Origin of the sequence: Helicobacter winghamensis ATCC BAA-430, from assembly GCF_028751035.1 — a bacterium.
Classification (GTDB): domain Bacteria; phylum Campylobacterota; class Campylobacteria; order Campylobacterales; family Helicobacteraceae; genus Helicobacter_D; species Helicobacter_D winghamensis.
Window position 1 is genome coordinate 346029 of record NZ_CP063533.1, and the last position, 230686, is coordinate 576714.

Sequence of the window (230686 nt, forward strand, 5' to 3'; positions counted from 1 at the left end):
GCAACAGGTAAAACTAGATTAGCAGCCATTGGTGCGATTAACCTTAATAATAATGCATTTGAAAACTTCTCCATTGGACTTTTAGATGAAAAAAATTGTGCAAAATATGCGCAAAAGATTAAAGGAACGCTAGATAATCCTAAAATTGAAATCACACAAACCACAATCAAAACGGCAGTAAATCTTGCAAATTCTATCTTTAAAAAGCTAAAAAAGGGAGCAGAAGTTGTTACAGAGCCTGTTTTAGGGGAAGCTAAAGCTTGCACACCATTTTATAATGGTAGCGTGAAACATCCACAATAAAGGAATATAATGCGATTAATTTCTTGGAATGTTAATGGACTAAGAGCGTGTATGAACAAGGGATTTATGGAGTTTTTTAACTCTGTAAATGCTGATGTGTTTTGTATCCAAGAATCAAAAATGCAAAGAGAGCAGGCGGAATTTGATTTTCCAAATTATGAAGAATATTGGAATAGCGCAGAAAAAAAAGGCTATTCTGGAGTAGCAATTTTTAGCAAGATAAAACCTTTAAGCGTGGAATATGATATGGGGATTGCCCACCACGATAAAGAAGGGCGTATTATTACAGCAGAATTTAGCGATTTTTATCTTGTGAATGTCTATACGCCTAATTCTAAAAGAGAGCTTGAACGCTTGGAATATAGAATGGAATGGGAAGATGATTTTCGCACGTTTTTGAAAAACTTAGAATCTAAAAAGCCTGTGATTGTGTGTGGTGATCTTAATGTCGCACATAAAGAGATTGATTTAAAAAACCCTAAAACAAATCGTAGAAATGCAGGATTTACTGACGAAGAAAGAGAAAAAATGAGTGCGCTACTAGATTCTGGCTTTACAGATACTTATCGCCATTTTTACCCTGAAAAGCAAGGGGCTTACACTTGGTGGAGCTATATGGGCAAGGCTAGGGCAAACAACACGGGGTGGCGGATTGATTATTTTTTATGTTCTAAAATTTTAGATTCTAGATTAAAAAGTGCTAGCATTTACCCTGAAATTTTAGGAAGTGATCATTGTCCTGTGGGAATAGAAATTGATTGATATAGATAATCAAACTAAAATCAAATTTGATTCTAGCTTTTTAGCATTTTTAGATTCCATATTTTTAGAAATTTTAAAAGACTTAGGATTGCAAGATAAGCAATGCGAGCTTTTATTTGTGGAGAATGCAAAAATCCAAGCATTAAATTTAGAATTTAGAGGGATTGATAAGCCAACTGATGTGTTATCTTTTCCTTTAGAGTTTTCTCTGCTTTTAGGAAGTATTGTAATTTCAGTAGAGTTTGCAAGTAAAATTGCACAAGAATTAGGGCATAGCTTAAATGATGAAATCGCCTTGCTTTTTATCCACGGAGTGTTGCATTTGCTAGGATTTGATCACGAAGTGGATAATGGGGAGCATAGAGAGAGAGAAAGAAAGATTGTAGAGAAGTTTGGCTTGCCTAAGAGTTTGATTGTGCGCACACAAGGTTAAAGCAAGGATTAAAATGTTAGGAAAAACACATATTGCCTTCGCGCTTGGGCTTGGCGCGCTTGGAGCGGTTGGCTTTTCTGCTCTAACGCAAACTTCGCTAAGTGCTAAGGATTTAGGCGTGTTTTATGGCGCGATAACCTTAGGCGCGTTGTTGCCTGATATTGATGAGCCAAATTCTACTATTGGTAAAAAAACTATTGGAATTTCAAATGTAATTAAAGCGATTTTTGGGCATAGGGGGCTAACGCATAGCCTTAGTTTTCTTATAATAGTTGGAATCTTATTATTGTTTGCAAGTGCCTTTGGGGCAGAGTTTTTAAAAGGGATTCCACTTGTTAGTGGATTTGTTAAAGACTTAGATGAAGCGGTGCTTGAAATTTTTGTTTTTGGAGTTTTATTAGGTTGTGTGTTTCATCTAATGGGAGATATGCTAACGCCTAGTGGAGTGCCATTGTTTTTGCCCTTTAGTGCAAAATCTGTGCATTTAATTCCCGCTTTTTTGCGCTTTAAAACAGGGGGAATTTGGGATTATGTAATCGGGGCGTTTAGTCTTTTTGTTTTTGGGGCTTTAAATTATTTTGGATTCCAACTTTAAGGGGAGCGCGTGAAAGCAAAAGTGCTATTGTTAGAAGATGATGTAGCATTGCAAGAAATTATTGCAGAGTGTTTAGAAGAAGAGGGTTATTTTGTAGTGTGTTGTGATAATGGCTTAGAAGCGGCAAACAAGGCTTATGAAATGGATTTTGATATTTTATTGCTTGATGTAATGGTTGCTGGACAAAATGGCTTTAAAGCCTTAAGAGAGATTAGAGAGAGTGGTAAAGATACGCCAGCAATTTTTATCACAGCGTTAAATTCGCTAAAGGATTTAGAAGTTGGTTTTAAAAGTGGCTGCGATGATTATTTGCGCAAGCCTTTTGAGCTTTCAGAATTGCTTTTGCGCATTGAAGCACAGCTTAAGCGCAAGGGGAAAAACACACTTTTTGACTTTGGCAATGGATATTGCTTTGATAGTAAAACAGAGATTTTGTATTTTGAAAATAAAATCCAAAAAATGCCCTCAAAAGAGAGAGAACTTTTGAAGCTTTTGTTAAAACATAATGGAGAGTTTGTAAGTTTGGAGCAAATTTATTCTGTGCTTTGGGGATATGATGAAGAGCCAAGCGAGCTTAGTTTGCGCGTGTATATCAAAAACTTGCGCCATATTGTAGGAAAGGATAATATTCTAACAAGGCGCGGTGAAGGATATTGTTATAAAAGGGCTTAAAATGGCAAAATTTAAAATGGATATGAGCAAAAAAACCGCTTTTAAGATTTTGGCATTGTATATGCTAACAAGTTTTGTTTTTTTGGCACTTGTGTTTTATGGCTGGTATGGCACAAAGAAAGATTCCATTGTAGAATCCAAAATTAACACGCTTTTTGAGAATGCGCATTCTTTGGTGGTGTATTTGTATGAACAGGTGCAAAATTCCCTCTCTAAAGACTTAGATTATAAAAAGCTTTTAAGCTCTGCACATAATGAACTTGGAATTTCTTTTTTGCTTATTAAAGAGAATGGAGAAATCCTTTTTAATGCATTAGAAAATTTGCAAAATCCTAAACAGATTCAAGCGATTTTAAATGCACAATCTCTTTTAAAAGCTCCAAATCATAGGGGCGATAAAATTGTGCTTAAAGAAGATACAATGTATCTTATTACACAGCGTATAGGCGGGAGATTCTGGCATTTAATGCAGCAGAGTTTTAGCAATTCTAAAATGGAATCTAAAAACAATATTTATATGCTTGTGTCTTCAAAGGGTATAAAATCTGAACTTTATACTCTTCTTGGTGTTATCTTTGCAAGTTTTATTGCCGCGCTTTTAGCAATCAGTTTGGTTGCGTATTTTTTAGTTTCTTTGAGTCTTAAGCCTTTAAAAGAAAAAATCCAGCAATTAAATGCGTTTATTAAGGATTCTACACACGAGATAAACACGCCTTTAAGTGTAATTTTGATGAGTGTTGAGCGTATTAAAATGTATGAGTTAAGCACACATCAACAACAAAAATTTGAGCGTATAAAACTAGCAGCACAAACACTAGAGCAGATTTATCAAGATTTGCTTTTTTATGCTTTTGATGAAGCAAAGGATTTAAAATTAGAAAATGTTGCTTTAACACAATTAATCGCTGAACGCATTGCGTATTTTGAGCCATTTTTTAAGAAAAAAAACATTGCAATTTGTTTTTCTTTAGAGCTTGAAAATAGTGTAGAGAGTGTTATAAGTGCAAATTACAGCAGAATTGTGCGTGTGGTGGATAATCTTTTAGATAATGCCTTAAAATACACGCAAAGTGGCGGAAGCGTGGAAGTTGTTTTGGGCGAGAATTTTTTAAACATAAAAGATAATGGTTGTGGAATCCCAAAAGACAAAATGGATAAAATTTTCAAGCGTTATTACCGCGCAAATGCTAATCAAGGTGGATTTGGAATCGGACTTGCCCTAGTGCAACAAATTTGCACGCTTTATAATATTACAATCACTTGCAAGAGCGAAGAGGGCAAGGGAAGTGAGTTTAGATTGCAGTGGAATTAGAGGCTTGCAGCACTTTAAAATCTTACTAAAAGATATTTTCACGCTTCCATAGTAAAAGGTTGGAATCTAGTAGTTCTTCATTGATTTTTATAGCTAGATTATTTCGCATTTCAAAAAAGTGGTAGAAAAGATCTAAATCCTTGCTTGGTATTACGCCTTTAAGGTTGTTTTTGGCAAAGCCTTTTGTGCCTTTGGTGGTTTTGGTGCGTGTGATTCTGCTATCTTTGCCCTCTAAGTCTTTGAAAGCATTTGTATCTTTTCCCATTATAGCATTTGTGATGTCATAAAAGCTGTCGTTATAATCTTTGTTTTGATAGTAAGGATTTGCGTGATAGTATTTAAAGATTTCTAGTGCGGCGTTAAAAAGGCTTTTAGCTTCTTTGCTAAAACTAAATTGCTTTAAAAACTCTCTAAAGTCAAAGGGTGGGAGTTCTAAATTTCGCTTTTTCTTTTGCACTTCAGGCGTGTCTAAAACACTTATATCATAGCCGATAATCTCGGCACTATCAGGGTAAAGCACATTTAAGTCATTATGCTTACACGCTCCACCTAAGTCTTCAGCACTAAAGGGCATAATGTAGTTTTTAAGAGCGACTAATTTGCCCCCCCCCCCCGTTAGTAACGGCTTTATTTGTGAAAGCCATTCTTAAATAAAACAAAGAAAAAGCTATGGAATCGTTAAATAATTCTTGTGGTATCTCGCTTATTTTGCCCTTTAAGACATAATCATTGCGTTCAAAATATTTATGATGTGTGTTAAAATTTAAGCCTTTAGAAAGTAGGCAATATTGTAAATTTTCAGTTGTAATTGGCGTTTGATTTTTGCTTGGCTTATTTGTCATATTGATACTACTTTCAAGATAACTATAATTCCCCAAAATCATTCCCTTTTGATTCTGTTTTATCGCTGTATCTATCTCTTTCACTAAACTTGGTCTTTCTAGATCATAGGTGTAGGGTTTGAGATAATTAAAGCCCACTTTATCTTTCTCATAACGCTTGGCGGTAAAGGATTTATTATTGATTTCATCGCCTAAGTGTTTGCTAAAAATCATTTGAGAGATACTCCAATCACTTAGATTAAAGGTTTTAGCTGTGCTAAAAATATGGCTATACATTTTTAGCTTAGAATTTATGTAGTGTTTTATCTCATCACGCATAAAAGATTCGCTCATATAATAAAACACAATGACTTCAGGCTCTAGCCTTAAGACTTTGTTAAAAAAGCTTATGGCTTTATTTTCATTTCTGCCCTTTTGTCTTTGATAAGGTGGATTCATAATTACCATTAGCTTTTTGTTTTCTCTTTTTACAATTTCGGCTATCTCTAGCTCATCGCCCCCGTGTTTAAATTTTGGCTCATTAGAATTTTCTAAATAATCAAATTGCACCACATTTTCAAAATCCTTAATCTTACAAATATCCACATCTTTAGAATCTAATGTGCTTAAGTAGCATTGCTTTTTTATCTCTTTTGGGAATTGATTTTCTAAATTGCCCACGCCACAGCAAGGGTCATAAATGATATAGTCTTTTAAGTCTGTTTTAGAATCTTTGCAATACTGCTCTAAAATCTTGTTTTGCTCACTCACAAAGAAAAAGGGTGTGTATTCTCCGCCTGTGTCTTTGCGGTATTTATCGGTATAAAGCAAATGCGATTCTTCTAAGATTTTTAAAAATTCATCTTTTGCAGGTGGGCGTTTGTATTTGTCCCAAAAGGCTGTATAGGCTTGTAGATTTGGGATAGTGTAGAATTTTTCATTTTTATCATCTATAAATTTTACTTCTTGTTTGTTTTCGTTTATTTCTATGCTAAAGGCGTTTAGGTCTGTGCCTTCTCGTATTAGGGGCTTTTGTGAGCCTAAGTCTGTGCCTACGATTATAAGGCTGTCTTTGTATTTGGTGTTGTTTAGCATATCTACCAAAAAGAGATTGATTAAAATTTGTTCGTTTTTTATCTCATTTTTAAAAGTTAAGGCTTTTTTCCACGCGTGAAAAATGGTTATCATATTTTTAAGCGTGATAGAGATTTCTAAATCTTCTCTTTTGAGTAAGTTGGCATAAAACTCTTTAATCTCATTATTTACATATTTTATGATTTTCGCACTTTGTCTTAATCTATCGTTGATTCTATCTATCGCATCGCGTGTGGGATTACTTGGAGTTTCGCTCTCCCAATGAAAGTCATTATTAAACATCACAGAATCATCTAAAAGCTCAATAAACTCTAAAATATCATTGCCATTTTCTTTATAGATTAGGGCTAGGTGGTTTAGAATCTGTTTTTGCTTTTTATTGGTTAGCACGACTTGGGCTAGGGCTTTTGCTCTTTCTTGTGGGTTTAGGGTAAGCTTTGCTTCAATGTATAAAAGCGGACTGCCCTTTTTATCAAGCAGGATAATGTCTATTCGCTCATTATCATATTTGCAAAGCTTGGGGTTAAAATACTCTTGGCTAAATTTGACTTTGTAGTCTATCTCATCTTGTGGTTGTTTTATCATTTAAACTCCTGCACCCTTAAAGTTTGGTATTGTAGTAGAAAATGCTTTAAACTCTTGTTGTTTTTAACTCTTTTTAGTCTTTTAAAATTTCTAAAAATATGGAATCTAAATTTAATGGAGCTGTAAAAGTTGGAATAGTAATTGCTTGATTCTTTGCAAAATACTTTATGTTTAAAGGATTGCAAATGTTACGATCTTTATGGTCAGGCGTTAGTGGTATGCAAGCGCATCAAATTGCATTAGATGTTGAGTCAAACAATATTGCAAATGTCAATACAACGGGCTTTAAATATTCTAGAGCAGATTTTTCTACTATGGTTAGTCAAACAAAGCGTTCTGCTACGATTCCTTATGCTGGTTATGGCGGGGTAAATGATTTTTCTGTTGGGCTTGGAACTGGAATTGAAACAACAACTAAAATTTTTGAGCAGGGTTCTTTGCAGAATACTGATAGAAAGGGAGATTTGGCATTAGAGGGCAAAGGAATGTTTGTTGTTAGTAACAATGGCGGATATTCTAATATGTATACAAGAGATGGTGCATTTATGTTTGATGCAGTAGGGAATCTCGTAAATACTAGCGGTTTTATTGTGCAAGGTTGGGTTAGAGATTTATCTAAACTCAATTGTGCGTGTGGAAGCGATTCTTTAAATCGTGTGGATTCCACAGGTCCTGTTGGGAATATTACCATTGATCCACGCCTTACAATCCCAGCTAAAAAAACAGGTGTGGTTGTAGGGAATATCAATTTAACAAGTGGGAATAAAACAGAAAATATCGGTTGTCCAAGCCCACTTGATAGCTCAAGTGCGAATAATTATGTAGCAGGAGGCTTAGATAGGCTTTATGATACCTCAGATAAGCAACACGAAATCCCACAAGATATGGGAGTAATGTTTAATGACGCTGGGGAGGCTATGCGCTTGCAAGAAGGACAGGGGATTTGGATAAGTTATCAAACAGCTACGGCAGAGCCTTTGGAGCTTGGAGGAAACATACCAGCAGGTGCGGTTACAACAACAGTTAATATTAATGGGCAAGAAATCACTTGGACAAATGATCCTACTGCAAATGGTTCTAGCCACTTGTTAGCCGCGCAAAGAGCGATTAATAATTATAAAGACAAAACAGGTGTAGAAGCAATCATACAAGGCGACACATTAGTTTTGCAAAACAAAAATCAACTTGATGGTGATGGTAGAAATAAAAATATCCGTGCAACAGGATTTAATAACGGAATCTTTGATGGTGGTGGTTTTGGGGGTAATGATGCTGATGCAACCGTTACCACTGCTTTTGAATACAGATATAGCAAGCAAACAACACCAAGCTTAGATGATGGGCAGTTTAGAAGCACAGAAGATTTGCGCATACTTATGCAGCACGATGCAAACCGCGTAAAAGCCTTTGGTGGAGATTCTACTGCTTATGGGCAAGCGGCAGGGCAAAATGCAGGTAGGGTTCCAGATAACTATGGCGAGAGTGCTTATGGAGTTAAGATTACTTTAAATAGTCTTGGACAATTTGAGATAAATAACCAAGATGATGGGATTAAAGCAAGTGCAACAGCTGGTCCGGGTGGATTCCACAATCCAGAATTTGATAGCTTAAATATCTTTGTTTCTGCCTTTAACGATGAAAACAACACAACAAATGTGCTTTTCAAAAATCAAATGAAAGCAATGAATACAGGTGTGCTAGTAGAAGGCGGACAAGTTACAACAACAGCGGGTTTAAGAATGGCTACATTTGCACAAACTGTGGATATTTATGATAGTTTAGGAAATAAACACGAATTTACAATGCAGTTTGAAAAAGTGGGAGATTCAGAATGGAGCTTCCGGATTATTGTGCCAGAGCCAGCAGAACTTATTGGCTCTAGTGCGCAACGCCCAAATATTTTAGAAGGCGGTAGTGTAACCTTTGGGGAAAATGGAGAGCTATTAGGGGTAAATCCATCTAGCATTCAGTTTAAGCCAAATACAGGGGCTTCATTCCCACAAAATATTGAACTAGACTTTGGAAAAGGCGGTGGGTTTGATGGACTTACAAGCACTTCTAGGGAATCCCAAGCACAAAATGTTAATGGTGATGGCTATGCTTCTGGCGTTTTGAAAGAATATTATTTTGACGCAACAGGAACTTTAATAGGAAGTTTTGATAATGGGCAAAATCTAGCTTTAGCACAAGTGGCAATTGCAACATTTGCAAACTACGAAGGGTTACAAGAGAGCGGAAGCAATCTTTTTGCAGAGTCAGCAAACTCTGGACGCGCAACAATAGGAACGGCTGGAACAGGTGGTCGTGCTAGTGTTGCAGCATCTAAGCTTGAGATGAGTAACGCAGATTTAAGCCGTGGTCTAACACAGCTTATTGTGGTGCAAAGAGGATTCCAAGCAAACTCTAAATCTATTACCACAGCCGATCAAGTGCTAAACACACTGCTAGGCTTAAAGCAGTAATTAAAGACTTTCTTGCTTTGACACTTCTTAAAATTGCAACTCCATAACTCTGCGGAGTTGCAAAACTTCGTTTTCTTATAACTTTTGCTTTTATCATTTATTTTTTAATCCCATTTTTAAAGGTTTATAGTAGCTAAATATAAAATATTATTTTTATTAAGCTAAATAAAGTTGATATTAGTAATATAAAGGTTATTGATTTTTTCTATTTTTTTGCTATAATGCGCGAAAATTTTTCAAAAAAGGATATTTATGGCAAAACATACTTTTCAAACCGAAGTGAATCAACTTTTGGATTTAATGATACATTCTTTGTATTCTAATAAAGAGATTTTTTTGCGTGAGCTTGTGAGCAATGCTTCAGACGCGCTAGATAAATTGCAATACTTAACGCTAACAGATGAGAAACTAAAGTCGTTAAACTTCACGCCTAGAATTGACATAGCCTTTGATAGTGAGAAAAACACGCTAACAATTAGTGATAGCGGTGTGGGTATGAATGAAGCGGATTTAATAGAGAATTTAGGAACGATTGCAAAGAGTGGGACAAAAAACTTTTTATCAAAACTTAGTGGCGATAAGAAAAAGGATTCCGCACTTATTGGACAATTTGGTGTTGGGTTTTATTCTGCTTTTATGGTGGCAAGCAAGATTATAGTAACAACCAAAAAAGCAGGGGAGAGTCAAGCGTATGCGTGGATTAGTGATGGGAGTGGGGAGTTTGATATTGAGCCTTGTGAGAAAGAATCGCACGGAAGTGAGATTAAGCTATATTTAAAAGATGATGAAAAGGAATTTACAAGCCGTTGGCGTATAGAAGAGATTATCAAAAAATACTCTGATCATATTCCTTTCCCTATTTTCTTGCATTTTACTGAGAGCAAAAGCGAGGGTGAAGGGGAAAATAAAAAGGAAGTCATAGAGCAAAAATGCGAACAAATCAACAAGGCTTCAGCTCTTTGGCGTGTGGCAAAGAAAGATTTAAAAGATGAAGAATACAAAGAGTTTTATAAAACTTTGAGTTATGATTCTAGTGAGCCACTTTCTTGGATACACACAAGGGTGGAGGGGACTTTAGAATACACAACTTTATTTTATATTCCACAAACTGCGCCTTTTGACTTGTATCGCGTGGATTATAAAAGTGGCGTGAAGCTGTATGTGAAGCGTGTGTTTATTACCGATGATGATAAGGAGCTTTTACCGCCTTATTTGCGTTTTGTAAGGGGGATAATTGATAGCGAAGATTTACCGCTTAATGTAAGCCGTGAGATTTTGCAACAAAATAGAATCCTAGCTACGATTAAATCTGCTTCTACAAAAAAGATTCTAAGCGAGATTGAAGCTTTGCAGAAAGATACAGAAAAATACGCTAAGTTTTATAAAGAGTTTGGTAGATGTTTAAAAGAGGGTGTTTATAGCGATTTTGAAAACAAAGAAAAATTATTGGAGCTTTTGCGCTTTAGTAGCACTAAGAGTGAGGGTAAAGAAATTTCTTTTAAAGAATACAAAGAGAGAATGACTGATGGGCAAAAGGCAATCTACTATCTGCAAGGGGAGAATTTGGAGCTGCTTAAGAGCTCACCTTTGCTTGATGCGTTTAATAAAAAAGGCATTGAAGTAATGCTCTTTGGCGATGAGATAGATGGAATCGTAATGCCTATGGTGCAAGAGTATGATAAAACACCATTGCGTGCGATTACTTCTAAGGAAGCTTTGGAAGATTTAGGAGAAGCTAGCATTGATGATCAAACACAAGAGAAATTTAAGGGCTTGTTGGAGACTTTCAAGGAAGCTTTAGGTGATGAGGTGCAAGAAGTGCGCTTAAGTGCTAGATTAGTTGATGCACCCTCTTGTGTGGTAGAAGCTGATGATCAAAATAACGCAATGTTAAAAATGATGCGTCAAATGGGAATGCAAGGGGATATGCCAGAGTCTAAGCCGATTTTAGAGCTTAATCCTAATCACGCGATTTTAACAAGTCTTTTAGAGAGCAAAAATAGTGAGAAAACAAAGGAAATTGCGCATTTATTGCTTGAAGAAGCAAAATTGCTTGAGAGTGGTAAGCTTAAAGATGTCAATGCGTTTGTAAAACGCCTAAATGCTCTGTTGCAGGCTAGTCTTTAGTTTAGGTTAAAAAGTTGGAATCTGTTTTTGGATTCTAACTTTTAGATAGTTTTTGCATTACAACTTCTAGGATTTTAAATTTTTCAAACAAGAAAAAGCAACTTGAAAAATGCAAACATTTTTTCTTCCTTATTGTCTGTAAAATTTAAAATCCCAAAAATTTAGATTCCATATTACAGCCATTTTTTCTTTTTAAAATACAGAATCGGAAGAACGGTTGAGATAATCATAACACCTAAAACTATGGGATAAGAATAAGTCCATTCAAGCTCGGGCATATATTTAAAATTCATTCCATAAATCGTTGAAATTAGTGTTGGAGGCATCATTGCCACAGTTACAACAGTGAAAATTTTAATGGTTTTGTTTTGCTCAATGTTAATTTGGCTAGAAAAGAGAGTTTGGATATTGTCTAAAATATTCATATTAACATTGGTAAATTCTACTAGAGAGTTAATATCTTTTAGCACAATTCCTAAATCTTTTTTGACTTCTAAATCGGCTTTATTTGTGCGTAAAAGTGCAGTAATTGCAAGTCTTTTGTCAAAGAGGCTATCGCGCAAGCTTAGGTGCATTTCTTGTAAAATAGATAAATTTTCTAATATATCATCACCTAGCTTTTTATCAAACACAACTGCGCGGCGTAAAAGACGCGTTTGCTTGGCGATACTCTCTAGCATATCCGCATCTTTTTCTACCCTTAATTCAAAGATTTTTGAAATTAAATCAAATCCATCTTCAAAGTTTTTTGGGCTTGCAAGCACGCGTTGTTGGATTTCATCAAAGACTTTAAACTCGCTATAACGCACGGTAAAAAGGATATTGTGTGTAAGCAAAAAAGTAATGGTTTCATTGTGTAAAATATTCTCTTCATTAGGGCGCGTTAAGAAATAGGTGTTAATAGTTACGCTCTCGCTATCTTCCCAATAACGCGCGGATTCTTCAATTTCTTCCCTTTCTTCTTTGGTTGGAATATCTAAAAGATAGGTTTTTGAAATATAAGCAATTTCTTGTGCGCTTGGGTGCAGTAAGTCAATCCAAAGCACATCAGAGCTTGCGTCAATGGCTTCTATGGATTGAATGCTCTCCCTTACAACCATTCCATTGCGTTTAATAAATAGATTTAACATTATTGCTCCTTTAAGATTCTAAAGGAGAATAATCCCCTTTAGTTTAGCGTTTTTAGAATATTCTGGGGTTCGTCCATTCTTATACTCTTTTATCTAAAACTTCAAATGCTGGAAGCACTTCACCTTCTAGTAACTCTAAGCTTGCTCCACCGCCTGTTGAAGTGAAGCTCATACTATCTTTATTTCCTGCTTTATCTACTGCATCTGCTGTATCTCCACCTCCAATAATACTATAAGCATAGGTATCAGCAATCGCGTGTGAAATACTAAAAGTTCCGCGTGAGAATTTTTGCGTTTCATAAGCCCCAAGTGGTCCATTCCAAACAATTGTTTCACAATCTTTAATCACTTCATTAAAGAGCTTCACGGTTGCTGGTCCTATATCTGCTGCCATTAGATTATCTGGAATATCTTGTGCAGGGATAATTTTCACTACTTTTGGATCTTTAATATCATCAGTTGCTACAACATCTACGGGCAGATAAATTTTTACGCCTTTTTCTTTAGCACTTCTTAGAATGCTGCGAGCATCTTCAAGCAAGTTATCTTCGGTCAAAGAAGCCTTTGTATCATAACCGATTGCCTTTAAGAAAGTATTGCTCATCGCTCCACCGATGATGATTTTATCCACAACATTTAAGATAGAATTTAAAAGCGTGAGTTTAGAGGATACTTTAGAACCGCCAACAATCAATAATAGTGGGCGCAAAGGATTAGAGAGTGCAACAGCAAAAGAATCAATTTCTTTTTTTAGGAGTAAGCCGGCAACTTTTTCTTGCGCATATTGTGCGATTCCATAGGTTGAAGCGTGCTTGCGGTGAGAAGTTCCAAAGGCGTCATTAACATAAACATCACAAAGGCTTGCAAGTTTTTGGGAGAGAGCAGAATCGTTTTTTTCTTCGCCTTCATAAAAGCGGATATTTTCTAGTAAAACAATGCTACCATCTACAAGCGTATTTAGCGTAACTTGCGCATTTTCTAAGCTATCTACAAAGACAACATCTTTTGAAAGCAAGCGTTCTAGGCGTTTTAAAATGTTTTTTAAAGAAAAGGAATCGCTTTTGCCTTGTGGTCGCCCTAAGTGGCTAACTAGAATGATAGATTTTGCGCCATTGTCAATGCAATAATTAATTGTAGGAATTGCTTCGCGGATTCTTGTATCATCACTAATATTAAGTTCGCTATCCATAGGGACATTAAAATCTACGCGGATTAAAACACGCTTGTCTTTAAGATTGACTTCACGGATGCTTTTTACATTTTGCATTTTTTGGATATTTTCACTCATATTTACCCTTTTTTATAAAATAGTTAAGGGAATCTTAACTAAAAATGCCTTAATCCTAAGCAAAATTTAGGCGTGTGGGATTTTTATTGCGAAGCCTTTTTTGCCATTTTGTAAGAGTGTAATGCTTCCATTGTGTGCTTCAATGATTTGCAAAGAGAGTGCAAGCCCTAAGCCATTTCCTTTTAATTTAGTGCTTTTAAAGGGTTCAAAAAGAATCTCTGGATTTTCAATAGGCTTGCCATTATCATAGATTTCAAAGAGTGCGTGTTTATCTGTGTTATAAAAGTTAATCTCTACAAGCCCTTTTTCGTTTTCGCCCTCTTCAATGGCGTCAATGGCATTAAATAGGAAATTTTGTAACACAATACAAAGCAAATCAAAATCCGCTTCAAATTCTGTTTTATTAAACTTAAAATCAAAAATAATATCTTTAGAGTAAGTGTAGTGGCTAATGGATTCGTTAAGTTCATCTTCAATGTTTTGAGAATCAATTTTGCTTTTATTGCAATGCACGCCTTTTGAAAAAAGCAAAGTGGCTTTTACAATGCGTTCTACGCGCCAAATGGATTTTTTAATCTCTAGCACAAGGGACTTGTTTTTTAAATCCACGCGATTAATAAGTGTAGAAGCGAGTAGGGCAACAGAGCCTACGGGATTGCGGATTTCGTGTGCTAAGTGGGCGGAGATTTGTCCCATAGAAGCTAAGCGTTCTTTGCGCTTCTCGCTTGTAATATCAGTGGCGGATATTATGCGCTTATTGAGCTTGGTGTTAGATTGCACAAGATAAACTCTGCTGTTTGGAAGTTCAATTTCTTGGCGATTATTTTGAGAGAAATCAAGCTTTTCTAAGAGTTCTGGTATTTCGCACGCTAGGCTGTTTTGATAAAAAATCTCACCTTCTTGCTCTAGCACCCAAATCGCTGTTGGCAAGACATCTAGCACTTCTTCAAAGAGCGCTTTTAGCTCTACAAACTCTTTTTCTACTTCATAAGTTTGTGTGATAAGCTTTTTTAAACCCTTTGCAAAGGATTCCTTATCACTACTGCTTAAGGATTCTAATAAATGTTCATCAATCACGCTTAAGCCTTGATTCCTTGTTTGCCTTGTAAGTCTTTTAGGTAATCAAAGAGTAAATCACTAAAGCCAAAGCTACCACTTAGAGATTCTGAAAGCGTATCGCGATACATTGATTCATAAATATCGTGTCCGGGAGCTTTTGGATAAAGTGTATCGTCCATTTTTAAAGAAATATCTAACATTTGCTTTAAAATGAGTGCTTCAAAGGCATCTGTTTGCTCTCTTAACCTTGAGTCATCATCTGTTTTTTGAATGGTTGGTGTAGATTTTGCCGCGTTAAGTAATTCCTTAGAATATCCACTAATTCCATTAAAATCAATTTGCATTTTTATCCTTTAGATGATCTCTAAGTCGGCGTTAAACGCGCCTGCTTTTTTCATTGTTTCTAAGATAGCAATCATATCTTTTGGAGTTGCTCCCATTCTTTGTAATGCTCTAGTTACACTTGAAATTGTTGGGTTATTTTGTGCGCTTACCATTGCTTCTGTTGCGCTAAATGTTGCTCCATTGCCCATATTTACAGCTTCTGGGTCGTTAATTGCTTCATTGCTTACTTTAATGGTAATATTATTGTGCGTAACAACTACGGGTGTAACTTCTACGCCCATTCCTGCGATAATTGTGCCTGTGCGTTCATTAATAATAATTTTATCTTCTTTAATGGCGTCAATATCAATCTCTTGCACGCGTGCTAAAAACTCTACCATACTCATTTCTTGTGGGCGTTGGAGTTTGATTGTGCGCGGGTCAATGGCTGTTGCAATAGGGGCTTGTGTGCCTTGTGTTTGCCCATCTTGTGAATTTGAGTTTGCAAAGGCAGCATTAATGCTTCTTTGAATGCGGATTGCGTTTTGGAAATTAGATTCCTTTAAGCTTAGTGTGGCGTTGATTTTATTATATAAATCATAGCTAACCTCTCTCTCCACTGTTGCTCCATTTGGCAAAACACCAGCTAAGGGGTGGTTCGCGCTTCCACCTCTCTCGCTTTTGCCTCCGATTCCTACTGCGCCTTGTGCCACAGCATAGATTCTACCATCTAAACCACTAAGTGGAGTTAGAAGCAGTGTTCCACCTTCAAGTGATTTTGCATCGCCGATACTTGAAACTAAAATATCAATCTTATCACCTTGTCTTGCAAAGGCTGGGAGTTTTGCAGTCACCATAACAGCAGCGACATTTTTAGAGCTAATATCGTTTGCATCTACCTTTACATTAACGCTATCTAACATATTTGAGATAGATTGCATTGTAAAAGCTGAAGTTGTTTTATCTCCTGTTCCATTTAAGCCAACAACCAAACCATAGCCAATAAGCTGGTTATCACGCACACCTACAATGTTTGCTAAATCACTCACTTTTGCGCTAAAAGCTGGGAGCGTAACCATAACGCAGAGCATTAAGAGTTTTGTTATTTTCATCGCGTAATGTCCTTATTTCGCTAAAATCTTTTAATGTTTAAGCAAGAAGCATTCCAAAATTACTTATTAAATCTTTCTTTTTGTCAAACTTGCTTGCGTATTTTTTAAGAGATTTTAGCTACAATGCCTTAATTTTTGGATATAAGGTAAATCAATGACGCAAAATTTACAAGAATTGATTAAAATTTATGCTTTAGATTCTCATATCAATTTTAGCACGCATTTGCTTGGGCAATCAAAGGATACTTTGATTGCGTTATTAAGCGAACTTCTAACACTTTATATTAATGATAAGAATAGCTCTACAATTAGGGAGATTTTAAGTGTCTCTCTTGCGGGATATACGCATAATACAGAAAAAATTGGATTTAATGGTTTTAGGCAAGATAGTTTTGGTGAGCCTATTAATTGTGAGGCAAAGCCTAAAAATATTCGTTCTAATTCAACAAAAAAGTTAAATGGCGGAGGGAATTTTACTGATTATACTTGGGGGAGATTTAATAGAGACAAAGAATCTCATTTAAATTTAGTTATTAGCGGATTTGTAGATGGAAAAATGCTTTATTGTTTAGAATTCCCTTTTGTATCCACTAGTTTTTTGACACATTTACAGGAGCAACTTACCAAGAGATTTCCAAATGGAGATGTAACGGGGCAATATTTGCGGAGTGCAAGCTTTAGCTTTAAGCACTATAAGGACGCGCATATACGCATTATTTATGTTTGCAAAGAATTAGAAATTTATCAACAATTTTTAGAAAAAAGCCTTTTTAAATTTCTAAAGGATTTTGTATGTTAGTGTGTGGAGATGCACTAAAAGAATTACAAAAATTACAAAGCAATAGTGTGGATATAGGAGTAACTTCACCACCTTATAATAAACAAGAAAATAAAAAAGGCTGGCTTGTCAAAAATGTGATTTATGATGCTACAAGTGACAAGCTAGATGAAGAATATTATCAAAAGAGTCAAATTGCGGTGCTTGATGAAGTGTATAGGGTAACAAAAGAGGGAGGAAGCTTTTTTTATAACCATAAAATTCGTTGGGAAAAAGGCAGATTAATCCATCCACTAGAATGGATAGTAAAAACACAATGGAATCTAAGACAGGAGATTATCTGGGATAGGGGGATTGCAGCAAATATTCGTGGTTGGAGATTTTGGCAAGTTGAAGAGAGAATTTATTGGCTACAAAAACCAAAGGGTAAAAACTTAATTGGAGAAGAGTTGCAAAGTAGGCACGCACTTTTAAGCTCTATTTGGCGCATACGCCCAGAGAGCAACAACGCTCACCCAGCTCCTTTTCCGCTTGCTTTGCCTTTGCGTTGTATATTTTCTATTTTAAATGAAAAGAGTGGGGTTGTGCTTGATCCTTATTGCGGGAGTGGCACAAGTGGCATTGCAGCAAAGATTCTAAATTGTGAATTTATAGGGATTGATAATTCTCAAAATTATTTAGAGTTTGCAAAACATAGAATTGCAAATTATAGAGACTATATCCAAGAAGCGCAAAATGAGTTACAACTCCATAAAGTTAGGGAGAGTTTTAAAGAGAAAAAACAAAAAGGTAAAACAAAAAATAGATTTCTACCAACCACATCCTTATTTAATACTGATATAAATTAATTCTACTTCTTAATTAAGAAGTGCTTGGATAAAATCACATAATTTATATTAAGGGGATTTATGCGCTGGATTCTATCTTTGTGTTTTATTGTGCAATTTATGGGTGCAAAGGAGATTACTGAAGCCTTGCAAGCAATGCAATTTGATACAACAAAGCAAGACTTATTAAGAGAAGCAGTGGGGGAGTTTTATACACAAAAGCGCGTGTATATGCAAAACAATTATCGCATTAGGGATAAAATGCTCATTGCCCTGCAACAAAAAGAAACAAATCTTACGCGATATGTGGAATCACTAAAAGAAGTGAGTGAGCAATACATTTTAGCGAAGATAGCTTTTTATCGTGAAGTAGTTGGAATCTTAGGGGAAAAACAGACTGAAAAATTGATAGAAATGCTTAATGAGTGAGTGTTGAAAAACTAAGGGAAGGCTAATGTATAAGATTTTAATCGTAGAAGATGATTTAGAAATGCAAAAACTTTTGCAAGATTATTTGCAACAAAGCGGAATGGAAGTTATCACCACAGATAGCCCAAACACCGCGATAGAGTGGATTAAACAGCAAAAAGGATTCCATCTAGCTGTGCTTGATATTATGCTACCTGAAATGGATGGCTTGGAGTTGTGTGAGAGAATTAGGGAGATAAGCGATATACCTATTATTATGTCTTCTGCGCGTGGGGATATTAGTAGCAAAATGCTAGGTTTTAAAAATGGGGCTGATGATTATTTGGCAAAATCTTATGAGCCTTTGGAGCTTGTTGCGCGCATTAATGCGTTACTTAAGCGATACACAAAAACGCAAAGCATAACTTATAAGGACTTAGAGATTGATTCAACAAAACGCAAGGTAAAGGTGGAAGGAATCGCTATTGAACTAACTCCCGCGGAATTTGAAATTTTAAATTTGCTTTTTTTACACAAGGGAAAGCCCTTTTCGCGCAATTCCTTATCGCAAGCTATTGCAAGCATTGCTCCTGATTCTTCGCTAAGAAGCATTGATACACACATTAGAAACCTAAGAGCAAAGCTAGGTGATGATGCTAAGACGCCAAAATACATTCAATCTGTTTGGGGAATAGGATATAAATTTTGCGATTAAGAAATTGGATTCCACCTTTATTTGTGCAAATTTATTTGCTGTTTGTGCTATCGCTTGGCATAGGTGGAATCGTAACTTATCTTGCAAATCTTAATACGCTAAAAAAGAATGAAGAAGCTATTTTGAAGCAAACCACATTTTTTGCGCAACAATCTCTAATGGAGCTAATGCGCGGTGATATAGCGCGCGTAGAAAGGCTAATTAATGCATTTGAGTTTAAGCCTATTAAAGCACTTCCGTCTAATGCGCAGATTTTAACACAGAGTAAAAACACTTTTGGACTAATGCAAGTTTTTAAGGTGCAACAAAATTATGGATTCCATCTTGAGTATTTGGGAATGGAATTAATTGCATTTAGGGATTTTAGCGTGGAACTTGCGGATAATGGCGGGTTAAATGTTTGGATATTTTTAGATTTTTTGGTGCTACTTTTAACTTTTTCTATGATTTTGGCTTTATTGCACCCTTTAAAAGTTTTGCAAAGTGGCTTAGAAGAGTTTAGTCAAGGAAATTATCAAACTCACATTCCTGTGCCAAAAGAACCACAGCAAGCAAAACTTGCGCGAAGTTTTAACACAATGTGTAAAAAGATTTCTAAGCTAATGCTAGCAAGGGAATTTGTACTAAGAAATATTGCCCACGAGCTAAAAACGCCTATTTCTAAGGCAAAGCTAGCTTTGGAGCTTATGCCTGAAAATCCACAAAAAGGCTTAGTTAGCAAATGTATTCATCATCTTGATAATTTAAGCAGTCAAATTCTAACTTTTGAGAAAATTCAAGAAGGCAAGGATTTGCTTCACTTAGAAGATTTTGATGTAGAAACTCTGTTTCTTAGGACTTTGGAGCAGTTGTTTATCGAAGAAGATTTAGAGATTATGCTTGAAGAAAATTTTAAAATCCGCGGAGATTTGCAGTTTTTATCCATTGCTTTAAGGAATCTTATTGAAAATGCGTTTAAGTATAAAAGTGGTGGAAAGGTGATTTTAAGGGCTTATGTGGAGAATGGGGAGCAGAGAATTGCTGTAAAAAACAATGGAGAAGCCTTGCAGCAAGAGATTGCATACTATCTTGAGCCTTTTTCACGCGATAAGGAACACGCGCTAATTTCTGGCTATGGGCTTGGGCTTGGGATTGTTAAAGGCGTGCTAGAGTTGCACCATTTTAAGCTAGAGTATTTTTACAAACAGGGTGTGCATTGCTTTGTGATGAAGTTGGAATCTAAAGTGTAAGGGGAATAATGGAAATTATAGGGATTGATTTAGGGAGCAATTCTTTGCGCGGTGTGCGTATGAAAGTGATTGAAAACTCTAATGATAGGGAGTTTGTAGTCTTAAAAGAGTGGGATTGCACGGTGCGGACGGCAGAGGGTTTAGAAACAAGTGGTGAGATTTGCAAAGCAGCAGTTTGTCGCATTGTAGATGGCTTGTTGCAAATGTGCCAATCCCTAGAAATTGCTAGTGCAGATAAGGTGGTGGCGCTCACCACGCAAGCAATGCGTAAAGCACGCAATAAAGAAGCAGTTTTGCAAGAGATTTTTGAAAAAAGTGGGATTAGATTCCGCGTTGTTAATGGTGAAATGGAAGCAAAAATCACAACTCTAGCCCCAAAAATCGCACTAGAGAAGTTAAAGGTACAAAACCCAAAATACGATAAAGATTGCTTTTTGCTAATAGATATGGGGGGAGCTAGTAGCGAGTTTGTCGTGTGTGGTGTAGAAATGGAGCTTGCAAAAAGTTTTGAAATAGGGATTGTGAGTGCAAAAGATAGATTTAAGAGTGTGGAGAATTTAAAGGCGCGTAAAGATGAGTTTTTAAGGGAGATTGTGGAGTTTGTGGAGTCTTGTAAGAAAAAGGGAGCGATCCCAAAGTTTCTTGTGGCAAATAGTGGCACGCCAACGCTTGTGTGCGCCTTTAAACTTGGCTTGGATCAATATGATTCTAAGGCAGTGTTTGGGAAAACTCTTGTAAGGGATGATTTTGAAGCAATGTTGCAGGAGTTTTTAAGGCTTGATAAGGAATCGCAAATCGCGCGTTTTGGGGAGTTTAAGGCTGATGTTGTGCCTTTTGGAATCGCGCTATTTACTTGCTTTATGGAAGCCTTAGGGTTTAAGGAATGCTTGGTGGTTGATGAGGGTTTGCGCGAAGGAGCTGTGATAGCTTTTGTTTTAGGTTTTTTGAAATTTTAGATTCTGCTAAGATTACCCCAAGCAGTGTTAAAAATGCACCAACTAAGGCTAGCATAGAAAGTCTTTCTTCTAAAACAAAAAAGCTAGTAATAATGGTAATAATAGGCGTTAAATACACATAAATATTTGTCTTTACCGCACCAATTAATAATGTGGCGCGATTCCATAAAAGAAAGCATAATCCTCCAGCAAAAAGTGATAAAAAAAGTAAGTTTAAGGTAACTTTTAAATCTAGCAAATTTGCTAGATTTGGCGAAAAATCCAAAAAGAAAAAGCTAGGTAGCATTCCTAAGATTCCATAAAAGATAATGCGCCTTGTAACTAGGATGAGGTTATTTGCTTTTTGCATTATTTTAAGGATTAAAAGCGAGTAAGCTGCCCAACCAAGTGCTGAGAGAAATGCTAGTGTATCACCTAAAGGATTAAACGCAAATCCCCCTTCTTCGTAGCTCAAAAGCACAATTCCGCTCATACACAAAACAAAGGCGGGAAAAAAGACAAAAGAAAGTTTTTCAATTTTTAAAAAGTTTGCAAGCAATGCAGTAAAAAGTGGCGCAGTTGCGATAATGACACTAACATTTGAAGCCTTAGAAATATCCATTGCAAGATTTAAGAAAAGATTATAAATTGTGATTCCACAAAGTCCAGCTAGTAGGAAGTAAAGCTCGCTTTTAAGGGCTGATTTTAAAAGTCTTGGGGCAATAAGAAGCAAGAAGCAATAACCAATAATAAATTGTAAAAATAACAGCTCAAGTGGGCTAAAGACTTCTAAAAGAATCTTAACGCTCACATAAAGGCTAGACCACAAAAATACGCTAGCAAAGGCTAGAAAATGCCCTAATGCACGCATTGTAATTCTTCTAGGGTGCAATGCAAGCGCATAAGATATTCCCTACCTAGTGGAATGCAATCATAATACCAGCTCCACAACGCCCACACATAGCTAGAGAGTAGCTTGCCTTGTAGAATTTCCTTGTAGGTAAGATTTGACACTAGCTTTAGGATAAGCCTAATTTGTTCTTTGCTCAATTCAAGTTCGCCTGCTAGATTTCCAAACTCCCAAATGGGAGTGCAAAAGCCTGCAAATTCAAAGTCAATAAGTTTGATTGTGGAATCTTGTGCATTATAAAGAATGTTTGGAAGCTGTAAATCTCTGTGACATAGCACAGATTCTTTTAAATCCGCCTCTTTTGCAATTTGGGTGATGATTTTGTGCTCTTGTTTGCTTAAAAGCGGGATCTTGGCTAGGGATTCATATGTCTTAATCTCATTACTTAAAAGAATTTTTGAAAAGTTAGGGTGGTTTTTGTGCTTAAAGTTGTGCAAGGTTTGGATTGTGCTAATAAGTTTTTCTAGTGTGGCTAGGTTTAGCTGCTCTCTTGTTAGAGGCTTATAGACTTGTAAAAAAGTTGTAAGTTTAATATTGCTTGGATAAAACTCTGCTTGGGGTGTGATGTTCTCTCCTAAAAGCTTTGTGATTTTTTGTTCTTGCTCTGTGTTAATGACTGCATCTCTGTTGTTGCGTGGAATCCTAATAACTTTCTCTTCTCCTAAAAATTTGATTTTATAATTAATATTTGTAACACTAAAAAGTCTTGTTGCTTCATTGTCATCAGCACATTGCTTTGCAATTTCTTCTGGAGTGATGAGTTTAGAAACAAGGGCGTCTTCAAAAGAGTCAATTTCGGTATATAAGGAGTCTAAACCAAAAACATAAAAGTTAATTTTATCCATAGATTTTAAAATACAAGCTTCCCAATATTCGTTATCATCACATTGATTTAGGGAATTTTTTATAACTTCTAAATCTTGCTCATTATCAAAAAATGCGATTCCATCTCCATAACCGCTTGTTGCATTTATATCAATATCTAAAAGCTTACAATTTTCATCTGTGATATATCCCCAAGAAGGTGTTTCGTGCAGAATCTTTTGTGCTAGAAATTGTGAAGCACCCCATTTGATTTGTGTTTCAAAGGAGTCTTGAAAGGTGCTTGTTAAAAATAAATCCCCATTTAAAATAAAAGTGCCTTTTGTGATTTCCTTTTGCACGCATTTTAAAGAAGCAGCGGAGTTTGTGGAGGCATAGTTTTCAAACACCACTTTTTTAAAATTCAGCTTTTTTTCTAGCAGGTCAAAAAGATGGTGTTTATAGCCTGTAACTATGATAATTTCATCTATTCCACATTTTCTTAAATGCAAAATCGCATTTTCTAAAAGGGTTTTCCCTTTAATTTCCAAAAGGGGTTTAGGCTTGTTGAGAGTTAAAGGGCGTAATCGTGTGCCTTGTCCAGCGCACAAAATAATGGCTTTCAAAGTTTGCCTTCCAAAATCTCTTCAATATTTTGCAAGATTGCTTCAACGGAGTGTCCAAGATTATACATATTTTCATCACGCAAGGCTTTAAAATATTGTGCTTCCTTGGTAAAGTCTATATTGTCTAAGAATGTTTTAAGTTCTTTTAGATTTTTTGCGTGATGATTTTCTAAGATATAACCCCCGTCATTTTCTAAATTAGAATCTAGGGGAGTTGGCATAAACATAAAACTAGGTCGTAAAGTGGTGTAAGAATAAGTAAAGCTTGTGGTGCTCCAATCTGTGATTAAAAAATCTGTGGAGTTAAAAAATGCATTCCCCATATTCGCATCAATGCTAAAGCGTGCTTCTTCTGCGAAACTTGCATTGATGAGTCGATAGAAGTAGTGCCCTATGCTGTAATTAAGAGGGTGGGCACGATATGAGATATTGTAATTTGTGTTTTCTAAAAGCCATTCTAAAAATGTGATTTCACTTCCCGCAAAGGCATTGATACGCGCATTTCTGTCATTTTCAACATAGCGTAATGTTGGCGCATAGGTTATTGTATTTTTAGGAGTATATTGGTATTCTTGCAAGGCTTTGTCAAGTTGTGGGTATCCGCTTGGAAGCAGTTTAACTTGTGGATTGCCTTTTAGGCGATATTGAAAGCCTTGCATTGCTGTTTTAGAGGGAACAATAATATAATCCATCGTAGCCGTTGCACCACAAACGCAGGTTGCACGATGGGGAAAATAGATTCTTTTTGCGCGTTTGCTTAAAAATTCTCTATCAATTCTGCCATCTTCATAGCCTACTTGATCTGCCACAAGAATCAAATCAATTTCTTCAATATCAACATTAGGATAATAAGTTTGATTTGCTTCTGTAACTCTCCAAGGAAAAAACACATTGTGATGTCCGCTTTTTTCAAAATCATCATTTAAAACTCTATCAACAATAGTGATAACATTATATTTTTCTTTGAGTTTTGTAATAAGATTTCCAAATTGTGAGCGATAAGTGGGATAGTAAGAAACCACAGCAATATTTTTCTTATCCTTGCTAATAAATCTTTGAATATGCTCTTTTGAGCGTTGATTGAACTCCTCTAGAAGTTTTTGTTCTTCTGTCATAATAAATCTCCCTGTAAAAATTCTGTGATTTCTTTTAGTTTGGAATCTTTTGTGAATTCTAATGCGTTTAATGTGGCTTTTAGCTCTTTTAATGAAGTTGTAACAAAGGCAATTTTTTGAAGTGCTGCATAGAGTCTATCATTGCCAAAATCAACGGTGGTAAAAGCAGGAAGATATAAAAGACTAGGTTTTAAAAAAGACAAGCTAAAGGCTAGGGTAAGATTGGAAGTATCTGTGATTAAAATTTCTGCCTCTTTTGCTTTTTGCAAGTTTGAAATTTGTGTAATAGAGCAATAATCTAGGGCTTCTAAAATAACCTTATTGTATTTTGTGGGAGTTTTTGAGTGGGGTAGATAAAGGATTTTATTATGCCCCCCCCCCCCACATTTTTGAGTATAAAGTATTTCTAAAATTTGAAGATCATATGTGCAAAGGCAGTTTGCGTGAAGCAAGTCAAAATCCTCTCTAAAAGATGGCGCATAAAGGATTGTCATTTGGAATCCTTTTTGTAATCTTCTGCTAACTTTTCAATTTTTTCTAATTCTTCTTTGCTAAACCAGCTTTTAATGGCGCGTTTTGCTACTTCTAGCGTTGCGTCCATTCCGCCAGCAAGAGAGAAAAGCCAAAATTTATGCGCATAGAGCCAGTCAATTTGTTTGACTTGCTTTTCAATGAGTGTATGCACTGGACGCACAACGATTTTAGCAAACTCTAATTCTTGATGCACAATATAGCTTTGCACTGCATCGGAGAAAACTTTGATAAAAATATCTTCTTTGAAAAAATCTTTAATATCATCAATTTTTTCTAAAATATCTCCTATTTCTTGAAAATTGATTTCTTCTAGTCTATTCTCACGATTAAGGTGTTCTAATTCCTCTGTCATTTTAACCACTCTTAAAAAAGTATCCTCCACAACTTTTTTTGTTTTGTAGCCATATTCTAAGAATTCTCTAACTTTTTCTTTAATATGTTTTTGGGAGTTCTCAATTTCTGTTTTTGTCGGGGGTGTGAGTTTAATTTGCTCTTTTTTAATTTTAGGCAAAGATTCTAACACTTCTTTAAAAGGAATCTCTTTAGTTCCAGAAATTTTAGCTCCGCCCTCTGTTGCATTAATAACTTCGAGTGCGTAAGGGGTTTGTGCAATATCCTTTTCAAAGAAGTTTAAAAACATATTCCAAACCCTGCTTGTTTCAACTACGCCTTCTCCTCCATAAGCTGGCACAAAGATTTTATCAAAAATATTAGTTGCGGGTTTATAATGCTCTTCTTTTTCTCCAAAAATAGCATCTTTAGAATGCGTTTTACCATCTTCGCCAAAGGCTAAATCTTGTCCGATAAACACACATTTTTCAAATTTACAATGCACCACAAGTTCATATGCCATATTAGCTGCGCTCATTCCAATCCCTGCATAACCATAATCTGCTAAATCAAAAAATCTTGTGTAGCCAAAGGGGCGCATACTATATGTTTTAATTCCTTTTGTAATTGCGGAATCTGTGGCTTTATGCACAATGCTTGTGAGCGCAAAAACAATTCCGGCTTGTGCTTCTTGTGGAGTTTTTAGAAAAAAGTCTGCAGTTGGCTCTACGCGTTCTAGTGTTACAACAACATCAGGTTTGATTCCGTGTTTGACAAGAATAGGGAAGCTTGCATCCACGCTAAAAATAGTGATTTTATCTGCGTGTTCCTTAAGCAAAGGAAGTTGTTTGTATAAAGAAGGTCCAGTGGATACAATCACCGCTGTGCTTGTTGTTTTTGCGCTTTTAACAAAATTTTTTAACGATGGGGTTGTAATCATTGTAGGGAGATTTTGCAAATGGTGTTCTAATCCAATTAGTGCATCTGCAGAATCGTTGCCAACAGCGATAATATGATGTTCTAAGCTTCTTGTTAGGATTCCATTAATTTTTAAACATTCATCAGAGTAGCGTCCATAGTAACTGTTGAATAAATGGAGATTATAAATGCGCGAGTAAATCCATTGCCCATCCAAAACTAAAAATTCATCAAGTTCTCCAAAAGTTGTTGTGTTTGTCCAAAAGATTAGGAATTTTCCATTAAGAATTTCCTCAGAAAAATCCGCAAAGTTTAATGCAATGTAAATTAACTCTAATTCTGGCTCAAAGACAAAAACCTTTTGGATAGATTTCTTGTGTTCATTGAGTAAAAGCCTATAAAAAACGCCATTTCCGCAACCAAAAAAGTAAAAAAATGGATGGAGTTTAAAAGGTTCAAATTCTTTCATCTTATCCAATGTTTCTTCTAGTGGGCTTTTTTGATAGAGAGCAACTTTATTTTCTTTATCATAAATATTGATATTAAGGGGATCTTCGCCAATATAGACTTCGTATTTTTTATTGACTTCCAGCGTTTTTAATTGCGCAGCAAGCAAAGGATTAACTTTTAAAAGAGCTTCTATGTTTTTATCAAAACGAGGGTTTAGGGATTCTTCTGTTTGCATAATATATCCTTAAAATAATGCGATGGTATGGAAGTATTTTAGAAAAAAAGCCCTAAAAAAGGGCTTTAAATTATTGAAGAAGTTTAAGAATGTTTTGTTGCACTTGATTAGCTTGTGCCATAGCAAAGCTACCAGATTGCGCTAAGATATTTGTCTTAGAGAATGTAGCGGATTCTTCGGCAAAGTCAGTATCGCGGATTTGAGATTCTGCGGATTTCACATTAACTTGTGTAACTGTAATGTTGTTAATTGTTGCTACAAGTTGTTGTTGCACAGAACCTAAATCTGCTCTAATTTTATCTAAATGCTCTTGTGCAGATTGTGCCATATCCATAACTGCCATTGCACCCTCTAGGCTTGTAACGCCAGCCCCGATTCCATTAGCATTAATTGCGGCAACTGCACCATTTGCATTGGCTCCAATGGCTGAAGCAATGTTAGAATCAAACTCACCATTAACACTTCTAAGATTTACCGTGTATTGTGCAAGTCCAGTTCCTGCTTGGAAAGCTGCACCTGAGTGTAAGCCCACTTGTGAGAAGTTTGTTCCAGAAACTAGAATATCTCTAGCGTTTAAACGGATTAGAGTTAAACGACCAACAATTGCGTGTGTTGTCCCAGAAACTCCATCAAAAGAGCCACCTGTTAGTGTTCCCCCACCTTGTGTTGCGCCATTCATTACCGCTGAACCACTTGTAACTTGAACAGAAATTGCACGCCCATCTACACTTGTGAGTTGTAATGCTCCAGAGATACTAAGAGAAGCTTGCACGCCAGTGCGCTCTTTTTGCGCATTAATTGCGTTAATAAGCCTTCCATCATAATCATTCTTTTGGACATCATTAATATCTCCAATAGAGATTCCATTAATTACTAAGCCACGGATTGTTCCAGAAGCAATTGGTCCAGCTCCTTGTCCCATAACACTATAAGTTGCACGCACACCTAGTGTGTCAGAGTTTTTATTGATTGCTTCTGCTAATGCACCAATCCCTGTTCCAGCGCTTGTAGAGATTTTTACAGATTCAATGGCATAATTGTTTGTTCCATCTGTATTTAGAAATTTAAGTGTAACTTCGCCCAAGTTTGTAGCGCCAGCACTTGGAGCTAAGTCCCCACCTGTCTCATAGCGGACATGCCCAATCTTATGGGAATTTGTAGGCTGGATTGAAGCTTTAACTGTGGTGTTAGAATATGCACCAATTTGGAATTCTTTATTTGTAAAAGCACCTGATAGCATTTGCTGACCGTTGAAGCTTGTAGTGTTTGCAATGTTGTCAAGCTCTTCCATAAGGCGTAAAATGTCGCTTTGTAATGCGTTTCTGGTTGTTGTTGTTTGACCATCTTGTGCGGCTTGTGTTGCTTTTGTCTTAATGGTATCTAAGATTTTAATTTGCTCATCCATTGCTTTATCGGCAGTTTGAATGATACCAATTGCGTCATTAGCATTTCTTGTGGCTTGTCCTAGCGCGGCTGCTTGAGAGCGCAAACTATCAGCAATAGCCATACCTGAAGCATCATCCGCTGCTTTGTTGATTCTAAGCCCTGAACTTAGCTTTTCAAGTGAATTTGCCATATTGCGGTTATTCACAATTCCTGAAGTATGCGCATTTAACGCATTAACATTGGTGTATATCCTATAACTCATTATGCATCCTTTGCAAAAATTTGAATTTGCAAAGGATAAAGCAAATGGTGTTCCACTTTTGGATTTTAGAAGTTATTTTTCTAAAACTAGCGTAAAATAGGTGCTTTCAAGATTGTTTGAAAGACTGGAATGTACAGTTTTTTCTCCCCATTTTAATGTGAAGGGTGTATGTTTTAGCATTTCTGTGATGTTTTCTTGTGTTGAGCGAAACATGATTGGCTTAAAAATACTTTTGTCTTGCATTGTATAGCCAAGGGTGGAATCAGATTTGCCAAGAAGGGTCAGAAAGCAATACTTTTGGGTAACGCGTGCAAGTTCGTTTAAAAAATGGATTGCTATTTCAAGGGGCATACAATTTAGCACACCACAACTAATTGAGAAGTCAAAAAAGTTATCTCCAAAAGGTAGAGTTGTTCCATTAGAGATTAGGAAGTTGGCGGTTAGATTTAGGCTTTTTGCTAGGGATTGTGCTTGATCTATTGCGGTTTTTGAAATATCAACTCCATAAGCTTCTATTTCAAATTCAGAGAGAAGTAAAGTTTGTCTGCCATTGCCACAGCCAAAATCTAGAGCTTTTAGGGATTTATCTGTGGGGGGGGGGCATAAATTGGCATAAATTGCTTAAAAGCAACTTGTTTTTTGATAAAGCGATTTAGGAATCTTAAAAGTTCATTGTGGGGGTAGAAAATGGAGTTTTCACCATTTATAAAGGAAGTGTCCCACTGATTTGTTGTTTGCATTGTCATCCTTTTTGCTTGAAATTATAGGGAATTATCGCTAAAGCTTGCTGATTCTTGCTAAAGTTTTGCTACAATTTCTGCTAAATTTTGTAATGAATTTGTATTCTATGTGATCCTAAGGAAGCTTAAAATGGTACCAAAGATGTTAAATGATATTTTTTTGGAAATGAAGAAAAAAGGTGAGAGTTTTTGTATTACTAATGAAAATTTTAATAAAACTCAAAGCATAATAGAAGGTGGTTTAACTAAAGAAAGTGGCGGGGGGGGGGTAAATTACTCTAATCACTCTTTGTTACTTACGCAATCTCCATGGATAGCAAAAAATAATTTTAATGGAGAAATCCCTAAAGTTTTACCTAAAGAACAGGTAGAATTTATCTCAAAATCTTTACTTTCTAAATATAAAGCTACAAATGTCAAGCTTTACTTAACAAATCGTTGTAATTATACTTGCCCAATGTGTCCTTATCACGGAGATGGTTATTTAAATGGTAAATTTTTTGCAGATAATTCTGAGCTGAAGCAGGATATGCCCTATGAAAGAGTTGTTGAAATTGTAGATAAAGTTGTTGAGTATGGATTAAAAAGAATCCTGCTTTCAGCACCAGGAGAGGCTTTAATGCATCCTAGAATATTAGATATTATTGCGTATTGTAAATCAAAGGGGTTGTATGTTGTCTTAACAAGCAATGGGGCTTTGATGAGTGCTGATAAAGTTAAGCTTTTAAGGGAAGCTGGGCTTGATGAGGTGGATATTAGCATTGATTCAGTAACAGAAGAATCTTATAAGCAAGTAAGAAGCGCAAAAGAAGGAAATTATAAAACAGCTATTTTTGCTCCTATTCTTGCTAAAAAAAGTGGAATGCATGTTAGTGTTTCTTATGTAGAGCAAGAAGCTAATAAGGGGGAGTTTGAGAATTTATTTGAGTTTTATTCTAAAGAAGGAATTAATAATATCCGCAAGGGATTTCAATGTGATCTTTCAGAAAAGGGAATTGTCAGAAGAGGAAGAGGGTATAAGGGGGAGTATATTCACGGATTATGTATGTATTATACGGTGCTTGTTTTGGTTGATGGGACATTGATTTCTTGCTGTTCTATGGAAGGGTTTTTAAAAGAAATTAAAGATAAACTTCCTAATATTTTTAAATGCAAAAATTTTGATGAAGCTGTTGAAAAATTATATGATTTTATGGCTAATGATGCGTATATGTATCATAAATGTAAGCAATGTGAAACTTATATCCCTAATGCGACAAATATGCGAAAAATGCAAGTTGAGAATGGATTTGTAAAAATTTCTGGCTTTACAAATGCAATCTATGTGAATGTTCCCAAACAATTAAAGGGGTTGCCTGATGATATTTTGCACTATCTCTATAAAAAACATTGGGTTACACAAATGAAAATTGATGGTTTGTTTAAAGGGGATCAATAGTTTTACAAAAGGCTAAAGTTTTGCTACAATCTGCCGATATTTAATGCTTAGAAAATATTAAAAGAGAGTAGCAATGCAATTTCAAACACAAGAAATTATAGAACGCTTAAAGGTAGCACAAAATAAGCAAGAAATTAATGCAGCAATGGCTTTAATTAGGGCATTTGGGCAAGAGTGGCAAAAGAGTTTAAGCAAAGAAGAATCTAAAGAGATTGTAGGGCTTATTAGAGAGAAAGCTTTAGAAATAATTATTAAAAAAGGCGATGTGCCAGATAGAGATTTTTTATGGGCATATGGAATCTTTAAGCATTTGGAACAACAAGTAGGCAAAGAGGCTTTAAAGGATTTGAGATTTCAGAGCTATATTGATCTTTGTGTGCCTTATGTGAAAGATTTTAATTTGTCCTATTATGAGCGTTTGTTATTTATTGATTATTCTGCTGTGGCATTGTTATTAAGTGGAGAGATTGAGAAGGCTATTAGACTCTTTTTATCACATATTATTTATTTAAGTTTGCGTGAGAATTATATTTTGGATCTAGAGCCTTTTGTAAGAGGGATTGCCCAGTATTATTCCTTTCCAATTGAGTGGATTTTAGAGATACAAAGGGAAGCATTAAAGGCTGAAAATTATGATAGTTTAGATGAACATATTAAAAAATCAATTTTTTTGTGGAATATGCATACTTTTTGGAATGTGCAGTGTTATTATAATAACTTAAAGTGGAGAGAGAATTTTCCAGTTTGGCTTGAAGTATTAGAGCGTTTGTTAGAGCAGGGCAATTTAGATTTAGCAATGTATGTAAGCTTTTATATTTATCATAAATTTGGAAATTCTGCACAAACACAGGAAGATTGGCAAGAATATAATGATAAAGTTGTGAAGCGTGTAGAGCCTTATTTTGTGGAGTATGGCAAGACACTTCCAAAGTGCAAGGATAAGGTTGATTCAAGCAATGGGCGTAAAATTAGAATCGCACTTTTAGAGGAAAGAATGGTGGAGAATTCTCCTTATAAAGTGGAATATTCCTTATGTAAGGCATTAATGCGAAATAAAGAATTTGCAGAGAAATATGAAATTATTGTGTATTCTATGGCATATATTCAAAAGAGTGCAGATGATATACAAATTATGCAAAGCTTTGCAGAGATTGGTTGTTCCGTCTTTAGCCCTGCATATAAAATGGTGCGGGAGTATAGTTATTATGTTCCACATTTACAAAAAGCCTTAGCAATTAGAAACTCCATTTTAAGCGAAGGGATTGATATTTTGATTTCTACAAGTTATATAGATGCGAGCAATTTTCTTTTTGCTACAAGAAGTGCTCCTAAACAAATTTTTTGGAGTCATGGAAATGGAAGATATGATATAGTTGGGATTGATGAAAGAATGAGTCATTTTGCACAACAATCTCCTAATTTTATTTTTAAAGATTTCAAAGTGCCAATGGATGAAGAAAAGTTTTATAATCCACCTTGCGCAAAAGAAGTTATAGAGGCTGAGAGGGCAAAATATCCTATTAGTAAAGATACTGTAGTTCTTGGCGTGATAGGGCGTTTAGTGAAAGTAGATAGCGATGAATATTTAGAATGTATTGCTGAAGTTATGCAGAGATATAAAAACACAATTTTCATTGCTCCAGGAAGCGGTAATATTCCTGTAATTAGAGAGAAAGTAGAAAAGCTTGGAATTTCAGATCGCTTCTTTATGCCTGGATTTGTAGATGCACATATTTATGGACATATTATTGATATTTTTTGCTCGACTTTTCCTTTGGGGCAAGGGGAAAGTTGGTCTGAGTTTAAGGCAAAAGGCAAAGAAAAGAGATTGATTGGTCTTACTAATAAAGAACGCTTTTCATCAACATTTAAATTTATTTTAGAAAATCACAAACAAGAGATTTTTGAGAGATTTGGCAAAGAAGTTTTTGATGAAATGTTAGAGTGCATACCTGTTAGGGGAAATAGCTATATTGCTTTTGATACAGAGGAATATAAGGAAAAACTTTCTTTACATATTGCAACACCAAAAGATCAAGATATAAGAAAAAGGGAAGACTTTCTATATGAAGATTTATTAGATGTTAGACAAAAAGCAGGAATTCAAAAAATTATTGATATTTTTGAAGAGACGGTTGATTAGTGATAGTGTTTAATAGCAAGGGGTTTAGATGCTAGAAAAAGGTTTTTCTGAAATGTTGGATTTTGCTTTAGGGCAAATGCAATGCACGAAACAAGATAAGATTTTAGATTTTGGTTGTGGAAATGGACGATTTGTTAAGGCTATGCAAGAAAAAGGATTAAATGCCTATGGGTGTGATATTGCTCCTAAATTTAGGGGAGATTTGTTTTTAGAAAGACAAGGGGTTGATGAGAGTACAAATAAGATTTTTTACTACCATTTGGGGGAAAAACTGCCTTTTGATGATGCAACATTTCAATCTGTTTTTTCTTATCAGGTTTTTGAGCATATCAGAGATTTGGAGTCAAGCGCAAAAGAGCTTGCTAGAGTTACAAGAAATGGAGGAATTGTTTATAGTGAGTTTGCAGCTTCATACCCATATAAAGATTGTCATACAGGATTACCTTTTATTTATTTGATGCAAAAATCTCATTTTTCTACATTAAATAAGATTTATTGTGCATTGGTGGTTAAGCTCGGATATGTAAAAAGAGAGGATATTGCAAAAATGTGGAGATTTTCTCGTAAATACTTGTTTTTTCGTTCTTATGCTTCCATGGATTCAGTCTTTAGAAAAAATGGCTTTAAGGTATTAGATATTACTTATAAAAGAAGATTGGCAAGACTTTTATTAGATGGTGTGAGAAATTTAAAAGATCTTTACAACTATAAGAGAAGGAAGGAAGGAAGGAAGGAAGGAAGGAAGGAAGGAAGGAAGGAAGGAAGTCGCGCGTTGATTTTTTTGTAAAAATTTATTTGTGTTGGCATACATTTTTCTATCGCTTAGGAACAAATCGTGTTATATTACTAATAAGGGAATAAAATGAAAGCTATTTTTGTGGTATTCAATGATTTAAAAGATGTAAAAAACTTTGATAATAATTTGAAATTTTATGAATATGAGTTGAATTACATAGAAAATTTTTATAGTGATCAATTTTATGCAATTTTACGTAGAAATTACCAAGATATTAAACAAAAAAAGACAATTTTATTTGGTTTAAAATATCCTTTAGAGTCTTTAGAAGACAGAAATTTTATTAAAGAGTTTATTAATTATTCAACAAAAACACAAGCAAATTATTATTATTTTCCAAAACCAACTAATAAGGTTAATTTAAATAATTTTGCTTTGTTTGCCTTGCAAGAATCAATTACTTTAGATGTTTTTAAAATCTCTATTTTACAAAAACAAGGGGCAATTAGTATTTATCAGCACGAACGCTTACAACAAATGCTGTATAAAGAAAATTTCAAAAAAGATTCTGTATTTAAGCGTTTTTACCCAGAATCTAAGCAACTTTTTGAGCTTTCTCCTTTTTGGCAGGAATATCAAGTTGATGATACAATAAATACTTACAACTTAATACAAAGGGCGACTTATTTTTATCCAGCACCAAAGGGAATAGGAATCCAGCTTAATAATATTTGTAATTTGGAATGCACAATGTGTTGGCATTTCTCGCCTATTTATAAAGCAATGCACGATGAAGAAACAAAAAAATTTTATGCAAGTAAGAAAGAGTTGGAAAGCTCTATTGTATATGGTATTTTAGACTATGCAGGAAAGCATAAATGCACTGTGCATTTTAGTGCTAAGGGAGAGCCTACAATAGATAAACGCTTGCCTGATTTTATTGCTTATGCCAAAAAAGCTGGTTGTCCTGTGATTTCTCTTGTCACAAATGCAACTTTGCTGGATAAAAAATTGGCTAAAAAGCTTTTAGATAGTGGTTTAAATCGGATTTATTTTAGTGTTGATGGAGCAACTGAAGAAACTTATGAAAAAACGCGTGGAGTTAAATTAAGTTTAGTGGAGTCAAATATTTGTAACTTTTTAGAAGAGTCTAAAAATTATAACGATATTAGAGTTAGATTTAATTGCACTTTAGAGGGCGATGCGATTAATGAAGTTGATACTTTTATTGAAAAATGGAAGCCTTATGCCAATGAAATTCAATCTTTAAATTTTACTTATGTAAATTCTTACACACAAGATGGAGGCTCTTTAAAGAAGCAAATTAATGATGCTTGTGATAATGCACGCGTGTGTAATGATCCTTGGCTTACAGATTTGTTAATTGTTGATCCGGTGGGAAATGTTTATCCAAGTTGCGGTTGTCCTGTTTCTCAAAAAAATAGTGCGGGGGGGGGGGCATTATTAATGGGTAATGTTTATAGGAATAGTTTAGAAGAGATTTGGGGGGGGATTAGATATAAAAATTTAAGAAAAGAGAATTTACTAAAAGAGTTTTTGGAGTTCAATCCTTGTCAAGGTTGCTCTTCTAGGAAATTAGTCTCTAGTGCAAAAGAGCAATCAAATAAGATTGATATTGGAGTTAGAAGAATGTTTATCTTTGATAAAGATGAGGACAGATAGTGATACCATTTTCTAAGCCCTATATTAGCCAAATTGTCCGCAATAAAATTGAAGAAGTTTTAAGTAAGCAGTCTTTGTGTGGAAATGGTTTTTTCTGTAAAGAAGTGGAAAATTTTTTTAAAAAAACTTTTTTAATCAAAAAAATTTTACTCACCGCTTCTGCAACGCAAAGTTTAGAGATGATGGCACTGCTATTAGATATTAAAGCAGGAGATGAGATAATTGCCCCCAGTTTCACATTTGTTTCTAGTGTGAATGCGTTTGTTCTAAGGGGAGCTAGGGTTAAATTTGTAGATATTAATCCTAAAACAATGAATCTTGATGAAAATTTGATAGAGCAAGCCATTACAAAAAAAACAAAAGCAATTATACCTGTGCATTATGCAGGGATTAGTTGTGAAATGGATAGGATTATAGAGATTGCAAAACATTATAAAATAGCGGTTTGTGAAGATGCAGCGCAGGGTGTAAATGCATTTTATAAGGGTAAATCGTTAGGGAGTATAGGGGATTTTGGCGCATTTTCATTCCACGAGACGAAAAATTATACAAGTGGCGGAGAAGGTGGAGCATTAGTTGTTAATAATGAAGAGTTTTGCCAAAGAGCGGAAATTTTACAAGAAAAAGGAACGAATCGTAGCTTGTTTTTTCAAGGAATGGTGGATAAATACACATGGGTAGATTTGGGTTCATCTTTTTTATTGTCTGAATTGCAAGCTGCATTTTTGATGGGACAACTAGAAGAGATTGATGAGATTTTACAAAAGAGATTAATGCTTTGGAATGAATATTATAAAGCACTTTTGCCCTTGAAAGAAAAGGGTTGCTTGGAGCTTCCATTTTGCCCGGATCACTGCGCACATAATGGACATATTTTTTATATAAAAGTGCGAGATTTAGATCAAAGAAAAGAAATTTTGGAATTTTTAAGAAAAAAAGGAATTATTGCAACATTCCATTATATTCCTTTGCACGCTTCAAAAGCGGGTTTGAAGTTTGGTGAATTTGTTGGATTGGATAGATACACAACCAAAGAGAGTGAAAGATTGCTTAGACTGCCTTTGTATTATGATTTAGATAAAGCAAGCCAAGAAAAAGTGATTTCTAGTTTGTATGATTTTTGGAAAGAACAATGAAGGGTATTATTCTAGCAGGTGGAAGTGGGACTAGGCTTTATCCTGCAACGCTTGGAATCTCAAAGCAGTTGTTGCCGGTTTATGATAAGCCAATGATTTATTATCCGCTCTCTGTGCTAATGCTTGCAAAAATCCGTGAAGTTTTAATCATCTCCACACCTAAAGATACACCACGATTTAAGGAAATTTTTGGCAATGGAAGCTGGCTTGGAATGGAGATACAATATTGTGTGCAGGAATCGCCAGATGGGTTAGCGCAAGGATTAATTTTAGCAGAAGAGTTTGTTAATAGTGAGAATTTAGCATTGATTTTAGGGGATAATATTTTTTATGGGCAGGGATTTTCGCCAATGCTACTAGCAGCAAAAGAGAGAGCAAGGAATGGGATTGCAAGCATTTTTTCTTATCGCGTGAAAGATCCTTGTCGCTTTGGTGTGGCGGAGTTTGATAAAACAGGGAATGTGCTAAGTTTGGAAGAAAAGCCTAAAAATCCAAAGAGTAATTTTGCAGTTACTGGGCTTTATTTTTATGATAATAATGCAATCTCTATTGCAAAATCTCTTAAGCCATCAGCGCGTGGAGAGCTAGAGATTACCGATGTTAATATTGCGTATTTAGAGCAGGGTAAGCTGTATTCTCAAGGTTTGGGTCGTGGGTTTGCGTGGCTTGATACAGGCACACACGATAGCTTGCTGGAAGCTGGGAGCTTTGTGCAAACAATTGAATTGCGACAGGGTTATAAGGTAGCTTGTTTAGAAGAGATTGCGTATTATAATGGCTGGATTACGGAAGAATTACTTTTAAAGCGTGCGGAGAGTTTAAGCAAAAGTGGTTATGGTGAGTATTTAAAAGGTGTTGTTAATGGAAATTAATGCGTTTAATGCAGGCGATAAGATTCTTTGTTATAGTGATAAGATTGATTATTTTTTAAACTTTCATAAAACTTTGGTTGTTGCAGAGTTGGACTTAACAAATGTATGTAATCATAAATGTCCGGGTTGTTGTGGAAATAATGAAAATAATGCACAACTCTCAAAAGAACAGATTGATAAGATTGTTGAAGGATTAGCTAAACTTGGTAATAAAGGGGTGATTTTATCTGGTGGTGGAGAGCCCACTTTAAGCCCACATTTTGAATATGCTGTGCGGTGCATTAGAGAAAATGGAATGAAGATTGGTCTAAATTCTCACGGAATGAATTTAGATAGAAAGAAATGTGAGATTATCGCAAACAATATGGAGTATTTCAGAATTTCTTTAGATGCTGGAAGTGCTGAAATGTATGCAAAGATCCACGGAATGAGTGCTAAAGATTTTGACAAAACATTGCAAAATATTAAGTTATTTTCAGAGGTAAAAAAAGAGTTAGAATCTAAAACTTCCTTTGGGGTTGGATTTTTGACTAGCAGAGAAACTTCCGTTGATATGGAATCTTTTGTGAGATTAGCAAAAGAAAATGGGGCGGATTTTGCGCAGTTTCGCCCCTTTATTGGAGATGATTTTGATGTTTTGCCGCTTTTAGAAGCATTAAAAACAAAATATGAGTGTGATACTTTTAAAATTGTTGCAAGTTTTCAAAAGTATAAAGAAATGCAAAACTTAGAGCAAAGAGGTTATAAGAAGTGCCATGGAATGTTCTTTAGCACTTGCATTAGTGCGGATTTTAAAGTGTGGGCTTGCTTGCACTTTAGGCAGAGTCCAAAACATTTGCTAGGGGATTTAAGAAAAGAGAGTTTGGAGCAAATTTGGCGTGGAAGTAGGATTAGAGAAGTGTATGAAAGTATAGATTGTGCGACTTGCCCAATTTTGTGCCGTAATGATAGTTTTAATAAAACGCTAGACAGATTGCAACTTAGTGTTTTTAATGCAGAGTTTTTATAAGGGTTATCTATGCGTTATTTTATTTATCCAAAAGGTGGTCACGGCAGAACTTTGGCAGAAATGATAAAGTTTTTAGACCATTCCGTCGAGATTGCATTTATTGATGATTATTATGCGGAGATTTCTTTAAAGGCGCAAAAAGAAGAGATTTTAAGAAGTGGGGATAAGGTTTTATTGGCGTTAGAGCAAAAGAATCCTTATAGTCGTGTGGTTATGCAAAAGCTAATTGCAAATTTAAAAGAAGCAAAGATTGCAAATTATGCAAAGGCGGTTTTGTGGTATTCTTCAAAAATTGTAGAATTTGCTAGAGAAAAAGTGCTTCAAAAAGGTTGGAGTAAGGAAAATACTCTTGCTGTTGGTGTTTATAATCACGCTGGAGAGAAGCATTTGGGATTTGTTGATGAAGAGCTTAAAAAACAGAGTTTTAATGTGTTATATTTATGCAGTAACGATGTTGCTTATCAAAGATATTCAAAAAAAGATTCTAATAATTCCTTGGCAATTCCTTTAGTTATTGAGCATTTTGATTTGGTGGATTTTGTGTGGGGAATTTATATGACAACCCCGCTAAATTATAAAAATCCCAGCGTGAAATATTTTTATCAGCCCCACGGGATTGCGGATTTTTTAGAGAATATTTTGCGCTTTGGTGGTGTTGAAGAAACTATGGAAATCATTAGACATGCTGATTATGTTGTTGCGCCTACAAAGTTGGAAGTGGAGATTTTAAAAAAGGCATTGCAAGAGTATTGTTTGGAGTCAAAAGTGCGGGTTTTAGAAGGGGGTTATCCAGCCTTTGAGGTGGTAAGGGAGCAAATGTTGGAATCCAAAAATGAAGTTTTGCGTGATAGTTTGTTGGTGGCGGTTTCTGATGAAGAAGATTTGCTGGCGATTAAAGAGGGTATTGCCTTGCTTTTAGAAAAAGGGATTAAAGTTATATTCCGTCCAAGACCTTATTGGAATAAAACAGCAGTGGATAATTTTCAAAATGACTTTTTAGTGTATTCTAATTTCAGCCTTGATAATGCTGATAAGATTCAAGCAAGCAGTTATCAAAAATCTTTTGCGGTTTTAACAACTGCTTCTAGTGTGGGTTATACCTTCCCGCTTACGACTTTTTGTCCAGCGATTTTGTATTTTAAAGACAGAACAAAATTGGATTCTAACTTCTATGGCTATGCTTATTTTAACCCCATTTTACATAAGAAAGCTAGCACTCCTTTAGAGTTATTAGAAGTTGTAAGCAAGCTTGTTTGCGGGCAAAAAAGCCAAGAAATTATGGAATATAAAAATGCGCAAGTGTTTCATTTAGGGAGTGCTAGTTTAGAGATTGCAAAGAGTATTAAAGCAATCCATAAAGAAGATTGTTAGTAAAGGATTTTTATGCAATATGGTTTTCAAGAGCATTTAACGCCACATTTTCCTTCACAAATCACCATTGATGTTACACAATATTGCAATCTTGCTTGTATTCATTGTCCGCATAGTAATTTTGCAAAATCTCCTAGTTTTAGTGGGGCGCATTTAGATGAGATGGTGCATCAAAAGTTTATTGATGAAGTGGCAAGTGATGGGTTTGGGTATTGTGAATATTTGCGTTATACAGCAAATGGAGAGACGCTAATTCATCCAAAGATTGATAAGCTCTTAGAATATGCGTGTAAAAACTCAAAAACAAAAGTGAATGTAACAACAAATGGAATGCTACTCAATGAAAAGAATCGCGCAATGCTTCTAAGATGCGGTGTAAATGTTGTAGATATTAGTCTTGATGCTTTTTTAGACGAGACTTATGCAAAGATTAGAGTTAAAGGCGATTTAAAGTTAGTTAGAGAAAACATTTTAGCATTACTTAAGCAAAGAGAAGAAGAAAAATCTTCTTTAAAACTTGTAGTAAGCTTTGTAGAACAGCCATTAAATCAAAATGAAACACAAGATTTTAAGGCCTTTTGGGAGGAAGCTGGAGCAGATTTTGTAGTGATTAGAAAGTTGCATTCTGCTGGAGGATTTAAAGAAGGCATTAAAGAGAGAATGCTTCATTCTTATGCAAAAGTGCAAAGGAAACCTTGTATTTATCCTTGGGAGAGATTATTGCTTATGCCCACAGGAGAGCTTGGTTTCTGTCCCACCGATTGGGCGCATCAAGGGATTTTAGGGGATTTAAGAGAGGTTAGCATTAAAGAAGTGTGGCAAGGGGAGAAAATGCAAGCTTTAAGAAAAGCGCATTTGGAAAATGACTTTAGCAACTTTGCATTTTGTGGGCAATGTCCAGATTGGATACATACAAGATGGCCCAAAGAGAATGGAAAAAATTATGCAGATATGATGCGTCAGATTGTGCCTGAGGATTTATTATGAAAATGTTACACATTGTCGTGTATGAAGATAAATTTACTCCCCAGCTTATTTATAAGCTTAATACATACTTTGCGGATAAAAAGACTTTTTATGTGCTTGTGGATAAAAAGGGACGCAAAGAGTTTCCAAAAGAGCTTTTAGCTTATGATAATGTAATGATTTATCAAGGGATTAAAGATTTTTGGAAGCTTTTAAAGATTGCAAGTGGGGCGCGTGTTGTTGTCTATAATGCGCTTTTTTACCGCTTCTTTTTGCAAATGCAACTTTTAGCTTGTGCGATTTTTAAGCCAAAGGTGTGGATTGTGTGGAGTGCTGATATGTATCTTAGAGATTGTAGTAATCTTTTAAAAAAGCTTTACAATCGCTTTTTGGTTTCAAGGTTTGCATATCTTGCAACTCCTATTGAAGGGGATTTTGCAAATTATCAAAAAATATGGGGCTTTGGGGCGAAAAATTTACGCTTTTTCTTTCCTTTTTCGCAAGATATTTTAAAGATTCCTTTAACGCAAAAGGAATCGCAAACAACTTGGATTCAAGTGGGTAATAGCGGACATTTCACAAATCGGCATTTAGAGGTGTTAGAAATGCTAAAATGCTACAAAGATAAGGATATTAAAATTGTGATTCCCTTGTCTTATGGTTGTAATAAGGACTATCAGCAAAGTGTGGAGAGTGCTTATAGAGAAGTTTTTGGAGAAGAGAAAATTTGGATTTTAAAGGAAAATTTGCCTTTTGTGGAATATGTGAAATTGCTAGGATACATTGATATTGGAATCTTTCATCATTTTGTGCAAGAGGCTGGGCATAATGTTATGCTCTTAGAAGCGTTTGGTAAAAAATGTTATATTTGTTCGCAAAATACGCTGTATAATATGTCTAAAGTTGTCTTTAATGTGAAAGTTTTTAGAACGGAGGATTTAGAGAATTCGCCTTTTGAAGAGTTTATTGCGTGGGATAGTAAGGATTCTAGGGAAAATATGGAGAAAATGCGCTATTTTGTTAGTGATGAGTTTTTTAAAGATGAGATTGAGAAGTTTTATGATGTGTTGCAAAAGGAAATCCAGTGAAAAAAATCGCTATTTCTCAGTCAAATTATATCCCTTGGAAAGGGTATTTTGATTTAATTAATAGTGTTGATGAATTTGTGATTTATGATGATATGCAATACACAAGGCGTGATTGGCGAAATCGGAATCTTATTAAAACTCCAAATGGTGTTAAGTGGTTAAGTATCCCTGTGGAAGTCAAAGGGAGATTTACACAGGCTATTAAAGAGGTTAAGGTTGTGAATATGCAGTGGAAAAGAGAGCATTTAGAGAGTTTGCGCCATAACTATTCTAAGGCTTTATATTTTAGGGATTATTTTGCTTGGTTTGAGGAATTGCTTATGGGGACTACAAGTGTTTATTTAAGCGAGATTAATGCAAAAATTTTAAAAGAAATTAATGCTTTGCTTGGAATTGTTACAAAGATTTCTTATTCTTGGGATTATGAACTTTTTGGAGATAAAACACAAAAGCTTATAAATATCTGTAAGCAAACTGGGGCAAGTGAATATATAAGTGGTCCAAGTGCTAAGAATTATATTGATGAAAATTTATTTAAAGAATCCAATATTAAATTAAGCTGGTTTGATTATGATAACTATCCACAATACACACAGCTTTATCCTCCATTTATCCATAATGTAAGTGTTTTAGATTTGCTTTTTAATACAGGCAAAAATGCTTCCTTTTATCTAAAGAGCTTTAATTCTCCTAATTATGCGGGGGGGGGGGGCATTTCTACTCCTTTATAGCTTTTTTCTCTCTTTTTATTATCTTTTATTCTTTGTCTTTTTTCTTGTATGGAATCGTAAATTTTGTTTTGGCGGTGGCTTATGATTTTTGTTTCTAAGCCTTATTTGCCATCTTTTGCAAAATATCAAAAATATTTAGAACGCATTTGGAAAAATCATCATCTTACAAATTTTGGTCCTTTGAGTTTAGAGTTAGAGGAAAAACTTAGTGAATATTTAGGCGTTAAATATTTGGTTTTAGTTAGCAATGGCACTTTGGCATTACAATTAGCTTATAGATTAGTAGGTTTAAAGGTAGGAGATAAAGTTATTACAACTCCTTTTAGCTTTGTTGCTACAACAAATTCTTTGTTGTGGGAGAGTATTTCTCCTGTTTTTAGCGATATTAATAAAGACAGCTTAAATTTAGATATTAATCAGTTGCCAAAATACTTAAGTGCTGATGTTAAAGCGATGGTTTGTGTGCATGTGTTTGGAAATCCTTGTGAAGTGGAATCTTTGCAAGAATATTCTAATAGGCATCATTTAAAGCTCATTTATGATGCGGCACACGCTTTTGGCGTAAGATATAAAAATAAAAGCATTTTTGAGTATGGAGATATTTCTACACTTAGTTTTCACGCAACAAAAATTTTTCATTGTGTGGAAGGTGGAGCTGTGATTTTAAAGAATGAAGCAATGTTTAAAGAGGCTAGAGAGATGATGAATTTTGGGCTTAGGGATTCTATTCCTGTAAAGCTTGGGATTAATTTAAAAAATAGTGAATTTCACGCGGCTATGGGACTTTGTGTTTTGGAGGATATGGAGTATATTTTAGAGCAAAGAGAAAGAGTCTGGAGCTACTATGCAACGCATTTAAAAGATGATTTTATCTTGCAAACATTTAATACGCAAGCTACTATGAATTATCATTATTTTCCTATTATTTTTGAAAGTGAATTGCAATTAATAGAAGCATTTAAAAGGCTTAATCATAGCGGTATTTTTCCTAGAAGATATTTTTATCCTTCTTTAGATGAATTATCATTTTTTGAGGGTGGATTGTGTCCTGTTTCAAGGGATATTGCGCGTAGAATATTGTGTCTGCCTATGTTTGTGGATTTAAATAAAACGCAACAAGATAGAATTATAAATTTATTGCGGGGGGGGGGGATAATATTCCCTCTTTATCTGCATTTTTATTTATTTTTTATCTTAAAACTTTTTTTCAACTTTTCTTTCAATATTTATTTATTTCAACTTTTAAAATCATCTTATTTCTTACAAGTTCTAATAAGGAATCCAAATGGCGTATTTAACACAAAAAGAGCTTAAGGCTTTAGGCTTTAAAAGCTTGGGGGAGAATGTTAAGGTTTCCACTAAAGCAAGCTTGTATGATGTGCATTTAATGGAGCTTGGAGATAATGTAAGGATTGATGATTTTTGTGTCGTTAGTGGAAATGTAATTTTGAAAGATTCTGTTTGGCTGGCTCCATTTTGTCTAGTGGCTGGTGGCTGTAAGCTTGAGGATTTGCAAGAAGGTGGGGTTTTAATCCAAGAATATAGTGCGTTTTCTTATGGAGTAAAGGTTTTTTCGCGCAGTGATGATTATGTGGGCGCAAATACGGGAGTTGTTGAGAAGGTGCGGATTGGGAAGCATTGTGTTTTTGGGGCAAATAGTGTTGTTTTTGCCGGGAGTAAGATTGGTGATTATGTCTCGGTTGGGGCATTGAGTTTTGTTAAAGGGGTGTGTAGAGAATATGGCGTTTATGCTGGGATTCCAGTGCGATTGCTTCAAATAAAACCTTGTGTGTGGGGGGGGGGGGGTAATTTTTGTTGCCATTCTTCAAAAGGGGTAGCATAATGGGTTGCTATCTTTTTTGTTTGGGATATAAAGGATATTTTGTTTTACAAGAGCTTGCTAGACTTAATAGGCTTGGATTGATTTGTGGTGTGGTGAGTTGTGAGGATACGACTCAAGAGAGTTATTATGAAAATATTAAGGAAATATGTTTGAAAAATAATGTTAAATTTTTTCATAAAAAAATGATAGATATGCTTGATAAAAAGAAAATAGCTATTGCTATTGCTTGGCGATGGATTATTAAAGATTTTTCACAAGTGATTGTGATGCACGATTCTTTATTGCCAAAATATAGGGGATTTAATCCACTTGTAACAAGTTTGATTAATGGAGATGAATATATAGGGGTTAGTGTTTTATATGGGATTAATGAATATGATAAGGGAGATATTATTGCACAAAGGAGTCTTAAAATTTTCTATCCTATTACAATATGGGAAGCAATTTTAAAAATTTCTTACCTTTATGCAGAATTATGTGTGGAAGTGTTGGAAAAAATTTCAAAAGGGCAAAAGATATTGGGTGTGCCACAAGAGCAAAAAGAAGCGACTTATAGTTTGTGGAGAGATGATAAGGATTATTTTATCCAGTGGGGGTGGAGTAGTGATAGGATTGTGCGTTTTGTTGATGCAGTAGGGTTTCCTTATGATGGAGCAAAGATTCTTTTTGAAGGTAATGTTCTTAGAGTATTAAAGGCAGAGATTTTTGGAGATGTGAGAGTTGTTAATAGGGATTATGGGAAGGTAATTTTTATGGATAATGGTTGTTGTGTGGTGGTGTGTAAAAGTGGGTTGGTAAAGTTATGCGAAGTAGTAGATATGCAAGGTAGGCAATGGAGTGCTCCAAGGTTTAGAATACGCTTTGAATAGGAGTAGGAAAATGATTTTACACATTTTAAGTTCTGCAACACATTCTGTCAGATTTGTAGAGTTTATGCAAAAATATTTTGATTTAAAAAAACATAAATTTGTTTATGTGCGTCCTGATATTTGCAAATATGGATTAAGTAACTTTAAAGAAGTGGAGCATATTTCTACTTTAAAGCAACAATTGAAGCTTATTTATCTAATGCAAAAGGCAGATAAGATTATTTTGCACGGATTATGGCGACATGAAGTGATTAATCTTTTGTATTTTCAAAAATGGCTTTTAAAAAAGTGTTATTGGGTGTTATGGGGTGGTGATTTTTGTTTAGGTAAGGAATCTTATAGCAGGAGACATAATTTTGTTTTGCAAAATGTTGGGCATTTGATTTCTATTGCTGGAGATTATGAGTATGTCAAAAAGGAATATAACACAAAAGGAGAAGTTTTCTATTCTAAAAGTTTCTATGTATCAAATGTTTTTAATGGAGAGTTATATCTGTCTAATAAAGATGGAAAACTGGTGATTTTAATTGGTAATTCTGCTGATCCTTTGAATTTACATAAGGATATATTAAACGCCTTAAAGCCTTATAGGGATTCTAATATAGAGTTAATCTGTCCTTTATCTTATGGTTCTAACAAAGAATATCAAGATGAAATTATAGAGTATGGTAAAAATATTTTTGGAGCCAAATTTAAACCGCTTGTAGAATTTATGCCTTTAAATGCTTATTTAGATCTTCTTTCTTCTTTGGACATTGCGATTTTTGCACACAAAAATCAGCAAGCTTATGGAAATATCATACAACTTTTAGGAATGGGTAAAAAAGTCTATATGAGAAAAACCACTGCTTATAATGAAGTGCTTAAAAATGGATTGAAAATTTTTGATTTTGATAGTGGTGTTGATTTATGCAGAATTGATGATAGTGCAATTAAAAATCACCATTTGACAAAGAATATTTATTCTTTAGAAAATATGCTAAGTGAATTTAAAGAGTTATTTGGAGTGGATAATGAAGCATTTTAAATCACAAACTTTTAGCGGAAAATTTGTTAAGTATTATGAAATATTTTTTAGCGATAAATGTTTTTCGCGCATTGGAGATTATTTGTTGCGTCTATTTAAAGAGTGTGTGATTGGTGATAGGATATTAGACTTTGGGTGTGGAACGGGAATTTTTTGTGAATATTTTGCTAAGAATGGATATAAAGTTGTTGGTGTTGATGTAAGTTTTGATATGATTGAGTATGCTAAAAAGAATCACAATCTTCATTCCGCGCGGGGGGGGGGGGGCAAATAGAGTATTATTGTGATGATATTAGAAGTTTTCCAAGAGAAAATAGAAAAAAATTTGAAAATTTTAATATAGTTTGTGCATTATCGCATGTAATTTGCTATCAAGTTTCCAATGAATCTTTATTAAAGGTTTTTAGTAATGCATATTCTAATTTAGAATATAACGGAATCTTTGTTTTTGATTTTTATCATCAGGCTGGAATTTTTACGCATAATCTTAATGCAAGGATTAAAAAAGTTGCAGATGGAGAGATTAAAATTGTAAGATTTTCTGAGGCAGAGTTTGATTTGATGGAGAATTCCATTAATGTTTCCTATGCTTATTTGATTTGTGATGGTAGTCAAAAGCCCTTATTTTTAGAAAGTAATGATACAATGCGATTCTTTTCCACCAAAGAATTAGAATTTTATCTTAAAAATGTTGGCTTTAGGAGTATTGAATTTTTTGATTTGGACGATTTTTGTAAAGTGCAATTAACAAGCCAACGACAAAACGGTTATTGTGTGGCAAGAAAATGAAAAAGTATAGGGTTTATCAATGTGTAGCATTTGCGGGGGAAACTATCCTTTAGAAGCGATTAAAAAGGCGTCTAGTGTGATGGCGCATAGGGGTCCGGATTTTAGCGGAAGTTTTTATTGTAATGGAATTGCTCTAGCACATAATCGTCTAAGCATTATTGATTTGCAAAAGGAGGCAAATCAGCCTTTTGTTTCACCATTTTGTCCGCATTTAGTGCTTGTGTTTAATGGGGAGATTTATAATTATTTAGAATTAAAAGCGGAGTTAGAGGGTTTTGGGATTCCGTTTTTTACAAAAAGCGATACGGAAGTTTTGTTGCACGCCTTTGCGTTTTTTGGGCAAAAGTGCCTAGAAAAGTTTAATGGTGATTTTGCCTTTGTAATTTTAGATAAACGAGATAATAGCTTATTTTTGGCGCGCGATAGACTTGGGAATAAGCCATTATTCTATGGAATACAGGGGGATAGAATCTGTTTTGCTTCAGAGATTAAGGGACTTTTAGAGATTTTACCTTGTGTATTTGATAAAGAAGAGATTGCAAAATGGTTGCTCTTTAGCAATGGTAGTAAGGATAAAACGATTTACCAAGGGATTTTACCTTTTCCATCGGCTCATTTTGGAGTGTTTAAAAATGGTAAATTACAACTTACGCGTTATTGGAATCTAAAAATCACTCCACAAAATTACACGCTAGATTCCGCGTTAGATGAACTAGAAGATTTGCTTTTGGATTCTTTAAAGTTGCGTTTGCAATCTGATGTGCAAGTTGGGCTTAGTGTTTCAGGGGGTGTGGATAGCTCAATTTTGGCACATTTGGTAGCGCGTTTAAATGGAGAATGTAAGTTTTTTGGGCTTAGTTTTAGAGAGTTTCAAGGTGTTGATGAGAGTGTTTATATTGATGAGATTGGTAGAGATGTTGGAGTAGAGATTTGCGAAGTTAAGTCAAAGATAGAGAATCTTAGAGGTGATTTTAGAAAGCTTGTGTTAGGGCAAGATGAGATTTTTAGAAGTCTGTCTATTTATGCGCAATTTGTGTTATTTAAAGAGATTGCAAAAACTTGCAAGGTAGTGCTTGGAGGGCAGGGGGCTGATGAGCTTTTTGGGGGGTATTATCATCATATTGGACGCTATGTTTTTACACATAAAGATGCCTTTAAAGATAGGCTTAGGCTTTATGGAAAAGAGGCGTTAAATGAGTATATGTTTGGGTTAAAATGCTCTTTGGATAGGGAGTTGAAGTTACAATTATTTATGGAGGACAATGCAAAAGATTTAGAAAAGTTAGAAAAAATGGGCTTGCCTAAGCCATCTTTGGAAAATCTTTTGGAGCGGTTTTTATTGGATTTTAATCAAGGGCTTTTGCTAGATACGCTAGAGTTTAATTTGCCAAATTTATTGCGCTATGAGGATAGAAATGCGATGACGCATTCTTTGGAAAATCGCACGCCTTTTACAGATTATAGAGTGGTGGAGTTTGCATTTAGGTTGCCAGAGCATTTGAAAGTGGCGCAAGGCTATGGCAAATATCTTTTAAGGGTGTTACTAGAGCGGCTTGGGAGCAAAAATCTTGCGTGGAGAAAGGATAAAAAAGGTTTTGCTGTGCCAGAGCTAGAATTAGCGCGGAGTTTAGGTTATAATGCGCAAAATCTTTTTGATGTGCGTGCTATGATTTTTGAGCAATTAAGGAATAGGCGATGATTTGGATTGATGTGGCAACTCCTAAATATGCAATGTTTTTTGCAAGCATGATTAGAGAATTGCAAAAAAGGAATCATAAGATTTTAGTTACTACGCGTTATGCTCCACACTACACAGAGGCAAAAGAGATTTTAGAATTGCATAAGATTTCTCATATTGTGCTTGGGGAATATGGGGGTGAGACGCTGTTGCAAAAGTTTGAGGCGCGTATTTTTCGTCAAAAAGAGATTTTGGATCTTTTTAGAGCTAAAGGAGTGCCAAAAGTTCTAATTTGTGGGGCTGTGGTGGATAGCGTGCAGGTGGCTTATGGAGTTGGGATTCCAGTGGTTAATATCTATGATACGCCAGCATTTGGTAAGCCTAGAGATGAAAAATGTCCAAAGGAGCTTACAGCAGTAGCACGCCTTACACTCCCTTTTTCTAAGCTATTTTTTTATCCTTTTATTTTGCCAAAGGAATTAATGCTTCGTTTTGCACTTAGCGAAACACAAATAGAATCTTATCCCTTTATTGATGTGGCATTGTGGATTAAGGGGATAAAAAAGGAATCTAAAAATGACTTTAGAAAACGCTATGGAATGGATGCTTCTAAGCCTACAATTTTAATTAGGGAAGAGGAGTATAAAGCGCATTATGTTAAGGAAAAGATTCCAACAATTTATGAAGTGATTCCACTTTTAAAGGCGCAGTTAGATGCAAATTTAGTGATTATGCCACGCTATGAAAAAGAGAGATTAAAGAATGATTTTGGAGCAATTGCTACGATTTTAGAAGAAAAGTTAAAGCCAGAGGAGTTTTATCCTTTCATTGATTTGTTTATTGGTGGAGGGGGGACAATGAATTTAGAGGCGGTTTGCTATGGGATTCCTACGATTTCTACGCGCTCCATTTGGCTAATCCACGATCAATATTTAATTAAAAATCAACTGATGTTTTGGACACAAGATTGCGATGAGATTTTAAAAATTTCTAAAGAAATGCTGGGGAAAAAGGTAGAATCAGAAAATTATTTCATTAAGGGTACTTGTAATTTTGAACGAATGATTGAGCGCATTGAAAAGGAGATTCTATGTTAGGGGTTGCGTTACTTGGCTGTGGAAGAATTGCAAAAAGACATGCGGAGTTATTAAGTAGTGGCGAGATAAAAGGCGCAAAGCTTGTGGCGGTGTGTGATGTGCAAGAAGAGCGCGCAAAAGAGTTTGGAGCAAAATATAAGATTCCATATTTTATGGATTTAAAGGCGATGATGCAAGAGTGCGGGGAGCAAATCCATATTGTTTCTATTTTAACGCCTAGTGGGATGCACGCGCAAAATACCCTAGAAGTTGCCCCCTATCAAAAGCATATTATTGTAGAAAAGCCTATGGCTTTAACCTTGGAAGATGCAGATAAGATGATACAAGTTTGTAGGGAAAATAGCATAAGATTATTTGTAGTGAAGCAGAATCGCTATAACTTGCCTGTGCAAAAGCTAAGAGAAGCATTAGAAGTAGGGCGGTTTGGAAAGCTTGTAATGGGAAGCGTGCGTGTTAGGTGGTGTAGAGATGATAGCTATTATAAGCAGGATTCTTGGCGTGGGACTTGGGAATATGATGGGGGAGTTTTTACAAATCAAGCAAGCCATCATATTGATTTGTTAGAATGGATGTTGGGTGATGTGGAGAGTGTGTTTGCAAAAAGCACAACGGCTTTAAGTGCAATAGAGACAGAAGATACCGGGATTGCGGTATTAAAGTTTAAAAATGGAGCTTTGGGCGTGGTGGAGGCTACAACTGCCACACGCCCTAAAGATTTAGAGGGGAGTATTTCTATTTTAGGTGAGTTTGGAAGTGTAGAAATTGGTGGTTTTGCAGTTAATCAAATGCGCCATTGGAATTTTGCAAAGTCTCTAGCAAGTGATGGGGAAGTTATGGAGAAATATTCGGTAAATCCACCTAATGTGTATGGATTTGGGCATAAGGAATATTATTTAAGTGTTGTGGATTGTCTAAAGAACAATAAAAAAGCTCTTGTAGATGGTGAAGAAGGAAGAAAGAGCTTAGAGTTAATTATTGCTATGTATGAATCTATTGAGAGTGGTAAGGAAGTATTTTTGCCTGTAGCTTCTAAGCAATGCAAATTGGGGAAAAAGGCGTGAAAAGAATTGTGTTTTTGGGCGCAAAAGAGATTGGCAAACAATGTTTGGAAATGTTGTTTAAAAAACAAAAAGACTTAGATTTTAAACTTATAGCAGTTGGGACTTCATCTAGAGGGGTGGGTGTTAGGGAGTTTGCAGAAGCAAAAGGGATTCCAATGATTAAGGATTTAAGCGTGCTTTTAAGTTTGGAATTTGACATACTCTTTAGTGTGCAATATCACGCGATTTTAACGCAAGAACAAATTGAGTGTGCAAAAGAAATTGCCTTTAATCTGCATTTAGCACCATTGCCAGAGTATAGGGGGTGCAATCAATTTTCCTTTGCGATTTTAAATGAAGATAGAGAATTTGGTGTAACTATTCATCGTTTAGCAAAAGGGATTGATAGTGGGGATATTATTTTTCAAAAGCGGTTTGAAATCCCAAAAGATTGTTTTGTAGATGAGCTTGTGGAATTAGCAAATATAGAAGGATTTAAGTTATTTTGTGAAAGTTTAGAAAAAATGTTAAAGGGGGAATATGGATTAATCCCACAAGATTCTATTAAGGCTTTACGCAGAGAGTTTCATTTAAGGAATGAAATTGAAGCTTTAAAATGTGTAGATTTACAAGCTTGCGGGGGGGGGGCATTAATTGAAAAAATCATTCGCGCAACAGCAATGCCCGGATTTGAGCCACCCTATTGCTACATTGGGAAAAGAAAATTTTATTTTCTGCAAGCAAAGCAAGATTAGAGATGTGGAGGCGGGAGAAAATGTTATGCTAGTAGAGCCTTGCAATTTATATGAATGCTCTCTTGGAGACAATGTGTTTGTAGGTCCTTTTGTGGAGATCCAAAGGGGAGTTAGGATTGGTGCAAATACGCGTGTGCAAAGTCATAGTTTTATTTGTGAGTTAGTGAGTATTGGGGAATCTTGCTTTATAGGACATGGAGTAATGTTTATTAATGATTTATTTGAGTTTGGGAAACCTGCTGGAAATCCTAAGCTATGGAGAGAAACTAAGATTGGAAATAATGTTAGTATTGGCTCTAATGCTACGATTTTACCTGTTAATATTTGTGATGGGGCGGTGATTGGTGCAGGAAGCGTGGTTACAAAAAATCTTACTAAAAAGGGCGTATATGCAGGAAATCCTGCAAAATTAATAAGAGAGTTGTAATAAGGGAGCATAAATGGAGTTTGAAAAGATTGTAGAAATTGTAGAATCTAGGCGTGATGTGCTTAAAGGAAGTGAGAGGAGCATTGAAGTGGTGGATTTTGGTGCGGGAAGTCCGCGAGATAAACGCACAAAAGAGCAAATGGAAAAGGGTGTTTTGTGTGCGATTGCGCTTTGTGATTTAGCAAAAATTGGAGTTAAGAGAGAAAAGGCGCAGGAGATTTTTAAGATTTTTAAAGCCTTAAATCCTAAGGTGATTTTAGAGCTTGGCACTTGTTGTGGGTTTTCAAGTAGTTATATGAGTTATTTTGCGTCAGATTCTAGGATTTATAGCATTGAAGGGAGTGAGAATGTTGCAAATATCGCGAGAGAAAATCATCAAATCTTTGGGCTTAAAAATATTGAAGTTTTAGTGGGGAGATTTAACCTTGTGTTGCCTAGCCTTTTAGAACGCATTGCGCCATTAGATTTTGCATTCATTGATGGGCATCACGATAGGTTTGCAACGCTGGAGTATTTTCACACAATCCGCCCTTTTATGGACAAAGGTGGAGTGATGCTTTTTGATGATATTGCTTGGAGTGGTGGAATGCAAGAAGCGTGGGAGGAAATATTGGAATCTAAAATTTACAAAGAAGCCTATGTTGTGGGTGAAAATACTTGGAAAATGGGGGCTGTATGGCTGTGAAGTTTTTAGATTTGCACAAACAATATTTAAGTATCAAAAATGAGATTGATAGAGCGATATTTTCTGTGATTGAAACAAGCGCGTTTGTTGGCGGGACAGAAGTTGAAGCCTTTGAAAAAGAGTTTGCTAGCTTCATTGGTGGGGGGGTAGAAGCATTGGGGGTTGCAAATGGGACTGACGCGCTAGAGATTGCTATTAGGGCGTTGGAGTTGCCCAAGGATTCTGTGGTGTTAGTGCCTGCAAATACCTTTGTAGCAAGTGCTGAAGCGGTGGTTAGCAATGGATTAAGAGTAAAATTTGTGGATTGTGGGGAGGATTATTCGCTTGATGTTGTGGATTTGAAGGCTAAGATTGAGCCTAGTGTGAGTGCGATTGTGGTGGTGCATTTGTATGGAATCCCTGCAAATATGGAAGAGATTTTAAGGTTAGCAAAAGAATGGAATCTAAAAATTATTGAGGATTGCGCACAAGCACACGGAGCTAGATTTAATGGGCAAAGGGTCGGAAGTTTTGGAGATGTGGCAACTTTTAGTTTTTATCCGGGCAAGAATTTAGGGGCTTATGGTGATGGGGGAATGATTGTAAGTAAGGATTCTGCGCTGTTAAGAAAGTGCAAGGAAATCGCTCATCATGGAGGGTTGGAAAAATATCAGCATAATATTGTAGGGAGAAATTCTAGACTAGATGCTTTGCAAGCGGCGATTTTGCGAGTGAAATTGCGCTATTTAGAAGCTTGGAATGCTAGGCGCAAACAAGTGGCGCAAATGTATTTTGAAGGGCTTAGTGGTTTTGTTCTGCCAAAGGTGGCTAGTGATAGGGAGTGTGTGTGGCATTTGTTTGTGGTGAGATGTGAAAATCGCAAGGTTATAATGGAATCGCTTAAGAGAGTTGGAATCCAAACAGGGCTGCACTATCCTGCTGCACTTCCTAATACCCCTGCATTTTCTAAAAAGCCCTATGTTGTGGAAACAGAGTGTAAAAATGCGCTTGTGTGGCAGGATAAGATTCTATCACTGCCTATGGGGGAGCATTTAGAAGATGAGGAAGTTAGAAGAGCGATTAAGATTATAAAGGAGAATTGCTAATGCATTATTATATTTATCCTGCAGGTAGAACTGGAAGAACATTAGGTAAAATGCTGGATTATTGTGAGATGAATGCCACTTATAGTTTTATAGATGATAATAAAAAGGGAATAACATTAAAAGAACAAGCTTCAAAGATTAAAAAGCAGCTTAAAAATAATGAAGCTGAAATTGTAATAGCTTTAACGCAGGGAATTGTCATCACGCAAAGTAGAATGGAAAAATTGATAAAAAAATTAAAAGCACTAGAAATTAATCGTTATCTTGGTAATGAATTTATCCAACAAATTGCTTTGCAAGTTTGCAAAAAAGCCCAAATAGAAGTTCAACGCTTAAGCAGTCGGGGGGGGGGCATTTATTGATAGGTGTTATTCTGTATGGATTAGGAGATGAGAAGCATTTAGGAAATGTGGATTATGAGCTACTAAAGAGAGATTGCAAAATAGTGTATTTGGATCATTCAGGGGAGAATTTTTCTAGAGAAATTAGCTCAAATGCTATTATTGTTCCTTTTATTATGGATTATTTGAAAGATGTGCATTTCGTGAAATATATTTTTTCTACTGTAGGTACATATTCAAGAAATGCCAATCAGGTTTATTTAGTGCAACACCATAGCTATGCAAGTATCTTGGAGGCTTTAATGGAAGAAAAATTAGATTACTATAAAGCGGTGCTTAAAGATAAGATAGATTATTTATTTGCAACTTCCCGCAAAACACAGAAGGTAACAGAATTTTTAATTAACGGATTTTGCAAAGATAAGAAGCCTAGTGTCTTACTAAGTGGATATGCCGCATTTGATGTAGAGGAAGAAGTTAAAGAAAGTTTGCGGGATAAAGTTTTGATTGCTTTGCACGATGAGAGCGAAGTATTAGAAATTAAAGAAAGTCTTTTGGAGTTATTAGGGTTAGGGTTTAAGGTTGCATTGCGTTATCGTTATGAGTGGAGTGGAGAGATACAGAAATTTATAGAAACAATTAAAGATAATCCTAACTTTTTTGTCTGTTATAATAATAAGAATTTTAAAAATTTCTCCAGTGAAAGTTTTGTTGTAATTACAAGTGCTTCAAGCGTAGCTTATACATTTCCCATTAAGCATTTATGCCCGGCAATTTTATATTTTAAAGATAAAAATACATTTGAGAAAAACATTGGTGGGATTGGATTTTTTGATGATAGAATCCATTTTAAGGCAAGTAATAGTTCAGAAGTTGTTTTGCAAGTAAGACAAACAAAAGATAAAGATTTATCAAAAAAGATTTTAAAATATCGTGATGAAGAAGTTGTCAATTTCAAAAACGCTAGTGAAGTTATAGCGGATAATATTATGCAAATTATTAATAAAGAAAAATGATATGATGGATAAACTTGGTAAGCATAAAGTTGAACAGTATTATAAGATTGCTAATCTTCTGAAAATTAAAATTCCACAAGATGTAGTCTTGGATTATCAAAATAATAAGTGGGGGGGGGGGCATAAATGTGCATTATCACTTATTGTTGCTTGTATGTGTGAAGTATTAGAAAGCAATATTCCAAAAATTGAAATAGAAGGTAAAATATTAAAGATCGAATTTTGTGATTATCAAAGAGCATTGACGCTTCTTTTAGCTTATTTCCAAGATTATTTAAGCGATAAGGGTTTAGATAATCTTAAAGAATCTTTAGAGGTGCATTTAAATTATGTTAAGAGTTTGTTAAAGCCACTAGAAAAAGCTTGCAGTTTGAGCGTTGGTATTACAATGATAGGTTATACAAAAGACAATAAACATATTGGAAATATTGATGAAAATATTGTTTTTCCTTTAGTATATTGTTGTAATTCTTTCAAAGCTTATGAGTTAGCAAAAGATAGAATAAAAGAAAGTTTTGTGATGATTTCGCATCCTATGTATTATGTTGCTTTTCCAAAATTAAAAGTTTTATTATCCGTAAATACTCCATTGCCATTAGTGAAACTAGAAACTTGTAAAACAATTATTGTGCATTTGGGGCATAATTTCAATGAAGCCTTGCAATATACATTGCATCGAACAGATGAGAGTTTTGTGCTAAATAGTTTAAAAAAAGAGAGAATGGATAGATGCCATTATGTTGTAGCACATACATTAAATGACTTTAAGCTCTTGTTTAAAGCGCAGAATTTTTTCAATCTTAAAACTGAAACCATCAAGGGTGGATGCCCTAGTTTAGATTGGGCTTTGAATCGGACTAAAAACAAATCTTTGAACTCTTATTTATTATTTGCTCCTTCGTATTTATCGAATTTTATTTCAGATGATTTTGTAAAATCTCTTAATGCCATTTTGGAATCTGGAGTGAAAGTTGTCTGTAGGTTACACCCTAATTTAAGGGAATATGAGAAACAGCAATTTTATAAAGAAATCAAAAATTGGTGTTTGCATAAAAATTTTATTTTTGATGAAACTTCAAGTTATTTGAACTCTTATATTAATAATAGTTTTGCACTTTTGACTGACGAGAGTTCTATGGGGGTTTCTTATCCATTAACTTACCTTAAACCAGCTATTATTTATATGCCAAATAAAAGAAAGTTTGGGGTAGAGGTTTTAGATGGAATCCATTTGTATTCAAAGGAAGCAAATCTTATCATTGATAATTTTGATAACTTGAAAGATATTGTAGGAGATATTAAGAGTTTTAAAGTATTTAAATTTGAAGAGCAAATAAGGAAGTTTAGAGAAAAGCAAGTGTATAATATTAGGCATTCTAGTGAGTATTTGAGTGAGTTTATTAACAATCTTTGCAAGGAGCAATGATGCAAAAAGGTGCAGTGATTTGGATATGTGGTTTAGCGGGTGCTGGTAAGACAACTTATGCACAATCTTTATATTTATCACTTAAAAAAGAGAGAGAAAATGTTGTTTTATTAGATGGCGATGTTTTTCGTAATATTTTTCAAGAAGATCCAGATTTTACTGCAAAGGGAAGATTAAGGGTTGCCAAGAAAATCTCTGCACTTTGTTCGTTTTTAGCCTTTAATGGGATGGTGGTTGTATGTGCTACGATTTCATTATTTGAAGAGATTTATTCTATGAATCGTCAAAATATTTCACATTATTTTGAAGTCTTTGTAAAATGTTCAATGCAAGAATTAATTAAAAGAGATAAAAAGAATCTTTATAGCAGAATTCAAAGTAATGAAATCAGTAATGTAATGGGTGTTGATATTCCTTTTGTAGAGCCTAATGCGCATTGTGTGTTAAATAACAATCAAAAGGAGAATTTAGAAGACAATCAGCGATTATTGAAAGAAAAAGTGGATGATTTTTTAATGAAAGTTTATGAGACAAGTGATAAGGGGTATTGGCATCAGTTTTATGCGAATCATATGCAAATTGGACAAGAGAGTTATTTTGCGAAATTCTGTATGAAATATTTTAAAAGTGGGCAATCTTTAATTGAACTTGGATGTGGGAATGGTAGAGATAGTTTATACTTTGCTAAAAATGGACTTGATGTTCTTGGTGTAGATCAGTGTGATAATGTGATTGAATTTCTTCAGCAGTATAAAAATTATTCATTAGAGTTTCAATGTGCAGATTTTACTAAATTGGATTTATGTTCTTCTGTGCGGGGGGGGGGGCATTATGACATAGTATATTCGCGTTTTACTTTACATTCTATTACACAAGAGCAACAAAATAGAGTGTTTGGTTGGGTTAGAAATAGCTTGGATAGCGATGGTATTTTTGCCATAGAAGTGAGAGGATATAAAAATTCTCTTTATAAGATGGGTATTCCAGTAATTGATGAAAAAGATGCATTTATTTTTGAAAATCATTATAGAAGATTTCTGAATTTTGATGCACTTTTAAGAGAGTTAAAAGATTTTAAAATTATTTATGCTAGGGAAGATAGGGGCTTTGCTCCATTTGCAGATGAAGACGATTATTTTATAAGAGTTATTGCGCAAAAATAAAAGCTTTATCCTTCTCTAGTTTAATAGGGAAGGATAAATATGAAAGATACAATTAAACAAGAATCAACTTCAGCAGGAAGGGTTGTTAATAACTCAAAAAAAGATGTAGATGCTATTTTTGTTAAAAAATATGGGCAAAAATGGCTAGATTATCGAAAAAAATGGGCAGATGCTTCTAAGCATATTTTGAATGACTTTCCGCTTTTTGTAAGATTTGAAAATCAGTTTAAGTGCAATGCAAGATGTACGATGTGTGTGCATGGACATGCTGATTTAAGGGCGGATTATGGATATGATGGGTATTTACCTTTTGATGTTTTTAGGCGTTTAGTTGATGAATGTGATGAGTATCAATGTCCATCTGTTGCCCCTTCTCAAACAAATGAGCCATTGTTAGATTGCGATATTATTGAGCGTTTGCAATATATTAGCACGAAGCAAAATATTATGGATGTGCATTTTAACTCTAATGCTTCTTTATTGACAGAGGAAGTGAGTAGAAAAATCCTTGATACAAGTGTTACAAGGATGAATTTTAGTATTGACGCAATCACAGAGGAAACTTATAAAAAAATTAGAGTTGGATTAGATTTTAAAAAGGTTTTAAGGAATATTGACACTTTTTTAAATTTGCGCGCGAAGCTTGGTAGAGAGCTTCCTATTGTGCGTGTGAGCTTTTTATTGCAAGAGAAAAATAAACACGAGCTAGAAGCATTTAAGAATTTTTGGGTGGATAAAGTTGATTATGTCTCTGTGCAACGCTATGTGCCAATTTCACCTTTTGATGATGAAAGAAGTGTCGCAATCTCTGATGCTCCTATTGCTGGAAAACAAAGTTGTTCTTATCCTTTTGAATCTATTTTTATTCACGGAGATGGTTTGGCTGTCCCTTGTGCTTCGCATAGGGCAAAACACATTGCAGTGGGCAATATTTATAACAATTCTTTGTATGAAATTTGGCATTCTCAGGGAATGCAAGAGTTAAGAGAAGCACATAAAAATGGAGATTTAAGTAAAACAAAACTTTGCGATACTTGTTTGTTTAAGGGGTAGAGTATGGATAAGAAACTAGTGTATGTTCCAATGGCGGCAGATATTATCCACACTGGGCATTTAAATATTATTAAAGAATCTGCAAAATTAGGTTATGTAATGGTTGGGCTTTTTTCTGATAAGGCAATTGCAAGCTATAAGAGAGTGCCATTGATGAATTATGAGCAAAGAAAGCAAATTGTAGAATCTTTAAAAGGTGTTGATGAAGTTGTAATTCAAGATGAAAAGGATTATAGTGCAAATTTAAAGCAATACAAGCCTAATTTTCTTGTGCATGGTAGTGATTGGAATACAGGTCCCTTAAATGAGGAGCGACAAAAGGCAATCGCTCTTATGGAATCTTGGGGAGGAAAAGTTATAGAACCAGAGTATACAAAAGGCATTTCTTCAACAAAACTCAATAAAAATTTAAAAGAGTTAGGGATTTTGCCACAAGTTAGATTAGGGGCTTTAAAGAAAGCTTTATTTGCAAAACCATTAATTAGAGGTATTGAATCGCATAGTGGAATGAGTGCTTTGATTATAGAGGAAGCTTGTGTAAAAGATAAAAATGGAATCAATCAAGCTTTTGATTTTTTATGGTTAAGTTCCCTTACGGATTCTAGCTCTAAAGGTAAGCCAGATATTGAGTTTGTGGATTTGACTTCTAGGATTGCTACTGTTAATGATATTTTAGAGGTTTCTACAAAGCCTATTATTTATGATGGAGATACAGGATCTCAGATTCCGCATTTTGCAATGATGGTGAAACGCTTGGAGAGGTTAGGTGTGAGTGCTGTTGTGATAGAAGATAAAATTGGATTAAAGAAAAATTCCTTATGTGAAGGTGAGTCTGCTAGGCATACGCAAGATTCCATTGAAAATTTTTGTGCAAAGATTAAGGCTGGAAAACAAGCACAATTGACAAATGATTTTATGGTGATTGCAAGGATTGAAAGTTTGATTTTAGAGATGGGAATGGAAGATGCTATCGCGCGTGCAAGGGCTTATATAGAAGCTGGAGCTGATGGAATTATGATTCACTCACGCAAAAAAGATGGAGCAGAGATTTTAGAGTTTTGTAAAATTTACAATACTTTTGCTAATCGCAAGCCATTAATGGCAGTGCCAACTAACTATCCTATCTTGAGTGAGGAAGATTTGAAAAATGCTGGAGTGAATATTGTTGTGTATGCAAATCAACTTTTAAGAGCGTCTTATACGGCAATGAAAAATACAGCATTATCTATTTTGGAGCATAAAAGAGCGTTAGAAGCGGATAAACATTATGTTTCAGCACTAGAAATTATTAATTTGATTGAAGGAAATTAATGCTTAATGCTTTAGAATTTGCAAAGTTTTTAAAAGATAGAATCGGATTTTGCGCGGGTGTGCCTGATAGTTTATTAAAACCTTTAAATCAAGCTCTTGAAATAGAAATGCGAAAGGATTTTTATACCACAGCAACCGAGGGGCAAGCAGTAGCTTTTGCTTGTGCTTATCATTTAGCAACTTCTAAAATCGGACTTGTGTATCTGCAAAATAGTGGTTTGGGTAGTGCTATAAACCCTCTTTTATCGTTAGCAGATCCTAAGGTTTATAAGATTCCATTGATTTTGTTTGTTGGACTTAGAGGCGGTATTGATGATGAACCACAGCATTTAAAGCAAGGCGAAGTAACAGAGCAAATCTTAATTGCTTGTGGAATTAAAACTTTGAAGCTTTCTAAAGAGATAGAAGAGGCAAAAAGACAGATTGATAACTCTTTGCTCTATTGCAGAGAGAGCGGTGGGACGGTTGCGTTTTTGGTAGAGAAAAATATCTTTGATAAGGTATCGCTTCCACAGAGTGGAAATTCTTTTTCTTTGATTAGAGAGGAAGTTATTAATCTAATTCAAGATGCTTTTGTGGATGCAAAATTTGTTACTACAACGGGAATGATTTCTAGGGAATGTTATGAGTTAAGAGAGTTTAAAAATCAGCGCCATAAGAATGATTTTTTGGTGGTGGGTTCTATGGGATATGCAAGTTCATTAGCATTTATTTTGTCAAAATATTCTAATAAAAAATTTGTATGTCTTGATGGTGATGGCGCGTTTATTATGCATATGGGCTCTCTTTTGAGTTTTAAGGGGGCTAGTTTTTATCATATTGTGTTAAATAACTATGCACATGATAGCGTAGGCGGGCAAGCGACTAATATTGGCAATACAAATTTAGTGGAGCTAGCCTATTCTTGTGGGTATGATTATGCGCTTAGTGTGGAGAGTTTAGAAGAACTACAAAAAGCCTTAAAAGAGATTCCACAAATGCAAGGTTTGGTGCTTTTGGAAGTTAAGGTAAAAAAACAGACGCGTGCAAATCTTGGAAGACCAAAAGAAATTTTAAGACTTAAGGATGAGTTTTGCAAGGGGCTTTAGTGTATATCACAGGACTTAGCGGTTCTGGTAAGACAACTTTGGCAAAAGCTGTGGTGAAACAGATTGAAAACACACTAGGAATTAAATCTATTTTTTTAGATGGTGATATTTTACGAGAATGTGTAGTTAATAATGATTATTCTACACAAGGGCGTTTTAATATGGCGTCTTATTATGTAAAAGTGGCTAAACTTTTAGTAGATCAAGGGTTTGTCGTGGTGCTATCGACAATTTCTATGTTTGATAAAGTGCGTGCGTTTAATGTGGAGAATTTTAAACATTACTTAGAAGTGTATTTGGAAGTTTCAGAAGAAATTCGCAAACAAAGAGATTCAAAAGATTTTTATAAACGCAATACAATAGATATGGCAGGATTTAATCAGAGTGTAGAGTTACCTAAAAATAGCCATTTAATTTTTAAAGATAATTTTGATATAAATTCAGCTTGCGAGAAAGTTCTATACTATTTAAAGGATATTTATGCAAAATAGATATTTTCCCATCCTGTTGTATTGTGCGGGGGGGGGGGCATTATTTTTTTAATTACTTTTTAATATTCTCTCTTCTTCTTTTATTTTTAAGTTCAATTTTTAATTTGAGTAATGCAGCATGAGCTCTGGTGTTGTAATTTGGATATGCGGGCTTAGTGGAAGTGGTAAAACAACACTGGCAAGTGCGCTTGTAGATAAGCTTAAGCAGCAGTTTAGCAGCGTGGTTTTGTTAGATGGTGATTATTTAAGAAATATTTATAATGATTTTAATTATAGCAAGGAAAATCGATTAAATTTAGTGTATCGTTCGCAGAAACTTTGCGCAATGCTAGTTGAAAGTGGCTGTATTGTTGTTGTTTCTTTTGCTACGATGCAAAAAGAAATTTTTCTTAGCAATAGAAAGGTTTTTAAGAGATATTTTGAAATTTTGATTGATTGCTCTTTTGAAGAGCTTGTAAAAAGGGATCAAAAGCAACTTTATAGCAGAGCTTTAAAAGGGGAGATTAAAAATGTCTATGGTGTAGATATATCTTGTGACTTTCCTAACGCAGATTTTATCCTTGATAATTCTGAGTGCAAGGATTTAGAGCCAAAAGTTGATATTTTACACCAGAAAGTTATGGAATTTTTGTTTTCTTTGTCTATTTCTAAAACTTTAGACTTGCAAGTAAGATTTGCGCATACTCCGACATTAATTAAAGAATCCTATATGATAATGCAAGAGTTTCGTCCTTATTTGAGCTTAGATGATTTTGTTTCTAGGATTCTGTTTTTAAATAAAACAATGCAATTTCGCCTTTTGATGTTTTATGATAATGAAAGATTAATTGGCTTGTGCGGTTTTATGCCTTCATATCTTCTTTATCACAAACAATGTTTGTTTATTAGTGATTTTGTTGTTTCTAGTGGCGTTAGAGGAATGGGATATGGGAAAAAGATATTTGCAATAATGCAAGAAATTGCTTGTGAAAATGGGTTTAATGAGATTGCCTTAGAGAGTGGAATCACAAGAGAAAAAGCGCATAAATTTTGGATTGAAAAATGTGGCTTTAGTCAAGTAAGATTTGGGTTTAAAAAGGAATTATCTGTTGGGGATTTGGCAAAATGATAGCAGTAATTTTAGCAGCAGGTATAGGAAATAGACTTAAAAAATACACCAAAGATAAACCAAAATGTATGGTAGAAGTTGGTGGGATTACAATTATAGAGAGATTATTAAAACAAATTGTGCAATATGGAAAACCAAAACGGATTGTCATTGTTACTGGGTATTTGGAAAATGTATTAACAAATTATATTAAAAATTTGGAGTTGTCATCAAAGGTTGTTATTGACTTTGTTTATAATGATAAATATTATTATGCAAATAATATTTATTCTTTATATAGCGCTAAAAAATATTTAAATGATGATATGGTTTTGTTTGAGGCTGATTTAGTTTTTGATGATTCTGTGGTAAAAAAAGTATTTGATTCGATATTTGATAATTTTGCATTAGTTTCACACAATGAAGTTTGGATGGAAGGAACTGTTGTAACAATTGATGAAAAATATAGGATCAAAGAAATAATTCTTAAAGATGATTTTAACTTTAAAAATATTGATTTATATTATAAGACTGCTAATATTTATAAATTTTCTAAAGACTTTTTAAAAGAGTTTTATATTCCTATTTTAGAAGATTATATTAGAGAGAATAAAATTGAATTTTATTATGAAAAAGCTCTAAAGGAAGCCTTAAAGAATAATGGCATATTGGATGTAGAGATTGTAGAAAGTGATTTATGGTATGAAATCGATAATCCAAATGATCTTGTAATTGCCGATATTATGTTTTCTGAGCTGAATGAGCGTTATGAAAAACTAGAAAAAAGTTATGGTGGATATTGGAGATTTCCAAAAATAAAAGATTATTGTTATTTGGTAAATCCTTATTTTCCAACGCCTAAACTTTTAGAAGAGCTTGGTTTAATGCTTGGTAATCTAGCAATAAATTATCCATCTGGCTTGAAAATCATTCAGAGATTAGCGGGGACGATGTTTGATGTTGATGAAAGATTTTTATTAGTTGGTAATGGGGCTAGCGAGTTAATTAAAGCATTGATGGTGGTGCTAGAGGGTAAGGTTGGTATAGTAGTTCCAACTTTTGATGAATATGTGAATTGTGCAAAAGAAGTTGCATTTTTTGAAACAAAATCTAGGTTTGCTTACAATGCATCAGAGCTTATTGCATTTATGTCTAAAGAGTCAATTAAAACAATGCTTCTTATAGCCCCTGATAATCCTAGCGGATTTCTGCTTCCCAAAGGGGATTTAGAAGAGATTTTAAATTGGACAAAGAAGCGTAATATTAGTGTTATTTTAGATGAATCTTTTATGGATTTTGCGGAATCTTATTATACATTTTTGACTAATGAAAAATTAGCCTTGTATCCAAATTTGATTCTTGTTAAGAGTATTTCAAAATCTTATGGGGTTGCAGGGTTTAGGCTTGGTATTTTAGCTAGTTCTAATGAAAAAACACTTGAAGCAATACAGAGTAAAAGTGCAATTTGGAATATCAATTCTGTTGCTGAATACTTTTTGCAAACTATAGTTAAATACAAAAAAGAGTATAAAAGATCTTGTGAGAGATTAATAGAGACAAGAAAAGATTTTATTTGTGCATTAAGAGATATAAAACAAATAGAGGTTTTTGAATCTCAAAGCAATTATGTTTTATGCTCCATAAAAAATGAAGGTATTAGTGTTAAGGAATTGGCAATTTTTTGTTTAGAAAATCATTTTTTTATCAAAGATTGTTCTAGTAAAATAGGCTTAAAAAATGGTAGATTTTTTAGGTTAGCTATCAAAGATGAATTTTTAAATGCTGAATTGATTTGTGTTTTAAGGGAATTTTTTAAGGAGAGATATTGAATGTAATTTTATTAACAGATTGTCGTATTAAAATAGAGAATATTATTAAAATTTTATTAGATAATAATTTTGAAATATTTGGTATTTGTTTTGGGCAATGTGTAATTGCAGAAGACAAACAAGCTTTATGCAGAGAATATCAATTGCAAATCTTAAGCAAACAAGAATTGATAAAATGCAGTGGAATTGATGTAATTTTATCTTATGGTTATACCCATTATATTCCAAAGAAAGTGTTTTCTTCTGTGAAGTATTGCATTAATTTTCATCCGGGTTTGTTGCCTGAGTATAAGGGTTGCTATACGCTGTATTATGGAATGATAAATGGAGAAAAAGAATGGGGTATGACAGCGCATTTTGTGAATGAAAAATTTGATGAAGGAGAGATAATTTTAATAGAAAAATTTGCCCTAGATTATGAAAAAACAGGAAAAGAAATTGCTGAGCATATTTGGAATGAAGTGGGAATTAATGCTGTTAAGAAGATTGTATCTATGATAAAAGAAAATAAAATAGAGGGATTTTCTCAAAAAAAAACTTCAAAAATAACCTGCGGGGGGGGGGGGATATTACGGTAGAGAGAGGCTTAATAGAGAAAAATTTATCTCCATTGAGAATATAAAATCTTTGGAATCTAATGAGATTATCAAAAAGATTAGAGCTATGTGGTATCCCCCTTATGATGGTTTGCGCATAAAGCTAGAAGATGAAGAAGAGTTATTTTTGCTGGATAGGAAAATTTGGGATACAATTAAGGGTAAAATTTAGTTTGGAGTAAATTTGTGGAATCTTTGCTTTATGAAACCGCTTTGATTGCGTTAGAAGCGGGGGATATTGTTTTAAAGTATTATGGTTTAGAGGATTTTGATTTAAAGCAAGATTCTTCGCCTTTAACAAAGGCAGATTTGGAATCTAATGCCTTAATTATGCAAAAATTACAAGAAATTGCGCCTTATCAAGTGTGTTCTGAAGAAGCAGTGCTAGAGTATGCAAAGCGCAAGGATTTAGAGTATTTTTGGCTCATTGATCCCCTTGATGGCACAAAGGATTTTTTAGCGCAAAATGGAGGATTTACCATTAATATTGCATTAATTCATAAAAATCGCCCCATTTTAGGCGTGGTGTTTGCCCCTGCGTCTTGCGAGCTTTATATTGCACTAAAGGGCTTTGGGGGCTTTAAGTATAATGTGGAATCGCTAAAGGGTGCAAGAGAGAGTGGCGCATTAAATTTAGCTTGGCTAGAGCAAAACAAAATTTTCTTAAAGGGTGAGAGAATCTCGCAAGATGAGCAAATTATCGCTTGTGATTCCGTGTTTCATAGCACGCAAGCCACGCAAGATTTTATCAATAAATACCATTTAAAAGTGCAAAAATATGGTTCATCACTTAAGATTTGCGCATTAGCTGAAGGAAAGGCTGATGTTTATCCGCGCTTTAATGGCACAAGTGAATGGGATATTGCAGCTTGTGAGATTGTGTTAGAAGAGAGTGGGGGGGTGGTGCTAGATTGTGTAACCAAAAAGCCTTTGACATATAATAAAGAGAGCTTTAGAAATAATCATTTTGTAGCATTTGCAAAGGCACAAGTGGGTAAAGAGATTTATAAAGATATTATAAATGGGAATTTTTAGTAGCTTACTATGTGTTGTATTTAGAGATAATGCCTTGAAATTTTGACGTAAATTTTTGTATGATTAGCAAAATATAACTAAGGCAAGACATTTGAAAAATCTAATCATTGTAGAGTCACCAGCAAAAGCGCGAACGATAAAGAATTTTTTAGGCGGGGCATATAATGTTATCGCTTCAAAAGGGCATATTAGAGATTTACCAAAGCACACTTTTGGAATCAAAATTGAAAATGAAACCTTTACTCCAGAATACCAGATAGATACTTCGCACAAAGAAGTTGTTAATGAGCTAAAAAGGCTTGCAAAAGAAGCAAAAGAAATTTATATCGCAACTGATGAGGATAGAGAAGGAGAGGCGATAGGTTATCATATTGCAACTGCTATTGGTAAAGATCCTAGCAAGCTTCCTAGAATTGTGTTTCACGAGATTACACAAAAGGCAATTGAATATGCGCTGAAAAATCCGCGCCACATTGATATGGATAGGGTTAATGCACAGCAGGCAAGGCGTTTGCTAGATAGAATTGTGGGTTATCGTCTAAGCCCTTTAATTGCCTCTAAGATTCAAAGGGGGCTAAGTGCGGGGCGAGTGCAAAGTAGTGCGTTAAAGATTATTATAGATAGAGAAAAAGAGATTCTAAATTTCAAACCTATTATTTATTACACCATTGAAAGCTTGTTTAAAAAAAACAAAACCAGCCTTGAAGCAGATTTAGTAGAGTTTAAAGGCAAAAAGATTGAGAAGCTAACTTTGCAAGAATCCACAGATGCAAAAGAGATAGTGGAGGCACTAAAGAGTGAAAGTTTTAATGTAAAAGAGATTGAAACAAAGCGTAGAAAAACAGCCACTCCACCACCATTTATGACTTCTACTTTGCAACAAAGTGCAAGCTCGCAACTAGGTTTTTCTCCTTCGCGCACGATGCAGGCAGCACAGAAGCTTTATGAAGGTGTAATGACACATAAAGGTTCAATGGGCGTTATAACATATATGCGAACAGATAGTTTAAATATTGCAAAAGTTGCTCAAGATGAAGCAAGGAAGCTGATTGCAAAAAGCTATGGCAAGGAATATGTGCCAAGCAAGCCAAAGGTGTATGCAACAAAGACAAAGGGTGCGCAAGAAGCACACGAAGCAATTCGCCCAACTCTAATGGACTTCACTCCACAAATTGCAGCACAATATTTAAAGGGTGATGAGCTAAAGCTTTATACGCTAATTTACAAACGATTTTTGGCTTCACAAATGCAAGATGCAGAGTTTGAGTTGCAAAATATTATGATTTATTGCAAGGTTGCGCAACTTAAAATTAGTGGCAGAAAGCTTGTATTTGATGGATTTTATCGCGTGCTTGGCAATGAAGATAAGGATAAATTGCTTCCAGAGTTTGCAAAAGAAGAAGTGCTTAAGCTTGAAAAATGCACTGCTAGCAAGCATCAAACAGAGCCACCAGCGCGGTATTCTGAAGCAAGTTTAATTAAAACGCTAGAATCCCTAGGAATTGGTCGCCCTAGCACCTATGCGCCAACAATTGCGCTTTTAACTTCAAGGGATTATATTAGCGTGGAGAAAAAGCAAATCAAGCCCCAAGAAGTTGCCTTTAAGGTTGTAGAGCTTTTAGAGGGGCATTTTAATGAAATTGTGGATTCCAAATTTACGGCAAATTTAGAAGAACGCCTTGATGCGATTGCGGAATCCAAACAGGATTGGCAGCAACTTTTATGGGAGTTTTATAATCCTTTTATTCAAAAGATTAGCGAAGGCAAAACAAGCATTGCAAGTCAAAAAATTGCGATTCCAACTGGTGAGAATTGTCCGCTTTGTGGCAAGGAGTTGGTGCAACGCAAAAGTCGATTTGGCGAGTTTGTGGGGTGTAGTGGTTATCCTAAGTGTAAATATATTAAAAAAGAGCAAAGTGTTACAGGTGATGATGAAGACTTAGGTGTTTGTGAGAAATGCGGCAAGCCAATGGTTAAAAAACGCGGTAGAAATGGAGAGTTTTTAGCATGTAGTGGGTATCCAGAGTGCAAGAATGCTAAGGCGTTAAAGGATTCTAAAGTGCAACCGCAAGTTTTAGAGAATGTAAAATGTCCAAAATGTGGAGGTGAAATTTTAGAGAGAATGGGTAGGCTTGGAAAGTTTTATGGCTGTGGAAATTATCCAAAATGTGATTTTATCGCAAAATTTCCACCCACAAATCAAACTTGTCCAAAATGCAATGAAGTAATGCTAAAGCGAACATATCGCAAAAAACCAGTTTTAGAATGTCTTGCGTGTAAAGAACGCATTGATAATTTGGAATCTTAAAGGAATGCAATGACACAAGAAATTTTAGATTTTTTAGATAAAAATGTAGGCTTTTTGGCGACTAAGGGGACTTGTGGTAATCCGCGCGTGCGCCCTGTGCAATCCCCTTTGTATTGCAAGGGAAAGTTGTATGCTTGCACTTCTAAGAAAAAGGGAATGTATAAGCATATGCAAAACTTTGCTGGGATTGAGCTTAGTGCATTTGATGGAAAGGATATGTGGATTAGAATCCGCGCAAAGGCTGTGTTTGATGAGAATAGAGAAATTAAACAAAAAATGCTTGAAAAATATCCTGTGGTGCAGGCAATTTATAAAAGCCCTGATAATCCTGATTTTGCAGTGTTTTATTTTGATGAGCCTAGTATTAAGATACAGAGTTTTAGTGGGCGTGATGAAGTGATAAAGGGCTAAGATGCAAGAGATTTTTTTATGCACAATTTGCAATGTTTCAAGTGGGAGTTGTGCAGAGGATTGCGCGTATTGCACGCAAAGTGCGAAGTATAACGCAGATATTGAACGCTACAAATACAAACCAATTCCACAAATTTTAGAGGAAGCAAAAAGGGCAAGTGAGAATGGAGCGCTAGGATTTTGCCTTGTAACAAGTGGTAGGGAGCTAGATAACAAGCGCACAGAATATATTGCACAAGCAGCAAGGGCGATTGTTGATTCCAGGCTGCATTTACATTTGATAGGTTGTAGTGGGATAGCAAGTGTGGAAGCATTGAGGGAACTTAAGAGCGCAGGAATTGCAAGCTATAACCATAATTTAGAAGCAAGTCGAAACTTTTTTCCAAAAATTTGCACAACGCATAGTTTTGAAGAACGCTATGAAACCTGTGAAAATGCTCTAAAAGCAGGGCTTGGATTGTGTAGTGGCGGAATCTTTGGAATGGGAGAGGGTTGGCAGGATAGAATGGATTTACTCTACGCATTGCAAACCTTAAATCCCCATAGTGTGCCGATTAACTTCTTTATCCCAAATCCCGCATTACCACTAACACAAGAGATTTTAAGCCAAGAAGAAGCCCTAGAATGTGTGAAGCTAGCAAGAGAGTATTTGCCAAATGTAAGATTAATGATTGCAGGCGGGAGAGAAAGAGTCTTTGGGGAGAATCAAAAGGCACTTTTTGAATGCGGAATTAATGCTGTGGTGCTTGGGGATTATCTGACAACCAAAGGAAATACGCCAAAAGATGAGATAGAGCGTATTAAAAGTTATGGATATGGAATCGCAATAAGTTGTGAATAAAAATATGCTAAAAACTTTTAAAGACTTGGAAAATGCAAAAAATAAAAATCCATTAATAGGGCGATTCCAAAGTCTATGGACTCTAAAAATATTTCAAGAAATTGTGGATAAGCTCTGGGTGCTTTTGCGGTATTTGTATGCGTTTTTAAAGGGAGATTTGCTTTATTTTGCTTCAAGTCTTAGTTTTTATACGATTTTTGCGCTTTTGCCAATGCTGCTTGTTGTGTTTTCTTTGGTAGCGACATTGCCAGATTTTAAGGAATATATTGAGAGCTTTAAGAGTTTGATTATTGAAAATTTTATTCCTACGCACTCTGATGTGTTTTTGCAATATTTAGATGGATTTTTGAAAAATTCTACAAAGCTTGGTGGAATGGGGCTTTTGTATGCATTTATCACTTCTATTTTGTTTTTTAGGAATTATCAAAATATTACTACAAAGATTTTTCATTCTAAAGGACGCGGATTTTGGGATTCTTTATCTGTGTATTGGACTTGTATGACACTTTTTCCTCTAGGTGTGCTTTTCTCTATTTTTCTTAGCGCAAAGGCATATGCGTATTTAGATGGGTTGGGTTATAGCACTTATTTGGCATGGCTGTTTAGATTGATTCCTTATTTTTTGATTTGGATTGTCTTTTTTATGTTGTTTAAAATCTCGGCAAATACGAAAATTAGCACAAAAAACACATTGTTAAGCTCTCTTATTACGGCGCTTTTGTGGTCTTTTTGTAAATGGGGATTTGTGTATTATGTGTTTTATAATAAAGCATATTTAACACTATATGGCTCATTTAGTATTGTGTTGTTCTTATTTATTTGGGTGTATCTCTCATGGGCAATTTTACTTTTTGGAATGGGATTGAGTCGTGGCATTGATGAAATGTTTGTTAAAGAGTTGGAATCACAAAATGAAAGGACTTAACAATTGATAATGAGGGTAAAATAAGTTTTGTGATTAAATTTATGCTAGAATAATAAAATTTTTCTTTGAGCTTAAAGGAGTTTTTTTGGAAATTGAGTCGTTTCTTTTGTCAATTTTCGCATTGTTTCTTGTTTTATTAAATGGTTTTTTTGTGCTTTCAGAATTTGCAATTGTTAAAATTCGTCGTTCTCGTCTAGAGGAGCTTTCAAAGAGAGAGGTTAGTGGTGCAAAACTTGCTTTAAAGATTACTGGAAAGTTGGATTCCTATCTTTCTGCAACGCAACTTGGTATTACTCTTTCGTCTCTTGGGCTTGGTTGGATTGGAGAGCCTGCTATTGCTAGACTATTAGAAGCTCCATTTAAGTATTTCATTGGTGAAAATCCCGTATTGTTGCACTCTGTAAGTTTTGTGATTGCTTTTAGTTTTATCACGCTTTTGCATGTTGTTGTTGGGGAGATTGTGCCAAAATCTATCGCAATTGCTAAGGCGGAAAAGGCTGTATTGCTCATCGCTCGTCCGTTACATATTTTTTGGATTGTGTTTTATCCTGTGATTAAGATTTTTGATTTTATTGCTACAGTGATTTTACACGCAATGCATATTAAACCTGCAAGCGAAGGGGAAGAGAGTGCGCATTCTGAAGAAGAGTTAAAAATTATTGTAGGTGAGAGTTTAAAAGGTGGATATTTAGATACCATTGAAAATGAGATTATCCAAAATGCTGTAAGCTTTTCTGATACTATGGCAAAAGAGATAATGACACCTAGAAAAGATATGATTTGTTTGTATGATGATAATACTTATGAAGAAAATATGCAAATTGTAACAACTACAAAACATACACGCTATCCTTATTGCAAAGAGGGTAAAGATAATATTATTGGAATGGTACATTTGCGAGATTTGCTTGAAACAATGTTGAGTAATAATCCCTCAAAAGAGCTTGAGAGTCTAGTGCGTGAGATGATTATCGTTCCAGAGAGTGCATCCATTTCTAATATCTTAAATCAAATGAATCGTCGCCAAATCCATACTGCGCTTGTGGTGGATGAATATGGTGGAACAGCAGGCTTATTAACAATGGAAGATATTTTAGAAGAAGTTATGGGCGATATCAGTGATGAACACGATAAAAAAAGTGATGATTGCCATAAAATTAGTGAAGATTCTTACTCTTTTGATGGGATGCTGGATTTAGAGCGCGTTGCTGATGTGCTTGGAATTTCTTTTGAAGAGGATACAGAGCAAGTAACTATTGGTGGATATGTCTTTAATTTGCTTGAAAGAATGCCAGTGGTGGGCGATGTGATTGATGATGAGTATTGTGAATATGAGGTTTTGGCAACAGAAGGGGCTAGAATTGTGCGATTGAAAGCCACAAAAAAGCCATTTGTTAGTGAAGAATAGTAAATGTTTGATTTATTTTTAGTATTATTGCAAGTTCTGTTTATTGGCTTAAAACTTGCCAATAAGATCCAGTGGTCGTGGTGGCTTGTTTTGTTGCCAATGATTATTTATATTTTTTTATATCTTTTTTTATTTGTTTTAGTAGGTGGATTCCTATTTGGTTTAGGAATTTCACTTATGGAATTTTAAGGAGCAAAAATGGAATTTGTAGCAATTTTAATGGGTAGCAAGAGTGATTATCCTGTAATAGAAGAATGTATTAAGGTGCTGAAAAAATTTGATGTGCCTTATGAAGTAATTATTTCATCGGCACACAGAAGCCCAAATCGGACAAAGGAATATGTAAAAAATGCAGAGGAAAAAGGCGCAAAAGTTTTTATTGCAGCAGCTGGGATGGCAGCACACCTAGCTGGTGCTGTGGCTTCAATGACAACAAAACCTGTTATTGGTGTGCCGCTAAAAGGTGGTGTGCTAGATGGCTTAGATTCTTTATTGTCTACTGTGCAAATGCCTTCTGGTATGCCTGTGGCAACACTTGCTCTTGGAAAGACAGGGGCTGTAAATAGTGCGTATTTGGCAATGCAAATTTTAGCACTAAGCAATACAGAGCTTGGGGAGAAGCTTAAAGAGGATCGTGTAATGAAAGCAAAAAATGTTGAGCTAGACTCTAGCGAAATTGAAGTTATTTTATAAGGAATATTATGGAATCTTGGGTTGGGTTGGAGGAATTTGCAAAACTAGCGCATTTAGATAAGGAAAAGATTTTAGAAATGGTGGCAAGTGGGGAGTTAAAAAGCAAACAAGAAAATGGAGAATTTCTCATTGATGCAAAGAGTGGCACACAAGCGCTTGTGCAGAGTGCAGGTAATGCTGTGATGCTTGCAAACACCACAAATGTAACTGTAGATAGTGATTTTGTTGAAAAAACTATCGGAACTATTTTGAGTCTGCACGAAAAGGTTGTAAGCTCCAAGGAAGAAACAATTTCAAGTGTAAAAAATGAAAACCAGTTTTTAAAAGATGCACTTTTTAACACACAAGAAGTGTATGAAGATGATAAAAAAACTATTGCTATTTTGCGCGAACAATTACGCGTTGCGCAAGAAGAGATTGAATTTTTAAAGCGTAAATATCGTCTAATGTGGGGCAAGGCGATTGATATTAAAGCAAAGGAATAAGCCATTAATCTGCAATATGCTTGTCTTGAATGCTTGTTAAAACAAGCAAGCTCTACTGCAAAACTCCAAAATGATTCTTTAGAAAAAAGTGTGCTAGAAGCTATTGTGGCTATCTTTAAGGATTTGGATAATTTTCAAAATTTTTTGAAAAATCATTTTGACTTTTCTGTTTTGACTAATCAAGACAAAGCAAAACTTCAAGAGCAATTGAGAGTATTTTTTAAAAATAAAGGAATCGTTTTAGAGAGTGATTTTGAAATTCCACCTACGCTTCTTGCGGTTTTAGTGTATGAAAAAATTTCAGAAATTTTAGGTAATACTCAGCCTTATTTAGAGATTAAAACTAGGAGTATTGCGCAAGCAAGAATTTATAAGCAAGGTTTTTTGAGAAATTTAGAAGAAATATTGGGGCAAGGTTTGAGTGCGGAGGAAGTCTTAGAATATGCGGTGCGTATTTGTGTGCTTGGGAATGTAATTGATTATGGATCGCAATATAGTTTTGATTTAAACTTAGAATCTAAAAAAATTTTAGAGACAAATTTTGCGTATTTTTCATTGGAATCTTTTATAAAAAGAGTAGAGAATGCAAAACAAATAGTGTTGATTGGTGATAATGCTGGAGAGAATGAATTTGATGAGATTTTAATTGTTGCGCTTAAGGCTTTGTATCCTAATTTAGAGATTTATTATTTTGTGCGTGGAGCTGATATTATTAATGATATTACGCTAAAGGATTTGAAAAATAGCGATTCTGCATTGTTTAAAATATGTAAAGTTGTGGATAGTGGAGTTTTAAGCCCTGGATTTATAGAAGCTTTGGCAAGTGTGGAAGCAAAAGAAATTTATAAAAATGCAGATGTGATTTTGGCAAAGGGAATGGGAAATTTTGAATCTATGGAATTGCTTGCTAGAAGCGATTGCCGTGTGTTTTTTCTTTTTAAAATTAAATGCAATGTGGTGCGCGATTATCTTAAAAAAAGTTTAGGCGATTTTGTGTTTTTCTCTCCATTTCTGCAGTAAAATTTTTGATATTTGTATGTTGGGCGTTACGATTTAAGGGTTTTAGTTTTTTGGTTGGTTAAATATTAACTGTTTTTAAGCTAGTGATTATGTGAAATTTTATAAAATTATAAGATTCTCTTAAAAATAAATTTGGAAGGGAAATCTTAGAGGAAGGAGCATATATGCAATCAAATCCTGCGTTAGAGTATGACTACTCCGTTGCGAAGTTATTTCTTTTTGCGACGATTGCGTTTGGTATTGTTGGGTTATTGTTGGGTGTTGTGATCGCTTTTCAAATGGCTTTTCCAAACCTTAATTATCTTGCGGGTGAGTTTGGAACATTTGGGAGATTGCGACCTTTGCACACAAATGGAATCATCTATGGTTTTACGCTAAGTGGTATCTGGGCGGCTTGGTATTATTTAGGGCAAAGAGTTTTAAAAATTTCTTATAATGAGCATCCATTTTTGAAAGCTATCGGGCATTTACATTTCTGGGTCTATATTGTACTTATGGCTTTAGCAGTGGTTAGCTTGTTTGCTGGACTTACACAATCTAAAGAATATTCTGAATTAATTTGGCCACTTGATTTGCTAGTGGTTGTTGTGTGGGTGTTATGGGGTGTCAGTTTGTTTGGCTCAATGGGTGTAAGACGCGAACAGACAATTTATATTAGTTTATGGTATTTTATTGCAACTTTTGTGGCAATCGCAGCACTCTATATTTTTAACAATCTTTCTGTGCCAACTTATTTAATTTCAGGCGTAGGTTCTATGTGGCATTCTATTTCGCTCTATGCAGGAACCAATGATGCAATGGTGCAATGGTGGTTTGGGCATAATGCTGTTGCGTTTGTTTTTACTTCAGGAATTATTGGAGTGATTTACTACTTTTTGCCAAAAGAGTCTGGACAGCCAATTTTCTCTTATAAACTAACATTATTTTCATTTTGGGGCTTGATGTTTGTTTATATTTGGGCTGGAAGTCATCATTTGCTTTATTCCACAGTTCCTGATTGGATGCAAACTATGGGTTCAATTTTCTCAGTTGTGTTAATTTTACCTTCTTGGGGGACAGCTGTTAATATGCTACTTACTATGAAAGGACAATGGCATCAATTAAAAGAATCTCCACTGATTAAATTCCTTATCCTTGCATCAACTTTCTATATGCTTTCAACACTTGAAGGCCCGATTCAGTCTATTAAATCCGTAAATGCACTAGCGCACTTTACAGATTGGATTGTAGGGCATGTGCATGATGGTGTTTTAGGTTGGGTTGGATTTACAATCATTGCAGCTTGTTATCATATGACACCGCGTTTATTTGGGCGTGAAATTTATTCCAAGAAGCTTATGGATATTCAATTTTGGATTCAAACAACAGCAATCATTCTTTACTTCTCAAGTATGTGGATTGCAGGAATCACACAAGGTATGATGTGGAGAGCAACAGATGAGTTTGGAAGTTTGGCATATTCATTTATAGATACTGTAACTGTGTTAATGCCTTATTATACAATTCGTGCGATTGGTGGAGCAATGTATTTGATTGGATTTATTATCTTTACTTATAACATTGTTATGACAATTGTGGCTAGCAAAACTCTTGAGAAAGAACCAAGATTTGCAACGCCTATGGCAGCGTAAAGGGGGTTGTAATGTTTCATTGGTTAGAAAAAAATCCATTTTTCTTTACAGTAGTATTTTTATTGGTGTTTTCAATTGCAGGATTGGTTGAGATTTTGCCTGATTTTGCAAAGGCTTCGCGTCCAACAGAAAATCTTAAGCCTTATACTCTTTTAGAAACTGCGGGGCGTCAAATTTATATTGCGGAAAGCTGTAATGCTTGCCACTCTCAACTTGTGCGCCCTTTTAAAGCGGAAACAGATCGCTATGGTGCGTATAGCTTAAGTGGCGAATATGCTTATGATAGACCTTTTCTTTGGGGTTCTAAAAGAACAGGTCCGGATTTACATCGCGTTGGAGACTATAGAACAACAGATTGGCATGAAGAACATATGTTAAATCCAGAAGCAGTTGTTCCAGGCTCTATTATGCCAGCATATGCACATTTATATAAGAAAAATGTAGATGTAGAGACAGCATATGCAGAGGCTTATACGCAAAAAGTTGTGTTTGCTGTTCCTTATGATGTAGAAAATAATCCAAAATTGGGGGATTTGGAAGCAGCTAAGGCTGAAATTTTAGCAGAAGCTAAGATTTTAGTAGAGGATATGAAAGATCCAGAAATTAAAGCCGCATTAGAGAGAGGCGAGATTAAGCAAATTGTTGCATTGATTGCGTATCTTAATAGTTTAGGGCAAAAAAGAAGGGCTAATTAATCGTGAAATATGAAACGATACAAATTATTCAAGGTTATGCGTATTGGTTTATTACGCTATTATTGGTAGTGTTGTTATATGCCTATATCTATCACTTATATAAAAGTCAAAAAAGTGGTAAGATTGATTATGAAAAATACGCAAGGCTAGCCTTAGATGATGAATTAGATGATCGTTTGATAGAAGATCGTAATAAAGAAAATAAAAAGAAGGAGAGCTAAATGGAATGGTTTAATTTAGGCGATAGCATAAATATGCTTGGGCTAGCTGGAGCCGTAGTAATTTTAGCTTTGACTATTTTCATTGTGGGTGGTTACATCAAAAAAATGAAGGATAGCAAAGCAGATGGTGAGCTAGCAGAAGAAGAATGGGATGGCATTAAGGAGTTTAAAAACGATATTCCTATTGGTTGGGGAGTCACTTATCTGGTGCTAATTATTTGGGCATTATGGTATTGGTTTGTGGGATATCCTTTGAATTCTTATTCTCAAATTGGGGAATATAATGAGGAAGTAAAAGCATATAATGCAAAATTTGAAGAAAAGTGGCAGAACATTGATGTGGAAACATTAACAAAAATGGGACAGAATCTCTATTTAGTGCAATGTTCACAATGCCACGGAGTTACGACAGAAGGAATTAATGGCACTGCTGCAAACTTACTTGAATGGGGTAAAGAAGAAGGTATTATCCGCACAATGAAAGAAGGAAGTAAGGGGCTGGGTTATATGCTTGGTGATATGTTACCAATGAGTGAAACAGCACCAGGTGTTTTAAATACAGATGAGGATTACAAGGCGGTTGCAGCATATGTGATGGCAGAAATCTCAGAGGCTAAGAAAACAAAGTATCCTGATCTTGTTGCAAAAGGAAAAGAACTTTTTAGCGTGGCAACTTGCAATGCTTGTCATGGTGATGATGGTAAAGGAATGGATGGTATGGCTCCAGATTTAAGTAAATATGGAACACCAGCCTTTGTTGCTGAAGTTCTCGAAAAAGGCAAAAAGGGGCATATTGGTATTATGCCTTCTTTTAAATCGCAAATGTTAACGGATAAGCAAAAAGAAGCTTTAGCGCATTTTATCTATTCAGACAAGAACTAAGGAGATTTGTAATGAACGGATTATTTGGAGTTAATGGACTTTTGGGGTATTTCGTGGCAGTTGTGTTGTTGCTTTCTGTTGTGTTTGGTTTAGGTTATGCGGCTGTGGTTACACAGAAAGCGCAAGCAAACAATCCTTATGTGATTGAAGATGCAAATGCATTGCAGATGTCAAGTAAAGCGAATGCGCAACATTTCAAAGATGCACCAAAAGGAGAGTAGTAATGATTAAGTATAGTGGTTTGGAAAAGATTCTTTTTGTGGCACATATTGTTGCAATTATCGCATCTATTGCAGTTGTTTTTATTCCTGATATGCTCCTTTTTGTTGGCTGATTAATGCTTAAAATACTAAAAATAGGGTTTTTTCCCCTATTTTTTTATTCATTTTTGTTTGCTAAGCCTTATGTTTTAGAAAATCAAAATCAATTAATTGATAAAACGGTAGCTTTTGTTGAAATTTTATCAGATGAAGTGTATGAGAAAACTGGTGTTTCTTTGTATGTTGTTGCTCTTAAGGGTTTAGGAAGTAAGAATCTTCAGGAGCAAGAACAATTTTTTATACAAAATCTTAAATTCCCTTATGTGCTTCTTTTTTTTACGCAATTTGAAAAAAAAATTAATATTGTAACAAGCGCAGAAGCTGAAAAAATGTTTGACAAAAAGGAGGTATATTGGGATTATATTGTTCCATTGATTCCAAAAAAAGATGCTGAACTAACACCGCAGAATATCTCAGCATTTTTGCTAAATGGTTTTGTGGATATTGCTGATAGGATTGCAGAATATCATGGTGTGGAATTGGAGCATAGTTTTCCTAAACAGAATAAGGGAGTGCAAATTGCTGTTCGCACTTTATTGTATGTAATGCTATTTGTAATATTATTATTGTTTGTGTTTGTGTATTTAAGGAGAAAATGATGAAAAATTATTGGCCTCTTGGAATCTTTTTACTTGCTATGGTTGTTGTTGGGCTTATCATACTAACACTTAAAGTTGCTATCTCAAATCCTGTGGAATTACAAGGGATATGTCAGAAAAATTCTCAATACATTGATGAAAACGCAAACACTATTGCGCAAATGCGTGCAAGATTGCTTAAGCAATATAATATAGCTTTTGAGGGTGCAGAAGAGCAAAGTCCAAATAATTTTCGTCAGATTTTTTTGCGCATCCGTGATAAGGCAACTGGAAAGATTGCGACAGAAGCCAAAGTGAAATTCTTTTTAACGCGTCCTAATACAATCCAAGAGGATAAGATTCTAGGAAACGGAGAGCTTGTGGATGGATTGTGGCAAAGTGATTATTTTGAAGTGCAAAAACAGGGGCGTTATCAAGGTGAGGCTTTAATTGAAATTGGTGATGATTTTGTTTGTATTATTCAAGAATATTTTATTAAAAAATAGTTGTTAAATGTTAAAAAGAGGATTTGAACCTATCTTTAATAATGAAAGTGAAGTTTTAATTCTTGGTAGTTTTCCAAGTAAAATGTCTTTTGAAATAGGATTTTATTATGGAAATCCTAGAAATAGATTTTGGAAAATGCTGCAAGATTTTTTTAAGGTTGAGTTAGTGAGTGTGGAAGCAAAAAAGGATTTTTTACTCCATTATCGTATTGCATTATGGGATATTGTTTGCTTGGGAAGTAATATGCAAGGCGATAAAGAGAGCAGTATGGATAAGACTTTATTGGCTACTGAAATTTCTGATCTTGAAGCATTGCTGGCTAAAACACAAATTAAAACTATTTTGTGCAATGGAAAGAAGGCTTATTTTCTTTTGAATAAATATTATCCACATTTGAAAGATATGGCAAAATCCCTTCCATCTACAAGCCCTGCAAATGTTAGGTTTGATAGTAAACAATGGGAAGTAGAGTTAGTAAGTAAATCAAATTTTTGAACTTATATTTTTAAAGCAAAGTTTTGTAAAATAGCACATTTACTTCGAAAGGGATTTAAATGGCTTGTGTTTTACAAATTGGAGCAGGTGGCGTAGGTGGCGTAGTGGCACATAAAATGGCGAGCAATAGAGAGAGCTTTACTCGCATTATCTTAGCTTCTCGCACCCTTAGCAAATGCCAAGCGATAGCAGATTCTATCCGCCAAAAAGGCTTAGGTGAGATTGAGATAGATTCTGTGGATGCCGATAGCGTAGAATCTGTGGTGGCTTTGATTGAAAAATACCGCCCAAAATTAGTGGTAAATGTTGCATTGCCCTACCAAGATTTAAGCATTATGGAAGCGTGTCTTCGCACAAAAACGCATTATTTAGACACGGCAAATTACGAGCATCCAGATTCAGCACATTTTGAGTATAAAGAGCAGTGGGCGTATGATACACGCTATAAACAAGCTGGAATCTTCGCACTGCTTGGCAGTGGGTTTGATCCGGGCGTTACAAATGTGTTTTGTGCTTACGCACAGAAGCACTATTTTGATGAGATTCATAGCATTGATATTTTAGATTGTAATGCAGGGGATCACGGCTATGCGTTTGCTACAAACTTTAACCCTGAAATTAACTTAAGGGAGGTTAGCTCTAAAGCGCGTTATTGGACGAAAGACATTAAAGATTCTAATACAGAATCTAAAAGCCTTGTTTCACAAGCTGATCTAGCCTTGAATCTGGATTTAAAGCAAGATACTATTTATCGTAAGTTTGAGCGAGATGAGAAGCATTTTACGCTAGATTCTAATACGCAGGATTTAAAAGTAGAATCTTACTTTAACGGACAATGGCGAGATATTGCGCCCCTAGCGCTTATGAAAGAGTGGGATTACCCAGAAGTTGGCGTGAAAAATAGCTATTTGCTCTACCACGAAGAGCTAGAATCGCTTATCCGCAATATCAAAGGTTTGCGAAAAATCCGCTTTTTTATGACTTTTGGCGAGAGCTATCTCACGCATATGAAGTGCTTAGAGAATATTGGCTTTTTACGCATTGATGAGGTGGCACACAAGGGTGGCAAAATCGTGCCTATTGAAGTGCTAAAGACACTTTTGCCAGATCCTGCTAGTCTAGCCTCTCGCACAAAGGGGCAAACGCATATTGGCTGCTATATGAAGGGCGTGAAAGACGGCAAAGAACGCACGATTTATATCTATAATATTTGCGACCACGAGGCTTGCTACAAGGAAGTCAATGCACAAGGTGTGAGCTATACTACAGGTGTGCCAGCGATGATTGGGGCGAAGCTTATTTGTGAAGATAAATGGGGGCTAAATGCGCCTAAGAATGTAGCTTTCACTCAATCTTTGCGGGAGCTTGAAAATTCTTTGTGCGACAGCCAAGACAGGCTAGTCTCCGCAGAATTTTCTACGCAACCCACAAATCTTAAGCAAAATCTACATTCTTTAGATTCTAACAATGCAGAATCTAAAAAAGTGGATTCTACCTCTTGCCATAGCAGTGAAGCTTCTAGCATAGAATCCTACAACGCAGAGCGGCTAAAACTTAACAGCGATATGCCAAAAGGTGGAGAAGAACAAGGCATAGATTCTAGTAATGGCAGTGGTGTGTGGAATATGGAGCAGAATGATCCTGACCCCTTTATGTGTGAGCTAAACCAACAAGGACTCCCCTATATCGTATGCGAGATAGAATCTAATGGCAATCTAAAGGTGTTAGAGAATGGGAGAGATAGGTAAGATAATGCTATATGAGGTGATGAAAGGAGATTTTATGATAAAAGAAATTGGAATTAAAAATTTTAGAGGCATAAAAGATATATCTCTAAAAGATTTTTCAAAGATAAATATTTTTGTTGGCAAAGCAAATATGCGAAAAACATCAATTTTAGAGGCTTTATATCTCTACTTATCAGACCATCCTGAATCAATAACCGACATTCTGGAATTTAGAGGTATAGTCTCTGATGAAGATTGTTTTCAAAGTTTTTTTTATGACTATAATTTACAAGAAATGATTGTCTTAAATGAAGGTAAAAGGGAGATAAAAATACATTCTTGCAATGATATATATACCAATATTCTTGTGGATAATTCTCAACAGAAGCACCAAGAAAATATAGAAATAACATTCAACGATATGAGTATAAAAGGTATCAATACCATAATTTTTGATTATTCAAACAACGAAATAATAGAGCGGATAAAAATTTCAAGAAAACAAGCAAATCCTTTTCAAATGCAATTTCAAAATTAATTAAAATTAAAACTAAACAAGGCACAAAAAGCTCTTCATAAAAAAGCTGAATTTATATGTGAGGATAATGCATACAACAAAACCTTAAGAAACAATGTTAAAGATATTTTTTTGAGTGCTAGAAAAAGAAGAGATTTAATGGAAAAAATTCGTAACTTTTTTAATGATATTGAAGACATTACGATGTTGGGCAACAAGATTGTAGTGCAAAAAGAAGGCTTAGATACTTTGTTAAATCTTAGATTGATGGGTTCTGGATTTCAAAAAATATTTGCAATTATCCTATCGGTTTTGAAAAATAGGAAGTATATCTTAATTGATGAAATAGAAAATGGATTGCATTTTAAGGATATTAACTCATTGCTCCAAATAATTTTAGATGACGATACTAAGGCTCAGTTTTTTATAACCACGCACAATGAGGAAATATTAAAACACTTAAATAGCTTACTAGAGAATAAAGGGACCGAGAATTTGGCAAGTATTTTTAAGGTGTATGAAGACGCAAAGCAAAATATTAAGACTGGTAGATACTCGCAAGAGAATTTTATATTTAACACAAATCATAACAATGAAATGAGGGATTGAATATGCTTATTGTTGTGGAAGGAAATCAAGATAAGCATTTTATTAATTTATACTTAAAGTATTTAGAGAAGAATAATATAAAAATAGTAATAAGTGGTGGAAATAAAGGCTTGTCTAATGTAAAAGCGGATTTAGAACAGGCAAATAAAATCAAAATAATTTTTGATGCCGACAATAATTTTGATGAGGCAAAAAAGAATATTGAAAAACAATTAAATGAATTAAAAATAGATAGCAAATATGAAATGTTTCTCTTGCCAAATGATAAAGACAATGGAACCCTAGAAGATTTACTTAAAGAAATAGCAAAGGACAAATGTGTATTGCGCTGTTTTGATTTCTATTTTAAATGTATTGAAAAATTGCAAGAAAAGAATTCGAAGTTTAAGCTTCCAAATAAAAAGGATAAAATTTATGCCTATTTTGAAACATTTGGGTATAAACCAAATAAATTAGAGAAATTAGAGCATGAAAAATTAGAAGAAGCCCTAGATTTCAATAGTCCTTACTTGGAGCCATTGAAAAATTTTCTTGAGAACTAAAAACTTCAAAACAAAAGCGAGGTAAAATATTGAGCGACATAATTGAAAAAGCACTAAAGCAAGGCTATCTTAGTTTTGAGGGGGATAGTATCATCTATCACACTAAGAATTCAAGTAAGCAGAACTATACAAATCCAGAAGAAAAAGTGCGTGCAGAAGTATTTGCAAAGCTTATTATTGAAAAAGAGTATCCACTCTCTCACATTGCCATAGAAGTGCGTGTTACACGAGGTAGCAATAAAAGTAACACAAGAGCGGATATCGTCGTTTATAAAAATGCCAAGCATCAAAAGGCTTTCATCGCCATAGAGCTAAAAAAGTCAAGCCAAAAAGATTTGCGAGAGGCAAAAGAGCAGGTTTTAAGCTATGCAAATTTTTTGGGAGTAGATTACGCACAAGTAACTAATGGTAAAGAAAAAATCACACTTTATTTTAAAGAGGATAGCAATGATTTGATTGATGATATTCCACCTTATGGCGGTAATGCACCATTATGGAAATACTTGCGAGATTCTAAGAACAACAATATTGCAAAAATAACAACCGAAGAGCTAAAAGCACTTTTGCAAAAAATCCATAATTATCTTTGGAATGGTGGCAAAAGAAATCCAGCCGAAGCCTTTAGCGAATTTAGCAAAATCATCTTTACAAAGATAATGGACGAAAAAATCGCCGAATACGACGCAGATTATAAACTTAAATATTACGAATTTCAAAAAAATCGCGATGAAGATAAATTTGCCCTAGAAAAGCGTATTAAAGGGCTATATCAAAAATACAAGGAAAAAGATAGCAATGTCTTTGATAATGCTCTGATTTTAGATGCAGATGAGATTAAATTTTTAGTAGAGAATCTTGAGGGCATTAGCCTAAGCGAAACAGACTTAGATATTAAAGGAAAGGTATTTCAAAAGTTTTTTGCAGATTTTTTTAAAGGCACAGCTGGGCAGTATTTTACACCACTTAATATTGTGCGTTTTATGGTGGAGTGCTTTGACATTAGACAAGATGATTTAGTGCTAGACCCAAGTTGCGGAAGTGGTGGATTTTTACTCCAAACTTTGCAATATATGCAAGAAAAAAGCAAAAAATTAAAAAAGAAAGAAGCACAAAAACGCTTTTGGCATTCTTTTGCGGAGAAAAATCTCTATGGCATAGAAATTAGCGGTGGGATTTCACAAACAGCTAAAATGAATATGATTATCCACGATGATGGGCATACGAATGTCATCACAGCCGATGGGCTTGACTCTTTTGAAAATTTCATAAGAAAAAATAATAAATTTCAAAAAAACACCTTTAATTTCATCTTTACAAATCCACCTTTTGGCTCTAGCATACCCGCAAGTAAGCCTTATTTTGAGGACTTTTCTTTTGCAAAAAGTGAAGTGCATTTCATTGATAAAATCATTGATAAAAAATCCCCTAAAGATTTAAGCGGACAAAAAAGCGAGATTTTATTTTTAGAGCGGTATTTTGAGTTTTTAAAAGAGGGTGGCATTGTAGCTTGTGTCTTGCCTGATGGGATTTTGACAAATTCTAGTTTGCAAAATGTGCGTGATTATCTTTTAGAACGCTTTTATTTACTCGCTTCTTTCTCTCTACCCCAGCATACCTTTTCAAACTATGGCGCAGGGGTAAAATCTAGCATTTTAGTCCTAAAGAAAAAGGACAAAAAGGCTATGAAAGCATTTTTAGATAAAAAAGAAGCGATACAAAATGCCATTACCCAAAAGCACAAAGGCGAAATTTTAACCCTAAGAGATGAGCTAAAAGCCTTGATTACACCACTACAAAAGGAGTTAAAGGCTTTAGAGAAAATGCAAGATAAAGATTTAAAAACGCAGGAGCAAATTGCCACCCTAAAAGAACAAATAGCAAATGCAAGAGAAACATACAGATATAAAGAAGAGCTTGTGCGTGATAAAATTTGTGCTGAAGTAAGCGAAAAGCTAAAGCAGCTAGAGAGCTATGAAGTCTTTATGGCTATCATTGAAAACATCGGCTTTGACGCCACAGGCAAGGAATTATGCGAATATGAGAAAAGCGAACTTCACACCATAGCCTTAGAATTTAAAAAATTTTATCAAAAGCATTGGGGGGAAAATGGCTGAAATTTTTACAAGAAAATTTAGCGAAGTCAGTGGCGGGAGGTTTGACCCTGAGTTTTATATTGGACAAACAATACAGATTGTAACCTATCCGCTTAAAAATTTTGTAAAAATCAAAAGTGGCAAAAGAATTCCAAAAGGTAGAAGCTATGCAAATACCACAACAGCTTATAAATATTTGCGCGTTGATGATTTAGATTCTGAAATCTTAGAAATTGATATAGATAAATTAAAATCAATAGATAAGGATATTTTTACATTGCTTGAGCGTTATGAGATTTATAATGATGAAGTGGCTTTATCTATTGCTGGAACTATTGGAAAAGTTTTTATTTTTCATAATGCAACGAACAATAGAGTTATTTTGACAGAGAATTGCGTCAAGCTTCAAGCACAAGATAATCTTTTGCCAAAGTTTTTAAGTCTTATCTTAAAAACAAATTTTTTGCAAAGCCAAATGAAACGACAATATATCCAAACCACCATACCAAAACTAGCAATCGAGAGAATCAAAGAGTTGCAAATTCCATCTATTCCGCCTCTTTCCACACAACAGCACATTATTGACCTTATGGATAAAGCCTATAAAGCTAAACAAGAGAAAGAAAATAAAGCTAAAGAACTTTTAGATTCTATTGATAGCTATCTTTTAGAAGAGCTTGGTATTATCCTGCCATTAAGAGCAAATAACACTCTAGATTCTAGAATCTACACAGCAAAAATAAGTGCCTTAAGTGGCTCTCGCTTTGATGCAAACTATCATCAAAAATATTATAGAGATTTAGAAAAATCCTTACTCTCTTCACCTTATCCCCTAGTCAATCTCGCCTCTTTAATCAACAATTTTAAAAAGGGCATAGAAGTCGGCAGCAGCGAATACTCTCAAAATAAAGAAATTCCATTTATCCGCGTGAGTGATATTACAAATAATGGCATAGATTTTGACAATGTGCAAAAGTTTATTTCCGCTTCTTTGTTTGAGAATCTTAAAGCCTACAAGCCTAAGCAAAACGAGCTTTTATACTCTAAAGATGGCACGGTAGGCATTTGCCTAGAGGCTGATGTGAGCCGTGATTATATCATTAGCGGAGGGATTTTGCGTTTAGAATTAAAGGCGGAAGTGGATAAAGACTTTTTATGCTTTTTGCTTGGCTCTTATATGATAAATGTTTTTGCAAATCGCGTAAGCATTGGTGCGGTGATTAAGCATTTAAATATAGGCGAGTTTTTAAAGCTAAAAATCCCCCTGCCACCCCTTGCAATCCAAACGCAAATCGCCAACAGGCTAAAAAGCTCTAAATTTCAAGCCCTAAGCTTAGAAAAAGAAGCAAAAGAGATTCTGCATAAAGCAAAAATTGATGTAGAAGCACTCTTGCTAACTGCGGGGGGGGGGGTAACCCTTGCATTTAGCTTTGAAGCGTTTATATCAACACAAACGCATTATTTTGACAAAATAGCAAAAATTTGGAATGAGAGGGAATATTCTGTGGTAAGGTTGGGGGAAGTTGCAAGAGTAAATACAAAATTAGAAAATATTGATAATTATGAATTTATGAATTATATTGACATTGCTTCTGTTTCAAAGGAAATAGGTGTAATAGAAAAAATGAAATTTCTTAAAAGTGATTTTCCTAGTCGTGCAAGACAAAGAGTTTTTAAGGGCGATTTGCTTATTTCTAGTTTAAGTGGCTCACAAAAGGCTATTGCGATTGTTGAAAGTGATGAAAAAAATCTTATAGCTTCAACAGGATTTTTTATTATTTCAAATGTTGCAAATTGCTTGAAAGAATTTTTAATGGATTTGTTAAGAACGCACTTTTTTCAAGAATTACTTATGCGAGAATCTAGTGGGGCAATTATGGCTTCAATCAATCAAAAAGAGTTTCTAAACCTAAAAATCCCCCTGCCACCACTCATAGAGCAAGAAAGAATCGCTAAAGAAATAAGCCAAAGAAAAGCAAGGGCAAAGGCACTCAAGCAAGAAGCAAAAGAACTTTTAGAATCTGCTAAAAAAGAAGTAGAGCATATTATACTAGGAGGTTAAGTATGGTATTTGAAACTATTGATGTATATTTATGGCAAAAGCAAATCTTTAATTATCATATAGCTAAGGGTTATTTGACATTTAATCAGTTGGCTAATTTTGATATCTTTAGCGATGAGTATCAAAGAGACATAAACCAAGAACACGAGGATAAAATATTAGAGTATCTTAAAAAAGATTATTATCGTTATTTGCCCGATATTGTCATTGTTATTAGAGATAATGATTTGCGATTTGATAGGACAAGAATCCTGCTTGACAAAAAGGATCTTCGCATTTCTCGACTGAAGTCATATAATCTTATGCGATTACAGATTAAAACCAAAGAAGGTTATAAGCAATGCAAAATTGTTGATGGGAATCATAGGCTTTCTGCGATAAAAAAGCTTTTAGAAAAATCTGAAAATACTCCCGGTGAAAATTATATAGGTGTAACTTTTATTCTCACTGATGATAATAGCATTAAAGACGAATTGGCATTGTTTTATTATCTTAACTCCAAATCTAAGCCGCTCTTGCCTAAGGATTATTTAAGCAAAACCATCGTGGAATTTGAAAAAGCAGATGAATTAAAAAACATTGATTGGTGGCTTTATGTTTTTAGAGAATCTAATGATAAGCTTTTAGATATTTTGAAAGAATATAAGGGAAAACTAGAAAAAGATGTCATTGCTAAGGCCTGTAGTTATCTAGCAAAAAATATTCAAAATGAAGATAGGCTGAATAATTTTTTTGCATTTTTAAGGGATGTTGTTGAGAAAGATGGTTTAAAAAGATATTAAGAGATTTTTCTACATACAATCAGTTGGCAGAGCTTATTTGCATTATATTCTTTCTATATAATAAAAATTATGAGAATAGCAAACCAGAAAATGAAATCAAATATTTTTGCGAATGGCTATTAGAAGATGCGAAATTAGAAAAATTTCAAGATTTTGAAAATCTTTTCAAGGTTTATGTCAATACTTATATTCCAAAAAGCTTTAAAATTTTTATTGCTATGGAATTTAAAGACAATGACCATATTTTAAATGCAATAGAAACCACAATACAAGAAATCAATGATGAAAAATTTGCAAATAACCCACCTTTGCATATTGATCACTTGCGTATTGATAAATTAAATAAAGGCACAACTTTTAAGATTGTTGATGAAATTCTTGGGCAAATTGAGCATAGGGGACTTATGATAGCAGACATTTCAAAGAAAAATGCTAATGTTTATTTTGAAGTTGGCTATATGATGGCACTTTGTCGTGCTAAAGGGATTGATAATCAAATCATCTTGCTCATAAATGAAAATAACAAAGAAGTAGGCTTTGACCTAAGTGGGTATCAACAAGTCCGCTACAAAGACGAAGGAGATTTGAAAGAAAAGCTTAAAAATCAACTAGATGAATATTACAAGACAAAATATATTGAAAAATCATAAAAAGAGTGTTGGAAAAGATAAAAACGCTTTGTTTAGGGAGTGTGGTTTGTCTGCCAAAGCCTTATGCCTTTTGTGATGGATAAGTGGAGAAAGTGAGCTAATTTTTAAGATTCTAATAATACATTTAAGGGTATCAATAGTGCTTTAACAAACGCAAGGGATAAATTGCAAGGCTTTAAAGAATTATTTTGTAATAAAACGCTAGATTTTCAAGGATTAGGTATAGAAGTAGCTTTGTATTATTACAACAAAGAATCTAGTGTGCCAAAGGATTTTGAAGGGCATATTGCCGCACAGATTTGCGAGCTATTTGCATAATAAGTAGAGCAACATATTTATATGATATTTATATGGAGTTATCAATTCTAAGTTTTCAACCTTTTGCAAAGTTTGAATCTAAATCCAAGTGCGTTTTACTTTATCACTAGTAATTTGTAAAGATTCTGCAACGAGAGGCAAGACTATGTCTTTTTACATACCGATTTGTAAATTTTGTGCTACTCTTTTTGAAAGCATACATTAATGCAATAAAGGAATGGTTATGAAGTTTTATAAGAATCTCTCACTTAAATCAAAATTCCTAAGCCTTGTTATCGGCTTTTTTATAGCATTTGTCATATTTTGGTGCTGACAATACTAGGAGAGAAAAAGCATTTTAAAACTACACAAGAGCGAATTATCGCAAGGTTGCCACGAGTGGTTGAGAAGTGTGATTTGCATAGATTTACAGTTATAGTTAAAGTTTTCAGAAATTTCAAAAAAGAGCTTTATTGCAAAGAAATAGGTTTACAAGAAGTTTTTGTAAAAGGGTAAGTTACGAATAAATAAGAGATGTAAAAATACTTAAATATTTACCTATAGTATCTCCTTTAATATTTTTTTAGTCTTCTTTCTCTAAAAACTGCAAGAAAAATTCCATCGCACCTTATTGAGTTATTTAATAGCTAAGATTCTAATAATGCTTGCAATTCTTCTACATTGATGATTTTGACACCTAGTTCCTTAGCTTTTGTGAGTTTTGAGCCAGCATCTTCTCCGCAAAGTAAAAAATCCGTTTTTTTAGACACGCTCCCGCTAACCTTTGCGCCTAAGGATTCTAAGAGTTCTTGGTATTCTTCACGCTTTTTAGGAAGTGTGCCAGTAATTACAAAAGTTTTGCCACTGATTTTAGATTCCAATACTTGTGTGTTGCAAGTTGGCGCAATGTATTCTAGCAAGCGCAAAAGCCTTGTTTGATTTACAGTGCAAAACTCCACTAAGGATTCCGCCATTTCACCACCAAAGCCATCAAGTGCGATAAAGTCTGCATAGCTTTTTTTATAAAACTCCAATCCATAAGCATTTGCTAGCTTTTTGCTAGCACCCTCTCCGATATGTTCAATCCCAAGCGCGTTGATAAATCGCCATAGTTCTACACCCTTAACCTTTAAAATCGCTTCGATAAGATTATTAATTTTCTTTTCTTTAAAGCCTTCTAAGCCCTCTAAATCATTAGCTTTTAGTGTGAAAATATCTTCGATACTTTGAATCTTTTTGCATTCAAACAAAAGCTCCACGATTTTTTCGCCCAAACCATCAATATTTAGTGCCTTTTTGCTGGCAAAATGCGTGATAGAGTTTTTCACTCTCGCGGGGCAATTTAGGTTTTGGCATTTGATGAGTTTTTCTTCTATCAAAAGCGTGCTATTGCAAATTGGGCATTGTGTTGGAGTTGCACAAGGGTATTGTGTGCCATCGCGTAATTTAGGTAAGGATTTGATAATTTTTGGAATCACATCGCCACTTCGGATTAGCACTACAAAATCGTTGATTTGAATGTCTTTTTTATGTATTTCATCAAAGTTATGTAAGGTTGCACGGCTAATTTTAGCTCCTTCTAGCAACACGGGTTCAAGCTCTGCTACTGGGGTAATAACACCTGTTCTTCCCACTTGAAGTGTGATACTTAGGATTTTTGCGCGTTTTTCCAGAGCTGGAAATTTATAAGCACACGCAAAGCGCGGGGCTTTGATGGTAAAGCCTAGCTTTTCTTGTAAATCAAACGCATCAACGCAAAGCACCATTCCATCAAGCATAATGGCATAATCTTCACGCGCTTTAAGAAGTGTTTGGTAGGCGGTATGAATGGAATCGTAATTTGTGCAAAGTTCAGTAAAAGGAGGTTTTTGGAATCCTAGCGCGTAAATTCCTTCCATTAGAGCAAAAAAGCTATTTGGATTCCGTGTTTTTTCCTTGCTGGCAAAGTCCATAAAGTCCTTAGTGTCGCATTCTCCAACGCCCCAAGGGATAAATTGTAGTTTTCTACTTGCTGTGATTTTAGAATCTAATTGACGCAAGCTTCCTGCTGCGCAATTTCTAGGGTTGGCAAATAGAGTCTCTCCCTTGTTTTGCCGCTCTAAATTTAGGGCTTCAAAGTCATCTTTGCCAATAACGCATTCTCCGCGAATCTCAATGCGTCCCTTATAAGCGATACTTAAGGGAATGCTAGGAATGGTGCGTGCATTTTGCGTAACATTTTCTCCAATGAAGGCGTCGCCCCTTGTGGCGGCACATTTTAGGATTCCATCTTCATAGAGCAAATTAAGGCTTGCACCATCAAACTTTGGGCTAACGCTAAAGATTAGTGGTGCGTCAGAAAGAAGCCCCAAGCCACGCTTTGCGCGTAAAATCCACTCTTGAGTTTCTGTTTCATTAAAAACATCTTCCAAGCTCCACATTCTTTTAAGATGTGTGTGCTTATTAAAGCCCTCTAAAACCTTATCCCCAACCCTTTGCGTTGGCGAGTCTTGAGCGATAAACTGCGGATTTTGTGCCTCATAGGCAAGGACTTTGTGATATAAAAGATCGTATTCTTCATCGCTTGCAATAGGATCGTCTAATACATAATAATGTTTAGCCCACAGATTGAGGGTTTTTATGGCTTGTAAATAGGAATCTTGTGTCATTCTAAATCAAGCTTTAAGGCTTCATTATCTATAATTCCAATACCCTTATTTAGCGTATCTTGCGCGATTTGTTTTGCTTCATCAAGGGAGTGCATTGCATAAGTGCCACATTGAAGTGGATTTGCTTCAGGAATTTGCGTAGTTTTTAGCACATCTTGCATACTTTTTTCCCAAGCATTTTTAACAGATTCTGCACTTGGTGCGCCAATTAAGCTCATATAAAAACCTGTGCGACAGCCCATGGGGGAAATGTCAATAATCTCTACTGCGCTATTGTTCAAATGTTCTCGCATAAAGCCGGCAAAAAGATGCTCTAGTGTGTGGATTCCTTTTTCGCTTAGAATTTCAACATTGGGTTTGCAAAAGCGCAAATCAAATACACTGATTGTATCCCCCTTTGGCGTGTGCATTGTTTTAGCAAGGCGCACTGCTGGGGCTGGCATTAACTTATGATCAACTTTAAAACTATCTAGGAGCGGCATAAGATTCCTTTAGTGTAAAAATAAAGTGGAATGCTAACACAATAACTTAAAATTTAGTGTAAAAGTTGGAATCAAAAAGCCCCCTTTGTTTTTAAAAGTTTTAAAATTTTTAGCGCAAGAGCGGATAGGGGAATGGTGGTAAGTTTTTGTGGTGTGAAAAATTCTAAATTTTGTGTCAAAATTGTTGAATTATCGCACAAGTAGCAATGCACGCTTAGGTTGTATTTTGTGTAAGAATGCTTTAGGATTCCAATATTTTGGAGATTTGTGGAATCTTTTTTTAAAATTTCTGGGAAGTTATAGAGATTAAAATAGAGTTTTTGCGTGCTTTTAACAAGTGCGATTTTATGCGCTTTAATGAAAATTGCATAGTGTAGTGTCTTTTTTGTAATGCGACTAGGCTTGCTTTGAGTAAGTTTGTTTAACATATTTTTGCCTTTGCAAAATTTCTGTAAAGGGCAAATATCACATTTTGGGGATTTTGCGGTGCAAATTAATGCACCTAAATCTAGCAAGGCTTGGTTGTGATTAAAGGAATCTTGTAGATTTAAAAGAGTGTTTGCTTGCCGTTCTAACTGCTTTTGTGTAGGGTCTCTTAGCACAAAAAGGCGTGTTAAAATGCGCTTAATGTTGGAATCTACAAAGCTAACGCTTAAATCATAACCAAAGCATGCAATAGCCCCAGCGGTGTAAGCACCAATTCCAGGAAGTTTTATTAAGTCTCTGACTTCTGTAGGCAATCCCGTGTTAGCGCAAAGTTGTGCGAGTTTGTGTAAATTTCTAGCGCGTGTGTAATAGCCTAAGCCTTGCCAAGCGCGTAAAACTTCTTGTTCATTGGCTTGGCTTAGGGCTTTTAGAGTGGGAAATTTTTTTAAAAATGGGTAAAAATAGCGTTCTAGCACAACCTTTACTTGAGTTTGTTGGAGCATTATTTCACTAAGCAGCACGGCATAAGGGCGGTTTGGAAGTGTTTTATTGCGCCACGGAAGAGAGTGGCGACCATTTGTCTGATACCAGCTAAGAAGGGCAGTTTGAAGCTTTTTAATCTGCATTAAAGATAAGGGATAATCCGTTCTTTATAGAGTTTTAGAATATTTTTGGAATCTTCAAGCCTAGATGAGAGCAGCTTTAAAGAAAGTGTTGTGATAGGCACTTGCTTTTTAAGCTCTAAAATTTGTTCTAAACAATCTTGTGGTGTTCCTATAATCATATTTTCTAAAATTTTTTCCTTGCTAAAAAAATCTGCTCTAAATTCTTCATAATCTGTAGTTTTGATAATAGCTTCAAAAGTCGGATTTGACTCATTAGCACGGAGCATACATTGGGAGAAAATATCCGCACCTATGTGAGCTTTCTCTTGTGCTTTGTTTCTATCTTCATCAATGTAAATTGCGCGTGTTAGGGCAAATTCAAAAGATTTTGTAGTTGCATTTTGTGCAAAAAGCTCATAGATTTCTTTAGCATTTTTGATACTTAGCGTAAAAGCTCCTAGAAAGCTATAACCGCGTTTTGCCGAGTCTATAAGTGTTTGTTTATCCAAGCTTGCTACAAAAAATGGAATCAGTCCCTTTGGGTGAGGGCGAATGGAGACATTGTTAATTTCAAAAAACTCCCCTTCAAAACGTACTTGGTCTTTGAAAAGCAAATTGTGGATAATCTCTGCGTTTTCTAGCATAATTTTGCGGTTATTTGAGGCGTTATTTCCCATAGCAATATCAAAAATAGGAAAAGCACCGCGCGCAAATCCAAACAAAAATCTACCCTTGCTTAATAAATCCAGCATAGCAATTTCTTCGGCAAGTTTAATGGGGTGATAATGCGGAAGCAAGATTGCTGCAGAACCAATTTTAATGTGTTTTGTGCGCGCTAGAGCGTGGCTCATTAGTGCAATGGGTGAAGGACAGAGTGTGAAGCTATTAAAATGATGTTCGCCAATCCACGCTTCATCAAAACCTAAAGAATCGGCATATTCTAGCAATTCCATTGCGCTAGCTATAGCAGTTGTTTCGTTGTCTTCCCAGTTTTCTATCAGTTCAAAAATAGCGCTTTTCATCACTTTAATCCTGTAGTGTTTGCATATCAATCACATAGCGGAATTTTGCCTTGCCACTTGTTAGATTTTCATAGGCTTCATCAATTTGGTCTGCGCGGATAATCTCAGTTTCTGGGTAAATCTTATGTCTTAAGGAATAATCTAGCATTTCTTGTGTTTCTTGCATTCCGCCAATAAGCGAGCCATAAACCTTTCGTCCTGCGTTATATACAAGGTTAGTGATATTAATATCCGGGCTAACTTCTCTTGGTGGAAGCCCAACAATGGCAAGCTCTCCGCCAAATTTTAAGAGATTTATGTATTCCATAGGATCATAAGAAGTTGGAATCGTAGAAATGATAAGATTAAAGCGTTCCTTGATGTCCTGTGTGCTATCAAAAAGTTTTGTTACGCCTAAATTTAGAGCTTCTTTTTCTTTATTTCTATTGCGTGCAAAGACATAAACTTCAGCCCCCATTGCTAAGGCGTATTTAACTGCCATTACGCCTAGTCCGCCAAAGCCTGCAACAGCGACTTTATCGCCCTTTTTTACACCGCTAAATTTAAGTGGAGAATAAGTTGTGATTCCTGCACAAAGCAAGGGAGCGACTTTATCTAGTGGCGCATCTTTTGGCACACATACTGCAAAATGCTCATTAACGACGATATTATTAGAATATCCGCCATAAGTTGGCTCATTATTATGGAAGCAATCTTGGCAATTATAGGTAAAAACGCATTGTCCATTTTCACAAAATTGCTCTTGACTTCTCTTGCACGCATCACATTTCCCGCAGCTATTAACCATACAGCCAACGCCTGCATAATCTCCCACTTTGAATTTGCTAACTTTGCTTCCTATAGCAACAACCCTTCCTGCAATCTCGTGTCCGGGAACCATAGGGTAAATCCCTGCGTGCCACTCGCTGCGTGCGGAGTGAATATCACTATGGCAAATTCCAGCAAACAAAATTTCAATTACAATATCTTTCTCCCCCATAGGGTGGCGCGTAAAAGAAAACTTTTCAAATTTAGAATCCTTACTCTTAACTGCATAACCAAAAGCTGGAATCCTTTGTCCTAAAGGAATGTTTTTAAAAACTTGCCGTATATCTTGCATAGAAGTCCTTTGAGTTTGAGATTTAAAATTATATGTTAATCTTTTAAAAAGTTGCTAAAATTGCAGGCAATTTTACAACAAAGGCTTAGAGATAGAAATTACAGATAGTTTCGCGCTTTTAGAATTTTTAAAAAGCAAAGAATTGTTATTAAAGTTGGAATCGGATTTTGATTATAGGGATGAAAGGCATTGGTGGTGGCCTAATGCGCTAAGTTTTGAAGTGGTTGTGGGGGCGATTTTGGTGCAAAACACGCGTTGGGAGCAAGTAGAAATTGCGCTAAATATGCTTAAGAATAAAGAAGTTTTAAATGTGGAATCTCTAGCGAAATTGCCCTTAGAAAACTTACAAGAAATGCTCAAAAATGTAGGTTTTTTCCGCCAAAAAGCATTGCGATTGCAAAGCTTGTGTTGTAATATTTTAAGAGATTTTAAGAGTTATGCTTGCTTTTGTGAGAGTGTGGATAGAGAATGGCTCTTAGAACAAAAAGGAATCGGATTTGAAAGTGCTGATGTGATTTTAAACTATGCCTTAGGGCGTGAAGTGATGGTAGCAGATACTTATACATATCGCTTACTTAAGGAGTTTGGTTATGAGTTAGAATCCTATGAAGCAATACAAGAATGGCTAACACAGGGCTTGGTGGAAAATTATGCTAAAGTTTGTGTGCTTTATGGTTTTGAAATGCCGCTTAACTTGCTTTTTGCGCGCTTTCACGGAAAAATTGTAGAATATTCCAAAGGGAGAAAATAATGGAAAATTTGTTGAAAAAAGACGCGTTGGATTTGTTTTTAGAGATTTGTAAGATTCCACATGCTAGCAAGAATGCGGAGCCGCTTAGAGAATGGATTGTGCGTTATGTAAAACATTGTGGTGCAAAAGTGGAATGCGATAGGGCTGGGAATATCCATTGCATCAAGGGAAGTCCGAAGTTATGCTTGCAAGGGCATTATGATATGGTGTATGTTTCTTGCAATAAGGAATTTAGCGTGGAGCCCGAGTTTGTTAAAGAAGGTGAAAAGCTGTATTTACAAGCAAAGGATTCTTCTCTTGGGGCGGATAATGGAATCGCTGTGGCTTGTGCTTTGGTTGCGTTAAGGGATTGTAAGAATATAGAATGTCTTTTTACAAGCGATGAAGAAGTGGGAATGGTGGGGGCAAATCATATTGCGTTGAAGTTGGAATCTAAATTTGTGCTAAATTGCGATAGTGAGGAGATTGATGAGGTGGTTTGTGGCTGTGCTGGAGGTTATGATTTAGAAGGTAAAATCACGTTTCCACTTTTAGAGCTTCCCCAAGATTGCGTGTTTTATGTGTTGGAATCGCAAGGTTTTAGCGGTGGGCATAGTGGGATTATGATTGTTAAAAAGATTCCAAATGCGCTTATAGAATGCGCAAAAATCGCTGATAGGCTTATGGAGAGTGGAGCATTTATTGTGGAGTTTAGTGGTGGTGAAAAGCGCAATTCTATCCCGGTGTTTGCAAAACTTTGTGTGGCAATTCCTAAAAAAAACTTGCAAGAGTGTGAGAGTTTTTTAAAGAATTTAAGGAATTTTAGTATTAAAAAGTTGGAATCCAAAATGCATTATTTTGACGCAAAGCCTCTACTTGAAGCGATTTTGAACTTAGGAAATGGCGCGCTTGTAATGCGTAAGGATATGCCAATTTTATCTAGCAATATTGGAATCTTAAAGCAAAGCCTAGAAAATCAACAGGCGGTTTTTGAGCTCATTGCAATGGGTAGAGGGAATGAAGAATCTCTAATGCTAGGTCATTTACAAAAGGAAAAAGAAAAGTTAAAGAGTTTAGGGTTTAGCGTAGAAGTGCAGGATTATTACGCGCCTTGGGAGAGAGAAAACAGCGCATTTATTGAGCAAGTGTGGGAGATTTATAAGGAATTTAGCGCAAATGTGGAGTTAAAAGAAATCCACGCTGGGCTAGAGTGTGGAATCCTAAAACAAAAATTCCCAAAAAGCAATTTTGTCTCCATTGGTCCAACTATCCTTAATCCACACTCTGTGAAAGAAAGACTAGATGTGGAGAGTTTTGAAATTTTTAAAGGATATTTAAGCAAGATCTTAAAAAGATTTGAAGCGATTTAGAAAAACACAAAAGAGTTTTTGATATAATTGTTTGGAATTTTTAAATAGGATTTTATGATGTTTCAAGGTAAATGGAAGGTTTTAATTACTAGTATAATTTTGAGTGTTTCTGCAGTCTCTGCGGCACCATCGCTAGTTAGTGGGATTGCATTTTTTGTTAATGGCGATCCTGTAACTTTGGTTGAGCTATACAAAACACAACAAAGAGAAAAAGTTTCACAAGATGTAGCAGTAGATAGGCTGATTAATGAGCGTTTGCACGAAGAAGAGATAAAAAAGCGCAAGCTTAGTGTTAATGATTTGGAAATTGAAGATGAAATCCGGAGAGTTGCAAAGCAAAATAAAACAACACTTGAAAAAGTGCGTAAATATGTAGAAGGCAATGGTGGTAACTGGAATACTTACAAAGAAGATATTAAAAAAGAGATTTTAAAGCGTAAGTTGTATCAAAGCATCACGCAAGAAAGTTTAAAAATGGTAGACAATAAGGAAATCCTTGAGTATTACAATGCAAATCAAAGAGAGTTTTTGATACCGCAAAGCATTGATGTTGTGAAGTTTTATAGTAAGGATAGCACAGCGATTGAACACGTGGTGCAAAGTCGCGGAAAATCCGTTGCGCCAAATGTAAAAAGTGAAAATGAAGTGCTACAAACCGCGGCATTAAATCCACAGATTGTTTTATCTTTTGCACAGGGAAATGTTGGGGGATTCACTTCGATTTTTCCTATAGGGGATGATTATGTGACATTTTTAATTAAAGGCAAACATAATCCTGTGCTTTTGCCTTATGAGAGTGCTAAGAATATTGCTCTGCAAAAGATTATGCAACGCAAGGAAAATTATGTGATTTATGAATATTTTGAAAAATTGCGCTCAAATGCAAAAGTTAATATTGTGCGTTTAAACTAAAATAAGGGAGAAATGATGAGAAATTTAGCAAAAGTTGGAATCTTTTTTATGGGAATGGGGGCTTTAATGATGAGTGGCTGTGCGGACTCGCAAGATAAATATAATATTGTTCCAAATAATCCGCAGTCTGTAAAATGTTATAACGAGGGCACAAATACTGCTAGAAATTGTGATGATACTGATTATAATAAGGTATTGGAATCTAAAGAATGGAAGATTAGCGCATATAGCTATAAACACGCAGTAACCCCATTGAAAAGTGATGCAGAGAGTAATTATAGTGTGCGTTTTGAAAAAGGAATGATTAACGGAAGTTTGGGTTGTAATAACTTTTTTGGAGCGTATAGCTTAAAAGAAGGAATGCTAAAAATAGAAAATGCGGGAATGACACGCAAAATGTGTGATGAAAAGACAATGAAGAATGAAGCGATGATGACAGAGCATTTTTTAAACACGCAAACAAAGATTTTGATTGTTAAAGAAAATAATGAAATGGGTAAAATTTTCTTTTTGGGAAAGGATTTTTATCTAGTGTTAGATTAAAAAGAAAAGTTTAAAGAAACATTTATCAAAGTTACAATAGGCTTTCTAAAAAGCCATAAGGCAATTATAAAGGCTATATATGTGGGTTACAAGATCCTATAATGAGAAATTTCAGCAAGAGTTTAAGATAGAGCGTAAATTATTAGAAGCTAAGGGGGCAAAGAATACTTTGGAGTTGTTTAACTCTGAAGCCTTTGGAGAGATTGCTTTGCTTGATGAAGGATTATTATTAAGAAATCTCTTGTGTGTGCAAAGCGAACTTTTGGCACATTTGAGTGCTTGTTCACATAAGAATCCTAAGCGTGCATTGATTGTTGGAAGTTTTAATCTTGAACTTGCTTATGAGTTTTTGCGCCATAGTGCGTTGCAAGTGGATTTTTTACAATTTGACTTAAAGGTTTTAGAATCTTTGATTAGCTTTTTACCGCATTATAGGGAAGTAATGGAAGCGGAGCGATTCCAACTTATTCCACAACTTAGCACAGAATTTTTAGCACAAAATACCCAAGAAGATAGCGTGAAATATGATATTATTCTTTCTTTAGATTCTAATGCTAATGCTTATTCTAAGCTTTTAAGTGACGATGGAATCCTAATTACGCGCACTTCGCAGATTTTACTAGATACACAAAAGGTAAAAGAGCAGTTAAAATCTTTGGAAGATTTTAGTGTGAAAATGCCCTTTTTTGCACCTCTATCTTTATTGCAAGATTGTTATATTTTTGCCTCCAAGCTTTATCATCCAGCAGCAGATATTCAACTTCAAAAAGCAGATATGTTAGAAGATTTAGAGTATTATCACGCAAATTTGCATTTAAGTGCATTTGTGTTGCCAAAATCTGTAAAATCTGCATTTTTTGGCGTGGCAAAAAATTGAGTTTGAAATATGCCATTGCGTTAAGTGGCGGGATAGGAAGTGGCAAAAGCACAATTGCTTCTTTGCTAAGGCTCTATGGTTATTGCGTAATTTGTGCAGATTCTATTGCACATAAGGTGTTAGATGAGAGTAAAGAGAGTGTTGTGGCAAAATTTGGCAATGAGATTTTAGGAAGTGATGGCAAGATTGCACGCAAAAAACTAGGTAAAATCGTGTTTTCTCATGCTTCATTGCGTAAGGAATTAGAAGTAATCTTGCATCCAAAAATTAGAGCAGAGATTTTAATACAAGCACAAGCACAAGAATTAAAAAAGATTCCATATTTTGTGGATATTCCTTTATTTTTTGAATGTGGGGATTATCCTATTGCGCATTCTCTTTTGATTGCTACCACGCAAGAGCTGCAAATACAACGCTTAAAAAAGCGAGATAGCTTAAGTGAAAAAGAAGTTATTAGTCGCATAAAAGCACAAATGCCACTAGAGCAAAAGCGTGTTATGGCGGATTATGTGATTGAAAATTGCGGAAGCCTAGAATCTTTGCAGCAAGAGCTAGAATGTTATTTGCGAGAACATTTGCCACAATTTTAAAATTTAATTTAGTTTTATTAGCTATAATTTCAGTTTTTATTTAAAGTGTAGGGGTGTTAGCTCAGCTGGGAGAGCGCAACGCTGGCAGCGTTGAGGTCAGGAGTTCGATCCTCCTACACTCCACCATTTCTTTATGCGTCCGTAGCTCAGCTGGATAGAGCAACAGGTTGCGGTCCTGTAGGTCGGGGATTCGAATTCCTCCGGGCGTACCACTTTTTATCTTCTTTTTAAAATTTTACTAAGATTTAGAGATTTTTTATGTAGTCTTAGATAAATAAAAACTAAGCAAAAAATAAAATAATTTAAACAGCAATTGCGCATTAAATGGTAAAACAGAGCAAGAATATTTACAAAGCAGAGAGAAAACTCTCTATATGCGAGATAGTTAAACTTTTATCTCTTGTAATAATTTGCTTAAATAAAATCGATATCCCTATTTTTTCTATCTCTAAATTCTGCATTATTATATAAATCATTATAATGCCTTTTTTAATTGTGTATTTATTTAAGGGTAGATATATTTTGTTAGCATCATCTAGTTTTATAGCGTTGTTTTCTGATTTAAAAGCATTTGCAAATTCTGCAACACTAGAAAGAAAAAATTCTTAATATTTTTTGGATTAAATTTGGTATAGCAATTAATATTCCTAGAATTATTTATTGAATTTATACTATTAGCACTATCAATATCAATTCTAGCGTAATCAAATAATGTAGCTTGGTTTCCTGCAAGGAAGTCTTATTGCAGTAGTAGTGCTACCATAACTTAAATGCTAGTAACCGCAACACTGATTAAATGTTTAATCATACTTGCTCATTTATAAAATTGTAAGCAATAATTATTCTAAAGTGTGCATAAAATGATAGCAATTTTATATAATGATTTTTGGTTGTTATAGGCTTAGATTGTATTTTAGATTCTATAATTATTTAGGATTTTTGGAGGAAAAAGAAGAGTTTTGGAGAAGTGTGAGTTCTGCTTGGGTAAAGCCGGCTTGTAGTCTTGCTTGTGTGTTAAACTCTGCGTTTGCCTTGGGGAATGAGAAATGGTAGCGTTTTAGAATCTCTATATAAGTACTAGGGCGTACTTTTTGTGGAATCTTTTTTGTATCACAAATATAATGAAACCACACATTGCCCTTGCTGACATGGTTAATCTCATCGTGTAAAATCATTTCTAAAGCTTCTAAAAGTGAATTTTTAATTTTATGTGTGCTGCTACTAACTTTAGCGCACAAAAAGGGATTAACATCTAGCCCCACAGCTTCCATTCCGCGCGGAATCAATGCGATTCTATCTAGTAAAACATTGCAATTTTTCATAGCATCAAATAACAAGGTATGCACACCGAAATCCCCATATTTAAAGCCTAGATTGTGCAAAAGATTTTCTAAGGCCAAAAAATGCTTGACTTCTTCGTTTGCAACTTCTAGCCAATCCTTGTAATACGCATTTGGTAGGCCTCTAAAGCGATAGGCGCAATCTAGTGCTAAATCAATGGCAGAAAATTCAATGTGTGCAATAGAGTGGAGCAAATGGGCAACATTTAAATCTGTTTTAAGATATTTGCCTTGTGGGACTTTTCTGGGAGGAAGAATTTGGCAAAAGTTAGCAAAAGTTGGAATCTCTAGAGGAAGAATTGCAGAATCATAATCAGTGTTAATATGCGCAAAATTCTCCCAAATCTCTTGGACAAGAGCGCATTTTTCGTGTGAGGTTTTTGTATTTAGAGCTAAAAAAATGTTTTCAAATAAATTTTTAGATTCCATATTATTATCCTTAAATTTTGGATTCCAACTTTTTAGAATTGTAATGGAATCTGTTTTAAAAAGCAAAAGTTATAATTTGTAACTAAATGAAACATATAAGACATATAATTATCCAATAAAAAGCTTATAAAATAGGATGTAGTGAGTATTTTTGAGTTATTTTTACACAATTTTCTGAGATTTGTTAAAAAATATTTAGTGATTGCTGCTGAAAAAGAGATTTTTTAGTACCGATTTTTTAGAATTTAAGTGTAATAAATCAATTGAGGAGGCAGTATGCTTGAGATTAGATGGCATAGCCGCGCAGGACAAGGTGCAGTAACTGGTGCAAAAGGTTTGGCTGATGTGATTGCTGGCACAGGTAAGGAGGTGCAGGCATTTGCATTTTATGGTTCAGCAAAAAGAGGTGCAGCGATGACTGCATATAATAGAATTGATGATAACCCAATTTTAAACCACGAAAAATTTATGAATCCAGATTATATTTTAGTGATTGATCCAGGCTTAGTTTATATCACAGATATTTGTGCAAACGCCAAAGAAACAACAAAATATATTATTACAACACATTTGAGTAAAGAAGAGTTTTTGGAGAGTAAGCCAGAGCTTAAAAGTAAGGAAGTGTATATACTAGATTGTATTGGACTCTCTTTGGAGGCTTTTGGAAAATCAATTCCAAATGCACCTATGCTTGGAGCATTTTTGAAAATTTCAGGTGCGTTAGAGTTAGATTTTTTCTTAGAGTCTTTTAAAAAAGTGTTAGGTAAAAAACTTCCACAAAAAGTGATTGACGCAAATATGGAAGTTATTAAAAAAGCTTATGATGCAGTAAAATAAAGGAGTTAGGCAATGGAATATAAAGGTTGGAATGAGTTTGAAGCGGGATCTGTGCTATTTCCTTTTGACAAAAAAGGAAATGAAATGGTAGGACAGCATGCGGATTCTAGAGTATATAGAGAGGATAGCTCTTATACGGCAAGTGTCGCACATTGGCGTGTAGAAAAGCCAGTATTTAACCACGATCATTGTATTAACTGCTATTTCTGTTGGGTTTATTGTCCAGATTCCTCAATTTTGGTTAGAGATGAAAAAATGAGTGGAGTTGATTATGTGCATTGCAAGGGCTGTGGTGTGTGTGTTGAGGTTTGTCCTACAAATCCAAAATCTTTATTAATGTTTAATGACTATGAAACCAATGAAGTAGCACTTGCGAAGTGGCCCGCAAAAGAAAGCAAGAAAAGCGTATCAAAAGACTTAAAGGATTAGTAATGGCTGAAGTTTATGAATTACAAGATGTAGAAGTTTGGGATGGAAATATGGCGGCAAGCCACGCAATGCGTCAAGCACAAATTGATGTTGTTTCTGCTTATCCTATCACGCCATCAACACCGATTGTGCAAAATTATGCCACTTTTCTTTCTAATGGTTATATTGATGGTGAATTTGTAATGGTAGAATCTGAACACGCCGCTATGAGTGGCTGTGTAGGAGCTGCAGCAGCAGGCGGGCGTGTCGCAACTGCAACAAGCTCGCAAGGATTTGCTTTAATGGTAGAAGTGCTTTATCAAGCTTCTGGAATGCGTTTGCCGATTGTTTTAAATGTCGTAAATCGTGCACTTGCAAGTCCTTTGAATGTTAATGGAGATCATTCTGATATGTATCTAGGGCGTGATGCAGGTTGGATAAATCTTTGTACTTATAATCCACAGGAAGCCTATGATTTTAACCTAATGGCGTTTAAGATTGCTGAAGATTATGAGGTAAGATTGCCTGTAATGGTGCATCAAGATGGATTTATCTGCTCACATACTGCACAAAGTGTGCGTCCTTTGAGTGATGAAGTAGCATATAAATTTATTGGAGATTATAAACCTAAAAATGCAATGCTGGACTTTGAGCGTCCTGCAACTTATGGTTCACAAACTGAAGAAGATTGGCATTTTGAGCATAAGGCGCAATTACACAATGCAATTATGCAATCTAAACTTGTTATTGAACACACATTTGAAGAGTTTGCAAAGCTAACAGGGCGTAAATATAATATTGTGGAAACTTATGATATGGAAGATGCGGAAGTTGCGATTGTAGCGCTTGGAACCACTGTGGAATCCGCGCGCGTTGCGGTGAAGGAAGCAAGAAAAAATGGAATTAAGGCTGGCGTTGTGAGCATTCGCGTGCTTAGACCATTCCCATATCAAGAATTTTGCGTTGCATTACAAGGTGTGAAAGCTGTTGCATTTTTAGATAGAAGTTTGCCAGCAGGCGCAATGGGAATGCTTTTTAATGAAGGCGTGGCAGCACTTTATAGTGGGGCAAATAAACCAGTGGCTAGCAATTATATCTATGGACTTGGAGGAAGAGATTTAACGCAAAGTCATTTGCAAGAAATCATCAAAGAATTGCAAGAAAATGCAAGAGTTGGAAAATTAACACATCCAGCGCAGCAATTTATCGGGCTTAGAGGTCCAAAGCTTGGTTTTAATTAAGGAGTGCTAAATGAGTGAAATTAAAAATTTAAAACAATATTCAAGAGCTAGCGAGCGTTTTGAAGGAGCGCATCTTTTATGCCCAGGTTGTGCGCATGGAATGATTGTGCGTGAAGTATTAAATGCCACAGATTATCCTTTATTGGTAGCAACTTCTACAGGTTGTTTGGAAGTAAGCACGGCTGTGTATCCTTATACTTCTTGGGATGTGCCTTGGATTCATATTGGTTTTGAAAATAGCTCTACAGCAATTGCTGGAGCTGAGGCAATGTATAAGGCGTTAAAGCGTAAAAATAAGCTTTATAGTGATAAAGAGCCGAAGTTTGTAGCATTTGGTGGTGATGGTTCAACTTATGATATTGGATTCCAGTTTATTAGCGGTTGTTTTGAGAGAGGACACGATTTTACTTATGTGTGTTTGGACAATGAAGTGTATGCAAACACAGGTGGGCAAAGAAGTGGTTCAACTCCGCTTGGTGCTTCCACAACAACAACACCTGCAGGACGCGTAAGCTATGGAAAAAAAGATAAAAAGAAGGATCTATTATTTATTATGGCAGCTCATGGTGCACCTTATGTGGCACAAGTTGCTCCTAATAAATGGAAGGATATGAGCAAGAAAATTAAAACCGCTATTGAAACAGAAGGACCGACTTTTATTAATGCTTTGAGTGCTTGTACAACGGAGTGGAGATTTCCCGCTAATGAAACTGTTGAAATGAGTGATTTGGCAGTAGATTCTTTAGTGTTTCCGCTATTTGAAATTATTAATGGAACAGAGTTAAGGATTACTTATCGCCCCAAAAATGTTGTGCCTGTAAGGGATTATTTGGGAGCACAAGCAAGATTTAAGCATTTATTTAAACCGGAGAATGAATATTTAATCGTTGAGTGGCAAAAGCGTGTAGATGCATATTGGGAGTATCTACAAAGGCGTGAAGAGGCAAAGGTTTAAGTAGCAAATGGATTCCATAGTTGGAATCCAAAATGGATTTAGGATTTAATTGCGTTAATCACTGCTTCAAGCTGCAAGTGGTTAAATTGCTCTCCACTTTCCATATTTTTTAGTGTGCAAGTGTTTTGCTGCTCTTCTTCTTCACCTGTAATTACAACAAATTTATAGCCTTTATTATTTGCATAATTAAAAGATTTTTTAGGTTTTGTAATCTCGGGAAAAACTTCAATTTTTAATCCCTTATCGCGTAAGCTTTGAGCGACTTTATAGCCGTATTCCAAGGAGTGGAGAGGGATTAGAAGTGTATCTGCTACATTTTTATCACTTTGGATTAGATTTAGTTCTTCAAGCCCACTTAAAAGCCTATCTAATCCTATACTTGCTCCAACTCCACTTAAAGAATCTTTAGAGAAGTTTTGTGTAAGGTTATCATAACGCCCTCCTGAACAAACAGAACCAAGTGAGGGAAGTGCATTAAGCGTTGTTTCATAAACAATTCCCGTGTAATAGCCAAGTCCGCGTGCAATGGAGAGATTGATTTTATAAAACTTAGCTGGGATTAGTGGGTCTAGGATTTTACAAAGCGTGCTTAACTCATCAATTCCACTTTTTAGTGTGTGATTTAACTCCCTAAAGGCTTCTAGTTCCTTTAAGAGTTCTAACGCGCTTCCTTTTTGTATTTTAGCAATAAAGTCTAAAAGCATAGCAATGGAATCTAAATTTAGCGGAGTTTTATTTTGAAGCTCTTGTTTGACGCTCTCTTTGCCAATTTTTTCAATCTTATCAATAATTCTTAGTACTTCAATGGTGTGGTTGCTTGCATTTAGCGATTCCATTAAGCCGTTAAAAATTTTGCGGTTATTGATATGGATTGTAAAATCCCTTAATCCCAAATCAAAAAGACTTTGATAAATCACTTGTAAAATTTCAACATCTGCACCTATGCTATCTGTACCAATAAAGTCAAAATCACATTGCGTAAATTCCCTATAACGTCCCTTTTGCGCGCGTTCTCCGCGAAAAACATTGCCGATGCAATAACGCTTAAAAGGGATTCCAACTTCATTTTTATATTGTGCGATAAAACGCGCTAAAGGGACAGTTAAATCAAAACGCAACGCAACTTCTCTCTCTCCGTGGTCTAAAAAATGATACATTTCCTTTTGAATCTCATCACTTCCTTGTTTTTTTAGGATTTCAGCATATTCTAAATGCGGGGTTTCAATGGGCGCAAATCCAAATTTTTCAAAGGATTGCACGATACTTTGTAGCATTTTGGATTTCGCATAGGCTTCCTTGGGAAGTCTATCTTTAAAACCGCTTAAAGTGCGTGGTGTTACCATAATTGCTCCATTATTTTTTTTAATAAAAAAGCAAATCTTAACAAAAATATTCTAAATCTTTGCAGAATTTATGCTTAATTTAGTATTTTTTAGGTAAAATAACAGTTTTTATATTTACTTTATATAAAGGCAAAACAATGAGAAAAGGAATCCATCCAGAGTATGTTCTCTGCAAAGTAACTTGCGTTACAAGTGGAAAAGAGATTGAAGTAATGAGTGTAAAACCAGAGCTTAGAATTGATATTTCATCATTCTGTCATCCATTTTACACAGGTTCAGACAAGGTTGTTGATACAGCAGGTAGGGTTGAGAAGTTTAAGCAAAGATATAATCTAAAATAATTCACACTTGCAAATGAGCTTGTATGGTTACTTTTTTGCCCACTCCAATTGGTAACCTACAAGATATTACTCTTCATACTTTAGAGGTCTTAAAGCTTTGCGATGTGTTGCTCTGTGAAGACACAAGAGTGAGTAAAAAACTCATTACATTGCTAGTAGAGCGAGAGTTATTACCCTATAAAGACTATGTTTATTATCCCTTTCACACGCATAATCAAAATGCGTTTTTAGAGCAAAATTCACTAGAATTTTTTAACCAAAATATCGGATTTTTAAGCGATGCTGGAATGCCTTGTATTAGCGATCCGGGCGTGGAACTTGTGCGATTTTTACAAACAAATCATATCCCTTTTGAAGTTTTAGGCGGGATTAGTGCGGTTACACTTATGGCTGCATTTAGCGGAATTGTGGAGAAAGAATTTAGTTTTTTAGGCTTTCCACCGCATAAAATAAAAGAAAAGTTAGAGTTTTTTTATTCAGTTTTTAAAAGCCCCTATCCAATAATTTTATATGAGTCGCCCCATCGCTTGCTTGAAAGTTTAGAATTAATGGTGCAAGTGGATAAAAATCGGCAAGTGTTTTTAGCAAAAGAGCTAACAAAAAAACACCAAAATACATTTAAAGGGAGTTTAGAATCTGTTTTAAATGCACTAAAAGATTCTAAGAATGAAGCTTTATTAAAGGGGGAATGGGCTATGGTTGTAGATAAAGCAGAAAAGGTAGAGAATTGCTCCCTTAGTGAAGAAGCACTTTTAAGTTTGGAGATTCCTCCTAAAATTAAGGCGAAGATTTTAGCTAAAATAAAAGGCGGAAGTGCAAGTGATTATTATCAAAGCCTAGTAAAATAGGTAAAAAATTTAAGAAAAATAGGATACAATCAGTGGTCGTTTATGGTAAGCGTGTTGTGGAGTATATCCTTACAAAACATAGTGATAAAATTCAGCAAGTGCTTTTAGCAAAAGAAATTGACAAGAAGCAATTTAGAGCGTTTGCGCGACTTAATGTGCCTTTGGTGCGTGTGGATTCCAAAAAAGCACAAAGTTTAGCAAGAGGTGGTAATCATCAAGGATATTTGCTAGAAATCGCGCCTTTAGTGCCATTAGAATTTAGCACATTGAAGGCTATGAATTTTGTGCTAGTGCTTTGTGGGATTAGCGATGTAGGCAATATTGGCGCGCTCTTTCGTACGGCTTTTGTGCTAGGAGTAGATGGAATCGTAATTTGTGGATTAAAAGATTTTAAGCAAGAAGGGGTATTGCGTGCAAGCTCTGGTGCAATGCTAGATATGCCATTTTGCCTTGTGTATAATGCCTTAGATGTAGCAAATGAGTTAAAATTTGCCGGGTTTAGACTCTATGGTGCAAGTTTGAAAGGTGTAGAATCTAATGGTGTCACACAAGGTAAAAAGGCATTATTTTTAGGCGCTGAAGGTAATGGTCTTAGCGCGAAAATTTTGAAAAAAATGGATATAAATTTAACAATTGCTCAAAAAAGAGAGTTTGACTCTCTAAATGTTAGCACAGCTGGTGCAATCTTAATAGATAGGATAGTAAATGGAAGGTTTTGAAAAGTTGCAAAGTATCGGGGCAAAGGAAATTTCAAAGAATACGCATATTGCTTTAAATAAGATTCAATACATTTTGGAGCGTAATTTTAAAGAGTTAAAAGATAGTGCAACAACGCACGGATTGTTACAGATTTTAGAGCGTGAGTATCACATTAGTTTAAAAGAATGGGAAGAGGAGTATAAGGCATTTTGGGAAAATTATGATAGCTCAAATGACGAAGTAGGACCAATAGTTAATTTTAAGGTTACTCACGAAACAATTACTTCAAATGATTCTAAAAAAGGTGTGATTTTAGGGGCTCTGTTGGTTGCGCTTTTGGGGGTTGGATTCTTTGCTTTTATGAATTTTTATGGAAACTCTGTGGTTTCTAGTGAGAATGAAGAAACACAAAGTGAAGCTTCTTTAGAAAAGTTGGAATCCAAAAGTGAAGTTAATAAAGATTTCGCAAATGAAAGCAATACCACAAGCAATTTAGAAGTTACAAATCAACTTGATGCCTCTGCTTCAACTCCGATAAATGTGTTGTCGCAAGGCTTACAAAACTCTAAGGACACACAAAGTGAAGCTTCTTTAGAAAAGTTGGAATCTAAAAATACAGACTCTAATAGCTTAAGCACAGAAGCCAAACCGCAAGAAGTAGTTGTGGCGAAGGTTTCTATTATGCCTGTTCGTAATGTTTGGGTGGGAATTGTTTATTTGGATAACAAAAAACGCACTTCTTTTATGGCAGAAAAGGCGTTTGAAGTGGATTTGTTGCGTCCGCAAACAATCATTACAGGACATGGGATGTTAGAGATTGATGCAAAGGGAGAAAAATCTACATTTAATTCTGCAAATAAAATGTTTTTTATTGTGGATAAAGATGGGAATTTTAAGCAGGCTACACAAGGGCAATATGAAACAGAAACCAGGGGGTTAGGGTGGTAAAGAAAAGTATTTTTGCCCTTTTATTCTTGCTTTTTAGCACCTTTTTCATTTTTTCTGGCACCCTTTTTGCGCAAGCTTCAATGCAAAATCCAATAGATTATAGAGTAATGCAACTCTTAGGTGTGGAAGATTATAGAATTAATCAAAAGTTTATTCAGCGTCTTTTTAGTGATCAGGGCTATTTTTTAGACGGAAAGGGGCAACCAGATTTATATAAGATTTCCAAAACATTAAAACAAAATGGACTTTTAAAACTTGCTTTTAAGCAACCTATGGAGCTAGAGATTTCCTTTGTTATAGAAGAGAATCCTCAAACTTTTGTGAGTGTGCTTTATGATGTTTTAGATGCTATGGGATATTATTATTTTTTAGTGAAGCAAAGTTTGCTTGATGAGAAGAAATTTAAATTTATACTTTCTATGAATACGGAATACGCAATTGATCCTGTATTGCTACAAGAAAAATTGAGAGAATATGGTTATGGTGTGCAAGGTGTTGAGCGAACAAATCTTTCGCAGTGGAATTATCAGATCGCACTTTTATTGGAATTTAAATATCCAAAAGCAAGCGCTTTAGTCTTTAATGAATTAAATCATAAGGCAAATTTAAAAGGGGAATATTGGTATAGTATTGAGAATGGACAAGAGTTAGAGATTAAGTCTAGCAATAATGTAGTGTGGTATCCAAAAATCGTGTTTTATGATGAAAGTTTAAATATCTTAGAGATTGTAAGTAGTCAAAAACTAATGCGCCAAATCCAAAAAGAGATTCCAAAAAACACGAAATTTATCAAAATCACTGATACTTATTTGCCTATTACAATTAAAAACGGCTTAGATGTTGTATTGCAATAATTTTAAAAGGATAAGAGGTGTTTGAAGAAATAGAGTTTGAGCGTATAAAGAGATTACCAAAATATGTGTTTGCAGCAATTAATGAAATTAAGTTAAAAATGCGCCAAGATGGTGAAGATGTGATTGATTTTAGTATGGGAAATCCTGATGGCCCAACGCCTAGCCATATTATAGATAAACTTTGCGAAGCTGCACAAAAACCAAAAAATCACGGCTATTCTGCAAGTAAAGGAATCTATAAATTGCGTCTTGCCATTGCAGATACTTATGCTAGAAAATATGGCGTTAAGCTTGATCCAGATTCTCAAGTGTGTATTGCAATGGGTTCAAAAGAAGGCTATGTGCATTTGATTCAAGCAATAACAAATCCAGGAGATACCGCTATTGTTGCAGAGCCAGCTTATCCTATTCATTATTATGCATTTATTTTATCAGGGGCAAATGTTGCGACCTTTGGTTTGCAATGGAATGATAAATATGAGCTTGATGAAGATGCTTATTTTGCGGAGCTTGAAAAAACATTATGTAATACAATGCCAAAGCCAAAATTTGTTGTGACAAATTTTCCACATAATCCAACAACTGTTGTGGTGTATAAAAGCTTCTATGAACGCTTAGTAGCACTTGCTAAAAAAGAGAGATTTTATATTATTAATGATATTGCTTATGCGGATTTGAGTTTTGATGGCTATGTTGCCCCATCAATTTTTGAAGTAGAAGGAGCAATAGATGTTGCTGTAGAGTCTTACACGCTTTCAAAGAGCTATAATATGGCGGGTTGGCGTGTGGGTTGTATTGTGGGGAATACACGCTTAGTTGGTGCATTACAAAAGATTAAATCGTGGCTAGATTATGGAATCTACACACCTATACAAATTGCATCTACAATCGCCCTAAGTGGTGAACAAGAATGTGTCCAAGAGATTGCTAAAAAGTATGAAAAAAGAATGGAAGTTCTAATTGAGAGTTTTGGCACGGCTGGTTGGGAAATGCAAAAACCAAAGGCTAGTATGTTTATTTGGGCTAAGATTCCAAAATGTGCCTTGCATTTAGGGAGTATGGAATTTTCTAAACGCTTATTGCAAGAAGCTAAAATTGCGGTAAGTCCGGGTATTGGCTTTGGGAATCACGGAGATTCTTATGTGCGTATTGCTTTAATTGAAAATGAAAACAGAATCCGCCAAGCCGCTAGAAATCTTAAGAAGTTTTTAAAACAATTTGAAGCCTAATGCAATGTAGCCACTGCCACTTAGAATTTGATGAAAAGATGCTATTAAAAGTCCCTATCAATGGGCGTGATGAGTATTTTTGTTGCAAAGGTTGTGAGGGTGTGTATAGGCTCTTACACGCAGAGGGTTTGGAAGATTTTTATAACAAGCTTGGCACAAACTCGCTTGAACCTGTTAAAGATTCTAAGCAAAGCTTAGATTCCTTTGATAGCACGCCCTTTTTTGAACGCTATGTGTGCCAAAAGGACGGATATTGTGAGTTGGCTCTTATTTTGGAGAGAATCCATTGTATCGCTTGTGTGTGGCTAAATGAAAAGATTTTAGAGAAAATAAAGGGCATTATAAAGGTTAATATCAACTACACAAGCAACAAAGCTACGCTTCTTTATGATCCCAAAATCATAAAAATTTCTGAGATTATCCAAGCAATCCGAAGTATTGGCTATGATGCTCACGCCTATGATCCACGCTTGCAAGAGAGTTACGCACAAAAAGAGAAGCGTGAGTATTACATTAAAATGGTTGTTGGAATCTTTTGTGTGATGAATATAATGTGGATTGCAGTGGCACAATATGCGGGGTATTTTAGTGGAATCACACCACAAATGCGCAATATTTTAAACTTCGCAGGATTTGCTCTTGCTACACCTGTGATGTTTTTTAGTGGGATTATATTTTGGCGTGGAGCATTAAGCGCGCTTAAGTTTAAAACACCAAATATGGATTTGCTAGTTATTAGCGGAGCAAGTTTAGCCTATATTTATTCTATTTATGCAAGTTTTAAGGGGCTAGAAACTTATTTTGAATCTGTGGCGATGATTATTACCTTTGTGTTAATTGGCAAGTTTTTAGAAGTGCGTGGCAAAAAAAGCGCTATAGATAGCCTAGATAAACTTAATGCACAAATGCCCTTAAGTGTGCGTGTAATCAAGGGTGATGTTAGCCAAGAAGTGAGTGTGGAATCTGTTAAAGTGGGAGATGTGGTGCAAGTTTTACCAGGTGATAGAGTGGCATTAGATGGAATCCTTTTGAGTCAAAGTGCGCTGTGTGATGAGAGCGCGATTAATGGGGAGTCACTACCGCGCCAAAAGAGTGAAAAAGATTCCATTTATTCTGGTGCTTTAGCCCTTGAAATACCCTTTTTGTATCGTGTGAGTAAGACTTATAAAGAATCTTTGATGATGCAAATTGTATCCCTTGTGGAAAATGCGCTTAATGCACGCCCTAAGATTCAAGAAGTGGCAAACTTCATCACGCGTCATTTTTCTGCTGTGATTTTATCGCTTGCGTTTGGGACATTTTTATATTGGGAATTTGCGCTAAATGCGCCTTTTGATAAGGCATTAATGGTAATGATTTCTGTGATTATCATTGCCTGCCCTTGCGCACTTGCCCTTGCTACGCCCATTGCTTCTTTGGTAGGCTTAGGGGAAGCCTTCAAATGCGGAATCCTTTTTAAAGAAGCGCGCTTTTTAGAAACTATCGCAAAGGCAAATGTGTTAGTTTTAGACAAAACAGGGACACTCACAGAAGGTAAGCTTAAGGTTAAAAATATGCGCAAATTTGGGGAGCTAGAATCTAGTGTGCTTGTGGCAATGCTAGAGCAAAACACACACCCCATAAGTTGCGGAGTGCTAGAGTTTATCAAAGAAAATTACAATAATAATAAAAATATTTTACTAGATAAAATCACACAAAAAAGTGCGCGTGGAATCCTAGCACAATACAATGGAAGTGTGTATTTGGGCGGGAATTTGGAGCTTTTAAGAGAGCAGGGCGTTAGGATTCCGCAATTAGATGAGAGTGATTGTAGCGTGTTTTATTTCGCAAAAGACACAGAGCTAATTGCGCAATTTTTCTTACAAGATTCTATTAAGCAAGACGCACAATCTGTGATTGCTAAACTTAAAGCGCAAGGAATTCATTGCGTGCTATTAAGTGGAGATCATTTAAAGGCGTGTGAGTCTGTGGCAAGGGAGCTTGGAATTAGTGAGTTTTATGGTAATCAAAGTCCTCTAGAGAAGGCGGAATTTATTGATGCGTTACATACAAAAGGTAAGATTGTCGTAATGGTTGGTGATGGGATTAATGATTCTGTGGCGTTAAGTAAAAGTGATATTGGAATCGCTATGGGAGGCGGCATTGATTTGGCAATTAGTGTGAGCGATATTGTGGTGCTTGATGACAGTATGCAAGGTGTGTTGGAATCTTTTAGGCTTGGTAGGCGCACTTATCACTTTATTTTACAAAATTTAGGATTGTCTTTAGTGTATAATGCGCTAACCATTCCACTAGCAATGACTGGGTTTGTAATTCCGCTTGTTGCGGCACTTTCAATGTCGCTTAGTTCACTACTTGTGGTTGGCAACAGTTTAAGAATTAAAGGAAAATAAATGGTAAAAGATGCAAATGGAGTAGAGTTAAACGCCGGAGATAGTGTAAGTGTGATTAAAGATTTAAAGGTTAAGGGGGCAAGTGCGACTTTAAAGCGTGGCACAACGATTAAAAATATCCGCCTAACAGGAAAGGATACAGAGATTGAAGCTAGGGTAGATAAATTTGGCACAATTATTTTGAAAACAGAATTTTTGAAAAAGGTGTAAGCGGATTCCCTTAACAAATTCTAGGCAATAGCTCACCGCTGGGATAATCTAAAAAGCGTTTTGCACCAAATGCAGTTTCTAAAACCACGCGTTTTGGATTTTTATTTGTGGTGTAGCCGATGATTGCCGCATTGGGTGCGCCATTATCGTGCAAAAGTTCTAAGGCTTTTTTTGCGTCATTTTTAGCTATACTTAGGACACACATCCCTTCGTTAGCTAAATTATAGGCTTCAAAACCTAGTAATTCACAAATCCCTTGCACCTGTGGTAATATTGGCAAGTTGGAATCCAAAATAGTAATGCCAATATTTGAAGCTCTAGCCCACTCATTAAGCACACTTGCAATTCCACCGCGTGTAGCGTCTCTTAGTGCGTAAAGATTAAGCCCTGAAGCAAAAAGCGGTTCTAAAATGGGGTAAAGCAAGGCGCAATCACTTTGTAAGGTGCTATTTAGGTTAATTTCTTCACGATTGGAATAAATCACAGCTCCGTGTGTGCCAATGTTTCCACTAACAATAATTGCACAATCTGTTGGAATTGTAAAAGCACTTAAGCGCAAATGCGGATATAAAAACTCTCCTATGGCAGTTGTAGTAATAAAAATCTTATCTAAAGAGCCTTTGGGAAGGACTTTGGTATCGGCTGAAACAAGTTTTGCACCACTTGCTTTTAAAGTAGTAGAAAAGGATTCCACAATACGAGATAAATCGCTAATCTTAAAGCCTTCTTCTAGCATAAAACTAGCACTCAAATACTTCGCCTTTGCTCCCATCATTGCCACATCATTGCAACTTCCACACACACTAAGCTTGCCAATATCTCCACCTGCAAAGAATATTGGGGATACCACATATCCATCGGTGCTTATTGCACAAATGTTGGAATCCATTTTTACGATTCCAGCATCTTCGCCATCACCTATTACACAGCCTTCTAAAAAGGGGTAAAAAAGTTCTGTAATAAGATTTTGCGATTCTATCCCACCGCTTCCGTGACTTAGTAATATGGAATCCAAATTATGTTTCATCTCTTTCCTTTAGGTGTAGCTATAAGCCGAGTTCTGTTTATGTGGTTATTTATCTACATTTTACCTTGCAGTAAAATTCTAGCAATGGGCTAAAACTTGGGATATTAACCATGCCCATTTTGCTGCGGATTGGGCTTGCAATGCGAAGCGTTTTGCAATGCTTCCGGTAAGCTCTTACCTCACCTTTTCACCCTTGCGTAATGCGGTTTGTTTTCTGTTGCGCTTTCCCTTAGATTACTCTAGCCATTCTTTAAATGGAATCCTATCCCAAAGCAGCTCGGACTTTCCTCTTTATTTAAAGCAACCACTTGCTACACCTTTTGAAATTGTAGCAGAGTTTGGCAAAATCTAGGCTAAATTTATGCGTTTAAAGTTTGTTTTATGGCAAGCACTGCTTCTAGTGCATTGTTTTTGATCTGCGTTGTGTGTTGCTTTAAAACCTCTAGGCTTGCATAACCTGTTGTAACAGCAATGCTGCGCACTCTAGCATTTTTTGCGGCTTGAATATCTAAGGGCGTGTCGCCTATCATATAAATTTTATCTTTGTTCAAGGGAGAAAAGGATTCTAAAGCCTTTAAAATAGGCTCTGCACTAGGCTTTGCATTTACCACATTTTCACGACCGATAATGCAAGTGAAGTAATTGCCTACTCCCATATGTTCTAAAAGCATTTTGGAATATTGCCCAGTTTTTGTGGTAACTACTCCAAGTTGTGCGAAACTATGGGATTCTAAAATCGCTTCCTTAGCGTTTGGTAAAAGCGTAGTTTTAGCGTTACAAATTTGGCGATAATGCTCTTTATAAGCACTAATAAATTGTGGAATTTCATTTTCTTGAACGCCAAGTGTGTGAAACATTGTATCTAGCGTATGTCCGATTTGGGACTTTACAGACTCAAAAGTTGGAATCGCTTTTTTAAAATGCTTAAATGCTTCACAAAATCCTTCATACACGGCTTCTGTGGAGTCAATAAGTGTTCCGTCTAAATCAAAAAGAATAATGCAATCTTTCATAGAAATCCTTAAGGCGTAAAAAGAGTAGTTAAAATCTCTTTTTCTAATGTGTAGAGTGTGTAGCGAATACTCTTAAAATGCTCACTTTCTTGCACGCTATCTAGTTTTAAAATTTCTTCTAAAACACGGGCGGATTCTTGTGCGCGTTTAAAATTTGCTAGGAAAATATTTTCTAAATTTTCGCGCGTTTGCTCATCTTTAGTAGAAGGTTTTAGCACATCCTTGAGAGAATCGCGTGTGTTTAGAAGTTCGAAATAATTTGCAAAATAACTTGTAATTCTACATTGGTGACGGAGATTTTTTAAAGACAAAGCGAAATCTTTGTGGTTAAATCCATAGCGTAAAATGTCTTCTACTACGCGAATTCCTTCACTTAAGCGGTTAAGGTTTGCATCAAGAATACGCAAAGTTTGGGGGCTTCGCGTATTACTTGTATTATTCCTTTGAATTAAAGATTCCAAGAATTTGTAGCAAGGAAATAAAAAGATTTAAGAAATCAAGATATAGGCTAACAGCTGCCATTACAGGGCTATCATACAAGCCACGCACGATATTTTGCGTATCATAGGCAATAAAAATGCTAAATAAAATTGCTCCAACGCCTGCAATAATCACTTGTAAAATCGGGCTTCCCAAGAAAAGATTGATTAATGAGCCAACAACTACAACAATTAGTGCGATAAAGAGCATTTTCCCCATACTTGCTAAATCTTTCTTAGTGCGAAGTGCAAAAATACTCATCACACCAAAAATTGCTGTTGTTAGCAAGAAAGCTTGCGCTACGATATTTGCTCCACCAGGCATCCCTAGCACTCTACTTAAAATTGGAGTAAGTGTTAAGCCAGTAACAAAAGTAAAGGCAAAAAGCATTAAAAGATTTAATCCCGGTTTTGATTTGGCAAACATTAGTCCAAAAAGCAAGGCAAATTCTAAAATCACAAAGCCGATGTAGTATTGCGCCACCACGCTTCCAAATGCTGTAATTCCCACATAAGCTCCCACAGAAGCCGCTAAAAGTGAGCCTGCAAAGAGCTGATAAGTTTGCTTTACAAAGTTAATTAACGCAACATCACCTTGAGCAAAAGTGCTTTGCTCCGCATTATAACCATAGTTGCTATTCATAGGTTTTCTATCATATAAAGACATTGACAATCCTTAACAATAAATTAAAGACGGTATTATACCCTAAAAATATTAGGAACACCATAAATATGCTACAATTTTGAGATAAATAACTGCAAACTAGAGAGATGTTAATGCAAAAAATTAAGATTTTTATTAATGGTTTTGGGAGAATTGGGCGTTCTATTGCTCGTGTGGCGTTATGTGAAATGCAAGATTGCATTGAAATTGTAGGGGTTAATGACTTGGCAAGCCCTGAGATTTTAAGCTATCTTTTAACACATGATTCTGTGCATCAATGTAGCAAAATTACACAAAGTTTTGATGAAAAGAATTTTATTTTTGATGGTTATAAGATTCCGTTTTTTCAGTATAAAACACCTAAAGAAATTGAGATTTGCGGGGCTGATGTAGTGATTGAAGCAAGTGGGTTGTTTCTAACGCAAGGTGAAGTGGAATCGCATTTGCAAAAAGGCGCAAAACGCGTGATTTTTTCTGCTCCAGCAAAAGATGATACAAAAACCTTTGTGCTGGGCGTTAATCATACAGAATATAGGGGTGAAAAAATCATTTCAAATGCAAGTTGCACAACTAATGCGTTAGCACCAGTGGTTATGCTGCTTGATGAACATTTTGGCGTGGAAAAGGGAATTTTAACCACAATCCATAGTTACACAAATGACCAAAATTTAATAGATGCTGCCCATCATAAAGGAGATTTTCGTCGCTCTAGGGCAGCGGCAATTAATATGATTCCAACAACAACAGGAGTGGCAAAGGCGTTGCATTTAGTGTTGCCACAGATGAAAGGCAAATTACATGGGCATAGTGTGCGTGTGCCTGTGCCTGATGTTTCAATGGTGGATTTAAATATAAATCTTAGAAAGAATGCCACAAAAGAAGAAATTAACGCTGTGTTTTGTGAGGCAGCAGAAGGAAAACTCAAAGGAATTTTAGGCGTAGATAGAGAATATGGAGTTTCACAAGACTTTCTAAACTGTCCTTTAAGTGGAGTTGTAGCGCTTGATTTAACCTTTGTTTTGGAGAATAATATGGCAAAGGTTATGACTTGGTATGACAATGAGTGGGGGTATTCACATAGGATTTTGGAAATGGCGCTTTATGTTTGCAAAGAGAGAACAAGGAAAGAAAGTGAAAAAAATAGTTAAAAAAATTATATTGTGTTTATTTTTTGCAAGCATTGCTTTGGGACAAGAGAGCAATGAAAGGATTCAAGAAAGCAATGAGGGAATTGTAGTGAGTGCGAAAAATTCTAAGCAAAACGCACCTTTTAGCTTTTACGCCCTAAAAGGCAAGGAAGATGGAGCTACATTGCTTGTAATAGGTGGAATCCACGGAGATGAACCGGGGGGGTATTTTGCTCCAGCGCTTTTGGTAGATAATTACACTATAAAAAAGGGCAATGTGCTAGTTGTGCCAAATTTAAATCCCGATAGCATAATGGCTTTTAGACGCGGGATTTATAAGGATATGAATCGTAAGTTTGCAAAAATTGCTAAAAATGATCCAGATTTTGAAAATGTAGAGCGTATTAAAGATATTATTAAGGATTCCAAAGTAGATTTTGTGATTAATTTGCACGATGGACACGGCTTTTATAGAGAGAAGTGGGAAAATTCTATTTTTAACCCTAGGGCGTGGGGACAAACTTATGTGATAGATCAAAAAACGCTAGATAATGTGCCTTTTGGGAATTTGGATTCCATTGCAAAAGAGATTGAAACGCGTTTGAATCAAACTTTGCATTATGATTTTCATACCTTTGGCGTGCGCAACACCGAAACAAAGTTTAAAGATGAAGAGCAACAAAATTCTTTGACATTTTTTGCTATTACACGCTTAAAACCTGCATTGGCGATTGAGACAAGCAAAAATATTAAAGAATTACCTCTAAAAACGCTCTATCAATTAAGCTCCATTGAAGTATTAATGGGGATTTTGGGGATTGAGTTTGAGCGCAACTTCACGCTAGATTTAAAAAATGTGGGGAAAAAGATAGGTGAGTTTGGAAGTGTTAAAATCAATGAAAATATTACTTTTGACTTGAATAATGTGAAGCCATATCTGAATTTTGTGCCACTGCTTGCAGATAAGAATCGTTTTGTTTTTACGCATCCTATTGGTGGGGTTAAAAGAGTAAAAGATGGTTTTGATCTTTATATTGGGCATAAGAAAATCACGCATTTAAAGGCAGATATTTTTCCTATGCAATGTAAGTTAGAATCGCTAAAAGTAGAGCTAGATGGCAAGGAAGTTGTAGCAAAGATTGGGGAGATTTTAGAGTTTAGAGAGAATTTTTTGGTGCGTGAGCAAGAAGGATTGCGTGTGAATGTAATTGGTTACTCTAAAAAGGGTGTTGGAAATGAGCATAATTTAAGACTTAGTCAAAATATGATTGATAAAAATTACGCACTAGATAGGCAAGGTAAGGCATTTCGTGTGGAATTGTATGAGGGGGAAAATTTTTGTGGAATGTTAAATTTATGTGTTAAGGAATAAGATGCAAAGAGTGGAATTAGGGCAAGAGTTGGAATCGGAAATTTTGGATTCCAACTTTTTAGAATCTAAAGCTGTTGTGCTTTTAAATATGGGGGGTCCAAACTCTCTTTTTGAAGTAAAAACTTTTTTGAAAAATATGTTTAATGACCCTTATATTTTACCGATTAAAAGTCCATTTTTGCGTGCAATGGTGGGTGGGTTTATCGTAAATAAACGCTTAGAAGAAGCACAGAGTAATTACCAAAAAATTGGCGGAAAGTCGCCATTAGTTGGGCACACTTTCGCGCTGTGTGAAGCCCTAAAAGCGCTAGAATCAGGACATTACTTTACCTATGCTATGCGCTATACTCCGCCTTTTGCTGATGTGGTGGCACAGGATTTAAAAGGGCGTCGAGTTAAAGAAGTGGTGCTTTTTAGTATGTATCCGCATTTTAGTTATACCACAACAGCATCGTCAATGGAAGATATTTTAATAGCGTTTAAGGCGTGTGGTTTTGCTCCAAAAGTGGTGCAAGTGGAGCGTTATTATAAGGATAGGGCGTATAATTTAGCGGTTTTAGAGCGCATTAAAGAAGCCTTAAGCGGTGAAGATTCTAGAGGGTTTCATCTAGTGTTTTCAGCACATTCTTTGCCGCAAAAAAATATAGAAAATGGCGATCCTTATCAAAAAGAGATTTTAGAAAATGTAGAAATTTTAGAATCACTTTTTAAAGAATTTGGGTTAGAGTTTGCAAGCATACAGGTAGCATATCAATCTAAAATTGGACCGCTTAAGTGGCTAGAGCCAAATTTAAAAGATTATTTGACGAAGTATAGGGGCAAGAAACTGCTAATTTACCCTATTTCTTTTACAATGGATAATTCTGAAACAGATTTTGAACTTTCTATACAATACAGGGAAATTGCACACAAAAATGGAATTTTGGATTATCGTGTAGTAAAATGTTTAAATGCAAATGCAGATTTTGCAAAATGCATTTTAAATATAGTTAAGGAGATAGAAGATGGGAAATAATGTTGTTTTATTGGGTGGTAGTAATTCCGTAATAGTTAATGGATTGCAAAAAGGAATTAGAGAAGGAATTGAAAAATTAAATAAGAATAGGGCAGAAGATGAGAAATTAGGGTTTTATAATTTTGCATTGGGGACTACAACGCATATCCAAAATTTTTATGAATTAAAAAGAGATAGGAATCAAGAGATTTTTAAAAATGCAGAATTAATTATTACAGAATCAAATATTAATGATGTAAATTCAAATGCCAGATCTTATGGTAGTAGAGAAAAACTTAGTTTTGATCTTATTTATAGAAATTTAAATTGGTATTATGGAGAATTGTATGGTTTAAAAAAGAGAATACTGGTAATTATTTTGCCAACTTGCCATTATGGAAATAGTAAAATTATTAACGCAATTCACAAAAAATTGGTATTAAAATTTGGATTTAATTGCATTGATATGCAAGAATATTTGGATAGTTATAAATTAAATGATTTTTTTAAGAATATAGATCGGTTACATATGATGCCTAGAATTATGCGTGAATTTGGTAAAAATATTATTTTTAATTTAGAGTCTTTTAAACTATCAAATTTATCTGTTGAATATAATAACCCTAAATTTACTATTTGCACACCTAAAGACATGGAAGTAGTTAGTGGGACATTGGAAGAGAGAAATGAACAGAACAGCTTGTATAATGAAGTTGTTTATTGCTTGAAAGAAGGAGAAGCATTATTGAAATTTAAGCAGGAGTTTAAAGGTCTTGTTTTGATAGGAGTCCACACTTGGAATCGTATTTCAGATAATGATCGTCCCGCGAGAAGTGAGACAATTTTAAATTATTCAAGCCTAAAAATCTCTAATCAAAGGCAGGTATTAATAAAGGAATTACATTCATTTAATTGTTTTTTGGAGATGCAAAAATTTTTTTTGATAGATGATAAGACATTAGTAAATATTGATCATTATGAGAATAAGGGTAGGGAATTTCATTATATTGTGCATTCTTGGAGAGAAGATGCTAAAAAACTTCCATTTTGCAATTTAATTGCTTTTTTTCTTGCTACTCCAGATGGAAATTATTATGAAGAATCTATAGATTTTGAGACATTGGGAAATGAGATGATTGTGATTTCACAGGAGTATTATCATAATTCTGTTATTCCACCTATAGAAACATATAAGGAGATTATTGAGGAATATTGTTTGATAATGGATCCAAGAAAATTAAAGCCTTTACAAGATCAAATTAATCAACTTCAAGAAAATATTACTACTTTGACAAATGAAAAAACTAAGTTGCAACATTCTTTAAATTCTCAGCCAACAAAAAAGCAAAATTTAGAAATCCAAAATCTTGAAGAAGAATTAAAAATTAAAAAGCTACAAATTAAAAAGCTTTCCAAAGATTTAAAACTAAAGATTAATCTTGATGATTTAGTTCCAAAGACTTTGGTGATTGATAATAATACAGCAAAATCTAGAATCCATAATCACCTTTCTTATAAATTAGGTCATGCAATGATAGAAAATTCTAAATCCTTTCTAGGATATATTAGAATGCCTTATGTTCTTTCATACATTACAGAACAACATAATAAAGAACAAAAACAATACCAAGAAAAAATCAAAAAGAATCCAAAAGTCAAACTCTCTCAATTGGAATCTTACCCTGATTATAAAGAAGCCCTAAAAGAAAAAGAATGCTTCACTTATAAACTTGGAGAAGCATTAATAAAAGCAAATAATACTTCCTTTATTAGTGGGGGGGGGCTATATCAAGCTATTATTTGATATCTTAAAGCTGAAAAAAGAATTTGAGACAAAAAGAAGGAGAAGTAAGAAATGTTGAGAGTGTGTTTGATGGTTGTAATGCTATTTGTTCTGTATGGTTGCCAAGATGAAGTAGATACAGAGGTGGTAACAAGCGGCACAAATTACACAAAAAAGCAACAAAAAGAAATGGAAAGTATTGATATTAATTCTTATAGAGAAGTTGCCGATGTATTTAAGGAAACAGATGTAATTAAAAGCGGTGGAAAGCCTTATTTTGTAGTTTTTGGAGCAAATGGTTGTGTATATTGTGATCGATTAAAGAATCTTATTAAAGAAAATGTAGATATCAAAGAGTTTTTAAAAACAAATTACGCATCATATTATATTAATATTAATTATTCTAAGTTACATTTTGTAGAGTTTTTAGATAAAAGTGTGCAAACTTCAGATTTAGTAAAATTATACAAAATTTCTCCTACGCCAACACTTGTCTTTTTAAGTGCACAAGGCAAAGAATTGTTTGTGTATCCGGGTTATATGCCAAAAAAAAGACTTCAAAAAGCTTTAGAGTTTTTTAAAAATCCAGCATTAGAAAATATGGAACCTAAGAGTATCAAACAATCTTTTCAAGAATTTTTAAATTCTTAAAAATAATTTCAACTTCATGACTTTCTTGTTAAAAAGTAATTTATTTCCTTAATATAAGGAAATAAATTACAAAAAACACATTAAAAATTGCACAAAAGTATTGCTAAAAAAAGCGATTATCTGTATAATTTCAGCTTCCAAAATTACATTAACAGCAATGTTAATGAGTTCTTTGAAGGAAAAATAAATGGAAAAAATTAGACTTAAGTTAAAAGCGTATGATCATCGTGTTCTTGATCGTTCAGTTGTTTCAATTGTTGAAGCCGTGAAAAGAACTGGTGCAGAGATTCGTGGTCCTATCCCACTTCCAACAAAAAAGAGACGATACACAGTCTTAAAATCTCCTCATATCAATAAGGATTCAAGAGAGCAATTTGAAATTAGAGTGCATACAAGAATCATTGATATTGTCTCAGCAACTCCTGAAACAGTGGATGGCTTGACAAAATTAGATATGGCTCCTGAAGTGGATGTAGAAGTCCGCTCAATGGGTAAATAAAGGGGTTTAAATGGAATTTTTAGTAGAAAAAATCGGAATGAGCCGAACAATTGGCAAGCCGAGTATTCCTGTGACTTTACTAAAGGTAAAAACCGCAAAAGTATGTGAAGTGTTAGAGGGTGGTAAGGCTTTAGTGGCATATCATCAAGGTAAAAGCACAAATAAATCTATTGCAGGACAGCAAAAAAAATACAATCTTGATAAAGAGTATAATAGATTTGCTACACTTGAAGTGAATAATACAGAAGTTGGAGATTTAGACTTCTCTTCTTTGGAGAATGCAAAAAGAGCGAAAGTTTCTTTTAATACAAAAGGTCGTGGCTTTAGTGGTGTTATGAAGCGTTGGAATTTTCAAGGTGGTCCAGCAGCACATGGGAGTAGATTCCACAGAGCACCTGGCTCTATTGGAAATCGTGAGTGGCCAGGTCGCGTTCAGCCAGGTAAAAAAATGGCAGGACATTATGGTAATGAAAAAGTTACTGTTCAAAATGAGATTGTTTCTTTTGATAAAGAGCATGGTGTATTGGTTTTGAAAGGTTCTGTTCCTGGTTTTAATGGCGCATTTGGCAAGTTGAAAATCGTAGGTTAAAAGGTTGTGAAATGAGTGCAGCAATTATTTTAGATAAAAATTTAAAAAAATCTGGTGAAGCACAATTGCCAGAAAGCTATAAAGATATCAATTCACACAATCTCTATCTTTATATTAAATCATTTTTGGCTTCAATGCGTGCAAATAATGCTATAGCAAAAACACGCGGTAGAGTTAGCGGCGGTGGTAAAAAGCCTTGGAATCAAAAGGGTGGCGGTAGAGCAAGAGCAGGAAGTATCACTTCTCCTGTGTTTGTAGGTGGTGGTGTTGCGCATGGTCCTAGCAATAACAAAAACTACAATCTAAAGGTGAACAAGAAGCAAAAAAGACTTGCCTTGCAATATGCTTTAATGGAAAAAGCAAATAATGGCAGTTTGTTTATCGTGGATAAAATTCAAGTAGAAAGTGGCAAAACAAAAGATGCTTATATGATGTTTAAGGCATTAAATCAAAGAAATACTTTATTTGTTTCTGAGCTTTTTGATGAGAAAACATTTCTAGCTTTTAGAAATATTAAAGACTGCTATTTAATTGACGGCGTTGAGTTAAATGCTTACTTGGTGGCAACTTTTAGATCTGTGGTGATTGAAAAATCGCTTTTTGAATCTATCACTAAAGAGGATTAAGAATGGCAAGTATTACAGATATTAAATCTATTATGTATACAGAGAAGTCTTTGAAACTTCAAGAGCAAAGTGTGCTTGTGGTGCAAACTTCTCCGAAATTAAGCAAAACACAGCTTAAGGAAGTGTTTAAGGAGTATTTTGGTGTAACGCCATTGTCCATTAATTCTTTAAGACAAGAAGGGAAAGTTAAGAGATTCCGCGGTGTTATTGGTAAAAGAAATGACTTCAAGAAGTTTTATGTGAAGCTTCCAGAAGGCGCAAAAATTGAATCACTAGCGGTATAAGGAGTCAAAGATGGCAATTAAAACATATAAACCATACACTCCTAGTAGAAGATTTATGAGTAATCTTAGCTCAGAAAATATTACTGCTAAAGCAAGTGTAAGAAAATTATTGGTGAAGCTTCCAGTTCACGCAGGGCGTAATAATAATGGTAGAATCACAAGTCGCCATAAAGAAGGTGGAGCAAAAAAGCTCTATAGAATTATTGATTTTAAACGTAACAAGTTTAATGTTGAGGGTAAAGTGAGTGCGATTGAGTATGATCCATATAGAAATTGTAGAATTGCATTGATTACCTATGCAGATGGCGATAAGCGTTATATTATTCAACCAAGTGGATTGGGCGTTGGTGATAAAGTCATTGCAGCTGAAGGTGGATTAGATATTCGCTTAGGTTATGCAATGAAGCTTAAAAATATTCCGATTGGAACAGTGATTCATAATATTGAAATGTATCCTGGGCGTGGTGGGCAACTTGCAAGGAGCGCAGGGGCTAGCGCACAACTTATGGGTAGAGAAGGAAAATATTCAATTCTTAGAATGCCAAGTGGTGAAATGCGCTATATTTTAGGGGAATGTATGGCGACTATTGGAACAGTAGGAAATGAGGATTTTGCAAACATTTCTATTGGTAAGGCAGGTCGTAATCGTCATTTAGGTGTGCGCCCACAGACAAGAGGTTCTGCAATGAACCCAGTGGATCACCCACACGGCGGTGGCGAAGGTAAGACAGGTTCAAGTGGACATCCTGTTTCTCCGTGGGGTATGCCAGCTAAAGGTTATAAAACACGCAGAAAGAAAGCAAGCGATAAGCTAATTATTTCAAGAAGAAAAAAATAAGGAATATCAATGGCTAGATCAATAAAAAAAGGTCCTTTTGTCGATGAACATTTGATGAAAAAAGTCATTAAGGCAAAAGAAACAAAAGACAATAAACCCATTAAAACATGGTCGCGTAGAAGCACGGTTATTCCTGATATGATCGGTTTAACTTTCAATGTGCATAATGGCAGAGCTTTCGTTCCTGTATATGTAACAGAAAATCATGTTGGCTACAAACTAGGCGAATTTGCACCTACAAGAACTTTCAAAGGACACAAAGGTAGTGTCCAAAAGAAAATAGGCAAGTAAGGAGTGATTGATGAGTAAAGCATTATTAAGATATATCCGATTATCTCCAACTAAAGCTAGATTAATTGCTAGGGAAGTGCAGGGTATGAATGCAGAGTTAGCAATTGCATCCTTGGAGTTTATGCCAAATAAAGCAGCAAGAATTATCTCAAAAGTTATTGCTTCAGCGGTTGCGAACGGCGGTTATGAGGCTGAAAATGTTATCGTTTCTTCTTGTAGGGTGGATGCTGGTCCTGTGCTTAGACGCTTTACGCCAAGAGCAAGAGGTAGAGCAACTCCAGTTAGAAAACCAACTTCACATATTCTTGTGGAAGTATCACAACAAAGTAAGGATAAGTAATGGGTCAAAAAGTTAATCCGATTGGTCTAAGACTTGGAATAAATAGAAATTGGGAATCAAGATGGTTTCCTGCGTTTAACAGTGCTCCGCAAAATATTGCTGAAGATTACAAAATCAGAAAGTTTTTGAAAAAAGAACTTTATTATGCAAGTGTTAGTGATATTTTGATTGAACGCACAGCAAAAAAAGTGCGTGTTACTGTTGTTGCGGCGCGTCCGGGAATTATTATTGGAAAAAAAGGTGCAGATGTTGAAAAGCTGAAAGAATCTTTGAAGAAAATTGTCAATAAAGATATTTTTATCAACATTAAAGAAGTAAAGAAACCACAAAGCAATGCACAACTTGCAGCAGAAAGTGTTGCAACGCAACTCGAGCGCCGTATTGCATTTAGGCGTGCAATGAAAAAGGTTATGCAAGGCGCTATTAAATCTGGCGCAAAAGGAATTAAAGTTCGTGTTTCTGGTCGTTTAGCGGGTGCTGAAATGGCAAGAACAGAGTGGTATATGGAAGGCAGAATTCCATTGCACACTTTAAGAGCGAAAATTGATTATGGATTTGCAGAAGCTTTAACAACTTATGGAAATATTGGTGTAAAGGTTTGGATTTTTAAAGGTGAAGTTTTACAAAAAGGAATCCAATCTGAAAAGCAAAATGAAGATGGTGAAGAGAAATCAAGCCGTCCAGCTAGAAAGAGAAGGGGGCAATAATTATGTTAATGCCAAAAAGAACAAAATATAGAAAGCAGATGAAGGGAAGAAATCGTGGCAAAGCATTTCGCGGAACCTCATTAGCATTTGGTGAATTTGGGATTAAAGCAATTGAGCATGGGAGAATCGATTCCCGCCAAATTGAAGCAGCGCGTGTTGCAATGACGCGCGCAACAAAAAGAACAGGAATGGTGTGGATTCGTGTTTTCCCAGATAAACCTTTAACGGCAAAGCCACTTGAAACAAGAATGGGTAAAGGTAAAGGTGCTGTCGATAAGTGGGTAATGAATATTAAACCGGGCAGAATCATTTATGAAATGGGAAGTGTTGATGAAACACTTGCAAGGAGTGCATTGGCTCTTGCACAAAGTAAGCTCCCTTTTAAAACAAAAATTGTAACAAGAGAGGGTGAAAATGAAATATACTGATATTAATACTAAAACAATTGAAGAGTTAAATACTCTCTTAAAAGAAAAAGAAACGCTTTTGTTTGAATTAAACTTAAAATTAAGAACAATGCAATTAACAAATTCTAGTGAAATAAGAGTTGCAAAAAAAGATATTGCTAGAATCAAGACAGCTCTTAATGAAAAAAGGAGGGCGTAAATGAGTGGCGCACAACCGCACAAGAGAGTTATTGCTGGCAAGGTAGTAACAAAAACAGGTGATAAGAGTGTAACAATTCTTGTTGAAAGGCGCGTTATGCATTTAAAATATAGAAAAATCGTTAAAAGATTTAAACGCTATATTGTGCATGATGAGAATAATAGTGTAAAAGTAGGTGATGTGATTGAGGCAATTGAATGTAAACCACTTTCAAAAAGAAAGGCTTTTACACTTCATAAAGTTGTATCTGTAGGAGTTGAATTATGATTCAAAGTTTTACAAGATTAAATGTTGCTGATAACAGTGGAGCAAAAGAAGTAATGTGCATCAAAGTTTTAGGCGGAAGTAAAAGACGCTATGCAACCGTTGGAGATGTGATTGTTGCTTCTGTTAAAAAAGCTCTGCCAAGTGGTAAGGTTAAAAAAGGTCAAGTCGTTAAAGCAGTTGTTGTGAGAACAAAAAAAGAATTGCATCGTGAAGATGGTGCATTAATCCGTTTTGATGATAATGCAGCTGTAATTTTAGACAGCAAAAAAGAGCCTATTGGAACGCGTATTTTTGGACCAGTCGGTAGAGAGATTCGTTATGCTAATTTTATGAAAATCGTATCATTGGCGCCGGAGGTATTATAATGGCTAAATTTAAAATTAAAAAAGGTGATTTGGTAGAAATAATCACTGGGGACGACAAAGGTAAGAAGGCTAAGATTTTGCGTGTATTACCTAAAACTTCGCAAGTAATTGTGGAGGGCTGCAAAGTGGCAAAAAAATCTGTAAAGCCAAGTGATAAGAATCCAAAAGGTGGTTTTATAGACAAAGAAATGCCAATCCATATTTCAAATGTTAAGAAAGCGGAGGATTAATCGATGTTCGCATTAAAAGCTGCTTATAAAAATGAAATTAAAGCAAAGTTAGCAGAAGAGTTGGGCGTTAAAAATCCTATGCTCTTACCAAAATTAGAAAAAATCGTAATTAGTGTTGGTGCTGGTATGCATGCAAAGGACACAAAAATTATGCAAAATATTGCAGATACGATTTCGCTAATTGCGGGACAAAAAGCAGTGATTACAATTGCTAAAAAGTCTGTTGCTGGCTTTAAAATGCGTGAGGGAATGCCTATGGGTGTAAAGGTTACACTAAGAGGTAATCAAATGTATAACTTCCTAGAGAAGTTAATTGTGATTGCGCTACCAAGAGTGAAAGACTTCCGAGGGATACCACGCAATGGGTTTGATGGAAGAGGAAATTATAGCTTTGGTGTGAATGAGCAATTAATTTTTCCAGAAGTAGTGTATGATGATATTATGGTAAGCCACGGAATGAATATTACATTTGTAACATCTGCTACAAATGATAAAGATGCGTTTAAATTGCTTGAACTCTTTGGCTTGCCTTTTGCAAAAGGAAGAAATAATGGCTAAAAAATCTATGATTGCAAAGGCAGCAAGAAAGCCTAAGTTTAAAGTAAGAGCATATACAAGATGTTCTATTTGTGGGAGACCACATTCTGTTTATAGAGATTTTGGTATTTGCCGTGTTTGCCTTCGTAAAATGGGAAATGAAGGTTTAATACCTGGACTAAGAAAAGCAAGTTGGTAAAGGGGCGAAAATGGTAAATGATATTATTGCAGATTCGTTAACAAGAATCAGAAATGCAAGTATGCGTCGTTTGGATACGACAAATTTGTATTATGCAAAAATTGTCGTGTCTATTCTAGAAGTTTTTCAGGCAAAAGGCTTTATTGAAGGTTTTAAGGTTATCGAGCAAGATAAAAAACAGTCCATTAATGTTGTTTTAAAATATGATGAAAAAGGACATTCTGTGATTAATGAAATCACTAGAATTTCAAAGCCTGGAAGACGCGTTTATAAAAGTAGAAATGAACTTAAACGCTTTAAAAATGGTTATGGAACGATTGTTGTAAGCACAAGCAAAGGTGTGATTGCTAATGAAGATGCTTATAAGGCAAATGTGGGTGGTGAAGCCCTTTGCAGTATTTGGTAGGAGAGAGTAATGTCAAGAGTTGGAAAAAAACCTATTAGCATTCCAAGTAGTGTTCAGGTGAGCATTGAAGGAAGCAAAATAGTTTTTAAGGGTGGTAAGCTTACAAAAGAATTAGAGACCTATGGACGTGTTGGAGTCGTTTTTAAAGATGGAGAGTTAAGTTTCTCTTTGAATGGCGAAAGTGCGCAAGCTAGAGCATATTGGGGGACTTATAGGGCACTAGCAAATAATATTGTAATAGGTTTAACAGATGGTTTTAGTAAGCAATTAGAAATCAATGGTGTAGGTTATAAAGCAGCAGTAAAAGGTAAAGTTTTAGAACTTGCTCTTGGATTTTCTCATCCTATTAACTATGATATTCCAGAAGGTATAGAAATTAGCGTTGATAAGAATATTATTCTTATTAAAGGCGCTGATAAGCAACAAATCGGACAGATTGCAGCAGAGATTAGAGAGTTTAGACCACCAGAGCCTTATAAAGGCAAGGGTGTGAAATATTCTGATGAGCGCATTATTCGCAAAGCTGGTAAAACTTCTAAAAAGTAAGGATAGATAATGACAAATAAAATTATTAGACAAAAAAGAAGTTTAAGACTTAAAAGAAAGCTTAGAATTCGCGCAAAAGTTTTTGGATGTGCTACAACTCCAAGATTAAGTATCTTTCGCTCAAACAGATATTTTTATGCTCAAGCGATTGATGATACAAAGGGCGTAACTCTAGCAAGTGTTGATGGTAAAAAAATGGGCTTAAAAAATAATAAAGAAGATGTGAAAAAAATTGCTGCTGCATTTGCAGATAGTCTTAAAAAGGTAAATATTTCTAAAGTTCTTTTTGATAGAAATGGCTATTTGTATCATGGTGTTGTTGCAAGTTTTGCTGATTCTCTCCGTGAAAACGGAATTAATCTGTAGGGGTAATTATGGAAATTAATAGAGAAGAGTTTGAAGAATATGTTGTAAATATTGGGCGTGTTACGAAGGTGGTTAAAGGTGGGCGCAGATTCCGCTTCAATGCATTAGTTGTTGTTGGAAATAAGGCGGGCTTGGTAGGTTTCGGTTTAGGTAAAGCAAAAGAAGTTCCAGACGCGATTAAAAAAGCCATTGATGATGCCTTTAAAAATATTATTAAAGTTAATATTAAAGGAACTACAATTGCTCATGATGTGCAAGAAAAATACAATTCAAGCATTGTATTGCTAAAGCCAGCAAGTGAAGGAACAGGCGTAATTGCAGGCGGTTCAGTGCGTCCAGTGTTAGAAAAGGCAGGAATTAAGGATATTTTAACAAAGTCTTTAGGGTCAAATAATCCTTATAATGTTGTGCGTGCAACTATTGAAGCCCTTTCTAAGGTAAAAGCATAAGGAGATTGTATGGCATTAGAAAATTTAGCACCTGCTAGAGGCAGTGTAAAAAAAATTAAAAGAGTAGGGCGTGGACAAGGTAGTGGTATGGGTAAAACTTCCACAAGAGGCGGTAAAGGACAAACTGCAAGAACAGGTTCTAAACAAAAAAGAGGTTTTGAAGGTGGTCAACAGCCTTTACAGCGTCGTTTGCCAAAAATTGGTTTTACTAGTCGCATTGAAAAGCCTTATGTAATTAATGTAGATGCTATCAAAGCAGTAGCAAGTTTAATGGAAATTACTTTTGAGAGCATCAAGGGTGTGCATAAATTCCCATCTTACACAACAAAAATTAAACTGATTGGTGTAGAGGCTAAAAATCTTGCATCAAAAATTAAAGATGAGAGAATTACAACAAGCGGACAAAAATAATGAATAAAGCAATTGTCAATAAGATTCTTATTACGCTAGGCTTTCTTTTAGCCTACCGCGTGTTGGCATATGTTCCAGTACCGGGTGTTGATACAATGGTGATTAAATCATTTTTTGACAATAACGCTTCTAATGCACTGGGTTTATTTAATATGTTTAGCGGTAATGCTGTGGAGAGACTTAGTATCATTTCACTAGGAATTATGCCTTATATTACTGCATCCATTATTATGGAACTTTTGGCTTCCACCTTTCCAAATCTTGGTAAAATGAAAAAAGAACGCGATGGTATGCAAAAATATATGCAAATTATCCGTTATGCAACTATTGGAATTACGATTGTTCAGGCTGTCGGTGTGTCCATTGGTTTAAAGAGTTTGGGAACGGGGGCAAATGGCGCAATAATGATTGATATGAATGTATTTATTGCAATTTCTGCACTTTCAATGCTTTGTGGAACAATGTTGTTGATGTGGATTGGTGAGCAAATCACGCAAAGAGGAATTGGGAATGGAATTAGTCTAATTATCTTTAGTGGGATTGTATCTGGAATTCCTAGTGCTATTGCTGGAACATTTAATCTTGTCAATACAAATCAAATTAGTTGGATTGTATTATTGTTTATTGCTGCAATTATCATTATTACGGTGGGCTGTATCATTTATATTGAGCTTGGGGAAAGAAGGATCCCAGTTTCTTATTCTCGTAAAGTTGTAATGCAAAATCAAGATAAGCGTATTATGAATTATATTCCTATCAAGATGAATTTAAGCGGAGTGATTCCGCCTATTTTTGCTTCTGCACTCTTGATGTTTCCTAGTACAATTTTGCAAAGTTCTTCAAATAGCGTTGTTATGCAAATTGCGGATTTTTTAAATCCTAATGGTTATACTTATAATGTGCTAATGTTTTTCTTTGTAATGTTTTTTGCATATTTTTATGCTTCTATTGTATTTAATCCAAAAGATATTTCGGAGAATCTAAAAAGACAGGGTGGCTTTATTCCAGGAATCCGACCAGGTGAAGGCACTGCAAATTTTTTAACAGATATTGCGAGTAGGTTAACACTTTGGGGGGCTTTATATTTAGCTTTAATTGCGACATTGCCTTGGATTTTAGTCAAAGCCTCTGGCGTGCCTTTTTATTTTGGAGGGACAGCGGTGCTTATTGTTGTGCAGGTTGCCGTAGATACAATGCGCAAGATTGAAGCACAGATTTATATGAACAAATACAAAACTCTAAGTGCAGTAGGCTTGTAAATGGCAATTGCAATTAGAAAGCCTAATGAAATTAAAGCGCTTAGGGCAGCAAATAGAATTGTTGGCAAAACGCTCAATCACTTAAAAAGTCAAATTAAGCCTGGAGTTGCACTAAAAGAGTTGGATAAAATGTGTGAGGATATGATTCGTTCTTGTGGCGCGATTCCATCTTTTAAGGGTCTGTATGGCTTCAGTGGTTCTGTCTGCACTTCTGTTAATGAAGTGATTATTCACGGAATCCCCACAGATTATAAATTGCAAGTTGGCGATATTGTGGGGCTTGATATTGGAACACAACTTGATGGATGGTATGGTGATGGAGCGATAACTTGTGGTGTTGGTGAAATTTCACAAGCTGATCAGCGTTTGATTGCTTGTTCTAAAGATGCTTTGTATTTTGCAATTTCTCAAATTACGACAGGAATGCACTTTAAGGAATTGAGTGCAATTTTAGAGCAATTTATTTTAGAATATGGATATGTCCCCTTGCGTGGTTTTTGTGGGCACGGAATTGGTAGAAGACCACATGAAGAGCCGGAGATCCCTAATTATTTGGAAGGAAAAAAAGCCAAGCAAGGCGACAAAATCAAAGAAGGAATGGTATTTTGCATTGAACCTATGATTTGCCAAAAAGATGGAGAGCCAAGGATTTTAGAGGATGATTGGAGTGTTGTTTCAGTAGATGGTTTAAGGGGTAGCCATTATGAGCATACAGTCGCAATTATTAATGGAAAGGCGGAGATTCTATCCGTAGAATAATTATAAAAAAGGTAGTACAGTGGCAAAAGATGATGTAATTGAAGTGGATGGAATCGTAAAGGAAGCATTGCCTAATGCAACTTTTCGTGTGGAGCTTGAAAATGGGCATATTATTTTGTGTCATATTGCAGGGCGTATGCGTATGCATTATATTAAAATTCTGCAAGGCGATAAGGTGAAAATTGAACTCACACCTTATAGTTTAGATAAGGGCAGAATTACTTTTAGATATAAGTAGTTTTTAATAACTTTTTAAGTATAATCAAATCTTTATTGCAAAATTTTTGTTTTGCACAGTCGTTTAGGTGTTTGGAAATGCCTTGGAGGACTATAAACTCAATGCCTATTTTAGGAAGCGATAATTAAATTTAGAGCATTCCAAAGTGATGTGTGGGAATTCCCATAGACGCAGTATTTTATAAGGCGTAGCCTTAGAAGTAGGAGTAAGCTATGAAAGTTAGACCTTCTGTCAAAAAAATGTGCGACAAATGCAAGGTTATTAAAAGAAAAGGCGTGATTCGAGTAATTTGCGAGAATCCAAAACATAAACAAAGACAAGGTTAAAAGGAAAAATAATGGCGAGAATTGCTGGTGTTGATTTACCCAAAAAAAAGAGAATTGAATATGCTTTGACTTACATTTATGGTGTAGGTTTAAAGACTTCAAGAGATATTTTAAATGCAGTAAAAATCTCTTATGACAAAAGGGTTCAAGACCTTAGTGAGGATGAAGTTTCTTCAATTGCAAAAGAAATTCAAGCTCATCATATCGTAGAGGGTGATTTGCGCAAAAAAGTTACAATGGACATTAAAGCTCTTATGGACTTAGGAAACTATCGCGGTTTAAGACATCGTAAAGGACTTCCTGTTCGTGGTCAAACAACAAAAAATAATGCAAGAACACGAAAAGGCAAGAGAAAAACAGTTGGTAGTGCATCAAAATAGGAGTAAATAATGGCTAAAAGAAATGTAAATAAAAAAAGAGTAGTTAAAAAGAATATTGCAAGGGGTATTATTCATATCTCTGCTGCTTTTAACAATACAAGCGTAACCATCACAGATGAAATGGGTAATGTGATTTGCTGGAGCACAGCGGGTGCATTAGGGTTTAAAGGAAGTAAAAAATCAACTCCTTATGCGGCACAACAAGCGGTTGAAGATGCAGTTTCTAAGGCAAAAGAGCATGGAATTAAAGAGCTTGGAGTAAAAATTCAAGGTCCAGGAAGTGGTCGTGAAACTGCTGTGAAAAGCTTAGGAAGTATTGAAGGAATCAAGGTTTTATGGTTTAAAGATGTTACACCATTGCCACATAATGGTTGCCGCGCGCCAAAAAGAAGAAGAGTGTAAGGAGAGATAATGGCAAGATATAGAGGTCCTGTTGAAAAGATTGAAAGAAGATTTGGCGTTAGTCTTGCGTTGAAAGGTGAGCGTAGATTAGCGGGAAAAAGTGCTTTAGATAAGCGTCCTTATGGTCCGGGTCAGCACGGACAAAGACGCGGAAAAATTTCAGAATACGGAATCCAGTTGCGTGAAAAACAAAAAGCAAGGATGATGTATGGAGTTTCTGAAAAACAATTTCGTGCAATTTTCGTAGAAGCGAATAGATTAGAGGGGAACACTGGAGAAAATCTAGTGAAGCTTATTGAAAGAAGATTGGATAATGTTGTTTATAGAATGGGATTTGCAACAACAAGAAGATTTGCTAGACAGCTTGTTGTGCATGGACATATTTTAGTAGATGGCAAAAAGCTCGATATTCCTTCTGCGCTAGTTGGCGTTGGACAAAAAGTTGAGATTTGCGAAAAAACTAAAAAGAATCCGCAAGTTCAAAGAGCAATTGAATTGACAAAACAAACAGGAATTGCTCCTTGGGTAGATGTGGATCAGGATAAAGTATTTGGAATCTTTACACGCCTTCCAGAGCGCGAAGAGGTAGTTATTCCAATTGAAGAAAAGCTCATTGTTGAGTTGTATTCTAAATAATTTGTAGGAAAGGGTTAGTATGAAAAGTATTAAAACTTCTCCGCATATTCCAACAAAAATTGAAGTCAAAGAAGTTGGTGCCAACAAAATAGAGATTACAGCGTATCCTTTTGAGGCAGGATACGCAATTACTCTAGCGCATCCTTTACGTCGTTTATTGCTTGGAAGTTCGGTTGGATTTGCTCCAGTTGCATTAAGAATTGAAGGTGTGGCTCACGAGTTTGATTCTGTGCGCGGTGTAGTGGAAGATGTATCACATTTCATTGTAAATCTTAAAACAATTCGTTTTAAGGTAAAAGACGATAGCGAGAGTGTTAGTATTGACTATAAATTTATAGGTCCAAAAGTTATTACAGGTGAGGATTTAAAAAATGATTTAGTTGATATTGTAACGCCTAATATTCATTTGGCAACCATTAACGAAGATGCAATTTTGAATTTTTCTATTATTGTGCGTAAAGGAATCGGTTATGTTCCAAGTGAGGACATTAGGAATCTGATTTCAGAAGGATATATGCCATTGGATGCATATTTTACCCCTGTTACAAGTGTAACATATGATACGGAAAATGTGCTTGTGGAAGACGATCCAAATTACGAAAAAGTAGTATTTAATATTCAGACAGATGGGCAGATTGAACCTTTGACTGCATTTAAAAATGCTCTAAGTGTTATGCATAAACAAATGGCGATTTTTAATTCTGAGTTAAATATAGAAGTTCCTGAAGTTAGCTTGGGAGAGGAAGATAGCCCTGAAATTAGGGTATTATCTCAAAGTATTGATAGTTTGAACTTTAGCGCAAGATGCTTTAATTGTTTAGATCGTTCTGGCATTAAGTATTTAGGTGAACTTGTATTATTGAGTGAAGATCAGATTAAAAACATTAAAAATCTAGGCAAAAAATCACTAGATGAAATCACAGTAAAATTAGAAGAGTTGGGTTATCCTATTGGTAAAGTAATTGCAGAAGATTTAGCCGCTCTACTTAAGAAAAAATTTTCTAACTAAAGGATAAAAAATGAGACACGGACATGGATATAGAAAGCTAGGGCGCACAAGCTCTCATAGAAAGGCTTTGTTAAAAAATTTATCTTTAGCTTTAATTGCTAGCGGTAAAATTGAAACTACTTTGCAAAAAGCAAAAGAATTACAAAGCTATTTTGAAAAATTAATTACAAAGGCAAGAGCAGGGGATTCTATGGCACATCGTTTAGTATTCTCACATTTGCAACATAAAGAATCTGTTAAGAAGCTTGTAACAGAAATTGCTCCAAAATATTCTAACAGAAATGGTGGTTACACAAGAATTATCAAAACAAGACTAAGAGTAGGCGATGCTGCTCAAATGGCATTTATTGAACTTGTATAATTTCTAAATAAGATTCCGCATTGGAATCTTATTCTTCCTCTAAATATATCTTTTCTTGACTTTTTCGTTTTTATCAGCTTGCATACTTAGAGCTGTTTTTTGTCAATAGGGTGATTGTGCAGTTTGAGTCATAATTATGGAATCCATTTTGGATTCCAATTTCTTTTAAATATGGAAAGTGTGAAATTTACTCAATAATCTTTGGAACAATAAAGAAGTTGTCTTCTGTGCTTGGAGCATTATCTAGTACGCTTTTGGCGATTTCTGGTTTGAATTCTACAATATCTTCGCGCATAGGAAGTTTGGAATCTAGTGGATTAAAAGAGGCTGGAATCGCATCTAGCTCAAGTGCATTAATGTTTTCTACAAAATTTACAATTTCACTTAAGTGATTTTTTGTTATCTCCAGCTTTTCATCTTCTAGAGTGATTCCGCCAAGTCTTGTAAGTTTATTTAATAATGCTGTGTCAATAGTCATTTGATATCCTTGTAATGTTTAAGATAGAGCATAAAAATTTTAATTGCGCGCGTTACAGTGCAATGGATTTCATCTTCATTTGGGCAAGTATAATTTGGAATCATAATTGCATCAATAAGATAAGGTTCAATAATAAGATTTGTAAAAACGCGCAAACTCTCATTAATGTTTTTAATTCCTATGTTATGCGTAGTGTTGTAATCTTCTAATGCCTTTAAAAAGAAGTGGCGTGTGCGATCTACGGCAATATGGTGAAAGATTTCGATTAATTCTGGGTTTTCGTAGCCTTCAATAATAATTAGACGATTAAAGGCAATATTATCCTTATTGAAAAGTTGTTGGATAAGACGCACACTAATACGATAGAAGTATTTTTCTAAATTTACTTGCGAAGCCATCACTTCAGTAAAGTCTTTGTCTAAAGAATCTATAAAATCTTGTCCATTTTCCCTAATGGCTTCAGAAAAAAGCGTTTTTTTATCCTTAAAAAACTTATAAATTGTAGCTAAGGAACCGCCTGTTTCTTTGACAATCATTTGCAAACTCGTTTTCTTATAACCATATTGCAAAAAGAATTTCCAAGCAATTTTTAGGATTTTTTCTTGTTTTTCTTTGTATTTAATTTTGTTTGCTTTGCTTGAAATGCGTCTTTTGGTGGTGATTAAATCTTTTTTGGATTCTTGAACCAAGCCTACCCCCTTATGATACAAAATGTAATATGCTTGCAATTCTATAAAAAAAGAACTTAATATCAACTGCATTTAAAAACTTTTAAATTATCATTACCAAAATATTTTGTGTAAGGAATGGCAAGTGAAAAAAGAAACAAAAACATATCGCCCAAATGTTGCCGCCATAGTCCTTTCCTCTAAATATCCCTTAGTGTGTGAGTTATTTATCGCAAGTCGCACAGATATTAAAAATGCTTGGCAGTTTCCGCAAGGAGGAATTGATAAATCAGAAACACCAAGGGAGGCTTTATTTCGTGAGCTAAAAGAAGAGATAGGAACGGATAAGATTGATATTGTTGCAGAATACCCTGAGTGGATTAGCTATGACTTTCCAAGTCAAGTTGTAAAAAAAATGTATCCTTATGATGGACAAATTCAAAAATATTTTTTGGTGCGTTTGCAAGAACAAAGTGAGATTAATATTAATACAAAAGAGCCAGAGTTTGATGCATATAAATTTGTGCAAATGGAGGAATTGTTTGGCCACATAACATATTTTAAGCGTCCTGTTTATAGGCAGGTTTTGGAATACTTTAGAAGAAAGGGTTATTTATAATGTTGATTGTTCAAAAATACGGCGGAACAAGTGTTGGGGATTGTGAGAGAATCCAAAATGTTGCAAAACGCGTGATTGAAGCAAAAAGAGCTGGAAATAGCGTTGTTGTTGTGGTTTCAGCAATGAGTGGTGAAACAGATAAGCTCTTAGGCTATACGCAGTTTTTTTCAAGACTTCCTAATACGCGTGAAGTGGATATGGTGTTAAGTGCTGGGGAGCGTGTAACAAGTGCTTTACTTGCCATTGCATTAGAAGAGTTAGGATATAAGGCGATTTCTCTTAGTGGAAGGGGAGCGGGAATGATTACAGATTCTTCGCATACAAAGGCAAGGATTGAATCTATTGATACAATGCGCTTAAATGATTTGCTTGCGAAAGATTATATTGTCGTTGTTGCTGGATTTCAAGGTGTTACGCAGCAAGGCGATGTTACAACGCTAGGGCGTGGCGGAAGTGATCTTTCTGCTGTTGCTTTGGCTGGAGCATTGCAGGCAGATTTGTGTGAGATTTACACAGATGTCGATGGAGTTTATACAACAGATCCAAGAATTGAACCTAAAGCAAAAAAGATCAATAAAATCAGTTATGACGAAATGCTAGAGCTTGCTTCAATGGGGGCAAAAGTTTTACTAAATCGCTCTGTTGAAATGGCAAAAAAACTCAATGTTAATTTAGTTACAAGAAATAGTTTTAATCACAACGAAGGAACATTAATTACAAAGGAAGAAGAAATTATGGAACACCCAATTGTAAGCGGAATCGCATTAGATAAAAATCAAGCAAGAGTGAGCATTTGTAATGTAGAAGATAGACCTGGGATTGCGGCAGAAATTTTTGGCGCACTATCAGAAGCAAATATTAATGTAGATATGATTGTTCAAACTATCGGGCGTGATGGTAAAACAGATGTGGATTTTACTATCCCTGAAGTGGAGCTAGAAAACACAAAGCGTGTTTTAAAAGCATTTGAAAGTAATGTGGAAAGCATTGATTATGACTCTGATATTGCTAAAGTTTCTATTGTTGGTGTGGGAATGAAATCCCATAGTGGTGTGGCAGCAAAGGCATTTCAAGCTCTAGCAGAAGATAATATTAATATTATGATGATTAGCACAAGTGAGATTAAAATCTCTATGATTATTGGGCTTAAATATTCAGAACTTGCAATCCGCACGCTTCATAGTGTGTATGCACTTGATAAATAATGCAAGATTTATCCAGTTGGGTTTTGCAAACTTTGCGTCACGATGCAAGTCATCCTACTTGGCTTGAAGAGCGTAAATTTGAGTGGATTCCACTCTTAAAGCGTGCATTGCAAAAAATCTTTAATGGAGAGAGTTTGATTTTGGTTACAGATTATGAAAGAGAATGGTTTATGCATTATGTGGTGCAATCTATTAACCGCTCTAATAATCGTCCATATGTACCTATAATTGCTATTAATGCACTTTTTCCAAAAATTGATAAAATCTCGCATAAAGATGAGATGGAAATCGCACTTATTCACGACTACTTTGGTAATATTTTCTCACAAAAATATGGCTTTTGGTATGTAGGGCGTAATGATGCCCTGCGTGCAAAGCTTGCTTTAAGTCAAGAAGATGGGTTTTTGTGGATGTTTGATACAAATTTACAAAATAGTTTTACACTGCAATCAACAGATATTTTAGTGGATATTAAGTTAATACAGATGTATAAAATTTTTAATTTAGCTCTTGAAGCAGTGATGTTTGGTAATGTGCGATTAGATTAGGTATAAGATGGAGATGATAAAAATTGGGCATATTGAGTTAGTTAATGATCCCATAGAGAGTGCAAGTGCTTATTTTAGCACGCAAGATCCTCAAAATACGCGTTTATTTTGCTCTAATGAGCTGGATATTGACACTGCGCGTTCTATCATTGATGAGAGTTATATTGCAAGTAAAGGGACGAAACAGATTCTAATTGCAGCTTTAAGTTATAATTTATATGCTCAAAATGCGCTTTTAAAGGTGCTTGAGGAGCCACCAAGTGGCACGATTTTTGTTATTTATGCTAAAATGAAATCTTTGCTTTTACCTACAATTCGCTCAAGAATGCCTATCATTAATCACGCTAAAGCGCAACGCTTGCCACATTTTCCAATTTCCCTTAAAACATTAAATTTGGAGAGTATATATCAGTTTCTAAAAGAGCGTGAAAAAGAATTTAACAATCCGCTTCTAAAAGATGAAATACAGAGTTTGTATTTAGATTCCATTAAGTATGGCTTAAGTTTTTCTAACAAAGAGACTCAACTTTTTGAAAAGGCAATATCTTGGGAAGATCAATATGAAAGTACAAGCAATATTTTTGCTGTGCTTTTACTTCTTGTTTTGCGCAAAAAGAAGCAACAACTAAATGCAACGCTTAAAAACTAGGAGTAATAATGGCTTTTGTGCAGTATTTAGAGAATTCTAAACTTGCTTTGGAACAATTAAATTGTGATAGTGTGGGCTATGGAATTTTGTGCAATAAAGATAGGGTTTTTAATTTTTTAATTAAGGATTTAAAAGTCCCAGCAGCACATATTTTAAAACAAGAAGCATTGGCAGTTGGGGCGGATTTTGCCTTGCCAAAAGACGCGATTCTTTATACAAGAGAATTTTATAGTGGTATCTTAATGCTAACACGCGCGCAAGCAAAGGCACTTTTGAAAAAATTAAAAATACAGCCTTTTGGGTTAAAAAAGGTCGCACAAGAGTTGGAATCGCATTTAGGATTCCATAAAATCACACCAAAGATTATGGGGATTATCAATATTACTCCAGATAGTTTCTATGAAAAATCACGCAAGATTTCTAAAAGCGCTAAAACAGAGATTTTAAAAATGCTAGAACAAGGCGTGCATATTCTAGATATTGGAGCGGCAAGCACGCGTCCGGGAAGTTCTTGGGTGAGTGAAGAGGAAGAACACACAAGATTAAAAGAGATTTTAGAGTTTATTAAGTGCCAAAAAATCTATGAAAATGCAATTTTAAGCATTGATACTTACACTCCGAGTGTGGCGAAAAAATGCTTAGATTATGGTTTTACGATGATTAATGATATTACAGGATTTCGCAATGCAAAAATGCTAGAAGCAGTCAAAGGGTATGATTGTCAATGTGTGGTAATGCATATGCAAGGAAGCCCAAAAGAAATGCAGGAAAACCCTAATTATAAGGATTTGTTTTTAGAAATAGATACATTTTTTGCTGATCGCATTGCGGCTTTGTTAGAGCAAAATAACACAAAAATTATCCTTGATATTGGAATTGGATTTGGAAAAACACTAGAACATAATTGCGCTTTGATCCAGCATTTGGGACATTTTTTACATTTTGGTTATCCACTTTTGGTTGGTGCAAGTCGTAAAAGTATGATTGATAAAATTGCGCCTTGTTTGGTGGAAGATCGCCTAGCTGGCACTTTGGCAATCCATCTAGAATCTTTAAATCACGGAGCAAGTATTATCCGTTGCCACGATACTTTTGAGCATTTGCAAGCTTTAAAAGTATGGCAGGCAATCCAAAATGTTAATTTACAGGAATTTTAGGTGAAGTTTTTAGGGAGAAATTGTGTTGAGTCGCAATGAGATAATTACGCATTTAATGCAGTATGGACATTCCAAAGAAACATTAGATAAGATGCAAACCTTGGAATTGGAGTGTTTATTTAAGCAAAATAGTAAGACAAGGATTACAGATTATTTGGAAGCAATCAAGCAAAATGAAGTTGTTGAAATTGCCAATGAAGATGATGCAAGTCATATTGAGAGCGAAGTTGGGAAGATTTATTATGCGATTTCTGGAGAGTTAATCAACTTTACAGCCCTTTATGATGCAATTGAAAAGATTTTTGATCAATATGGTTTAAATGAAACCATTGAGCTTGTGTTATCGCAATCTAGTGATAAGCGTTATAGGCAGATGACACAAATTGTAGAGGTTGCATATAGAGCATATCAAGAAGAGCTATTGGCAGAAATTGAGAGATTATGTGAGTTTTATCCGCCTCAAGAGAAATTTGAACAAATGAGATTTTATAGTTCTAGGCGTGGGGATGTCGCATTTTTGCGCAAAAGTATTCAAAAAATGCGCATTCAAAGCAATCAAGCGAGTTTTAGCAGAATCGCACAGCAAAAGTTTTCTATTATCCACGATTATTATCCGGATATGATGTATGAAAGTTATGAGGAATTTTATGAAAATGATGAGGAAAAAGACGCAATTATTGAGCGTATTATGGCTTTAACTGGGGCTTATAAGCGACAGCAATTGAAAGCTAAAAAGTTTCAGGTTTTAAAACATATGGAGCGCGTGTTATTGCGTGATAAGGAGCGAGAGAAAGAAGAGAAAGCACTCATTAAGCAATATATTAAAAAAGTGGGTGAAGCAATTGCACAAGAAGATGAATTAGCCTTTGGGGAGATTATTAAAGAAGCCTTAAAAGTTCTGGAAGAGCGCGATGTGCAGTATGTTGTGGAACATTTTGATATTGCAAGTAATCCTTTAATCTTGCAACGCTTTAATATTATTATGCGCGATAATCGTCCAAAATAGGCTTAAAATGATAAAATTAGATTCTATTAAAATTGAAGAAAGTTGGAAAAAAGCCCTAGAAAAAGAGTTTCTATCCCCATATTTTTTAGAGATTAAAAAACATTATGTGGAAGCAAAATCTAAAGGAGCAGTGATTTATCCCCCAGCAAATCTAACTTTTAATGCTTTTAATTCTACACCCTTTGAAAAAGTAAAAGTTGTGCTTTTAGGGCAAGATCCTTATCATAATCCTAATGAAGCAATGGGGCTGTCTTTTTCTGTGCCACAGGGAGTTAGGATTCCGCCATCTTTACGCAATATCTACAGAGAGCTTGAAGCGGATTTAGGGATTCCACAAAGCAAAAGTGGAGATTTGAGTGCTTGGGCTAGGGAAGGCGTGTTACTTTTAAATAGTATTTTAAGTGTGGAAGCACATAAGCCAGCTTCTCATCAGCATTTTGGTTGGCAACAATTTACAGATTCTGTGATTGCAACTTTAAGCAAGCAAAAAGATGGAATCGTATTTTTATTATGGGGGAATTATGCGAAGTCTAAAAAAACTTTGATTGACACAAAAAGGCATTGTGTGCTAGAAGCTGCCCATCCATCGCCTTTAGCGCGAAGTGGATTTATGGGTTGTAAGCATTTTTCTAAAACAAATACTTACTTGCAAAGCATAGGTAAAACACCAATTAATTGGAATCTAGATTTTTAGAGCAAGTGCCTTTTGCGCTTCTTCTGTATCATCAAAATGCAAGGTAGAATCACCGATAATTTGATAGGTTTCATCGCCCTTGCCTAAGATTAACAATACTTCATCACTTTTTAATGCGCTAATTGCCATATTAATGGCTTTAGCACGATTTTCTTCTAAGTAAATTTCTAGTTTTTCTCTTAAAGTTTGTGGAATTCCATTAAAAATTTCTTGGATAATTGCACTTGGGATTTCACTGCGTGGATTATCGCTTGTGATATAAATTTTTTGTGCGTATTTTGCAGCACATAAGCCCATTTTTGGACGCTTTGTTTTATCTCTATCGCCGCCTGCACCAAAAACAACAGCAATTTTTCTATGTGGAAAAGATTGAAAGATTTTTTCCATTCCATCTTCAGTGTGTGCGAAATCCACGATGATTAATGGGTTTTGTGAAACCACTTGCATACGCCCCAAAACGCCACCAAAGTTTTCTAGCTTTTCACAAATCTCTTGTAAAGGCTCATTTTCTAAAAGTTTTACCGCACTAATTGCAGCAAGAGCATTGTAGAGATTGTGCTTGCCAAAAAGAGAGCATTGCAAGGAGGATTCTTCCTTGCCATAGGCAATTTGCGCGGTGATTCCATCTTTTAGGCTATAAGCCCTTACTTGAAAAGTTGCTGGGGATTCTATTCCGTAAGTGATTGCTTTTTGTAAAGCATAACGAGCGTTTGGCTCATCTTTGTTAATAAGTTTTAAGTCTAGCGGACTTAAAAAAAAGGAATTTTTTGTAGCGATATAATTTTCTAGCGTTTTGTGGTAGTCTAAATGATCACTTGTAATGTTTGTTAGGATTTTTAGTGTAAATTCTAACCCTTCAATGCGTTCTTGCACGATTGCGTGGGAGCTTACTTCCATTACAAAATATGTGCAATTCTCTTTTCTTGCTTCAGTAATGGCACTATAAATCTCTAGTAAAGAAGGTGTGGTAAGCCCTTTTTCACGTTTTTTTACTCCATTAATAAAAAATCCCCTTGTTCCTAAAAGCGCGACTTTATACCCTAAATCAAGCAAGATAGAATAAATCATCGCAGCAGTTGTAGTTTTGCCATTTGTGCCTGTGATTGCGATAATTTTCAAGTTTAAATCTAAAAATTGCTTTAAATCTTGTGGAGTGATAAAGATTTCAAAGCCATTTTCTTTAGCGTTTTTAAGATAGCATTTATTGCTTTTTGTGATTAAAAATGCACAATTTTTCGCATTACATTCATTGCTTAAAACCTCTCTAGAATCATCGCTAATAAAGCGTATATGGGAGTTTGAAAAGTTGGAATCTAAATTATAGCGCATCATTATTCCTTAAGAGATTTTAGGGATTTTGTAGGATTTTTTGATAGAGTTTGGCAAAATCTTTATCAAAAAACAGATTATTGCCGATACTTTCAAAATAATGGAGTGCAATGTCTTTAAAGCCGTGTTTTACAAGATTTTTCATAAAAAATAAAAATTCATTTTTGCTTGTGAAAATAATCTTTGTGCTAAACATTAAATCTACAAAGGCTTCTTTAAAACCAATTTTTTTCTCCAAATTTTCAAAATCCTCATATAAAATCCCATCATTTTTATCCACTTCAATATTTTCTAAGTGAGAGATAGCAAGATTTAGCGCATAAATGTTTTGATCAAAATTTTGCACCATATCTAAGATGATTTCTTCTGGGCTTTCTTTAAGATTTCTTTTGTTTTTTTTGGCAATTACTTGATAGTAGTCAAAAAGTGCGCGTGCTTCTTCTTCATGTTCTATTGCCATATCTGTTAAAGCACAGAGTGTTTTTAGCACTAGAGATTCTTTAGAATCTGTATCAAGGTTGGAATCCAAATTTAAAGAATGCGCATAAGAAAGTAATGTTAGCGCCTGTGTATAGTTGCGCCCAACAAAGGCACGCTTGGCTTTTGTCTTAAAATTAGTATAAAGTCTTAATTGCTGTGTTGTCAAATTTTTTCAAATCCTTGCGAAATATCTTAGGAAACGCTAATAATTTCAATATCTGGATGAATATCATCTTTTAGTGTGCGTTCAATTCCAAATTTTAGTGTTTGTGTGCTACTAGGACAGCCCTTACAGGCTCCCTCTAAACGCACATACACTTTACCATTTTCAATTTTAATTAGTGTTACATTGCCGCCATCTTTTATGAGCATAGGGCGGACTTTATCAATGCTAGCTTCTACGGGTTTTAATAATTCTGTATCGCTAAATGGAAGCATAGATTATCCTTAAAAAATGTTTAGACTAGATTTTCTTAGTATTTTTTATGGCGTGAGATATTACTAAACTTTGCTTAAGTTGATATAAAAAATAACTTAAAAAACTTTAATCTAATTTTATCTAAAAATTGTTTATAATTGCGAGTTTTTAGGTTTTATGCTGTGTGCGGAAGCACTGATTATCTGCTTTAGGAGGAATTTATGCAAAATGATGAAGTAGTAATTGAGAGTTACTTAAAGGTAACTTCAGAACGCAAAAAAAGAAGAAATCCTGCGCGTTGGGATTTATGGCAAAGCATTACAGGTGTTGTTCTTGCGGTGTTTATTTTGTTTCATATGTGTTTTACATCTTCTATTTTATTTGGACCAGATGCATTTGATGCAGTAGTGGCATTTAGTGAGGGTTCATTTATTTTTGGAGGACATGGGATTCCATTATTGACGACATTAGTGGTGGTTGTCATTAGTGTATTTTTTGTAGCACACGCATTTTTGGCAATGCGCAAGTTTCCTGCAAACTTCCAGCAATTAATGTTGTTTAAAACGCATAAATCTTTAATGAAGCATTGTGATACAACGCTTTGGTGGTTACAATTCTTAACAGGTTTTGCATTATTCTTCTTAGGTGGAGCGCATCTTGTTACAATTCTTGCGGTTTCTACTGAGATTAACGCTCTAACTTCAGCAACTCGCTTTGTAGATGGAAATTTAGCAGAGTTTTATTTGGTTCTTTTGGTGGTGATGGTATTGCACGCAAGCATTGGGATGTATCGTGTTATTATTAAATGGATTCCGTTAGAAGCCCCAACAACTGCGCAAAGCAACATTAAAAGACGCAATGTAAAGATTGCTGTATTTGCAATTTTTATTGTGCTTGGTGTCATTGCATTTATTGCAGACTTTACTTGGATTGCTTTAGGCAAGAGTCTATAATAAGGAGAGTTTAGATGAATATAGTATATTGCGATGCGTTAGTAATTGGCGGTGGTTTGGCAGGATTGCGTTCAGCAGTAGCCTGTAAGGAAAAGGGGTTAAGCACGATTGTTTTAAGTTTAATTCCAGTTAAACGAAGCCACTCCGCAGCAGCACAAGGTGGAATGCAAGCAAGTCTTGGTAACTCAAAAATGAGTGATGGAGATAATGAAGACTTGCATTTTATGGATACAGTTAAAGGAAGCGATTGGGGTTGTGATCAAAAGGTTGCAAGAATGTTTGTAACAACAGCACCAAAAGCAATCCGCCAACTTGCAGCTTGGGGGGTGCCTTGGACAAGGATTAAAAAAGGCGATAGAACAGCAGTTATTAATGCACAAAAAACAACAATCACAGAAGAAGACTTCCGCCACGGATTAATTCACTCAAGGGATTTTGGTGGAACAAAAAAATGGAGAACTTGCTACACAGCAGACGCAACTGGGCATACAATGCTTTTTGCAGTAGCTAATGAAGCATTAAAGCACGGCGTAGATATTCACGATAGAAAAGAAGCAATCGCATTAATCCACAAAAATGGAAGATGCTATGGCGCTGTTGTTAGGGATCTCATTAATGGTGAGCTTATCGGTTATGTTGCAAAAGGAACTTTGATTGCAACAGGTGGTTATGGCAGAATCTATAAAGACACAACAAATGCTGTAATTTGTGAGGGAACAGGAACAGCAATCGCGTTAGAAACAGGAATTGCAAAGCTTGGCAATATGGAAGCAGTGCAGTTTCACCCAACGGGACTTTTTCCAAGTGGAATCTTGCTAACAGAAGGTTGTCGCGGCGATGGTGGTGTATTGCGTGATGTTGATGGTTATCGCTTTATGCCAGATTATGAGCCAGAGAAAAAAGAGCTTGCAAGCCGTGATGTTGTTTCCCGTAGAATGATTCAAAGAATCCGCGAGGGCAAAGGTGTAAGCTCACCTTATGGAGAGCATTTGTGGCTTGATATTTCTATCTTAGGACGCAAGCATATTGAAACAAACTTGCGTGATGTGCAAGAGATTTGTGAGTGTTTTGCAGGAATTGATCCAGCAGAAAAATGGGCGCCTGTTAAGCCAATGCAACATTATTGTATGGGTGGAATCCGCACAAATGCTAAGGGCGAAACCGCACTTAAAGGCTTATTTTCAGCAGGAGAAGCTGCGTGCTGGGATTTACACGGCTTTAACCGCTTAGGTGGAAACTCTGTAAGTGAAGCAGTGGTTAGCGGTATGATTATTGGCGATTATTTTGCTGAAAATTGTATGGGAAGTTATGCGGAAATTGACACGAAAGTTGTGGAAGATTTCATCAATAAAGAGCAAAAATATCTTGAAAGCATTGTAGAGAATACAGGCACAGAAAATGTGTTTGATATTAAAGATAGAATGCGTCAAATTATGGGCGATAAAGTTGGAATCTTTAGAGACGGAGAGCATTTAGATTCTGCTGTTAAAGAGCTTGAGCAGCTTTATATTAGAAGTAAAAATATTGGAATCAAAACCAAGCGTTTATCGGCAAATCCAGAATTAGAAGAAGCTTATCGTGTGCCAAAAATGCTAAAACTCGCTCTTTGTGTTGCAAAAGGTGCTCTTGATAGAACAGAATCACGCGGAGCGCATAGCCGTGAAGACTACCCAAAACGCGATGATGTGAATTGGTTAAAGCGCACATTAGCAAGTTGGGAAGATCCAAACCAAACAATGCCAACACTAACTTATGAAGACATTGAGATTTCTACAATGGAAATTGCGCCAGGATTCCGTGGATATGGAGCAAAGGGAATGATTATTGAAAACCCAGAAAGCCTAAAACGCCAAGAGCAAATTGACAAAATTCGTGCAGATATGGAAGCACAAGGTAAAGATCGCTATGAAATCCAAGAAGCATTAATGCCATTTGAGCTACAAGCGTATTACAAAGCACGCAATGAAAGAATAGGAGATAAACAATGAGTGGAGCAGTGCAAAGCAGCAATAGAGAGCTAACAATTAGAGTGTTAAAGTTTGACCCAAATAGTGCGGTTTCAAAGCCACACTTTGTGGAGTATAAACTAAAAGAAGCGCATTCTATGACAATTTTCATTGTGTTAAATATGATTAAAGAGCAGTATGACCCAGATTTAAGCTTTGACTTTGTATGTCGTGCGGGGATTTGTGGAAGTTGTGGAATGATGATTAATGGGCGTCCAAGACTTGCTTGTAGAACGCTTACAAAAGACTTCCCAGATGGTGTGATTACGCTTATGCCTTTGCCGGCATTTAAGTTGATTAAAGACTTATCTGTGGATACAGGAAATTGGTTTAATGGAATGAGCAAGCGCGTTGAGAGCTGGATTCACGCTCAAGAAAAGAGTGAAGAACATATGTGTCAGCTTGAAGACCGTGTGGAGCCTGAAGTCGCACAAGAAGTGTTTGAGCTAGATAGATGTATTGAATGTGGTTGCTGTATTGCTTCTTGTGGAACAAAGCTTATGCGTGAAGACTTTGTAGGAGCAGCTGGGCTTAATCGCGTGGTTAGGTTTATGCTAGATCCACACGATGAAAGAAGTGATGCAGATTATTATGAGCTAGTGGGCGATGATAATGGTGTATTTGGCTGTATGAGCTTGCTTGCTTGCCACGATGTTTGCCCAAAAAACCTGCCATTACAAAGTAAAATCGCTTATTTGCGCCGCAAAATGGCAGTCGTCAAATAATAAAATAAAGAATCCCTTTTTGGGATTCAAAGATAAGATTTATCTTTTTTAGTTATAATTCCCTTTTCTTAGAGAGGTGTCCGAGTGGTTGAAGGAGCACGCCTGGAACGCGTGTAAGGTGCAAGTCTTCGAGGGTTCGAATCCCTTCCTCTCTGCCAGAATTTTAAACTTTTTAATTCTTTATTACAATTACCACTTATTTTTAAACACATCTCTTACAACCTTTCATATTGTTATTTTTTAAATTCGTTACCAAATGTAACTTCTAAATTAAATTTATAAAATATACTTAATCTTTTTATAAAACTTAATAAATCCCTATAATATGGAATTTATTTTTATATTTTTCTTTACATAATAAAAATGATTTTTATTTCATTTAAAAAATAGTAACAATATCACTTAAAATTTAAAAGAATTTATTATAAAATGGCAAGGTTTAAAATCAAAATCACACTTCAAACAAAGGAGAAAAATAATGGAAAAAACATTGAATAATCATTCTAATATGATTGATATTCCTGCGGGGGGGGGGGCATTTAAGAGATATTTAGCTCCATTTACTAGCAAGGCAATTTATTATAGCGTTCTTGCAACTTCACTTTCTACTTTTATCTTTCACTCGCAAGCTTATGCACAATCAAATGATGAAAAATCTGTTCCACAAATTATTGCTTCAAATATTAAAAATCCTTCAGCAAGATCTAGTGCTAATCAATTGCAAACTAGCAATACAATTAAGACTGGAGTTCAAGTTGGTAGTCAATTTCACGATACTAGCGCTGGTGGGAGTGTAGATTTAACAGGGAAAACACAGGTTGATAATCTAACACTTAGTCATCAGGGGATTGATATTGAGAAATACAATAATCAAAATCAAAAACCAACAAGATTATTTACAACAACAGAAATGAAATTTAATAATCTTAAAATAGCAAATCTTACTTCTAATGGAGATGCAGGGTTTGGGTTTGTAATTTCACCAGATAAGGATTGGCTAAACATAATAACAAAGTTTATTGAATACAGCAATGTTGCACATTTTCATTTGTTTAAGCTTAAGGGTGATTCTTTAACTATTGGTAAGATTGAAAATAAACAGCATTTGGAGATTGAAGCGGACACTTTAAATATCAACAAAGGCATAACAACTGATTATGGCTCCCTTAAAATTAAATTTAAAGAAGGAATAATTAATGGAAAAATAGGATTTTATGGTGTTAGTAATCCTATTTTTGACATAGCGAGTAATGGTAATGGTCGAAAAAGTTTTGCAACAGATGATCTTTATATTGAAACTACCAATGGAACAATAGCAGCAGATATTAGCACCAAAGGGGCAAGTCGCGCAAAAATATTTTTAAATGGTGGAGGGAAAATCACAGGAAATATAACTCTTGAAGATGATACACAAAATATGGAAATTAAAATAGAAAAAGATAGTGGATCTCTTTTAGGTGCAAGTACAAGTTGGTATGATTCTTTTTTTCATATCATTTCAGACAATGGAAAAATAGAAGGCGATATAACTATAAAGGGGGGAGATAAAGAGATTGTTGATGCATACAGAAAACATTACAACAGAAATAGTTTAGGATTTTATTTAATAGGTGATAAAGCAGAAATGAGTGGAAATATTTATGTGCAAAATCAGCTAGCTAGTCTGAGTTTTCTATCACTTGCAGGAAATGCTAAGATGACAGGAGATATTAAAGTTGGTGAAAAAGATCACTTTAGTATCTATAATGACAGATATTTCCCTGATGGAATAGGGCTTGACTATGGCACTAACAACCTAGTCTCTGGAAAGATTACAAATAGGGGGTATTTGGATGTTAGTGGTCAAACCGAGCAAGGATTGACTATCCAACAAACCATTGACAACATTGGAGGAACTCTTGCTGTAAGGAATGTTAATTGGGATGGAGATAAAAATATAAACGGCATTAAATTTCTACGTGGAGGAAAAGATGGCAATGTTGGCACTGATGCACACTTTAAAAACATAAATGGTGGAAAAATAGCAATTGACGGCTGGGATTTTAGAGAAAAAGAGGGTAATGGTAGAATTGTAATAGATACAGGAAATGGTGGGAATGACGGCACAAGAGAGCAGAATTTAAATAAAGTAGCTTTTGGCTCATATTTTGATGTTAATGGTAACATTATTCGCTCAACACAATGGGTAGATGGTAAAGAGATTCCTAGAACCATCACCCTCTTTGGCGATGATAAAATCTTCGCTAAAGGCTCTTATGTCCAATACCTTGTTTTAACCCCTGAAGAAGAAAAGGATCTTAAAGATGGAAAAATCAGTATCTATGATAAAGACGGCAGACATAATGTAGCAGGACATTTTATTGAAGGGGGAGCAGGAGCTAATGGAGAAAGTAACTTTGCAACCTTACTCCATGAAGGAAAAGTCATTAAACTTAGTGTTGGTGGTGGAGATACTATTGCACCTGTTGTTCAAGCAGATGGTTTAATTGGTGAATTAAAAGTTAATGATGATACTCCCGGCTCCACTATTGGTTCTAATCAAATTAATGCACTAAATACTAATATGACACAAACCTTTAACACCCTTAAAGAAATCTCTACTAAAACTTTTAGAACAGAGCATACTAATCTCTCAAGCTATAATACTCTAAAAGAACAAGTAGCTTATGCTCTTTATAATCATTCTAAAAATGCTTCAAAGAATAATTCTTTAGATAACAATCCTACAAACAAGAATCTTTCTAGTAATAATTTAAAAAATCATACCAATAATAATCTCTTGAGTTATAATGCAAAGAATTCTTTAAATGATAATATAAATCTATTGGATAATACTAGTAACCCAGGTAATACAAATATTGCTAGTAATGTAAGTAATATAAATGCTTTGACAAATCCTGCAAGCAACACTTCAGGGAATAACACTTTAAGCAATGTTTCAAATAACACTAACTTAGAAGCTTATGCCACAGATGAACAAATTACTACTTATGCTACTTATGCACAAGCTGGTGCATCTGATGCTTTACTCTATGATGAAATCAATAAAGGCTATACAGATTTAGATCTCTTAAGAGCCTTAGATGATATTTTTATTAAGCAAAATAAAAAAGAAAGTGATCTTTATACTTATGCAGTGCCTTATTATAATTACATTAAAGATAAATCTTTAGGATTAGGCACCACAAAAACAAATAGTTATGGATTGCTAGCTGGAGGACAATTAAATTCTAATTATGGAGTTTATGGCTTTTATATTAATTTAGAAAACTCTAAGAGAGAAAACAACACAACAAGCACAGATACAGATAGCACAAGTTATTTAGCAGGATTAACTTATTACAATGCCTTCCATAGATTTTCTAATAAAGAACTCTATGTTAGTCTTAATACAATGCTAGGAACTACAAAGAGTGATGTCTCTATGATAGATAGTGATTCTTATAAAGATGATTTTGACTTTGATTCATTAAATTATGGAGCAGAACTAAGAGCTGGAGTTAATATTTATAATGTCTTAACTAATAGTTATTGGACACCAGAGTTAGGTTTAATCTATACAGGAATGGCAGTAGATTCTTATGAGATTAAACATACAAAGCTTACAGAATATTATGATAAAACAACAATTAATCTCTTAGAAGGGGTTGCAGGATTAAGATTCCATCACGCTTATAATCAAACTACACGCTTTAATGCAGCACTAGGAGCTAAGTTTAGACTCTATGATGATGCAAAAAGTCAAATGAAAATTGCAGGAGAGACATTAGCAAATCCTTTGTTTGCTACAAGAGATATTAAACTTCCAGATACTTCTTATTATGTGCAATTTGGTCTTGTTAAACTTCTAGGAGATAATGTAGAGTTAAGTCTAAACTATCAAGGAAACTTTGCAAAAGATATTCAAGGACATACTGCCTTTGCTAGAATTGGATATTGGTGGTAAGGAGAGAAAATGCAAAGAATAATACTAACTTTACAACAAGAGAAACAAATAAAACAAAACAAAAGTCTAAGCTATCAAATACAGCAGGCTTTACAACAAAATAAACAAAGCAAACAACAAATAAAACAAGTTAAACAAATCAACAAACAAAACAAAAAGACTTCCTATGAAGTCTTTAAAACAACACTAACTTCTTTTTTAGGATTATGTTTATTAGGAAGTTTAAATCTTGCACAAGCAAAAGACAATTTTAATCCTAGTAAAGAATATAAACAAAATTGTTCTATCTGTCATGGAGCAAATGGATTAAAAGCTCCACCTGGAGGTAGAGAAACACAACTTATTGGTGCAATGCTAAAAGATTATGTGTATCAAAGACTTATTGATTATGCAAGTGATAAAGGAGGAACACCGGGAAATAACTTTATTATGTTTGCAGTAATGGATGAATACCAATACACTAAAGAAGAAATCAAACAACTAGCAGAGTATATTACAGATTTAGGGCATAAGGAGATGGAGTAAAAATAAGTTTTAGAAGCTTCTTTAAGGGAGTTTTATAACTCCCATTCCTTGAAGCCCCGTAACAATCATTTGGATTCCAACTGCCACGATGAAGATTAATGAAATGCGTGAAAGAACGAAAAGCACTAAGTGCCCTAAAATTTTTTCAATCATAGCAGAAAAATAAAATAAAATTAGTAAAAACACAAATGCTGTAATCACTGCTCCAGCTGCAATAAGCATATTGCTTTTCTCAGCAATAATAATCACCGTAGATAAAGTTCCCGGTCCTACAAGCATAGGAAATGCCATAGGAATAACGCTATGTTTTAAAAGCTCGCTAAATTCTAAATCTTTGTAGTTAGAAAAATCTTGCTGTGTTTGAGAAAAAAGTAAGTTTTTTAAACTCATTACGCCAATGACTAAACCACCTGCTACACGCAAACTATCTAAATTAACGCGAAAAAGATATTGCATAATAAAAGAACCACTAAATAAAAAAAGCAAAACAATCAAAAACGCCACCCATAAAATATTACGAAAAAGCTTTTGGCGTAGGCGAATGGGAACTTGTTCTGTCATTGCAATAAATAAGGGGAGATTGCCAAAAGGGTTTAAAACGGCAATGATTGTAACAGTTGCCACACCAATGATATAGGTAACAGATTCTATGTTTTCAAACATTTTGCACCTTTAAAAGTAATTTTGGATTCTAGCATTTATGTGAAAAATTACGCAAGTGTTTTTTGGATAAACTACAAATTGAAATTTAAAAGATTGGAATCTAAAACACTACTTTTTGCAAACTCTACAAAGGGAATAATAAAATAAGGCATACCTAAATGCTCACCTTGTTTGCTTTCATTTAAAGAAAGGATTAATAAAAAATCGCAAAATTCCCTTTCTTTGCCAAGTTTATTTAAGCGCATTTCTAGCGTTTGTGTGAAAGGCGCACAAAGGATTCCAAGCGATAAAGAAGGAATGTAAAAATCAAGCTTATCAGTGTAAAAAAACTTTAGCTTAAAATGGTAAAGTAATTCTAAAAACACCATATTTTCAAAAAGTAGGTTAAAGTTGCGTTCAAATGAGACTGCGTTTTTTAAAGTAAAATCCCAAAAATAAAGTTTTTTAGGAGCTGAAGCGTGTTCAAACTTCTCTAGCCAAAATAAGATTCCGCCTTTTTCTAAGGTTTGCGCATAAGTGTAGAATCTGTCTTTTGAGAGCTTACCTTCTTTTTTGAGCTTAGAATATACATAATAAGGCGTTACCTTTTGCCCTAAATGTAAAATGAGATTCCGTAATATCCAAAAATCTGTTGGACTAGAAGCGAGTAGTTTTAAAAACTCTCCCTTTTTTTGCTCATTTAATTGTTCAAATAAATTGCCAAATTTTAAATATTGCGTTAGGGCTTCTTCTTGTGGGATTTTGCGCATTGCTAGAAATTCTGCAAAGGTAATGGGGGGCATTTTGAGATTGTGAAATCCTTGTAAAGGGGTGCTAGAGATTACAATTAAAAAAGAAAGTTTAAAATCAAGTGGAATTAAGGGAGTGTAATTATCCAAAATCAAAATAGAAATATTTTTTTCTTTTAAAAATTGTTGAATATTTTCTAAATCCTTTAGTGGATTTAAGCGCGTGTCATTGCAGTCAATGTAGAGTTTTTTCAATGCGCTAAAATGTGGTTGATTGAAGTAGTGTAGCACAAAGTCTGTTTTGCCTATTCCATTTGCACCATAAATGCAAGTGTTGTTTTGAAGCTTTAGAATAACTTGTCTGTGGAATCGTAAATTTAATTTAGGATAGGATTCTAAGATTTTTTCAAGCATTGTATGCCTTTAGCTAAATTTTGTTTATTATAACAAGATTCTAAATGCAATAAAAAGCAAAAATGAAGTTGTCTAAAAGTATAATTTGCGTTTTTAATTGCGAGGTTTGTAATGTCTAAAATTGAAACGAAATATATTTTTGTAACAGGCGGTGTGTTAAGCTCTTTGGGTAAGGGAATTACTTCATCATCTATTGCAACACTTTTAAAGCATTCTGGCTTTAAAGTTGGAATCTTAAAAATAGATCCTTATATCAATGTAGATCCCGGCACAATGAGTCCGCTAGAACACGGCGAAGTGTTTGTAACACACGATGGAGCAGAGACGGATTTAGACATAGGGCATTATGAGAGATTTTTGAATATGAATTTCTCTTCAAAAAATAATTTCACAACAGGGCAGGTGTATCTAAGTGTAATAGATAGGGAGCGCAAAGGTGGGTATCTAGGTAAAACAATCCAAGTTATACCGCATATTGTTGATGAGATAAAGCGTAGAATCCGCCTTGCAGGGGAAGAAAATGAGATTTTAGTAGTGGAGCTTGGAGGAACGGTTGGTGATATTGAGGGTTTGCCTTTTTTAGAAGCAATGCGCGAGATGAAACACGAATATGGAATGGAGAGAGTGATAAGCCTGCATGTAACACTTATTCCACTAATCCGTGCAGCAGGAGAGCTAAAGACAAAGCCTACACAACATAGTGTGCAAGAGCTAAGGCGTATAGGAATCACGCCACAAATTATTATCGCACGCACTGAAAAAGAGATTCCAAAAGAGCTCAAAAGCAAGCTTTCTATGAGTTGCGATGTGGATTATGATTGCGTGATTATGGCACAAGATGCAAAGAGTATTTATCAAATGCCACTTAATTTTTTAAAAGAGGGCGTTTTGGTGCCGATTGCTAGATTTTTAAAGCTTCCTGAATTTAGCCCAGATATGAAAGAATGGGATTTGCTAGTTAAGCAGATTTTAGCACCACAAAATGAAGTCAAAATCGCCTTTGTAGGAAAATATTTAAGTTTAAAAGAATCTTATAAATCGCTCATTGAAGCCTTAATCCACGCCGGAGCAAACTTGGATACAAAGGTAGATATTCAATGGATTGATAGCGAAGAGCTAGAGAAAAATGAAGAAGCGTTAGAGCAGTTAAAATATGTAGATGGAATCCTAGTTCCAGGAGGATTTGGAGAGCGGGGGATTAATGGAAAAATGCGCGCAATTACTTTTGCTAGAGAAAATAAAATTCCATTTTTGGGGATTTGTCTTGGAATGCAACTAGCAATCTTGGAGTATTGTCGCAATGTTTTAGGGATAAAAGATGCAGATTCTATGGAGTTTAATCCTGCAACAAAAGAGCCAGCAATTTATCTGATAGAAAATTTCATAGATCAAGCAGGAAATCAGCAAGTCCGCACACATACTTCGCCTATGGGCGGAACTATGCGGCTTGGTGAGTATGAATGCCAAACTAAAGAAAACAGCAAGCTGCAAGCTGCATATCAAGGGCAAAAAGTAATCAAAGAACGCCATCGCCACCGCTATGAAGCAAATCCAAAATACAGAGAAAGGTTAGAAACTAATGGAATGGTAGTAAGTGGGGAGAGTAATGGGCTAATTGAAGCAGTAGAGCTTGAAAATCATCCGTGGTTTGTGGCAGTTCAATTTCACCCAGAATTTACTTCAAGATTGCAAGCTCCAAATTGTGTAATTTTAGAGTTTATCAAACAATCTCTTGAATTTGCACGAAATTAAATATTTTTTTATGATTCCGCATTTTAAAAAACTTGATTTTAGGGAAGTGGAATCGCTTTTAAAACAGCGTTTTGATAAAGAAGAGATTAAGTCTTTAAAAGATTTGCCAAAGCCTGAAAAATTAAAGAATTTACTAGAGATAGCAGGGCGTATAAAGCTGGCGATAGATACGAAAAAGCGCATTGTTGTTGTGGGAGATTATGATGTTGATGGGGTTGTTTCTTGTGCAATTTTGCACGCATTTTTTAAGAAATTACAATATCCTATTTTAGTTGAGATTCCAAATCGCTTTAGCGATGGCTACGGGCTTTCAAAGTCCGTGATCTCGCGGTTAGATTGTGATGTAATCATCACAGTGGACAACGGGATTAATGCCATTGAAGCAGCTGAGATTTGCAAAAATAGAGGGATTGAGTTATTAATTACAGATCACCATACCCCCCAAGAGATTTTACCAAATGCGTTAATTTGTAATCCAAAGTTGTCTAAAGATTTCCCAGAGCCTGAAATTTGCGGAGCTTGTGTGGCGTGGTATTTGTGTGCAGCTCTAAAACAAGTGATGGGTATTGATGTGGCGATGGGAGATTTCCTAGATTTGCTTGCTTTAGCGATTGTAAGTGATGTTATGCCCTTACTTGGAATGAATCGTGTGCTTTTAAAAAAGGGATTGGAAGTTTTAAAGAGCAGTCAAAGAACGGCATTTATACACTTAAAAGAGCGGTTTTGTAAATATAAAATTGATGGGCAACTTATTAGCTATTATATTGCGCCATTGCTAAATTGTGCTGGGAGAATGGATAGCGCAATGCTTGCTTATCGTTTTTTGATTACAGAAGATAAGGTGGATTCTAAAAAGTTATTAGAGAAGCTTTTGAGTATTAATACAGAGCGCAAAGAGTTACAAAATATAATTTATACAGAAGCTAAAGAGTCGTTTTGTAAGCAGAAAAATTATCAAAAACTCCCTGTGATTTTAGTTTATAGCCCTAGCTGGCACGAAGGGATTGTTGGAATTATCGCAGCGCGTTTGAGTGAAGAGTTTTGTAAGCCCTGCATTGTTTTGTCTCAAAAGAATGGAATCTTAAAAGGAAGTATGCGTTCTAGTTATACAGATTGTATGGAGGTTCTAGAAAGCACAAGAGAGCATTTAGTAGCATTTGGTGGGCATTTTGGAGCAGCTGGATTAAGCTTAAAGAAAGAATCCTTGGAGGCTTTTAAGAAAGCGTTAATGTGCTTTAATTATAAACAAGAAAGAATGGAGTCTAATTTTTCTGAAGCTTTAGGGTATTTGCCGCTTAGTGTTGTGGGAAAAGAGTTTTTTGCGATGATACAGAGTTTCGAGCCTTTTGGCTGTGCAAATGCGATTCCAAAGTTTTATACAAAGGCTAAGATTGTAAATGTGCGATATTTTGGTGAAAAACATAGTAGAATAATTTTAAAAGAAGGCATAACCAAATGTGAAGCAGTGGTATTTAATAAAGATTTAAGAGAGGCACAAGATAGAGAGATTGCCTGTTTATATTATTTGCAATGGGACAATTACAGGCAAGATGTAGTGTTGCATTTAGAGCATTATGCTTTTTTGTAAAAGCTATATAAGAGCGCTGGGAGTAAAATAAGCGCACTTGCAAGCATTAGAAGCATAACAAGAGTGGTTAGGAATCCAAAGTAAATCGTTGGGATAAAATTGCTAGTCATCATCATACAAAATCCTACAACGATGATCAAAGTTGTGTAATACATTGCATTTCCAATAGAGCTATGGGAGTTTAGAAGTGCTTGCTCTAAAGGATGGATTTTAAATTCAGCCATAAAGCGATGGATATAGTGAATCACATCATCTACTCCAATTCCTAGCGCAATGGCGGCAATTGTTACCCCCATTAAATCTAGTGGAATCCCACTTATTCCTAAGATTCCAAAGATTGTTCCTAAAGGAATCAAATTTGTCAAGAGAGCAATTATGGCAAGCTTAAAACTTCTAAAAATTAAAATAAAAACTAGAAAAATCATACCAATAACAAAACTTAGAGTATCTACTTGTGATGCAATTAGATTTTGAAGGAGATTGTTATAAAGCACCATTGCGCCATTAACTTCTAACTTGACATTTTCATTTTTTAAGAGTTCTTGTAAGTCAGCTTTGATTTGCGTGATAAAAGCGTTGCGTTCTAAGTTTGGATTAGAATCAAAAGTGCGGAGAGAAAAGCGGAGTTGATTTTCTTGTATGTTTGCATAAGGTGTGAAAAGTTGGGCTTTTAGATCTGGGGAGACATTTTTATATAAAAAGGCAATAGTAAAGTCATCTGCGCCAATACCCAGATTATCTAAAAGCATTGATAGGCTATGCAAGCTTAAGATTGATCCGATATATGGGTTAGTTTGTAAGTAGCTATGCACACTTTTTGCAATGCGGAGCTTTTGGCTGTCAAACCAATAAGCATCTTGGGATTCTAAAGCGGTAAATTCTGCTTCAAATTCTGATTCAAAAGAATTTGTGGAATCTTTTTTATCTGTATTAATAAAAGTTACAAGGATTTCTAAAGGCACTGTTCCGCCCAATTCCTGATCAATTTTTAAAAGCCCTTGTTTGATTGCGCTAGAGTCTTTGAAATAATTTACAAAACTATTTTCCACTTTTAAATTTTGGATTCCATATAGGCTAAAAGCTATACAAAGCAAGGAAATAGTGTAGATTGTTTTTGATTTTTTTATTGCAAGATTTGCACACAAGTGTAAAAGAGATTCTTGGATTGTTGAGAGTTTTGCAATTTTTTTAGGCTTAGGAATTAAGGCTAAAACACTAGCAAAGAGTATAAAAGTGAAAATTAATGCTACGCTTACGCCTAAACTCATCACAATTCCTAAATGAATAATGGGCAAAATATTAGAATATACAAGACTTAAAAAGCCAATCATTGTGGTAAGCACTGCAAAAAAACTCGGAGCTTGTTTGCTAATTAAAGTGGCATATAACAGACTTTTTTGTGTGGCATTTGGGAATTTTTCATAAAACTCTAAATATGCTACAATTAAATGTACCACTAAGGAAACATTAATAATTAATAAAAGTGAAACATAATTAGAAGAAACTACTGTGATTTGATAGCCAAGTGCCGCAAAAATTCCACTGCTTAGAACAAGGGTAAAAAAGCAGATTCCAAGTGTGAGTGCTACAAATTGCCAGTTTCTAAAAAATATCCAAAGCATAAATGCTAAAATTACGCTAAGTGTGGTGCCATAGGTGATCAAATCAGACTTCACATAGGCAATCATATCGCTAGCAATTAGTGGAATCCCTCCAATTTCTAAACCTTCATATTTCTTTTGCAAAGCTTTGAGTGCTTGAATTGTGGAATCGTTTTGCGCTTGAAGTCGTTTTTTTTCCAGAGTTATGAGTGTTTGAATTTCTTTTTTTTCAAACTCTGAAGTTGCTGTATTTTTAAGATTTTTTAGATTTTCTAAGTGGGGGCTATCTTTGAGTGTGATAACAATTCCAGCAGTTTTTGCATCCTTTGCGATTAAATTTTGCAAGAAAAAAGGGTGATTTAGAATCTCTTTTTTGGCAAGATTTAAATCTATTTTTTCAGAAAGTAAAGTAGGGCTAAGTTTGAGTGTTTCTTGTAAGTCTAAGTTTGGTATGCTTTTGAGCAAGGGTGCATTTAGAATGCTTAACACATTTTGCACTTGTGGGATTGCATTTAAATCAGCATTGAGTTTTTTTAAAGTTTCTAGTGAGCTAGGTGAGAATATATCGCCACTTTTTGGACTAAAAGCAAGGATTAAAAAATCTTTAGCGGAGTAGTTTTTTAAAATAGATTCATAGGTTTTAAAGTCTTTATCATTTTCTAAAATCAAACTATCAGAACTTGCATCAATGGGAAGCTTTAAAGCAAAGAATCCAAAAATGAAAAACAAAGCCACGCAAACAAATAAAAAGCGTTTTGGTGCATGCAGGATTTTTTTATAAAAGCGTGCAAAAAGTTTTGAGAAAGCGCTTCCTATAAGTTTTTGAGATTTAAATATATTATTTTGTTTCAAAAGAAATTTCACTTTGTAGACCATCTAAAAGCGCATTGAAATCAGACTTTGCTAAAAAATCGCTAATTTGTGAGCGGTAAGTTTGGATTACGCTAACGCCTAGAATATCCACATCATAAATTTTCCAATCTTTTTTATTATCATAGAATTTAAAGGTAATGTAATTTACCTTGCCATCTAAAATAAGAGAAGTTTTGAGATTGTAGCGATTGCTTTTTGGCTGGTCTCCTCCAACAACTTCCATTTTTTCATCTTTATAGAGTTTGAGTTTGTCTGTAAAGTTTTTTTTGAGATTTCTTTCAAAGCTTTCACGAAAGGCTTTAAATTGTTCTGGTGTTAAGGTTTTGTAATATTGTGAGAGCGCGAGTTGGCTCATAAGATTATAATCAAATATTGGATCAAAAAGCACAAAGATTTGATTTGCCACTTGTTGAATATTGGCTTCATCTTTTGGTGTGTTTTGCGTTGTTTTTGGGAGTTTTTGCAAGATACGCAAAGTTGTGTTAATGTTTGTTTTCATTGTGCTATCAATTTTGTCAAATTCTATGCTAAAACTAAGACTAATTAGAAAAATCCAAGCAAATAAAAGTTTTGTTAATGTTTTCATAAATCTCCTTTGATAAGTTCATTGCGACGCTGAAAGTAAGCAGCACGCATTAAAATATAGTCATCACCAATTGCTCCTTGTCGTAAGCTATCAATTGTATCTTTATGGTATGCAATATAGTTAAACTCTTTAAATGCAGAGCTAGCCACACTAAGACTTGTTGGATTAAGATAAGTAGTTGGATTTGCTAATGCATTTAAGGGTATTGCAATGGTATCGCGTATGCTACTAGGTCCTAAAATAGGCAAAACAAGATAAGCTCCACTGCCTATTCCCCATTTTCCAAAAGTAACTCCAAAATCAATTTTGTGAGAATATAGCCCATTTTGTGAGGCAACATCAAAAAGCCCTAAAATTCCAGCAGAGGAATTGAGCGCAAAACGCCCTAATTCATCCATTGCTTCTTTAGGTTGAAAGGCAAGTAAATGTGCCAAAAAGCGCAAGGGTGAAGTAAGATTTTCAAAGAAATTATAAATTCCATAGCGATAGCCTAGTGGAATAGCTTTGTTATAAGTGTTTAGTAGTGGATTGAGTGCATAATCATAAAAACCCCAATTTACTCTGTGTATAAAGTGATTGTAGTCATAAAGTGGATCATTTGATTTTTTTATGCTGTATTCTTGTTCAAAATCTTGTAAGAAATCTGCGGAATCCTGTGCATAAACAGAGATGCTAAAAGTCAATAAAATCCCTAAAATTAATCCTTTAAACATTGATTACCCCTAAATGTATTGTGTGATTTTTGCAATAAGACTTTGTGTATCAAGTCCTAGTTTTGCTTCAATTTTTTCTATTTTTCCATGTGAAATAAAAGCATCTTCAAATTCAAAAGAAATGATGTGGATTTGCAATGCGTTTTCTTGTGCAAATGCGCTTAGAATTTGTCCAATACCACCTATTTTTGCACTATCGCTAAAGATAAACCATTTTCTGTGAGTTTTAGCAAGAGTATTTAAGGCTTCTTTATCTAAAGGTTTTGCAAAACGCAAATCCACTAAACTAGCATTTATCCCTTGTTTTTCTAGCTCCAATAAGCATTTATGCGCGCGTCCAACCCCATTGCCATAACCTAGCAATAAAATTTCAGTATTGCATTCTTTTAGAATTTCTAATTTTCCATATTTAAAGGGCGTCTTATTAAAAATCCCTTCTTGGAGTAAAAACTCCTTTCTAGGGTAACGAAATGCACAAGGTCCGCTTGAATAATCTTTTGCAAATTCTACTGCTAAAGAGAGTGTAGCTAAATCACGAGGGGCAAAGAGAGTGAAGTTTGGAATCATATTTAAATAGCTAATATCAAATGCGCCTTGGTGTGTTTCGCCGTCTTCTCCTACGATTCCAGCCCTATCAATAGCAAATTTCACAGGCATTTTCATAATGCTAACATCATGAATTAACTGATCAAAAGCGCGTTGTAAAAAGGTAGAATAAATCGCCACAAAGGGCTTTAAGCCTTCTTTTGCTAGGGAGCTTGCTTGCGTGGTTGCGTGCTGTTCGGCAATGGCAACATCCCAAAAGCGTTTTGGATAGGCTTTTATAAGTTTATCTAAGCCTGTGCCACTAGGCATTGCTGCTGTAATTCCTACAATATTGGAATCGGTTTTTGCAAACTCTAGCAAGGATTCTGCAAAAACAGAAGTTGGAGTTTTTGAGTTGCTTTTTAAAAGTGCTTCACCTTTTACTGGGTCAAATGGGCTAACTCCGTGCCATTGCTCTAAATGTCCTTCAGCTGGAGTGTAGCCTTTGCCTTTTAGGGTTTGCGCATGAACAACGATTGGTTTTTGAGTGTTTTTGGCAAGCTTTAGGGTATTTATGATTTCTTTGAGATTATGCCCATCAATAGGTCCTATATATTCTAATCCTAATTCTTCAAATAAAATTCCTGGAGTAATGAGCTTTAAAGACTCTTCAAAACGCTTTGCAATATAAGTTGCATTTGGCATTTTATTAATTGCGCTTCCAATTTTATTTTTAATCCCTTGCACAAACTTTCCTGCAATAATTTGGGAGAGATATTTGCTAATTGCGCCAATGGGTTCAGCAATGCTCATTTCATTATCATTAAGAATAATAACCATTGGATATTTGCGATCTCCTAGTTCATTTAATGCTTCATAGGCAAGTCCTGCACTCATTGCCCCATCTCCAATAAGTGCCACTGGAATCTGCTTGCTTCCCTTTAGGTTGAAAGCCTTTGCGGCACCAACGCCAAGTGAAATAGAGGTAGAGCTATGTCCAGCAATAAAGTAATCTTGCACGCTCTCGCTTGGTTTTGTAAAGCCACTAATTCCATCACTTTGCCGTAATGTTTCAAAGGAATCCCAACGCCCTGTTAAGAGTTTATGTGCATAAGCTTGATGGCTGACATCAAAGATAAAAGGATCATTTGGATTATCAAATACGCAATGCATTGCTATAATTAACTCCACTGCGCCAAGTGTTGAGCTAAGGTGTCCTCCATTTTTAGAAACAACTTCTAAAATTCTCTTACGCATAAGCTGTGCTAGCGTGTTTAAGGCGGCATAATCCTCTTCGCTAAATACATCTTTGTGTAGAATTTCTAGATATTTTGGATCAAGTGGCATTAGGATTTATTCTCCAAAATAGATTTTTTTAGAGTTTCAAAGCGCATAAAGATATTGCCATCAATATTGCCTTCATTGCTTAAAATGACGACTCCACCTTTAGCAATAGCTGGGTCTGCTTCAAGATGAACATTGTTTAAATCTTTTAAAGACTCTTTAAGTTCTTCTAAATCTCCGGGGAAAACTTTAAGTGTAACTTGTGTATTCTGTGCTATATCTTGTAAAAGTGTTCTTGCAAGTGCTGATGCAATTTTTGCGCTGTTTGTGTTGATTTCAGCAGTAATAACTTCTTTTGCAATATCAAGGGCTATGGAGCTTAATTCTTTTTCTAAAGTTAAAATATGATTTTTAGATTCCAAAATATTTGTATCTATGCGTTGAATACTTAGAGCATAAAGTTCTTTTTGGCTATTAATTTGCGCTTCAAGCTCTTGTTTTGCTTTTTGGTAGCCTTCATTGTAGCCTTGCTCTTTTGCTTCATTTCTCGCAAGAGATACTTTTTCATTAATTTCTTTTTCTTGTTTATCAAATTGTTCTTGGAGTTTTTGTAGAGATTCTGCAAGCACATCACTTTTTTGTAGAATTTTATCTACAACTTCTGTTTCAAATAGTTTGAGCGCTGGTGCATCAATGCTTTGTTCAATCGGTGGTTGCGGGGTTTCTACAATTTGCATTGTAGGTTGTGGTTTGGGTGTTTCTTCTTGGATACTAGATTCCATATTAGGTTGGGATTCCGCCTTTGGAGCAATTTCCATATTGCGAAAATTGTATTTTTTAATATCGTGCCGATTCTTATGTTGTTCTGTGATGATATTTTCGTGTTCGCTAATATTATTCAATGGTATCCTCTTGTTCTCCAATTTGGATAATGCCCTGCTCAGAGAGTGATTGAACGGTTTCTACGATTCTGCGTTGTGCAGCTTCTACATCTTTAACCTTCACTGCACCTAAGAATTGCATTTCCTCTAAAAATTGTTCTCCTGCCCTTTGGGACATATTAGACATAAACTTTTGCTTCAATTCTTCTGGAGATGCTTTGAGCGCTAGAATTAAATCTTTTTTGTCAATGATTTTCAAGATCTCTCTAATTGCATTATTGTCAAGTTTTTCAATATCTTCAAAGGTAAACATCATTTCTTTAATGGCAACAGCAAGTTGATCGTCAATCTGTTCAATGTAGGCAATAGTAGCTTTTGCTGCTTTTTGTCCTAGTCGATTAAAGACTTCTGCAACAGCACGAATTCCACCCACTTCAACTTTATAACTTGTGAGTGATTCTAATTTATTTTCTAGCACGGTTGATACGCGCTTTACAACATTTGGTGAAATATCCCCTAAGTTTGCCATACGGATCGCAATCTCGGCACGCAAATCATCTGAAAAGAAATTTAGCGTTTCTGCTGCATTTGTGGGATCCATATGTGCTAGGATAAGCGCGATGGTTTGTGGGTGCTCGTGGATAATAAAATCTGAGAGCTGTTGTGGGCGGACGCGTGAGAGATATGCAAAGTTTTGGGAAGATTGCATAGATTTTGCAAGCTTGTCTAAAACCTTTTTAGCAGCTTCTGGTCCAAGTGTGCGATAAAGCAATTCTTTAGCGTATTCAAAACCGCCTGTAGAGATATATTGATTGGATTGAAAAATTGCATAAAATTCTTCTAAAATTGCCGCAGCAATCACCTTATCAACGCCGGAATTTTGTGCAATGTATTTAGAGATTTCTGTAATGGAATCTAAATCAAGATGGGAAAAAATTTCTCCTGTGAGTTCATCGCCTAATTGCACAAGTAAAATGGCAATTTTTTCTGCCATTGAGAGTTCATCATATTGTGATTGTTGGCGAGGGCTTAATGAAATGGAAGGCATTAGCGTTTTCCTCCTATATTGTCAATTCCTAGTTCATCATGCACTAGCGTCTGGAATAAGTTTGCAAGCTCGGCTGGTTTTTCCATTGTGAGCTCTTTAATTTTTTCTAAAAGCACATTATACTTGATTTCATCTTCATTTCCGCCATTTCCAAAGCCAAGTTGATCTTCAATTCTGCGACGCATTTCATTTAAGCGGTCACTATTTTCTTCTTCATCTTCATCAATCTTAATAAGTGATTCCAATTCTTCTTCTTCATCAGCTTTTGCTTCAAGCATTCTTTCACTAAATGGAACAATAACCTTTTTATAAAAGAAGAATAGAATAATTCCTACAAGTACATATTTAAGCAGTGGCATAAAAGGTTCTAAAAGCTTTGCAGAAGCCTCCAAGAAACGCTCTAATGGGGTGCGCGCTTTAAAGCCAGAGAGTTGTCCATTTAGTTGAAAGTTGCTTACAGACACTTCATCTCCTCTTTGATTATTGTATCCGATTGCTTGACGCACAAGAGCGGAGATTTTTGTCATATCTTCTTCATTAAGTGCAATATATTTAAGTTGTTCAACACCTTCTTCATTAAGCTCTTTCTCATAGCGACCATCTACAACAACAGCGGCAGATAATCTGCGGATTGTAGCAAATTCTCCTTTTATGTTTGAAATAGTTTTACTGATTTCAAAATTTGTTGTATTTTGAGTTTTTTCATATTTTTCTTTTGTGTTGTCATCTTCTAATCCTTGAACAGGACCTATGTTGCTTACAACCCCCGGAACTCCACCAATTTCTTTAGGACGGAATCCTTCGCGTTTTTCTTCTAAGTCTTGAATGCTACGCACAACATTGTTGGGATCATAATATTCTTGTGTGCTTTCTTTTTGAGCGAAGTCAAATTCTGCAGTAACTTTTGCTACAACACCTTCTCTTCCCCCTGCAATAGGAGACAGGATATTAACAATCTTTTCTTCTAGAGCGTGTTCAAAATCTGTTTTATAGCGGAGTTGTGCCACAGCTAGTTCTCTAGCACCTCCAAGCTCATCAAGCTCACTTAGGGGCTCACCTTTTTCATTAACGACTTCAACATTTTGAATGGTTAGGTTTGGCACAGCGGAAGAAACAATATTTTTAATTCCTGAAATTTGCTTAGGCGTTAGAGTTTGTGCAGGTTTAAAAACAAGCACAACAGATGCTGTGGGTGGTGTTTGTTCGCTAATAAAGACGGTTTTTTCAGGCTGGGCTAAATGAACGGTTGCTTTTTGAATAGGAGCTAAGCTCTCAATGGTGCGTGCAAGTTCTCCTTCAATTGCGCGTAAATATTTAATGCGCTGGTCAAAATCTGTTGCGCCAAAATCTTTTGTATCAAAAATTTCAAAGCCAATTTTGCTACTTTTTGGGATTCCATTGCTTGCAAGCTTCATTCTTTCTTCATAAACAAATTCTTGCGGAATTAAAATAGTGTTATCTTTTGGGATTTTATAAGGAATTTTATCTTGTTGGAGTTGTTGGATAATTAAAGCACCATCTTCTGGGCTAACCCCTTCAAATAAAACCGCATAACCTGGATATAAAATTCCTGTTTTATTGCTGGTAGAATTCCACACAATAAGCGCAGAGATGAAGCCTACTACAACAACAATTGTCGCTAAAATAACGATTTTTTGTTTTTTGTTTAGTTTTTTATAAAGGTTTCTAATTTGTTCAAAAAGTGCTTTTAAATCCAAAGTCTAGTGCCTACTTTTTCTTAAGATATGTATTAAAAAGTGTGAAAAATTTTTCATTTTGCTTTGGAGTGCCAATAGTGATTCTAATCGCATTTAAGCCATAGCTTGTTAGATTTCTAACAATCATTCCTTTTTTAAATAAATGCTCTGAAATTTCTTTGGAATCTAGCGGTGTTTCAAAATAATAGGTAATGAAATTTGTGTAACTTGGAGTAAAGTTAAAACTATTTTGTTTAGCAAAATCTTCAAATAATGGCATTTGTTCTAAATTATTTTGCATACTTTTTTGAATATGCTCTTCATCTTTAAGGGCGGCAATGGCTGCTGCAAGAGATGGTGTGGTAATGTTAAAAGGTGGGCGAAGTTTTGAAAGTGCTTGGATAATTTCTACATTTGCGATTCCATATCCTATACGCATTCCACCTAATCCATAGGCTTTAGAAAAAGTGCCTGTATAAATCACATTTGAAAAAGTATCAATAAGAGCTTTAGGATCAAGTGCTTTGTTGGAATCTTTTGCTTTTGCGTATTCTTGGTAAGCACCATCAATGATAACTAGGCAATTAGAATCAATGTGCTTCAAAAAATCAAAAACTTCTTTTGAGCCTAAACATTCCCCTAATGGGTTATTGGGAATACATAAGAATATAACTGCTGGTTTATGTATCTTATAACATTCTAAAAATTCTTGTAAATTATGTGTGTGGCTTGGCGTGCGGATAATCTCAGCTCCAACAGCTTTTGCGTAGATTTCATACATTGCAAAAGTGGTTTTTGCCATTAAAATTTTACTTGTATGATTTGCTTTGGCGTGAATACAAAATTCTATGATTTGATCGCTACCAGCACCGATTATTAGAGTATTGTTTGGAATATTAAAATGTTTTGCCAAACCTTCTTTTAGGGCATACATAGAATCATCGGGGTATAAATGTGCATTTTGCGCTGCCTGTATGATCGCATTAATTGCATTTTTGCTAGCCCCTAGTGGATTTTCATTTGAAGCAAGCTTAACTACTTCATTTTCCTTAATTCCATATTCTCTAACTACAAGTTCAATAGGAAGCCCCGCCTCATAAGTCTTAATGGAATCCAAAGCTGTATTAAAAGTCATTATTTAAAACCCCAACAAAAAATAATCTGCTATTGTAGCAAAAAATTAGTCTAAAAACATAAAAACTATAAAATCATACGCATCATATCTATAAATTGATCTATATTACCTTGTGTAACATAGTAATCCACGCCTTTTTCCCTAATTTCTGTAAGAATTAAACTGCTAGCGTTTTTAGGCATAATGGCGCAAAATTTTGGCGTGCAGACACTCTCGCTAAAGAGTTCAGTGTATTTTTGCATAAAACTTAAGAGATTCATCTCGCACACTTCCCATTCCATAACAATAACATGGTAATCTATGGGATTAGAAATACTTAAGTGATTATGAGGATCATTGGAAGTTGTGATTTGTAAATCACTATCAAAATTTTTTAAATATTCCTTATAACGCTTGCTATCATCTTTGGAATTTTGGATTAGAAGAATGTTTTTTCTAGAAAATGCTTCAAGGTATTTTAAAAGATCAAAAAGTTTTTTGGTTTCATTACGGATTTTGCTTTTATCTAGGCTGTGCAAAAAATATTTTAAAAATGTTTTTGAGCTATAAGTTCCAGTGATTCCAGCCTTAATAAAAAATCTTCGCACGCTTAAACTTCGCTTTGCCCTTTGCCAAAGAAGTGTATCTAAATCATAAGCCTTTGCGTTTAGAAGTTTAATAAAATCTTGTTTTAGGGCATTTGTTAAAGGAAGATAACCTTTTAGAAATTCTTCAAAAAATTTTTCAGAAAATTCATCTCTTGCTTTGGAAGCTTTTGCAAGCTTGTCTTTTTGTTCTGAGAGATAGTGGAGTAAATCTACATAGCGTTTGCGGAGCTTTTTGAGATTGCTTAGGGCTTGTGCATAAGCAGCACTACGGGTATCGCTGCGTTTTGCAAATTGATCTTCCATAGCTTTTAGTGTTGTTCCTAGAGCCGCTTGTTGGATTGTAGCACTTTTGATAATAGATTGTGTGCTTTCAATAAGCTCTTCCATTTTTACAAATTCTATTTGGCGTGCTAGAAAGATTTTTTCATAAGAATATTGTGGGGGATAGGAAGCCTTTTTAATAAAGGATTCATACTCTCTATCTAATGCGCCAAGTTCTGACTTTAGGTTTGTTAAAGCGGTGTTTGAAATGGTGCTATCTAACTCAAAAAGGTCATTATAAGCAGTAAATAAAAAGCGTTTAATGCGCAAAAAATCTAAGTCTTTTTTGGAATTAATATCTTTTTCGTAGCGTTTAATTAGATTTTCAACGCCACCAAAATGATCATAAATACAATCCTTAATGCTACGCGTTTGACGGATTACAAAGGCTTGATTAGGATTTTTTTTAGGACGCACGACATTAACGCGTGTTTTGTCATCGCTAAGTTCAAATTCCACTTCTAAATTTGGGGAGATTTCTTTTAAATCCGCGTCCCAAACGCTTAAATCAAACTCAAAGCGTCGTTTGTTATGTGCTTGTTCAATCAAACCGCGTTTTGCTTGCGCATTTAGTCCGATTAAATAACCAATCATTCTTTAACCCTTGCAATTGCCAAACATTAAATTAAATATTTTCGTAAGGCTGTATTATACCAAATATGCAAAAAGAGCAAAGCGCCCACAATTTAAATCGCGCCGATAAGAAAAAAAGCTAGAATCACAGCAAGTGCATTGTGGAGCGATTGTGTAGTGATTTATCAAATGCGATTCCAATTGTGCTTTAATCCCAGCAATTAAGTCCAAATAAAGCCTACCATTGCGTAAAATTCTGCCTTTTTCTAAAATTTCGCTGCTAAAAATATCTTCTCTAACTTCATAGCAGCATTTTCTAATAGAAGGTCCAATATACACAAAGAGTTCATCTAAACAACTATGAAATCGCTTTTGTAAGAGTTCTAGCGCATTTATTAAGATGCCCTTTTGTAAGCCAACACGCCCGCAATGAAGTAGTAGTAAAATCCCCTTTTTAGTGTCATAAAGCAAGATAGGATTGCAATCTGCCACCATAACCATACCTATTATGCCTTTTTGTGTGATTAAGATTCCATCTCCATCGCCTAACAGTTCTCCAGATTTTGCCTCTATAATAGTATTCCCGTGGATTTGGTTAAGATAGGCTAGATTTTTTAATTGAAAAGGCGAGATTATGGCACTTCTGTTTTTTAAAACATTTTCTTTGCAATCATTGCCAGCGTGAAAGGCGATATTTAGTGGAGAGTGGCTTAAGAATGCATACAATCCACTTGGTGTTTGGATTTGTGTTTTTTGCACGCTTAAAAAGTTGGAATCCAAATTATAACTCTTGATTATAATCTGCGTAGTTTTGCATAATTTTACACGCACCTTTGGAAATGTCTAATAATGGATTAGGTGAGAGATTGATTGTTATTTTTAATTCCTCTTGTAAGTAGTCTTTTAAGCCTTGCATTAGGGCTAATCCACCTGTTAAGACAGCTCCATCATCAATTAAATCAGGTGCAATTTGCGGAGGAGCTTCATGGATTGCTTCTAAGATTACGCGTTTGATTTTTTCCATACTATTTAAGAGTAAATTTTTAAAATCATTAAGTTGTAATTCATAAGCAATAGGCATTCCATTGACTAGATTTTTGGCACCAATGGCAACGCTAGGATTATCAGAGAATACATTAATGCGCTGCTTAATCATTTCTGCTGTATCTTTGCTAATACCTATGCTTTTATTATGGCGACAAAATTCAATAATTGCATAATCAATAAAATCCCCAGCTTCTTTTGTGAAAGCACTTGTAACAAGTCCGCCTAAAGAGATAATGCTAGCTTCCACAAGTCCGCCCCCAGCGTCAATAACCATTTTTGCGCGCGCTGTGCTAATATCAAGTCCAGCTCCGACACTCGCGCTAAAGGGATCTTCTATTAATAAGACTTCTTTTGCGCCTGCAAGCATTGTAGCTTCATAAAGGGAGTGGCGTTCCACTTGTGTTAGGTTTTGTGGAATACTAATTCCAACTCTGGGTGCTAGGGAGTTTGTTCTGCCTTTATCAATTAAGGCTTGCATAAAGATTTTTGTGGTTTCAAAATCGCTAATTGCTCCCTTGGAGATAGGGTTAATCACACAGATTTCTTGGGGAGCTCTACCTAGCATTTTTTTAGCATTATCTCCAATAGCAATTGTGCGCACATTGTTGTATTTTGTTTCTAAAGCAATACAAGTTGCCTCACAAAACAACACTTCATCAGTATTGTTGCGCACGATGGTATTTGCTGTTCCTAAATCTACTGCAATATCATTTCTGTCAAATAAAGCCATTAAAATCTCATTTAAAATTTTTAGCAAATTATACATTATAAATAGCAAATTTTACGCGCTTTTGTTATAATGCAACAAAGTTTTAAGAGTTAATTTTGCAGGATTTTTTAAGGATTTTAATGTTTATTTTTTTGTGTTATATGCTACTTTTAAGCCTTCCAAAGCTTGTATTATCTGTATTGCAACTAGGATTTTTAAGCAAAGAGGCTAAAAAAGAGCCTTATATTTTAGAGCAAGAGAAGTTTTTGCAAGCCGCACGCTATGCGATTTTAAGAGAAAAAATCAGTGTGCTAAACACACTTTTGGATTTGGCATTTGTCGGATTTTGGCTTTTGTATGGGTTTAGAGCGTTAGAAAATGCGCTAAATTTTTCACCTTTGGTGGAATCTGTGGTGTTTGTGTTATGTTTTTTGGTAGCGCAATTTTTAGTTGCACTGCCTTTAGGTGCATATCAAACGCTAGTTATTGATAGGGAATTTGGCTTTGCTAGAGGGGGAGTGAAACTTTTTATAATGGATACTTTAAAGTCTTTTAGCTTGCTTCTAATCTTTGGTGGAATCTTAATTTTTGCGTTTAGTTGGATTATTTTGTCTGTGGCAAATTGGGAGATTTACGCCTTTGTATTGGGAGCTGTGTTGATTATTAGCTTAAATGTGCTTTATCCTACAATAATTGCGCCTTTGTTTAATAAGTTTTCACCCTTAGAAAATATGGAGTTGAAAGAAGCAATCAATGCGCTACTTGTGCGCGTTGGGTTTAAGAGTGAGGGTGTGTTTGTGATGGATGCTTCTAAAAGAGATGGGCGGTTAAATGCTTATTTTGCAGGGCTTGGAAGGGCAAAAAGAGTGATTTTGTTTGATACACTTTTAGATAAGATTTCGAGCGAATCGCTCTTGGCAGTGTTGGGACACGAATTGGGACATTTTAAGCATAATGATATTTATAAGATGATAGCGTTAATTCTTATGTTTTTTGCCACACTTATGTTTTTTGTGGCAAATATGCCTGAAGCATTGTTTGCAAGTGTGAATTTAGAATCAAGTCCACAAGCAAGTCTTGTATTTTTGTTAATTTTAAGTGCGCCTTTTGGGTTTTATTTTATGCTTGTGGTGAATTTTTTAAGTTGTCAAAATGAATTTAATGCTGATAAGTTTGGTGCGAGTTTAACAAGTAATGAAGCTCTAGCAAACGCACTTATTGTGCTTGTTAAGGAGAATAATTCTTTTCCGCTTGCACATCCTTTGTATATGCGCTTTTATTATAGTCATCCACCTTTAATGGCAAGACTTATTGCTTTAGGTTGTGAGCGTTTAGGAAAAAATGGAATCGCATAGTATTAAAGATTTGCTTTGTTTTGGGGTTGAGGTTTTACAAGAGAGTAGGATAGAGCGACCAAGATTAGAAGCGGAGATTTTGCTAGGTTTTGTTTTGGGACTTCAAAGAGTGGAGTTGCACGCAAGGTTTCATCAAAATGTGGAATCTTTTTTTGTAGAATCCTATTTAAGATTACTTAAACGCCGCGTAAATTACGAACCTATAGAGTATTTAATAGAGAAAGTAAGTTTTTATGGAGAAGAGTTGTATGTTTCTTATGGTGCGTTGATTCCACGCCCTGAAACAGAGATTTTATTAGAAAAAACATTAGAATTAATTGTGAGCAAAGATTGTAAAAATATTGCAGAAATAGGCGTGGGAAGTGGGGCAATTAGTGTTTTATTGGCATACTTAAGTAAAGGTTTGAAAAGTGATTCTAATTTAAGTTTTCACGCAAGTGATATTTCCCCAGAAGCCTTGTTTAACGCGTGTGTGAATAGGGAAAAATTTAAGGTAAAAAATCTAAGTTTGCATTTAAGTGCATATTTGGATTTTAATGTAAAACTTGGAATTAATTTTGATATTTTGGTTTCAAATCCACCTTATATTAAAGAAGGTGAAATGCTTCCAAAATCTCTATCCTATGAGCCGCAAAAAGCTCTTTTTGGTGGTGTTAGGGGTGATGAAATGCTATTAAATATTATTGATTTGGCACAAAAATTTAAGATTCCTTATTTGCTTTGTGAGATGGGCTATGATCAAAAAGAGAGTGTTAAGGCGCATTTGAAAAACACTCCCCATAAAAGCGTGGAGTTTTATAAAGATTTAGCAGGGCTAGATCGTGGATTTATTCTACATTTTTAACAAAATAACGCCATCAATTCCATCTTTTGCGGCAATTTCAATATCTGATTCTTGTGTGATGCACCATAGAATCTTAGCATCAAAGAGATAGGTTTCTGCAAGTTTTTGTAATGCGTTGGCAAGTTTTAAATCTTTGGTGAGTAAGTAGCGCGTGTTAAGATTGACTAGAAGCAAGGCTTCTGTTATGCTTGTTACGATTGCGCCAAAACTTAAGTGATTCTCTTGGCAATATTTTGCCAAATGCAAGATAGAATCACAATTTTCTAAAATCAAAAAATCATTAGGAAGTGTGTTTTGGATTTTATCTTTTTTCTTAATAAAAACCACATTTAAAGGTGTAATTAATGGATGATTTAAGATTAGCATTGTGCGCATTCCTTAGAACAGAAGTATTTGCCATCTTGGATAATGGCTTCATCAGTTGATACATAAGTTCCGCATTTAGTGCATTCTAGCATTATGGAATCTTGCTTGTTTTGTTTATTTCTTTTTTGTGTGGGCTTTCTAAAAAAGAAAAAATAGATTCCAATAATACAAAGTATGAAAATAATCCACTTTAGCATAAAATATCCTTTCCGTTTATTATAAGATATTGCGATAAGGTGTGTGTAAAATGTGTATATTTGAGATTATCTGGAATTTCATTTTTCACATTTGAGCCTTTATAGAGTAGAAGTGTAGTGTTATCTTTTATACAATGTTTGCATTTTTCTAATAAGACTTTAGTTGCAAAAGTTGCCCTTGAAGTGATTAAATCGGGTAGATTTTTAAGTTCTAAGGATTCTATTTTTTTGCGCTGAATACTTAAGTTTTGAAGTTTAAGAGTTGCTTTAATATTTTGCAAAAAAGCCGCTTTTTTGGCGTTTGGCTCACAAAGAATTGTTGGAATCCTAAGAGCAATGTGTAAAGGGATTGCTGGGAAGCCATTGCCACTACCAATATCAAGTAATAAGTGTTTGTGGCCTAGATCAATTTTGCTTAAGGGATACAGGGAGTTTTCAATATTTTTTTGAATATCTTTAGTATCTTTTGCCCCGCTTAGGCTGTGGATTGCATTCCAAGAAAGTAACATTTGCGTGTAGTTTTCCAAAAGTTCTTGTTGTGCCGTGCTTAAAAACATTTTAATCCTATAAAATTAGCATTCCATCTCCATAGGAATAAAAGCGATAATTTTTTGCAATAGCTTCTTGATAAAGTTTTAAAGTTTGCTCTAGCCCTATAAAAGATGCAACTAGCATTAAAAGCGTGGTTTTTGGTAGATGAAAGTTAGTTAAAAGCGCACTTGTAGCTTTTGGTGGATTTTGTGGATGTAAAAATAAATCACATTCTCCGCTTAAAGCCTTGCCTTCTTTAAAGGCTTCACTTCTTGCATAGGTTTCAATAGTGCGTGCTGCGGTTGTTCCAATGGCGGTGATATGGCTTGCAACTTTCATTTTTTTTGCAGAATCTTGTGGAATAAAAAAAGACTCTGTGTGCATTTTGTGTTCTAAAATATTTTCCGTATTTACTCCAAGAAAGGTTCCAGCTCCAGTGTGCAAGGTGATTTCTGTGGTGCTAAAATGCTCTTTTAAATATTTGTAGGCTTCCTTGCTAAAATGCAGTGAAGCAGTAGGGGCAGCGATTGCTCCTAAGTGTTTTGCAAAAACACTTTGATAATCTTGTTTGTCTGCTTGAGTATCATCGCGTTTAATGTAGGGGGGTAGAGGGATATGCCCGCTATGTTCTAAAAAGGCAAAGAAAGCATCACGACTTAGTGGAATTTCTTTGTTTTCTTTTAAAATAAAAAATTCCGCTTCTTTAAATCCGATTCCAATATTTGCTAAGTTTCCTAAAATTCTAGCATACACGCTACCAAAGGAAATTATACTACCTGCTTTTAAGCGTCCTTTAAATTGCATTAAATAGCGATTTTCTGAAATCTCTTTGTGGAATAATGCTTCAATTTTTGCACCACATAAGTTAGAATCATTTTTTAAATTTTGTAAGATTTTTTTACCATAAATTCTTGCTGGTAAAACTTTAGTATTATTAAACACAAGTAAGGTATCTTTTGGTAAAAAATTTGCAAAATTCCTAAAAGTGCTATGTGTAATGATGCAATCCTTGCGGTTAAATACAAGGAGCTTTGCTGCTTCTTTTGGTGTTATAGGTTCTGTCGCAATGCACTCTTTTGGAAGTGTGTAGTTGTAACTTGAAAGAGATAGAATATTCATTAGTCTTCTTGTGGTTCTTCTTGATAAGGATTTACTATTTTTGCAATCATAATAGAAAGCCCATAGAGCAGAGTTAGTGGAATTGCCATTAAAAATTGCGAAAGCACATCAGGGGGAGTAAGTATTGCCGCTAGGATAAAAATAAAGACAATGGCAAATTTGAAATAATCTTTAAGCGTTTTATCTGTAACAAGCCCAATTTTTGCTAAGAAAAATGTAATAACAGGAAGTTCAAAGGACACACCAAAGCCTACCATTAATTTTGCAAAAAATCCAACATAGTCTCCAATACTGGGGAGCGCGGTAAAGAGTTGGCTACCAAAATTAATAAGATATCCAAAGCCAATAGGAAATGCTACATAATAAGCAAATGCACAGCCACATAAAAAGAAAAAAGTTCCAAAAATCACAAAAGGAACAACGAGTTTTTTTTCGTTCTCATAAAGACCGGGAGCGACAAACGCCCAAATTTGCCAAAAAATCACAGGAAGTGTGAAAATAAATCCGCTAAAAAATGCAACTTTAATTGCTGTAAAAAATGCTTCACCAACTTGTGTGAAAATTACACTCTCACGCCCTTTTGGCAAAGCAGTGCTTAAAGGTGCTACCATCCAATCTAAAATAATCTCCCAAAAATAAAAAGACACCGCAAAAGTAATAAAAAGCGCGATTGTAATACGGATTAAGCAACGGCGTAAGTCTTGGATATGGGGTTTTAAATCTTCAAGCATTAAGATTCCTTTTTAAGATTTTCGCCAAAACTTAGCGAAGTTTTGTTGCTAGTATTTAGCTTAACTTCTTTTGTGTTTTGTGGTTTGGATTCCAACTTTTGTTCTATGGAATCTTGTTTTGAGGTTTGGATATTTTTTTTGTTTTGTGGCATTTGTTGTAATGTTTGTTGCGGAGTATGTTTGGAATTGGAATCTTCTAAAAGATTTTCATTTAATTCAAGGGTTTTTAAGTCAAGCTCTTTTGTTAGGTTTTGTGCGCCTTGTGTAATGCTATTTTTATAAGCGAGAGCTTCTTCTTTGATTTTATTAAGATTAATCTCTTTATCTAGACTTTCTTTGGCATCTTCCATTGTTTTTTTGACGGCGCGAAAAAATTTTGCCATATCTACAAGTGCTTTTGGTAGTTTCTCTGGTCCTAAAAAGATGATTGCCACAACTGCAACCATTAAAATTTCAAAAAATCCCATTCCAAACATTGCTAAATTGCCTTTTTTGTTAGCTAAACTCGGGATTTTATCTAATTTTGGAATAAAGTGTGCTTAGAAAAGTTTAGAATTTTCATAAGAAGGTGCAAAAATGGCAAAGAGATTTTTGGGTATAGAAGTGTTTAGGAAAGTTTTTTTTATTAGTTTTTTGGTTTGGGCTTTAGTGGGTTTTAGTGGGTGTATCTCTCCTAAGACAGATGCATTTTTATTAGGAGCAGGAATTGGCGCTGGAACAACAGCGTATTTTTTAAATGGCGGAAGTATAGCAGGATATAGTTTGCGTTCTTTTCAAAATAGAGATAGGAATCCTACGGCGCAGCAATACAGGGATTTTTCAATCCCTAGTGAGCTAGAGTGGCAGTATATGGGGGAAGAAATTTTTTCAGAAGAGCAACTTCAACAAGCACAAGCGCAAGGAAAATTTTATTAATTTCTTATAAGAGGCGTGGATCTGCAATCTTACCTTTAATCGCACTAATTGCGACAACAGCGGAGTTTGCAAGATATACTTCAGAGTTTCTAGCGCCCATTCTACCAATAAAATTACGATTTGTGGTAGAAACACAGCGTTCATTATCCCCTAAAATCCCCATATATCCGCCAAGGCAAGCGCCACAAGTTGGATTTGAAATAAGCGCACCAGCATCAAGTAAAATATCAATATAGCCTAGTTTGTGAGCATCTTTATAGATTTGTTGTGTGCCCGGAGTAATGATTAAACGCACATCTTTATGCACTTTCTTGCCCTTTAAAATCTCACTTGCGATTTTTAAATCACTTAACCGCCCATTTGTGCAACTTCCTATGAATGCTTGGTCAATTTTTAAATTATCTTTGACAGCCTGTGAGATATTTTTTCCATTGCTTGGTAAAAAGGGATAGGCAACCACTGGTTCAAGCTTGCTAATATCAATAGTTAGGGTGCGTGTGTAGTTTGCATCGATGTCTGAAAAAAACTCTTTAGGTTTTGCGCGTAAATTTGAGCGACTTGCTAGAAACTCTCGGGTAATGGAATCTGGAGCTATGATTCCATTTTTTGCCCCTGCTTCTATTGCCATATTACAAAGAGAAAATCTATCGTCCATACTTAAATAAGAAATCCCCTCACCGCAAAATTCTAAGGCTTGATAAAGTGCGCCATCAACGCCAATTTGGCGGATAATCTCTAAAATTAAATCCTTGCCATAAATGTGTTTTGCTGGCTTTCCTATAAACTCCACTTTAATGGAGCTTGGCACTTTAAACCAATTTCTTCCTGTAATCATTGCATAGGCTAAATCTGTGCTTCCCATTCCTGTGCTAAAAGCCCCTAATGCGCCGTGCGTGCAGGTGTGAGAATCTGCACCTATAATCACATCACCACTAACAACTAAGCCTTTTTCTGGTAAAAGAGCGTGTTCAATCCCCATATCCTTTTCATCAAAGAAATATTTAAGATTGTGCTGTTTGGCAAAATCACGGCTAATTCTTGCTTGATTTGCGCTTGCAATATCTTTTGCTGGAATAAAATGATCCATTACAATGCAAAATCCATCGGGATTTGCAAGTTCTGTTGCACCACTTTCATTAAAGGCTTTAATAGAAAGTGGAGTAGTAATATCATTGCCAATAACCATATCAATGGGGGAATCTACAATATCCCCGGCATATACTTTTCTCTTGGCGTGTTCTGAAAAAATCTTTTCTGTAATTGTCTGTCCCATTTGCATTCCTTTTTAGAGATTTAACGCATTTTTAAAATAGTTTTGGATTTCTAAAATCCTTTGTTTTTGGCGATAAAAGCTATTAGGATTTGCTACTAAATACGCGCTAATATCCATAATTGTGTAGTCAATCTTTAAATTATTTTGGCGCATTGTATCACCTGTTTCTACTAAATCTACAATCACATCAGCCATTCCTACAAGGGGGGCTAACTCAATAGAGCCATAAAGCTTGATAATCTCTACACTCATTGCCTTTTTGGCAAAAAATGCTTTTGCGATATTTGTCATTTTTGTAGCGATTCTTAAATTTGGATTTGCAAAGCTAAAGGCGTAAGAGTTTGGAGAGCCAATACACACACGACATTTTCCAAAGCCTAAATCAAGCAAGCGCACAAGTGGGCTTTTTTGTTCCTCTAAAACATCAAGTCCAACCACTCCGATATCTGCCACTCCGCGTTCTACATAGGCTGGGACATCTTGATTTCTTACTAACATAAAACTAAAATTATCTTTCTGTAAAATAAGCTTACGATCTTCAAAGTGCAATGGAGTTTTTAAAAAGTGTTCAAAAATTTCTAGTGTTTTGTCTGCATTGCGCCCTTTTGGCAGTGCAACTCTAATCATAAGTAAATCCCTTTTGCTGTGAAATTAATTTCAATTGCTTTTTGCATTCCTTTAAAAACTAGCAAATCATCATAAAAACAATTTTTAAAAAAATGTGAAAGAAACTTTCCATCACCACCTGTGAAATGGATTCTTTTATTTTTGGAGGTGGTTTGCAGCATTAAAACAATAGATTTTAGCATTCCATAGCTAATGGCGTCTTTTGTGTTTTGTGGAAAAGCATATAAATCTACGGCAAAGTTCATATCTTGATCTAAAACTGCAATATTTTCAAACATTTTGCGATATTGTGAGATTCCGGGCATTATAAAACCGCCTAGATGAATTCCTTGGTGCATTACATCGATTGTTATAGCGCTTCCAGCATCTACAATCACTCCATCATTAATAGCCATACAAGCGGCAACTCTATCTACTCCTAAACCTTTGTAAGTAGTATCAAGACTTAAGTAATCACATAAGTCAAAACAACGATTGTGCGAACGCAAGAGTGCATTTGTAGAATCTTTATTGACACTAATGAATATGATTGTTTCTTTAGGATCTTTTGGAGTAAGTGCGTGTTTATCTTCTTTCCAGATTCTTCCGCGATAGTAAAAATGCAAAAAACTATTGCCAATATCGCAAAGAATCATTAAATGCCCTTATTGAATGTTGAGAAATTTATTCTTGATGAAAATTTTATCCGAAGCGGAAAAAGTGGGAGTGGAAATCTCATCAGGTAGTTTCTTAATAGTGCTTGTTTGCAAATCATCATCAACTAAGATCATATAACCTTGTGTTTCAAGCACAACAATATCTCTTCCGTGATTGGCAGCAGAGAAGTGCGCAAAAGGGAATTTTTGACGGAGTGTTTCATTTAAATCTTTATCTGTTAAGATAATTTCACCCTCATTAGAAAAAATAAAAATTCTATCTTCAAAGAATAAAATATCTTTAACATTAGCATCAAAAGTATTAATAACATTTGGGCTAACAGAAATAATACGCTTTGGAGTTGCTGCAACCATACGATTTCCAATAGCCTCTAAGAAAATAACATTGTTGAAAAAATTATCTCCATTTACCACGATATTTCTAACAAGGCGCATACTTGTCTTATCTACAATAATGAGTTTTCCATCTAGTGTTGGTATAACAACAATATCTGTTAAAAAATAAGGAGAAGCAATCAAGGTATTATTTGCTGGAGCAGGGGTATTTTCTTGATGATAGACAATTTTCATTTGTTCTAAATCATAAATTGCAATTGTGTTTGTATCAAAAATAATTGCAATTAAATTATTGTTTATAGTGGCGCTTATTGGAATGCTTTCAAGTGCAATTGGAGTTTCTTGTTTATTGGCTTTATTGATTAAAATAAGGGATTTTCCAAGTTGTGCAATGTAGTATTCTTCATTCTCATTTAAATATTGTGCATCTTTTTTTAAGTGGATATTTGGAATTTCACCATTTTTTGTGATAAATTGCCCATTCCTTAATGTGGCTCCATTGCGCACTATGGACTTAATATCAGCAGGGATTCCACCAGCATAAGAAACTTTTCCTTTTATGGTATCTTCTTTAGGTTCAAAATAATATTTAGAGCCACAACCACTTAGTATTAAAATACCAATAACACTGAAAAATAAAAGTTTAAAAATATGCTTTGAAAGATTATTTTGCATTTTCTGTTCCTTTGATACTAAGATGCGTAAGAGAATTTGCAAGATCGCGAATTGGGGAATCATTTTTGATTTTTGCTAAAATCTCTCTAGCTTTTTGTAGATTTCCTGCTTTTATTTCTAAAAGTGCCGCTTGTAAATAGCCAAAATCTCCAGCATTTTGGGAGTTTAGCAAATTTATATCTTTATTGAGTGAAGCAGTTTGTGCTGTTGCAAATTGCGCAATAATAGGATCTCTAGAGGATTCTAAAGTCTTAAGCATAGCGGTATCATTGGATTTTAATGCGTTTTGAAAAAGATATAAATCATACAATCTACTCTTGGAATCTTTTAAGATTTTAAGTGCAACTTCATCACCTTTTAATGCCTCTTCATAAGCGTTTGCTAGATTTTGTTGCTTGTTGTGTTGATAGTAGTTATTACCAATATAACCAATAATGGCTACAATAAGGATTCCAAGCAATGTAAAAAGTGCAAGTTTATAACGCCTAAACCAGCTTTCAAGGCGCAAAAGCCCTTCTAACATTTTTTCATCATTAGTCATTTCTTCTTTAATGTATTCCACATTTTGCTTTAAACTCAAGCTTTCTCCTTTTATCTATTTTCCGGTGCTTCCAAAACCACCTATTCCACGCTCTGTGTTTTCTAAAACTTTCACAACTTCAATTTCTGCCTTTTCAATAGGGCAAAGCACAGCTTGTGCGATTCTATCACCAATATTAACCTTAAAGTCTTCTTTGCTATGATTGATTAAAAGCACTTTAATTTCACCGCGATAATCTGAATCAATTGTCCCGGGTGTATTTAAAACAGAGATTCCATATTTTAGAGCTAAACCACTTCTAGGACGGATTTGAATTTCATATTTTTCATTAAAACTAAAGCTAAGACCTGTTGGCACAAGCGCGAATTCTTTACTTCTTATAATAGTGTTTTCACTAGCACACAAATCAAAGCCAGAAGCACCGCTTGTTTGGTATTGTGGAAGCGTTGCATTTGGACTTAAAAGTTTGATTTTTAGCACAGCCATTGCTTAAATCCTTAAAATACAATTGGTTTATAAGTGATTTCTAAAATCTCATAATCCACGCGCCCTTTAGGCAAGGTAACCGCCACTTCATCGCCTACAATCTTGCCCAAGAGTTGTTTAGCAAGGGGAGAGTGATAAGAGATTAAGCCTTTTTCTGGATTGCTCTCAGTTGCGCCAACAATGGTGTATGTGTAATTCTCTTCTGTATCTAAATCTTCTAGTGTGATTGTTGAACCAAAACTAACTTTATCGTGTGGGAGCGTTGCTGGGTCAATCACACGCGCTTCTGCAACAAGTTGTGTTAGCTCATTAATGCGCGCGTCTAAAAAAAGTTGGCGTTCTCTTGCGGCGTGGTATTCTGCATTTTCCTTTAAATCGCCGTGTTCTCTAGCGGTATCAATTTCAATAATATTATTTGGGCGTTCCACTTCTTTTAGATTCTTAAGTTCAGTAATTAGCTTATTATAGCCATATTCTGTCATAGGCTCCACAAAGATTCCTTAAAAAATAAAATAATTTATAATAGTAAAGAAAAGAGAGTTAAAAAGCCCTTTATTTTTGTAAATTTTTTATTAAATTTTCTAAATTTATTGCACAAGTTTGCGCACTTCCGTGTTTTAAGTATTCTATAAGCTTTGCTTTTTGAGTAAAGAAATGCGTGTAATCAAAGGTTTCATACGCATTTAGCAAATTTTGTGGTGTAACACAATGCTGCAAAAACTCCGGGTGAATGGGTGGAATTTTAGGGTTTGGATTGTTTTTTGGCGTTTTATAGGCATAAAATTCTAAGAAAATATTAGCTAGCCCTATAAAATTTAGCTTCACAAGTGCTTTAGCAATGTAGTAATCTAATGTGCGTGTTTTGTAAGCTAAAATTGTTGGAATCCCTAAAAGTGTGGATTCCAAAGTTGCCGTTCCGCTACACACAAAGGCAAAGGCGCATTGTTTTAGTCCTGCATAAGTATCAAAAACAACTTCAAAATCGCTAAAATCACCATAAATTACGCTTAAATCCTTGTCTTTAAAAGTCTGTGGAATGATAAGTAGCGGAATCTTTCCTTGATTTTTAAGGATTTTTGCTAAAGTTTTAAAAATAGGAAAAAGTGTGTGAATTTCGGCTTTTCTTGAACCGGGCATAAAGGCGATTTTTAGAGAATTTTGGCGCGCTTTAAAAGAGAAGGGAATACTATCAAGCAAAGGGTGTCCCACATAATGTAAGTTCGCGTTACTAGGATAAAAATCACACTCAAAAGGCAAAATCCCCCAAAGAGAATCGCATATTTCACTTAAGATTTTTGCACGATAGGCTTTCCACGCCCAAACTTGCGGCAGGATATAATACACGATGTGTGGAGAATGGTTAGTATTGTTGGAGTGTTTTTTAATGGAGCGAATAAGTGGAATATTAAAAGATGATGAATCCATAAAAAGCGCAATATCGCTTGTGCTAGCAAGCTTTGCAAGCTCTTTTTTGATAGAGAAAAACTTTGGAATTAGTTTTAAGATTCCGCTAAAGCCCATTACGCGAAAGCTAGAGGGGTTTAAAATATTTTGTGAATTGTTGTGTAAATTACTTTTAAAGTTGCTTTTATAACTTTTAAGCACTTCTGTATCAAAGATTCCATAAAGAATAAATGGAATCTCTTTTTTGCTAAATACATCTAAGAGTTTTAAAAGGTGTAAATTTGCGGAATATTCTAATGCAGAGATAAAGATTTTAACAGGCTTCAAGTCTTATCATTATTTGTGGAATCTAAAATTATGGAATCCATTTCTAAAGCTTCTTTTGAAGTCTCTTGCAAGGATTCTTGCTTTTCTAGCCCTTGTGGAGTTTGTAGCAAATCACGCATTTCAATGTGTAGTTTAGAAAGCTCTAAATCAAGAGTTTTGAGTTTGGATTCTACATTAATAAGTGCATTCAATAACTCTTTTGCATTTTCTAATGGCACATAATCTTTTGCAGGATTTGCAAGTAATCGTTGGTGTTTTTGGTAAGAAACTTCTAGTTTTGCCACAGGTTCTAGTGCGGTTGGGAGTTTAGTAAAAATTTCTTGTATTGTTTTTAAAATCTCTTGCAAGCTCTCGTATTGTTCAAAAAGGCTTGAAAAATCTTTGGATTCCACAACATCAGATTCTAAATTTTCTAAATTATTTTGCAAATTATTCTTGAAATTAGAATCAGATTTTTCTAAAGCCATATTGTTTTCTTTTAAAACTTTGTTTTTTGCTTCTAACTCTTTATTTTGAGCAAGTAAAAGCGCATTTTTTGCCGAGATTGTATTGTAGGATTCTATCAAGGCTTCTTTATCTTTTTTTAAAGCATCAAATTCTTCATTAAATTTTTTTCTTGCTTCTTCAAAGATTGTATAAATCTGCCACGCCTCTTTGATTTCATCAAGTTTTTGTGTTAATTCCTTTAAAGCGGAGAGATTTTGCATTATGCGTGATTCCTAAAATACCAAAGAAAGGCAAACATTATCCCGGAAGTCTTGGGGAATCCAGAATCTAAAATAAAGTCATAAGCTTCCTTTTTAGGTATAAAGATAACTTCTATATTTTCATCATCAACCCCGCCACCTAAATTTTGGCGATAACTCTCATCTAATGTTGCAAAAAACAGCGTTTGCTTGCTTCCAGCAAAGCCCACAGAGCTGTAAAATTCTGTAATTTGTGTAATATTTTCTAAAGGAATATTGTATCCGCATTCTTCTAAAATCTCTTCTTGCATAATTACATTTAGTGGTTTGTCTTTATCAGTGATTCCAGCACAGAGTTCAAAGGTGTAGCCTATCTCGCTTTTTAAATGTTTTGTGCTACGATTACTTTCTTTTAAAAAGACGGCAGGACGAAATTGCTTAACAATAACAAAGGCTTCTTTTTGTGTGTGATAGAGCAGCGCAGCAACGCTATCGTGCGCTTCAATAATATCCCAACTGCGTTCTTTGCCATTTTCTGTAAATTGCATTCTTTTTGGTTTAATGTATTTGGAATCTTCACACGCACAAAAGCGGATATTTGAAATATTTTTTGGTTGCATTAGTTAAGATTCTCATTGTTTTGATTAAGATATACGATATAGCCATTTTTTGCACGCTTAAAAGGCGTATTTTGCAGTTTATCTTCTTCTAGGGCTGCTTGAAGTGCTTTTTCATAGGTTTTTGCTGTGGCTAAGAAGCTTTCTTTTTCCTTGCCTTGAAGTTTGGATTGTGTAACCCTTAAATGCTTGATAGGATTAACAGCATTTCCATTTTTGTATAAGCCAAAGTGTAAATGTGGTCCTGTGCTAAGTCCTGTGCTACCAACTGTGCCGATTTTTCTCCCTTGTTTGACTTGTGAGCCAGCACGGATTCCGCGTTCAATTTTGTGCATATGCGCATAAAGCGTTCTGTATCCATTGTCGTGTTGAATAATCACGGTTCTACCATAACCACCTTTTGTTCCAGCAAATATAACTTTGCCATTGCCAGAAGCACGGATTGGTGTATGCCTAGGTGCAGCATAATCTGTGCCTAAATGCGGTCGTTTATATCCTAAAATAGGGTGTTTTCTCCCCATTGAAAAATGTGAGGATATTCTTTTGTATTGCAAAGGAATCGTTAAAAGATATTTGCTTAAATTATTCCCTTTTAAATCATAAAAATGTCCATCTTCGTGGCGGATTACATATTGATTATTGTTGCTAACTTTGAGTGTGGAAGCCTTAATATTTGGTGCGCCAAAGTTCTTGCCTAAGCGATATTTGCGTTCATAAATGATTGCTAACTGATCGCCCTTGCGCACTTCACGGCGAAAATCTACACTTCCTTTGTAGGCTTGGATAAAATCACTTGCTAAAAAGCTATCTCCAGTTAGATGAATAATATCATTATAAAGGGAATTATCTACAGAAAGTGAAATGGTATGTTCTTTTGAGAAATACACAATAGGAATCGCACGCATTCCGTATTTATCACCTTGTTTAAAAATATGAAGTTGAGAATTTTCATTAATAGGAATTAATGCCTGTAAAAGCACGGAATCATCATAAAGCGCGTAATAAGTGCTTCCACCAATAATTTCATCAGCAAGTTCTTTATCTTCTGGAGCAAGATCATAATAAGTCTTTAAAGGAATCGCATTTTTTTCAAAGAAAGTAAGAAGTGTTTGTCCTTGTTCCCATTTGGATTCTTGGATTGTCGCAGCGTGCGAAAATGCCCCAAATGTTGTAAAAGTAAAGCAAAATTTAAGTGTATTTTTAAAGAATTTTGAAGTTTTTAGCTGTTTGATAATGTGCATTCTAAGCCCTTATAAAGATAAGTTTTTGATTTAATGTAGCCAAAGATTATAGCACAAAATCCGCAATTTAGGGAGATAAATTCTAAAAAATCTTTTAAAATATAGAAATTTTGCTATAATCTCACATTTATTTCACGCAAAAAGTCTTTGGGAGCAATTTTGATGAAAGATTGGTTTGTGCCATCAATTGGTTTTGGATTATTTGTTTATTTTATGCTTTTTGTGATTTTATACACCATTAAAATTGGCGGAGCTAATGTTCCATTGTATGGTGAAAAACAACATATTACTCCAGCAAAGACAGATACAGAAAAATTTTTGCAAGATGTTTCAAAAAGTGTGCGTGAATCGTTTTAGTTTTTTAAATTTTAGCCGATATAGCTAGCAAGATTTTATATAAAGGAGTAAAAGTGATTAGTCATTTGATGAGCAATGCGACTTTTTCAACAGCTATTAATCAAGCAAATAATAAAAACACTTCGCAGATTAATGTAAAAAATGATTCCATTGATGATAAGCAAAAGACAAAAGAAACTGCAAAGTTAGAATCTAGTTCTAAGGTTGATACAATTAAAGACGCAATTAAAAATGGGACATATAAACTTGATTTAAGGGGAAGTGCAGAAAAATTGGCACAAGAATTGCTTAGATAAAGGATAACTTAAATTTTTAGGAGTTATCTATGTCTTTGCAGTTTTTACAAGGTGCATTAGAGGATATTAAAGCTCTAATTGCAATCACTGAACAAGATATTGCAGATATTAAGGTTGCTAACAATGACGCAATCTTTGCAAGAATTCCACAAAAAGAAGAATTAACCGCATCATTTATCCGCAAAAAGGAAGCCTACGCACAAGAAGTAGAACAACGCTTGCGCAATGAATATCCAAATGCTACATTAGAAGACTTAACTTATGAAGACAAGCAACGCTTGCTTGGTGAGGGTGCTAGTCAATACACAGCAGCCTTGCACGATAGTTTAAATCTGTTAAAAGATTTAAATCTTCGTTTTGGCAAAATGTCTTTAGCGGTTTCTGAATTTTATAGTTCGCTATTAGGAAAAATCGTTCCTGTGGAAGATGGAGGATATAAAAAGCAGTCGCTAGGCAATGCGTCATTTTTACAAGCAGAAGTCTAAAGGGTAAGCAATGGGTGGATTACTCTCATCTTTAAATACCCCTTACACTGGGCTAACTGGACATCAAGTTATGGTAGATGTTACCGGAAATAACATTGCTAATGCAAACAATGAATTTTATTCTCGTCAAGTGGTGCGTTCTTCTGCGCAAACTCCCCTTTGGAAGCAAAACTATGCATTAGGGCAAGGCTTAAATATCTTAACCGTTGAGCGTGTGCATGATGAATACAGCTTTATGCGTTATAAAAAGGCAAGTTCAGAAAAAACTTTTTATGATACTAGCTTTTCAGGGCTTAAGGAAGCTTCGGCATATTACCCAGAAGTTGATGGAGTTGGAATCTACAAGGATTTGCAAAGCTATTTTAACGCTTGGAAAGATCTCTCTACAAAAGCAGGAGATCCAGCGCAAAAAATCGCCTTAGCAGAGCAGGCAAAAACATTAACTAAAAATATCCAAGAAACGCGTAAATCTTTAGAGTATTTGCAACAACGCTTAAATGATGAAATGAAAGTAGCAGTTGATGAAGTTAATCGACTAGGCGAGCAAATTGCGATTTTAAATAAACAGATTGCAGAATACGAAAATCAAGACATGAATAAAAAGGCAAATGATTTGCGTGATTTGCGCGATCAATATGAATTTGAAATTAATAATTTAATTGGTTGCGATGTCTTTAAACAAAATGTGCAAGGAAGCGCTTGTGTAGATAAAGATATTGCTGATTTTGATGATGATTACACACTAACAATTGGCGGTAAATCTATCGTAGATGGAACTTCTTTTCATCCTTTGGTTTTGGATAATTCCGAAAATCCAAGTGGAATCTATACGATTAAATATCTAAGAAGCGATCATAAGCCCTACGACTTAACAAACTCTTTAAATCAAGGTAAAGTTGGAGCATTGTTAGACTTAATCCGCACAGAAGATGTATTAAATTGTAATGGAACACTAGGTAAGCTTCAAGTTTATATTAATGATTTAGATACTTTTGCAAATGGAATCATAGAAGCTACAAATAATATCTATGCAGAATCTTCTCAAAGAAGCGCAAAGAGTGATCAATTAACACTAGATGCAAGGGACGCACTAACAACAAGTGGTTACAATGTTCGTGAAGGGACATTTAAAGTTGTAATGTATGATAAAGACGGCAAAGAGCTAGGCGCTAGGGAAGTTACTATTAATAATCTTACAACAATGCAAGATATTGTTAATCAGCTAAATGGTAATGTTGATGATAATAAAGATGGAAATCCACTAAATGACTTTGATGATCGCTTTCAAGCAGTGTATAATAATGATTCTAAAACCTTTAGTATCACTTCTAAAAATCCCGCAGAAGATATTTTTATCTCAATCCAAGATAATGGCACAAATTTCGCTGGGGCTTTTGGAGTAAATCGCTTTTTTGACGGAAATGACGCAAGTAATATTGAACTAGCTCAACAATACCGCGAAGATCCTACACTAATTAGAGCTTATAGGGAAGCAGTAGATGGAAACTTTGTTATAGCAAACAAAATGCAACAACTTCAATTTGACAAGATTACTTTTACAGATTATAAAGGCGAACAGCGCGAAGAAACAATTAGTGGGTATTTTCGTTACATTGCAGGTAAAGTTGCTTCAGAGACACAAGCCACGCAAACTACACAAAGCACAAAAGAAGCAGTTTATAGTGCCACAAAGCAAGAGTATAAGGCACTTTGCGAAGTCTCTGTTGATGATGAGCTTGTGAATCTTATTAGATTCCAAAGTGGATATAGCGCAAATGCGAAGATGATAACAACTATTGACGAGATGATAAACACACTTCTAGGCATTAAGAGTTAGACTTCTAGCCCTTAAAGCACTACATATTCTACAATAACAGCTTAAAACATAATAATCTTAAAAGTAAATAAGAATTTTTAATTTTACAAGAGATTTATAAACAAAGAGTAAAGCAAAAATATTTTTATGCACAAAATTATGATTTTTTTACTAGAAAAGCTTGCTTTTTATTTTTAAATTCTTGTATAATGCGCCTTGTAATTTTTACAATTTACTCTATAAAGGAGATTAGAATGAATTTTCTAAAATTAAGTTTGGCAGCAAGTGTTGCACTAGGTGCATTCTCTACAGCAAGTTTTGCACAACCACTAGAGGAAGCAATCAAAGGTGTAGATGTAAGTGGATATCTAAGATACCGCTACAATGATGACAGATATGATAATGGTAATGATGATGTAAGTGGAAGCAACGCTACACACAGATGGAGAGCGCAAGCAGATTTCAAAACTCCTGTTGTTAATAGCGTAGCAATGAACTTAGGAATTATGTATAACAATGAAAACCAAAATGTCAATCATGGCAATGGCAAGGACTTTGGCGCTGGCACTATTACTCCTGGGTTCGGTGATGGTCTAGGTGCTGGTAAAGATGGAGATTTTGGTGTAAGCACATTCTATGCGACAATCACTCCAGATGTAACAGCTACAACTGTAATGATCGGTAAGCAACGCCTTGCTACTCCTATAACAGATGCTGGCGATGATAGAGCAACAGGTATTTTAGCTCTAAACAACGATATCACAGGACTTACTCTAGTAGGTGGTGCATTTGACTCTTGGAGTTTAGATGATATGTATGCTGGGTATAATGGTGATGAAACTTCAGTAGATAAGCCACTTTATACTTTAGCTGCGATTTATAATACAGATACAAGTTTTGGTAATATCGGTGCGCAAGCTTGGGGATTCTATGTGCAAGATTTAGTAGATGCTTCAGGATTCTTAGAGCTATCTTGGAAAGGAAGCTTATTAAACGCTAAATTACAATATGCTCTTGCAAAACTTGCAAACCATGAAGAAATTATTAATCGTGGAGCTGCTGAAGCAAATGATTTGCTTTCATTCCAAATTGGTGCGGATTTCACAAATGATTTCAATATCCCACTAGAAGCAAAACTTGGTTATATCACAAACTTCCAAGATGGAACAGCGGTAATGTTTGATGATGAGGGTGCATTAGCAAAAGCTGGTAAGTTATGGTGGCAAAACCCTACAACAGGTATTACATTTGGTTTAGGAAAAATAATCGGTGGTGGTTTTGATACTAGCGATTTTGCAAATGAAGCAGAAATTAATGTGTTCTATGGCGCACTTAGCTATGGCTTCATTGAAAACAGATTAAGAGTAGGTCTTGAAGGTGTTTATGGTGAGAGCGAATTAACAGCTCATAAAGGTGGTGCTCAAGTGAGTAAAGTTGAATTTACAGAAATCACTCCAACAATTAGTTGGCAACACAATAAAAACCTAAATATCTCTGCGTTTTATGCAATGCTAAATACAGAAGATAAAACAAATGGTGTGAAGTCACCAGATCAAGATAGAAACAGAGCAAGGGTAGAAGTAAAATACTCTTTCTAGTTTCTTACAGAATCCCTTTTTGGGATTCTATCTTTTTAACTCCCTTAACTTTTCTTAATCTCAAAGAATTATAAAATCACTCTTTACAAATCATTCTTTTATAAAAAATCTAAAACTTATTGTTTAGCTTTGCATTAAATCTAGTAGGCTTTGTTTTGGGCTTTTGCCTTTGATAATTAATGCCACTTCTTTGGCAATAGGTGTGTAGATATTATGTTTAGTTGCTAGCGCGTAGATTTCTTGTGAAGTTTTCACGCCTTCAGCGACTTCACCAAGTGTTTCTAAAATCTCTGTAAGTGTCTTTCCTTGTGCTAAATAAAGTCCCACGCGGAAGTTTCGTGATAAAGTGGAATTTGCGGTTAAAAACAAATCTCCAGCACCTGATAATCCTAAAAATGTGGAATCTAACGCACCAAAAAACTTGCCAAATCGTGCCATTTCTACTAATCCCCTAGCAATTAGCGAGGCGCGGGCATTGTTTCCAAGCCCTAGACCATCACAAATCCCACTAGCAATAGCAATCACATTTTTATATGCTCCGCCAACTTCACCACCGATAATATCTAAAGAGATATAAGGTTTAATAAAACTAGGAAAAAGCGCGCACCATTCTTTTGCAAGCTCCATTTTGTGAGAGTGGATATTTAACGCACAAGGCAGTGAGCTTCGCACTTCTTTGGCAAAACTTGGTCCAGCAAGATAGCTTAAACTTGCATTTGGATAGAAAGATTCAAAGATTTCGCTAACAAATTGCCCATTTGCAATCCCCTTTGAAGCAACTAAAATCTTAGCGTTTTTAGGAAGTGGATTAGAACTAAGCCATAAATGTAACGCCGAGCTAGCAATTGCTACAACAAAATAATCGCTGTCTTGGGCTTGCTTTTGCGTGATTTGAAATGTGGAATCCAAATTTTTACGCGAGATAATAAAAGCGGGATTTTTTTCTTTAAAAGCAAAGTGCAACGCACTTCCCCAAGCTCCACCACCAAAAACGCTGATTTTAGGCATTTTAAACCTTTGATTAAAGTTTGTGCTACACGCACTAGGGCTGAAATTTTAGTAAAAATATATTAAAATTTCACCACATTTTTAAAAAAGAGTTTATAAATGGCTTTAAGAAATTTAAGAGAACGCTTAAATGGCTTGAATTTATCGCCGACTTTTGGGCTTATTGTTAAGGTTGAGCAAGGGTTTTTGCTAGCAAATGGATTAACTCCACGCATTGGCGATATTGTAAGAATTTTGAGCGAAGATAATCAAAGTATGGGAATGGTTACCGCGCTTGAAAAAGACTGCTTTAAAATCACGCCTTTTTCGTTTATTGAAGGCACAAAAGTAGGCGATAAGGTGTATTTAAACACGCGCGGATTGCAAATTCCTGTGGGTTTAGAGATTTTAGGAAGAGTGATTAATCCTTTAGGGGAAGCCATAGACGGCAAGGGAGCAATTAGAGCGCAAGGGGCTATGCCAATTATCCGCGCGCCTATTGAGGCGATGAAGCGGGGAATGATTAATGAAGTCTTTAGTGTAGGGGTTAAAAGTATTGATGGTTTGCTTACTTGTGGCAAGGGGCAAAAGCTTGGAATCTTTGCGGGAAGTGGGGTTGGAAAATCCACTTTAATGGGTATGATTGTGCGCGGTGCAACTGCTAAGATTAAAGTGATTGCGCTCATTGGTGAGCGGGGGCGTGAAGTGCCAGAGTTTGTGGAAAAAAACTTAGGTGGAGATTTGACAAACACGGTGTTAATTGTCGCAACGAGTGATGATTCCCCGCTAATGCGAAAGTATGGCGCATTTGCTGCAATGAGTGTTGCAGAATATTTTAAGGCAAAGGGTGAAGATGTGCTTTTTATGATGGATTCTGTAACGCGCTTTGCAATGGCTCAAAGAGAAATTGGGCTGGCACTAGGTGAGCCACCAACTAGTAAGGGCTATCCCCCATCTGTTTTGACACTTCTGCCACAACTTATGGAGCGTGCTGGAAAAGAAGAGGGGCAGGGTTCAATCACTGCTTATTTTACCGTGCTTGTGGAAGGTGATGATATGAGCGATCCTATTGCAGATCAAAGCCGAAGTATTTTAGATGGACATATTGTGCTTGATCGTTCTTTAACGGATTTTGGGATTTATCCGCCTATTAATGTGCTAAACTCTGCTTCAAGGCTAATGGGTGATGTGGCAAACAAAGAACATATTGAAGCAGCTAGGAAGTTTCGTCGCTTATATGCAATGCTAAAAGAAAATGAAGTGTTAATAAGAATTGGCGCATATCAAGCAGGAAGCGATAAGGATTTAGACGAAGCTATTTCTAAAAAAGGGGTAATGGAAGAGTATCTAAAGCAAGATTGTGATGTGGCGATTACCTATGAAGAAAGTGTGCAAAAACTCATTGATATAATGCGCTAAATAAATTTATGGAATCTATTTTAAAAAGTTTTTATTTTTTTAAGTAATTGGTTGTATAATGCGCAGATATTTTTAACATTTAAGGAGAAAATTATGGCTGGTTATATTGAATTAACAGAGCAAAATTTTGAAGAAACAATCAAAGATGGTGTTGTAATGGTGGATTTTTGGGCGCCTTGGTGCGGACCTTGTAGAATGATTGCACCTGTGATTGACAAGCTTGCAGCAGATTATGCAGGAAAGGCAAAAATTTGTAAGGTTAATACAGATGAGCAACAAACTCTAGCTTCAAAGTTTGGAATCCGATCAATTCCTACAATTTACTTCTATAAAAATGGAGAAAAAGTAGATGAAATGATTGGTGCAGCTAGTGAGCAGGCGTTTAAAGATAAGATTGATGGTTTGTTGTAATCTTGTAAATTCTATATTTTTGGAGCAAAAGAGGGCAGTGTGAAAAAGTGCTGTCCAAAGCTCCCTATTGCATTCATTATTGTTTTTATAGTGAGTGCTTTTATCTACTATCAATATTCTTTCACTTCTTTATTAAAGATTGATTTTACGCAAGATTCTTTTTATAGTTATACGCAAGAGGGTGTGAGTCTTTTTGTCCCAGAATCTAAGCGTTATAATCTCTGTATTTATAATGGTTTTTTAAAAGAACAAGAAGCGTTTTTGCAAAGGCAATTAGGAAATGGGATTCCACTTTTAGCCATTGATTTTTATCAGCAAGGACAAAATATTTTTAAGGAAAAAAATTTTAATTTAATAAGAATTTCAAGCAGTTTAATGCTAAAATTAATCCACGGATTCAACCTTAAAACCTTGCCACAATGTTTTATTATCAAGCAAGATATAAAGAATCCTATGCAATATACGCATTTAAAAGATTTTGGATTTTACAAAGTTATTAATTTTAAGACAGATAATAAGGAGAAATAATGTTGGAATTAGCAATTATTGGCGGTGGTCCTGCAGGATTGAGTGCAGGATTATATGCAACAAGAGGCGGCTTAAAAGATGTTGTAATGTTTGAAAAAGGAATGCCCGGCGGACAAATCACTTCAAGTAGTGAAATGGAAAATTACCCCGGTGTTGCTGAAGTTAAGAGTGGATTTGACTTTATGATGCCTTGGCAAGAGCAATGCTTTCGCTTTGGGCTAAAGCACGAAATGGCAGAAGTTGTGAGAGTAAAAAAAGTGGGCAATCACTTTGGAATCCTTTTAAGTGATGGTAAAGAGATAGAATCTAAATCTGTGATTGTAGCAACTGGCGGAAGCCCTAAAAAATCAGGCGTAAAAGGCGAAGATGTGTTTTGGGGCAAGGGCGTTAGCTCTTGTGCAACTTGCGATGGATTTTTTTATAAAGGCAAGGAAGTTGCAATTTTAGGCGGTGGTGATACAGCTATTGAAGAGGCAATTTACTTGGCTAAAATTTGTTCAAAAGTTACTATAATCCACAGAAGAAATGAATTCCGTGCTTCACCTATTACGCTAGAGAGAGCAAAAAAGGAATCTAATATTGAATTTTTAACGCCCTATGGGATTAATGAGATTTTGGGTGATGATTCTGGGGTTACAGGATTAGAACTTAAGAACTTGGAAAATGGAGAGGCAAAAAAAATAGAAATCGCGTGCCTTTTTGTGTTAATTGGTTATAATGTGAATAATTCTGTGCTTTTGCAAGAAAATGGCAGTAGCATTTGCGCGCTTAGTGAGTTTGGTGAAGCACTTGTAAATTTGAAAATGGAAACAAATATTCCCGGATTGTTTGTTGCAGGGGATTTAAGAATTGATGCACCAAAACAAGTTGTATGTGCAGCAGCAGATGGTGCGACAGCTGCACTTGGTGCGATTGAATATGTTGATCATCACAAATAAAGGATAGATATGCTAGGTATTGGAGTCTTTGGTGCAGGTGGGCGTGTAGGACAGCTTCTTGTTGAATTAGCAAAAAAAAGCAATGCAGTTAAGTTGGAATCTGTGTATGTGCGTAAGGATTTAGACTTTTCTATTGATCCGGGTGTTTTAATCACAAAGGATTTAAAAGTTTTTTTGGACAGCACAGAAGCTATTATTGATTTTACAACCGCAGAAGGCACAAGCGCATTGCTTGAAGTTGCATTGGAGAATCCAAAGCCCATAGTTATTGGAACAACTGGGCTTGAAGAGCATCATCAAAATCTCATCAAAGAAGCTTCTAAAAAAATGCCTATTTTATATGCGAGTAATATGTCCTTAGGTGTGGCAGTGTTAAATAAAGCGGTCAAGCTTGTAGCAAGCACGCTGCGTGATTTTGATATTGAAATTGTTGAAACACATCATAGGCATAAAAAGGACTCTCCAAGTGGCACTGCTTTGCACTTAGCGCAAACTTGTGCGGAAGCTAGAGGGTTAAATTTAGATTCCGTGCGTCAAAGTGGTAGAAATGGTAACATTGGAGCAAGAAGCAAAGAAGAGATTGGAGTAATGGCGTTGCGTGGAGGTGATGTAACTGGAATCCATAATGTTGGATTTTATGGCAATGGAGAGTATTTAGAGCTAATCCATACAGCAACTTCTCGTGCGACATTTGCGCAAGGTGCTATTCAAGCTGCATTGTGGTTACAAAACCAGCCAAATGGCTTATATGGCATTGATGATGCGTTAGGGTTGTAAGTGGAAACAAAGTTTATGACAAATAGTAGAGGCTTGCAAGGCTGGAAAGAAGAATGTGCAGTTGTAGGTGTGTATAATGCGCAAAATGCAGCAAGCTTGGCGTATTACTCGCTTTTTTCTATGCAACATAGGGGTCAGGAAGCTTCTGGGATTGCTACAAGCAATGGTGAGAGAATCACAACGATTAAAAATCACGGCTTAGTTACAGAAGTTTTTTGCGATGATAAGTTAAATAAACTTAAAGGCTTTAGCGCAGTGGGGCATAATCGCTATTCCACAGCTGGCGGGGATTCTATCTCTGATGCGCAACCTATTTTTGCGCGTTATGATTTAGGGGAAGTTGCTATTGTGCATAATGGAAATCTCACAAATGCGCGTAAAATTCGTGATGAACTTATTAGGGAAGGGGCAATTTTTCAAAGTTATATGGATACAGAAAATCTTATCCATTTAATTGCTAGATCCCAAAAAGAAAATTTAATTGATAGAATCAAAGAAGCGGTTAATAAGCTAGAAGGTGCGTTTTGCTTTGTGATTTTAAGCCGAAAGAAAATGTTTGTAATCCGCGATAGAAATGGATTCCGTCCTTTATCGCTTGGGGAAGTTACAAATGCTGATGGAAGCAAGGGGTATATTGTGGCAAGTGAAACTTGTGCGTTTGATTTAATTGGCGCAAAGTATATCCGCGATGTAGAGCCGGGTGAAATGCTTGTGTTTTCAAATAAAGGAATACAATCGCATAGCATTATGCCTAAAAATCCTTATCCTTGCGTGTTTGAGTATGTATATTTTGCGCGCCCTGATAGCAAGGTTTTTGGGCGTTTGGTGTATGATATTCGTAAAAATATGGGAAAGGAATTGGCTAAGGAAAATCCCATAGAAGCAGATTTGGTTATTCCTGTGCCAGATAGTGGCGTGGCAGCTGCGCTTGGATACTCTCAACAAAGTGGAATTCCTTTTGAGTTAGGAATTATCCGCAATCATTATGTGGGCAGGACTTTTATTGAGCCAACACAGCAAATTAGAGAGTTAAAAGTGCGTTTGAAGTTAAATCCTATTAGGGAATTAATTGAGAATAAACGCGTGATTGTAATTGATGATTCTATTGTGCGTGGGACTACAAGCCGACAGATTGTAAAGATTTTGCGTGATTGTGGCGCAAAGGAAATCCATATGAAAATCTCATCTCCGCCTACAATCTCTCCTTGTTTTTATGGGGTGGATACTCCAAATAAAGAAGAGCTAATTAGTGCTAGAATGACTGAAAGTGAAGTGTGTGAGTTTATCGGTGCGGATTCTTTGGCATTTTTATCTCTTGAAGGCTTGAAGCGTAGCATTAATGCGCAAGATTATCAATATTGTCAAGCCTGTTTTGATGGCAAATATATCATCTAAGGATTAATAGTGAAGCAAATGCTGACATTTGGGCGTTATTGCAAAAGGCGTTTTGGACAAAGAGTGCGTAAGATTCCTATTGCGCTTGCTGGTTTTACTTGCCCTAATATTGATGGAAGCGTAGCGCGTGGTGGATGTATTTTTTGTAAAAATGAAAGCTTTTCTCCAACGCTTGATAAAGAGCCTAAAGTGCGTTTGACAATGCATCCTAATATGAAAGAAAATCCGCTTTTAGATATGCAATTAAAGCAACTTCATAGCCAGTTTAAATGGCAAAGTGAGTTTCATTATAATAAGTTTGGCGTTGGTAAATATATGATTTACTTTCAGTCTTTTACGAACACTTATGCGCCTTTTGATACTCTTCAAAAACTCTATACAGAAGCGTTAAGTTTGCCAAATGTTGTAGGAATGTCTATTGGCACACGCACAGATAGTGTGGATTTAAAATTGCTTGACTTTTTAGCAGAGCTTGCACAAAGAAAAGGGCAGGAAATTTGGGTGGAATATGGAATCCAATCTGTGTATGATGAAACTTTAAAGTTTATTAACCGCGGACACGGCACAGAAAATATGGAGTTTTGTATTACAGAGAGCAAAAAGCGGGGATTAAAAACTTGTTCACATATTATCTATGGGTTACCAAATGAAACAAAAGAGATGATGCTTTATAGCCTAAAAACTGTGCTTGATTGGGGAAGCGATGGGATTAAAGTGCATCCGCTTTATATTATTGAAAAAACTTTGCTGGCAAATATGTATGAAAAGGGAGAGTATAAACCTATTACGCTTAATGATTATATTGATTTAATTGTGGAATCATTAAAGATGATTCCACAAAGCGTTGTGATGCATAGGGTGAGTGCTGGTGTGCGTAATGATACTTTGCTTGCTCCTAAATGGTGTTTTGATAAAAATATCCAAATGCGTGCAATCCGTGATGCACTAAGGGAAGCTAGAATAGAGTATTAAAAGTTAGAATCGGAATTTAAAATTAATAAAAGTAAAATTTGGGAATACTTTTTGCTTGTAGAATACTAAAGGAATTGCTTAAGTTTAAGGATAAAATCTAAATTTAAGGATCACAAATGTCGTATTGGTATTCTAAAGCAACAGGCGTTCAGTCCTATGTGCAAGGTGTAAATTATGGCGCATTGATGCAAGATGCGTTAAATCCAAAAAATAAAAGTGAAGAGAATGAAAGACTTAGTATAAGCTCTTCACAAGAGGATTATTTTAAAAAGCAACAAATGATTAAAGAGGCAATGCAACAACTTCAAAATAATGGTTATGTTGAACCAAAGATTGCCAAAGAAGTTGATGTAGAAGCTTTAAAAGAGAGTTTGCAAAAAGCAAATAATGGCGAATCATCAGGCATTGAAATGCTAGGAAGTGCAGAATCTAGTGAGGCAAAAAAGCAAAGTCTAATGTCTGCAAAAAATGAAGCATTAAAAGAATCAACGCTAGCTTCTGCGATTGATATTGAAAATAAAATGCAAAATCAACCACAAAATGCTTTAGATAAAGAAAAACAAGAGCTAGAAGCTCAAAAAAAGATGAAAGAAAATATTTTACAAAGCGTAGAAAATGATACTTTAGTTAAAAGAGGAAGCAAAAAAGACGGAATCTTAGATAAAGCTATTGTTCAAACAAATTCTAAAGCCCCAAGTGATATTAGTGAAGAAGTTAAAGAGGCGTATAATCCTTTAGAAATTACAGAAAAAAGCGACAAATCTATAAAGCAAGCGGTGGAATTTACCGATGAAGTGAGCGGTAAAAAGATAAGCGTGCCGCTAAGTGATGAAAATGCACAAAAACTTATTGAAAAATTTGGCTCATTAGAAGAAGCAAGTGATTATGTGAAGGGCTTTTATTATGATGCGGCTTATAAAATGGGGTATTTAAGTGGTGATAGCGATGGTGATGGCAAAATTAGCCTAGAAGAGGGCGTGCATTTAAAGAGTCTTGTTAGCTTGCGTGATGGGAGTTATTATTCTATTGCTGATAGGCTTGGTGGAGAGTTGGAATCGCAAAAGAAGTTTTTAGAACAAGTTGGATTTATTGATAATATTAGTGATTTTATTAACCATTCTATCGCACAAGATAGTGACTTTGATGGAGCGATTACTTTAAACGAAATGATGGGTGATGATGGCAAGGCGGTGTTGTTTAAGGTGGGCGAGCAAGCAAGCGGTAATGTTGAAATGTTTGTGATTTGGAAGTTTAACTTTGATTTAACACAAGAATCTTTGGGGGATACCTTGTTAAATCTTGGGGCAAAAGATGAAGCAAAAGTAGAAGTTGCAGACAAAAAAGACATAAAAGAATACGCTGATAAAAATTATTTAGAGGCTTTAGGTGAGATTGAACGCGCAAATGTTTTAAAAAGTGAAGCGCTGTTAAAAAATATAATAGAGAGTGCTTAGGTGGAGCTAAAATCACTACTGGTTGAAATTATATTTTTTGGAGTGATAATGCTAGCACTTCTCTGGTATCGGCGCAGACTTAAATAAGAAGTGTTTAATAATTTTAGTTTATAATTGCGTTTATTTAATGAGGAATCCTTGCAAACACTTCATCAAGCCTTGCTTTTAAAAAAACTTTATTTATTACAATCTTGTGGCTTCTCTTATTGTGAGCCACAATTTTTAGCACCCACGCAACAGAGATTCCAAAGTCAAAATTCAAGGGATTTAAAAACCATTGTAGAATCCTGCAAACTCTGTGCGCAAAAATCTTCAGAACCAAATTTTGGCTTGTGTAATAAAAATTCTAAGCTAGTTTTTGTTACACTTTCTCCTTTGTTTGATGGGCAAATGCGCTTTGGCTCTAAGGCTTCTATAATGCTAAAAAATATTATTGAAGGTGTTTTTAAGCTCTCTTTGCAAGAAGTTTCTATTCTATCCTTGCTAAAATGTCAGATTCCAAAGGCAAATGAGCAAGCAAGTGTGGAATCGTGTATGGGATATTTTTTGAAGCAATTAGAATTTTGTAGTGCTAAAACGCTTGTAATTTTTGGAGCGGAAGCATATAGCTATTTAACAAAAGATAATAAGAGTTATGAAAGTGTGCAAGGAAAACTTTTAAAATGGAATCATTGCGCAGTGTTTCCGACATTTGCTTTATCGCTCCTTATACGCCAGCCGGAATTAAAAATTAATGCACATAGGGAATTTCTAGAATTAAAACGCTTAATGGGAGAGCAAAATGTTTAAAAGGATAATTTTATGTCTAATGGTGTTGATGTATCCGCAATTTATTTTAGCTAGTGGAAAATATCTTTCGCCATTGCCCTTGCCAAGTGCAGAGGTTTTAAATCTCGAGAGTAGAAGTTGTAGCACAAGTTGTTTAAGGAATTATTTAGAGAATGGGCAAGTCTTTTCTTTTATTGCAAATATTAATAAAGAAAATCAAAATGAAGCGATTTTAACGGAGTTAAACACGCTTTTAAGTGCGTTAGAAATCTCTGAGATTCCTTATTTTGTGGGCACACAAAAGCCATTTTTTAGTGTTGCTTTAATGTTTCCGCGTAAAAGCATAGGACGCTATTCTAGCACAACTACAAATGTAATTTTAAGTTATCTTTTGAGTCAAAAAGGGAGATTTAATTTTGAAATTTTTGATTCTAAAACAGAATCGCTAGAAGATATGCAGGCGGTCTTGCAAGATATTTATGCTAAGGGTTATCGCCAAGTAATTGCAGTAGTAACGCAAGATGGCGCAAATGCAATTAATACGATAAACCCTAATATGCTTGTATTTATCCCAAGTGTGCATAAAGCACAACTACAAGAGATTAGCGCACCAAATGTGATTTTTGGTGGGATTAGCTATGCAGAGCAGATTCAAAAACTATCAGACTTAAATCCAAGCGTGAGTGCTACAAGCTTTTATGATGGAAGCCTTGTGGGTCAGCAAATGCAGGCTTACACACAAGAGGCAAATCCAAATCTTATTTATTCGCAAAGCTTTAATTTAAAGCAGAATCCAAATTTCCATAAAGAGATAAAAAATCTAAAAAGCACATTGCGTTCTACGCGTATTTTTCTAAACACACCTGTAACAAATTCTAGTATTATTCTCTCACAACTTACTTTTAATGATATTCGTCCGCAAGCTGTGTATTCTACGCAGATTAATTACAATCCAAGCTTGCTTTCTATCACGCAAGAGAGAGATCGGGCAAATATGTATGTTGCAAACTCTATTATGCCTCTTGATGGCTTGCTTTTAGAGAATGCAAAGTTTTTAAATGCGGACTTGGAATATAATTGGATTAATTACACTACAGCATTTGGAATTGAGTATTTTTATACAAAAAGCGTGCCCGGAGCAAAGCGGTATTTTAAAGAAAAAATACTTCATCAACAGGTGCAATATAATATTGAGATTTTAAAGCCTACAAATACGCGTTTTGCGCCTTTAAAGCCATAGGATAGAATCTTGCAGTTACCAGAGAACTTTCCTAAGAATTTAGCGTTTAAACTTGTGGAGAATAATCATTGCAGGGGCGTTAGAATGGTTTTTGACGGAATGGGTGCTTTGGTGCTTAAAAAGCACAAGAGAATTTCTAAAAAGTATTGTTTGGAATTTTTAAATGCTAATATGGAATGGGTATTGGCGCATTTTAAGGAAATGCAAGTCTTTAAAATGCGTGAAAACCAAATGTATTGTTTTGGGGAATGGCTAGACTTTAATGCTGTATTGTTTGAGCTAGAAGAGGCAAAAAGATTAGATGGGGTTTTAGGGCGCATACAAAAGGTGTTTAAAAAGTTGGAATCTAAAGTGGAATTTGTGCTAGATTCCACTTTAGATCTTAAGGTTTTACAAGTGCGACTTTTGCAAATGCTTTGGCGCAATGCAATAAAAGATTTTCGTTATAAAAAGGTATTAGAAATACTTTATAAAGACATATTGGAATCTTATATAATAAAACGCTTGGATATTTTTACAAAAGCTATGGATTTATATCCTAGCGCCATAGAGTTTGGTAAAAGTTATCGCCAGCTTGGTTGTTGTTACGCAAAAACGCGAAAAATCCGCTTTTCTTTGCGCTTGTCTTTAATGCCTAAAGATTGTATTGATAGTGTAATAATCCACGAATTAGCACATTTAAAATATCAAAACCATAGCAAGGATTTTTGGAATTTTGTAGCGAAGTTTGATGTAAATCCAAAAAGGGCAAGATTGTGGCTTAATGCTCATAAAGAGAATTTAAGAATTTATTATAAGGTGTTTAAATATTGAGAATTAAAAATTTTTTATTTCAGAGTTTTGCACAAGTTTTTTTCCCTATTTTCCTAGTGTTGTTTTTTATTGCTTCTGTGGTGATTTTTATCCGTATAGCTGGAGTAACTTTTGTTGTAAAAATTAGTTTTTTAGAGCTTTTGACTTTGTATTTTTACACATTGCCTACAATGTTGTTTTTTGTGATTCCTCTTAGTTTTTTTGTGGCTTGCGTGCTTGGATTATCGCGTCTTAGCTTTGATTATGAGCTTCCTGTATTATTTGCGCTTGGAATGAATCCAAAGAAAATTGTTAAGATTTTTTTTCCTATTGCTTTGCTTGCTAGTGTGAGTTTGTTTGTTCTATCTCTTATATTGACGCCACTTAGTGATATTGCATATCGGCAATTTTTAGAAGAGCGTAAAAGTAGCATTGATGTAAATTTGCAAGCAGGAGAATTTGGTCAGAAGCTTGGTGAATGGCTTGTGTATGTTCAAAAGGGTAAAAATAGCACTTATGAAAATATTGTATTGTTGTCTTTGCAAGCAAAAGGCAGTCAAAAAGATGGGTTAGTGTTTGCCAAGCAAGCAAATATTGGCAATGTTGATGGAGTAATGGAAGCACATTTGAGCGATGGAAAAATTTATCGCAAGGTTAGTGATGGGGTTGAACGCATTAGCTTTGATGAGATGATTTTACGCTCTGCTGTGGATTTCACAGGTGATGGAAGTGTGGGGCTAGTGGAGTATTGGAATAGGGCTTTTTATGAAAATTCTAGGCAGGATAAGACAAAACGCAACCTTAGTATGTATGTGTTGCTCTCGCTTTTTCCGTTAATTAGTCTATTTTACTTTCCATTTCTTGGGGTTAAAAATCCGCGCTATCAAAAAAATTATACAATCCTTCAAGCAATGGTTGTGGTTGGGGTATTTTTTGCATTAATGTATATTGTGGCAACTTATTTGCCACTTGCAGGAATGGTTTTATTGCCGTGTATTTGGGGGTATATAGGGTATGCTTTGTATAAGCATTATGTGGCAAGATTTTATTGATTGTGATGGAGCATAAAGAGAGTTTTAAAGTCGCAATGCGCATTGCTTACAATGGAGGTGCATTTTTTGGATTCCAAAGTCAAAGCAATGTGCAAAGTGTAGCAAATGTGCTAGAAGATGTGTTTAAGAGCGTTGGAGTCTTTAGTAAGATTGCTGCAAGCGGACGCACCGATAAGGGAGTGCATTCAAGCGCGCAAGTTATTTCTTTAGAGATTCCATATTTTTGGAAAAATTTGGAGAATTTAAAGGTTTGCTTAAATGCAAAACTTGCACCAAATCTTTTTATTAAGCATATTTGGGAAGTTGGAGATGATTTTCACGCAAGATTTAGTGCAACAAGGAGAGGATATTGCTATGTGTTAAGCAAGCATTTTTCTCCGTTTTTAACACCATTTTCTTTGCATTATAATCTTAAGAATCCAAATTTAATTAAGCAGGCATTAAAACTTCTGGTAGGAACTCATAATTTTGGTGCATTTAAAAAACAAGGAAGTGGTGAAAAATCTAGTGTGCGAAGCATTTTTAGAGCAGATTTAAGAGAGTTTAAGGGATTTTGGATTTTATCTTTTTGGGGGAATGGATTTTTACGCTCTCAAGTGCGTTTAATGGTTGGTTTTTTGCTAGAAATTGATAAGGGAAACCTAACTTTAGAGGCATTAGAAGCGCAACTAAATGGCGAAATGCGATATAGAATTCCCATTGCGCCAAATGGCTTGTATTTAAGTCGTGTGGATTTTAACCTTTAAGCTCGCCCCAGTTTGCTCCCAAGCTCACACCACAACGCAATGGGACGCGTAAAGTTGTAATGCTCTCCATAATTTGTGCAATTTTTTTTGCTTCGGTTTCTGCAATATTTTTTGGGGCTTCAAAAATTAGTTCATCATGCATTTGCAAGAGTAATTTGGATTCTAATTTTTCTTGTGTGATTTGAATCATTGCCAGCTTAATAATATCAGCCGCACTTCCTTGAAAAATTGCATTGATTCCCTCTCTTAAAAATGCAACTTTTTGAAACTCTTGAATATTTTCAAAGCTAAATTTTCGCATTCTTCCTAGAAGTGTTAGAGAGTATCCATTTTTCAAAATAAATTCTTCTTGTTCTTTTAGAAAATTCTTTACAGTGGGAAAGGATTGAAAATAATTTTGAATATAGCTTTTTGCTTCTTGATGGTTAATTTGTAGCGTTTCAGAAAGTTTTCTAGCTCCCATTCCATAAATTAGTCCAAAATTAATGCTTTTTGCCACAGAACGCTTTTCTTGCGCTAATTCTTCTCCAAATATTTTTTTAGCGGTTTCAAGATGGATATCCGCTTCTTTGTGAAAAGCTTCAATCATGGCACTATCTTGGGAGAAGTGCGCTAAAAGACGCAATTCAATTTGGGAATAATCTAAGCTTAGTAAAAGATGTCCTTCTTGAGCAATAAAGCCCTCTCTAATGCGTCTTCCTTGCTGGGTTTTAACAGGGATATTTTGTAGATTTGGATTTTTAGAGCTTAAACGCCCAGTGCTTGTTCCTGTTTGCATAAAAGAAGTATAAACTTTATGTGCTGGATCTTGGCTTGCTAGTTCAATTAAAGGTTCAATGTAGGTGCTATAAAGCTTAAAAAGCTCTCTGTATTCTAGCACTTTTGGGATAATAGGGTGAGAATCTCTTAAAGAGTTTAACACGCTAGAATTTGTGCTTAAACCTGATTTTGTTTTTTTGCCACTTTGTAGATTTAGTTCTTCAAAGAGAACAATAGATAGTTGCTGTGGAGAGTTTAGGTTAAAGCGTTTATTGGCTAATGTGTAGATTTCTTGTGAGAGTGCTTGCAGTTTTTCTGTCATTTCAGATTTTAGATTTTTGAAATATTTAATATTAATTTTTGTGCCACTTAATTCCATATTAACTAAGCATTGAATAAAAGGAAATTCTACATTATTTGCGACTTCTTGTAGAGATTTTGGCAATAGTGAGTTGATTTTAAAAAATAACTGATAGCACGCAGCGGCATCTTCGCACGCATAGGTAAAAGCATTTTCAATAGGAAGTTGAGAGAAGTTTTCGCCCTTTTTAATAATATCTTTAAAAGCAATCATTGTATGTTTAAAGTAGCGTGCCATTAAATCATCAAGATTGCAAGGCATATCACTTTGATAAAGCCACGCTAAAAGCATACTATCTTTAATATTGTGATAACTTTTGGGCGTGAAATTAAAGTTTGTGTGCAAAATTTCTAAATCGTATTTAAGATTATGCCCAATGACTACTTTTGCATTAAAAAGAGAATTTATAAATTCTAAAGCAAGTTCTTTACTAATTTGCTCTGGAACACCTAAGTAACTATGGGCAATAGGTGCATAATAGGCATTTATTCCATCTAAAGAGAAAGAAAAGCCAACAATTTTAGCGCACAAGACATCTAAATTTGTTGTTTCTGTATCAAAAGAAACAATGGAATCTGGCGTAATTTGAGCCATTAACTCTTTAAGCATTGCTTGGTTTTCTACTAAAATAGCATTGTAGTTAAAGTGGCTTGAAGTTTCTTTTTTGATAGATTTTTCTCCATTATTCTTTAGGGGAAGTTTTTTTAGCACGCTGTAAATTTCATATTCTTGCAAGGAATCTACAATATTAAGAAGAGGATTAACTCTTGGCATCTGGCAATCTTGTAAGTTAAAATCACTTAGCAAATCATCTCTTAGGCGCACAAGTTGTTGGCTGCGATATGCGTCTTCTTTGGCTTCTTTGAGTAGCGTTTGTGTGCGTTCTGGAGCAATGGAATCTAAGTTTTGATAAATATTATCTAGACAACCATAAGTTTTTAGGAGATTTGAAGCCCCCTTTGCACCGATTCCTTTAATGCCCGGAACATTATCGGCACTATCCCCCACAATGCTTTGATAATCTACAAATTGTGCTGGCGTTACGCCATATTTTTCCATGCATTGTTCTTCTCTAATTTCTTGCTTTTTTTTAGGGTCAAACAAAAATGTATCACCATCTATAAGTTGGTATAAATCTTTATCGTGGCTTATAATTCTAACGCTAACCTCTAGTGCATTTGCGCATTTATTGATAGAGGCAATCACATCATCAGCTTCATAGCCTGCAATGCTAATATTTTTAAAGCCCATTTTTTCTACCCAAGCAATCGCCACTTCTAATTGGAGCTTTAAATCTTCTGGGACTTCTGGGCGATTTGCTTTATAGAGTGGATCAATATTTTTGCGAAAATTTTCTTCTTTGGAATCTAAAGCAAAAACAAGATAATCATTAGGGTAATCTTTGTAGATTTGTAAAATAAGCTTTGCAAACCCTGTTAATAAGCCCGTGGGGAATCCTTCCCTATTTTTAAGAGGTGGAAGGGCAAAATAGCTCCTAAATAGGAATCCAAATGTATCAATGATAGTAAGTGTTTTCATTATTTATTGCTTTGTAAGCGTTTTTTCTTGATATAAATATTTATAGATTCCACACCTAAAGAAAATGCCATAGCAAAGTAAATGTAAGCCTTTGAAATATGAAAATCTAAACCTTCAGCCACAAGAGTAACGCCAACTAAAATTAAAAAGGCTAGAGCCAGAATCTTAATAGTAGGATTATTATCCACAAATTCTGAAATGCTTTTTGAAGCTACCATCATTACGCCTACTGCAACAATTACTGCAATCATCATAATTTCAATAGTATCTACCATTCCCACTGCTGTAATTACAGAATCTAGTGAAAACACAATGTCTAAAATCGCAATTTGGATTAAAATGCTAAAAAACCCCTTTTTTGCCCCCTCTTTTAAAATTTGCTCATCACTTGGCTCTCCGGCGTTATCAATGTCGTGGTGGATTTCAAGTGTGGATTTACCAATTAGGAATAATCCCCCTAAAATTAAAATAATATCACGCCCAGAGATTTCTTGCGAAAAAATGCTAAAAAGTGGTGTGGTAAGCTTCATTATCCAAAAGAGTGAGAGTAAAAGTAATAAACGCGTTGCCATTGCCAAAGCAAGCCCAAAAATACGCGCTCTTTGGCGTTGCTCTTGTGGCAAGCGTCCCACAAGAATTGCAATAAAAATAATATTATCAATCCCTAACACAATCTCTAATGCAATTAAAGTTGCTAATGCAACCCACATTTCAGGGTTTGCAATCCATTCAAACATAAGATTCCTTCTTTAGTAAAATAAAAAGGGATTGTAGGGAGTTTTTTCTTAATTAGTGATTGATTTTGCCTAAAATTTATACCCTAACACTAGTAAAATCTAAAAGATATTCTATAATAACGCTTTGTTTTTAGGAGTGCATATGCGATATTCTTGGTCTAGTAGTTTAACTTATATTTTAGTTACAGCAGGTGCTACCATTGGTTTTGGTGCGACTTGGAGATTCCCTTATTTAGTGGGGCAAAATGGCGGTGGGGCATATGTGCTTGTGTTTATTCTTGCAATGCTTTTAATTGGAATCCCTATGATTTTAGTAGAAAATGTTATAGGAAGAAGAGCGCATAAAAATGCCGTAGATGCCTTTGATAGCAAGTATCAGCGTAAAGAGATTTCTAAAGCGTGGAAGATTGTAGGTTATATGGGGCTTATTGGCTGTTTTGGAATCATTGCGTATTATATGGTGCTTGGTGGGCGTGTGCTTGTGTATATTACAAGCATTGTGTTAGGTAACCTTGACTTAACCGCACCTATTACAAAGGAAATTACAAAAGGTTTTTATACAGAACATATTAGTAATAGCACTTGGGCGATTATTTTTTATACAATTGTATTTGTGCTTTTAAATTATGCTGTGCTTGTTAAAGGAATTTCTAATGGAATTGAAAAAGCAGCAAAGTTTTTGATGCCATTATTATTGATTTGTTTAATTGGTGTTGTTGCAAGAAATCTTACGCTTGATGGAGCGTATGAGGGTGTGCGTTTTTATTTATATCCGGATTTTAGCAAGATTACAGCAGAATTATTTATTCAAGTGCTAGGGCAAGTATTTTTCGCGCTTTCTTTGGGATTTGGGGTAATGATTACGCTTTCTTCTTATTTGAATAAGCAAGAAAATCTTGTCAAAACTGCTACAATTACAGGGGTTATTAATACAATCATCGCACTTTTAGCAGGTTTTATGATTTTCCCATCACTTTTTACTTTTGGATTAGAGCCAGATTCTGGGGAGCGCCTTGTGTTTGAAGTGCTGCCTATTGTGTTTTCAAAAATGTATTTTGGTTCTGCTGTTGCTATTGGATTCTTCTTATTATTGCTTTTGGCGGCATTTACGACTTCTATTACACTTTATGAGCCTTTAATTACAGCCTTGCAAGAGAAGTTAGGATTAAGTCGCACAAAAGCAGTTTCTTGGGTGTTGATTTTAACTTTTATTGCGGGAAATATTCCTTGTATTTTAGATGATGAGATTTTCAATTCTTTTGATTTTATTAGCGGTAACATTTTCTTTGTTTTAACGGCGCTTGGTGCAGCGATTTTTGTAGGCTGGATTTTAGGAAATGACGCAAAAGAAGAGCTTTCTAATGGATTTAACAATAAAAAAATCATTAATGCTTGGTTTTATTATGTGAAGTTTTTTATCCCATTTTTGATTCTTGTAGTTTTTGTTAGTGGGATCTTCTAAAAGTTTTTAATGCTTTTTCTTGTATTTTATTTAAAATTTTGAGATAATATTAAATTTTATGAAAAATTAAAATTACAATAATAATAATTGGGAGAGAAAGCGTTATTATGCAAAAAGTTTTAAAGGTTGCAGAATTTTTAGATAAAATCGCATTGTCAAGCTCAAGGGTTTCTATGGTGGCACTTTGGGTGCTTGTTTTTTTGGTTTTTGGATTGTCAATTGCGCTTAATTTTTCTTATGTAAATAGTAAGCTAGATGATTTAAGTTTGTATTGTTTTGCCTTGCTTGTTTTGCTTGCTATTCCGCATACACTTAAGGTGGATAAACATGTGCGTGTGGATTTGATTTATGTGCATTACTCTCAAAAAGCAAAAATTATAAGTTGGTTTTTTGTAAATCTTTTATTTATTCTGCCTTTTTCTTTAATTTTGGTGAAATATGGATTAGATTTTATGATTCAATCTTATGTTATTAATGAAGCCTCTCCAAATGGCAAGATTCCTTATTACTTTATCTTTAAATCTTTTGTAGTGCTTGGTTTTGTGCTTTTAAGTTTGCAAAGCATTAGTGAAGCTTTAAAAGCGTTTGTCAAGATTAGACAGAAAGATTATGTAATTCCACAAGATATTTATACAGAAGAATTTAAGCGCATAAAAGCGCAATCAGAAACAAAACGATAAGGAATCTAAATGGAATTGTTAGCTTTGGTTGGAATTGCTATTTTCTTGCTTATTTTGGGTGTTCCTGTGGCATTTGCCTTTGGTTCTAGCGGATTGTTTGTAGGAAGTTATCTAATGCTTTTTGGGGATAATCCTTATGTGCTAACATTTTTGCCAAATCGCTTAGAGGGGATTTTTAGCAATGCAACTTTAATTTCGATTCCGCTTTTTATTTTAATGGGAATGATTTTAGAGAGAAGTGGGATTGCAGAGAGATTGATAAACTCTATTGCAAAACTTTTTGGATCTTTGGGGGGTGGAGCGGCAATAGGAGTAATTTTAGTTGGTGTTTTGCTTGCTGCAAGCACTGGGATTGTCGGAGCGACGGTTGTGATGATGGGAGTTATTGCCGTGCCCACAATGTTAAAGGCGGGCTATAATAAAAGTTTGGTTTCTGGTGTAGTTGCAGCTAGTGGCACACTAGGGCAGATTATTCCACCTTCTATTATTTTAATTATTCTAGCAGATGTTTTACATGTTAGTGTTAGAGATTTGTTTAGCGCAGCGATTTTGCCTAGTGCAATTTTGGTTGGGCTTTATATTCTTTTTGTGCTTGGTGTTGTGATTTTTGCTCCAAAGTTTGCCCCAGCAAGCCCAGATCACTCTAAAAGACTTCGCGCATTGGCTTTGGAAGCTCTTAAAATGGCAATTCCTCCTATTGTGCTTATTATGCTTGTTTTGGGGAGTATTTTAACAGGGCTTGTGGAACCTACTCAAGCAGCAGCTATTGGTGTAGTAGGAGCATTGCTTTTAGCATTTTTAAATGGTAGATTGGATATTGATTTATTAAAACATACTGGAAAAGAAACGATTATTTTCTGTGGTATGGTATTTATGATTTTAATTGGAGCAAATTGTTTTACACTTGTGTTTAACGCACTTGGTGGCGATGTCGTTGTGTTGGAGTTTTTCTCACAATATCTTAATTCCCCTTTTTATTTTATGCTTGTAGCAATGCTTGTGATTTTTATTTTAGGATTCTTGATTGATTTTTTTGAGATTTGCTACATTGCTTTACCGATTTTAGCTGGGATTGCAATGCATTATCAAATTGATATGCTTTGGTTTGCTTTGCTTGTTGCAATAAATTTGCAAACAAGTTTTTTAACGCCACCTTTTGGATTTTCAATTTTCTTTTTGAAGTCTGCAGTTGGCGACACCATTAAAATTGGTGAAATTTATAAGGGCGTAATCCCATTTATTATATTACAAATTTTGGTATTGGGAGTTGTTTTTTTATTCCCGCAATTAACGCTAACAAGCGATGATTGGGCTAAAATTTTAGAATTTATCTTTTAATTTAAGGAGTTAAAATGCAAAGACGAGAGTTTTTGAAAAATACAGGTTTAGGTGCAGTTTCTGTTTTAGGGGCTGCAGCATTGGTAGGTTGTGGTGGTGAAGATAAAGGGAGTGCGACACAAGGCGCAGTGCAAAATGTGGAACATTCTAAAAAGGCGAGTATGAAAATTCGTCTTGCAATGACTTGGCCAATCACTATGCCTATTTTAGCAGATACTGTGAAGCATTATGCGAAAATTGTCAGTGAGTTAAGTGGCGGCGGAATTGAAATTGAGATTTTCCCAGCAGGCAAGCTTGTGCCAGCGCTTGGCGTATTTGATGCAGTCAGTAGCGGACAAATTGACGCCTATCATTCAGCACCTTATTATTGGGAGGGCAAAAATACAGCATTTAATATTTTTTCTGGAATCCCTTTTGGTATGGTAGATGTTGAACAAAATGCGTGGTTTTTATACGGAGAGGGAATGAGTCTTTGGAGAGAAATTGCTGCAAAATATAATCTTTATCCGCTTTTAGGCGGAGCAACAAGCATTCAAATGGCTGGTTGGTATAAAAAAGAGATGTTAAGTATAAAAGATTTTGAAGGCTTAAGAATTCGTATAGTAGGAATTGCTGGACAAGTGCTTTCAAAACTTGGAGCAGCAACAAAAAGCACTCCGGGTGGGGAGATTGTGCCTAATTTGGAAAGGGGTGTGTTAGATGCGGCAGAGTGGGTATCTCCAGCATTTGATTTGAAGCTTGATATTCATAAAGTTGCACCTTATTATTACACACCTTGGCAAGAGGCTGGATCTATTACAGAATTTGTCTTTAATAAGCAAAAATGGGAGAGTTATCCTAAGGAAGTCCAAAGTATTTTGGAAGTGGCAAGCAGGGAGGCGCATTTGCAAATGACGGCAATGGGGCAATTCTATAATGCAAAAGCTATGGAAGATTTAAAAACTCAAGGCGCACAAGTAAGGACATTTTCTACTGAAATTTTGGACACTTTCAAAAAGACTTTAGCAGAAGTTTTAGAAGAAGAAAGTGCAAAAAATCCAGATTTTGCAAGAGTATTAGCAAGCTATCAAGGATTCCAAAATGAGCAAAAAGCTTGGACAAATGATAGTTTAGGAGCGTATTTAAATATTAGATAATTTTAGATTCCAACATTTTGGGGATTTTGGCTAAAAATTTAGAATAATTTCAAAAGGAATAGTTTGAAGCAATATCTTTATATCGTTCAAGGTAATTTAGAGCCAAGCAAATGTAAAATCGGCATTACAAATGATTTACAACGCCGTTTAAAAGAGTATAACGCCATCACAGGCATATCAAGCGATAATACTTATAGTATTCTCTTTGCGGCAGAAGTTAGTAATATGAGAGCCTTAGAACAGGATATTAAAAATAACTTTGCCCATCTAAGAGAGCAGAGCAATAGAGAAATCTACTTTTATAATCCAAGTCTTTTTGATATGTATGTGGATTTTATCTGTGCGAGTGAGCATTTTCTCAAAAAAGTTGTGCTAAAAGAATCTAAAAAGCCAAAAATCGCTAAGCCAAAAACGCCTAAACCGAGCATGAAAGAAAGGGGCGTTACAAGAAAGACTTTGCTAGATAAGGCGATGAGAGTAAAGGATGATGAGTTTTATACGCGTATGGAAGATATAGAAAAAGAACTCTCAATGTATCCTGCAAAGATTTGGAAAGATAAAGTTGTCTTTTGTAACTGCGATGATGCCATAGGGGATAAACGCGACTATACAGATTCTTCAGCCTTTGCCTTATATTTTTTAAAGCATTTTTTTAGATTAGAACTTAAAAAGCTTATTTGCACACATTATGGAAGCAAACAGGATTTGTTTAACGCAGGGACAAAGGGCTATATTTTTACCAAAGATGGTGCTAGAGAGATGATACACACACCGCCAAATTACACAGGTGGCTTTGAAGAGGCAGAATCTGTAAGGATTCTAAACGAAGAAGCAGATATTGTCTGCACTAATCCACCCTTTTCTCGTGCGATAGAGTATTGGCAACTTCTTATAAAAAGCAAAAAGAAATTTATCATCATTTCAAACATTACAAATTGTGTAACCACCGCTTTTATCTCTTATTTTATGGATAAAAAGGCGTGGGCAGGATATACAAGAGTAGATTGGTATCTCAATCCCAAGCGTGTGCCTGTTGAAGCAGCAGGGCATTTTTTTACTAATTTTCCTATTAAAAATCGCCCCAATATTAAACGCTTAAAATTTATGCCACTTGATGAGATACCAGATGATTATAAAAGATTTGATGATAGGGGCTTTTTATGCGTGGATAATAATTATATCCCAAGCGATTATGACTCTTCTTTTGCGGTATCAACAAGGCAGATTTTAAATGGCGTGCTAGAGTGTGGATATGAAATTGTGCAAAATAAGAAATATATGCCACTTATCAATGGAAAAGAAAAGTTTGCAAGGGTGTTGATTCAAAAGGTGGAATCTTAAATAAAATTACTATAAGGATAACAATGGAAGTTGTGCAAATTAACACGGAAATTACCATTATGTTCATTGCGTATTCCGCGCTAATGTTATTTATTGGATTTTATTTTTACCGCCAGAACAAAAATGTAGAGGATTATTTTCTTGGCGGACGCGCTATGGGTCCAGTGGTTTCTGCGCTTAGTGCTGGTGCTTCTGATATGAGTGGTTGGCTACTTATGGGGCTTCCGGGTGCTTTGTATGTGAGTGGATTTATTGATACTTATATTGCTATTGGATTAACTATTGGTGCTACGCTAAATTGGCTTTTTGTTGCTAAACGCTTAAGGGTTTATACAGGAGCAATTACGGAGTGCATTACAATCCCGGATTATTTTGAAACGCGATTTAATGATGATAAACATATCTTAAGAGTTGTGTGTGCGATTGTGATTTTGATTTTCTTTACTTTTTATGTGTCTTCTGGGCTTGTTAGTGGGGCAAAACTTTTTGAAAGCACTTTTGGTATTGAATATTCTTATGCCCTAAGCGTTGGGACGCTAATTATTGTAATTTATACATTTTTAGGTGGCTATAAAGCAGTGTGTTGGACAGATATGATACAGGGTCTTTTAATGTTAGGTGCATTAGTTGTTGTGCCAGCAGTTATGCTCTCTCAACTTGGTGGATTTGATGAGGCTAAAAGATATATTAAACTCTCTGATATTTCTAGTAAAAATCTTTTACAGCTCCAAAAAGAGATTCCAACTTTCTTAAAAACATTAGAGAATCAAAATGGAATCCAAAATCAAAATTTACAAGAACACATTGAGGCATTAATTATCGCCCTAGATTCCACACAGGATCGCACTCTTGTGAAAACTAAAAATATGGAATCTAAAATGGATTCCGTGTTGCCTTTTGATAAAAGTGGTGTGTTGTATCCCAAAAGTATTGCTAAATCTTTGCAAAGTGCATTTGAGTTTGCTAAAAGTAGCAGTAAAACACAAGAGTTAAAAGCAATTTTACAGGCTTTAGAAGGTGTGGAGTTTGTAGCTAAAGAGCGTTTGAGTTGGTTTGGTGGAATTTCGCTTTTAGGAATTATTTCATCACTTGCGTGGGGGCTTGGTTATTTTGGACAACCTCATATTCTTGTGCGATTTATGTCAATTCGCTCTACAAGTGAGATAAAATCTGCTACAATTATTGGCATTAGTTGGATGGTGCTATGTCTTGCTGGAGCGTGTTTGATAGGGTTACTTGGGATTGCTTATGTTAATAAATTTGCATTAGAGTTAAAAGATCCTGAAAAAATCTTTATAGTAATGTCGCAATTGCTTTTTAATCCGTGGATTGCTGGAATTTTACTGAGTGCAATTTTAGCAGCGATTATGAGTACAGCAAGTTCGCAATTATTGGTTTCTAGTTCCACACTTGCAGAGGATTTTTATAAAAAGATTTTTAGACAAGATGCGTCAAATTCTGTTGTGCTAACTCTTGGAAAAATTGGTGTTTTAATTGTGGCTGTGATTGCATTTTTGATTTCAAGTGATAAAAATTCTAGCATTTTAAGTATTGTCGCATATGCTTGGGCTGGGTTTGGGGCAAGTTTTGGTTCAGTTATGCTTTTTTCGCTTTTTTGGGGCAGAATGACGCGTGCAGGAGCGATTGCAGGAATGGTAATGGGTGCTCTTGTTGTAGTTGTATGGAAAAACTTCTTTGGATTTTTAAATGTTTATGAAATTATTCCGGGATTTTTATTTGCCTCTTTAGCGATTATTATTGTAAGCCTTTTAACGCAAGTGCGACAAGGCACAAAAGAAGCTTATGAGACAATGTTAAAGGCATTATAGTTGGAATCGCAAAAAATTTGCTTTTTGGATTTTATGATTTTTAGAAGAGTTTTGTATTTAAATGAGTTTGAGAGCAAAAAGTTAAATTTTTTGGATAAAACTAGAAGAGTTGGTGCGGAAAAGAGGACTTGAACCTCCATGCCTTGCGGCGCCAGATCCTAAGTCTGGTGCGTCTGCCAGTTTCGCCATTTCCGCAAAAAGATAGGGCAAAATTATACTTCAATAAACTTAAAGTTACTTGAGAGATTGAAGCCGTTTAAAATCTAGCGTGTGTTTTGGAAACTGCATACTAATGCAATGCAAGCTCCCGTGCTGGCGGATTAACACGGAGCAATCAATAGGGATAATTTTATGTTTTGGGCAAGCTTTTTGTAGAGTTTCAATAGCTAGAGTGTCGTTTTTATCATTATAAATAGGTAATAAAATTGCGCCATTGATAAACAAAAAGTTTGCATAAGTAGCAGGCAAGCGTTCATTGTCATAGTATTTTGGTGTAACAAAAGGTAGTTTTACAAGTTTAAAGGGCTTGTTGTTTAGATTTTTGAGTGCTTTTAGCTCGCATTCCATTTGGCTTAAGGCAATATAGTGTTCATCGTTTTTGTCATCGCAGGCAATGTAAGCAATGGTGTTTGGAGAGATAAAGCGCGCTAGGGTATCAATGTGGCTATCTGTATCATCACCACTTAAATAGCCAAAATTTAACCATAAGATTTTTTGGATTCCTAAGTCTTTTTTTAGGGTTTTTTCAAGTTGTGCTTTAGAGTAAAATGGGTTGCGATTGCTCTCTAGCAGGCATTGTGTGTTGGTTAGCAAGATTCCTTTGCCATTACTTTCAATACTTCCACCCTCTAAGATTAATTGTTTGGTTTTAACGCGTTTTAGGATTCCAAATTTATGGAGTTTATGTGTGATTTGATTATCAAAATTAGAAGCAAATTTTAGCCCCCAACCATTAAATCCATAATCTAACACTATATTTTTGCCATTTTTGCAAATGGTAATTCCGCCAAAATCACGCGCCCAAGTATCATTACTTGGAATCTCAAGGCAATAGAGCTGTCTTAAAATTTCTGTGTTGATAGACTTGGTATTACAATAATTTTGGATAATTTCTAGTGTTTCTTGCTTGGAATTGCAAACTAAAAGGCAAGCTTCCACTTGTAAAATCTCTACAATAATTGCACAATACACTTGGCGCACTTCGTCTAAATAAGGCTTCCAATCAGAGTTTGTGTGAGGGAAGGATAAAAGGATTCCATCTTGTTTTTCCCATTCTGCGTAAAATTTTTTCATTATTTCTACTCTTTTTTAAAAAATTGACGATATTATTACATAAATTTTTACAAAGGATAGTAATATGGCAATGGATTCTTTAAAAAGCACAATGAGTAATATGCAAGATTTGCAAAGTGCGATGTCTTCAAATCCTTTAAAAAAGGACACAACAAATAAGCAAGAGCGTGAGCAGAATATTAAAGAAGCAGCTGGAAAAATTGATGCAAAGTCTTTGATGACAAGTTATGTTGTGGAATTTCAAATGAGCATTAATATTTCTGTTTCTACAAACTTTGGTGGACAAAGTAGTGTGATAGGTGGAATCGGAAATGCACTAAGTAATCCTGATCGTTTAAATAGTATCATTAATGGGCTAGATTTAAATTCTATCGGATATAATGGAAAGCCTTTGAATGAATTAACGCAAGATGAGGCAAAAGCTCTAATAAGTGATGATGGTTTCTTTGGGATTCCAAAAACTTCTGAAAGAATTGCAGATTTTGTGTTAGCGGGTGCAGGCGATGATGTAGAGAAGCTAAAAGCTGGGCGCGAAGGAATCTTGCAGGGCTATAAACAAGCGGAAAAATCTTGGGGTGGCGAGCTTCCTGAAATTAGCCAGAAAACTTTAGAAAAAGCTTTAGAAAAAGTAGATAAAAAGTTAGCAAGTTTGGGCGTAAATGTCTTAGATACAAACGCATAAGGGTGGCTTTGCAAGATCTTATCTTAAGTATTGAAAGTAGTTGTGATGATAGTTCTATCGCTCTAACTGCGATTGATACTTATGAGTTAATCTTTCATCAAAAAATTTCACAAGAAACAGAACATAGTGCTTTTGGTGGCGTTGTCCCTGAGCTTGCAAGTCGTTTGCACGCGGAATCTTTACCTCTTATTTTAGAAAAAACAAAACCTTATTTTAAAAGCCTTAAAGCTGTTGCTGTAACAAATGAACCGGGCTTAAATGTAACACTCTTAGAAGGCGTAATGGTGGCAAAAACACTAAGCTATGCTCTGAATTTGCCTTTAATTGCTGTGAATCACTTAAAAGGGCATTTATATTCTTTGTTTTTGCAAAAAGAGGCGGTATTTCCTTTGGGTGTTTTACTTGTTTCTGGCGGACATACAATGCTTTTAGAAGCGGAGAGTTTTGAGAAAATTAATATTAAAGCGCAGAGTTTAGATGATAGTTTTGGGGAGAGTTTTGACAAGGTGGCAAAAATGTTATCTTTAGGTTATCCGGGCGGTCCAATTGTGGAATCTTTTGCAAAAAAAGGGACTGCTAGATTTGAATTGCCTATTCCTTTGCGTTCTAAAAGGCAGCTTGCCTTTAGTTTTTCTGGGCTTAAAAATGCTGTGCGTTTAGAGATTGAAAAGGTGGAAAATTCTTTGAATAAAAGTTTTCAAGCAGATTTATGTGCAAGTTTTCAAAAATGTGCTATTGCACATTTAATGCAAAAATGTAAGATTTTTTTTGAAGAAAATGCAAGAAATACTAAGGGTTGGAAGTATTTTGGCGTGGTTGGGGGAGCAAGTGCAAATTTGGCATTAAGAGAGAATATTTTAGAGATGTGTAACTTTTATGATGTAAAATTATTATTGGCACCTTTGGAATTTTGTTCGGATAATGCCGCAATGATTGGGCGCGTGGCTGTGGAATCTTATAAACGCGAAGAATTTAGTGTAATTGATTCTTTGCAGACACGTCCTAGAATTGATACCTTTTAATGTTAATTTTAGTTTTGATATTTAATAATTGAAGCCTAAAAATTTAGTTATTAAAGGAAAATAATATGGCAACTTTTAAAGGGAATGTAGTAACTCTAACTGGAAAGTCAGTAAATGTAGGCGATAAAGCACCAGAGGTTAGTTTAGTGGCAGGTGATTTAAGTGAAAAAAAAGTAGGTGGAGCAAGTGGGAAGTTCCAAATTATCAATGTTGTTCCGTCTCTTGATACTGGGGTTTGTGCGACACAAACACGCAAATTTAATGAAAAAGCGGCATCACTTCCTAATACGGAAGTTTTTGTTGTATCGCTTGATTTACCTTTTGCGCAAGGAAGATTTTGCTCAACAGAAGGAATTGCAAATGTTACAGCTCTAAGTGATTTTAAAAATAAAGATTTTGGAAATGCTTATGGTGTTCTTTTGGAAGATTCTCCGCTTGCTGGACTTTTAACGCGCGCTGTATTTGTTGTTAATCCAAATGGTGAAATCGTGCATAAAGAAATTGTTGATGAAATTACAACTGAACCAAATTATGATACAGCATTAAATGCGGTAAAGTAATGTCAAAAACACTGCTTTATCTTCATGGGTTCCGCAGTGTTGGTCTTTGCTATAAGGGCAGGGAGCTTGCTTCCTTTGCCCCAAATTCTTTAACTCCAAATCTCTCTTATGTTCCAAGTTTAGCAATTGCGTATGTAGAATCTATTATTCAAAAATATGGCACGCAGAATCTTTGTCTTGTTGGTAGCTCGCTTGGTGGGTATTATGCAACCTATTTGGCGGACAAATATGCAATTAAAGCCGTTCTTGTCAATCCTGTGGTTAATGCTTATGAAACTTTATTACCAGCTATTGGAAGAGTCTTTGTGTCTTATAGCAGTGAGTCATTTTTTTGGGATTTGTCTTTGGTGGAGAGTTTAAAGCAATATTATGTCAAGTCTCTTCAAAGTGAGCTTTATTGTGTGCTTTTGCAAAAAGGTGATAAGGTGCTTGATTATAGAATTGCAAAGGAGCGTTTTTTGGATTGTAAATGTATTATACAAGAAGGTGGTTCGCATCGATTTGAAAATTTTTTAAGTCAAAAAGAGACAATTCTTTCGTGGGCAAACTAGAAAAATTTTAAAAGAATGTGTATAATCTAAGATTTAAGAAAAGGAATAGAAATGAAAAAGTTTTTATTGGCAGTAGGGATTTTTGTAGCAGTATTTAGTTTGGGCGGCTGTGAAAAGCAAGAATATCAGCATCCAGCGCATAGAAGTGGAGCTGTGAAGTAAGTTTAGTTTTTGGGATTAAACTTAAAAGTGGGCAATCCTAAGTGATAGCGGATTGCTACTAGACGAATGATAAAACCTATGGTTAAGCACGCAATAATGATTGTGTTTTCATCCAAGGGAAAATAGTGTTTGCTTGCATAATTGCAAGCTACATATAAGCTTCCTATTAATAAAGAAATACTTGCATAAAGCTCTTTTTGGAACACAAGTGGAATCCTAGCGCAAAATATATCCCTTAAAATCCCTCCAAATACTCCTGTAATAATTGCGCCGGCAACTGCCATTGAGCCACTAGGATGCAAGTCTAGCCCAATGCGTGCTCCAATTACACTAAAAACAGCAAGCCCAAGTGCATCAAGTACTAAAAAAGTGCGCTCAAAGCGTGCCACAAAATATGGAATTCTTGTTGTTAGAAGAGCTGCAATACAGATAATAACTAGATATTCTGGGTGTGCCACCCAAGTGAGTGGATAATGCCCAAAGAGAACATCACGGATAGAACCTCCTCCAATTGCCGTTACACACGCGATAAATACCACGCCAAACCAGTCCATATTATGCCTGCCTGCTGCAAGTGCACCTGTCATTCCTTCTGCTGTGATTCCAATAATATACAAGCTTGTGAGTAGCATTTTATTCCCTAAATTCCCTAAAAAGATAACCTAAATCGATTCCATTTAGAGTTTTTGCATTATAGGAATACTCCAAATTTTTAGCTCCTTCTACTAAATCTCTGCTTTTGATTCCGTGATAAATGGAGATTTTTGCTTCTAAAAACGCGCTTAAGTGGTCGCAATACTTTAAAAATTCTCCAAATACAGGGGCTTTTGGGTTTAGTGTGGCAATTTCTTGTAAAAACTCTTCGCCTAAATGTCTGCTATACACAATGTTGTTATTTCTTTTGTAGCGGTTTTTAAACTCATTTTGTGTGTAATACACAATCTCTTTAGCAATACTTTCTGGCACGATATTTAAGATTTTTTCCTTGACTGCCTCTTCTTCAATCTCCTTGATAAAAGCATCAAGTCCTTCAATGTTTTTCTTAATTGGTGAGATAATATCGCGTGTTAGAATTTCAGGCAAATCGTGGAATATCCCACAAAAAAAATGTTGAATCTGCATTGTTTTTGAAAATTTCAAATCATAACCTAATAAATAAGCACAAAGCGCAACAATTAAAGTATGTCCAAGCACAGAAGTGCAAGGCACACGCGGTGTTTGACTCCAACGCTTTTGAAAACGAAGTTGCCCGAACATATTGATAAGTTCGCGTGCGTCTTTGTACAGCACAATGTGTTTGATTCCAGCTAAATGATAATGTTCTTGCACTTGCTTATCGATAATATTCTTGATACTTTGCACATCATAAAGATAGGGATTAAAGTGATAAATAATGTCAAATTCCCATTTGGAAGCATAATAATGAGATGCCTTTAAAATCTGTTTTTCTATATTATTCACTTCACCATAAAGATAGCTTCGCATTGATTCTAAAAAACCAAATCCTTGCAAATCTTCTTCTAGTTGTTCACAAACAAAATCTACTAAGGCTTTATTGTGTTTTTCTACAAGTTTGTGAAAAACTGGGGGCTTAATATCGGTTAAAATTATGCGCTCTAAAAATTCATAGCAAAATTGTAAAATCAAGCGTTCAAAGTCAATTTCTCTGTGGTTTTCTAGCATTTCATAATGCGCCAAAAGATAAGCAATGACAATTTTGTGCGCTTGTTTATCAAGTTCTATAAACTCTACTGGTGTGGCTTGATCATTCCAGCGTCTAATATTTGCAGCAACAAAAATTTTTTGTAAAAGCGGGAAGTTTAATGTGGGTTTTTTGATTTTAGATTCCATAGTTTTCCTGGAGTTTTTGTGTGATTATACCAAATTATGCTAGTCTTTATTTGCCTTTTGTTAATTAAAATAAAGTGCGGTTTGGGTAGAATGCTGGGTTAATTTTAATTTTTAGAGGAATGAATGGATATAGCACAAAAATTTATAAAAAGTGTGATTGAGGGATTTTGTAATTTTTGGGTAACGATTGTTTTGCTTATTGCTTATGGAAGCGCCTGTGGAGTTGCTACCTTTGTAGAAAATGATTATGGCACACCAAGCGCTAGAGCTTTAATCTATAATACACAATGGTTTGATTTATTGCACTTATTGCTTGTGCTAAATCTTATTGGTGTTTTATTTCTTTCAAGAGCATTGCAACGCAAAAAGTATGCTTCTTTTTTGTTTCATTTCTCTTTGGTTGTGATTTTTATAGGGGCGGCAATCACGCGGTATTATGGCTTTGAAGGAACGATGCACATAAGAGAAGGGGAGCAGAGTAATATCATAGAATCTCAAGAAGAGTTTGTAACGATTTTAGTAAAACAAGAGAACAAGCTTTATCGTGCATTTTTTCCAACAACAATCACACCTTTGGTGCAAAAGCCGTTTTTGCACATCTTTCCTTTTGAAAATCAAAATTTAGAAGTGCAATATGTGGGCTTTATTCCAGCAAAAGACAAGATGGATACAGATAAACTCAAGGTAAAAGTTAGCTTTAATGGTGAAAGTAAAGAGCTAGAGATTGCTAAAGGTATGGATCAAATTATGCCTTTTGTGCTTGGGGGTAAGAGATTTGCATTAGATTGGGGGAGTCGCTCTGTTGTTTTGCCCTTTGCAATTGCTTTAAAGGATTTTGAGCTAGAGCGCTATGCGGGTTCTATGAGTCCATCTTCGTATGCTTCAGAAGTTGTGATACTTGATCCATTAAATGGCATAGAAGAATCCCATAGAATTTATATGAATAATGTTCTTGATTATGGAGGATTCCGCTTTTTTCAATCTTCTTATGATTTAGATGAGCAAGGAACGATTTTATCGGTTAATAAAGATCCCGGAAAGATTCCAACCTACATTGGCTATACAATGCTTACACTTGGTTTGCTGTGGGCAATGTTTGCTAGAAATGGGAGATTTTATCGTTTAGGGCAGTATTTAAAGGCGCAAAATCTTGTGCTTGCTTTTGTTTTTTGTTTTGGAATCTTAAGTGCAATCCCATTGCACGCAACTCCACAAATGGCACAACAGGCACAAAATGAGCTAGAAGTCCCAAAAAATATGGAGTCTAAAAACGATAAGGCACATTCTAGTGATTTACATGATAATGAAATATTTGAAGAGTTGCCTATTACCACAGAGAGTATTTTGGATTTAATTAAAAATCTTAAAGAAAAAAGTGGCGCACATAGTGAAAAATTTGGGCGTTTGATTGTGCAAGATTTTGGCGGTAGAATGAAGCCTATGGATACTTTGGCGATGGAATATGTTCTTAAAATGACAAAGCAGAATGGCTTTTTAGGGCTTAATAATATGCAGTTGTTTTTGGGAATGATGGTTTATCCTAATGAGTTTAGAAAGGTTAAAATGCTTGCTGTTTCTACGCCAAAGCTAAAAGAGATTATCGGTGTGGATAAAAAGACAGATTATGTAGCCTTTGAAGATTTGTTTATTAATGATACTTACAAGCTAATTAATTATTTGGAAGAGGCAAATCGCAAAAAGCCAGCAATGCGTGATAAGTTTGACAAAGATGTGATGAGTCTTGATGAACGCGTGAATGTGGCTTATTTGATTTACACGGCGCAAAGTCTTAAGATTCTTCCGGATTTTAATAAAGCAAGCGACAAATGGTTTACACCAAGTGAAGCTATCGCAAGTTTTGACAAGGAAAATGCCGAGCAACTTCAAAAGCTCTTTGGTGCGTATTTTAATAGCTTTCATTATGGGCTTGTTGAAAATGATTGGGAGAATGCTGATTTTGTGGTAGAAGCATTAGGCGGAATCCAAAATAAGTTTGGAGCGGATTTGATTCCGCCTAAATTGCAAGTTGATTTAGAGATTTTTTTAAATCATTACAATTTGTTTGATAATTTAACACCGCTTTATATTTGCTTTGGGATTTTGCTTTTTGGGATTGTTTTGGTGCAGATTTTTCGCCATAAAAGTGCTGAGGTTTTAGCAAGTCGCATTGTGCATTGGATTATTGCGCTTTTGGTTTTGACGCACACAATTGCACTTGGATTACGTTGGTATGTAGGCGGGCACGCGCCTTGGAGTAATGCGTATGAGTCAATGATTTATATTGCTTGGGCAGCTGGAATCTCTGGTGTGGTTTTTTTTAGAAGGAGTTATTTAGCACAAAGCATGGCAAGTTTTTTGGCGGGGATTTCACTCTTTGTGGCACATTTAGGTTTTATGGATCCACAAATTGGAAATCTAGTGCCTGTGCTTAAATCTTATTGGCTAAATATCCATGTTTCAATTATCACAGCAAGCTATGGATTTTTAGGGCTTTGCTTTATGCTTGGGGCTTTAACGCTAGCACTTTTTATTCTAAGAAAGCCAAAATACCTTGAGCTAGATCGCACTATTTTAACTTTGCATACCATTAACGAAATGGCGATGATTCTAGGGCTTGCAATGCTAACTGTTGGTAACTTCTTAGGAGGTGTGTGGGCAAATGAATCTTGGGGAAGATATTGGGGCTGGGACCCAAAGGAAACTTGGGCGTTAATCTCTATTGTGGTATATGTGATTGTCTTACACGCTAGATTTATTCCTAAAGGTAATAATCCTTATGTGTTTGCAGCCCTTAGTGTAGTGGCGTTTTATTCTATTTTAATGACTTATTTTGGGGTAAATTTTTATCTTTCTGGTTTGCATTCTTATGCCGCTGGAGATCCTTTACCTATCCCTGTGTTTTTGTATTATTTTATCGCGATTACGATTCTTTTAATTGTTTTAGCAGCACGCAAAGCAGATTTGCCATCACCAAAATTACCTTAAATTCAAGGTAATTCTTTGTAAATTAAGAGTGAATTTTTTAATTTTTTGGTATAATCAGGACTTATTTTTTAAATTTAAGGGCAAGTTTTATGTCGCAAATTATTGGTATTAAAGCAAATAGCGCGATTTATGATACACAAAGTGCTGAAGAGCTAGGCATAAGTGGTGAGCCTATTTATTTTGATAATTCCGAAGATGCTTTATCTATTATGCGCCATACCTGTGCGCATTTAATGGCAGAGGCTCTTAAGGCGCTTTATCCTGAAGCACAGTTTTTTGTAGGGCCTGTGGTGGAAGAAGGATTTTATTATGACTTTCGCGTAAATCATAAAATTAGTGAAGAAGATTTAAGTAAGATTGAAGCAAAGATGAAGGAAATCGCCAAAAAAGGCGAAAAAATCACCAAATATTACCTAACGCGTGAAGAAGCAATACAAAAATTTCAAAATGACGATTTAAAACAAGCAGTTATCAGTAGGATTCCATTAGGCGATGGGAGATTAAGCATTTATGCGCAAGGGGAGTTTGAAGATCTTTGTCGTGGTCCGCATTTGCCAACATTGAAGCTATTAAATGCTTTTAAGCTTACAAAAGTTGCGGGCGCGTATTTGGGCGGCGATGAAAAAGCGGAAATGCTAACTAGAATTTATGGAATCGCTTTTGCAGATAAGGAAAGCTTAACTCAATATTTGCATCAATTAGAAGAAGCAAAGAAGCGTGATCATAGAAAAGTTGGCGTGGAAATGGAACTTTTTACCTTTGATGAAGAAGTGGGTGCTGGATTGCCTATTTGGTTGCCTAAGGGGGCTAGGCTTAGGCGCAACCTTGAAAATCTTTTAACGCAGGCTTTGATTGAACGCGGATATGAGCCTGTGCGCGGTCCTGAGATTTTAAAAAGTGCAGTGTGGAAAACAAGCGGACATTATGCAAACTATGGCGAAAATATGTATTTTACAACCATTGATGAAGTAGAATATGGAATTAAGCCGATGAATTGCGTGGGACACATTAAAGTGTATCAGAATTCTTTGCATAGTTATCGTGAATTGCCTTTAAGATTTTATGAATATGGGGTGGTGCATCGCCACGAAAAAAGTGGGGTGTTGCACGGATTATTGCGTGTTAGAGAATTTACACAAGATGATGCGCATATTTTTTGCCGTCCTAGTCAAATCGCAAGCGAAGTAGAGAGTATAATTGATTTTACGCAAAAGATTATGAACGCTTTTGGTTTTAGCTATGAAATGGAGATTTCTACAAAGCCTGAAAAGTCTATTGGTAGCGAAGAAGTTTGGGAAGAGGCTACACAAGCTTTAAAAGGCGCTTTGGAGCGATGTGGTATTGCTTATAAGATTGATGAAGGCGGTGGGGCTTTTTATGGTCCTAAGATTGATATTAAAATCACTGATGCTATTGGCAGAAAATGGCAGTGTGGAACAGTGCAAATTGATATGAATTTGCCAGAACGCTTTGCATTAACTTACACAGATGAGAATAATAGCACGCAACAGCCTGTAATGATACATCGCGCAATTTTAGGGAGCTTTGAGCGCTTTGTGGCAATTTTAACAGAGCATTTTGGTGGAGAGTTTCCATTCTTTGTTGCTCCAACACAGGTGATTATTATTCCTATTAGTGAAGCGCAATATAACTATGCAAAGGAATTACACAATGCGTTATTGAAAGTTGGCGTTTATGCTGAAATTGAAAATAAAAATGAAACGCTAAATAAGCGTATCCGCAATGCTGAAAAACAAAGAGTGCCAATGATTGCGGTTTTAGGGGCAAAAGAGAAGGAGGAGAGATTGGTTGCTGTGCGTGATCGTCGCTTAAAAGAGCAATCAAATATGAGTTTTGAATCTTTTATAACATTAACTAAGGAGAAAATGCGTGAGGTTAGCTTTTGAGTAAAAATGATAATGTAATCCTAAATGAGGATATTGATTTTCCGCAAGTGCGTTGTATAGGTGATGATGGTGAGCAATATGGAGTGATTAGCTCTGATGAAGCCTTGAGTATTGCAGATAGTAGGGGGCTTGACTTGGTGTTGATTGCGCCTGATGCAAAGCCTCCCGTGTGTAAGATTATGGATTATGGAAAATTCCGTTATCAACAAGAAAAGAAGCAAAAAGAAGCAAAAAAGAAGCAAAAGCAAATTGAGATTAAAGAGATTAAGCTTTCTGTCAAAATTGCAAGTAATGATATAAATTACAAGGTTAAGCATGCCAAAGAGTTTTTAGAAGAAAATAAGCATGTGCGATTCCGCGTGTTTTTGCGCGGGCGAGAGGTTAGTGAGCCACAAGGTGGCTTTGAAGTTCTTAATAAAGTTGCTGCAATGTTAGAAGATGTGGCAAATATTGAAAGAGACTTTAAAGTTGAAGGGCGTTATGTAAATATGCTTGTAACGCCTAAGAAATAATTTACTAATTTTTGAGGAGACAAAATGAAAAAATTAAGTGTTGCTGTAATACTAGCAGGATTATTGGTTGGTTGTGGCGGTGATGGATTGGTGAAGTTAGAAAATAAGAATCCAACAATAGATCAAGAGATATATGATTTGTATATGGAAAAATTATCAAAAAGCGAATACCTTCATGATTTTTATTTATCACTAAAAACTTCTGAATATAATTTCTATCATGATGATAGTAGATTTGAATATAATATTATAAAAGAAAAAGAAGCAGAGAAGAAAGAGTATAGAGAAGAGATAGGAAAAAATAATGGACTTTTGGTTTTTGCAGTTAATAAAAAAGATCCTAAAGATATTTATATAATCACCTTAAATTGTGATGATAAGTGCAAAAAAAGCAAAAAGGTTGATGATGTAAGAGTGAATTTTAGTCGCTTCAAATTTTAGTCGCTTCAATCAAATTACTTCAAATTGCTTTAGTGTAGTAGAAAAATACATTAAAACTTTTTTGAAGTCTTGCAAGTATATAATGGCTGATTAATTAGATACATTTAGGTACATTTATCTTATGAAAGGAGAATAACGATGCCAAAGATGAAAACAAATCGTGGTGCAGCAAAAAGATTTAAGCTAAAAAAGAATCTTGTAAAGCGTGGTTCTGCGTTTAAAAGTCATATTTTGACAAAAAAACGCCCTAGAAAAATTGCAAATCTTAATGCGCCAAAATATGTGCATGATGCTAATATTGAGTCTGTTAAAAAAATGCTCTGTATGGCATAGGCTAGAAGTTTCATACATTTAAGTATGTCATTCCCCTAAACTTAGGGCAAGTTTGGTAGAAATACCACACCACAATATGGTAAAGGATAAAAAATGGCAAGAGTAAAAACAGGTGTAGTGAGAAGAAGACGCCACAAAAAAGTTTTAAAATTAGCGCGTGGCTTTTATAGTGCAAGACATAAGCACTTTAGAAAAGCAAAAGAGCAATTAGAAAGAAGTCTATGTTATGCGTTTCGTGATAGAAAACAAAAGAAAAGAGATTTTAGAAAACTTTGGATTGTAAGAATTAATGCAGCTTGTAGAATCAATGCAATTAGTTATTCTAGATTTATGTTTGGACTTAAAAAAGCGGGCATTACACTGGATAGAAAAATTTTGGCAGATATTGCGATGCACGAACCAGTTGCGTTTGCAAAAATCGTTGAAAACGCTAAAAAAGCGTTATAATTTTGGCTTTGAGATTCTTTGAGAGAATCTCTCTAAGCCTTTTGAAATTGTGATATTGATCTTAATTTTAAAGGGTTTATGATGCGTTTTTTTTATCTCTTATTTCTATGTGTGGTTGTGTCTGTTTCAGCTAGTGCTGAAACTTTAATTAAGCAACGCTTAAATGTTGTTATAGATATTGAACCTAAACAATATTCTAGTAATCTTGTAGTTTCTGGTTCTAAAGAGCTTCAAAAGTTAAAATCATTGAGTCTTGAAAATAAAAATGCAATCATTAAGACTTTTAATGGAATTAATGATTTTTTAGGGAGTGATAGTATTTGCAAGGGAGGAGGTTTTGCAATAAGTCCTTCTTACTATTATAAGGATGGG

247 protein-coding genes, 4 tRNA genes and 1 other RNA gene (2 of these 252 only partly in view) are annotated in these 230686 nt (G+C 35.2%); 183 read left to right on the forward strand and 69 right to left on the reverse strand.

The annotated features are described in order from the left end of the window. The 6 genes in view from IP358_RS01780 to IP358_RS01805 are tightly spaced (at most 58 nt apart) and all read left to right on the forward strand, a layout consistent with a single transcriptional unit that may run on beyond the window. Positions 1-303 carry the end of an AsmA family protein gene (locus IP358_RS01780; RefSeq protein ID WP_006801992.1) on the forward strand. 2235 nt of this gene lie to the left of the window's left edge, so only the last 303 of its 2538 coding nucleotides appear in the window; its start codon lies beyond the left edge, outside the window; its stop codon occupies positions 301-303. Between the two features lie 9 nt (positions 304-312). Then, positions 313-1065, forward strand: coding sequence for an exodeoxyribonuclease III (locus IP358_RS01785; protein ID WP_006801991.1), 753 nt, complete (start codon positions 313-315; stop codon positions 1063-1065). A 58-nt stretch (positions 1066-1123) separates the two neighbouring features. After that, a complete protein-coding gene (ybeY, locus tag IP358_RS01790; RefSeq protein ID WP_232086842.1) occupies positions 1124-1498 on the forward strand; it encodes an rRNA maturation RNase YbeY in 375 nt (124 codons plus the stop codon). Positions 1499-1511: 13 nt separating this feature from the next. Beyond that, positions 1512-2093: a metal-dependent hydrolase gene (locus IP358_RS01795; RefSeq protein WP_006801989.1), complete on the forward strand. Its 582-nt coding sequence runs from the start codon at positions 1512-1514 to the stop codon at positions 2091-2093. Between the two features lie 9 nt (positions 2094-2102). Beyond that, positions 2103-2765 carry a response regulator transcription factor gene (locus IP358_RS01800; protein ID WP_006801988.1) on the forward strand — a complete coding sequence of 221 codons (663 nt, stop codon included), beginning with the start codon at positions 2103-2105 and terminating at the stop codon, positions 2763-2765. A 1-nt stretch (position 2766) separates the two neighbouring features. Beyond that, positions 2767-4077, forward strand: coding sequence for a sensor histidine kinase (locus IP358_RS01805; RefSeq protein ID WP_248613347.1), 1311 nt, complete (start codon positions 2767-2769; stop codon positions 4075-4077). A 25-nt stretch (positions 4078-4102) separates the two neighbouring features. Here the strand turns inward: IP358_RS01805 and IP358_RS01810 are convergent, their stop codons facing one another. Next, on the reverse strand, positions 4103-4651 hold the full coding sequence (locus IP358_RS01810) for a hypothetical protein (RefSeq protein WP_006801986.1): 549 nt from the start codon (positions 4649-4651) through the stop codon (positions 4103-4105). Between the two features lie 10 nt (positions 4652-4661). After that, complete coding sequence (locus tag IP358_RS01815; protein ID WP_370525623.1) at positions 4662-6578, reverse strand: hypothetical protein; 1917 nt, start codon at positions 6576-6578, stop codon at positions 4662-4664. Positions 6579-6763: 185 nt separating this feature from the next. On the opposite strand from IP358_RS01815, the gene flgE reads away from it, so the two are divergent. Next, positions 6764-9040 (forward strand): flagellar hook protein FlgE, encoded by a 2277-nt coding sequence (gene flgE / locus IP358_RS01820; RefSeq protein WP_006801984.1) that lies wholly within the window; start codon positions 6764-6766, stop codon positions 9038-9040. A gap of 252 nt (positions 9041-9292) precedes the next feature. Continuing rightward, on the forward strand, positions 9293-11167 hold the full coding sequence (gene htpG, locus IP358_RS01825) for a molecular chaperone HtpG (RefSeq protein ID WP_006801983.1): 1875 nt from the start codon (positions 9293-9295) through the stop codon (positions 11165-11167). Positions 11168-11340: 173 nt separating this feature from the next. Here htpG and corA read toward each other — a convergent pair whose 3' ends face one another. The 5 genes from corA to IP358_RS01850 form a co-directional block, all read right to left on the reverse strand. Then, on the reverse strand, positions 11341-12297 hold the full coding sequence (corA, locus tag IP358_RS01830; RefSeq protein WP_006801982.1) for a magnesium/cobalt transporter CorA: 957 nt from the start codon (positions 12295-12297) through the stop codon (positions 11341-11343). A gap of 79 nt (positions 12298-12376) precedes the next feature. After that, positions 12377-13585 (reverse strand): phosphoglycerate kinase, encoded by a 1209-nt coding sequence (locus IP358_RS01835; protein ID WP_006801981.1) that lies wholly within the window; start codon positions 13583-13585, stop codon positions 12377-12379. Positions 13586-13651: 66 nt separating this feature from the next. Then, on the reverse strand, positions 13652-14662 hold the full coding sequence (locus tag IP358_RS01840; protein ID WP_006801980.1) for a sensor histidine kinase: 1011 nt from the start codon (positions 14660-14662) through the stop codon (positions 13652-13654). Between the two features lie 2 nt (positions 14663-14664). After that, positions 14665-14988: a rod-binding protein gene (locus tag IP358_RS01845; protein ID WP_006801979.1), complete on the reverse strand. Its 324-nt coding sequence runs from the start codon at positions 14986-14988 to the stop codon at positions 14665-14667. A 9-nt stretch (positions 14989-14997) separates the two neighbouring features. Beyond that, a complete protein-coding gene (locus IP358_RS01850; RefSeq protein WP_040498260.1) occupies positions 14998-16080 on the reverse strand; it encodes a flagellar basal body P-ring protein FlgI in 1083 nt (360 codons plus the stop codon). A 154-nt stretch (positions 16081-16234) separates the two neighbouring features. Here IP358_RS01850 and IP358_RS01855 point away from each other — a divergent pair, with 154 nt between their 5' ends. The 6 genes from IP358_RS01855 to IP358_RS01880 are packed head-to-tail and all read left to right on the forward strand — an operon-like array spanning position 16235 to position 20993. Beyond that, entirely contained in the window at positions 16235-16879 is a 645-nt protein-coding gene (locus IP358_RS01855; RefSeq protein WP_006801977.1) for a hypothetical protein, read from the forward strand. Then, positions 16873-17706: a DNA-methyltransferase gene (locus IP358_RS01860; RefSeq protein ID WP_040498259.1), complete on the forward strand. Its 834-nt coding sequence runs from the start codon at positions 16873-16875 to the stop codon at positions 17704-17706. Before IP358_RS01855 ends, IP358_RS01860 begins: the two co-directional genes overlap by 7 nt. Before the next feature lie 60 nt (positions 17707-17766). Beyond that, the gene (locus IP358_RS01865; protein ID WP_006801975.1) at positions 17767-18114 is read left to right on the forward strand and encodes a hypothetical protein; all 348 of its coding nucleotides are present in this window, start codon (positions 17767-17769) and stop codon (positions 18112-18114) included. Between the two features lie 25 nt (positions 18115-18139). Continuing rightward, positions 18140-18808 (forward strand): response regulator transcription factor, encoded by a 669-nt coding sequence (locus tag IP358_RS01870; RefSeq protein ID WP_006801974.1) that lies wholly within the window; start codon positions 18140-18142, stop codon positions 18806-18808. Next, positions 18799-20037 (forward strand): ATP-binding protein, encoded by a 1239-nt coding sequence (locus IP358_RS01875; RefSeq protein ID WP_006801973.1) that lies wholly within the window; start codon positions 18799-18801, stop codon positions 20035-20037. The genes IP358_RS01870 and IP358_RS01875 overlap by 10 nt, the downstream gene beginning before the upstream one ends. A gap of 8 nt (positions 20038-20045) precedes the next feature. Further along, a complete protein-coding gene (locus IP358_RS01880) occupies positions 20046-20993 on the forward strand; it encodes a Ppx/GppA phosphatase family protein (protein ID WP_006801972.1) in 948 nt (315 codons plus the stop codon). Here the strand turns inward: IP358_RS01880 and IP358_RS01885 are convergent. The 8 genes from IP358_RS01885 to IP358_RS01920 all read right to left on the reverse strand — a co-directional run bounded on the left by IP358_RS01885 (position 20914) and on the right by IP358_RS01920 (position 29279). Next, complete coding sequence (locus IP358_RS01885) at positions 20914-21843, reverse strand: DMT family transporter (protein WP_006801971.1); 930 nt, start codon at positions 21841-21843, stop codon at positions 20914-20916. The two genes, IP358_RS01880 and IP358_RS01885, sit on opposite strands and share 80 nt — an antisense overlap. Continuing rightward, a complete protein-coding gene (locus tag IP358_RS01890; protein ID WP_006801970.1) occupies positions 21831-23309 on the reverse strand; it encodes a sugar phosphate nucleotidyltransferase in 1479 nt (492 codons plus the stop codon). Before IP358_RS01890 ends, IP358_RS01885 begins: the two co-directional genes overlap by 13 nt. Further along, complete coding sequence (locus IP358_RS01895) at positions 23306-24424, reverse strand: CDP-glycerol glycerophosphotransferase family protein (RefSeq protein ID WP_006801969.1); 1119 nt, start codon at positions 24422-24424, stop codon at positions 23306-23308. Before IP358_RS01895 ends, IP358_RS01890 begins: the two co-directional genes overlap by 4 nt. Next, entirely contained in the window at positions 24421-24918 is a 498-nt protein-coding gene (locus IP358_RS01900; protein WP_101357047.1) for a hypothetical protein, read from the reverse strand. The genes IP358_RS01895 and IP358_RS01900 overlap by 4 nt, the downstream gene beginning before the upstream one ends. Continuing rightward, on the reverse strand, positions 24915-26891 hold the full coding sequence (locus tag IP358_RS01905; protein ID WP_101357048.1) for a motility associated factor glycosyltransferase family protein: 1977 nt from the start codon (positions 26889-26891) through the stop codon (positions 24915-24917). Before IP358_RS01905 ends, IP358_RS01900 begins: the two co-directional genes overlap by 4 nt. A gap of 70 nt (positions 26892-26961) precedes the next feature. Beyond that, entirely contained in the window at positions 26962-28539 is a 1578-nt protein-coding gene (locus IP358_RS01910; RefSeq protein ID WP_006801965.1) for a flagellin B, read from the reverse strand. Between the two features lie 72 nt (positions 28540-28611). After that, on the reverse strand, positions 28612-29157 hold the full coding sequence (locus IP358_RS01915) for a class I SAM-dependent methyltransferase (RefSeq protein ID WP_083781371.1): 546 nt from the start codon (positions 29155-29157) through the stop codon (positions 28612-28614). Further along, positions 29115-29279: a hypothetical protein gene (locus tag IP358_RS01920; protein ID WP_156777712.1), complete on the reverse strand. Its 165-nt coding sequence runs from the start codon at positions 29277-29279 to the stop codon at positions 29115-29117. Before IP358_RS01920 ends, IP358_RS01915 begins: the two co-directional genes overlap by 43 nt. A gap of 130 nt (positions 29280-29409) precedes the next feature. Between IP358_RS01920 and IP358_RS01925 the strand changes: the two genes are divergently transcribed. The 62 genes from IP358_RS01925 (at position 29410) to IP358_RS02230 (ending at position 88903) form a co-directional block, all read left to right on the forward strand. Beyond that, complete coding sequence (locus IP358_RS01925) at positions 29410-30717, forward strand: radical SAM protein (protein WP_370525625.1); 1308 nt, start codon at positions 29410-29412, stop codon at positions 30715-30717. Between the two features lie 73 nt (positions 30718-30790). Then, entirely contained in the window at positions 30791-32860 is a 2070-nt protein-coding gene (locus tag IP358_RS01930) for a glycosyltransferase family protein (RefSeq protein WP_006801962.1), read from the forward strand. 28 nt (positions 32861-32888) lie between these two features. After that, entirely contained in the window at positions 32889-33647 is a 759-nt protein-coding gene (locus IP358_RS01935) for a class I SAM-dependent methyltransferase (protein ID WP_006801961.1), read from the forward strand. Positions 33648-33722: 75 nt separating this feature from the next. Then, the gene (locus tag IP358_RS01940) at positions 33723-35279 is read left to right on the forward strand and encodes a radical SAM/SPASM domain-containing protein (RefSeq protein ID WP_101357052.1); all 1557 of its coding nucleotides are present in this window, start codon (positions 33723-33725) and stop codon (positions 35277-35279) included. Beyond that, the gene (gene rffA / locus IP358_RS01945; RefSeq protein ID WP_006801959.1) at positions 35279-36415 is read left to right on the forward strand and encodes a dTDP-4-amino-4,6-dideoxygalactose transaminase; all 1137 of its coding nucleotides are present in this window, start codon (positions 35279-35281) and stop codon (positions 36413-36415) included. Before IP358_RS01940 ends, rffA begins: the two co-directional genes overlap by 1 nt. Beyond that, entirely contained in the window at positions 36412-37287 is an 876-nt protein-coding gene (gene rfbA / locus IP358_RS01950; RefSeq protein WP_040498252.1) for a glucose-1-phosphate thymidylyltransferase RfbA, read from the forward strand. Before rffA ends, rfbA begins: the two co-directional genes overlap by 4 nt. Beyond that, positions 37277-38296 carry a radical SAM protein gene (locus IP358_RS01955; protein ID WP_040498251.1) on the forward strand — a complete coding sequence of 340 codons (1020 nt, stop codon included), beginning with the start codon at positions 37277-37279 and terminating at the stop codon, positions 38294-38296. Before rfbA ends, IP358_RS01955 begins: the two co-directional genes overlap by 11 nt. A gap of 9 nt (positions 38297-38305) precedes the next feature. After that, the gene (locus IP358_RS01960; protein WP_006801955.1) at positions 38306-39667 is read left to right on the forward strand and encodes a hypothetical protein; all 1362 of its coding nucleotides are present in this window, start codon (positions 38306-38308) and stop codon (positions 39665-39667) included. Between the two features lie 12 nt (positions 39668-39679). Next, the gene (locus IP358_RS01965; RefSeq protein ID WP_006801954.1) at positions 39680-40654 is read left to right on the forward strand and encodes a radical SAM/SPASM domain-containing protein; all 975 of its coding nucleotides are present in this window, start codon (positions 39680-39682) and stop codon (positions 40652-40654) included. Then, positions 40651-41721 carry a TDP-N-acetylfucosamine:lipid II N-acetylfucosaminyltransferase family protein gene (locus IP358_RS01970; protein WP_006801953.1) on the forward strand — a complete coding sequence of 357 codons (1071 nt, stop codon included), beginning with the start codon at positions 40651-40653 and terminating at the stop codon, positions 41719-41721. Before IP358_RS01965 ends, IP358_RS01970 begins: the two co-directional genes overlap by 4 nt. Next, the gene (locus IP358_RS01975) at positions 41718-42452 is read left to right on the forward strand and encodes a WbqC family protein (RefSeq protein ID WP_101313117.1); all 735 of its coding nucleotides are present in this window, start codon (positions 41718-41720) and stop codon (positions 42450-42452) included. The genes IP358_RS01970 and IP358_RS01975 overlap by 4 nt, the downstream gene beginning before the upstream one ends. Before the next feature lie 81 nt (positions 42453-42533). Beyond that, the gene (locus IP358_RS01980) at positions 42534-43766 is read left to right on the forward strand and encodes a DegT/DnrJ/EryC1/StrS family aminotransferase (RefSeq protein ID WP_180322778.1); all 1233 of its coding nucleotides are present in this window, start codon (positions 42534-42536) and stop codon (positions 43764-43766) included. Beyond that, positions 43738-44295: an acyltransferase gene (locus tag IP358_RS01985; RefSeq protein WP_006801950.1), complete on the forward strand. Its 558-nt coding sequence runs from the start codon at positions 43738-43740 to the stop codon at positions 44293-44295. The genes IP358_RS01980 and IP358_RS01985 overlap by 29 nt, the downstream gene beginning before the upstream one ends. Continuing rightward, positions 44295-45164 carry a formyltransferase family protein gene (locus tag IP358_RS01990; protein WP_006801949.1) on the forward strand — a complete coding sequence of 290 codons (870 nt, stop codon included), beginning with the start codon at positions 44295-44297 and terminating at the stop codon, positions 45162-45164. Before IP358_RS01985 ends, IP358_RS01990 begins: the two co-directional genes overlap by 1 nt. Positions 45165-45174: 10 nt before the next feature. Next, the gene (locus IP358_RS01995) at positions 45175-46191 is read left to right on the forward strand and encodes a TDP-N-acetylfucosamine:lipid II N-acetylfucosaminyltransferase family protein (protein ID WP_040498249.1); all 1017 of its coding nucleotides are present in this window, start codon (positions 45175-45177) and stop codon (positions 46189-46191) included. Continuing rightward, positions 46178-46465 carry a class I SAM-dependent methyltransferase gene (locus IP358_RS02000; RefSeq protein ID WP_370523614.1) on the forward strand — a complete coding sequence of 96 codons (288 nt, stop codon included), beginning with the start codon at positions 46178-46180 and terminating at the stop codon, positions 46463-46465. The genes IP358_RS01995 and IP358_RS02000 overlap by 14 nt, the downstream gene beginning before the upstream one ends. Before the next feature lie 287 nt (positions 46466-46752). After that, on the forward strand, positions 46753-46980 hold the full coding sequence (locus tag IP358_RS02005) for a hypothetical protein (protein ID WP_101313121.1): 228 nt from the start codon (positions 46753-46755) through the stop codon (positions 46978-46980). A gap of 19 nt (positions 46981-46999) precedes the next feature. Continuing rightward, a complete protein-coding gene (gene asnB, locus IP358_RS02010; RefSeq protein ID WP_006801946.1) occupies positions 47000-48679 on the forward strand; it encodes an asparagine synthase (glutamine-hydrolyzing) in 1680 nt (559 codons plus the stop codon). Continuing rightward, positions 48676-49755, forward strand: coding sequence for a DUF354 domain-containing protein (locus IP358_RS02015; protein ID WP_006801945.1), 1080 nt, complete (start codon positions 48676-48678; stop codon positions 49753-49755). Before asnB ends, IP358_RS02015 begins: the two co-directional genes overlap by 4 nt. Next, on the forward strand, positions 49749-50816 hold the full coding sequence (locus tag IP358_RS02020) for a Gfo/Idh/MocA family protein (protein ID WP_006801944.1): 1068 nt from the start codon (positions 49749-49751) through the stop codon (positions 50814-50816). The genes IP358_RS02015 and IP358_RS02020 overlap by 7 nt, the downstream gene beginning before the upstream one ends. Beyond that, positions 50792-51550 carry a formyltransferase family protein gene (locus tag IP358_RS02025; protein ID WP_006801943.1) on the forward strand — a complete coding sequence of 253 codons (759 nt, stop codon included), beginning with the start codon at positions 50792-50794 and terminating at the stop codon, positions 51548-51550. Before IP358_RS02020 ends, IP358_RS02025 begins: the two co-directional genes overlap by 25 nt. Before the next feature lie 25 nt (positions 51551-51575). Then, positions 51576-51977 (forward strand): acyltransferase, encoded by a 402-nt coding sequence (locus IP358_RS02030; protein WP_101313145.1) that lies wholly within the window; start codon positions 51576-51578, stop codon positions 51975-51977. A gap of 13 nt (positions 51978-51990) precedes the next feature. Then, positions 51991-52662, forward strand: a complete 672-nt coding sequence (locus IP358_RS02035) for a class I SAM-dependent methyltransferase (protein ID WP_006801941.1) — start codon at positions 51991-51993, stop codon at positions 52660-52662. Then, entirely contained in the window at positions 52653-53747 is a 1095-nt protein-coding gene (locus IP358_RS02040) for a DegT/DnrJ/EryC1/StrS family aminotransferase (protein ID WP_006801940.1), read from the forward strand. Before IP358_RS02035 ends, IP358_RS02040 begins: the two co-directional genes overlap by 10 nt. Continuing rightward, positions 53747-54109 carry a hypothetical protein gene (locus IP358_RS02045; protein ID WP_006801939.1) on the forward strand — a complete coding sequence of 121 codons (363 nt, stop codon included), beginning with the start codon at positions 53747-53749 and terminating at the stop codon, positions 54107-54109. The genes IP358_RS02040 and IP358_RS02045 overlap by 1 nt, the downstream gene beginning before the upstream one ends. Next, the gene (locus IP358_RS02050) at positions 54106-55104 is read left to right on the forward strand and encodes a hypothetical protein (protein ID WP_006801938.1); all 999 of its coding nucleotides are present in this window, start codon (positions 54106-54108) and stop codon (positions 55102-55104) included. Before IP358_RS02045 ends, IP358_RS02050 begins: the two co-directional genes overlap by 4 nt. 1 nt (position 55105) lies before the next feature. Next, complete coding sequence (locus IP358_RS02055; RefSeq protein WP_040498247.1) at positions 55106-56530, forward strand: hypothetical protein; 1425 nt, start codon at positions 55106-55108, stop codon at positions 56528-56530. Then, on the forward strand, positions 56530-57693 hold the full coding sequence (locus tag IP358_RS02060) for an adenylyl-sulfate kinase (RefSeq protein ID WP_370524985.1): 1164 nt from the start codon (positions 56530-56532) through the stop codon (positions 57691-57693). The genes IP358_RS02055 and IP358_RS02060 overlap by 1 nt, the downstream gene beginning before the upstream one ends. A gap of 39 nt (positions 57694-57732) precedes the next feature. Beyond that, the gene (locus IP358_RS02065; protein ID WP_006801934.1) at positions 57733-58746 is read left to right on the forward strand and encodes a radical SAM/SPASM domain-containing protein; all 1014 of its coding nucleotides are present in this window, start codon (positions 57733-57735) and stop codon (positions 58744-58746) included. A gap of 3 nt (positions 58747-58749) precedes the next feature. Then, positions 58750-60057 carry a phosphoenolpyruvate mutase gene (gene aepX / locus IP358_RS02070; protein ID WP_006801933.1) on the forward strand — a complete coding sequence of 436 codons (1308 nt, stop codon included), beginning with the start codon at positions 58750-58752 and terminating at the stop codon, positions 60055-60057. Then, the gene (gene aepY / locus IP358_RS02075; protein ID WP_006801932.1) at positions 60057-61145 is read left to right on the forward strand and encodes a phosphonopyruvate decarboxylase; all 1089 of its coding nucleotides are present in this window, start codon (positions 60057-60059) and stop codon (positions 61143-61145) included. The genes aepX and aepY overlap by 1 nt, the downstream gene beginning before the upstream one ends. After that, positions 61130-61636 carry an adenylyl-sulfate kinase gene (locus IP358_RS02080; protein WP_006801931.1) on the forward strand — a complete coding sequence of 169 codons (507 nt, stop codon included), beginning with the start codon at positions 61130-61132 and terminating at the stop codon, positions 61634-61636. Before aepY ends, IP358_RS02080 begins: the two co-directional genes overlap by 16 nt. Before the next feature lie 118 nt (positions 61637-61754). Continuing rightward, entirely contained in the window at positions 61755-62744 is a 990-nt protein-coding gene (locus IP358_RS02085; RefSeq protein WP_006801930.1) for an adenylyl-sulfate kinase, read from the forward strand. Beyond that, positions 62741-64552, forward strand: a complete 1812-nt coding sequence (locus tag IP358_RS02090; protein WP_006801929.1) for an aminotransferase class I/II-fold pyridoxal phosphate-dependent enzyme — start codon at positions 62741-62743, stop codon at positions 64550-64552. The genes IP358_RS02085 and IP358_RS02090 overlap by 4 nt, the downstream gene beginning before the upstream one ends. Next, on the forward strand, positions 64549-65130 hold the full coding sequence (locus tag IP358_RS02095; RefSeq protein WP_180322685.1) for a formyltransferase family protein: 582 nt from the start codon (positions 64549-64551) through the stop codon (positions 65128-65130). Before IP358_RS02090 ends, IP358_RS02095 begins: the two co-directional genes overlap by 4 nt. Before the next feature lie 204 nt (positions 65131-65334). Then, positions 65335-66183, forward strand: coding sequence for a 3'(2'),5'-bisphosphate nucleotidase CysQ family protein (locus IP358_RS02100; RefSeq protein ID WP_040498244.1), 849 nt, complete (start codon positions 65335-65337; stop codon positions 66181-66183). A 91-nt stretch (positions 66184-66274) separates the two neighbouring features. Beyond that, complete coding sequence (topA, locus tag IP358_RS02105; protein ID WP_006801926.1) at positions 66275-68491, forward strand: type I DNA topoisomerase; 2217 nt, start codon at positions 66275-66277, stop codon at positions 68489-68491. Positions 68492-68500: 9 nt separating this feature from the next. After that, the gene (locus IP358_RS02110; protein WP_006801925.1) at positions 68501-68902 is read left to right on the forward strand and encodes a pyridoxamine 5'-phosphate oxidase family protein; all 402 of its coding nucleotides are present in this window, start codon (positions 68501-68503) and stop codon (positions 68900-68902) included. A 1-nt stretch (position 68903) separates the two neighbouring features. Continuing rightward, on the forward strand, positions 68904-69743 hold the full coding sequence (locus tag IP358_RS02115) for a biotin synthase (RefSeq protein WP_006801924.1): 840 nt from the start codon (positions 68904-68906) through the stop codon (positions 69741-69743). After that, positions 69736-70668: a YihY/virulence factor BrkB family protein gene (locus IP358_RS02120; RefSeq protein WP_232086758.1), complete on the forward strand. Its 933-nt coding sequence runs from the start codon at positions 69736-69738 to the stop codon at positions 70666-70668. The genes IP358_RS02115 and IP358_RS02120 overlap by 8 nt, the downstream gene beginning before the upstream one ends. 85 nt (positions 70669-70753) lie before the next feature. Continuing rightward, on the forward strand, positions 70754-72076 hold the full coding sequence (locus IP358_RS02125) for a hemolysin family protein (protein ID WP_006801922.1): 1323 nt from the start codon (positions 70754-70756) through the stop codon (positions 72074-72076). A gap of 3 nt (positions 72077-72079) precedes the next feature. After that, positions 72080-72265, forward strand: coding sequence for a hypothetical protein (locus IP358_RS02130; protein ID WP_006801921.1), 186 nt, complete (start codon positions 72080-72082; stop codon positions 72263-72265). 9 nt (positions 72266-72274) lie between these two features. Further along, positions 72275-72769 carry a 5-(carboxyamino)imidazole ribonucleotide mutase gene (gene purE / locus IP358_RS02135; protein WP_006801920.1) on the forward strand — a complete coding sequence of 165 codons (495 nt, stop codon included), beginning with the start codon at positions 72275-72277 and terminating at the stop codon, positions 72767-72769. 8 nt (positions 72770-72777) lie between these two features. Continuing rightward, positions 72778-73254 (forward strand): DUF3972 domain-containing protein, encoded by a 477-nt coding sequence (locus IP358_RS02140; RefSeq protein ID WP_006801919.1) that lies wholly within the window; start codon positions 72778-72780, stop codon positions 73252-73254. A 33-nt stretch (positions 73255-73287) separates the two neighbouring features. Then, complete coding sequence (locus IP358_RS02145; RefSeq protein WP_169302231.1) at positions 73288-74274, forward strand: damage-control phosphatase ARMT1 family protein; 987 nt, start codon at positions 73288-73290, stop codon at positions 74272-74274. A gap of 164 nt (positions 74275-74438) precedes the next feature. Then, a complete protein-coding gene (gene ccoN / locus IP358_RS02150; RefSeq protein ID WP_006801917.1) occupies positions 74439-75905 on the forward strand; it encodes a cytochrome-c oxidase, cbb3-type subunit I in 1467 nt (488 codons plus the stop codon). 11 nt (positions 75906-75916) lie between these two features. After that, on the forward strand, positions 75917-76600 hold the full coding sequence (gene ccoO, locus IP358_RS02155) for a cytochrome-c oxidase, cbb3-type subunit II (protein WP_006801916.1): 684 nt from the start codon (positions 75917-75919) through the stop codon (positions 76598-76600). A gap of 2 nt (positions 76601-76602) precedes the next feature. Next, complete coding sequence (locus IP358_RS02160; RefSeq protein ID WP_006801915.1) at positions 76603-76821, forward strand: cytochrome c oxidase, cbb3-type, CcoQ subunit; 219 nt, start codon at positions 76603-76605, stop codon at positions 76819-76821. Further along, positions 76822-77703: a c-type cytochrome gene (locus tag IP358_RS02165; protein ID WP_006801914.1), complete on the forward strand. Its 882-nt coding sequence runs from the start codon at positions 76822-76824 to the stop codon at positions 77701-77703. 11 nt (positions 77704-77714) lie between these two features. Continuing rightward, positions 77715-77924 carry a DUF4006 family protein gene (locus IP358_RS02170; RefSeq protein ID WP_006801913.1) on the forward strand — a complete coding sequence of 70 codons (210 nt, stop codon included), beginning with the start codon at positions 77715-77717 and terminating at the stop codon, positions 77922-77924. Between the two features lie 116 nt (positions 77925-78040). Then, a complete protein-coding gene (locus tag IP358_RS02175; protein WP_006801912.1) occupies positions 78041-78622 on the forward strand; it encodes a hypothetical protein in 582 nt (193 codons plus the stop codon). Beyond that, positions 78622-79107: a hypothetical protein gene (locus tag IP358_RS02180; protein ID WP_232086757.1), complete on the forward strand. Its 486-nt coding sequence runs from the start codon at positions 78622-78624 to the stop codon at positions 79105-79107. The genes IP358_RS02175 and IP358_RS02180 overlap by 1 nt, the downstream gene beginning before the upstream one ends. A 7-nt stretch (positions 79108-79114) precedes the next feature. Then, positions 79115-79603, forward strand: a complete 489-nt coding sequence (locus IP358_RS02185) for a DNA-deoxyinosine glycosylase (protein WP_006801910.1) — start codon at positions 79115-79117, stop codon at positions 79601-79603. Between the two features lie 59 nt (positions 79604-79662). Next, a complete protein-coding gene (locus IP358_RS02190) occupies positions 79663-81351 on the forward strand; it encodes a saccharopine dehydrogenase family protein (protein WP_040498242.1) in 1689 nt (562 codons plus the stop codon). Continuing rightward, complete coding sequence (locus tag IP358_RS02195; protein WP_006801908.1) at positions 81335-81868, forward strand: AAA family ATPase; 534 nt, start codon at positions 81335-81337, stop codon at positions 81866-81868. The genes IP358_RS02190 and IP358_RS02195 overlap by 17 nt, the downstream gene beginning before the upstream one ends. Before the next feature lie 111 nt (positions 81869-81979). Then, positions 81980-82456: an AAA family ATPase gene (locus tag IP358_RS02200; RefSeq protein WP_006801907.1), complete on the forward strand. Its 477-nt coding sequence runs from the start codon at positions 81980-81982 to the stop codon at positions 82454-82456. Between the two features lie 2 nt (positions 82457-82458). Continuing rightward, positions 82459-82998 (forward strand): DUF3226 domain-containing protein, encoded by a 540-nt coding sequence (locus tag IP358_RS02205; RefSeq protein ID WP_006801906.1) that lies wholly within the window; start codon positions 82459-82461, stop codon positions 82996-82998. A gap of 29 nt (positions 82999-83027) precedes the next feature. Next, positions 83028-85112, forward strand: coding sequence for an N-6 DNA methylase (locus IP358_RS02210; RefSeq protein ID WP_006801905.1), 2085 nt, complete (start codon positions 83028-83030; stop codon positions 85110-85112). Further along, positions 85105-87153: a restriction endonuclease subunit S gene (locus IP358_RS02215; protein ID WP_370525626.1), complete on the forward strand. Its 2049-nt coding sequence runs from the start codon at positions 85105-85107 to the stop codon at positions 87151-87153. The genes IP358_RS02210 and IP358_RS02215 overlap by 8 nt, the downstream gene beginning before the upstream one ends. Positions 87154-87155: 2 nt before the next feature. Then, positions 87156-87935, forward strand: a complete 780-nt coding sequence (locus tag IP358_RS02220) for a DNA sulfur modification protein DndB (protein WP_006801902.1) — start codon at positions 87156-87158, stop codon at positions 87933-87935. A 23-nt stretch (positions 87936-87958) separates the two neighbouring features. Further along, positions 87959-88585, forward strand: coding sequence for a hypothetical protein (locus tag IP358_RS02225; RefSeq protein WP_006801901.1), 627 nt, complete (start codon positions 87959-87961; stop codon positions 88583-88585). Between the two features lie 165 nt (positions 88586-88750). Continuing rightward, the gene (locus IP358_RS02230; protein ID WP_006801900.1) at positions 88751-88903 is read left to right on the forward strand and encodes a hypothetical protein; all 153 of its coding nucleotides are present in this window, start codon (positions 88751-88753) and stop codon (positions 88901-88903) included. 626 nt (positions 88904-89529) lie between these two features. Here IP358_RS02230 and ligA read toward each other — a convergent pair. The 5 genes from ligA to IP358_RS02255 form a co-directional block, all read right to left on the reverse strand. Further along, entirely contained in the window at positions 89530-91530 is a 2001-nt protein-coding gene (ligA, locus tag IP358_RS02235; RefSeq protein ID WP_006801899.1) for an NAD-dependent DNA ligase LigA, read from the reverse strand. Continuing rightward, complete coding sequence (luxS, locus tag IP358_RS02240; RefSeq protein WP_006801898.1) at positions 91527-92012, reverse strand: S-ribosylhomocysteine lyase; 486 nt, start codon at positions 92010-92012, stop codon at positions 91527-91529. Before luxS ends, ligA begins: the two co-directional genes overlap by 4 nt. A 71-nt stretch (positions 92013-92083) precedes the next feature. Continuing rightward, positions 92084-93064 (reverse strand): A/G-specific adenine glycosylase, encoded by a 981-nt coding sequence (gene mutY / locus IP358_RS02245; RefSeq protein WP_006801897.1) that lies wholly within the window; start codon positions 93062-93064, stop codon positions 92084-92086. Further along, positions 93064-94065 carry an LLM class flavin-dependent oxidoreductase gene (locus IP358_RS02250; protein ID WP_006801896.1) on the reverse strand — a complete coding sequence of 334 codons (1002 nt, stop codon included), beginning with the start codon at positions 94063-94065 and terminating at the stop codon, positions 93064-93066. The genes mutY and IP358_RS02250 overlap by 1 nt, the downstream gene beginning before the upstream one ends. 4 nt (positions 94066-94069) lie before the next feature. Next, positions 94070-95164, reverse strand: a complete 1095-nt coding sequence (locus IP358_RS02255) for an NAD(P)-dependent alcohol dehydrogenase (RefSeq protein WP_006801895.1) — start codon at positions 95162-95164, stop codon at positions 94070-94072. Between the two features lie 142 nt (positions 95165-95306). Here IP358_RS02255 and IP358_RS02260 point away from each other — a divergent pair, with 142 nt between their 5' ends. The 8 genes from IP358_RS02260 (at position 95307) to IP358_RS02295 (ending at position 100398) form a co-directional block, all read left to right on the forward strand. Continuing rightward, positions 95307-95915 (forward strand): 3-methyladenine DNA glycosylase, encoded by a 609-nt coding sequence (locus tag IP358_RS02260; RefSeq protein ID WP_006801894.1) that lies wholly within the window; start codon positions 95307-95309, stop codon positions 95913-95915. Further along, on the forward strand, positions 95915-97264 hold the full coding sequence (locus tag IP358_RS02265; protein ID WP_006801893.1) for a M20/M25/M40 family metallo-hydrolase: 1350 nt from the start codon (positions 95915-95917) through the stop codon (positions 97262-97264). The genes IP358_RS02260 and IP358_RS02265 overlap by 1 nt, the downstream gene beginning before the upstream one ends. 57 nt (positions 97265-97321) lie before the next feature. After that, positions 97322-98176 carry a SurA N-terminal domain-containing protein gene (locus tag IP358_RS02270; protein WP_006801892.1) on the forward strand — a complete coding sequence of 285 codons (855 nt, stop codon included), beginning with the start codon at positions 97322-97324 and terminating at the stop codon, positions 98174-98176. A gap of 15 nt (positions 98177-98191) precedes the next feature. Beyond that, entirely contained in the window at positions 98192-98719 is a 528-nt protein-coding gene (locus tag IP358_RS02275) for an META domain-containing protein (protein ID WP_050754797.1), read from the forward strand. A gap of 79 nt (positions 98720-98798) precedes the next feature. Continuing rightward, positions 98799-99596, forward strand: a complete 798-nt coding sequence (locus IP358_RS02280; protein ID WP_006801890.1) for a spermine/spermidine synthase domain-containing protein — start codon at positions 98799-98801, stop codon at positions 99594-99596. Further along, the gene (gene coaE / locus IP358_RS02285; protein ID WP_006801889.1) at positions 99593-100186 is read left to right on the forward strand and encodes a dephospho-CoA kinase; all 594 of its coding nucleotides are present in this window, start codon (positions 99593-99595) and stop codon (positions 100184-100186) included. Before IP358_RS02280 ends, coaE begins: the two co-directional genes overlap by 4 nt. Before the next feature lie 50 nt (positions 100187-100236). Beyond that, positions 100237-100312 (forward strand) — tRNA-Ala (locus tag IP358_RS02290). A 9-nt stretch (positions 100313-100321) separates the two neighbouring features. Further along, a tRNA-Arg gene (locus tag IP358_RS02295) sits at positions 100322-100398 on the forward strand. 714 nt (positions 100399-101112) lie between these two features. Here the strand turns inward: IP358_RS02295 and IP358_RS02300 are convergent. Continuing rightward, positions 101113-101955: a ferritin-like domain-containing protein gene (locus IP358_RS02300; protein ID WP_006801888.1), complete on the reverse strand. Its 843-nt coding sequence runs from the start codon at positions 101953-101955 to the stop codon at positions 101113-101115. Between the two features lie 276 nt (positions 101956-102231). Between IP358_RS02300 and IP358_RS02305 the strand changes: the two genes are divergently transcribed. The 4 genes from IP358_RS02305 to IP358_RS02320 are packed head-to-tail and all read left to right on the forward strand — an operon-like array spanning position 102232 to position 105396. After that, complete coding sequence (locus IP358_RS02305; RefSeq protein WP_006801887.1) at positions 102232-102792, forward strand: pyruvate flavodoxin oxidoreductase subunit gamma; 561 nt, start codon at positions 102232-102234, stop codon at positions 102790-102792. A gap of 12 nt (positions 102793-102804) precedes the next feature. Further along, entirely contained in the window at positions 102805-103221 is a 417-nt protein-coding gene (locus tag IP358_RS02310; RefSeq protein ID WP_006801886.1) for a 4Fe-4S dicluster-binding protein, read from the forward strand. A 2-nt stretch (positions 103222-103223) separates the two neighbouring features. Beyond that, a complete protein-coding gene (locus tag IP358_RS02315) occupies positions 103224-104441 on the forward strand; it encodes a 2-oxoacid:ferredoxin oxidoreductase subunit alpha (RefSeq protein ID WP_006801885.1) in 1218 nt (405 codons plus the stop codon). A 10-nt stretch (positions 104442-104451) separates the two neighbouring features. Continuing rightward, the gene (locus IP358_RS02320; RefSeq protein ID WP_006801884.1) at positions 104452-105396 is read left to right on the forward strand and encodes a thiamine pyrophosphate-dependent enzyme; all 945 of its coding nucleotides are present in this window, start codon (positions 104452-104454) and stop codon (positions 105394-105396) included. A 38-nt stretch (positions 105397-105434) separates the two neighbouring features. On the opposite strand, the gene hisS is transcribed toward IP358_RS02320, so the two are convergent. Further along, a complete protein-coding gene (gene hisS, locus IP358_RS02325; RefSeq protein ID WP_006801883.1) occupies positions 105435-106739 on the reverse strand; it encodes a histidine--tRNA ligase in 1305 nt (434 codons plus the stop codon). 137 nt (positions 106740-106876) lie between these two features. Between hisS and rpmE the strand changes: the two genes are divergently transcribed. From rpmE to IP358_RS02365, 8 genes are read left to right on the forward strand one after another with little or no spacing between them, the layout of a single operon-like run. Continuing rightward, positions 106877-107080: a 50S ribosomal protein L31 gene (gene rpmE, locus IP358_RS02330; RefSeq protein ID WP_006801882.1), complete on the forward strand. Its 204-nt coding sequence runs from the start codon at positions 106877-106879 to the stop codon at positions 107078-107080. Positions 107081-107103: 23 nt separating this feature from the next. Further along, positions 107104-107928: a 16S rRNA (cytidine(1402)-2'-O)-methyltransferase gene (rsmI, locus tag IP358_RS02335; RefSeq protein ID WP_006801881.1), complete on the forward strand. Its 825-nt coding sequence runs from the start codon at positions 107104-107106 to the stop codon at positions 107926-107928. Positions 107929-107960: 32 nt separating this feature from the next. After that, on the forward strand, positions 107961-108647 hold the full coding sequence (gene rlmB / locus IP358_RS02340; protein WP_006801880.1) for a 23S rRNA (guanosine(2251)-2'-O)-methyltransferase RlmB: 687 nt from the start codon (positions 107961-107963) through the stop codon (positions 108645-108647). After that, positions 108634-109575 (forward strand): hypothetical protein, encoded by a 942-nt coding sequence (locus IP358_RS02345; RefSeq protein WP_006801879.1) that lies wholly within the window; start codon positions 108634-108636, stop codon positions 109573-109575. The genes rlmB and IP358_RS02345 overlap by 14 nt, the downstream gene beginning before the upstream one ends. Then, positions 109569-110429, forward strand: coding sequence for a hypothetical protein (locus IP358_RS02350; protein ID WP_101313138.1), 861 nt, complete (start codon positions 109569-109571; stop codon positions 110427-110429). The genes IP358_RS02345 and IP358_RS02350 overlap by 7 nt, the downstream gene beginning before the upstream one ends. A gap of 17 nt (positions 110430-110446) precedes the next feature. After that, positions 110447-111658, forward strand: a complete 1212-nt coding sequence (locus IP358_RS02355; protein WP_006801877.1) for an LL-diaminopimelate aminotransferase — start codon at positions 110447-110449, stop codon at positions 111656-111658. Then, a complete protein-coding gene (locus tag IP358_RS02360) occupies positions 111658-114051 on the forward strand; it encodes a heavy metal translocating P-type ATPase (protein ID WP_006801876.1) in 2394 nt (797 codons plus the stop codon). The genes IP358_RS02355 and IP358_RS02360 overlap by 1 nt, the downstream gene beginning before the upstream one ends. Then, entirely contained in the window at positions 114052-114261 is a 210-nt protein-coding gene (locus IP358_RS02365) for an alkylphosphonate utilization protein (protein ID WP_006801875.1), read from the forward strand. Positions 114262-114271: 10 nt separating this feature from the next. Here the strand turns inward: IP358_RS02365 and hypE are convergent, their stop codons facing one another. From hypE to IP358_RS02390, 5 genes are all read right to left on the reverse strand, one after another. Further along, positions 114272-115288: a hydrogenase expression/formation protein HypE gene (hypE, locus tag IP358_RS02370; protein WP_040498236.1), complete on the reverse strand. Its 1017-nt coding sequence runs from the start codon at positions 115286-115288 to the stop codon at positions 114272-114274. 6 nt (positions 115289-115294) lie between these two features. Beyond that, positions 115295-115608, reverse strand: an RNA gene (gene rnpB, locus IP358_RS02375) — RNase P RNA component class A. 39 nt (positions 115609-115647) lie between these two features. Continuing rightward, on the reverse strand, positions 115648-116301 hold the full coding sequence (locus IP358_RS02380) for an HAD family hydrolase (protein ID WP_006801873.1): 654 nt from the start codon (positions 116299-116301) through the stop codon (positions 115648-115650). Between the two features lie 8 nt (positions 116302-116309). After that, positions 116310-116708 (reverse strand): hypothetical protein, encoded by a 399-nt coding sequence (locus IP358_RS02385; protein WP_006801872.1) that lies wholly within the window; start codon positions 116706-116708, stop codon positions 116310-116312. A 28-nt stretch (positions 116709-116736) separates the two neighbouring features. After that, complete coding sequence (locus tag IP358_RS02390; RefSeq protein WP_040498234.1) at positions 116737-117447, reverse strand: Bax inhibitor-1/YccA family protein; 711 nt, start codon at positions 117445-117447, stop codon at positions 116737-116739. 110 nt (positions 117448-117557) lie between these two features. On the opposite strand from IP358_RS02390, the gene gap reads away from it, so the two are divergent. From gap to rplQ, 34 genes are all read left to right on the forward strand, one after another. Beyond that, the gene (gene gap, locus IP358_RS02395; RefSeq protein ID WP_006801870.1) at positions 117558-118592 is read left to right on the forward strand and encodes a type I glyceraldehyde-3-phosphate dehydrogenase; all 1035 of its coding nucleotides are present in this window, start codon (positions 117558-117560) and stop codon (positions 118590-118592) included. Then, entirely contained in the window at positions 118576-119943 is a 1368-nt protein-coding gene (locus tag IP358_RS02400; RefSeq protein WP_006801869.1) for a M99 family carboxypeptidase catalytic domain-containing protein, read from the forward strand. Before gap ends, IP358_RS02400 begins: the two co-directional genes overlap by 17 nt. A 1-nt stretch (position 119944) precedes the next feature. Continuing rightward, on the forward strand, positions 119945-120958 hold the full coding sequence (hemH, locus tag IP358_RS02405) for a ferrochelatase (RefSeq protein ID WP_006801868.1): 1014 nt from the start codon (positions 119945-119947) through the stop codon (positions 120956-120958). Then, the gene (locus IP358_RS02410) at positions 120948-122741 is read left to right on the forward strand and encodes a hypothetical protein (RefSeq protein ID WP_006801867.1); all 1794 of its coding nucleotides are present in this window, start codon (positions 120948-120950) and stop codon (positions 122739-122741) included. The genes hemH and IP358_RS02410 overlap by 11 nt, the downstream gene beginning before the upstream one ends. Positions 122742-122792: 51 nt before the next feature. Continuing rightward, a complete protein-coding gene (locus IP358_RS02415) occupies positions 122793-123371 on the forward strand; it encodes a thioredoxin fold domain-containing protein (protein ID WP_006801866.1) in 579 nt (192 codons plus the stop codon). 187 nt (positions 123372-123558) lie between these two features. After that, the gene (gene rpsJ, locus IP358_RS02420) at positions 123559-123870 is read left to right on the forward strand and encodes a 30S ribosomal protein S10 (RefSeq protein WP_006801865.1); all 312 of its coding nucleotides are present in this window, start codon (positions 123559-123561) and stop codon (positions 123868-123870) included. 10 nt (positions 123871-123880) lie between these two features. Beyond that, positions 123881-124459 (forward strand): 50S ribosomal protein L3, encoded by a 579-nt coding sequence (gene rplC, locus IP358_RS02425; RefSeq protein WP_006801864.1) that lies wholly within the window; start codon positions 123881-123883, stop codon positions 124457-124459. A gap of 11 nt (positions 124460-124470) precedes the next feature. Next, positions 124471-125085, forward strand: a complete 615-nt coding sequence (rplD, locus tag IP358_RS02430; RefSeq protein ID WP_006801863.1) for a 50S ribosomal protein L4 — start codon at positions 124471-124473, stop codon at positions 125083-125085. Positions 125086-125087: 2 nt separating this feature from the next. Continuing rightward, the gene (locus IP358_RS02435) at positions 125088-125369 is read left to right on the forward strand and encodes a 50S ribosomal protein L23 (RefSeq protein ID WP_006801862.1); all 282 of its coding nucleotides are present in this window, start codon (positions 125088-125090) and stop codon (positions 125367-125369) included. 10 nt (positions 125370-125379) lie between these two features. Beyond that, the gene (gene rplB / locus IP358_RS02440) at positions 125380-126207 is read left to right on the forward strand and encodes a 50S ribosomal protein L2 (RefSeq protein ID WP_006801861.1); all 828 of its coding nucleotides are present in this window, start codon (positions 125380-125382) and stop codon (positions 126205-126207) included. Positions 126208-126216: 9 nt separating this feature from the next. After that, on the forward strand, positions 126217-126498 hold the full coding sequence (rpsS, locus tag IP358_RS02445) for a 30S ribosomal protein S19 (RefSeq protein WP_006801860.1): 282 nt from the start codon (positions 126217-126219) through the stop codon (positions 126496-126498). A gap of 10 nt (positions 126499-126508) precedes the next feature. Continuing rightward, positions 126509-126838 (forward strand): 50S ribosomal protein L22, encoded by a 330-nt coding sequence (rplV, locus tag IP358_RS02450; protein ID WP_006801859.1) that lies wholly within the window; start codon positions 126509-126511, stop codon positions 126836-126838. Next, entirely contained in the window at positions 126838-127545 is a 708-nt protein-coding gene (rpsC, locus tag IP358_RS02455; protein ID WP_006801858.1) for a 30S ribosomal protein S3, read from the forward strand. Before rplV ends, rpsC begins: the two co-directional genes overlap by 1 nt. A 2-nt stretch (positions 127546-127547) precedes the next feature. Continuing rightward, positions 127548-127973, forward strand: a complete 426-nt coding sequence (rplP, locus tag IP358_RS02460) for a 50S ribosomal protein L16 (protein ID WP_006801857.1) — start codon at positions 127548-127550, stop codon at positions 127971-127973. Then, positions 127960-128151, forward strand: a complete 192-nt coding sequence (rpmC, locus tag IP358_RS02465; RefSeq protein WP_006801856.1) for a 50S ribosomal protein L29 — start codon at positions 127960-127962, stop codon at positions 128149-128151. Before rplP ends, rpmC begins: the two co-directional genes overlap by 14 nt. Continuing rightward, positions 128152-128418 (forward strand): 30S ribosomal protein S17, encoded by a 267-nt coding sequence (gene rpsQ / locus IP358_RS02470; RefSeq protein WP_006801855.1) that lies wholly within the window; start codon positions 128152-128154, stop codon positions 128416-128418. Beyond that, positions 128415-128783, forward strand: coding sequence for a 50S ribosomal protein L14 (gene rplN / locus IP358_RS02475; RefSeq protein ID WP_006801854.1), 369 nt, complete (start codon positions 128415-128417; stop codon positions 128781-128783). The genes rpsQ and rplN overlap by 4 nt, the downstream gene beginning before the upstream one ends. After that, a complete protein-coding gene (gene rplX / locus IP358_RS02480; RefSeq protein WP_006801853.1) occupies positions 128783-129013 on the forward strand; it encodes a 50S ribosomal protein L24 in 231 nt (76 codons plus the stop codon). Before rplN ends, rplX begins: the two co-directional genes overlap by 1 nt. Positions 129014-129016: 3 nt before the next feature. Continuing rightward, positions 129017-129571 (forward strand): 50S ribosomal protein L5, encoded by a 555-nt coding sequence (gene rplE, locus IP358_RS02485; RefSeq protein WP_006801852.1) that lies wholly within the window; start codon positions 129017-129019, stop codon positions 129569-129571. Further along, entirely contained in the window at positions 129564-129749 is a 186-nt protein-coding gene (locus IP358_RS02490) for a type Z 30S ribosomal protein S14 (protein ID WP_026943278.1), read from the forward strand. Before rplE ends, IP358_RS02490 begins: the two co-directional genes overlap by 8 nt. Positions 129750-129759: 10 nt before the next feature. Beyond that, positions 129760-130155, forward strand: coding sequence for a 30S ribosomal protein S8 (rpsH, locus tag IP358_RS02495; RefSeq protein WP_006801850.1), 396 nt, complete (start codon positions 129760-129762; stop codon positions 130153-130155). Between the two features lie 9 nt (positions 130156-130164). Beyond that, on the forward strand, positions 130165-130701 hold the full coding sequence (gene rplF, locus IP358_RS02500) for a 50S ribosomal protein L6 (protein ID WP_006801849.1): 537 nt from the start codon (positions 130165-130167) through the stop codon (positions 130699-130701). Positions 130702-130710: 9 nt separating this feature from the next. Next, entirely contained in the window at positions 130711-131067 is a 357-nt protein-coding gene (gene rplR, locus IP358_RS02505) for a 50S ribosomal protein L18 (protein ID WP_006801848.1), read from the forward strand. An 8-nt stretch (positions 131068-131075) separates the two neighbouring features. Continuing rightward, a complete protein-coding gene (gene rpsE, locus IP358_RS02510; RefSeq protein ID WP_006801847.1) occupies positions 131076-131516 on the forward strand; it encodes a 30S ribosomal protein S5 in 441 nt (146 codons plus the stop codon). A gap of 9 nt (positions 131517-131525) precedes the next feature. After that, the gene (gene rplO, locus IP358_RS02515) at positions 131526-131927 is read left to right on the forward strand and encodes a 50S ribosomal protein L15 (protein ID WP_006801846.1); all 402 of its coding nucleotides are present in this window, start codon (positions 131526-131528) and stop codon (positions 131925-131927) included. Then, positions 131927-133186, forward strand: a complete 1260-nt coding sequence (secY, locus tag IP358_RS02520) for a preprotein translocase subunit SecY (protein ID WP_006801845.1) — start codon at positions 131927-131929, stop codon at positions 133184-133186. The genes rplO and secY overlap by 1 nt, the downstream gene beginning before the upstream one ends. Continuing rightward, positions 133187-133945: a type I methionyl aminopeptidase gene (gene map / locus IP358_RS02525; protein ID WP_006801844.1), complete on the forward strand. Its 759-nt coding sequence runs from the start codon at positions 133187-133189 to the stop codon at positions 133943-133945. It abuts the gene before it with no gap. 19 nt (positions 133946-133964) lie between these two features. Next, on the forward strand, positions 133965-134183 hold the full coding sequence (infA, locus tag IP358_RS02530; RefSeq protein ID WP_006801843.1) for a translation initiation factor IF-1: 219 nt from the start codon (positions 133965-133967) through the stop codon (positions 134181-134183). 212 nt (positions 134184-134395) lie between these two features. Further along, positions 134396-134509: a 50S ribosomal protein L36 gene (rpmJ, locus tag IP358_RS02535; RefSeq protein ID WP_005022299.1), complete on the forward strand. Its 114-nt coding sequence runs from the start codon at positions 134396-134398 to the stop codon at positions 134507-134509. An 11-nt stretch (positions 134510-134520) separates the two neighbouring features. After that, the gene (rpsM, locus tag IP358_RS02540; RefSeq protein WP_006801842.1) at positions 134521-134889 is read left to right on the forward strand and encodes a 30S ribosomal protein S13; all 369 of its coding nucleotides are present in this window, start codon (positions 134521-134523) and stop codon (positions 134887-134889) included. A gap of 9 nt (positions 134890-134898) precedes the next feature. Next, positions 134899-135291 carry a 30S ribosomal protein S11 gene (gene rpsK / locus IP358_RS02545; protein ID WP_006801841.1) on the forward strand — a complete coding sequence of 131 codons (393 nt, stop codon included), beginning with the start codon at positions 134899-134901 and terminating at the stop codon, positions 135289-135291. 9 nt (positions 135292-135300) lie between these two features. Continuing rightward, a complete protein-coding gene (rpsD, locus tag IP358_RS02550; protein WP_006801840.1) occupies positions 135301-135927 on the forward strand; it encodes a 30S ribosomal protein S4 in 627 nt (208 codons plus the stop codon). A 19-nt stretch (positions 135928-135946) separates the two neighbouring features. Continuing rightward, complete coding sequence (locus IP358_RS02555; protein ID WP_006801839.1) at positions 135947-136936, forward strand: DNA-directed RNA polymerase subunit alpha; 990 nt, start codon at positions 135947-135949, stop codon at positions 136934-136936. Positions 136937-136946: 10 nt separating this feature from the next. Then, positions 136947-137297 carry a 50S ribosomal protein L17 gene (gene rplQ / locus IP358_RS02560; RefSeq protein WP_006801838.1) on the forward strand — a complete coding sequence of 117 codons (351 nt, stop codon included), beginning with the start codon at positions 136947-136949 and terminating at the stop codon, positions 137295-137297. Positions 137298-137484: 187 nt separating this feature from the next. Here the strand turns inward: rplQ and gatC are convergent, their stop codons facing one another. Then, positions 137485-137775 (reverse strand): Asp-tRNA(Asn)/Glu-tRNA(Gln) amidotransferase subunit GatC, encoded by a 291-nt coding sequence (gene gatC, locus IP358_RS02565; RefSeq protein WP_006801837.1) that lies wholly within the window; start codon positions 137773-137775, stop codon positions 137485-137487. Next, positions 137772-138536: a TetR/AcrR family transcriptional regulator gene (locus IP358_RS02570; RefSeq protein ID WP_006801836.1), complete on the reverse strand. Its 765-nt coding sequence runs from the start codon at positions 138534-138536 to the stop codon at positions 137772-137774. Before IP358_RS02570 ends, gatC begins: the two co-directional genes overlap by 4 nt. A 52-nt stretch (positions 138537-138588) precedes the next feature. Here IP358_RS02570 and IP358_RS02575 point away from each other — a divergent pair, with 52 nt between their 5' ends. From IP358_RS02575 to ung, 7 genes are read left to right on the forward strand one after another with little or no spacing between them, the layout of a single operon-like run. Further along, complete coding sequence (locus IP358_RS02575; protein WP_006801835.1) at positions 138589-139062, forward strand: RNA pyrophosphohydrolase; 474 nt, start codon at positions 138589-138591, stop codon at positions 139060-139062. Next, positions 139062-140267 carry an aspartate kinase gene (locus IP358_RS02580; protein ID WP_006801834.1) on the forward strand — a complete coding sequence of 402 codons (1206 nt, stop codon included), beginning with the start codon at positions 139062-139064 and terminating at the stop codon, positions 140265-140267. Before IP358_RS02575 ends, IP358_RS02580 begins: the two co-directional genes overlap by 1 nt. Next, positions 140267-140815, forward strand: coding sequence for a HobA family DNA replication regulator (locus IP358_RS02585; RefSeq protein WP_006801833.1), 549 nt, complete (start codon positions 140267-140269; stop codon positions 140813-140815). The genes IP358_RS02580 and IP358_RS02585 overlap by 1 nt, the downstream gene beginning before the upstream one ends. A 7-nt stretch (positions 140816-140822) precedes the next feature. After that, positions 140823-141464, forward strand: coding sequence for a DNA polymerase III subunit delta' (locus tag IP358_RS02590; RefSeq protein ID WP_232086754.1), 642 nt, complete (start codon positions 140823-140825; stop codon positions 141462-141464). Positions 141465-141472: 8 nt separating this feature from the next. Continuing rightward, positions 141473-142621, forward strand: coding sequence for a dihydropteroate synthase (gene folP, locus IP358_RS02595; protein ID WP_006801831.1), 1149 nt, complete (start codon positions 141473-141475; stop codon positions 142619-142621). Positions 142622-142643: 22 nt separating this feature from the next. Next, positions 142644-143627, forward strand: a complete 984-nt coding sequence (locus IP358_RS02600; RefSeq protein WP_006801830.1) for a hypothetical protein — start codon at positions 142644-142646, stop codon at positions 143625-143627. 7 nt (positions 143628-143634) lie between these two features. Further along, positions 143635-144321 (forward strand): uracil-DNA glycosylase, encoded by a 687-nt coding sequence (gene ung, locus IP358_RS02605; RefSeq protein ID WP_006801829.1) that lies wholly within the window; start codon positions 143635-143637, stop codon positions 144319-144321. On the opposite strand, the gene IP358_RS02610 is transcribed toward ung, so the two are convergent. From IP358_RS02610 to IP358_RS02620, 3 genes are read right to left on the reverse strand one after another with little or no spacing between them, the layout of a single operon-like run. After that, positions 144310-145650, reverse strand: a complete 1341-nt coding sequence (locus IP358_RS02610) for a UDP-N-acetylmuramoyl-L-alanyl-D-glutamate--2,6-diaminopimelate ligase (RefSeq protein WP_006801828.1) — start codon at positions 145648-145650, stop codon at positions 144310-144312. The genes ung and IP358_RS02610 overlap by 12 nt on opposite strands. A gap of 19 nt (positions 145651-145669) precedes the next feature. Beyond that, positions 145670-146296, reverse strand: a complete 627-nt coding sequence (locus tag IP358_RS02615) for a hypothetical protein (RefSeq protein ID WP_006801827.1) — start codon at positions 146294-146296, stop codon at positions 145670-145672. A 26-nt stretch (positions 146297-146322) separates the two neighbouring features. Continuing rightward, complete coding sequence (locus tag IP358_RS02620; RefSeq protein WP_006801826.1) at positions 146323-146568, reverse strand: NifU family protein; 246 nt, start codon at positions 146566-146568, stop codon at positions 146323-146325. Positions 146569-146769: 201 nt separating this feature from the next. Between IP358_RS02620 and IP358_RS02625 the strand changes: the two genes are divergently transcribed. The 6 genes from IP358_RS02625 to IP358_RS02650 all read left to right on the forward strand — a co-directional run bounded on the left by IP358_RS02625 (position 146770) and on the right by IP358_RS02650 (position 154703). Further along, positions 146770-147501 (forward strand): fumarate reductase cytochrome b subunit, encoded by a 732-nt coding sequence (locus IP358_RS02625; RefSeq protein WP_006801825.1) that lies wholly within the window; start codon positions 146770-146772, stop codon positions 147499-147501. A 14-nt stretch (positions 147502-147515) separates the two neighbouring features. After that, positions 147516-149489, forward strand: a complete 1974-nt coding sequence (locus tag IP358_RS02630) for a fumarate reductase flavoprotein subunit (protein WP_006801824.1) — start codon at positions 147516-147518, stop codon at positions 149487-149489. Continuing rightward, positions 149486-150232, forward strand: coding sequence for a fumarate reductase iron-sulfur subunit (locus IP358_RS02635; protein ID WP_006801823.1), 747 nt, complete (start codon positions 149486-149488; stop codon positions 150230-150232). Before IP358_RS02630 ends, IP358_RS02635 begins: the two co-directional genes overlap by 4 nt. 70 nt (positions 150233-150302) lie before the next feature. After that, a tRNA-Ser gene (locus IP358_RS02640) sits at positions 150303-150390 on the forward strand. A 320-nt stretch (positions 150391-150710) separates the two neighbouring features. Next, on the forward strand, positions 150711-154178 hold the full coding sequence (locus IP358_RS02645) for an autotransporter outer membrane beta-barrel domain-containing protein (protein WP_370525627.1): 3468 nt from the start codon (positions 150711-150713) through the stop codon (positions 154176-154178). A gap of 9 nt (positions 154179-154187) precedes the next feature. After that, positions 154188-154703, forward strand: a complete 516-nt coding sequence (locus tag IP358_RS02650) for a c-type cytochrome (RefSeq protein WP_040498942.1) — start codon at positions 154188-154190, stop codon at positions 154701-154703. A gap of 21 nt (positions 154704-154724) precedes the next feature. Here IP358_RS02650 and IP358_RS02655 read toward each other — a convergent pair whose 3' ends face one another. Together IP358_RS02655 and IP358_RS02660 are read right to left on the reverse strand one after the other, a co-directional pair. Then, entirely contained in the window at positions 154725-155366 is a 642-nt protein-coding gene (locus IP358_RS02655; RefSeq protein ID WP_370523455.1) for a MarC family protein, read from the reverse strand. A 71-nt stretch (positions 155367-155437) separates the two neighbouring features. After that, entirely contained in the window at positions 155438-156508 is a 1071-nt protein-coding gene (locus IP358_RS02660; RefSeq protein ID WP_006801821.1) for an ATP-binding protein, read from the reverse strand. A 111-nt stretch (positions 156509-156619) separates the two neighbouring features. Here IP358_RS02660 and IP358_RS02665 point away from each other — a divergent pair, with 111 nt between their 5' ends. Both IP358_RS02665 and recJ read left to right on the forward strand, forming a co-directional pair. Further along, a complete protein-coding gene (locus tag IP358_RS02665; protein ID WP_006801820.1) occupies positions 156620-158260 on the forward strand; it encodes a CTP synthase in 1641 nt (546 codons plus the stop codon). Between the two features lie 10 nt (positions 158261-158270). Next, the gene (recJ, locus tag IP358_RS02670) at positions 158271-159848 is read left to right on the forward strand and encodes a single-stranded-DNA-specific exonuclease RecJ (protein ID WP_040498360.1); all 1578 of its coding nucleotides are present in this window, start codon (positions 158271-158273) and stop codon (positions 159846-159848) included. Here the strand turns inward: recJ and IP358_RS02675 are convergent. From IP358_RS02675 to IP358_RS02725, 11 genes are all read right to left on the reverse strand, one after another. After that, positions 159833-162313 carry an efflux RND transporter permease subunit gene (locus tag IP358_RS02675; RefSeq protein WP_248613340.1) on the reverse strand — a complete coding sequence of 827 codons (2481 nt, stop codon included), beginning with the start codon at positions 162311-162313 and terminating at the stop codon, positions 159833-159835. The genes recJ and IP358_RS02675 overlap by 16 nt on opposite strands. Beyond that, positions 162288-162908, reverse strand: a complete 621-nt coding sequence (locus tag IP358_RS02680; RefSeq protein WP_040498232.1) for a Tgt2/MlaC family protein — start codon at positions 162906-162908, stop codon at positions 162288-162290. The genes IP358_RS02675 and IP358_RS02680 overlap by 26 nt, the downstream gene beginning before the upstream one ends. Beyond that, the gene (locus IP358_RS02685) at positions 162905-163621 is read right to left on the reverse strand and encodes an MlaA family lipoprotein (RefSeq protein ID WP_006801816.1); all 717 of its coding nucleotides are present in this window, start codon (positions 163619-163621) and stop codon (positions 162905-162907) included. The genes IP358_RS02680 and IP358_RS02685 overlap by 4 nt, the downstream gene beginning before the upstream one ends. 9 nt (positions 163622-163630) lie before the next feature. Next, positions 163631-165493: a 1-deoxy-D-xylulose-5-phosphate synthase gene (gene dxs, locus IP358_RS02690; RefSeq protein ID WP_006801815.1), complete on the reverse strand. Its 1863-nt coding sequence runs from the start codon at positions 165491-165493 to the stop codon at positions 163631-163633. After that, a complete protein-coding gene (fliH, locus tag IP358_RS02695; RefSeq protein WP_006801814.1) occupies positions 165493-166332 on the reverse strand; it encodes a flagellar assembly protein FliH in 840 nt (279 codons plus the stop codon). The genes dxs and fliH overlap by 1 nt, the downstream gene beginning before the upstream one ends. Next, on the reverse strand, positions 166325-167359 hold the full coding sequence (fliG, locus tag IP358_RS02700) for a flagellar motor switch protein FliG (RefSeq protein WP_006801813.1): 1035 nt from the start codon (positions 167357-167359) through the stop codon (positions 166325-166327). The genes fliH and fliG overlap by 8 nt, the downstream gene beginning before the upstream one ends. After that, a complete protein-coding gene (gene fliF, locus IP358_RS02705) occupies positions 167359-169077 on the reverse strand; it encodes a flagellar basal-body MS-ring/collar protein FliF (protein WP_006801812.1) in 1719 nt (572 codons plus the stop codon). Before fliF ends, fliG begins: the two co-directional genes overlap by 1 nt. Before the next feature lie 10 nt (positions 169078-169087). After that, on the reverse strand, positions 169088-170191 hold the full coding sequence (hisC, locus tag IP358_RS02710) for a histidinol-phosphate transaminase (protein ID WP_006801811.1): 1104 nt from the start codon (positions 170189-170191) through the stop codon (positions 169088-169090). Positions 170192-170256: 65 nt separating this feature from the next. After that, the gene (locus IP358_RS02715) at positions 170257-171693 is read right to left on the reverse strand and encodes a hypothetical protein (protein ID WP_006801810.1); all 1437 of its coding nucleotides are present in this window, start codon (positions 171691-171693) and stop codon (positions 170257-170259) included. Positions 171694-171747: 54 nt separating this feature from the next. Next, positions 171748-172452, reverse strand: coding sequence for a polyphenol oxidase family protein (locus tag IP358_RS02720; RefSeq protein WP_006801809.1), 705 nt, complete (start codon positions 172450-172452; stop codon positions 171748-171750). Between the two features lies 1 nt (position 172453). Then, a complete protein-coding gene (locus tag IP358_RS02725) occupies positions 172454-173449 on the reverse strand; it encodes a rod shape-determining protein (protein WP_040498354.1) in 996 nt (331 codons plus the stop codon). 119 nt (positions 173450-173568) lie between these two features. Between IP358_RS02725 and IP358_RS02730 the strand changes: the two genes are divergently transcribed. Both IP358_RS02730 and IP358_RS02735 read left to right on the forward strand, forming a co-directional pair. Next, a complete protein-coding gene (locus tag IP358_RS02730; protein WP_040498231.1) occupies positions 173569-174783 on the forward strand; it encodes a M48 family metallopeptidase in 1215 nt (404 codons plus the stop codon). Continuing rightward, complete coding sequence (locus IP358_RS02735) at positions 174770-175627, forward strand: HemK/PrmC family methyltransferase (RefSeq protein ID WP_006801806.1); 858 nt, start codon at positions 174770-174772, stop codon at positions 175625-175627. Before IP358_RS02730 ends, IP358_RS02735 begins: the two co-directional genes overlap by 14 nt. Here IP358_RS02735 and IP358_RS02740 read toward each other — a convergent pair. The 6 genes from IP358_RS02740 to tatB are packed head-to-tail and all read right to left on the reverse strand — an operon-like array spanning position 175616 to position 179047. After that, a complete protein-coding gene (locus tag IP358_RS02740; RefSeq protein WP_040498230.1) occupies positions 175616-175993 on the reverse strand; it encodes a hypothetical protein in 378 nt (125 codons plus the stop codon). The two genes, IP358_RS02735 and IP358_RS02740, sit on opposite strands and share 12 nt — an antisense overlap. After that, positions 175987-176190 carry a PP0621 family protein gene (locus tag IP358_RS02745; protein ID WP_040498229.1) on the reverse strand — a complete coding sequence of 68 codons (204 nt, stop codon included), beginning with the start codon at positions 176188-176190 and terminating at the stop codon, positions 175987-175989. The genes IP358_RS02740 and IP358_RS02745 overlap by 7 nt, the downstream gene beginning before the upstream one ends. Next, positions 176184-176747, reverse strand: coding sequence for a 16S rRNA (guanine(527)-N(7))-methyltransferase RsmG (rsmG, locus tag IP358_RS02750; protein WP_006801804.1), 564 nt, complete (start codon positions 176745-176747; stop codon positions 176184-176186). The genes IP358_RS02745 and rsmG overlap by 7 nt, the downstream gene beginning before the upstream one ends. A 7-nt stretch (positions 176748-176754) precedes the next feature. Next, on the reverse strand, positions 176755-177840 hold the full coding sequence (gene queA, locus IP358_RS02755) for a tRNA preQ1(34) S-adenosylmethionine ribosyltransferase-isomerase QueA (protein WP_006801803.1): 1086 nt from the start codon (positions 177838-177840) through the stop codon (positions 176755-176757). Further along, the gene (tatC, locus tag IP358_RS02760) at positions 177840-178571 is read right to left on the reverse strand and encodes a twin-arginine translocase subunit TatC (protein ID WP_006801802.1); all 732 of its coding nucleotides are present in this window, start codon (positions 178569-178571) and stop codon (positions 177840-177842) included. The genes queA and tatC overlap by 1 nt, the downstream gene beginning before the upstream one ends. After that, positions 178571-179047: a Sec-independent protein translocase protein TatB gene (tatB, locus tag IP358_RS02765; RefSeq protein WP_006801801.1), complete on the reverse strand. Its 477-nt coding sequence runs from the start codon at positions 179045-179047 to the stop codon at positions 178571-178573. Before tatB ends, tatC begins: the two co-directional genes overlap by 1 nt. Before the next feature lie 100 nt (positions 179048-179147). Here tatB and IP358_RS02770 point away from each other — a divergent pair, with 100 nt between their 5' ends. Beyond that, positions 179148-179486: a hypothetical protein gene (locus IP358_RS02770; RefSeq protein WP_232086802.1), complete on the forward strand. Its 339-nt coding sequence runs from the start codon at positions 179148-179150 to the stop codon at positions 179484-179486. Between the two features lie 4 nt (positions 179487-179490). Here IP358_RS02770 and IP358_RS02775 read toward each other — a convergent pair whose 3' ends face one another. From IP358_RS02775 to IP358_RS02825, 11 genes are all read right to left on the reverse strand, one after another. Further along, positions 179491-180759 carry a 3-isopropylmalate dehydratase large subunit gene (locus tag IP358_RS02775; protein ID WP_006801799.1) on the reverse strand — a complete coding sequence of 423 codons (1269 nt, stop codon included), beginning with the start codon at positions 180757-180759 and terminating at the stop codon, positions 179491-179493. A gap of 12 nt (positions 180760-180771) precedes the next feature. Further along, on the reverse strand, positions 180772-181386 hold the full coding sequence (hisG, locus tag IP358_RS02780; protein ID WP_006801798.1) for an ATP phosphoribosyltransferase: 615 nt from the start codon (positions 181384-181386) through the stop codon (positions 180772-180774). Next, positions 181383-182021, reverse strand: coding sequence for a type III pantothenate kinase (locus IP358_RS02785; RefSeq protein ID WP_006801797.1), 639 nt, complete (start codon positions 182019-182021; stop codon positions 181383-181385). The genes hisG and IP358_RS02785 overlap by 4 nt, the downstream gene beginning before the upstream one ends. 9 nt (positions 182022-182030) lie before the next feature. After that, on the reverse strand, positions 182031-183053 hold the full coding sequence (locus IP358_RS02790) for a hypothetical protein (RefSeq protein WP_006801796.1): 1023 nt from the start codon (positions 183051-183053) through the stop codon (positions 182031-182033). Then, positions 183043-183633, reverse strand: coding sequence for a tetratricopeptide repeat protein (locus IP358_RS02795; protein WP_006801795.1), 591 nt, complete (start codon positions 183631-183633; stop codon positions 183043-183045). The genes IP358_RS02790 and IP358_RS02795 overlap by 11 nt, the downstream gene beginning before the upstream one ends. Positions 183634-183648: 15 nt before the next feature. Next, positions 183649-184080 carry a dUTP diphosphatase gene (dut, locus tag IP358_RS02800; RefSeq protein WP_006801794.1) on the reverse strand — a complete coding sequence of 144 codons (432 nt, stop codon included), beginning with the start codon at positions 184078-184080 and terminating at the stop codon, positions 183649-183651. A gap of 11 nt (positions 184081-184091) precedes the next feature. Then, positions 184092-184562 (reverse strand): transcription elongation factor GreA, encoded by a 471-nt coding sequence (gene greA, locus IP358_RS02805; protein WP_040498352.1) that lies wholly within the window; start codon positions 184560-184562, stop codon positions 184092-184094. A gap of 70 nt (positions 184563-184632) precedes the next feature. Further along, positions 184633-185811, reverse strand: a complete 1179-nt coding sequence (gene lpxB, locus IP358_RS02810) for a lipid-A-disaccharide synthase (protein ID WP_006801792.1) — start codon at positions 185809-185811, stop codon at positions 184633-184635. Then, a complete protein-coding gene (locus tag IP358_RS02815; protein WP_006801791.1) occupies positions 185808-186518 on the reverse strand; it encodes a hypothetical protein in 711 nt (236 codons plus the stop codon). Before IP358_RS02815 ends, lpxB begins: the two co-directional genes overlap by 4 nt. Continuing rightward, a complete protein-coding gene (locus IP358_RS02820; RefSeq protein WP_006801790.1) occupies positions 186518-187117 on the reverse strand; it encodes an NUDIX hydrolase in 600 nt (199 codons plus the stop codon). Before IP358_RS02820 ends, IP358_RS02815 begins: the two co-directional genes overlap by 1 nt. Continuing rightward, the gene (locus IP358_RS02825) at positions 187117-188355 is read right to left on the reverse strand and encodes a peptidoglycan DD-metalloendopeptidase family protein (protein ID WP_006801789.1); all 1239 of its coding nucleotides are present in this window, start codon (positions 188353-188355) and stop codon (positions 187117-187119) included. The genes IP358_RS02820 and IP358_RS02825 overlap by 1 nt, the downstream gene beginning before the upstream one ends. A 162-nt stretch (positions 188356-188517) precedes the next feature. Between IP358_RS02825 and IP358_RS02830 the strand changes: the two genes are divergently transcribed. The 5 genes from IP358_RS02830 to IP358_RS02850 all read left to right on the forward strand — a co-directional run bounded on the left by IP358_RS02830 (position 188518) and on the right by IP358_RS02850 (position 192907). Further along, on the forward strand, positions 188518-188712 hold the full coding sequence (locus IP358_RS02830) for a hypothetical protein (RefSeq protein WP_006801788.1): 195 nt from the start codon (positions 188518-188520) through the stop codon (positions 188710-188712). Between the two features lie 53 nt (positions 188713-188765). Next, positions 188766-189008 (forward strand): flagellar biosynthesis anti-sigma factor FlgM, encoded by a 243-nt coding sequence (locus IP358_RS02835; RefSeq protein ID WP_006801787.1) that lies wholly within the window; start codon positions 188766-188768, stop codon positions 189006-189008. 29 nt (positions 189009-189037) lie between these two features. Beyond that, on the forward strand, positions 189038-189493 hold the full coding sequence (locus IP358_RS02840) for a hypothetical protein (RefSeq protein WP_006801786.1): 456 nt from the start codon (positions 189038-189040) through the stop codon (positions 189491-189493). Positions 189494-189503: 10 nt separating this feature from the next. Continuing rightward, the gene (gene flgK / locus IP358_RS02845; RefSeq protein ID WP_006801785.1) at positions 189504-191330 is read left to right on the forward strand and encodes a flagellar hook-associated protein FlgK; all 1827 of its coding nucleotides are present in this window, start codon (positions 189504-189506) and stop codon (positions 191328-191330) included. 233 nt (positions 191331-191563) lie between these two features. Next, positions 191564-192907 carry a major outer membrane protein gene (locus IP358_RS02850; protein WP_006801784.1) on the forward strand — a complete coding sequence of 448 codons (1344 nt, stop codon included), beginning with the start codon at positions 191564-191566 and terminating at the stop codon, positions 192905-192907. Between the two features lie 123 nt (positions 192908-193030). Here the strand turns inward: IP358_RS02850 and IP358_RS02855 are convergent, their stop codons facing one another. After that, the gene (locus IP358_RS02855; protein ID WP_006801783.1) at positions 193031-193915 is read right to left on the reverse strand and encodes an NAD(P)H-dependent glycerol-3-phosphate dehydrogenase; all 885 of its coding nucleotides are present in this window, start codon (positions 193913-193915) and stop codon (positions 193031-193033) included. Positions 193916-194014: 99 nt separating this feature from the next. Here IP358_RS02855 and fliI point away from each other — a divergent pair, with 99 nt between their 5' ends. From fliI to truA, 13 genes are all read left to right on the forward strand, one after another. Next, the gene (gene fliI / locus IP358_RS02860; protein WP_006801782.1) at positions 194015-195313 is read left to right on the forward strand and encodes a flagellar protein export ATPase FliI; all 1299 of its coding nucleotides are present in this window, start codon (positions 194015-194017) and stop codon (positions 195311-195313) included. 93 nt (positions 195314-195406) lie between these two features. Further along, positions 195407-195724: a thioredoxin gene (gene trxA / locus IP358_RS02865; RefSeq protein ID WP_006801781.1), complete on the forward strand. Its 318-nt coding sequence runs from the start codon at positions 195407-195409 to the stop codon at positions 195722-195724. Between the two features lie 39 nt (positions 195725-195763). Next, positions 195764-196252, forward strand: coding sequence for a hypothetical protein (locus IP358_RS02870; protein WP_006801780.1), 489 nt, complete (start codon positions 195764-195766; stop codon positions 196250-196252). Continuing rightward, on the forward strand, positions 196252-197190 hold the full coding sequence (gene trxB, locus IP358_RS02875; RefSeq protein ID WP_006801779.1) for a thioredoxin-disulfide reductase: 939 nt from the start codon (positions 196252-196254) through the stop codon (positions 197188-197190). Before IP358_RS02870 ends, trxB begins: the two co-directional genes overlap by 1 nt. Positions 197191-197199: 9 nt before the next feature. Next, complete coding sequence (dapB, locus tag IP358_RS02880; protein ID WP_006801778.1) at positions 197200-197967, forward strand: 4-hydroxy-tetrahydrodipicolinate reductase; 768 nt, start codon at positions 197200-197202, stop codon at positions 197965-197967. 15 nt (positions 197968-197982) lie between these two features. Further along, positions 197983-199362, forward strand: coding sequence for an amidophosphoribosyltransferase (purF, locus tag IP358_RS02885; RefSeq protein WP_040498343.1), 1380 nt, complete (start codon positions 197983-197985; stop codon positions 199360-199362). An 18-nt stretch (positions 199363-199380) separates the two neighbouring features. Continuing rightward, positions 199381-200334: a TIGR01212 family radical SAM protein gene (locus tag IP358_RS02890; protein WP_006801776.1), complete on the forward strand. Its 954-nt coding sequence runs from the start codon at positions 199381-199383 to the stop codon at positions 200332-200334. A 116-nt stretch (positions 200335-200450) separates the two neighbouring features. Beyond that, entirely contained in the window at positions 200451-201788 is a 1338-nt protein-coding gene (locus IP358_RS02895; protein ID WP_006801775.1) for a hypothetical protein, read from the forward strand. Between the two features lie 114 nt (positions 201789-201902). Then, on the forward strand, positions 201903-202577 hold the full coding sequence (locus tag IP358_RS02900) for a uracil-DNA glycosylase family protein (RefSeq protein WP_006801774.1): 675 nt from the start codon (positions 201903-201905) through the stop codon (positions 202575-202577). Continuing rightward, complete coding sequence (locus tag IP358_RS02905; protein ID WP_006801773.1) at positions 202570-203796, forward strand: hypothetical protein; 1227 nt, start codon at positions 202570-202572, stop codon at positions 203794-203796. Before IP358_RS02900 ends, IP358_RS02905 begins: the two co-directional genes overlap by 8 nt. A gap of 9 nt (positions 203797-203805) precedes the next feature. Next, complete coding sequence (locus IP358_RS02910) at positions 203806-204609, forward strand: YgjP-like metallopeptidase domain-containing protein (protein ID WP_050754796.1); 804 nt, start codon at positions 203806-203808, stop codon at positions 204607-204609. After that, positions 204606-205640: an LptF/LptG family permease gene (locus IP358_RS02915; protein WP_006801771.1), complete on the forward strand. Its 1035-nt coding sequence runs from the start codon at positions 204606-204608 to the stop codon at positions 205638-205640. Before IP358_RS02910 ends, IP358_RS02915 begins: the two co-directional genes overlap by 4 nt. Before the next feature lie 5 nt (positions 205641-205645). Next, positions 205646-206386: a tRNA pseudouridine(38-40) synthase TruA gene (gene truA, locus IP358_RS02920; protein ID WP_050754804.1), complete on the forward strand. Its 741-nt coding sequence runs from the start codon at positions 205646-205648 to the stop codon at positions 206384-206386. Here truA and polA read toward each other — a convergent pair. Beyond that, positions 206376-209045, reverse strand: coding sequence for a DNA polymerase I (gene polA / locus IP358_RS02925; protein WP_006801769.1), 2670 nt, complete (start codon positions 209043-209045; stop codon positions 206376-206378). The genes truA and polA overlap by 11 nt on opposite strands. Next, the gene (locus IP358_RS02930; protein WP_006801768.1) at positions 209045-209782 is read right to left on the reverse strand and encodes a TerC family protein; all 738 of its coding nucleotides are present in this window, start codon (positions 209780-209782) and stop codon (positions 209045-209047) included. The genes polA and IP358_RS02930 overlap by 1 nt, the downstream gene beginning before the upstream one ends. A gap of 142 nt (positions 209783-209924) precedes the next feature. Here IP358_RS02930 and IP358_RS02935 point away from each other — a divergent pair, with 142 nt between their 5' ends. The 6 genes from IP358_RS02935 to IP358_RS08695 all read left to right on the forward strand — a co-directional run bounded on the left by IP358_RS02935 (position 209925) and on the right by IP358_RS08695 (position 217568). Further along, positions 209925-211244 carry a sodium-dependent transporter gene (locus IP358_RS02935; protein WP_040498224.1) on the forward strand — a complete coding sequence of 440 codons (1320 nt, stop codon included), beginning with the start codon at positions 209925-209927 and terminating at the stop codon, positions 211242-211244. A gap of 107 nt (positions 211245-211351) precedes the next feature. Beyond that, positions 211352-211924, forward strand: a complete 573-nt coding sequence (locus tag IP358_RS02940; RefSeq protein ID WP_040498222.1) for a TRAP transporter small permease subunit — start codon at positions 211352-211354, stop codon at positions 211922-211924. Positions 211925-211933: 9 nt separating this feature from the next. Next, on the forward strand, positions 211934-213262 hold the full coding sequence (locus IP358_RS02945) for a TRAP transporter large permease (protein ID WP_006801766.1): 1329 nt from the start codon (positions 211934-211936) through the stop codon (positions 213260-213262). 14 nt (positions 213263-213276) lie between these two features. After that, the gene (locus IP358_RS02950; RefSeq protein ID WP_040498220.1) at positions 213277-214398 is read left to right on the forward strand and encodes a TRAP transporter substrate-binding protein; all 1122 of its coding nucleotides are present in this window, start codon (positions 213277-213279) and stop codon (positions 214396-214398) included. 63 nt (positions 214399-214461) lie between these two features. Continuing rightward, a complete protein-coding gene (locus IP358_RS02955) occupies positions 214462-215739 on the forward strand; it encodes an adenine-specific methyltransferase EcoRI family protein (RefSeq protein ID WP_006801764.1) in 1278 nt (425 codons plus the stop codon). A gap of 23 nt (positions 215740-215762) precedes the next feature. Then, positions 215763-217568 (forward strand): sodium:solute symporter family transporter, encoded by a 1806-nt coding sequence (locus IP358_RS08695; RefSeq protein ID WP_006801763.1) that lies wholly within the window; start codon positions 215763-215765, stop codon positions 217566-217568. A 110-nt stretch (positions 217569-217678) separates the two neighbouring features. On the opposite strand, the gene IP358_RS02970 is transcribed toward IP358_RS08695, so the two are convergent. Both IP358_RS02970 and IP358_RS02975 read right to left on the reverse strand, forming a co-directional pair. Next, positions 217679-217763, reverse strand: a tRNA-Leu gene (locus IP358_RS02970). 39 nt (positions 217764-217802) lie between these two features. Continuing rightward, positions 217803-218861, reverse strand: a complete 1059-nt coding sequence (locus IP358_RS02975; RefSeq protein WP_006801762.1) for an agmatine deiminase family protein — start codon at positions 218859-218861, stop codon at positions 217803-217805. A 64-nt stretch (positions 218862-218925) separates the two neighbouring features. On the opposite strand from IP358_RS02975, the gene IP358_RS02980 reads away from it, so the two are divergent. The 4 genes from IP358_RS02980 (at position 218926) to IP358_RS02995 (ending at position 221676) form a co-directional block, all read left to right on the forward strand. Beyond that, on the forward strand, positions 218926-219543 hold the full coding sequence (locus IP358_RS02980; protein WP_040498218.1) for a hypothetical protein: 618 nt from the start codon (positions 218926-218928) through the stop codon (positions 219541-219543). 8 nt (positions 219544-219551) lie between these two features. Then, on the forward strand, positions 219552-220565 hold the full coding sequence (tsaD, locus tag IP358_RS02985) for a tRNA (adenosine(37)-N6)-threonylcarbamoyltransferase complex transferase subunit TsaD (RefSeq protein WP_006801760.1): 1014 nt from the start codon (positions 219552-219554) through the stop codon (positions 220563-220565). A 65-nt stretch (positions 220566-220630) separates the two neighbouring features. Then, positions 220631-221125 (forward strand): thiol peroxidase, encoded by a 495-nt coding sequence (gene tpx, locus IP358_RS02990; protein WP_006801759.1) that lies wholly within the window; start codon positions 220631-220633, stop codon positions 221123-221125. Further along, positions 221125-221676, forward strand: a complete 552-nt coding sequence (locus IP358_RS02995; protein ID WP_006801758.1) for a YqiA/YcfP family alpha/beta fold hydrolase — start codon at positions 221125-221127, stop codon at positions 221674-221676. The genes tpx and IP358_RS02995 overlap by 1 nt, the downstream gene beginning before the upstream one ends. 164 nt (positions 221677-221840) lie before the next feature. Here the strand turns inward: IP358_RS02995 and IP358_RS03000 are convergent, their stop codons facing one another. Together IP358_RS03000 and IP358_RS03005 are read right to left on the reverse strand one after the other, a co-directional pair. Beyond that, the gene (locus tag IP358_RS03000; RefSeq protein ID WP_006801757.1) at positions 221841-222470 is read right to left on the reverse strand and encodes a trimeric intracellular cation channel family protein; all 630 of its coding nucleotides are present in this window, start codon (positions 222468-222470) and stop codon (positions 221841-221843) included. 1 nt (position 222471) lies between these two features. Beyond that, entirely contained in the window at positions 222472-223689 is a 1218-nt protein-coding gene (locus IP358_RS03005; RefSeq protein ID WP_006801756.1) for an HD domain-containing protein, read from the reverse strand. Between the two features lie 123 nt (positions 223690-223812). Between IP358_RS03005 and ccsA the strand changes: the two genes are divergently transcribed. The 7 genes from ccsA to IP358_RS03040 form a co-directional block, all read left to right on the forward strand. Then, the gene (gene ccsA, locus IP358_RS03010) at positions 223813-226674 is read left to right on the forward strand and encodes a cytochrome c biogenesis protein CcsA (protein WP_006801755.1); all 2862 of its coding nucleotides are present in this window, start codon (positions 223813-223815) and stop codon (positions 226672-226674) included. 89 nt (positions 226675-226763) lie between these two features. Next, positions 226764-228581 (forward strand): threonine--tRNA ligase, encoded by a 1818-nt coding sequence (gene thrS, locus IP358_RS03015; protein ID WP_006801754.1) that lies wholly within the window; start codon positions 226764-226766, stop codon positions 228579-228581. After that, entirely contained in the window at positions 228578-229093 is a 516-nt protein-coding gene (infC, locus tag IP358_RS03020) for a translation initiation factor IF-3 (protein ID WP_006801753.1), read from the forward strand. The genes thrS and infC overlap by 4 nt, the downstream gene beginning before the upstream one ends. Positions 229094-229117: 24 nt before the next feature. Then, entirely contained in the window at positions 229118-229534 is a 417-nt protein-coding gene (locus IP358_RS03025; protein ID WP_006801752.1) for a hypothetical protein, read from the forward strand. Positions 229535-229672: 138 nt separating this feature from the next. After that, positions 229673-229867, forward strand: coding sequence for a 50S ribosomal protein L35 (rpmI, locus tag IP358_RS03030; protein WP_006801751.1), 195 nt, complete (start codon positions 229673-229675; stop codon positions 229865-229867). Between the two features lie 93 nt (positions 229868-229960). After that, positions 229961-230314 (forward strand): 50S ribosomal protein L20, encoded by a 354-nt coding sequence (rplT, locus tag IP358_RS03035; RefSeq protein ID WP_006801750.1) that lies wholly within the window; start codon positions 229961-229963, stop codon positions 230312-230314. Positions 230315-230395: 81 nt separating this feature from the next. After that, on the forward strand, positions 230396-230686 hold the beginning of the coding sequence (locus IP358_RS03040) for a hypothetical protein (RefSeq protein ID WP_050754795.1). 435 nt of this gene lie beyond the right edge of the window; 291 of the gene's 726 nt are visible here — the first part of the coding sequence; it begins with the start codon at positions 230396-230398; its stop codon lies off the right edge, out of view.

Excerpts from the sequence above, each read along its gene's own strand:
- IP358_RS03005 (WP_006801756.1), bottom strand. The coding sequence starts at position 223,689 with ATGGAATCTAAAATCAAAAAACCCACATTAAACTTCCCGCTTTTACAA.
- rplX (WP_006801853.1), top strand. The coding sequence starts at position 128,783 with ATGGCTAAATTTAAAATTAAAAAAGGTGATTTGGTAGAAATAATCACT.
- IP358_RS02170 (WP_006801913.1), top strand. The coding sequence starts at position 77,715 with ATGAACGGATTATTTGGAGTTAATGGACTTTTGGGGTATTTCGTGGCA.
- IP358_RS02685 (WP_006801816.1), bottom strand. The coding sequence starts at position 163,621 with ATGTTTAAAGGATTAATTTTAGGGATTTTATTGACTTTTAGCATCTCT.
- dxs (WP_006801815.1), bottom strand. The coding sequence starts at position 165,493 with ATGCCACTTGATCCAAAATATCTAGAAATTCTACACAAAGATGTATTT.
- IP358_RS02175 (WP_006801912.1), top strand. The coding sequence starts at position 78,041 with ATGCTTAAAATACTAAAAATAGGGTTTTTTCCCCTATTTTTTTATTCA.
- ccoO (WP_006801916.1), top strand. The coding sequence starts at position 75,917 with ATGTTTCATTGGTTAGAAAAAAATCCATTTTTCTTTACAGTAGTATTT.
- IP358_RS02590 (WP_232086754.1), top strand. The coding sequence starts at position 140,823 with ATGGAGATGATAAAAATTGGGCATATTGAGTTAGTTAATGATCCCATA.
- IP358_RS02940 (WP_040498222.1), top strand. The coding sequence starts at position 211,352 with ATGCAAAAAGTTTTAAAGGTTGCAGAATTTTTAGATAAAATCGCATTG.
- IP358_RS02930 (WP_006801768.1), bottom strand. The coding sequence starts at position 209,782 with ATGTTTGAATGGATTGCAAACCCTGAAATGTGGGTTGCATTAGCAACT.
- hisG (WP_006801798.1), bottom strand. The coding sequence starts at position 181,386 with ATGATTAGAGTTGCACTGCCAAAAGGGCGCAATGCAGACAAAACACTA.
- IP358_RS02345 (WP_006801879.1), top strand. The coding sequence starts at position 108,634 with ATGGAAGGTTTTGAAAAGTTGCAAAGTATCGGGGCAAAGGAAATTTCA.
- IP358_RS02025 (WP_006801943.1), top strand. The coding sequence starts at position 50,792 with ATGCAAATTGGGGAAAAAGGCGTGAAAAGAATTGTGTTTTTGGGCGCA.
- IP358_RS02280 (WP_006801890.1), top strand. The coding sequence starts at position 98,799 with ATGTGGGTTACAAGATCCTATAATGAGAAATTTCAGCAAGAGTTTAAG.
- IP358_RS02770 (WP_232086802.1), top strand. The coding sequence starts at position 179,148 with ATGGCAAAGAGATTTTTGGGTATAGAAGTGTTTAGGAAAGTTTTTTTT.
- IP358_RS01930 (WP_006801962.1), top strand. The coding sequence starts at position 30,791 with ATGCAATTTCAAACACAAGAAATTATAGAACGCTTAAAGGTAGCACAA.
- IP358_RS02635 (WP_006801823.1), top strand. The coding sequence starts at position 149,486 with ATGAGTGGAGCAGTGCAAAGCAGCAATAGAGAGCTAACAATTAGAGTG.
- hisS (WP_006801883.1), bottom strand. The coding sequence starts at position 106,739 with ATGGTAACACCACGCACTTTAAGCGGTTTTAAAGATAGACTTCCCAAG.
- rpsM (WP_006801842.1), top strand. The coding sequence starts at position 134,521 with ATGGCGAGAATTGCTGGTGTTGATTTACCCAAAAAAAAGAGAATTGAA.
- tatB (WP_006801801.1), bottom strand. The coding sequence starts at position 179,047 with ATGTTTGGAATGGGATTTTTTGAAATTTTAATGGTTGCAGTTGTGGCA.
- IP358_RS02895 (WP_006801775.1), top strand. The coding sequence starts at position 200,451 with ATGTCGTATTGGTATTCTAAAGCAACAGGCGTTCAGTCCTATGTGCAA.
- IP358_RS02935 (WP_040498224.1), top strand. The coding sequence starts at position 209,925 with ATGCGATATTCTTGGTCTAGTAGTTTAACTTATATTTTAGTTACAGCA.
- IP358_RS02850 (WP_006801784.1), top strand. The coding sequence starts at position 191,564 with ATGAATTTTCTAAAATTAAGTTTGGCAGCAAGTGTTGCACTAGGTGCA.
- rplT (WP_006801750.1), top strand. The coding sequence starts at position 229,961 with ATGGCAAGAGTAAAAACAGGTGTAGTGAGAAGAAGACGCCACAAAAAA.
- hemH (WP_006801868.1), top strand. The coding sequence starts at position 119,945 with ATGCAAAGAGTGGAATTAGGGCAAGAGTTGGAATCGGAAATTTTGGAT.
- IP358_RS01980 (WP_180322778.1), top strand. The coding sequence starts at position 42,534 with ATGATTTTTGTTTCTAAGCCTTATTTGCCATCTTTTGCAAAATATCAA.
- IP358_RS02665 (WP_006801820.1), top strand. The coding sequence starts at position 156,620 with ATGTCTAAAATTGAAACGAAATATATTTTTGTAACAGGCGGTGTGTTA.
- hisC (WP_006801811.1), bottom strand. The coding sequence starts at position 170,191 with ATGACTTTTAATACAGCTTTGGATTCCATTAAGACTTATGAGGCGGGG.
- IP358_RS02415 (WP_006801866.1), top strand. The coding sequence starts at position 122,793 with ATGTTGAGAGTGTGTTTGATGGTTGTAATGCTATTTGTTCTGTATGGT.
- IP358_RS02555 (WP_006801839.1), top strand. The coding sequence starts at position 135,947 with ATGAAAAGTATTAAAACTTCTCCGCATATTCCAACAAAAATTGAAGTC.
- IP358_RS01985 (WP_006801950.1), top strand. The coding sequence starts at position 43,738 with ATGGCGTATTTAACACAAAAAGAGCTTAAGGCTTTAGGCTTTAAAAGC.
- IP358_RS02775 (WP_006801799.1), bottom strand. The coding sequence starts at position 180,759 with ATGGGACAGACAATTACAGAAAAGATTTTTTCAGAACACGCCAAGAGA.
- IP358_RS02220 (WP_006801902.1), top strand. The coding sequence starts at position 87,156 with ATGGTATTTGAAACTATTGATGTATATTTATGGCAAAAGCAAATCTTT.
- IP358_RS01990 (WP_006801949.1), top strand. The coding sequence starts at position 44,295 with ATGGGTTGCTATCTTTTTTGTTTGGGATATAAAGGATATTTTGTTTTA.
- purF (WP_040498343.1), top strand. The coding sequence starts at position 197,983 with ATGACAAATAGTAGAGGCTTGCAAGGCTGGAAAGAAGAATGTGCAGTT.
- rpsS (WP_006801860.1), top strand. The coding sequence starts at position 126,217 with ATGGCTAGATCAATAAAAAAAGGTCCTTTTGTCGATGAACATTTGATG.
- IP358_RS02570 (WP_006801836.1), bottom strand. The coding sequence starts at position 138,536 with ATGCAGTTGATATTAAGTTCTTTTTTTATAGAATTGCAAGCATATTAC.
- IP358_RS01995 (WP_040498249.1), top strand. The coding sequence starts at position 45,175 with ATGATTTTACACATTTTAAGTTCTGCAACACATTCTGTCAGATTTGTA.
- queA (WP_006801803.1), bottom strand. The coding sequence starts at position 177,840 with ATGAATATTCTATCTCTTTCAAGTTACAACTACACACTTCCAAAAGAG.
- IP358_RS02975 (WP_006801762.1), bottom strand. The coding sequence starts at position 218,861 with ATGAAAAAATTTTACGCAGAATGGGAAAAACAAGATGGAATCCTTTTA.
- IP358_RS02040 (WP_006801940.1), top strand. The coding sequence starts at position 52,653 with ATGGCTGTGAAGTTTTTAGATTTGCACAAACAATATTTAAGTATCAAA.
- IP358_RS02785 (WP_006801797.1), bottom strand. The coding sequence starts at position 182,021 with ATGATTCTTTGCGATATTGGCAATAGTTTTTTGCATTTTTACTATCGC.
- IP358_RS02380 (WP_006801873.1), bottom strand. The coding sequence starts at position 116,301 with ATGAAAGATTGCATTATTCTTTTTGATTTAGACGGAACACTTATTGAC.
- IP358_RS01925 (WP_370525625.1), top strand. The coding sequence starts at position 29,410 with ATGGTACCAAAGATGTTAAATGATATTTTTTTGGAAATGAAGAAAAAA.
- IP358_RS02115 (WP_006801924.1), top strand. The coding sequence starts at position 68,904 with ATGCAAGAGATTTTTTTATGCACAATTTGCAATGTTTCAAGTGGGAGT.
- rplO (WP_006801846.1), top strand. The coding sequence starts at position 131,526 with ATGGCATTAGAAAATTTAGCACCTGCTAGAGGCAGTGTAAAAAAAATT.
- IP358_RS01865 (WP_006801975.1), top strand. The coding sequence starts at position 17,767 with ATGCGCTGGATTCTATCTTTGTGTTTTATTGTGCAATTTATGGGTGCA.
- IP358_RS03025 (WP_006801752.1), top strand. The coding sequence starts at position 229,118 with ATGAAAAAATTAAGTGTTGCTGTAATACTAGCAGGATTATTGGTTGGT.
- IP358_RS02580 (WP_006801834.1), top strand. The coding sequence starts at position 139,062 with ATGTTGATTGTTCAAAAATACGGCGGAACAAGTGTTGGGGATTGTGAG.
- mutY (WP_006801897.1), bottom strand. The coding sequence starts at position 93,064 with ATGCAGATTAAAAAGCTTCAAACTGCCCTTCTTAGCTGGTATCAGACA.
- rsmI (WP_006801881.1), top strand. The coding sequence starts at position 107,104 with ATGGTTACTTTTTTGCCCACTCCAATTGGTAACCTACAAGATATTACT.
- IP358_RS02020 (WP_006801944.1), top strand. The coding sequence starts at position 49,749 with ATGTTAGGGGTTGCGTTACTTGGCTGTGGAAGAATTGCAAAAAGACAT.
- recJ (WP_040498360.1), top strand. The coding sequence starts at position 158,271 with ATGATTCCGCATTTTAAAAAACTTGATTTTAGGGAAGTGGAATCGCTT.
- IP358_RS02000 (WP_370523614.1), top strand. The coding sequence starts at position 46,178 with ATGAAGCATTTTAAATCACAAACTTTTAGCGGAAAATTTGTTAAGTAT.
- IP358_RS02610 (WP_006801828.1), bottom strand. The coding sequence starts at position 145,650 with ATGCGCTATAATTTAGATTCCAACTTTTCAAACTCCCATATACGCTTT.
- IP358_RS02270 (WP_006801892.1), top strand. The coding sequence starts at position 97,322 with ATGTTTCAAGGTAAATGGAAGGTTTTAATTACTAGTATAATTTTGAGT.
- IP358_RS01920 (WP_156777712.1), bottom strand. The coding sequence starts at position 29,279 with ATGCAAACAACAAATCAGTGGGACACTTCCTTTATAAATGGTGAAAAC.
- aepX (WP_006801933.1), top strand. The coding sequence starts at position 58,750 with ATGGATAAGAAACTAGTGTATGTTCCAATGGCGGCAGATATTATCCAC.
- IP358_RS02190 (WP_040498242.1), top strand. The coding sequence starts at position 79,663 with ATGGCTTGTGTTTTACAAATTGGAGCAGGTGGCGTAGGTGGCGTAGTG.
- IP358_RS02945 (WP_006801766.1), top strand. The coding sequence starts at position 211,934 with ATGGAATTGTTAGCTTTGGTTGGAATTGCTATTTTCTTGCTTATTTTG.
- IP358_RS03000 (WP_006801757.1), bottom strand. The coding sequence starts at position 222,470 with ATGCTACTCACAAGCTTGTATATTATTGGAATCACAGCAGAAGGAATG.
- rplV (WP_006801859.1), top strand. The coding sequence starts at position 126,509 with ATGAGTAAAGCATTATTAAGATATATCCGATTATCTCCAACTAAAGCT.
- IP358_RS02715 (WP_006801810.1), bottom strand. The coding sequence starts at position 171,693 with ATGATTGGTTATTTAATCGGACTAAATGCGCAAGCAAAACGCGGTTTG.
- greA (WP_040498352.1), bottom strand. The coding sequence starts at position 184,562 with ATGACAGAATATGGCTATAATAAGCTAATTACTGAACTTAAGAATCTA.
- IP358_RS01860 (WP_040498259.1), top strand. The coding sequence starts at position 16,873 with ATGTTAGTGTGTGGAGATGCACTAAAAGAATTACAAAAATTACAAAGC.
- IP358_RS02275 (WP_050754797.1), top strand. The coding sequence starts at position 98,192 with ATGAGAAATTTAGCAAAAGTTGGAATCTTTTTTATGGGAATGGGGGCT.
- dut (WP_006801794.1), bottom strand. The coding sequence starts at position 184,080 with ATGGCTGTGCTAAAAATCAAACTTTTAAGTCCAAATGCAACGCTTCCA.
- rpsQ (WP_006801855.1), top strand. The coding sequence starts at position 128,152 with ATGAGTGGCGCACAACCGCACAAGAGAGTTATTGCTGGCAAGGTAGTA.
- rplC (WP_006801864.1), top strand. The coding sequence starts at position 123,881 with ATGGAATTTTTAGTAGAAAAAATCGGAATGAGCCGAACAATTGGCAAG.
- IP358_RS01900 (WP_101357047.1), bottom strand. The coding sequence starts at position 24,918 with ATGACAATCCTTTATGCGCCATCTTTTAGAGAGGATTTTGACTTGCTT.
- IP358_RS02725 (WP_040498354.1), bottom strand. The coding sequence starts at position 173,449 with ATGGCTTTATTTGACAGAAATGATATTGCAGTAGATTTAGGAACAGCA.
- trxB (WP_006801779.1), top strand. The coding sequence starts at position 196,252 with ATGTTGGAATTAGCAATTATTGGCGGTGGTCCTGCAGGATTGAGTGCA.
- fliG (WP_006801813.1), bottom strand. The coding sequence starts at position 167,359 with ATGCCTTCCATTTCATTAAGCCCTCGCCAACAATCACAATATGATGAA.
- IP358_RS01845 (WP_006801979.1), bottom strand. The coding sequence starts at position 14,988 with ATGCAAATTGATTTTAATGGAATTAGTGGATATTCTAAGGAATTACTT.
- IP358_RS02065 (WP_006801934.1), top strand. The coding sequence starts at position 57,733 with ATGAAAGATACAATTAAACAAGAATCAACTTCAGCAGGAAGGGTTGTT.
- IP358_RS02250 (WP_006801896.1), bottom strand. The coding sequence starts at position 94,065 with ATGAAAAGCGCTATTTTTGAACTGATAGAAAACTGGGAAGACAACGAA.
- IP358_RS02205 (WP_006801906.1), top strand. The coding sequence starts at position 82,459 with ATGCTTATTGTTGTGGAAGGAAATCAAGATAAGCATTTTATTAATTTA.
- IP358_RS02815 (WP_006801791.1), bottom strand. The coding sequence starts at position 186,518 with ATGCAAAATCTCTCCGCTTTAAAGGAATTAACACAAAAACTTGATGAA.
- IP358_RS01880 (WP_006801972.1), top strand. The coding sequence starts at position 20,046 with ATGGAAATTATAGGGATTGATTTAGGGAGCAATTCTTTGCGCGGTGTG.
- rpmC (WP_006801856.1), top strand. The coding sequence starts at position 127,960 with ATGAAATATACTGATATTAATACTAAAACAATTGAAGAGTTAAATACT.
- IP358_RS02680 (WP_040498232.1), bottom strand. The coding sequence starts at position 162,908 with ATGAAAACATTAACAAAACTTTTATTTGCTTGGATTTTTCTAATTAGT.
- IP358_RS02980 (WP_040498218.1), top strand. The coding sequence starts at position 218,926 with ATGGCAATGGATTCTTTAAAAAGCACAATGAGTAATATGCAAGATTTG.
- IP358_RS01795 (WP_006801989.1), top strand. The coding sequence starts at position 1,512 with ATGTTAGGAAAAACACATATTGCCTTCGCGCTTGGGCTTGGCGCGCTT.
- IP358_RS02905 (WP_006801773.1), top strand. The coding sequence starts at position 202,570 with ATGTTTAAAAGGATAATTTTATGTCTAATGGTGTTGATGTATCCGCAA.
- IP358_RS02890 (WP_006801776.1), top strand. The coding sequence starts at position 199,381 with ATGCTGACATTTGGGCGTTATTGCAAAAGGCGTTTTGGACAAAGAGTG.
- rpsE (WP_006801847.1), top strand. The coding sequence starts at position 131,076 with ATGGAAATTAATAGAGAAGAGTTTGAAGAATATGTTGTAAATATTGGG.
- IP358_RS02300 (WP_006801888.1), bottom strand. The coding sequence starts at position 101,955 with ATGGAATCTAAAAATTTATTTGAAAACATTTTTTTAGCTCTAAATACA.
- IP358_RS02140 (WP_006801919.1), top strand. The coding sequence starts at position 72,778 with ATGGAATCTTGGGTTGGGTTGGAGGAATTTGCAAAACTAGCGCATTTA.
- rpsH (WP_006801850.1), top strand. The coding sequence starts at position 129,760 with ATGGTAAATGATATTATTGCAGATTCGTTAACAAGAATCAGAAATGCA.
- IP358_RS01835 (WP_006801981.1), bottom strand. The coding sequence starts at position 13,585 with ATGAGTGAAAATATCCAAAAAATGCAAAATGTAAAAAGCATCCGTGAA.
- IP358_RS02740 (WP_040498230.1), bottom strand. The coding sequence starts at position 175,993 with ATGCTAATCTTAAATCATCCATTAATTACACCTTTAAATGTGGTTTTT.
- IP358_RS02195 (WP_006801908.1), top strand. The coding sequence starts at position 81,335 with ATGGGAGAGATAGGTAAGATAATGCTATATGAGGTGATGAAAGGAGAT.
- IP358_RS02255 (WP_006801895.1), bottom strand. The coding sequence starts at position 95,164 with ATGCAAGATATACGGCAAGTTTTTAAAAACATTCCTTTAGGACAAAGG.
- IP358_RS01885 (WP_006801971.1), bottom strand. The coding sequence starts at position 21,843 with ATGCGTGCATTAGGGCATTTTCTAGCCTTTGCTAGCGTATTTTTGTGG.
- IP358_RS02660 (WP_006801821.1), bottom strand. The coding sequence starts at position 156,508 with ATGCTTGAAAAAATCTTAGAATCCTATCCTAAATTAAATTTACGATTC.
- IP358_RS02360 (WP_006801876.1), top strand. The coding sequence starts at position 111,658 with ATGCAATGTAGCCACTGCCACTTAGAATTTGATGAAAAGATGCTATTA.
- aepY (WP_006801932.1), top strand. The coding sequence starts at position 60,057 with ATGCTTAATGCTTTAGAATTTGCAAAGTTTTTAAAAGATAGAATCGGA.
- IP358_RS01965 (WP_006801954.1), top strand. The coding sequence starts at position 39,680 with ATGCAATATGGTTTTCAAGAGCATTTAACGCCACATTTTCCTTCACAA.
- IP358_RS01870 (WP_006801974.1), top strand. The coding sequence starts at position 18,140 with ATGTATAAGATTTTAATCGTAGAAGATGATTTAGAAATGCAAAAACTT.
- IP358_RS02435 (WP_006801862.1), top strand. The coding sequence starts at position 125,088 with ATGGCAAGTATTACAGATATTAAATCTATTATGTATACAGAGAAGTCT.
- IP358_RS02490 (WP_026943278.1), top strand. The coding sequence starts at position 129,564 with ATGGCTAAAAAATCTATGATTGCAAAGGCAGCAAGAAAGCCTAAGTTT.
- IP358_RS02185 (WP_006801910.1), top strand. The coding sequence starts at position 79,115 with ATGTTAAAAAGAGGATTTGAACCTATCTTTAATAATGAAAGTGAAGTT.
- IP358_RS08695 (WP_006801763.1), top strand. The coding sequence starts at position 215,763 with ATGGAAGTTGTGCAAATTAACACGGAAATTACCATTATGTTCATTGCG.
- IP358_RS02820 (WP_006801790.1), bottom strand. The coding sequence starts at position 187,117 with ATGCAACCAAAAAATATTTCAAATATCCGCTTTTGTGCGTGTGAAGAT.
- IP358_RS01855 (WP_006801977.1), top strand. The coding sequence starts at position 16,235 with ATGACGCAAAATTTACAAGAATTGATTAAAATTTATGCTTTAGATTCT.
- IP358_RS02995 (WP_006801758.1), top strand. The coding sequence starts at position 221,125 with ATGTCAAAAACACTGCTTTATCTTCATGGGTTCCGCAGTGTTGGTCTT.
- IP358_RS02790 (WP_006801796.1), bottom strand. The coding sequence starts at position 183,053 with ATGCAAAATAATCTTTCAAAGCATATTTTTAAACTTTTATTTTTCAGT.
- hypE (WP_040498236.1), bottom strand. The coding sequence starts at position 115,288 with ATGAAACATAATTTGGATTCCATATTACTAAGTCACGGAAGCGGTGGG.
- IP358_RS02110 (WP_006801925.1), top strand. The coding sequence starts at position 68,501 with ATGACACAAGAAATTTTAGATTTTTTAGATAAAAATGTAGGCTTTTTG.
- IP358_RS01940 (WP_101357052.1), top strand. The coding sequence starts at position 33,723 with ATGAAAGCTATTTTTGTGGTATTCAATGATTTAAAAGATGTAAAAAAC.
- IP358_RS02030 (WP_101313145.1), top strand. The coding sequence starts at position 51,576 with ATGCTAGTAGAGCCTTGCAATTTATATGAATGCTCTCTTGGAGACAAT.
- IP358_RS02585 (WP_006801833.1), top strand. The coding sequence starts at position 140,267 with ATGCAAGATTTATCCAGTTGGGTTTTGCAAACTTTGCGTCACGATGCA.
- IP358_RS02830 (WP_006801788.1), top strand. The coding sequence starts at position 188,518 with ATGAAAGATTGGTTTGTGCCATCAATTGGTTTTGGATTATTTGTTTAT.
- IP358_RS02645 (WP_370525627.1), top strand. The coding sequence starts at position 150,711 with ATGGAAAAAACATTGAATAATCATTCTAATATGATTGATATTCCTGCG.
- gap (WP_006801870.1), top strand. The coding sequence starts at position 117,558 with ATGCAAAAAATTAAGATTTTTATTAATGGTTTTGGGAGAATTGGGCGT.
- IP358_RS02015 (WP_006801945.1), top strand. The coding sequence starts at position 48,676 with ATGATTTGGATTGATGTGGCAACTCCTAAATATGCAATGTTTTTTGCA.
- rpsK (WP_006801841.1), top strand. The coding sequence starts at position 134,899 with ATGGCTAAAAGAAATGTAAATAAAAAAAGAGTAGTTAAAAAGAATATT.
- rplR (WP_006801848.1), top strand. The coding sequence starts at position 130,711 with ATGACAAATAAAATTATTAGACAAAAAAGAAGTTTAAGACTTAAAAGA.
- rpmJ (WP_005022299.1), top strand. The coding sequence starts at position 134,396 with ATGAAAGTTAGACCTTCTGTCAAAAAAATGTGCGACAAATGCAAGGTT.
- IP358_RS01895 (WP_006801969.1), bottom strand. The coding sequence starts at position 24,424 with ATGACAGAAGAACAAAAACTTCTAGAGGAGTTCAATCAACGCTCAAAA.
- IP358_RS01935 (WP_006801961.1), top strand. The coding sequence starts at position 32,889 with ATGCTAGAAAAAGGTTTTTCTGAAATGTTGGATTTTGCTTTAGGGCAA.
- IP358_RS02130 (WP_006801921.1), top strand. The coding sequence starts at position 72,080 with ATGTTTGATTTATTTTTAGTATTATTGCAAGTTCTGTTTATTGGCTTA.
- truA (WP_050754804.1), top strand. The coding sequence starts at position 205,646 with ATGGAGCATAAAGAGAGTTTTAAAGTCGCAATGCGCATTGCTTACAAT.
- flgE (WP_006801984.1), top strand. The coding sequence starts at position 6,764 with ATGTTACGATCTTTATGGTCAGGCGTTAGTGGTATGCAAGCGCATCAA.
- gatC (WP_006801837.1), bottom strand. The coding sequence starts at position 137,775 with ATGACTATTGACACAGCATTATTAAATAAACTTACAAGACTTGGCGGA.
- IP358_RS02180 (WP_232086757.1), top strand. The coding sequence starts at position 78,622 with ATGAAAAATTATTGGCCTCTTGGAATCTTTTTACTTGCTATGGTTGTT.
- polA (WP_006801769.1), bottom strand. The coding sequence starts at position 209,045 with ATGAAAACACTTACTATCATTGATACATTTGGATTCCTATTTAGGAGC.
- IP358_RS02630 (WP_006801824.1), top strand. The coding sequence starts at position 147,516 with ATGAATATAGTATATTGCGATGCGTTAGTAATTGGCGGTGGTTTGGCA.
- IP358_RS01955 (WP_040498251.1), top strand. The coding sequence starts at position 37,277 with ATGGAAATTAATGCGTTTAATGCAGGCGATAAGATTCTTTGTTATAGT.
- IP358_RS02625 (WP_006801825.1), top strand. The coding sequence starts at position 146,770 with ATGCAAAATGATGAAGTAGTAATTGAGAGTTACTTAAAGGTAACTTCA.
- IP358_RS02650 (WP_040498942.1), top strand. The coding sequence starts at position 154,188 with ATGCAAAGAATAATACTAACTTTACAACAAGAGAAACAAATAAAACAA.
- IP358_RS02620 (WP_006801826.1), bottom strand. The coding sequence starts at position 146,568 with ATGCTTCCATTTAGCGATACAGAATTATTAAAACCCGTAGAAGCTAGC.
- IP358_RS02215 (WP_370525626.1), top strand. The coding sequence starts at position 85,105 with ATGGCTGAAATTTTTACAAGAAAATTTAGCGAAGTCAGTGGCGGGAGG.
- IP358_RS02855 (WP_006801783.1), bottom strand. The coding sequence starts at position 193,915 with ATGCCTAAAATCAGCGTTTTTGGTGGTGGAGCTTGGGGAAGTGCGTTG.
- rpsC (WP_006801858.1), top strand. The coding sequence starts at position 126,838 with ATGGGTCAAAAAGTTAATCCGATTGGTCTAAGACTTGGAATAAATAGA.
- IP358_RS01905 (WP_101357048.1), bottom strand. The coding sequence starts at position 26,891 with ATGCAAACAGAAGAATCCCTAAACCCTCGTTTTGATAAAAACATAGAA.
- IP358_RS01970 (WP_006801953.1), top strand. The coding sequence starts at position 40,651 with ATGAAAATGTTACACATTGTCGTGTATGAAGATAAATTTACTCCCCAG.
- IP358_RS02320 (WP_006801884.1), top strand. The coding sequence starts at position 104,452 with ATGAGTGAAATTAAAAATTTAAAACAATATTCAAGAGCTAGCGAGCGT.
- rpmI (WP_006801751.1), top strand. The coding sequence starts at position 229,673 with ATGCCAAAGATGAAAACAAATCGTGGTGCAGCAAAAAGATTTAAGCTA.
- tatC (WP_006801802.1), bottom strand. The coding sequence starts at position 178,571 with ATGCTTGAAGATTTAAAACCCCATATCCAAGACTTACGCCGTTGCTTA.
- flgK (WP_006801785.1), top strand. The coding sequence starts at position 189,504 with ATGGGTGGATTACTCTCATCTTTAAATACCCCTTACACTGGGCTAACT.
- IP358_RS01850 (WP_040498260.1), bottom strand. The coding sequence starts at position 16,080 with ATGAAAATAACAAAACTCTTAATGCTCTGCGTTATGGTTACGCTCCCA.
- IP358_RS02390 (WP_040498234.1), bottom strand. The coding sequence starts at position 117,447 with ATGTCTTTATATGATAGAAAACCTATGAATAGCAACTATGGTTATAAT.
- fliI (WP_006801782.1), top strand. The coding sequence starts at position 194,015 with ATGGCTTTAAGAAATTTAAGAGAACGCTTAAATGGCTTGAATTTATCG.
- rplB (WP_006801861.1), top strand. The coding sequence starts at position 125,380 with ATGGCAATTAAAACATATAAACCATACACTCCTAGTAGAAGATTTATG.
- rplN (WP_006801854.1), top strand. The coding sequence starts at position 128,415 with ATGATTCAAAGTTTTACAAGATTAAATGTTGCTGATAACAGTGGAGCA.
- tpx (WP_006801759.1), top strand. The coding sequence starts at position 220,631 with ATGGCAACTTTTAAAGGGAATGTAGTAACTCTAACTGGAAAGTCAGTA.
- IP358_RS02055 (WP_040498247.1), top strand. The coding sequence starts at position 55,106 with ATGATGGATAAACTTGGTAAGCATAAAGTTGAACAGTATTATAAGATT.
- luxS (WP_006801898.1), bottom strand. The coding sequence starts at position 92,012 with ATGCCGCTCCTAGATAGTTTTAAAGTTGATCATAAGTTAATGCCAGCC.
- IP358_RS02655 (WP_370523455.1), bottom strand. The coding sequence starts at position 155,366 with ATGTTTGAAAACATAGAATCTGTTACCTATATCATTGGTGTGGCAACT.
- IP358_RS02735 (WP_006801806.1), top strand. The coding sequence starts at position 174,770 with ATGGAATCGCATAGTATTAAAGATTTGCTTTGTTTTGGGGTTGAGGTT.
- folP (WP_006801831.1), top strand. The coding sequence starts at position 141,473 with ATGGCTTTTGTGCAGTATTTAGAGAATTCTAAACTTGCTTTGGAACAA.
- thrS (WP_006801754.1), top strand. The coding sequence starts at position 226,764 with ATGTCGCAAATTATTGGTATTAAAGCAAATAGCGCGATTTATGATACA.
- rplQ (WP_006801838.1), top strand. The coding sequence starts at position 136,947 with ATGAGACACGGACATGGATATAGAAAGCTAGGGCGCACAAGCTCTCAT.
- asnB (WP_006801946.1), top strand. The coding sequence starts at position 47,000 with ATGTGTAGCATTTGCGGGGGAAACTATCCTTTAGAAGCGATTAAAAAG.
- IP358_RS02085 (WP_006801930.1), top strand. The coding sequence starts at position 61,755 with ATGAGCTCTGGTGTTGTAATTTGGATATGCGGGCTTAGTGGAAGTGGT.
- htpG (WP_006801983.1), top strand. The coding sequence starts at position 9,293 with ATGGCAAAACATACTTTTCAAACCGAAGTGAATCAACTTTTGGATTTA.
- ung (WP_006801829.1), top strand. The coding sequence starts at position 143,635 with ATGATAAAATTAGATTCTATTAAAATTGAAGAAAGTTGGAAAAAAGCC.
- rplF (WP_006801849.1), top strand. The coding sequence starts at position 130,165 with ATGTCAAGAGTTGGAAAAAAACCTATTAGCATTCCAAGTAGTGTTCAG.
- rplE (WP_006801852.1), top strand. The coding sequence starts at position 129,017 with ATGTTCGCATTAAAAGCTGCTTATAAAAATGAAATTAAAGCAAAGTTA.
- rfbA (WP_040498252.1), top strand. The coding sequence starts at position 36,412 with ATGAAGGGTATTATTCTAGCAGGTGGAAGTGGGACTAGGCTTTATCCT.
- ligA (WP_006801899.1), bottom strand. The coding sequence starts at position 91,530 with ATGACACAAGATTCCTATTTACAAGCCATAAAAACCCTCAATCTGTGG.
- corA (WP_006801982.1), bottom strand. The coding sequence starts at position 12,297 with ATGTTAAATCTATTTATTAAACGCAATGGAATGGTTGTAAGGGAGAGC.
- IP358_RS01785 (WP_006801991.1), top strand. The coding sequence starts at position 313 with ATGCGATTAATTTCTTGGAATGTTAATGGACTAAGAGCGTGTATGAAC.
- IP358_RS02315 (WP_006801885.1), top strand. The coding sequence starts at position 103,224 with ATGGCTGAAGTTTATGAATTACAAGATGTAGAAGTTTGGGATGGAAAT.
- rplD (WP_006801863.1), top strand. The coding sequence starts at position 124,471 with ATGAGTGCAGCAATTATTTTAGATAAAAATTTAAAAAAATCTGGTGAA.
- rpmE (WP_006801882.1), top strand. The coding sequence starts at position 106,877 with ATGAGAAAAGGAATCCATCCAGAGTATGTTCTCTGCAAAGTAACTTGC.
- IP358_RS02730 (WP_040498231.1), top strand. The coding sequence starts at position 173,569 with ATGTTTATTTTTTTGTGTTATATGCTACTTTTAAGCCTTCCAAAGCTT.
- IP358_RS01910 (WP_006801965.1), bottom strand. The coding sequence starts at position 28,539 with ATGAGTTATAGGATATACACCAATGTTAATGCGTTAAATGCGCATACT.
- IP358_RS02035 (WP_006801941.1), top strand. The coding sequence starts at position 51,991 with ATGGAGTTTGAAAAGATTGTAGAAATTGTAGAATCTAGGCGTGATGTG.
- trxA (WP_006801781.1), top strand. The coding sequence starts at position 195,407 with ATGGCTGGTTATATTGAATTAACAGAGCAAAATTTTGAAGAAACAATC.
- IP358_RS02165 (WP_006801914.1), top strand. The coding sequence starts at position 76,822 with ATGGAATGGTTTAATTTAGGCGATAGCATAAATATGCTTGGGCTAGCT.
- IP358_RS02950 (WP_040498220.1), top strand. The coding sequence starts at position 213,277 with ATGCAAAGACGAGAGTTTTTGAAAAATACAGGTTTAGGTGCAGTTTCT.
- IP358_RS02265 (WP_006801893.1), top strand. The coding sequence starts at position 95,915 with ATGGAAAATTTGTTGAAAAAAGACGCGTTGGATTTGTTTTTAGAGATT.
- IP358_RS02840 (WP_006801786.1), top strand. The coding sequence starts at position 189,038 with ATGTCTTTGCAGTTTTTACAAGGTGCATTAGAGGATATTAAAGCTCTA.
- rpsJ (WP_006801865.1), top strand. The coding sequence starts at position 123,559 with ATGGAAAAAATTAGACTTAAGTTAAAAGCGTATGATCATCGTGTTCTT.
- secY (WP_006801845.1), top strand. The coding sequence starts at position 131,927 with ATGAATAAAGCAATTGTCAATAAGATTCTTATTACGCTAGGCTTTCTT.
- IP358_RS02365 (WP_006801875.1), top strand. The coding sequence starts at position 114,052 with ATGGTAAAAGATGCAAATGGAGTAGAGTTAAACGCCGGAGATAGTGTA.
- rpsD (WP_006801840.1), top strand. The coding sequence starts at position 135,301 with ATGGCAAGATATAGAGGTCCTGTTGAAAAGATTGAAAGAAGATTTGGC.
- ccoN (WP_006801917.1), top strand. The coding sequence starts at position 74,439 with ATGCAATCAAATCCTGCGTTAGAGTATGACTACTCCGTTGCGAAGTTA.
- IP358_RS01815 (WP_370525623.1), bottom strand. The coding sequence starts at position 6,578 with ATGATAAAACAACCACAAGATGAGATAGACTACAAAGTCAAATTTAGC.
- IP358_RS02090 (WP_006801929.1), top strand. The coding sequence starts at position 62,741 with ATGATAGCAGTAATTTTAGCAGCAGGTATAGGAAATAGACTTAAAAAA.
- IP358_RS02745 (WP_040498229.1), bottom strand. The coding sequence starts at position 176,190 with ATGCTAAAGTGGATTATTTTCATACTTTGTATTATTGGAATCTATTTT.
- IP358_RS02410 (WP_006801867.1), top strand. The coding sequence starts at position 120,948 with ATGGGAAATAATGTTGTTTTATTGGGTGGTAGTAATTCCGTAATAGTT.
- IP358_RS02045 (WP_006801939.1), top strand. The coding sequence starts at position 53,747 with ATGCATTATTATATTTATCCTGCAGGTAGAACTGGAAGAACATTAGGT.
- purE (WP_006801920.1), top strand. The coding sequence starts at position 72,275 with ATGGAATTTGTAGCAATTTTAATGGGTAGCAAGAGTGATTATCCTGTA.
- IP358_RS01805 (WP_248613347.1), top strand. The coding sequence starts at position 2,767 with ATGGCAAAATTTAAAATGGATATGAGCAAAAAAACCGCTTTTAAGATT.
- IP358_RS02305 (WP_006801887.1), top strand. The coding sequence starts at position 102,232 with ATGCTTGAGATTAGATGGCATAGCCGCGCAGGACAAGGTGCAGTAACT.
- IP358_RS02825 (WP_006801789.1), bottom strand. The coding sequence starts at position 188,355 with ATGCACATTATCAAACAGCTAAAAACTTCAAAATTCTTTAAAAATACA.
- IP358_RS01960 (WP_006801955.1), top strand. The coding sequence starts at position 38,306 with ATGCGTTATTTTATTTATCCAAAAGGTGGTCACGGCAGAACTTTGGCA.
- rsmG (WP_006801804.1), bottom strand. The coding sequence starts at position 176,747 with ATGTTTTTAAGCACGGCACAACAAGAACTTTTGGAAAACTACACGCAA.
- dapB (WP_006801778.1), top strand. The coding sequence starts at position 197,200 with ATGCTAGGTATTGGAGTCTTTGGTGCAGGTGGGCGTGTAGGACAGCTT.
- IP358_RS01810 (WP_006801986.1), bottom strand. The coding sequence starts at position 4,651 with ATGCCCTTTAGTGCTGAAGACTTAGGTGGAGCGTGTAAGCATAATGAC.
- rplP (WP_006801857.1), top strand. The coding sequence starts at position 127,548 with ATGTTAATGCCAAAAAGAACAAAATATAGAAAGCAGATGAAGGGAAGA.
- IP358_RS02060 (WP_370524985.1), top strand. The coding sequence starts at position 56,530 with ATGCAAAAAGGTGCAGTGATTTGGATATGTGGTTTAGCGGGTGCTGGT.
- IP358_RS02310 (WP_006801886.1), top strand. The coding sequence starts at position 102,805 with ATGGAATATAAAGGTTGGAATGAGTTTGAAGCGGGATCTGTGCTATTT.
- ccsA (WP_006801755.1), top strand. The coding sequence starts at position 223,813 with ATGGATATAGCACAAAAATTTATAAAAAGTGTGATTGAGGGATTTTGT.
- map (WP_006801844.1), top strand. The coding sequence starts at position 133,187 with ATGGCAATTGCAATTAGAAAGCCTAATGAAATTAAAGCGCTTAGGGCA.
- IP358_RS02005 (WP_101313121.1), top strand. The coding sequence starts at position 46,753 with ATGGAGAATTCCATTAATGTTTCCTATGCTTATTTGATTTGTGATGGT.